Source organism: Paenibacillus sp. EB106-05-06-XG162 (assembly GCF_058791655.1).
The window spans coordinates 57,672-288,357 of the sequence record NZ_JBYTDT010000001.1; the positions used below are offsets into that span (position 1 = coordinate 57,672).

At 46.3% G+C, this 230,686-nt stretch carries 143 protein-coding genes (2 of these 143 only partly in view); 128 read left to right on the top strand and 15 right to left on the bottom strand.

Annotated features, from left to right (window positions below; genetic code table 11):
* The 7 genes from AC3WU2_RS00250 to AC3WU2_RS00280 all read left to right on the top strand — a co-directional run.
* Window positions 1–256: the end of a putative 2-aminoethylphosphonate ABC transporter permease subunit gene (locus AC3WU2_RS00250; RefSeq protein WP_492450243.1), read on the top strand. Its footprint begins 1,445 nt before the window's first position; 256 of the gene's 1,701 nt are visible here — the last part of the coding sequence; its start codon lies beyond the left edge, outside the window; it ends in the stop codon at window positions 254–256.
* A 33-nt stretch (window positions 257–289) separates the two neighbouring features.
* Window positions 290–1,078 carry an HAD family hydrolase gene (locus AC3WU2_RS00255; protein WP_492450245.1) on the top strand — a complete coding sequence of 263 codons (789 nt, stop codon included), beginning with the start codon at window positions 290–292 and terminating at the stop codon, window positions 1,076–1,078.
* 423 nt (window positions 1,079–1,501) lie between these two features.
* Window positions 1,502–5,377: a LamG-like jellyroll fold domain-containing protein gene (locus AC3WU2_RS00260; protein WP_492450247.1), complete on the top strand. Its 3,876-nt coding sequence runs from the start codon at window positions 1,502–1,504 to the stop codon at window positions 5,375–5,377.
* A 148-nt stretch (window positions 5,378–5,525) separates the two neighbouring features.
* Window positions 5,526–6,794: an S-layer homology domain-containing protein gene (locus AC3WU2_RS00265; RefSeq protein ID WP_492450249.1), complete on the top strand. Its 1,269-nt coding sequence runs from the start codon at window positions 5,526–5,528 to the stop codon at window positions 6,792–6,794.
* A gap of 38 nt (window positions 6,795–6,832) precedes the next feature.
* Window positions 6,833–7,906, top strand: coding sequence for a HupE/UreJ family protein (locus AC3WU2_RS00270; RefSeq protein WP_492450251.1), 1,074 nt, complete (start codon window positions 6,833–6,835; stop codon window positions 7,904–7,906).
* A 517-nt stretch (window positions 7,907–8,423) separates the two neighbouring features.
* Window positions 8,424–9,830, top strand: coding sequence for an MFS transporter (locus AC3WU2_RS00275; protein ID WP_492450253.1), 1,407 nt, complete (start codon window positions 8,424–8,426; stop codon window positions 9,828–9,830).
* A 17-nt stretch (window positions 9,831–9,847) separates the two neighbouring features.
* On the top strand, window positions 9,848–12,025 hold the full coding sequence (locus AC3WU2_RS00280) for a sulfatase-like hydrolase/transferase (protein WP_492450255.1): 2,178 nt from the start codon (window positions 9,848–9,850) through the stop codon (window positions 12,023–12,025).
* A gap of 26 nt (window positions 12,026–12,051) precedes the next feature.
* On the opposite strand, the gene AC3WU2_RS00285 is transcribed toward AC3WU2_RS00280, so the two are convergent.
* Complete coding sequence (locus tag AC3WU2_RS00285) at window positions 12,052–13,269, bottom strand: ROK family transcriptional regulator (protein WP_492450257.1); 1,218 nt, start codon at window positions 13,267–13,269, stop codon at window positions 12,052–12,054.
* 313 nt (window positions 13,270–13,582) lie between these two features.
* Here AC3WU2_RS00285 and AC3WU2_RS00290 point away from each other — a divergent pair, with 313 nt between their 5' ends.
* The 22 genes from AC3WU2_RS00290 (at window position 13,583) to AC3WU2_RS00395 (ending at window position 41,903) form a co-directional block, all read left to right on the top strand.
* The gene (locus AC3WU2_RS00290; RefSeq protein ID WP_492450259.1) at window positions 13,583–14,404 is read left to right on the top strand and encodes a purine-nucleoside phosphorylase; all 822 of its coding nucleotides are present in this window, start codon (window positions 13,583–13,585) and stop codon (window positions 14,402–14,404) included.
* Between the two features lie 20 nt (window positions 14,405–14,424).
* Complete coding sequence (gene deoC, locus AC3WU2_RS00295; RefSeq protein WP_492452126.1) at window positions 14,425–15,189, top strand: deoxyribose-phosphate aldolase; 765 nt, start codon at window positions 14,425–14,427, stop codon at window positions 15,187–15,189.
* Between the two features lie 43 nt (window positions 15,190–15,232).
* The gene (locus AC3WU2_RS00300) at window positions 15,233–16,528 is read left to right on the top strand and encodes an NCS2 family permease (protein WP_492450261.1); all 1,296 of its coding nucleotides are present in this window, start codon (window positions 15,233–15,235) and stop codon (window positions 16,526–16,528) included.
* Window positions 16,529–16,642: 114 nt separating this feature from the next.
* On the top strand, window positions 16,643–17,287 hold the full coding sequence (locus tag AC3WU2_RS00305) for a chromate transporter (RefSeq protein WP_492450263.1): 645 nt from the start codon (window positions 16,643–16,645) through the stop codon (window positions 17,285–17,287).
* A gap of 3 nt (window positions 17,288–17,290) precedes the next feature.
* Window positions 17,291–17,827 (top strand): chromate transporter, encoded by a 537-nt coding sequence (locus tag AC3WU2_RS00310; protein WP_492450265.1) that lies wholly within the window; start codon window positions 17,291–17,293, stop codon window positions 17,825–17,827.
* Between the two features lie 29 nt (window positions 17,828–17,856).
* Window positions 17,857–18,825, top strand: coding sequence for a formylglycine-generating enzyme family protein (locus tag AC3WU2_RS00315; protein ID WP_492450267.1), 969 nt, complete (start codon window positions 17,857–17,859; stop codon window positions 18,823–18,825).
* Between the two features lie 255 nt (window positions 18,826–19,080).
* Window positions 19,081–19,380, top strand: coding sequence for a hypothetical protein (locus tag AC3WU2_RS00320; protein WP_492450269.1), 300 nt, complete (start codon window positions 19,081–19,083; stop codon window positions 19,378–19,380).
* Window positions 19,381–19,706: 326 nt separating this feature from the next.
* Window positions 19,707–19,949 carry a hypothetical protein gene (locus AC3WU2_RS00325; protein ID WP_492450271.1) on the top strand — a complete coding sequence of 81 codons (243 nt, stop codon included), beginning with the start codon at window positions 19,707–19,709 and terminating at the stop codon, window positions 19,947–19,949.
* A 55-nt stretch (window positions 19,950–20,004) separates the two neighbouring features.
* The gene (locus AC3WU2_RS00330) at window positions 20,005–24,375 is read left to right on the top strand and encodes an S-layer homology domain-containing protein (RefSeq protein ID WP_492450273.1); all 4,371 of its coding nucleotides are present in this window, start codon (window positions 20,005–20,007) and stop codon (window positions 24,373–24,375) included.
* A gap of 391 nt (window positions 24,376–24,766) precedes the next feature.
* A complete protein-coding gene (locus AC3WU2_RS00335; RefSeq protein ID WP_492450275.1) occupies window positions 24,767–25,642 on the top strand; it encodes a MurR/RpiR family transcriptional regulator in 876 nt (291 codons plus the stop codon).
* 13 nt (window positions 25,643–25,655) lie between these two features.
* Window positions 25,656–26,333, top strand: a complete 678-nt coding sequence (locus AC3WU2_RS00340) for an N-acetylmannosamine-6-phosphate 2-epimerase (protein WP_492450277.1) — start codon at window positions 25,656–25,658, stop codon at window positions 26,331–26,333.
* 26 nt (window positions 26,334–26,359) lie between these two features.
* A complete protein-coding gene (locus tag AC3WU2_RS00345; protein ID WP_492450279.1) occupies window positions 26,360–27,334 on the top strand; it encodes an N-acetylglucosamine kinase in 975 nt (324 codons plus the stop codon).
* A complete protein-coding gene (locus tag AC3WU2_RS00350; RefSeq protein WP_492450281.1) occupies window positions 27,331–28,077 on the top strand; it encodes a sugar isomerase domain-containing protein in 747 nt (248 codons plus the stop codon). Before AC3WU2_RS00345 ends, AC3WU2_RS00350 begins: the two co-directional genes overlap by 4 nt.
* A 33-nt stretch (window positions 28,078–28,110) precedes the next feature.
* Window positions 28,111–29,478, top strand: coding sequence for an ABC transporter substrate-binding protein (locus AC3WU2_RS00355; RefSeq protein ID WP_492450283.1), 1,368 nt, complete (start codon window positions 28,111–28,113; stop codon window positions 29,476–29,478).
* A gap of 57 nt (window positions 29,479–29,535) precedes the next feature.
* Window positions 29,536–30,453 carry a carbohydrate ABC transporter permease gene (locus AC3WU2_RS00360; RefSeq protein WP_492450285.1) on the top strand — a complete coding sequence of 306 codons (918 nt, stop codon included), beginning with the start codon at window positions 29,536–29,538 and terminating at the stop codon, window positions 30,451–30,453.
* A gap of 14 nt (window positions 30,454–30,467) precedes the next feature.
* Window positions 30,468–31,304: a carbohydrate ABC transporter permease gene (locus AC3WU2_RS00365; protein ID WP_492450287.1), complete on the top strand. Its 837-nt coding sequence runs from the start codon at window positions 30,468–30,470 to the stop codon at window positions 31,302–31,304.
* Between the two features lie 12 nt (window positions 31,305–31,316).
* On the top strand, window positions 31,317–35,213 hold the full coding sequence (locus tag AC3WU2_RS00370) for an S-layer homology domain-containing protein (RefSeq protein WP_492450289.1): 3,897 nt from the start codon (window positions 31,317–31,319) through the stop codon (window positions 35,211–35,213).
* A 280-nt stretch (window positions 35,214–35,493) separates the two neighbouring features.
* Window positions 35,494–37,257, top strand: a complete 1,764-nt coding sequence (locus tag AC3WU2_RS00375; protein WP_492450291.1) for an ABC transporter ATP-binding protein — start codon at window positions 35,494–35,496, stop codon at window positions 37,255–37,257.
* 99 nt (window positions 37,258–37,356) lie between these two features.
* Complete coding sequence (locus AC3WU2_RS00380; protein WP_492450293.1) at window positions 37,357–38,346, top strand: Gfo/Idh/MocA family protein; 990 nt, start codon at window positions 37,357–37,359, stop codon at window positions 38,344–38,346.
* Between the two features lie 14 nt (window positions 38,347–38,360).
* Complete coding sequence (locus AC3WU2_RS00385) at window positions 38,361–39,290, top strand: aldo/keto reductase (protein ID WP_492450295.1); 930 nt, start codon at window positions 38,361–38,363, stop codon at window positions 39,288–39,290.
* Between the two features lie 303 nt (window positions 39,291–39,593).
* A complete protein-coding gene (locus tag AC3WU2_RS00390) occupies window positions 39,594–40,820 on the top strand; it encodes an MFS transporter (RefSeq protein ID WP_492450297.1) in 1,227 nt (408 codons plus the stop codon).
* 168 nt (window positions 40,821–40,988) lie between these two features.
* Window positions 40,989–41,903: a TetR/AcrR family transcriptional regulator gene (locus tag AC3WU2_RS00395; RefSeq protein WP_492450299.1), complete on the top strand. Its 915-nt coding sequence runs from the start codon at window positions 40,989–40,991 to the stop codon at window positions 41,901–41,903.
* An 85-nt stretch (window positions 41,904–41,988) separates the two neighbouring features.
* On the opposite strand, the gene glf is transcribed toward AC3WU2_RS00395, so the two are convergent.
* Complete coding sequence (gene glf / locus AC3WU2_RS00400) at window positions 41,989–43,092, bottom strand: UDP-galactopyranose mutase (protein WP_492450301.1); 1,104 nt, start codon at window positions 43,090–43,092, stop codon at window positions 41,989–41,991.
* A 188-nt stretch (window positions 43,093–43,280) separates the two neighbouring features.
* Between glf and AC3WU2_RS00405 the strand changes: the two genes are divergently transcribed.
* The 19 genes from AC3WU2_RS00405 to AC3WU2_RS00495 all read left to right on the top strand — a co-directional run bounded on the left by AC3WU2_RS00405 (window position 43,281) and on the right by AC3WU2_RS00495 (window position 94,840).
* Window positions 43,281–44,162 carry a LysR family transcriptional regulator gene (locus tag AC3WU2_RS00405; protein WP_492450303.1) on the top strand — a complete coding sequence of 294 codons (882 nt, stop codon included), beginning with the start codon at window positions 43,281–43,283 and terminating at the stop codon, window positions 44,160–44,162.
* Window positions 44,163–44,343: 181 nt separating this feature from the next.
* Window positions 44,344–47,259: a glycoside hydrolase family 3 C-terminal domain-containing protein gene (locus tag AC3WU2_RS00410; protein WP_492450305.1), complete on the top strand. Its 2,916-nt coding sequence runs from the start codon at window positions 44,344–44,346 to the stop codon at window positions 47,257–47,259.
* A 79-nt stretch (window positions 47,260–47,338) separates the two neighbouring features.
* The gene (locus tag AC3WU2_RS00415; RefSeq protein ID WP_492450307.1) at window positions 47,339–49,762 is read left to right on the top strand and encodes a beta-glucosidase; all 2,424 of its coding nucleotides are present in this window, start codon (window positions 47,339–47,341) and stop codon (window positions 49,760–49,762) included.
* A gap of 30 nt (window positions 49,763–49,792) precedes the next feature.
* The gene (locus AC3WU2_RS00420; RefSeq protein ID WP_492450309.1) at window positions 49,793–50,419 is read left to right on the top strand and encodes a hypothetical protein; all 627 of its coding nucleotides are present in this window, start codon (window positions 49,793–49,795) and stop codon (window positions 50,417–50,419) included.
* A 3-nt stretch (window positions 50,420–50,422) separates the two neighbouring features.
* Window positions 50,423–51,439: a glycosyltransferase family 2 protein gene (locus AC3WU2_RS00425; RefSeq protein WP_492450311.1), complete on the top strand. Its 1,017-nt coding sequence runs from the start codon at window positions 50,423–50,425 to the stop codon at window positions 51,437–51,439.
* Between the two features lie 20 nt (window positions 51,440–51,459).
* Entirely contained in the window at window positions 51,460–52,797 is a 1,338-nt protein-coding gene (locus AC3WU2_RS00430) for a histidine phosphatase family protein (protein WP_492450313.1), read from the top strand.
* A 237-nt stretch (window positions 52,798–53,034) separates the two neighbouring features.
* Window positions 53,035–55,452 carry a beta-glucosidase gene (locus AC3WU2_RS00435; protein WP_492450315.1) on the top strand — a complete coding sequence of 806 codons (2,418 nt, stop codon included), beginning with the start codon at window positions 53,035–53,037 and terminating at the stop codon, window positions 55,450–55,452.
* Window positions 55,453–55,601: 149 nt separating this feature from the next.
* The gene (locus tag AC3WU2_RS00440) at window positions 55,602–55,970 is read left to right on the top strand and encodes a dockerin type I domain-containing protein (RefSeq protein WP_492450317.1); all 369 of its coding nucleotides are present in this window, start codon (window positions 55,602–55,604) and stop codon (window positions 55,968–55,970) included.
* Window positions 55,971–56,139: 169 nt separating this feature from the next.
* Window positions 56,140–58,494, top strand: coding sequence for an AraC family transcriptional regulator (locus tag AC3WU2_RS00445; RefSeq protein WP_492450318.1), 2,355 nt, complete (start codon window positions 56,140–56,142; stop codon window positions 58,492–58,494).
* 195 nt (window positions 58,495–58,689) lie between these two features.
* Complete coding sequence (locus tag AC3WU2_RS00450) at window positions 58,690–59,604, top strand: ABC transporter permease (RefSeq protein WP_492450320.1); 915 nt, start codon at window positions 58,690–58,692, stop codon at window positions 59,602–59,604.
* Window positions 59,605–59,615: 11 nt separating this feature from the next.
* Window positions 59,616–60,512, top strand: a complete 897-nt coding sequence (locus AC3WU2_RS00455) for a carbohydrate ABC transporter permease (RefSeq protein ID WP_492450322.1) — start codon at window positions 59,616–59,618, stop codon at window positions 60,510–60,512.
* 76 nt (window positions 60,513–60,588) lie between these two features.
* Complete coding sequence (locus AC3WU2_RS00460; protein ID WP_492450324.1) at window positions 60,589–62,148, top strand: ABC transporter substrate-binding protein; 1,560 nt, start codon at window positions 60,589–60,591, stop codon at window positions 62,146–62,148.
* A 220-nt stretch (window positions 62,149–62,368) separates the two neighbouring features.
* A complete protein-coding gene (gene galA / locus AC3WU2_RS00465) occupies window positions 62,369–64,738 on the top strand; it encodes a beta-galactosidase GalA (RefSeq protein WP_492450326.1) in 2,370 nt (789 codons plus the stop codon).
* 91 nt (window positions 64,739–64,829) lie between these two features.
* Window positions 64,830–65,975: an S-layer homology domain-containing protein gene (locus AC3WU2_RS00470; RefSeq protein WP_492450328.1), complete on the top strand. Its 1,146-nt coding sequence runs from the start codon at window positions 64,830–64,832 to the stop codon at window positions 65,973–65,975.
* Window positions 65,976–66,216: 241 nt separating this feature from the next.
* The gene (locus AC3WU2_RS00475) at window positions 66,217–71,769 is read left to right on the top strand and encodes an Ig-like domain-containing protein (RefSeq protein WP_492450330.1); all 5,553 of its coding nucleotides are present in this window, start codon (window positions 66,217–66,219) and stop codon (window positions 71,767–71,769) included.
* 292 nt (window positions 71,770–72,061) lie between these two features.
* Complete coding sequence (locus tag AC3WU2_RS00480; protein ID WP_492450332.1) at window positions 72,062–76,909, top strand: DUF7402 domain-containing protein; 4,848 nt, start codon at window positions 72,062–72,064, stop codon at window positions 76,907–76,909.
* Window positions 76,910–77,200: 291 nt separating this feature from the next.
* Entirely contained in the window at window positions 77,201–83,716 is a 6,516-nt protein-coding gene (locus tag AC3WU2_RS00485; RefSeq protein ID WP_492450334.1) for a discoidin domain-containing protein, read from the top strand.
* 295 nt (window positions 83,717–84,011) lie between these two features.
* Entirely contained in the window at window positions 84,012–88,538 is a 4,527-nt protein-coding gene (locus AC3WU2_RS00490) for a chitobiase/beta-hexosaminidase C-terminal domain-containing protein (RefSeq protein WP_492450336.1), read from the top strand.
* Between the two features lie 308 nt (window positions 88,539–88,846).
* Window positions 88,847–94,840, top strand: coding sequence for a carbohydrate-binding protein (locus tag AC3WU2_RS00495; RefSeq protein ID WP_492450338.1), 5,994 nt, complete (start codon window positions 88,847–88,849; stop codon window positions 94,838–94,840).
* 242 nt (window positions 94,841–95,082) lie between these two features.
* On the opposite strand, the gene AC3WU2_RS00500 is transcribed toward AC3WU2_RS00495, so the two are convergent.
* Window positions 95,083–95,811 (bottom strand): helix-turn-helix transcriptional regulator, encoded by a 729-nt coding sequence (locus AC3WU2_RS00500; RefSeq protein WP_492450340.1) that lies wholly within the window; start codon window positions 95,809–95,811, stop codon window positions 95,083–95,085.
* 392 nt (window positions 95,812–96,203) lie between these two features.
* Between AC3WU2_RS00500 and AC3WU2_RS00505 the strand changes: the two genes are divergently transcribed.
* Window positions 96,204–101,468, top strand: coding sequence for an Ig-like domain-containing protein (locus AC3WU2_RS00505; protein ID WP_492450342.1), 5,265 nt, complete (start codon window positions 96,204–96,206; stop codon window positions 101,466–101,468).
* 74 nt (window positions 101,469–101,542) lie between these two features.
* Here AC3WU2_RS00505 and AC3WU2_RS00510 read toward each other — a convergent pair whose 3' ends face one another.
* On the bottom strand, window positions 101,543–103,831 hold the full coding sequence (locus AC3WU2_RS00510) for an AraC family transcriptional regulator (protein ID WP_492450344.1): 2,289 nt from the start codon (window positions 103,829–103,831) through the stop codon (window positions 101,543–101,545).
* 237 nt (window positions 103,832–104,068) lie between these two features.
* On the opposite strand from AC3WU2_RS00510, the gene AC3WU2_RS00515 reads away from it, so the two are divergent.
* The 7 genes from AC3WU2_RS00515 (at window position 104,069) to AC3WU2_RS00545 (ending at window position 112,183) form a co-directional block, all read left to right on the top strand.
* Complete coding sequence (locus AC3WU2_RS00515) at window positions 104,069–105,058, top strand: ABC transporter permease (RefSeq protein WP_492450346.1); 990 nt, start codon at window positions 104,069–104,071, stop codon at window positions 105,056–105,058.
* 26 nt (window positions 105,059–105,084) lie between these two features.
* Entirely contained in the window at window positions 105,085–105,984 is a 900-nt protein-coding gene (locus AC3WU2_RS00520) for a carbohydrate ABC transporter permease (RefSeq protein WP_492450348.1), read from the top strand.
* Window positions 105,985–106,211: 227 nt separating this feature from the next.
* Complete coding sequence (locus AC3WU2_RS00525) at window positions 106,212–107,801, top strand: ABC transporter substrate-binding protein (RefSeq protein WP_492450350.1); 1,590 nt, start codon at window positions 106,212–106,214, stop codon at window positions 107,799–107,801.
* 227 nt (window positions 107,802–108,028) lie between these two features.
* The gene (locus AC3WU2_RS00530; RefSeq protein WP_492450352.1) at window positions 108,029–109,612 is read left to right on the top strand and encodes a spore germination protein; all 1,584 of its coding nucleotides are present in this window, start codon (window positions 108,029–108,031) and stop codon (window positions 109,610–109,612) included.
* A gap of 26 nt (window positions 109,613–109,638) precedes the next feature.
* Window positions 109,639–110,832 carry a Ger(x)C family spore germination protein gene (locus tag AC3WU2_RS00535; protein ID WP_492450354.1) on the top strand — a complete coding sequence of 398 codons (1,194 nt, stop codon included), beginning with the start codon at window positions 109,639–109,641 and terminating at the stop codon, window positions 110,830–110,832.
* Between the two features lie 7 nt (window positions 110,833–110,839).
* Window positions 110,840–111,073 (top strand): hypothetical protein, encoded by a 234-nt coding sequence (locus tag AC3WU2_RS00540; RefSeq protein WP_492450356.1) that lies wholly within the window; start codon window positions 110,840–110,842, stop codon window positions 111,071–111,073.
* 12 nt (window positions 111,074–111,085) lie between these two features.
* The gene (locus tag AC3WU2_RS00545) at window positions 111,086–112,183 is read left to right on the top strand and encodes a GerAB/ArcD/ProY family transporter (protein ID WP_492450359.1); all 1,098 of its coding nucleotides are present in this window, start codon (window positions 111,086–111,088) and stop codon (window positions 112,181–112,183) included.
* Between the two features lie 54 nt (window positions 112,184–112,237).
* Here AC3WU2_RS00545 and AC3WU2_RS00550 read toward each other — a convergent pair whose 3' ends face one another.
* Window positions 112,238–113,827 carry a PucR family transcriptional regulator gene (locus tag AC3WU2_RS00550; protein WP_492450361.1) on the bottom strand — a complete coding sequence of 530 codons (1,590 nt, stop codon included), beginning with the start codon at window positions 113,825–113,827 and terminating at the stop codon, window positions 112,238–112,240.
* A 144-nt stretch (window positions 113,828–113,971) separates the two neighbouring features.
* Between AC3WU2_RS00550 and gabT the strand changes: the two genes are divergently transcribed.
* From gabT to AC3WU2_RS00660, 22 genes are all read left to right on the top strand, one after another.
* Window positions 113,972–115,327 (top strand): 4-aminobutyrate--2-oxoglutarate transaminase, encoded by a 1,356-nt coding sequence (gabT, locus tag AC3WU2_RS00555; protein WP_492450363.1) that lies wholly within the window; start codon window positions 113,972–113,974, stop codon window positions 115,325–115,327.
* A 9-nt stretch (window positions 115,328–115,336) separates the two neighbouring features.
* Window positions 115,337–116,761 (top strand): aldehyde dehydrogenase family protein, encoded by a 1,425-nt coding sequence (locus AC3WU2_RS00560; RefSeq protein WP_492450365.1) that lies wholly within the window; start codon window positions 115,337–115,339, stop codon window positions 116,759–116,761.
* Window positions 116,762–116,875: 114 nt separating this feature from the next.
* Complete coding sequence (locus AC3WU2_RS00565; protein ID WP_492450367.1) at window positions 116,876–118,015, top strand: saccharopine dehydrogenase family protein; 1,140 nt, start codon at window positions 116,876–116,878, stop codon at window positions 118,013–118,015.
* Between the two features lie 40 nt (window positions 118,016–118,055).
* Window positions 118,056–119,669, top strand: coding sequence for an amidohydrolase (locus tag AC3WU2_RS00570; protein WP_492450369.1), 1,614 nt, complete (start codon window positions 118,056–118,058; stop codon window positions 119,667–119,669).
* Window positions 119,670–119,689: 20 nt separating this feature from the next.
* The gene (locus tag AC3WU2_RS00575) at window positions 119,690–120,790 is read left to right on the top strand and encodes an ABC transporter ATP-binding protein (protein ID WP_492450371.1); all 1,101 of its coding nucleotides are present in this window, start codon (window positions 119,690–119,692) and stop codon (window positions 120,788–120,790) included.
* A gap of 30 nt (window positions 120,791–120,820) precedes the next feature.
* A complete protein-coding gene (locus AC3WU2_RS00580) occupies window positions 120,821–121,720 on the top strand; it encodes an ABC transporter permease (RefSeq protein ID WP_492450373.1) in 900 nt (299 codons plus the stop codon).
* Between the two features lie 3 nt (window positions 121,721–121,723).
* The gene (locus AC3WU2_RS00585; protein WP_492450375.1) at window positions 121,724–122,506 is read left to right on the top strand and encodes an ABC transporter permease; all 783 of its coding nucleotides are present in this window, start codon (window positions 121,724–121,726) and stop codon (window positions 122,504–122,506) included.
* Between the two features lie 34 nt (window positions 122,507–122,540).
* Window positions 122,541–123,599, top strand: a complete 1,059-nt coding sequence (locus AC3WU2_RS00590; protein ID WP_492450377.1) for an ABC transporter substrate-binding protein — start codon at window positions 122,541–122,543, stop codon at window positions 123,597–123,599.
* Between the two features lie 26 nt (window positions 123,600–123,625).
* Window positions 123,626–125,059: a gamma-aminobutyraldehyde dehydrogenase gene (locus tag AC3WU2_RS00595; protein WP_492450379.1), complete on the top strand. Its 1,434-nt coding sequence runs from the start codon at window positions 123,626–123,628 to the stop codon at window positions 125,057–125,059.
* Window positions 125,060–125,097: 38 nt separating this feature from the next.
* Window positions 125,098–126,690, top strand: coding sequence for a flavin monoamine oxidase family protein (locus tag AC3WU2_RS00600; protein WP_492450381.1), 1,593 nt, complete (start codon window positions 125,098–125,100; stop codon window positions 126,688–126,690).
* Between the two features lie 86 nt (window positions 126,691–126,776).
* Window positions 126,777–128,987: a helix-turn-helix domain-containing protein gene (locus AC3WU2_RS00605; RefSeq protein WP_492450383.1), complete on the top strand. Its 2,211-nt coding sequence runs from the start codon at window positions 126,777–126,779 to the stop codon at window positions 128,985–128,987.
* A 122-nt stretch (window positions 128,988–129,109) separates the two neighbouring features.
* Entirely contained in the window at window positions 129,110–129,529 is a 420-nt protein-coding gene (locus tag AC3WU2_RS00610) for an acyl-CoA thioesterase (protein ID WP_492450385.1), read from the top strand.
* A 41-nt stretch (window positions 129,530–129,570) separates the two neighbouring features.
* Window positions 129,571–130,425: a 3-hydroxyacyl-CoA dehydrogenase family protein gene (locus AC3WU2_RS00615; RefSeq protein ID WP_492450387.1), complete on the top strand. Its 855-nt coding sequence runs from the start codon at window positions 129,571–129,573 to the stop codon at window positions 130,423–130,425.
* Window positions 130,426–130,475: 50 nt separating this feature from the next.
* The gene (locus AC3WU2_RS00620; protein WP_492450389.1) at window positions 130,476–131,255 is read left to right on the top strand and encodes an enoyl-CoA hydratase/isomerase family protein; all 780 of its coding nucleotides are present in this window, start codon (window positions 130,476–130,478) and stop codon (window positions 131,253–131,255) included.
* Between the two features lie 11 nt (window positions 131,256–131,266).
* The gene (locus AC3WU2_RS00625; RefSeq protein WP_492450391.1) at window positions 131,267–132,451 is read left to right on the top strand and encodes an acetyl-CoA C-acetyltransferase; all 1,185 of its coding nucleotides are present in this window, start codon (window positions 131,267–131,269) and stop codon (window positions 132,449–132,451) included.
* A 12-nt stretch (window positions 132,452–132,463) separates the two neighbouring features.
* Window positions 132,464–134,023, top strand: coding sequence for a class I adenylate-forming enzyme family protein (locus tag AC3WU2_RS00630; protein WP_492450393.1), 1,560 nt, complete (start codon window positions 132,464–132,466; stop codon window positions 134,021–134,023).
* Window positions 134,020–135,246 carry an FAD-dependent monooxygenase gene (locus tag AC3WU2_RS00635; protein WP_492450395.1) on the top strand — a complete coding sequence of 409 codons (1,227 nt, stop codon included), beginning with the start codon at window positions 134,020–134,022 and terminating at the stop codon, window positions 135,244–135,246. The genes AC3WU2_RS00630 and AC3WU2_RS00635 overlap by 4 nt, the downstream gene beginning before the upstream one ends.
* Window positions 135,247–135,278: 32 nt before the next feature.
* On the top strand, window positions 135,279–135,863 hold the full coding sequence (locus AC3WU2_RS00640) for a hypothetical protein (protein ID WP_492450397.1): 585 nt from the start codon (window positions 135,279–135,281) through the stop codon (window positions 135,861–135,863).
* A 33-nt stretch (window positions 135,864–135,896) separates the two neighbouring features.
* Complete coding sequence (locus AC3WU2_RS00645) at window positions 135,897–136,847, top strand: fumarylacetoacetate hydrolase family protein (RefSeq protein ID WP_492450399.1); 951 nt, start codon at window positions 135,897–135,899, stop codon at window positions 136,845–136,847.
* Window positions 136,844–137,344, top strand: a complete 501-nt coding sequence (locus AC3WU2_RS00650) for a DinB family protein (protein WP_492450401.1) — start codon at window positions 136,844–136,846, stop codon at window positions 137,342–137,344. The genes AC3WU2_RS00645 and AC3WU2_RS00650 overlap by 4 nt, the downstream gene beginning before the upstream one ends.
* 14 nt (window positions 137,345–137,358) lie before the next feature.
* A complete protein-coding gene (locus AC3WU2_RS00655; RefSeq protein WP_492450403.1) occupies window positions 137,359–138,474 on the top strand; it encodes a cupin domain-containing protein in 1,116 nt (371 codons plus the stop codon).
* A gap of 46 nt (window positions 138,475–138,520) precedes the next feature.
* Window positions 138,521–139,801, top strand: coding sequence for a phenylacetate--CoA ligase family protein (locus tag AC3WU2_RS00660; protein WP_492450405.1), 1,281 nt, complete (start codon window positions 138,521–138,523; stop codon window positions 139,799–139,801).
* Window positions 139,802–139,870: 69 nt separating this feature from the next.
* Here the strand turns inward: AC3WU2_RS00660 and AC3WU2_RS00665 are convergent, their stop codons facing one another.
* Both AC3WU2_RS00665 and AC3WU2_RS00670 read right to left on the bottom strand, forming a co-directional pair.
* The gene (locus AC3WU2_RS00665; RefSeq protein ID WP_018756872.1) at window positions 139,871–140,263 is read right to left on the bottom strand and encodes a YkvA family protein; all 393 of its coding nucleotides are present in this window, start codon (window positions 140,261–140,263) and stop codon (window positions 139,871–139,873) included.
* An 8-nt stretch (window positions 140,264–140,271) separates the two neighbouring features.
* On the bottom strand, window positions 140,272–141,207 hold the full coding sequence (locus AC3WU2_RS00670) for a helix-turn-helix domain-containing protein (RefSeq protein ID WP_492450408.1): 936 nt from the start codon (window positions 141,205–141,207) through the stop codon (window positions 140,272–140,274).
* A gap of 71 nt (window positions 141,208–141,278) precedes the next feature.
* Here AC3WU2_RS00670 and AC3WU2_RS00675 point away from each other — a divergent pair, with 71 nt between their 5' ends.
* The 15 genes from AC3WU2_RS00675 to AC3WU2_RS00745 all read left to right on the top strand — a co-directional run bounded on the left by AC3WU2_RS00675 (window position 141,279) and on the right by AC3WU2_RS00745 (window position 160,219).
* A complete protein-coding gene (locus AC3WU2_RS00675) occupies window positions 141,279–142,271 on the top strand; it encodes a Gfo/Idh/MocA family protein (RefSeq protein ID WP_492450410.1) in 993 nt (330 codons plus the stop codon).
* Between the two features lie 13 nt (window positions 142,272–142,284).
* On the top strand, window positions 142,285–143,271 hold the full coding sequence (locus AC3WU2_RS00680) for a Gfo/Idh/MocA family protein (protein WP_492450412.1): 987 nt from the start codon (window positions 142,285–142,287) through the stop codon (window positions 143,269–143,271).
* 159 nt (window positions 143,272–143,430) lie between these two features.
* Window positions 143,431–144,585: a type III polyketide synthase gene (locus AC3WU2_RS00685; protein WP_492450414.1), complete on the top strand. Its 1,155-nt coding sequence runs from the start codon at window positions 143,431–143,433 to the stop codon at window positions 144,583–144,585.
* Window positions 144,575–145,306 carry a methyltransferase domain-containing protein gene (locus AC3WU2_RS00690; RefSeq protein ID WP_492450416.1) on the top strand — a complete coding sequence of 244 codons (732 nt, stop codon included), beginning with the start codon at window positions 144,575–144,577 and terminating at the stop codon, window positions 145,304–145,306. Before AC3WU2_RS00685 ends, AC3WU2_RS00690 begins: the two co-directional genes overlap by 11 nt.
* 5 nt (window positions 145,307–145,311) lie before the next feature.
* Window positions 145,312–146,484, top strand: coding sequence for an NAD(P)/FAD-dependent oxidoreductase (locus AC3WU2_RS00695; protein WP_492450418.1), 1,173 nt, complete (start codon window positions 145,312–145,314; stop codon window positions 146,482–146,484).
* A 216-nt stretch (window positions 146,485–146,700) separates the two neighbouring features.
* The gene (locus tag AC3WU2_RS00700; RefSeq protein WP_492450420.1) at window positions 146,701–149,058 is read left to right on the top strand and encodes an AraC family transcriptional regulator; all 2,358 of its coding nucleotides are present in this window, start codon (window positions 146,701–146,703) and stop codon (window positions 149,056–149,058) included.
* A 204-nt stretch (window positions 149,059–149,262) separates the two neighbouring features.
* Entirely contained in the window at window positions 149,263–150,234 is a 972-nt protein-coding gene (locus AC3WU2_RS00705) for an ABC transporter permease (RefSeq protein ID WP_492450422.1), read from the top strand.
* A 21-nt stretch (window positions 150,235–150,255) separates the two neighbouring features.
* Window positions 150,256–151,143 carry a carbohydrate ABC transporter permease gene (locus AC3WU2_RS00710; protein ID WP_492450424.1) on the top strand — a complete coding sequence of 296 codons (888 nt, stop codon included), beginning with the start codon at window positions 150,256–150,258 and terminating at the stop codon, window positions 151,141–151,143.
* Between the two features lie 71 nt (window positions 151,144–151,214).
* Window positions 151,215–152,774, top strand: a complete 1,560-nt coding sequence (locus AC3WU2_RS00715; protein ID WP_492450427.1) for an ABC transporter substrate-binding protein — start codon at window positions 151,215–151,217, stop codon at window positions 152,772–152,774.
* A gap of 567 nt (window positions 152,775–153,341) precedes the next feature.
* A complete protein-coding gene (locus AC3WU2_RS00720; protein WP_492450429.1) occupies window positions 153,342–155,108 on the top strand; it encodes a glycoside hydrolase family 35 protein in 1,767 nt (588 codons plus the stop codon).
* 44 nt (window positions 155,109–155,152) lie between these two features.
* Entirely contained in the window at window positions 155,153–156,049 is an 897-nt protein-coding gene (locus AC3WU2_RS00725; protein WP_018756855.1) for an aldo/keto reductase, read from the top strand.
* A gap of 27 nt (window positions 156,050–156,076) precedes the next feature.
* Window positions 156,077–158,011 (top strand): DUF8034 domain-containing protein, encoded by a 1,935-nt coding sequence (locus tag AC3WU2_RS00730; protein WP_492450432.1) that lies wholly within the window; start codon window positions 156,077–156,079, stop codon window positions 158,009–158,011.
* 158 nt (window positions 158,012–158,169) lie between these two features.
* Window positions 158,170–158,943, top strand: coding sequence for an SDR family NAD(P)-dependent oxidoreductase (locus AC3WU2_RS00735; protein ID WP_492450434.1), 774 nt, complete (start codon window positions 158,170–158,172; stop codon window positions 158,941–158,943).
* 28 nt (window positions 158,944–158,971) lie between these two features.
* Window positions 158,972–159,889, top strand: a complete 918-nt coding sequence (locus AC3WU2_RS00740; RefSeq protein ID WP_492450436.1) for a fumarylacetoacetate hydrolase family protein — start codon at window positions 158,972–158,974, stop codon at window positions 159,887–159,889.
* Window positions 159,890–159,901: 12 nt separating this feature from the next.
* Window positions 159,902–160,219, top strand: a complete 318-nt coding sequence (locus AC3WU2_RS00745) for an L-rhamnose mutarotase (protein WP_492450439.1) — start codon at window positions 159,902–159,904, stop codon at window positions 160,217–160,219.
* A 166-nt stretch (window positions 160,220–160,385) separates the two neighbouring features.
* On the opposite strand, the gene AC3WU2_RS00750 is transcribed toward AC3WU2_RS00745, so the two are convergent.
* From AC3WU2_RS00750 to AC3WU2_RS00770, 5 genes are all read right to left on the bottom strand, one after another.
* On the bottom strand, window positions 160,386–161,600 hold the full coding sequence (locus tag AC3WU2_RS00750) for a Gfo/Idh/MocA family protein (RefSeq protein WP_492450441.1): 1,215 nt from the start codon (window positions 161,598–161,600) through the stop codon (window positions 160,386–160,388).
* Between the two features lie 15 nt (window positions 161,601–161,615).
* Window positions 161,616–163,838 carry a hypothetical protein gene (locus tag AC3WU2_RS00755; protein ID WP_492450443.1) on the bottom strand — a complete coding sequence of 741 codons (2,223 nt, stop codon included), beginning with the start codon at window positions 163,836–163,838 and terminating at the stop codon, window positions 161,616–161,618.
* A gap of 88 nt (window positions 163,839–163,926) precedes the next feature.
* Window positions 163,927–165,510, bottom strand: coding sequence for an ABC transporter substrate-binding protein (locus AC3WU2_RS00760; protein ID WP_492450445.1), 1,584 nt, complete (start codon window positions 165,508–165,510; stop codon window positions 163,927–163,929).
* 52 nt (window positions 165,511–165,562) lie between these two features.
* The gene (locus AC3WU2_RS00765) at window positions 165,563–166,450 is read right to left on the bottom strand and encodes a carbohydrate ABC transporter permease (RefSeq protein ID WP_018756846.1); all 888 of its coding nucleotides are present in this window, start codon (window positions 166,448–166,450) and stop codon (window positions 165,563–165,565) included.
* Between the two features lie 41 nt (window positions 166,451–166,491).
* Window positions 166,492–167,457, bottom strand: a complete 966-nt coding sequence (locus tag AC3WU2_RS00770; RefSeq protein WP_492450448.1) for an ABC transporter permease — start codon at window positions 167,455–167,457, stop codon at window positions 166,492–166,494.
* Window positions 167,458–167,680: 223 nt separating this feature from the next.
* Here AC3WU2_RS00770 and AC3WU2_RS00775 point away from each other — a divergent pair, with 223 nt between their 5' ends.
* The 9 genes from AC3WU2_RS00775 (at window position 167,681) to AC3WU2_RS00815 (ending at window position 183,939) form a co-directional block, all read left to right on the top strand.
* Window positions 167,681–170,050, top strand: a complete 2,370-nt coding sequence (locus AC3WU2_RS00775; protein WP_492450450.1) for an AraC family transcriptional regulator — start codon at window positions 167,681–167,683, stop codon at window positions 170,048–170,050.
* A gap of 353 nt (window positions 170,051–170,403) precedes the next feature.
* The gene (locus AC3WU2_RS00780) at window positions 170,404–171,987 is read left to right on the top strand and encodes an S-layer homology domain-containing protein (protein WP_492450452.1); all 1,584 of its coding nucleotides are present in this window, start codon (window positions 170,404–170,406) and stop codon (window positions 171,985–171,987) included.
* Between the two features lie 56 nt (window positions 171,988–172,043).
* A complete protein-coding gene (locus AC3WU2_RS00785) occupies window positions 172,044–176,732 on the top strand; it encodes an Ig-like domain-containing protein (RefSeq protein ID WP_492450454.1) in 4,689 nt (1,562 codons plus the stop codon).
* A 367-nt stretch (window positions 176,733–177,099) separates the two neighbouring features.
* On the top strand, window positions 177,100–178,260 hold the full coding sequence (locus AC3WU2_RS00790) for a Gfo/Idh/MocA family protein (protein WP_492452128.1): 1,161 nt from the start codon (window positions 177,100–177,102) through the stop codon (window positions 178,258–178,260).
* Between the two features lie 60 nt (window positions 178,261–178,320).
* Window positions 178,321–178,950 carry a ThuA domain-containing protein gene (locus tag AC3WU2_RS00795; protein ID WP_492450456.1) on the top strand — a complete coding sequence of 210 codons (630 nt, stop codon included), beginning with the start codon at window positions 178,321–178,323 and terminating at the stop codon, window positions 178,948–178,950.
* Window positions 178,951–178,974: 24 nt separating this feature from the next.
* Window positions 178,975–180,072 carry a Gfo/Idh/MocA family protein gene (locus tag AC3WU2_RS00800; protein WP_492450458.1) on the top strand — a complete coding sequence of 366 codons (1,098 nt, stop codon included), beginning with the start codon at window positions 178,975–178,977 and terminating at the stop codon, window positions 180,070–180,072.
* 361 nt (window positions 180,073–180,433) lie between these two features.
* Window positions 180,434–181,408: an ABC transporter permease gene (locus tag AC3WU2_RS00805; protein ID WP_492450460.1), complete on the top strand. Its 975-nt coding sequence runs from the start codon at window positions 180,434–180,436 to the stop codon at window positions 181,406–181,408.
* Window positions 181,409–181,420: 12 nt separating this feature from the next.
* The gene (locus AC3WU2_RS00810; protein ID WP_492450462.1) at window positions 181,421–182,290 is read left to right on the top strand and encodes a carbohydrate ABC transporter permease; all 870 of its coding nucleotides are present in this window, start codon (window positions 181,421–181,423) and stop codon (window positions 182,288–182,290) included.
* Between the two features lie 59 nt (window positions 182,291–182,349).
* Entirely contained in the window at window positions 182,350–183,939 is a 1,590-nt protein-coding gene (locus tag AC3WU2_RS00815) for an ABC transporter substrate-binding protein (RefSeq protein WP_492450464.1), read from the top strand.
* 48 nt (window positions 183,940–183,987) lie between these two features.
* On the opposite strand, the gene AC3WU2_RS00820 is transcribed toward AC3WU2_RS00815, so the two are convergent.
* Entirely contained in the window at window positions 183,988–186,363 is a 2,376-nt protein-coding gene (locus tag AC3WU2_RS00820) for a helix-turn-helix domain-containing protein (RefSeq protein WP_492450466.1), read from the bottom strand.
* A 359-nt stretch (window positions 186,364–186,722) separates the two neighbouring features.
* Between AC3WU2_RS00820 and AC3WU2_RS00825 the strand changes: the two genes are divergently transcribed.
* The 3 genes from AC3WU2_RS00825 to AC3WU2_RS00835 all read left to right on the top strand — a co-directional run bounded on the left by AC3WU2_RS00825 (window position 186,723) and on the right by AC3WU2_RS00835 (window position 192,378).
* Window positions 186,723–189,950: a discoidin domain-containing protein gene (locus AC3WU2_RS00825; protein ID WP_492450468.1), complete on the top strand. Its 3,228-nt coding sequence runs from the start codon at window positions 186,723–186,725 to the stop codon at window positions 189,948–189,950.
* Window positions 189,951–190,108: 158 nt separating this feature from the next.
* Window positions 190,109–191,134: an ROK family protein gene (locus AC3WU2_RS00830; RefSeq protein ID WP_492450470.1), complete on the top strand. Its 1,026-nt coding sequence runs from the start codon at window positions 190,109–190,111 to the stop codon at window positions 191,132–191,134.
* A gap of 17 nt (window positions 191,135–191,151) precedes the next feature.
* Window positions 191,152–192,378, top strand: coding sequence for an MFS transporter (locus AC3WU2_RS00835; protein ID WP_492450472.1), 1,227 nt, complete (start codon window positions 191,152–191,154; stop codon window positions 192,376–192,378).
* 101 nt (window positions 192,379–192,479) lie between these two features.
* Here the strand turns inward: AC3WU2_RS00835 and AC3WU2_RS00840 are convergent, their stop codons facing one another.
* Complete coding sequence (locus AC3WU2_RS00840; protein ID WP_492452130.1) at window positions 192,480–193,463, bottom strand: LacI family DNA-binding transcriptional regulator; 984 nt, start codon at window positions 193,461–193,463, stop codon at window positions 192,480–192,482.
* Window positions 193,464–193,717: 254 nt separating this feature from the next.
* Between AC3WU2_RS00840 and rihC the strand changes: the two genes are divergently transcribed.
* The 19 genes from rihC (at window position 193,718) to lacZ (ending at window position 224,004) form a co-directional block, all read left to right on the top strand.
* On the top strand, window positions 193,718–194,641 hold the full coding sequence (rihC, locus tag AC3WU2_RS00845; RefSeq protein ID WP_492450474.1) for a ribonucleoside hydrolase RihC: 924 nt from the start codon (window positions 193,718–193,720) through the stop codon (window positions 194,639–194,641).
* Window positions 194,642–194,671: 30 nt separating this feature from the next.
* The gene (gene rbsK, locus AC3WU2_RS00850; protein ID WP_492450476.1) at window positions 194,672–195,598 is read left to right on the top strand and encodes a ribokinase; all 927 of its coding nucleotides are present in this window, start codon (window positions 194,672–194,674) and stop codon (window positions 195,596–195,598) included.
* Window positions 195,599–195,767: 169 nt separating this feature from the next.
* The gene (locus tag AC3WU2_RS00855; protein WP_492450478.1) at window positions 195,768–197,507 is read left to right on the top strand and encodes a sensor histidine kinase; all 1,740 of its coding nucleotides are present in this window, start codon (window positions 195,768–195,770) and stop codon (window positions 197,505–197,507) included.
* A gap of 2 nt (window positions 197,508–197,509) precedes the next feature.
* Window positions 197,510–199,165 (top strand): response regulator, encoded by a 1,656-nt coding sequence (locus tag AC3WU2_RS00860; protein ID WP_492450480.1) that lies wholly within the window; start codon window positions 197,510–197,512, stop codon window positions 199,163–199,165.
* Window positions 199,166–199,268: 103 nt separating this feature from the next.
* Window positions 199,269–200,939 (top strand): extracellular solute-binding protein, encoded by a 1,671-nt coding sequence (locus AC3WU2_RS00865; protein ID WP_492450482.1) that lies wholly within the window; start codon window positions 199,269–199,271, stop codon window positions 200,937–200,939.
* Between the two features lie 134 nt (window positions 200,940–201,073).
* The gene (locus AC3WU2_RS00870; RefSeq protein WP_492452132.1) at window positions 201,074–201,931 is read left to right on the top strand and encodes an ABC transporter permease; all 858 of its coding nucleotides are present in this window, start codon (window positions 201,074–201,076) and stop codon (window positions 201,929–201,931) included.
* A gap of 18 nt (window positions 201,932–201,949) precedes the next feature.
* Window positions 201,950–202,834 (top strand): carbohydrate ABC transporter permease, encoded by an 885-nt coding sequence (locus AC3WU2_RS00875; RefSeq protein ID WP_492450484.1) that lies wholly within the window; start codon window positions 201,950–201,952, stop codon window positions 202,832–202,834.
* A gap of 31 nt (window positions 202,835–202,865) precedes the next feature.
* Entirely contained in the window at window positions 202,866–205,313 is a 2,448-nt protein-coding gene (locus AC3WU2_RS00880; protein WP_492450486.1) for a glycoside hydrolase family 38 N-terminal domain-containing protein, read from the top strand.
* Window positions 205,314–205,343: 30 nt separating this feature from the next.
* A complete protein-coding gene (locus AC3WU2_RS00885; RefSeq protein ID WP_492450488.1) occupies window positions 205,344–207,641 on the top strand; it encodes a glycoside hydrolase family 3 N-terminal domain-containing protein in 2,298 nt (765 codons plus the stop codon).
* Between the two features lie 26 nt (window positions 207,642–207,667).
* The gene (locus tag AC3WU2_RS00890; RefSeq protein WP_492450490.1) at window positions 207,668–208,996 is read left to right on the top strand and encodes a glycoside hydrolase family 125 protein; all 1,329 of its coding nucleotides are present in this window, start codon (window positions 207,668–207,670) and stop codon (window positions 208,994–208,996) included.
* A 203-nt stretch (window positions 208,997–209,199) separates the two neighbouring features.
* On the top strand, window positions 209,200–210,993 hold the full coding sequence (locus AC3WU2_RS00895) for a cache domain-containing sensor histidine kinase (RefSeq protein ID WP_492450492.1): 1,794 nt from the start codon (window positions 209,200–209,202) through the stop codon (window positions 210,991–210,993).
* Between the two features lie 25 nt (window positions 210,994–211,018).
* Window positions 211,019–212,653 carry a helix-turn-helix domain-containing protein gene (locus tag AC3WU2_RS00900; protein WP_492452134.1) on the top strand — a complete coding sequence of 545 codons (1,635 nt, stop codon included), beginning with the start codon at window positions 211,019–211,021 and terminating at the stop codon, window positions 212,651–212,653.
* A 111-nt stretch (window positions 212,654–212,764) separates the two neighbouring features.
* Entirely contained in the window at window positions 212,765–214,069 is a 1,305-nt protein-coding gene (locus AC3WU2_RS00905) for an ABC transporter substrate-binding protein (RefSeq protein ID WP_492450494.1), read from the top strand.
* Window positions 214,070–214,189: 120 nt separating this feature from the next.
* Complete coding sequence (locus AC3WU2_RS00910) at window positions 214,190–215,755, top strand: response regulator transcription factor (protein WP_492450496.1); 1,566 nt, start codon at window positions 214,190–214,192, stop codon at window positions 215,753–215,755.
* A gap of 13 nt (window positions 215,756–215,768) precedes the next feature.
* Entirely contained in the window at window positions 215,769–217,550 is a 1,782-nt protein-coding gene (locus tag AC3WU2_RS00915) for a cache domain-containing sensor histidine kinase (protein WP_492450498.1), read from the top strand.
* Between the two features lie 204 nt (window positions 217,551–217,754).
* Complete coding sequence (locus AC3WU2_RS00920; protein WP_492450500.1) at window positions 217,755–219,077, top strand: ABC transporter substrate-binding protein; 1,323 nt, start codon at window positions 217,755–217,757, stop codon at window positions 219,075–219,077.
* A 119-nt stretch (window positions 219,078–219,196) separates the two neighbouring features.
* The gene (locus tag AC3WU2_RS00925; protein WP_492450502.1) at window positions 219,197–220,087 is read left to right on the top strand and encodes a carbohydrate ABC transporter permease; all 891 of its coding nucleotides are present in this window, start codon (window positions 219,197–219,199) and stop codon (window positions 220,085–220,087) included.
* Window positions 220,084–220,908, top strand: coding sequence for a carbohydrate ABC transporter permease (locus AC3WU2_RS00930; RefSeq protein ID WP_492450504.1), 825 nt, complete (start codon window positions 220,084–220,086; stop codon window positions 220,906–220,908). The genes AC3WU2_RS00925 and AC3WU2_RS00930 overlap by 4 nt, the downstream gene beginning before the upstream one ends.
* A 36-nt stretch (window positions 220,909–220,944) precedes the next feature.
* Window positions 220,945–224,004, top strand: coding sequence for a beta-galactosidase, LacZ type (gene lacZ / locus AC3WU2_RS00935; protein WP_492450506.1), 3,060 nt, complete (start codon window positions 220,945–220,947; stop codon window positions 224,002–224,004).
* 320 nt (window positions 224,005–224,324) lie between these two features.
* On the opposite strand, the gene AC3WU2_RS00940 is transcribed toward lacZ, so the two are convergent.
* Complete coding sequence (locus AC3WU2_RS00940; protein ID WP_492450508.1) at window positions 224,325–225,233, bottom strand: helix-turn-helix domain-containing protein; 909 nt, start codon at window positions 225,231–225,233, stop codon at window positions 224,325–224,327.
* Window positions 225,234–225,325: 92 nt separating this feature from the next.
* Between AC3WU2_RS00940 and AC3WU2_RS00945 the strand changes: the two genes are divergently transcribed.
* The 4 genes from AC3WU2_RS00945 to AC3WU2_RS00960 all read left to right on the top strand — a co-directional run.
* Window positions 225,326–226,162 carry a phytanoyl-CoA dioxygenase family protein gene (locus AC3WU2_RS00945; RefSeq protein WP_492450510.1) on the top strand — a complete coding sequence of 279 codons (837 nt, stop codon included), beginning with the start codon at window positions 225,326–225,328 and terminating at the stop codon, window positions 226,160–226,162.
* A gap of 131 nt (window positions 226,163–226,293) precedes the next feature.
* Window positions 226,294–226,845, top strand: coding sequence for an MFS transporter (locus AC3WU2_RS00950; RefSeq protein WP_492450512.1), 552 nt, complete (start codon window positions 226,294–226,296; stop codon window positions 226,843–226,845).
* 148 nt (window positions 226,846–226,993) lie between these two features.
* On the top strand, window positions 226,994–229,345 hold the full coding sequence (locus tag AC3WU2_RS00955) for a M13-type metalloendopeptidase (protein ID WP_492450514.1): 2,352 nt from the start codon (window positions 226,994–226,996) through the stop codon (window positions 229,343–229,345).
* 200 nt (window positions 229,346–229,545) lie between these two features.
* Window positions 229,546–230,686, top strand: the 5' portion of a protein-coding gene (locus AC3WU2_RS00960) for a thiol-activated cytolysin family protein (protein ID WP_492450516.1). It continues 368 nt past the right edge of the window; only the first 1,141 of its 1,509 coding nucleotides appear in the window; the start codon lies at window positions 229,546–229,548; the stop codon falls past the right edge of the window.

Below are 230,686 nucleotides of genomic sequence, written 5' to 3' on the forward strand. Positions count from 1 at the left end.
TATCTTGGAGATCTTCATGTATTATTTTATCAACAGCATGGTTACGGTGTCGGCGGTCATCTTCTTGTATGCGCCAGACTTGAAACCGGCAGCCGTAGCGATTGTAAACATGGAGGACTCAGGCGATATAGCCCAGGCGGCTGCGATGTCATTGCTAATCATACTGGCTAATCTGATTATGCGATCTGTTGTTATGTTGCTGTCTGGCAAAATGCGCCGGCGAACGGAAGCACTTTTGGTTAAGAAAGATAGTTAGTTTTTATAATATGAGACCTCAGGAGCGATTGGTATGCCGAAATTGATGATTAACAAGAGAAGCTATTCTGTGAAGGGGATTTTATTTGATAAGGATGGCACACTTCTCGACTTTATCAGTCTTTGGGGATGTTGGAGCGAGTCGTTGTACCGGAATTATTCAAGTAAAGTCTTGGCTGTTGCAACGGATGGGGTCATCGATCCTATCTCGGATTTGTGGGGAACGGTTCATAACGCCGCAGGGCAGGTCACTGATTATAGTAGAAACGGTCCATTGGCCATGGGATCGATTGGCGATATGCTCGCTATATTAGCATGGCAAGGCTACCGACTAGGACTCCCTTGGAGTGAATCCATGCGGTTTGCAAGGGAAAGTAAGCGTCTGGCAGATGAAGAATTGGAACAGGTTCGACCGGCTTATCCGCTGCCGGGAGTTATAGACTTTCTGAAGCAATGCCATGATCAAGGAGTGCCAATGGGCATTGTAACGGCTGATGAGACAGCGGAAGCGGAAAAACATTTAGAGTGGATGGGCATTCGCCAGTTTTTTAAAGTTATTATCGGGAACGATCAGGTGACACAGGGAAAGCCTTTTCCAGAAATGTTAAATAAGGCTTGCCTAGAGCTTGGCTTAGCACCGAATCAAGTGGCCTTGATTGGGGATACCAACAGCGATATGCAGATGGGGAAATCCGCAGGAGCTGCAGTCACTATAGGGTTAATGATGAATAATGCGTCACAATCTAGCGAATACTGGCTCAATGATGCGAATGTACTAGTCTCTTCGTACGCTGAACTTCACTTGGAGGAATCCACAGATTAAGAGACAGGTTTTATCCGGATAGTTTACAGGGATGAGCTCGATGACCACTACCTCAATTGTAGCCTCATGTTTACAATATAAAAATCTAGATTTTACATGCAATTAACCTATTGATCGCGAGTTTATTGTACAGTAATTTTTGAACATACATGTTTTTATCCTATAAAAATTATAAATATCAAAAATATCTTGAACGAAGTCTGGGAGGTGGTGTTTACGGATTGAACTCCGGATCGGAATACGTCTTCTCACAAGCGCACTTGCTCTGATCCGGGTAAGAACAACGCTTGTGCTTGTAGCCCGTTAACGTTTGCTCAGATGAGTCTTTATCATTTTTCCCTACGGTGCGTTTTGTTTTTTACTCAATTTTACGAGATTTTTGAACAGACTCTTAAAAAACTTAAAGTATGGAGGTTTTCTCTAGTGAAAAGAATTTTATCGTTTTCCCTCGTACTAACGATGATGTTCACGATGTTCTCGACCGGCGCATTCGCAGCAACCGATACTGCGAATTCTAACTCTCGTATTGCTTCAATTAAATTCGACAATGATTTGAAGGACGATGTAACTCAACAAGATTTGATAGCAAAAGGGAATTATAGTTTTGTAGAAGGTGTATTATCAGGATCTAAAGCACTGCACTTGGAGAGCGGCAACGGCAATTATATCAGTACGCCGAATAGCTTGAAATTTGGTGAAGAGAGTTTTACGGTATCCTTCTGGTATAAGGGCGACACTAAAAATAATAATGTCATATTATCGAATAAGGATTTTAGTAACGGCGCTAACGCAGGCTGGGCGATTTCCACATCGGCCAATTCGGTCAACATGAATTTCGGATTTCCGACTGCAAAAGTAAAGGATATTTCTTTTGGGCGCAACACGTTTAATGCTTCCGATTGGCGCTACGTGACTTTTGTTGTAGACCGAGATAAAATGCTTGCGTCGCTTTATATTGATGCCTACAAAATGGCTGATACTACGCTGAGACACGGATCGTTAGATACGTCGAATCCATTGGTTATTGGTGGCGACGGATTGGGCAACAAAGGAGGTAATACATTCGATATCGCTGATCTGATGATTTCGAAAGGCGCTATTGGCAGCGATGCAATTGAAGCGAATTATAATAGTTACGCTGGACATGAAGTCGATCTTAACGCACTGAACGACGCCATAACAAAAGCAAATACAATCGTAGCAGGCGGTCTCGATAACGGCTTTAGCCAAACCGATTTTGATGATTTAAAAAAGGTTTTAGATTATGCCAATACGGTTGCAACAACGCAAAAAGTAAAATTTTACACACAGGAAACGATCAATTATTACGCACGTGAACTAAACAACGCCATCTTCATCTATCAAAAAAGCAATAAAACATCAACTCCTGCCGACTTAAATATCACTGTGCACAGCGACCCGGAAATCAATGGTCATCCCGGTTCAAAAGAGAACATAGAAAAAGAGATTAGAAAATCCTTGACTACATTCCCTCAGTCCGACGTCATGTTGATGCCTGGCGACATTACCGGCGGTAACAATGCCAATGAGTATGTGTGGATGGGTTTGATGACGGACGTAGTCAATAAACTTAAAAGTGAGGGCTTATTTGACCATACGAAGTTATATATGGTAAAAGGCAACCATGATATGAACGGCTCCGAAGCATTAATACCTGTCGGTTCGGCGGGCGCGTGGAACGAATCAAAGCAGTCGTACGATAACGATTTTTACAACAGTGCTTATAGAGTAAAGATAAAAGGATATAATTTGATTGGTTTTGACGGAAATATTAACAACAGTAATACAGTGGGAAAAGCTACAAATTTCCTCAACGAAATTAAAAGTGAACCGGATTATGATCCAAAAAAACCGATACTTGCAATGTCTCACTACCCTATTAGCGGAACGGTGTGGGGATCGGCTTGGAGCAGTGGTGCAAGTAATAGTTTCGGCAAATTTATTGCCGACAATGATTTTTCACAGGTGTTCTATATGTCAGGTCATACCCAATACGATCCGACCGACGAACGTTCTCTGTATCAAGGTGCGGCTACGTTTCTCGATTCCGGTGCGGTGTCATATTCCAGTTATCAAGATGATGGTCCGTACGGTGGATATATAGAAGGTGCGTATGGCAGTTATAAAACCACACCTAAAATCGTAAATTTCCTGGAAGTATACGGTTCGAAAATTATTCTCAAACAGTATAATTTAGCTACAGATGAATTTGTAGGCACACCTCGTGTAGTAAATGTTGGCGAAGGCAAAGATGCCTTTACGTATAGCAGGAGCGATACAAAAGAACTTATAGCTCCGCAGTTTGATGGCGGTATTAAGATCGATTCCTTAAAAAGCGGCGAAGTTACTTTTACAATAAAGCAAGCAAATGACAATGTGCGCAATTTTGAATATAATGTTCAGCTTACCAACAAGCTCACCGGGGAAGTGGACAAGTCGTTCAACAGCCTTTCGTATCCGATGGACAAGCCATACGACGAATACAGGCAATACAAGATTACAGGTTTAATGCCGAAAACGCCATATTTACTCAGGGTATTCGCCGATGATTCCATGTATAACCGTTCATACCAGGAAATTGACATTACAACTGAGGGTGCGAAATTAAATAGTATTACTGCGCCTGCAGCGGTATCTGCGAGCAACGGTTCGAACAAGACAGCGGAAGCTCTTGGATTGCCCACAAAAGTAACTCTTGTAACCGATGGAGGAAATGTGGATACAAGTGTGAATTGGGATTTAAGCGGTGTTAGCTACGATCCGGCTATCAAGACGGCGCAGACCTTCTCGGTGCCAGGGACCGTAACCCTGCCTTCCGGAGTTGATAACCCGAACAGCATACCATTGACAACAAGCATTGACGTAACTGTTCTTGCAGCTGGAGAAAGATCTCTATCCCTAGACAAATCCCAGTACAATAAAGGGGAAGCCATTACCCTATCCTATTCTGGGGCAGCGTCAAACGGAAAAGATTGGGTCGGCATCTACAAAACCGGAGCTGTTCCTCCAGGTGCCGGTGTATCTATTACATGGAGTTATTTAAAGTCTGGAAACGGAAGAGTTAGCTTAAGCAATGGACTGGCCCCTGGCACTTATGATGCACTCTTTATGCTCAATGACGGTTATACGATCGTGGATCGCAAGACATTCGAAGTCGTTCAGTCTGTGACGTTAAAGAGCATAACAGCGCCCGCAGCAATCACAGGAATAGCTAACGGAACAGCAAAGACGGCGGAAGCCCTTGGCTTACCTTCTTCCGTTGAACTGGTTACCGATTCAGGAAGTAAGAATGCCAATGTGTCATGGAATGTAGATGCTGCAAACTATGATCCAGCACTAAAGGTAGAACAGACCTTCACGGTAAATGGAACTGTAACCTTGCCTGCAGGTGTTACAAATCCGAACAACGTAGCATTGACAACAAGCATCAGCGTGACTGTGCTGCCGGCGACAACAATGCCTCAGTCTACGTTGACAGGTTTGCAGCAGGTGGCCCCTGGCCAAACATTCGATGTAACGATGGGATTGACTGGCGTTACGGAAAGTGTATACCAGCAAGTATATGGTATGGATTTGACTCTTCACTATGATCCGCAGAATTTGAAGTTCGACTCGGTTGCATCACTGAAGGACGGATTCAACGTCATCGATCAAAAGGAGATTGCACCGGGACAAATCCGAATTGAATTTGCCGGCGTGGGCGCGAACATGCCTGCCCAAGGCGATTTGCTCGCATTCAAATTTACGGTCAAAACTGGAACTCAAGCTACCGATAAGACGACAATTTCTCTAGATAATGTCGTAATTGCCAACGGACAGGGTGATGAGCTGAAGGTCGGTGGTGCCTCCCATGAGATACAAATAAGTATATCTGTAGATAAGTCGTTCTTGAATGCGTTGATCGCAAGCGCTCAGGCCAAGTACAATGCTGCAGTGGAAGGTAATAGAGACGGTCTATACGCGAGTGGATCCAAAGCTCAATTGCAGTCGGCAATTGCTGCGGCGAGTGCGACAGCAAACAATTCGAATGCCACTCAGCAGCAGGTGGATAGTGCGAAAGCGGCACTGGAAGCGGCAATTCAATTGTTTGATACCAAGAAAATAACTGCAGATGTCAATCGAGATGGAAAAATTTCTATTGGTGACTTGGCTATCGTTGCAGGGGTTTACGGCAAACAACAAGGTCAAACAGGCTGGAATGAGAAAGCGGATGTAAATCATGACGGCACTATTGATATTGTAGACCTTGCGATCATAGCCAAAGCGATCTTGCAATAAAACAACGCCGTACCTTGTTTGCTTGATCACATCAGTGAAATTCAGGATGGGATGGAAATACAATGAGGGGATATTTATTAGTATCCCCCTCATTGATCCTCTCCCTCTGAATGTTCAGAAGTATTTTCCGAAAGGACGGATTTCTTCGATGATAACAAAACTATTCTCAGTCAGTCTGACATTGCTTTTGACTGTGCTCTTGCTTCCTTCACTCGTTGTAGATGCAAAAGCCGATCCGTCTTTCGTCCTAACCCTATCGAAAGGAAATGTATCTGCAGGTAAAGATTTCCAAGTTACGGTGAATGGAAAAAATTTAAGCGACATGTATGCATATGAAGTCAATTTAACCTATGATACCAGCCGCTTGGTGTTTGTGAAAGGTGTTAGCGAAAGTAATGGCTTTTCTGTAGATCCTATTGTGAACGGGAATAAGATTCAAATCGCGCATACGCAAATAGGCAATGAACCAGGTCAGAACGGGGATGTAACACTAGCTACATTAACATTTCATGCGGCTAGTCAGGGAACGGCCGACATTGCCTTGGACAGTGTGAAACTGTTGGATTCGCAGTTAGTGTCTACTGTTGTTTCAGGCAATAGCAAGTTATCGGTTGATGTAAAAGCATCGAATGGTGGTAACGGCGGAAATAACGGAAATAACGGAAATAACGGAAATAACGGAAATAACGGAAATAACAATGGAAATAACAATGGAAACAACAACGGAAACAACGGAAACGGTACATCTAAAGCGGATGATGTATTCAACAGTAAAATTGTTAATGGAAAAAAATTAGTTCATGATATAGAGTCCAAGATCGCGGAAGCCAAGAAATTGAATGTTAAGATTGAACTGGCTGACATCAAAGGACACTGGGCCGAGAAGACCGTTAGTACGTTCGTGAAACTGCACGTTGTCGCTGGGTATAAGGATGGAACGTTCCATCCGAACGGTAAAATCACGCGCGCTGAGTTTGCAGCGATCATCTCTCGCGCATTCGATATCATCGGCGGCGATAATCATGCGGTTGTTCTGAATGACATTGACAGTCATTGGGCTAAAGACTCGATTGAGAAACTCACAAGCGCAGGAGTTATTACCGGATACGGAGACGGAACCTTCAAGCCGGACAAAACGATCAGCCGCGAAGAAATGGTCATCATTCTGTCCCGTATTGTCAACTTGAGTAATCTTGACAAAGATGCTTCAAAAGGCAACTTTACGGATATGGCAAGCGCAAGCTCGTATGCGGCAAATCTAATCAAGGATGCTGCGGCAGCGGGTATCATCAACGGCAAGGGCAATGGGGCATTTGATCCGCAAGGAAGCTCCACACGCGCAGAGGCGCTGACGATCATTCTGAATGCCTTGAACCTTCACCCTCAAGTAAAAACACTTTTGGAAGGCTTGAACTAATGGGGGAATGGTCCATTTTATGAAAAGAGGTCCAGCAGATGAACTTACGAACCTTCCTATCCTTCATAATCATCGTATTATTGTTGGGGACTTCCACAACTTCATATGCGCATTCCGCAAGCATGGGTTACTCGGCGATCGTCGTTAAAGGCAACGAGATCAACTATGAACTATTTCTTGATCAAAGAGACTTGCTTGTTCAATTTGATACCAACAAGGATGGTAATCTGGAGAACGAGGAACTGCTACCGGAAAAGGAAGGAATCCAATCGTTTTTACAGAAAGATCTTCAAATCCAAGTAGATTCGAAACCCTTGACGATGGAATTGCTTTCGATGGACGTGACAACAAAGGGTTCCACTAGAGGCGTAGTGTTTCAATTAAAGTTAACCGCCGATGAGGCGATCGAACAGTTTAATATTCATTACAATCTGGTGTTTGCAGATGCGCCTGTTCATACGAGTGGACTCTCGGTTCATTCAACGAATTTTTTCTATCAGGATATTCTTGATATCAATAGAAAAGATATTACGATCACCTTGCCTGAAGCCGAGAATGCTCCGTCCGAGACTGGCTCCGTCCTGTGGAAATACTTTGTACTTGGAATCGAACATATATTAACCGGCTATGATCATTTGCTGTTTTTGTTAGCCTTAGTATTAATCGCATCTCGCTTTACGGATGCGTTGAAGATTGTTACCGCATTTACAATCGCCCATAGCATTACCCTTTTCCTGGTGGCGTCGGGCCGTATTCAGGTCATCCCGTCTTGGGTTGAAGCCTTGATTGCTTTGTCGATCTGTTATGTGGCAGTGGAAAATATATTTGTGCAAAAGGCGAAATGGCGGTGGATATTAACAGCCTTATTTGGCCTGATTCACGGCATGGGCTTCGCCGGAGCTTTGGCCGAAACGGGGCTTCCAAAGGAAAATCTGATTGGCTCACTCTTGATGTTTAATTTAGGTGTGGAAGCGGGCCAGATTATGATCCTATGCCTATTACTTCCTCTCTTGTTATGGCTGCGAAAGTTCCCATGGTATCGTAAAATGATGATCACAACGTCTTGCCTTATATTCGTTTTAGCATTTTATTGGTTGATTGAAAGATTGTAATGAGCATATCGATATCTAAACATTTTTGAAACATTAAAAACGGAGCCTTGCATATTTTAGGGCTCTGTTTTCTAATTGTTTTTACTATTATTGCCTACCCGAATAGCAGTTACGCCGCCTCATTTTTTGAAAATGGATATGGATGCCATATACAGCAACATTCGGGTTATTTCTGCCCTTGCTATTACTGGGAGTGGCTATGATTCATGTGAATAAAATTCAAAATGAGAATAAATGATCAAATGTGCGTTGTGAATACCTTCCAAATAAACGGAAATAGCCATAATACTACGATATACGGATGAAAATTATTTTATATTATAATAAAATAAAAAGGATTTGAACAATTTATCTCAAAATTAAAATAATGCATTTACAAATATCATAAACATCGGTTATCATATGCGTATTGATGATCATCAATTTGAAATTAATGAATTGGAGGCTATGACTGTTAAAGGAAGATTGACATCTAAGATAATTGGCTTGTTATTCAAGATTACAAGGGGGATGGACCATGACTGGTCTACAACAAGAAGAGATCAAGCGTTTAGTCATTAAATGTATGCCTTGGATTCTGCTTTACGAATTTTTCTTCGTATTCAATGAAAGCGTATTCACCTTGATAACGCCAGACTTGTCCAATGAGTTTGGAATTACGCCATCCACGGTAAGCTTGATCGTTACGATTGGTAAATTGTTTTTCGGTATTGCAGCAATCGTCTTCACGGCACTTTCAGATGTGTTCAGTATAAGAAAACTATTGTTGTTTACATGCTTCGCATTTCCGGTCGTCACTTTTATAGGTTTCTTCTCACAATACAGCTTTACGCTGTTGGTTGTGTTTCGCGCTTTATTCTCGATTACGATTGCCTCGCCAGTAGCTCTGGTGCTCGTATTGGCAATCAAATATTTCGATAAGCTTACCGCAGCCAAATATTTCGGATATACTGCCGCTATCTATCAGCTGGGTACAGCATCAGGGAATTTTTTGGGTGGTTATATTACGGACTATTTACACTGGAATGTTACGTTCCTTATCCCCCTGATTACGTTAATCGGTGTACCGATTATTTATAAAAATATGCCAAAGGATGAGGGCAAAAAAGGCTCAATCGATTATATCGGCATAATTTTGTTAACCATTATTAGCACCTTATTGATTACTTACCTTACGTTCAAGATGCAATATACGCTTATGCTTATTTTTGCTCTCATTTTTATTATCATCTTTGCAGTCTACACCGTGAGAGCCAAAGATCCATTCGTCAAGCCCGAGTTGTTTAAGGTGAAGGGAATTATTGCTTCATTAATCGTCTGTGCGCTGTTCTACGGAACACAAATCGGATTTGCTTTTATCTTTCCTTTCATTGTGAAGCAGGTGTACGGAATTTCGACAAGTACATTAGGATTATTCTTTATGTTGACAAATGTGGCGGCATTTATTACAGGTATTTTCTCAGGGCGAATTATCAAATGGATTGGCTATCGTAACATTACTTTACTTGGTGGCGCATTTATTTTTGCAGGTCTAGGTCTAATCGCATTCCTAGTAGGGTTTTCAGTCGTTTTCGTTTTCTTAGGTATGGGGCTCTTCAATATCGGTTACGCGCTATTCTTCTCTGGATATTTGTCAAACTATACGCAATTATTGCCGGAGAATCAGAGAGGGTCAGGTATCGGGCTCGAGAAACTTGTCCTCAATATTGGAAGCTCGCTCGGCGGTGCATTTATGGCGATGTTGTATGGACAGGAGAATATGATGAATAAAATTGTAGACTTCTCGGCCAACGCGAAATCCGCGATGTACAGTAATTTGGCTTTAGTGTTGATGGTAATGATCGCTGCGGCCACTTTGATTTTTGTAAGGGTATTCACGAAGAAATTTAACCGAGTTGAAGAGTTTGGCAAGTCGGTTCATTAGTAGGAGGTAGAAATAACATGCACGAAAATAAATTGCAGCAAAAAAAGGACAAGACAAACGTCGTTTATATCGTCTTCGACGATATGGGGTTTGGAGATTTAGGGTGTTATGGCTCTGAAATTGCTACACCGAATATCGACAGCTTATCTGAAGTGGGTGTTCGCTATAATAACTTTCATGTGACGCCGCTGTGCTCACCTACTCGGGCATCATTACTTACAGGACGAAATCATCATTCCGTGGGCATGTCGACCATTACGAACTTTGATTTAGGGCCGGATTGTCCGAACACAAGAGGCCGGATCTCGCACGAAGCGGGCACGGTTGCGGAGATGCTGAAAGAAAACGGATATAGCACATTTGCGGTTGGCAAATGGCACTTGGCCCCTGTACATCACTCGTCCCCGGCGGGACCGTATGATTACTGGCCGTTAGGCAAAGGATTTCAAAGGTTTTATGGCTTTATGGAAGGTGAAACGGATCAATTCCATCCGGATCTTGTTTATGACAATCATTTTGTACCTCGGCCTCATCGGGAGAATGGAGACTATCACGTATCTGAGGATTTAGTCGACCATGCTAAGCAGTTCATAACCGATCAAACCTCGATTATGCCCGAGAAGCCGTTTTTCCTGTACTTGGCATTCGGAGCACAGCATGTTCCTCACCAAGCGCCGATGGAATACATTCGTAAGTATCAAGGGAAATATCATATTGGTTGGGATGAGGTACGTAAGCAGAGATTCCTTCGTCAGAAGGAACTGGGGATTATACCGCAGGATGCCGAGCTACCGCCATTTAATCCGGACGTTCGCCATTGGGAGACACTAACGGCGGACGAGCAAAAAGTAGCAGCTCGTTTTATGGAAATCTACGCAGGTTTCCTGACGCATACCGATCATCAAATCGGGCGGCTTATCGATTATTTGAAGGATATCGGACAATACGATAATACGATGATTGTACTGCTCTCAGATAATGGTGCAAGCAGCACCGGGCGTTCGAACGGCAGTGTTGACTATTCAAAAATTGTAGAAGGGTACTCGGAGACGCTCGAGGACATTCTCCCTTATTATGAGCAAATGTATGGCGATCGCGTTAGCTGTGAGTATCCTAGCGGCTGGGCTCAAGTATGCAATACACCGCTGCGTTATTATAAGCAGCAGACTTACTTTGGGGGAATCCGTGTACCACTCATCGTGCAAATGCCGAAAGGCGAAGTGGTGCGCAGAGAAACGGTGCGTAAACAGTTCCACTACATTACGGACATCACGCCGACAGTCTTGGATGTACTGGGCATTCAACCGCCAGATACGATTCGAGGTATTCAGCAGATGCCGATCCAAGGCATCAGCATGGCTTATACAATTGCGGAGCCTGAGGCAGCAACACGCCGTATTACCCAGCATTTTGAAATGATGGGGAACCGGGCTATTATTCATGAGGGCTGGAAGGCTGTTACGAATCACCAGCCGGGAACCGCTTTCGAGGACGATGTTTGGGAATTGTTCGATCTGAAGCACGATTATAATGAAGTCAATAATTTGGCTGATAAGCTACCGGAAAAGCTGCAAGAACTCATTCAATTATGGTGGCAGGAGGCGGAAAAGCATGACGTGCTGCCGCTTCGAAACGCGGGCTGGAGAGACCTCGCCAAGGAGAATCCGGAATCGGTAACGGCTCGTAATACGTTCACCTATTATGACGGGGTAGCGATTATTGGCTCGGCCGCAGCACCTCCGACTGTGAACCGCTCGTATTCCATCACGGCTCATATTGAACGTCCGCATTCTTCCTACGAGGGTGTGCTTGTTGCGATGGGTAATTATGATGGAGGCTACACGCTTTATATTCGGAATAACCGTCTTCATTTTGAATATAACCATATGCGTATTCTATATCCAATGGTCGCCGACAGTGAAGTGCCAACCGGTACGTTAGAAATCCGCTTTGCGTTTTCCAAGAAGCCGATGTCTACGGCAGGGATCGGATCCTTATACATTAACGGGGAGCTTGTGGGCGAGAGAGAACTTCCGAATACCTACAAATATAAGATCTCCCGTAAAGGACTTAGCATAGGCCGCGATGCGCTTCCTACCGTAACGGAGACTTACATGGAGCAAGGAGAATTTCCTTACAATGGTACCATCAATAAGGTTGTGTATGTGCTGAGCGACGATAAAGATCCGGCTTGATCGAAATCAAACAAGCCGCATGAGCTTCATGCGGTTTGTTTGTCATCCACAAAATAGTCGAGGACCATGCAGCCGGCACCCACAGACACAACGTTATAGCCTGTAGAAGCCCTAACAATTTGAACACGGCAGTTACGGTAATGCTGAATTCGCTTCTGCACAGTCTCAGCCGTAATCTCATAGAAGCTGGAGTTGACACCTAGAGCGCCTCCAACGACGACTACATCCGGACGAAGTAGATGAATAAGATTGGATATGCCAATTCCATAATAATATGCGGCATCCTTAATGACGGCCTGGCTTAGCGAATCATCCTGTTCGAGCGCATCCAGAATATGATGAAATTGGATATCATCCTCATGGTTCACCATCTCCCGCAAAATGGAGTTGTTACCCCGTTTCATGCGACGAATGATCTCATCGCGAACGGAAGAGAAGCTGCTGTAGGCTTCCAGACAGCCGTGGGCGCCGCATGAGCATTGTCGTCCGTGTACATCAACCGTAATGTGCCCAAGCGACTCGTCCATATCCAAGTTGCTTCCTATTAATTGGCCCTGCAATATGATTCCGCATCGGATGGTAATACCCGAGGAGGTATAGATCAGACTATCCGTATCCTTCCAGTACTTGCTGCGGTATTCGCCGAGGGTTCCCAGATTAATTCCGTTATCAAATAGGACCGTGGTTCGAAGGCGCTGCTGTAGTTCCTGGATTATGTTGACCTCTTCCCAGCCCTGCATCTTCAATTCTGAGGACAAAATCGTTCCTTTTTCCCGGTCGACCGGTCCGATGGCCCCGACGCCGATGCCAAGCAACTTGTCTTCTGGCAAGTTGTGCTCTGCAAGCATCCGCTTCACCTGTTCACAGATGAAGTCGATCGCTAAGTTGGGGGTGCAGGCTTCATTCATCTTTAGCTTGTCCTCATCGATAATGTTCAATTTGAGATCAAGTAGGAGCACCGTTATAAACAAACTGGATATTTCTACGCCAATGACATAATGGGAATCGGGCTTGATGACATAGAGTGCTGGCTTGCGGCCGACTGTGGATTCTCCTAAGCCGCTATCGTAAATCAGTCCGGCTTGTACGAGCTCCTCAACCAAACGGGAGCAGGTGGAGTGCTTGTAACCGGTTTGCTCAACCAGCGTGTTAATTCGGACGGGACCCATCTTGTAAATCAAATTATATAACTGCTTCAAGCTTTTCGTCTTTGGAGACATTAAACCCACAAATTCTTGTAACATGATTTCCTCCAGAATTAGGTTCGTTGTATCTATTGTACACGATTTATGCTGTAGTAGTAAATCGAGCTTTCAAGAGGGAAAAAATTAAAAATGAAATAAATAAATATAAATATTGGAAATGATATCACATTATGGTGTGAAATATATAATAATTATTTTCATTAATATTTGAAAACAATAAAAAGCAACTACATTTTTCTCATTTTGAATTTAATTGTATTTACAATCTATTAGATTTGATTTATGATGATCACATATTAAACGTTACGCCATTATGCCGCAGCGTATCGTAGAAAAAGGGGATGAGAAGTTCATGTCTAATGTCAAGCAGAATATTCAGGAAGCCGCTTCATTTATTGAGAATATGATTGGTTTTCAGCCGCAGGTCGGACTGATACTCGGGTCAGGGTTGGGCATTATTGCCGAGCTCGTCGAAGAAGCGAAAGTCATCCCATACCATTCCATACCGCACTTTCCGGTCTCAACCGTGGAAGGTCATGCCGGAGAACTGGTCGCTGGAAAAATTAACGGGAAACCTGTCGTTATGATGAAAGGTCGATTCCATCTGTATGAAGGATATAATGCCAATTTCGTGACGTTCCCGGTTCGTGTTATGAAGGCGATCGGCGTAAACCAACTTATCGTCACTAACGCTGCGGGCGGCGTGAATATGGATTTTGAGGTCGGTGATCTGATGCTCCTATCCGACCACATTAACAATATGGGAACGAACCCGCTGATCGGACCTAACGACAAAGAGCTTGGACCTCGCTTCCCGGACATGACCGAGGCCTACAGCAAGCGACTGATTCAACTGGCTCACAGGGTTGCAAACGAGCAAAGCTTCACCTTCCGTGAGGGTGTATATATGGGCAATTTAGGTCCGACTTACGAGACACCGGCAGAAGTTCGTCTGGCGCGGGTGTTGGGGGCTGATGCGGTCGGCATGTCGACGGTTCCGGAAGTCATTGTAGCAAGGCATTCCGGCATAGAGGTACTTGGTATTTCCTGCATAACGAACAAAGCGGCAGGCATATTGGATCAGGGGTTATCCCATGATGAAGTAATGGAAGCAACGGAGAAGGTCAAACCGAAATTTTTGCAGTTGGTACTCGGAATCATCAAAGAGTTATAGAAAAGGAGAAGTGGAATATGATGCGTCAGCAAATCGAAGCTATTAAAAATAAACTTGAACCGATTATCGGCTTATTGCCAGCAGAGGAGGGAGAGTTCATCCCTTATTCTCAAGAGAGATTGGCTTCTGTCATTGATCATACGTTGTTGAAGCCAGAAGCGACATCCGAACAAATTATTAAGTTATGTGAGGAAGCCGCGGCGTGGAAGTTCGCTTCCGTATGCGTGAATCCCATTTATGTGAGTCTAGCAGCTGAGAAATTGGCAGGAAGTTCGGTGAAGGTATGTACGGTCATTGGATTTCCACTCGGAGCTTCAGCGCCTGCAGTGAAAGCTACCGAGACGTCGAATGCTTTGAGCGATGGAGCGACCGAGGTCGATATGGTCCTTCCGATTGGACAGCTCAAGTCGGGAGATTACAAGTCGGTATACGACGATATTCGGGGAGTGGTTCGAGCTGCGGGCGATAAGGCCATCGTGAAAGTGATTCTGGAGACGTCTTTATTGACAGAAGAAGAGAAGATAGCTGCTTGCCTCCTAGCGAAGAAAGCAGGTGCTGACTACGTTAAAACTTCAACCGGATTTGGCGGTGGAGGCGCTACGGTGGAGGATATCGCACTGATGCGGACGGTAGTAGGTCCTTTCATGGGTGTAAAGGCTTCGGGAGCGGTAAGAAGTCAAAAGGATGCGCTTGCCATGTTAGCTGCCGGAGCGACAAGGATTGGGGCTAGCTCCTCTGTTGCCATCGTTCAAGGAGAACCTTCAACGGCAAGTGGCAGTTACTAGAACTGGTGAGTAATGGGGCAAAGAGAAAGAAGGTTCTATACGAATGAATGGACAAGTCAATCGACTGAAGGAAGGTGTTCTCCCGGTTGCGGTGAGGCGCGAGATACTCGCAGGAATGGTTTCGTTTGTTACCATTGTATACATTATAGCTGTAAATTCGTCCATCTTGAAGGATGCAGGGATACCGCTTGAGGCAGGCATCATTGGTACGGCTTTAACTTCCTTCGTGGGGTGTCTGCTGATGGGCTTTTTTGCGAAAACCCCTATTATCCTAGTACCAGGCATGGGTATCAATGCATTGTTTACGTATACGGTCGTGCAAACGATGGGGCTGTCGTGGCAGGAAGCGTTAGGGGCTGTCTTTATGGCGGGCGTGATGTTTGCTTTGATTGCTTTCACTCCGCTGGCCAAGATGATATCGTTGGCTATTCCCGACTCGCTTAAGGAAGCGACGACCGTGGGGATTGGGTTGTTTTTAACATTCATTGGGTTGCAAAAAGGAGGTATCGTGATTGCCAACCAGCAGACGTTCTTGGCGCTTGGCGATTTCGGGTCTCCCTCTACACTTATAACGATTATAACGTTGATCGTTGCCATAATCCTGTTTACCCGCAATATACCTGCGAATTTTCTGATTAGTATAGCCGCGGGCACGATATTAGCGATCACCTTCGGCCAAGTCAACATAAGCGATGCATTAAGTAGTACCCATTTTTCGATGCAAGCCTATTGGCCTGTGCTAGGAGGATTGTCTTTCGAAAAGGTAACATCGGTGACGTTTTGGGTTGCTACATTTACGCTTGCTCTAGTGGTTGTATTCGAAAATATTGGGATGATTCACAGTCATTTGAGGATGACCGGCGAGCCGGAGAAGTTCGATCGATCCCTGCAGATTAACGCAATTTCTGTTATTACTGCTGGATTATTCGGAACGAGTCCGACGGTCTCGACGGTAGAAAGTGCTGCAGGAATCGCCACCGGTGGCAGGAACGGGCTTACGGCAATCACCACCGGAATCTTATTCTTGATCTCGATCTTCTGTATACCGGTCATAAAGTTGATTCCGGATAGTGCTATTGCTCCAATTTTGATTATTGTAGGCGGGCTGATGATTTCAGGGGTTCAGCGTATTCATTTTGATCAGTTTTCCGAAGGGTTTCCGGCTTTTCTTACTGTCGCACTAATTCCGCTAACCTATAGTATTGTCGATGGCATGGCGTTCGGATTTATTTCTTATGTCATTCTGAAAGTATCGACGGGCAAGGCGAAGGAAGTTTCGCTGCCGCTTTATATCGTTGCTGGTTTATTTCTAATCAATTTTGTATTGCATGCCATGTAGTCTTATGAAGAAGGGGGCTGGCAGTATACCGGCTCCCATTAATGATAAGGAAGGGTTAGAAACCCTTCTTTATTGTTTGTTATAGCACTTAAATATTGAAAGAGGTGGTTCAGGATGGCGAGAGCTTTTATGAAACAGCTGTGGAGTATTTTTTGGACTTTTTTTAAAATCGGACCGTCCACATTCGGCGGCGGCTACGCCATGATTCCGGTTATTGAGAGAGAGGTTGTGGAGAAACGGCAGTGGGTTTCCAAAACCGAAATGTCCGATGTGCTTTCCATTGCAGGTTCGGCTCCTGGAGGAATTGGGGTCAATGCTTCGGCGTTTATCGGATACCGGCTGGCCAGAGTGCCGGGTGCGATTGCAGCTGTGATTGGCATTACATTACCTACTTTTCTTATCACATTTACACTTAGCCTTATTTTTACCCAAATTGAGCATAATACTAAAATCGCAGCTGCCTTAGAAGGAATTCATTACGCGATTGTCGGACTAATCATCATTGCAGCGATCAAGATGGGAAAGTCGGCTATATTTGATAAAACGACGTTTGCAACGATGATCGGTACGGTGACTATTTTCCTGACCACCACGATTCACCCTTTATTCGTGATTCTATTTGGTCTATTCGTCGGCATTATTTTTGTTTCTATTAAAGAAAAGCTGGGAATCGATGTAAAGCTGGAAAAGGAAGAGGCAACGAGCGAGACTACTGGAACGTACCATGCCGATTATTTTACAGCGAAAGGATTTAGATGAGCTATGCTATGGAACTTATTTATCACATTTTTGAAGATCGGCTTCATCTCTTTCGGCGGCGGCTATGCGATGATCCCGATCATTCAGCTTGAGGTGGCCTCGCATCATTGGCTGACCGAAGAAGCATTTACCGATGCCGTGGCATTGGCCGGAATGGCTCCGGGGCCTATTGCAACCAATACCGCTACACTGATTGGATATAAGACCGCGGGAGTTCCTGGCGCAATTATGTCTACTGTAGGAATCGTACTTCCCTCTCTTATCTTAATGATCCTCATTACCGCAATTTTCTATAAAATTTATCGCAACAAATGGGTCAGATCGTCCTTTTACGGTCTGCGCCCGATTATAACGGGTTTGATTATTTATGCCGCTATCCATTTCGGGTTTTCCGGAGTGGGCCTTAGTAACCTTACATGGAAAACTTTCGTTGGTCTTCTGATCACCGGAGGTGTGATTATAGGCGTTATGAAATATAAAATGCATCCCATGTTAGTAATTTTAGTATCCGGATTATTAGGTGTCGTATTTTTCGGTTAACCCCGATATTGGGAAGGAGTGGACTTATAATGACTGAATCAATCGATAAACCCTCTTGCTGCTCCGTATCTAGAAATAACGTCCTTACTTTGACCTCATTTGAAAAAAAGAAAGAAAAACAGCCTGTCACGATATCGCGGTCTGCCAAGCAGGATATGATTTATTTGCCGGGTGGAGAGTTTCTTATGGGCACCAATGATCAGGAGGGTTATCCTTCTGATGGAGAAGGGCCTGCTCGTTCCGTAGTCGTCAGTCCGTTTTATATAGATCCGTATACAGTAACAAATTTGGAATTCAAGAACTTCGTAAACGCTACAGGGTATGTGACGGAAGCGGAGAAGTTCGGATGGTCGTTCGTGTTTCATCTGTTTGTTCCTGAGAACGGTATTAAGATTCTAGGCTCACCTATACAAACCCCATGGTGGCTTGCCGTTGAAGGTGCCTGCTGGAGCGATCCGGAAGGAACAGGGTCAGGGATAGAAGATAAACTGGACCATCCGGTTATTCATGTTTCCTGGAACGATGCGATGGCATACTGCCTTTGGGCGGGAAAACGGCTGCCGACAGAAGCGGAGTGGGAGTTTGCGGCTCGGGGAGGCTTGGTTCAGAAGAAATATCCTTGGGGAGATGAGCTCAAACCTGGTGGCAAACATATGTGCAATATATGGCAGGGGAAGTTCCCGGTAAAGAACCACGCGAGCGACGGATTTCTCGGAACAGCGCCTGTAAAGTCCTTCGAGCCCAATGGGTACGGATTGTATCAAGTGGCGGGCAATGTTTGGGAATGGTGCTCGGACTGGTTTAGCCCAACCTTCCACGTGGACGGGCCTCGGGTTAACCCCGTCGGTCCGCCTAGCGGGACAAGTCGAACGATGCGCGGGGGCTCATATTTGTGCCACAAATCTTACTGCAATCGCTATCGCATCGCTGCCCGAAGCCAGAATACCCCGGACAGCTCTACGGGGAACATTGGCTTCCGCTGTGCGGCTGATGCTTAAATCAAATGAAACTTGAGACGGCTCGCTCATAGGGTGTCCTTCATGTTAGCTGACACGCATGCAATTTGCAAGTCAAATGCGTTAATCACAAGTGCTCAGGCTAAATAATAATATTCAAGTGCAGTTCATTTGTGAAATGTGGATGTCGATTATATAATATTTCTATAATGTATAAGCTAATCGGAGGAGCCTGTCACCAAGGCTCCTGTTTGTCGTTTTCGGGCATAATGCGCTTTTACGTGAAGGAGGGGAATAATGAATTCAATCTCAGCATTGTCCTATTACAAGGTGGAGAGGAACATTTCTGGATTAGAACAAACGATTCACAAGCAGGAGAGATGGATCTATTTATACCAGGAGAAGGTTGTTACAGCGTATCGAGAGTTTCCAATTCAGGAGGTATATGATATTTCATATCGATCCATGGGAAGGGATGGAGGGATGTTGTACTTGCACACGCTGCAAGGTGTTTATTCGTATACAATTACTGAAGATCCTCAATCGTTCCTTGAAGCGTATAAGGCTCTTGTTCATGAAGAGGTCGATACAATCTGAGACGGAGATGAAAAGAGAAGTAATATTTATCAAACAAAGAGATTGTGTCTATCGACACCATCTCTTTTTTAATACAAATTTTTTGTATTCACGGATGCTCGCTTTCCCTTCAGGGAATTTCGAATCATATGACACTAGATTGTTCACATCCCCGTTCGTATCGAGCGAGGAAGAGATTTACATAATATTCACGTTGGATTAATAGTCCGTTGACAGTGTTAGCGTACAATATTTTTTGTACGTAAGAAAGATGACATAATGATATCATCGAAAACGCCCAAGCTAAGTACGATGCAGCAGTGGAAGGTAACGAGGACGGTCAGTATGTGGCTGGTTCCAAAGCGCAATTGCAGTCGGCTATCGATGCAGCGCGTGCGACAGCAAGCGATTCGAATGCGACGCCAGAGCAGGTGAATCAAGCGAAAGCGGCATTAAAAGCGGCTATTCAACTGTTTGACAAGCAGAAAATCAGCGCAGATCTGAGTGGAGACGGAAAAATCTCTGTTGGCGACTTGGCGATTGTTGCAGGAGGATACGGCAAGCAATCAGCCCAAGCGGCTCTGCAATAAAACTTACTTAGCAAATGGATGGCTTTTTACTTAAAATGATGGAGGTTTTTCTGTAATGAAAAGAATTTTATCCGTTACGCTCGTACTAACGATGATGTTCGGTATGGTATCGACCAGCGCATACGCAGCAATCGATACTGCCAGCGCAAATGCCAACCCTCTTATTGCATCGATGAAATTCGACAATAATTTGAAGGACGATGCAAACCAAGAAGATTTGATAGCAAATGGGAATTATAGTTTTGTAGAGGGTGTAATACCCGGGACCAAAGCGCTGCATTTAGAAAGCGGAAACGGCAATTATGTCAGTACGCCGCACAGCTTGAATTTTGGTGAAGAGAGTATTACCGTATCCTTCTGGTATAAAGGCGACACGAATAAAAATCAGGTCATATTATCCAACAAGGATTTTAGTAACGGTTCTAACGCAGGCTGGGCAATTTACACATCGGCCAATTCGGTCAACATGAATTTAGGCTTCCCGACCGCAAAAGATAAGAACATTTCCTTTGGGCGCAATACGTTTGATGCTTCCAATTGGCGTCACGTGACTTATGTTGTAGACAGAGATAAAATGCTCGGATCGTTGTATATTGATGGTTACGAAATGGCCGAAACGACGCTGAAGCATGGAACGTTAGATACATCGAACCCATTAAAAATAGGTGTCGACGGATTGGGGAACCTCGGCGGTAATTCATTCGATATCGATGATCTGATGATTTGGAAAGGCGTATTAAGCAATGATGTCGTTCAAGCGAAATATAATAGTTACGATGTCAATAAAGTAGATTTGACCGAACTTAACGACACACTTGCAAAAGCAAATGCAATCATAGCAGGCGGTCTCGGCAACGGCTTCAGCCAAACCGATTTTGATTATTTGAAAAAGGTTTTGAATACGGCCAATGCAGTTGCGACAACGCAAAAAGAAAAATTATATACACAGGAAACGATCAATTATTACGAACGTGAACTAACCAATGCCATTTTCATCTATCAAAAAAGCAATAAAACAGCAACGCCCGCCGATTTAAATATGATTGTGGACAGCGACACGGAAATCAGTGATAATCCCAAAGCAATCGAGCGCGTGGAAAATGATTTCAGAACAAGCTTGAAGTTATTCCCGCAAGCCGACGTCTTTTTGATTCCCGGCGACGTTACCGGCGGTAACAATGCCATCGAATATCTGTGGATGGGCGAGCTGACAAAGGTCTACAATAAACTGAAATCTGAAGGCTTATTTGACAATATCGCGTTGTATTTGGTACGAGGCAACCATGATATGGTTAAAGGTAGTGTCCAAGATTTAATTCCTGTCGGTTCGGCGGGAGCGTGGAACGAAACTAAGCAATCGTACGATAACAATTTTTTTAACGATGCTTATCGGGTCAAGATCAAGGGATATAACCTGGTAGTATTTGACGGAAATTATGACAACACCAACACGTCTGGAAAAGCGAAGAATTTCCTGGATCAAATTACAAAAGAATCGGATTACGATCCAACCAAACCGATCTTTGTCTCATCCCACTTCCCGATCAGCGGTACCAATTGGGGATCGGCATGGAGCACCGCGGCAAGTAATAATGTAGGTAAATATATTGCCGACAATAATTTGTCGCAGGTCGTCTATCTGTCAGGTCATACGCATTACGACCCGACCGACGAACGTTCTCTCTTCCAAGGTGCGGCTTCGTATTTCGATGCCGGTTCGACGAATTATTCCAGTTATATTGATGCCGGTCCGTACGGCGGTTATATTGAAGGCGATTATATCAATTATCATACCACGCCTCGCATCGCGAATTTCTTAGAGGTTTACGGTACCAAAGTGATCATCAAACATTATAATTTAAGTACAAATGAATTCGTAGGCATACCTTCTGTAGTCTACGTTGGCGAAGGTAAAGATGCCTTTACGTATAGCAAGAGCGATATTAGAGAACTCATCGCGCCGCAGTTTGATGAGGACCTTAAGATCAAATCCTTAAAAAGCAACGAAGTTATTTTTACAATGAAGCAAGCGAATGACAATATTCGGGTGTTGGAATACAATGTTCAGCTGATCAACAAGTTGACGGGAGAAGTGGACAAATCGTTCAACAGTCTTTCGCTGCCGCTAGACAAACCATTCGATGATCATAGGGAGTACAAGATTACGGGTTTGTCGCCGAAAACGCAATATACACTCCGAGTATTTGCTGCGGATTCCATGTATAACCGTTCATCGCAAGACATTGACATTACAACGGAGGGTGCTGTATTAAGCAGCATCACTGCACCAGCTGACAAAACAGCCGTAGACAACGGAACAGCAAAGACAGCGGCAGCTCTTGGTTTGCCGAAAATGGTGAAATTGGTTGCCGAGGATGGAAGCAGCTTTGATGCCAATGTGACATGGGATGTAGACGCATCAAGCTATGATCCATCGCTAAAGACTGCGCAAACCTTCACTGTAAATGGCGTTGTAACCTTGTCTGAAGGGATCACAAATCCAAACAACGTACCATTAACAACAAGCATCAAAGTAACGGTAGATAGTGTACCGGCAGTCTTTATGAAGGCAGCTGACTACACCTCCATGAACGACGTACGGATTGTTGAAGATACCAGTGACATTGGCGGTGACAAAATTGTCGGATATCTTGCTGCAGGTTCCTGGATGGAATACACGAACATTGATATTCCAGTAACCGGAACATATACCCTGCAATACAGGGTGGCTGTCAATAATGAAGGAGCAGCAGTCAGTTTTGAAGTAGATGGAGTTCCGCAAAAGACAACATCATTACCTAAATCGGGGGGCTGGTCGAGTTGGATAACAGTATCCGATAATATTACACTAACGTCCGGAAAGCATACAATAAGGCTAGCGGTACCTGCAAATGGATATAACATCAACTGGTTCAAACTGTTTGTACAGGAGGCTAAGATGCCTCAGTCTTCTTTGACAGGTTTACAGCAGGTGAACCGAGGCCAATCGTTCGATCTGACGATGGGGCTGACCGACGTTACGCAAAGCACACACCAGTCGGTGTATGCCCAAGATTTGACGCTTCACTTTGATCCGACGATTTTACAGCTTGATTCGATTACATCATTGAAGGACGGATTCCAAGTCGTCGGTCAAAAGGAGACAGCGCCGGGACAAATTCGGATTATTGCTTCTAGCGTTGGTGCGAACGTGCCTACCCAAGGCGATTTGCTTGCATTCAAATTTACGGCCAAAGCTGCAACGCAAGCTTCTGCTAAGACGACAGTATCGATCGATAATGTTGTCATTGCCAACGAACAGGGAAATGAGCAGCAGGTAGGTGGTGCCTCCCATGAGGTAACCGTGTCCAAGGACGGCGGTCAAGTTGGCACAATTCCTGCTATACCTACAAGCTTGAAAGCAAAAGCAGCAAGTACGTCACAAATCAATGTAACATGGAAAAATTCTGCTGATGCAACAGGTTATGACTTGATGGTAGATGGGGCGATTCACACGGATGTTGCAAATCCATTCGCACACACAGGACTTGCTGCAAACACAAGCCATACCTATAAGGTGAGAGCTAAAAATGCGGCAGGAGCTAGTGAATGGAGTACACAGGTAACGGAAAGCACGGAGAGCGAAAAGCCTGAGCCAAAGCCAGATCCAAAACCAGATCCAAAACCAAAACCAGAACCGAAGCCTGAACCAAAACCAGATCCAAAACCAGATCCAAAACCAGATCCAAAACCAGATCCAAAACCTGAACCAAAGCCGAAAGATCATGTATTCAACGACAAGATTGTTAATGTAGAAAAATTAATGGAAGCGATCAAGGCCAAAGTAGAGGAAGCCAAGAAATCGAATGAAGAGCTTGACCTCACTGACTTGAAAGGACACTGGGCTGAAAAGACCCTTGCTGCGTTCGCGAAGCTGCAAGTATTCACTGGGTTTGAGGATGGCACGTTCCGTCCGAACAGTCCAATTACACGCGCTGAGTTTGCAGCGATCATCGCTCGCGTATTCGATATCCATGCTGGCAGCGCTAAAGATGTGGTTGAACTGAACGACATTAACAGTCATTGGGCTAAAGACGCGATTAATAGCCTTGCAAGCGCAGGCGTTATTAACGGATACGGAGACGGAACCTTCAAGCCGAATAAAACGATCAGCCGCGAAGAAATGGTTATCATTCTGTCCCGTATTGTCAATCTGAGTAATGTTGACAAAGATGATTCCAAAGGCAACTTCACGGATATGTCAAGCGCAAGCTCTTATGCAGTGAATCTAATTAAAGATGCGGCAAAAGCTGGCATCATCAACGGCAAGGGCGATGGGGTATTTGATCCGAAAGGAAACTCCACACGTGCAGAGGCTCTGACGATCATCCTGAATGCATTGAACCTTAATCCTCAAATTAAAACAATCTTAAACAGCTTGAACTAATCCTCTTCTGCTGAGGAAGTAAGATTTATCAAAAAAAGAGATGGTGTTCTTCCGACATCATCTCTTTTTTGCATATTTCCTGGTAATAAATATTAACCATATATCTGGCGGACAACAGCAGCGGGTTGCGATATCAAGAGCGCTGACGACGAAGCCTTCCTTAAGCTGTCTCCGGTACTTTACTGGAGACAGCTTATTTAACTTTCGTGTGCGGTCGATGTTGGTTATAAAATCGGTGCAGAATTTTAAAACAAATACTGAAAAAGCACTAAAAAATAGATCGTGAATAAAATATTTATTCTATTTAATTTTAAGAAAAAAATATTCTTGCCAAGTTTTTAGGCGGGTGCTATACTGATCTCAACATAAGCCCGAGGGAGGGAAAGCTGCAATGAGCGATACATTGCCGCCTGTTCAAGATCGAACAGGAGAAGGACTAACATTATTTGCGATGATTCAGAATGCGTATGACAGCTTCAGCGTAACAGAGAAACGGATTGCTGATTTGATTCTTAATTCTCCCGAGACGATTATTTATAATACGGTTACTCAAGTTGCCGAAGGTCTTGAGGTAGCGCAATCCACGGTTACTAGATTTTGCCGGACGATCGATTTGCGCGGTTATCAAGAGCTGAAAATCCGCTTGGCTCAAGAGCTGGAGCGCAGACAGCCTGCGATGCCGGAGCAAGAAGCGCAGAGCCTTCCCGGACAACTCGCGAATAATGCGGCGAACAGCATTCTGGATGCAGCCATGCATATCGAGGAGTCCGTGTTCGAATCGGCGGTAGCGGCCATTCTGGGAGCGCGAAAGATACATATTTCCGGTCTTGGCGAGTCTGGTCCGATGGCTCAGCTGTTGAAGATCAAATTGCTGGGGCTTGGCCTCATGGTTGATGCGCAAGTTGATGTTCATCTGCAGATGATTGCGGCAGCGCATCTGGATTCGGGCGATGTGGCGATCGGTATTTCGCAGCAGGGCAGCACGAAGGATATCGTGGCAGCGATGCAGGCGGCACACAAGTCCGGGGCGAAGACCATTTGCATCACGGGACATGGAAAATCTCCGATTACAGAGGTTTCGGATATTCGCCTCGTCTGCGTTAATCGCGGTCTGAGCAATATCGTGGAGAGCTTCAAGAGTAAGGCCTCGATCTTGTACGTCATTGAGTTATTGAGCGTAAGCTTGACGTTGAAAATGTCAGACCAATCGCTGGATATCAAAAAATTGTGGAAGACGACAGATTCCATCCTCGACAAATTGTATTAAGGAGTGTAGCCGCATGATCGCATCGTTGAAAAATAAAATTATCGTATCTTGTCAGGCATGGCCTGGAACACCATTCTATGGTGATCCGAGGCTGATGCGGGCGATGGCTGAAAGCGCTTTACTTGGTGGCGCGGGCGGCATTCGCGCGAATGGTGCTGACGATGTCCGCGAGATTAAGAAGACGGTCGATCTGCCGGTGATCGGCATTAATAAACTGCCGGATCGTTACGGCGTCCGCATCATTACGCCGGACTTCGAGAGCGCTCGCGTACTGGCAGAAGCAGGTGCTGATATGATCGCGCTGGATGCCACCTTCCAGGCGAGAGGAGATGAAGCCGAGCTGCAGCAACTGATTCACGAGATTCAATCTCGTTTATCCCTTCCGGTTATGGCGGATATTTCAAATCTAGAAGAAGCCGTACGGGCTGAACGACTCGGCGCAGATGTCGTCGCGACGACTATGGCGGGCTATACCTCCTATACGGAGCAAGATAAAACAGAAGGACCTGATTTCGAATTGATTACTCGCATCGCCCGGCAGGTCAACGTACCGGTCATCGGTGAAGGGCGGTTTGCGCTTCCGTCCGATGCTCACGAGGCGATTACGGTTCGCGGTGCTCACAGCGTCGTTGTCGGGACATCGATTACAGCGCCGTGGGAGATTACGGCGAGGTTCGTCAGAGCGATTTAATGGGGATGTAGGGGAGGAAATGATTCATGCTTCTACTGGGGATCGACGGAGGGCAGACGTCCACGAAATCCTGCCTGTATGATCATGAGAACGGCATTTGTCTATTCGCCAGCGGACCGCCGATCGATCATATGCTAACGTTCAATGGGCAGGTCAAAACCAAACAAGCTATCCAGCAGTCGCTGCAAGCGCTGCTTGTGCAAGCGAAGCTGATCCGCAAAGTCGATATGGCATTTGCCAGCATCAGCGGCGTGCATAAAGAGCATGAGGAATTAATAAAAAGCTGGATAGCCGAATGCGTTCAAGTGGATGCCTGCATGATCGAAGGCGATGTCAAAGCCAATCTGTCAGGCGCTTCGAACGGGAAGAATGACGGGGTGTTAATTATTGCGGGAGGTGGTAGCATAGGATATTACTTCGAAGGAAGACGGGAGTTCGTAGCCGGCGGATACGGTCATATTTTGGGGGATGAAGGGAGCGCTTATTGGATCGGACTTCAATCGATTAAAGCTGGAATTCGAGATAGTGAGTCGCGCGGCCTGAAGACAGTACTCGGCAAGCAAATTCTTGATCATTTCGGCGAAGAATCGTTCTGGGGAATCAAAAAACGAATTCACGCAGACAAAATTCAAAGAAGCGATATGGCGCAGTTGTCGCTGCTCGTGGAGCGGGCAGCGGCCGATGGGGATGAAGTTGCACAGGACATTCTGCAGCGGGCAGGAGAAGAACTTGGCGGACTGGCCGTATCCGTACTGCAACAGGCAAGGGCATATGACAGCACGCTGAAGCTGGATCATGTCTATATGACAGGCGGTGTCGTTCATTCCGAACGGGTCGTCGCCAGCCTGAAAGACACGGTTCATCGCTATGATGCAGCTGTACGTATTTCCAAGCCGCAATATCCGCCTGTCGTTGGGGCGTTAATCCTATCGGCGCAAGCGCTTCAGGTCCGCATGGATATGTCGATCGTAAATCTGGCATTGCAAGGAGACGAGATATGAGCATTGGAGCGAATGAAGTATTCAGAGCCATGACGTCGATCATCGAGCAATTAGAACGGACGCAAATGGGCAATGTGAGCAAGGCTGCTGAAGAGATGTTTCAAAGTTTGTTGAAAGGGGGGATCGTGCATATCTTCGGCGCGGGACATTCGCGCGCATTCGGTATGGAGATGTGCGGCAGAGCTGGAGGACTGGCGCCAATGAAGCTGGTTGGGCTGGAGGATATCGCTGCATTAGAAGGGACGACGGGCATTAATCTAGTAGAGTTAGAGCGGGATCCACATACGGCTCACCGATTGATGGAAATGCATGCGGTTCAGCCCGAGGATGCCTTCGTCATCGTATCGAATTCCGGCAGGAACGGCGCATCGAATGAGCTTGCACTGGAGTGTCAACGCAGGGGGATCCCGGTCATTGCCGTGACCTCATTGGATCATTCGCAGCATGCAGACAGTCGTCATCCGAGCGGCAAGAAGCTATATGAGATCGCAGACGTTGTCATTGATAATTGCTGTCCCTATGGCGATGTATTATTAGAAATTCCAGGTCTAACAGAAAAAACAGGCTCGGCCTCCAGCGTTGCGGGCGCGATAATCGCACAATCGCTAACCGCAGAAATCATTGCGCGCTTTGTCCAAGCGGATCGCACTCCGCCGGTATTCATTAGCGCCAATGTGGATGGAGGCGACGAGCATAATCGAGCCATCGTCCAACAATATGGACATCGACAAATCACTTATTAGACTCATCGTATCATAATTGAGGAGGCCAATACAATGAAGCAGCATAACCGTGTGACATGGCGGATATTCATCATATCCATCATCCTATTGATTGGTTTGACGGGCTGTGGCGGGAACTCCAAAGATATGACTTCCAATGAGAAACCAACGAAAGAGAACACGTCGCAAGAGAATGCGAGTACGACTAACGATACGAAGGACGTTAAGCTTGTGTTTTGGCATTATTTGAATGACCGTCATGACTTATTGAAAGAAATGGCTGCGGACTTTGAACAGAAAACGGGGATCCAAGTCGATATCCAATTATTCGGCGGCGATGGCTTTAAGCAAAAGATCATGGCATCGGCTCAAAATAACGCTTTGCCGGATGTGATGACCTTTGCAGGCGGTGCTGGAGATCTGGGGCAGCTCGTCGAGTCGGGCAACGTCATGGAACTTAGCGATATGAAAGATATATTCGGCAAGTTTCCTAGCACCATTTTGAAAACGTTTACTTACGATGAAGGCAATATTTTTGGCGTGAAAAAATTAGGCACTTATGGGCTCCCGATGGATACGAATAATATCCAGTTTGTCTACAATACGAAGCTATTCGAAAAAGCAGGCATTACTTCTGCGCCAACGACATGGGAGGAGCTGCTGGCTGATGTCGATAAGCTCAAAGCGGCAGGTATCGTTCCATTCGCAACAGGCATTGGCTCATGGGTGGCCGGTTCGCTGGCAGCGCCCTATGAGATCGCATATCTGGGCGAAGAGAAGTTAGTGAACGTGAAGAAGGGCCAAGAGCCGCTCATGGATTCAGGTTACCTGAATGTACTGAAGCGATTCGAGGACCTGTACAAACATGGCGCGTTCGCGGAAGGCATCGCGACGATGGATTTGCCAACGGCGGAGCAAATGTTCGTCAATGAAGAAGTTGCGATGATCTATGACGGTTCATGGGCTATCGGCGTGTTCAATCAGATGAATCCGAATTTTACGCAATATGATGTGTTCCAGCCGCCTAAGCCAGCGGACGCGACGCATGATGTGAAAATACCAGGCGGTATCGGCGTTCCGCTCGTCATCAATCAACATACTGAGCATAAAGAAGCAGCTATCGCATTTGTCAGATTCCTCGTTGAAAAGGAGCAGCAGCAAAAATACGCTTCCAAAAGCTTCAATCTGCCTGCCAACATGGAAGCGGCGACATCGGAAGGTGGCATGACACCGGCCTTGCGCAACTTCTCGCTCGGCATGAACCATATCATCGAGAACGGTGGCACTTACCCGGCTCCAAGCGTGGAGACGGTTCTGCAAAAAGGAATTCAGTTAATCGCCATTGGACAGTCGACGCCAGATCAGGTGCTGAAGGAAATGGATACGGAGCTGCAAAAGGCATTAAAAGAAGAGAAAGAGTAGCCACGCAGGAGGCAACCGGTCGGGTTGTTCGTCCTGCATATACACAGAGGTGATTCGATGGATGTAAGCAGCTTGCCAAGCACGAAAGGGAAACCGATCGGCAATCGAAGCAAAATCGTTAAGCGCTACCTGAATCTGGCTTATGTTATGCCGGCACTGCTGTTGTTTATTTTATTTTCATTGCTTCCGATTATTCGCACGGTTCAATACAGCTTTACGAATTTCAATGGCGTGAATTCGAACTATCAATTCGTCGGCTTCAAAAACTATGCCGCGGCAATAACCGATACGCGTTGGTGGGAAGCGGTGGGCAATGGGGTCATTTTTGCGCTGTTGTCGCTTGTGTTCATGAATACGATTGCGCTGCTGCTGTCCGTCGCGGCGAACTCGAACATTCGGGGCGGCAAGTTTTACCGTGTCGTATTCTATATTCCGCCGATCCTGTCCGGCATCGTTGTCGGGTACATTTGGAAATGGATTTATGAGCCGAAGGGACTTCTGAACGGTGTGCTGAGGGACATTGGCCTTGACCAATTTACGCATGTATGGCTAGGTTCGATCGACACGGCGCTCTATGCGGTAGCGGTCAGCTCGATGTGGCAAGGGGTCGGCGGCTCGTTCATTTTATTCCTGGCGGGACTCCAAGGCATACCCAAAGACTTGTATGAAGCGGCCAGCATCGACGGCGCGAGCCGGTCTCAGCAATTGCGCTACATTACGATTCCATCGCTGCGCAAGGTATACACGCTGGTCAATATTTTGACGATCCTCGGGGCGCTCGGCATATTTAATCACGTCTATGCGATGACGATGGGGGGACCCGGCTACGCGACAGAGGTACCTGCGCTGCGCATTTATCGGGAAGCTTTTACCAATTCCGATTTCGGCATGGCGAACGCCTTCTCGTTAATATTTGGGATTATGCTGTTTATTTTATCGCTCATCCAATTAAAGCTGTCCCAGAAGAAAGACTAGAGAGGGGATAACGTATGCAGAGTAAAGGCACGTTCTTTTTCAAAGGCATCACTCATTTATCCCTGATCGTGTGGACTGTGATCTCCATCTTTCCGCTTGTGTGGATGGTCTCGACCTCACTGAAGCAGCGGAATGAAATTTTTACGAACCGGAGTCTGTTTCCGAATAATGCGTTTAATCTCGAAAATTACAAGGATGCATGGTTTCAGGGCAATTTTAATGTCTATACGTTCAACAGCGTCTTATATTCCGTAATTGTCGTGGTGTGCGTGGTTCTATTCGCATCGCTGGCCTCATACGCCATCGCGAGATTGGATATGGCAGGGAAGAAGGCCATTTTCTTAGGATTTATGGCTACGTTAATGATCCCAATTCCCGGTGCCTTTATTTCGATCTACCTTGTGGTCAGCAATCTGGGACTCGCGAATACGAGAATCGGCTATATTTTACCGCTCATTGCCGCAGCGCTGCCGGTATCGATTTTCATCTTAAAAACTTTTTTTGATGAGATGTCGCGCGAATTGGAGGAAGCAGCGATCATCGATGGCGCCACCAGCTTCCAAATCTATTATAGACTCATGCTGCCCATTGCCCGGCCGGCACTAGCTACGATCGTGATCCTCAATACATTATCGGTGTGGAACGAGTTTATGCTGGCCTTAGTGCTGTTCTCGGAAAATAGGCTGATGCCGATTCAGATGGGCTTGTCCGTGTTCGTCGGACAATACACGACGCAGTATGAGCTGTTGATGGCGGCTTCTACGATTATGGTGCTGCCGGTCGTGCTCGTGTATATTGCGATGCAGAAACAATTCATCCAAGGGATAACATCAGGTGCGATAAAAGGCTAAGGAGGAACTTAAATGGTTCATTTAAGAAAAGGAATTGCCTTTATTATTATTGCCATGATGATGATAACGTCAGCAGCTCCCGGTTATGCCCATGCAAACGCTGGCGACGTGGCGGAAGGGTACGATGCAGCGAACGATGCGAAGGATACAAGCGCCAGGTATCAAAAGATTATCGATGCCGAAGCAGAATGGATTGCAAGCCTGCAATTCGACAATGGCGCGATTCCAACGTATAGCCAGGCGATTGATAGCTATAACGGAAAGTACAAAGTCATTCCCTATTTCTCGCATATTGCTCTGCTCGGCTTGCTGGAAAAGCCGGAATATGCGAACGTCGTGAAAAAATACATGGATTGGTATTTTGCCCATTTGAACGAAGGGAAAGGACCGGATGCGCCGGATGGATCGGTCTACGATTATGTGGTAGAGGCGGATCGTCAGACAGAGACGCCTACGCTCGATTTCGACTCGACGGATTCTTATGCGTCTACCTTCTTGAACATGCTGCGCAAATATGCAGAGGTAACAGGGGATACGGCGTATGTCGCAGAGCACAAGGAACAAGTCCTGCAGATCGCTTCGGCGATGCTCTCCACACAGGAGGCAGATGGCCTGACGTGGGCGAAGCCGACCTATAGAGTGAAATATTTGATGGACAACACCGAGGTATATCGAGGACTTATCGATATGGCATGGATCGCTGAGCATATTTTTGGAGACACGGCCGAAGCAGCCAGATTTCAAGCAATCAAAGAGCAGGTTCATACGGCGATTCAATCCGAGCTGTGGCTGGAACAAAAAAACATGTATTCGCCGGGAAAAACAGATTCGGGGACACTACTGAATCCGGATTGGCGGACCTTCTATGCCGATGCGACGGCGCAGATCTCTCCGATCTGGGCAGGCGTCATCGCGCCAGATAGCGAGCGAGCGATCCAGTTGTACAATAGCTTCAATGAACATCATCCCGGCTGGCCGACACTTGCGAAGAGCGATGCTTTCCCATGGGCGATCCTCGCCAGTGCGGCAGCGCTGATGGGAGACAAGGTGCGAGTCGATCAGTTTTTACAATCGATTGAAGCGACCTATGTGGATAAGGATCATCCGTGGCCATGGTACGTCATGGAGAGCGGCCTCAGCATGCTCACGGCTGCCCAGATGCAGAAGCTGCCCGATGTGCCGGTTCAATTCGACATGGCTGCGGTAGAAGAGGGGACAGTCATCGAAGCGCTTCCTTATCAAGTGACAGGTACAGCTGTCGGCCTGCAGGATATCGAAGTCACATTCATCCATCAGCTGACAGGAGAACAGAAGGTCTTTCATGCCGTACCTGAAGCGGGAACGTGGGGGATAGCGCTGCAAGGGCTGGTCAATGGCGATTATCAGGTCCAAGTAAAAGCCAAGGATCGCTTTAACAATGTTCATTTTACGCGTGATTTGACCGTAGCCGTCCGTCTTGGGGCTGCTGGGGAAGGCATGGCTAAAGTTACGATCAAGGCAGAACGCGAATTGTTGCGCCGTAACGAGAGCACTTCGATCGTGATTGAAGCTTTCAATAAGGACGGCAAGCAGTTGGATCTGTCGGATGCGCAAATTGCGTATCAAATGGATCTACCCAACCTGCTGGTGCAAGAAAGCGCGAATCACTTTACGTTGCGCGGCTTGCCCCTTGATCCGGCAATTCAGCAGATCAAGCTGTGGGCGTTCGTTACGAGAGGCAATGACGTGCTGAAGACGGATGAGATTGCGATCCGCATTTCACGCGAGGCTGCATCGAAACCGGATGACATATTGGATACGATGTTGGGCTGGCTGGTTGGACGCCAGCTTCCTAATGGAGCTTTGACGCGAAATGAACAGCAGAAGGAGGTAGATCCGGCTGCGTCTAATACCGCTGCGCTCGGTTTCTTGTTAAGGCCGGAGACGATTGAACTCGCAGAGAAATACATCACGAATTATGTGGGCAGCTGGAATTGGGGAGACCGCTTCGGCGTCTATGGTACCCAATATGAAAAGAAGCTGGATGAACAGAGCGGCGAGTGGGTATCGACAGAGGACTATAAGAGCGCGGCTGCCAGTATCGCTTCCTTTATATCGCTGCAACGCGCCTATTTCGAGCGAACAGGCAAGTTCGTCATTACCCAGTACCAGCTTGATATTCTGACAGGCGGACTGGGGCTGATGGCTTTGCAGGCTGCCGATGGTCTCATGTGGTCGAAGAAGGATGGGCAGATCAAATCGTTACAGGACAATTTACTCGTTCTGAAAGGAATGCAGGATAGCGTATGGCTGTTCCGGAATCATTTTAAGGATGAAGGTCCAGCGGCTTACTTCGAGAAGTATATGGAAATGCTGCGTGAAGGGATCAAGTCTAAGCTATGGAATGAAGAGGCGGGGGCATACACGATGTCAATCGATGCCGCAGATCAACCCACTCCAGCAGATTGGACGAAGTGGGAGGATGCCGGCGCTCAGCTTACGGCGATTGCTGCAGGAGTTGTTGCTCCGGATAGCAGCGAAGCGGCAGCTCTATATACGGCTTTGAATCAGAACTTTCCGAAATGGGCTTCCGAGGGCGAGCTGAGCGGCCTGCACGGTATTGCCGCGTATGTGGCGACGTTAATGGGCGATGCCGACCGCGCGATGGCTTGCCTGACACGGGTGACGGATGCGCTCAAGGCTGGCCATCTGCCGGCCGACTGGAATGTATCGAGTGCAGGTTACGCCATGCTGGCTGCTCATGCCGTCAAGGATCTGGTGAAGTCGGATAAGACGAAGCTGGGAGCCTTGATATCGCAGGCAAATCAATTGTATGCGCAGGCACAGGAGGGGACGTCCGCCGGTTATTACCCCGTCGGATCGAAATCTCGACTCCAGACGGCGATTACCGCAGCCGAGGCTGTGATGCAGGATGCGGCGGCTATGCAAGAGGCTGTCGATGCAGCCGTGGCAGCTCTTACGCAAGCTGTCGAGACATTCAAGAAGTCCGTCCATGTTGATCAACCGACGAACCCGGGCAATCCAAGCAATCCCAATAATTCATCTACACCTTCAGTTTCAAGCAGCATTGACAAAGCAGTGCTGAATCAGGTTATCGCAGACGCAAAATCGAAACATGCAGCAGCCGTAGAAGGCAGTAGGCCAGGAGAGTATAAAGCTGGGGCTAAGAAAGCTCTGCAAGCTGCGATTGATGCGGCTGTCGCGATCCAGAAGCTAGATAACGCTACGCAACAGCAAGTGAATGAAGCTGTGGCTGCACTGAAGCGTGCGGTGACTGAATTTATGAAGCAGGTGGTTGCCGAAGGAGGCAGTGAGGGGAATGGGAGCGATCAGGGGACGATCGACTTCAAAGACATACAAGGCCACTGGTCGGCTTCCGTTGTAGCTAGAGCGGCATCGCTTGGTATCGTCAAAGGTTTTGCCGACGAGACCTTCCGCCCTAATCAGCAAGTGACGAGAGAGCAGTTCGTATCAATGCTTGCGCGCGCTCTTCAGCTTTCTTCGGGTTCGGTAGCGGGGAGTGGGACTACGTTTAAAGATGATGATCAAATTTCGTCATGGGCTAAATCCGACGTAACAGCAGCGGTTGATGCGAAGCTGATTCAAGGATTCCAAGACGACACGTTCCGTCCTGCACTGTTGATCACGCGCACGCAGCTCGCCGTGTTGGCTACCCGTGCAACAGGAATAGATTCACAATCGGCTGAAGCTAAGCAAGTGAACTATGCAGATTCGAACCAAATTCCATCCTGGGCCAAGGCGGAAGTCGCGGCTGCATCGGCTGCCCGCTTCGTGCAAGGTAAAGAGGCGGACCGATTTGACCCACTGGCAGCAGCAACGAGAGCGGAAGCTGTCAAGGTGATCATAGCTGTACTCGATTATATGGGCCAAGGGAGTAGCAGGAATTAAGGAGGCGTCTCTTAAGCATCGAGTTCATGTTTAAGTAAGAATGTCAAAAAGCACACCGAACAATTCTCGGTGTGTTTTTTGACATTTTTCTATAAAAGGATCTTAACCGTGTTCTGCATTTGTGCGGAATGAAGTAACGCTTATTGATATCCTCGGATTAAACCTAACATAATCATATACATACTAACGGCGTCATATGGAACATTTTTATAGAAACTGCTATTATATGTAAGGTGTTTAGTTTTATTGATGGTATGGGAAAATAGGAAAGAGGTGTGACATGAACAAACAAAGTACTTTTATTCGGTTGTTAAAGTATATGAGAAGATATAAGTTATTGTATGTTTGTTTGATTATCACGATGGTGGTCGGGACCTTTCTAGATCTCTTTATCGCGTGGTTTTTGTCTTTTATAACAAATGCTGCTGTAAAAGGCGAAGTTGAGGCTTGGCCTAGTTTGATTCTTATAGCTACAGGAATGTTAATTTTTACAGCGCTTAATTCATATTTAGATACATATTTCAAACAAAAGGCATCTTTAAATGTAAGGAACGATATAAGGTTGGATACACTTAATCATGTTTTAAGGTTACCTCAATCTTATTATGATAAAAATCATTCGGGCGAGTTACTATCACGTTTCACAAGTGATAATCAAGCTGTAGGAGAAGCCAGTGGTAATATTATCATGGGTCTTCTTAAAAATCCGTTACTTGCACTTTGTGCATTTATTTATTTATTAAACATTCACTGGCCTCTCGCCTTAATTTCTATTTCAATAGGACCACTCATGATATTGGTAGGGAAACTATTCGGTGAAGCGATGCGTAAGAAAAGCATTACTCTGCAAGAAGCCGTGGGCAGTGCAACCTCTTTCTTGCAAGATGTATTGGGGGCCAGTGTTTTATATAAAATTTTTGGTCTAGAGAAGAAAATTTCGAAGCAATATCAACAGTACAGTACAAAAATATCTGATATCGAGCGAAGTCAGGGTAAAGTACAGGGAAGTGCAAATGCTATATCAGGAAGTATTGCAACACTAACCTTTATTATTGCAATCCTTGTTGCTGGTTTTTTTGTTGCAAAAGGGAATCTAGAAGTTGGTGCTATGATCGCGTTCATTCAACTCATGAACTACCTTGTGCAACCGTTCTCGCAACTCCCTGGGCTTTGGTCAAGTATGCAACAAGCCTTAGCAGGTGCTGAGCGAATCTTTCAGATCATCGATGCTCCTAAGGAATATGAGGAACTCCCAGATCAGGGACGTGCCAAATCTTTTGGGCGGTTAACCGTATCTAGTGTCGGCTTCTCTTATACAAATTCAGAGGAAGATATGATTCTTAGAAACGTTCACTTCGATGTAAAGGCAGGTCAGACGATAGCCATCGTAGGTGCGAGTGGTGGAGGGAAGTCTACATTATTTAAATTGTTGCTCGGACTGTATTCTCCAACGAATGGATTGATTGAAATTGATGGTAGGAGTCAACAGTCCATGGGCCTAAGGGAATATCGAGACTATTTCTCGCTTGTTCCTCAAGAGACAATACTTTTCACAGGGACGATTAGAGATAATATATTGGATGGTAACATGGCGGCTGATGAAGCCAGTGTTATCGCTGCAGCAAAGAAAGCAAATGCTTATGATTTTATTATGAAATTAAGTGAAGGCTTTGACACAGAAATTGGAGAACGCGGTAGTCGGTTGTCGGGTGGACAAAAGCAAAGGATTGCCATTGCAAGAGCTATTTTGCGAGATGCACCCATATTGCTGTTAGATGAGGCGACGGCAGCTTTAGACAATGAATCTGAGAAGATTGTACAGGATGCTCTTGCAAAACTAATGGTAGGAAGAACAACGTTAGTTATTGCACATCGTCTGACTACGGTTCAAAATGCAGATTTAATTGTAGTCATGGAAAACGGGAATCTAGTTGAACAAGGTACACATAACGAATTAATTCTAGCTGGTGGTCGGTATCATTCTCTGTATTATGCTCAATTAGAAGAAAAACAAGGTACGGAAAGTATTCTTATGGAAATATAGGTATCGTCGCAATCTTGTGGTTGATCGTCTCGTGAGAATGATTTATATTGTTTTTGTACACATCAGCCAAAAATGTAAACTATTGAAAGAAGGTGTCCGATGACAAATCGTCCTTTGCGTTTCGGAGTTATTGGGTGTGCGGGAATTGCCGTAGGGTCAGTCATACCGGGAATCAAGCAATCCACAACAAGTGTTGTGCAAGCGATCGCAAGCCGAGATTTGCGTAAAGCCCAAGAAACGGCTGATAGGCTGGAAATTCCGACGGCTTACGGCAGTTATGAAGAATTGCTAGCGGATTCGAGCTTGGATGCAGTATACATTCCCCTGCCGAATCATCTGCACATGGAATGGTCCATTCGTGCGATGGAAGCAGGCAAGCATGTACTTTGCGAGAAGCCAATGGCATTAAATGCAGGAGAGGCTGCGAGAATGCTAGAGGTAAGCCGCAGCACCGGGAAGCACCTCGCAGAAGCATTTATGTACCGCAATCATCCAAGATATGATCGAATTAAGGAAATCATCGCATCCGGTGAGATCGGCGAGGTCCGAGGGATTCACGGGACCTTCACTTTCAATAATCATGCCGATAAGAACAATGTGAGGTATCGTAGAGATTGGGGTGGCGGCTCCATCTATGATGTAGGGTGTTATCCGATTAGTGCGGCCCGTCTGATTTTGGGAAGCGAGCCGGAAGCGGCAACGGTTCATGCGCTAATATCGCCTGAGCATGACCATGTAGACATGATGGCCTCGGGGGTCATTGAATTTCCGAACAGCGTAGCGTTGACCTTCGACTGCAGCATGTGGGCAGCATTTCGGAATACGCTTGAGATTCTCGGTACCGACGGTCGGATAGAAGTGCCATCGGCATATATTGGTGATCCAACCTTTTATGTACATACGAGCGCAGGGAAGCGGGAAGAGCAGCAAGAAATGCTCAATCAGTATTCACTTCAAGCTGATCATTTCGCCCGAATCGTATGGGGAGAAGAATCCGCGCGATTTGGTCCTGAAGATGCTGTCGCCAATATGAAAGTCATTGACGCTTGCATTGAATCCGCTTACAGACGGCAACGCATTCAAATCTAGAGGAGATGAATGAGATGAAGAGTTTATCCTTTCCAAGTCTTAGGAATCATGTGTCATCATTAATCATGGGTTCGGATTTTTTTGCGCCGGAGACCTTCGATGAGGTATGCAGGGTACTGGACGGTTATGTCGCGATTGGCGGCAACACGATTGATACGGCTTTTATTTATTGCGGAGGAAAAAGCGAGCAAGCCATAGGCATGTGGATGGAGGAACGCAAGAACCGAGACCAGATCAACGTGTGGACCAAAGGCGCGCATCCGAATCAAGATGGTTCCCGCGTGAACCGCACGGCGATTTATGAAGAGTTGATGATTAGCTTAGAACGGTTGCGGACCGATCGAACCGATCTTTACGCGCTCCATCGTGATGATCTCAGCGTACCGGTTGGAGTGATTCTTGAAGCGCTGAATGAGCATGTCGAAGCGGGGAGAATCGGGATATTCGGAGCATCCAACTGGACGACGACGCGTCTTGAGGAAGCGAATCACTACGCGAAAGAGCACGGGTTACGCGGTTTTTCTTTCAGTAGCCCGAACCTGAGTCTGGCGAAAGCCATCGAACCGTATTGGCAGGATTGCATTAGCATCGATGAGGAGTCCTTGTCTTGGTATGAACATTCGCAGCTTCCGATTTTGTCTTGGTCTGCGCAGGCTAGAGGATTTTTCACGGGGCGGTATACCCCAGAGGATCGTTCGAATGCGGATTTGGTACGTGTATTCTACGATGATGCGAACTGGGAACGATATCGGCGTGCAGAGCAGCTTGGCGTTGAGAAAGGATATACGACCATCCAAATTGCGCTGGCCTATGTGCTGAATCAACCGTTTTCGTCTGGGGCGATTATTGGTCCACGGAACGATGAGGAACTGAAGTCCTGTCTTGAAGCAACGAAGCTTGTTTTAACACCGGAAGAAATTCGATGGTTGGATCTGCGGAGTTAATTCGGGAGTTAGTGCTCACTACTTAGTTGATTGTGCTATAAGTGGCATAATAAGTATAGCGGATCCAAATCGGATCCGCTCTTTTTATTACTAGTAAGTTCTCGGACCTCTTGTTTTCTTCCAAGAAGATAACATATACACCGCCCGGCGCTCCTGTGTTCGGGTCTGTTTTACGTGAAAAGGAATTCGAAGTCAGAAGCATGATCTAACATTTGACAAACTGGAGAATGTTGGAGTAGCATGGTAAATGACCTTATGGTCATTATAAGAACTGTAAAGTTCTAAGAGAAGGAGATGGGGAGATTGTCAGTACCAAAAAGAGGATCCGGTTCGCTGATTATTCTAATGATTAACATGTTTATCGCCATGGTTGGGATGGGATTGATCATCCCAATCATGCCGAAGTATGTGACGGAGTTTGGCGTAACAGGCCAAGCCATGGGTTATCTCGTAGCGGCATTCGGGTTAACTCAGTTTCTGTTCTCGCCTATCGCAGGCGAGCTGTCGGATAAGTATGGCAGGAAATTGCTTATTGTATCCGGGATGGTGCTCTTTACGATCTCACAGCTGTTGTTCGGCGTTGCTACAGAATTATGGATGCTTTATCTTTCCCGCTTATTGGGTGGCATGTCGGCAGCTTTGATGACCCCGCCCATGATGGCGTATGTAGCGGATATTACGACGGAAGAGAAACGCGGCAAAGGACTTGGGCTGCTGATGGCTTCCATGACGCTCGGCGTTGTCATCGGTCCTGGCATTGGAGGGTTCTTGGCGGATTGCGGGATTCGAGTGCCATTCTATTGTGCGGCTGCACTCGCGGGGATATCTGCAATCGTGTCGATGCTGTTCCTACCGGAATCATTGTCGGCAGAAGAACGTGCACGTGCAAGAAGCAATATGCAGAAGCGTGATAATCTACTCCGTCAGCTTGTCGCTTCAACGAAAGCGCCTTACTTCATGCTGCTGGTGCTCGTATTCGCCTTGTCATTTGGATTACAGAACTTCGAAGCGATCTTTGGCCTGTATGTCGATGTGAAGCATGGCTTTACACCGAAAGACATTTCACTCATGATTACGCTTGGCGCGCTCATCGGCGTGATATGCCAAGCTGTGCTGATTGAACGCTTGCTGCATCGATTCGGTGAGAAGAAGTTGCTGATCTCCATGTTCATCTTATCCGGGGCTAGCATGATTGCGATGCTGTTCGTGTCCAATTATTTCCTCATTTTCGTCGTGAGTATGCTGTTCTTCATAGCAACTTCCATTGTGAGGCCAGCAGTTAACACGCTGCTATCGAAGATGGCCGGAAATGAGCAGGGATTCGTGGCTGGCATGAACAATGCATATATGAGTTTGGGCAACATTATCGGCCCATCCATCGCAGGCATTCTGTTCGACGTCCATATTCAAATTCCATACGCCTTCGGTGCTGTTATTTTGTTCATTAGTGCAGCAATATTCGCTATGTGGGGGAAAAAGTCGTCCCATTCGACATCGGCTCAGCAGGCTAAGCACTCACAGACATCATAATTTTTCTCTCTACGCAAGTGTCGTGTTCAATTTTATATGATCTCTACGTGGTTGCAGCTAATAACCGCTTTTGTTATCATGAAAGAAAGTTAAGAGGTTTTCTCATGATGAAGAGAACTAATCGGTCATAGTAAGAACCTTGGAGATCATAGCGTAGGGGGCAGCATTATGGAAGAGCATATGCCAGAGAAGAAGAAGCAAATCATGCTCTCAGCGATGAAATTATTCGCAACGAAGGGTTTCTCGCATACGACGATGCAGGAGGTAGCCTCGTTCTGCAAAATGTCGAAAGGAAGTGTCTATCAGTACTACAGTTCCAAAGATGAGTTGCTGCTGAACATTTTCATGTATCAATCCAAGTTATTGGAAGATCGTATGCAAATGATGGAGCGGGCAGGAGATCTTCATCCACGAGAACGGCTAATACGTAAAATCGAAGTTTATCTTAGCATATGGAATGAACACCCTGAATTTATTAAAATGCAAATGCGGGATAATGCGGATCATGTAAATAAGGATATTCGTGAATTTATGTTCAAGATGAGTAAGCTTAGTATCGAGATGCTTGTAGAAAGTCTGCGAGATATATACGGGCAGGAATTCGAGCCTTATCTGATGGATGGCGCATCTTTGCTTAGCAGCTTGGTATTCACCTATATGTGTCTTAAGCTATTCGATAACATTCCGATTCAGATAGAAAAGATTAGCAAGCATATTGTCGGAATCATGGATTATACGGCAGAGGGAATGATAAAGCATCGTCCAAGTCCATTGCTGAATGCACGTATGTTCTCCTTATTGGAGGGGGATGAAGTAAAGACGAGGATCGTACATCCACTCATCCTCGTGAAACAAATACGAGAGGCAGTGGAAGGAGCTTCGATCGAAAAGTCGAATAAGCAGGATATACTGGACTCTATCCTTGTGCTGGAAGAGGAATTACTACAGGTGCAGCCACGTAAAGTTATTCTATTAGGAATGCTGTCGAATATAAAGGAAGTTGCGGCTTGGAGTTCATTGTATGAGCAGCTATGCCACGCTATTGATTCTACATTTCGATATGCACCAGGCACTTTTCGTTGAGCATTGTCACCGAATAATGCATAGATAGCCATGCTAGATTTACGCTAGCATGGCTTTTGTGAACACAGGGGGTGATTTGTCGGAATTAATCTTCACTGAACTCCTTATTAACAGCTTCCAAGGCTGCGCCTATGATTTGGTGCATATCATAATATTTATAGGTTGCCAATCGTCCACCAAAGATCACATTCGTTTCATGGTCGGCTAACGCTTTATATTTATAATACATGTTGTTATTTTTATCATCATTGATTGGATAATAAGGTTCGTCCCCAGTCTTCCACTCTGTTGGATATTCTCGAGTGATGACCGTTTTGTCCTGCGTACCAAATTCAAAATGCTTATGCTCAATAATTCGCGTATAGGGTGTCTCTCGATCCGTATAATTGATAACGGCATTTCCTTGATAGTTGGTTGTATCTAACACCGTTGTTTCGAACTCTAAGCTTCTATACTCCAGCACACCATATTGATAATCGAAATATTGATCAACCATCCCCGTATATACGATTTTTTTAGCCAAAGGGGTTAGTTCATCTCTACGCTGGAAGAAATCAACATTTAATTGAATATCTACTCCCTCTAGCATTTTCTCAATGATGGCTTGATAACCGCCAATCGGGATACCTTGATATCGATCATTAAAGTAATTATTATCATACGTAAAACGAACGGGCAGCCTTTTAATGATAAAGGAAGGTAAGTCTCTTGCGGATCTTCCCCATTGTTTTTCGGTGTAGCCCTTGATTAGTTTTTCATAAATATCGGTTCCAACGAGTGAAATGGCTTGTTCTTCCAGATTATTAGGTTCTGTAATCCCTGCGGCTTTTTTTTGTTCTTCAATTTTTTGTTGTGCTTCTTCTGGACTTACGACCCCCCATAATTTGTTGAACGTATTCATATTGAAAGGAAGGTTATAGATTTCTCCTTTATAATTCGCGATAGGAGAATTGGTATACCGGTTAAATTCCACAAAGCTATTCACATACTCCCAAATCTTTTTATTGTTGGTGTGGAAAATATGAGCACCGTATTTGTGAACGTTAATACCCTCTATTTCTTCCGTGTATACATTTCCGCCGATATGATCTCTCTTATCAATTACTAGACACTTTTTTCCTCTTTTTTTGGCTTCATAAGCAAATACAGATCCGAACAGACCTGCACCCACAATTAAGTAATCATACATGATGAATCTCCTTGTTAGCTAATTCATTTGGGCATTTATTCGCCCATTTTTTAATTTTAATATTCATTTTTTCATACTAAGGAGGATTTAGCAACAAGATCGTTGGATTTCAAGTGTAGGGTAGAAGGATGAAGTGTATGTTTGTTATACTGATATAATCAGTTCCGTTGAAGACGAAAGGAAGCTATATGAATACTGAAGCTTTGGAATCATTCATAAAAGTCTATGAGAAAAAAAGTGTTACTGCAGCGGCAAGGGACATGTATATCACACCACAGGGGATAAGCAAGACCATCAAACATCTGGAAATCGAATTAGAAACCGATTTGTTCTATCGAGGGCCGCGCGGAATGGAAGCCACGAAAGCTGGAGAGCTATTATATGCGCGAGCTAAACATATTTGCTACTTAATGGAAGATATCAAAAAAGAAATAAGCATTATGGACGGAAAAAAGGGAATGCTTCATGTTGTAGTTACTTATTCTACATCAGCTTTACTGCCTCTGGATGTTTTGTATCGGTTTTCTGAAACTCATCCAGACGTGCAATTAAAAATAAGAGAATTCCCGGACGAATATCCTACAGATCAGCTATTTATAGATGAAGTTGATGTTGGCATCGTTATGCAGGCTGATGAAATTGAAAATTATGAATATGAGTTAATAGCAACAGGGGAACTGGTGGCCGTAGTTTCTAAAAACCACCCTCTAGCTGAAAAAAATGTGATTTCAGTGATGGATTTAGAAAATGAATCTCTGGTTATAAAATCGGTGGGACAGGAAAAGGAGCATAGTTTTTTAATCAAATGTTTGGAATATGGATACACACCTAATGTCATGCATGAATTTGGCAGTGTGATATCTGCGCATAGGCTTTGTAAGAAGAATGGATATGTCATCATATCGATAGACTTTGTAGAAGAAGCATTTCAAGATGAGAATTTTAAAATTGTACGATTAAAAGAAAAAATCCCACAGCATTTCTATCTTGTCCTTAGAAAAAGAGGTATTCAGTCGAAAGCAGTCTCATTGTTCCAAAGCTATATCAAAGAAAAAATGAAGTCGTTTTGATGTGCAGAATAGCCCATCTAAACGACTTTTTGTATGGAGTAAACAAAAAGTTACCGCCCCCTAACTATTGGTTGATAGTTATTTCTTTTTGCATGAAGTACTCTTGAATTACAAGCATGAAAGCATATACATTCCGTGCTTGTGCACATATGATTCAGTACATATACAGAGGGGGAAAGACATGAGTAAACCAAAAAGTAAAAAAACGACTGCAATATGGGTAGCGATCTTATTAGCATTAATCATTGGCACAATTGTAACCGTGTCCATTTTTTCAGTTTCAACCATGGTAACGATATTGCTTGTTGCTGCTTGTATTCTTTCAGTTGCTGTCCTTGTTTATGGTTTCATTTTGGCAAGAAGAAGTAAAGCAGAGAAAAAAGGGTTAAGAAGACTATGGATAACGTTGCTCAGCTTGGGGCTCGTCGTCGTTGTTGGTCTTAACGCTGGGGTGTACAAATACCAGGTTGTCATTAACCAATATTTGAGCAAAGTGAAGGTTGATGAAACAGAACAAGCAAGGGTAACAGAAGCTTCCAAATCCATGACGGAACAAATCGAAGATGAGGGGATTGTTCTTCTTGAGAACAAACAGAATACACTTCCTCTCAACATATCTAACGACCGGGAAAAGAATGTAAACGTTTTTGGACAAGCGTCCCTTAAAATTGTCTACGGTGGCAGCGGATCTGGCTCGGGGGATGAAAGTGCAAATGTAACTATGCAGCAAGGTCTGGAAAAGGCAGGATTTAAGGTAAATAGTGAGTTAACACAATTTTATGAAACGCATGCTCCTGCAAAAAAGAAAATCGATGTCTTTGAACTTAATGGCGGCGACTATACAATGAGTGAGCCAAAAACTAGTGATTTTAGCGATAAAATGTTAGCGGATGCAGAAAAATTCTCTGATGTAGCACTTATCGTTCTGTCAAGAGCTGGCGGAGAAGGCGGCGACCTTCCACTTGAAACAGCAGAGTATGGTGGTTCTAAGGACCGTCATTACCTTCAATTGTCAGAAGCAGAAGAACAATTAATCAAGATGGTGACATCGAGAGATTTCAAAAAAGTAGTCGTCGTTGTGAACTCCAGTAACGCGATGGAATTAGGATTCTTGAAAAATGAAGGCATCGACGCTGCAATGTTAATTGGAGGACCTGGGTCTACAGGTAATAACAGTGTAGGCAGTGTATTAGCAGGTAAAGTAAATCCATCCGGCCGTTTGGTAGATACATACGCTTATGACGTATCATCTGCTCCGGCATTCTATAATGCAGGTGATTTTAAATACTCCAATACCGAGTATCAAGAAGTAGATAAGTTCGGAGATAAATACCCTAAACTTCATAGTTTTGTAAATTACAATGAAGGTATTTATGTTGGTTATCGTTTCTATGAAACTCGTTACGTCAACAATGAAACTGGGTTGATGGATGAAGCAGCATACCGTAAAGCTGTTCAGTACCCGTTTGGTTATGGTTTAAGCTATACGAACTTTAAGCAAGAAATTACAAACTACACCACAACAGATGACAAGATTTCAGTTGAGGTAAAAGTGACCAATACTGGTAAGACAACTGGTAAGGACGTAATACAGCTGTATTATACAGCCCCTTACCAAGTAGGCGGAATCGAAAAATCCCATGTAGTGCTAGGCGCATTTGATAAAACAGAACTTCTTGAGCCAGGTGCTTCCGAGACGGTTAATCTTGAAATGTCCGTTGAAGACATGGCTTCCTATGATTATAAAAATAAGAAAGCATATGTACTTGATGCCGGCACATATGGCATTAAACTGATGCACAATGCTCATGATGTGATCGATTCAAGAACCTATGAAGTTAAAGATACAGTCGTCTACAGTCAAGACCATAAACGTTCCTCCGATCAAACAACAGCAACGAATTTGTTCGATGAGGCTGCAGGTGATTTAACTTATGTGTCCAGAGCGGATTGGGAAGGAACATTACCTAAAGAACGTACGAAAGGTAAAGAAGCGTCTGAAGAATTGATACAGGCCTTGAAAAATCAAAAGGTGATCGATAATCCTGAAGATAAAGACATTGTGTTCGCGAAACATGGTCTAAAGCTGAAAGATGTCGTTGGTCTCGACTACAACGATCCAAAATGGAATGATTTATTGGAACAACTTTCTGTGAAGGAAATGGCACAACTCATCGGATTTGGTGGATATGCAACACAAGCGGTTGACTCCATTAAAAAGCCTGCTACAACGGACTTGGATGGTCCAGCTGGTATAAACGCCCTTCTTACTGGCTTGAAAGGCGTGCAATATATGACTGAGGTTGTGCTTGCATCCACATGGAATGTTGATCTTGCTAAAAAGATGGGTGAAACGCTTGCGGATGAGGCGGTGGTCTATGGTGTAAGCGGATTATATGCGCCTGCCATGAACATTCACCGTACACCGTTCTCGGGAAGAAACTTTGAATATTATTCAGAAGATGCAGTGCTTTCAGGTAAGATCGGTGCTGCTGTTGTTCAAGGCGCCTCCACGAAGGGTGTATATGCTTATATTAAACACTTTGCATTAAACGATCAGGAAACGAACCGTGATGGTGTAGCTGTCTGGTCCAATGAGCAAGCCATTCGTGAACTTTACTTGAAGCCTTTCGAGATTTCTGTGAAGGAAGGAAAGACAACGGCTGTAATGTCTTCCTTCAACCGCATTGGAACGAAATGGACAGGTGAGCATGCTGGATTGCTTACAGGAGTGCTTCGTAATGAGTGGGGATTCCAAGGGATGGTCATCAGTGACTACGATTTGTACCCTCATATGAATCCAGACCTTGCGATTCGTGCAGGTAATGATTTAATGCTTACGACGCTAGGTGACAACCCGACTAAATTAAGTACGGAGACAAATACAGGTAAACAAGCGATGAGAACAGCAAGTCACAATATCCTGTATACCGTTGCCAATAGTAATGCATTGGAAATCGTTGTTACACCTTATCCATATTGGTTGCTGCTTCTTGGCTTAGTGGATATCCTTCTTCTGGCGCTGCTTGCACTTGGATTCAAGAAAGTGACACGTCAAAGAAAGCGCGAGACTGTAGTGCTTAGTGCGGAAAATTAAAATCTATAAAAAAAATGATGTGCTTTTGGCGGTAACCCTTGTGGTTACCGCCAAAAGGGCTAAAATGAGGAATTCATCCATGAAATATCAAGACATCATTCAACAAATGACTTTAGAAGAGAAAGCATCTTTAATGTCAGGGAAAGATTTCTGGCAAACCCAGGATATCAAGCGTCTCGGAATCAATAATATTTTTCTTGCAGATGGACCGCATGGTATTCGCAAACAAGCGGAGGCGGCTGACCATCTAGGTCTGAATCCAAGTAATCCGGCAACTTGTTTTCCAACCGCTGCGACGGTAGCAAACAGTTGGAACATTGAACTTGGAGAGAAACTCGGAGATTACCTTGGAGAAGAGGCTGCTGCACAAAAAGTCCATGTCCTGCTCGGACCTGGTATCAATATGAAGCGAAATCCTTTATGCGGTAGAAATTTTGAGTATTTTAGCGAGGATCCTTATCATGCCGGTAAATTGGCTGCCAGTTATATTCAGGGCATTCAATCCCATGGCATTTCAGCCTGTGTGAAGCACTTTGCCGTGAATAATCAGGAAGAACGACGGATGTCCATCGATACGATCGTGGATGAAAGAACATTGCGGGAAATTTACTTAACCGCGTTTGAAATTGCAATTCAAGAAGGCAAGCCTCAAACTGTCATGTCTTCTTATAATATGTTAAATGGCGCCTACACCAATGAGAACCTTCACTTGATGGTGGAGATCCTGCGGAAGGAATGGAATTACGAAGGGGTCGTTGTCACGGATTGGGGCGGAAGCAATGACCGTGTGGCAGGACTGTTGGCTGGTAATGAGTTGGAAATGCCAACGACAGCTGGCGAGACCAATGAGGAAATTATTCAGGCCATTCAAAGCGGAAAGATCACAGAAGAAGTGCTGGACGAATGTGTAGACAGGCTGCTTGACCTGATCTTTACAACGGAAGAAGCCTTTAAGAAAGCTTATAAGAAAGAGTTCGATGTAGAACAGCACCATCAATTAGCTCAAGAAGCAGCCGAAGAGTCCATCGTACTGCTTAAAAATGAAGGTAACATATTACCGCTTAAACAAGGTGTTAAAGCAGCGATTATCGGTGACTTTGCCAAAGAGGCACGGTATCAAGGGGCAGGCTCATCGATTGTCAACCCGACAAAACTGAATCATACGCTGGATTGCTTAGAAGAATCAGGTATTGTCAGCGTCGGATTTGAACCCGGCTTTGATCGTTATGGCAAGAAAAATCAGCAGAAAATAGATCAAGCACGCGCCCTTGCCGCGAAAGCAGATGTCGTTCTGTTATATATGGGTCTGGATGAAGTGACCGAAGCTGAAGGGCTGGATCGTCACAGCATGAAGATTCCTGAGAATCAGATTGATGTATTACATGCGTTGCATCAAGTGAATTCGAATATCGTTGTTATCCTTTCTTGCGGCTCCGCCGTAGAAATGCCTTGGATTGACAAAGTAAAAGGATTGGTCCATGGTTATTTAGGCGGTCAGGCGGGAGCAAGAGCGATCCTCCGGGTTCTATCCGGTGAAGTCAATCCGTCCGGGAAATTGGCAGAAACTTATCCGCTTTATTATGAAGACACACCATCATACCACCAATTCCCAGGTAAGGAAGTCAGCGTAGAATACCGGGAAGGGATTTACATCGGCTATCGGTTCTATGATACAGCGAATGTAGAGGTGTTGTTCCCGTTTGGTTACGGACTGAGCTATACGACCTTTGATTATACGGACATTCAAGTGAATAAGTCAGGTGTGACCTTCCAATTAACAAATTCAGGGGACAAGGACGGCATGGAGGTTGTGCAGCTCTACGTTGGGTGTCAATCGGACGATATTTTCAGACCGAAGAAGGAATTAAAGGGATTTACGAAAGTATTTCTTCATGCAGGTGAGTCCAAGCTGGTAACCATTCCATTCGACGACAAAACCTTCCGTTATTTCAATGTGAAGAGTAATCAGTGGGAAGTCGAAGAAGCAGAATATAAGATCATGATTGGTGCCTCTAGTAGCGATATCCGATTAGAGGAAGTTCTTTTCGTGGAAGGAACGGGAGCTCCATTACCTTATGACAAAGCGAAGCTTCCATCGTATTATTCCGGTCGAGCAAGCAAGGTGAGTCAAGAAGAATTTGAACAGCTGCTCGGACGCAAGGTGCCGGTTGCTACATGGGACAGAAGCAGACCGCTTGGATATAACGATACGATCGCGCAATGTCAATATGCCAAGGGAGCATTTGCAAGGCTTGCATATCATCTCATCGAGTTTGCGTATTGGTTCCTTCGGAAAATCGGAAAAAGAAGCACGGCAAATCTAATTATGATGTCTGTGTATCATATGCCATTTAGAGGAATCGCCAGAATGACAGGTGGCATTGTCAATATGCCGATGTTAGATGGGATTCTGATGATTGTGAACGGTCACTTCTTTAAGGGGCTGCGGCATTTCTTCAAGGAAAGAAGCAAGATGTTAAAGGTCGCTAAACGCAGCGTTTAACACGAGTATAAGCGACAAAGGAGCGGGAAAATGAATCAGAAAAAAGAAGCTAAAGGGCTGCTGGGCTTTTGGGCTAACTATAAGGAAAAACATCCGAATACTGCGCAATTTTTAGTGTTTTTTATATTGAGTAATGGGATTACCGTTTTACAGATTGCATTAATGCCTTTCTTTAAAAGTATGTTCGCTCAGACAACGTTAGTAGATACGAATTTTCAAGTCTGGCAGTTTGGGCATAACTTTAATGGCAGTGATTATTTTATATTTGATTATGCTGCAGGTTCCCTGTCATCCGGTGGAGGAGGAGGTCTTGCTTATTTCCTCGCCGTCCAAATCACGCTTGCGATTGCACAGATCATCAACTTTTTTCTTCAAAGAAGCGTTACATTTAAGTCGAACAGTAATATTTGGAAGGCCGCATTTTGGTATGTCGTAGCTTATATCGTGATTACAATCGGTGCCGCTGCAGCTCAGGGCTTTTACAAAGCACCGATCTATGACTTGTTAATGAATACGTGGGGAATGGGATCCGTTGGGGAAACCATCGCAGACGTGATTACGATGATTATTAACAGTGCGATTTCCTTCTGGGTGTTCTTCCCAATTTTTAAAGTAATCTTTAAACAAAAACCAGAAAATCAGGAACAGGTAGTGTGAGTAATGAAATTATTATCAGTCGTTATACCTTGCTATAATTCGCAGGATTATATGAGATATTGTATAGAATCCCTGTTACCAGGGGGAGAAAATGTAGAGTTAATCATTGTTAATGATGGCTCCGTAGATCAAACAGCACAAATAGCGGATGAGTATGCAGATCGATATCCAACGATGGTCAAAGCCATTCATCAAGAAAATGGTGGGCATGGAGAGGCCGTTAATACAGGTATGCGTAATTCATCAGGCTTGTATTTTAAGGTTGTTGACAGTGATGACTGGGTAGATATCAGAGCTTATCTCAAAATTCTAGAAACGATACGTGATTTTGTAGAAAGAAACAAAGCCGTTGACATGATGATTAGCAATTTTGTCTATGAAAAAGAAGGCGCAAGCTACAAAAAGATTATGAAATACAATAACGTGCTTCCGGAAGGAACCATTTTTACCTGGGATGATATGAAGCATTTTCGCAAAGGGCAATATCTTATGATGCATTCGATCATCTATAGAACACAATTGCTAAGAGATTGCAATTTGGAACTTCCGAAGCACACCTTTTATGTAGACAACTTGTTTGTATACGCGCCGCTTCAGCATGTAAAGAGTATCTATTATATCAATGTCGATTTTTATAGATATTTCATTGGCCGAGAGGATCAGTCTGTTCAGGAGAATGTGATGATCAAACGGATTGATCAACAGATTAAAGTCAATAAACTTCTGATCAACCAAATCAATATCGAATCCATTACAAATGCTAATCTGCGTCACTATTTGCTGAGACATCTAGAAATCGTTACGGTGATATCTACGATATTGTTAATCCGTTCTGGAACGGCTGAAAATCTCATGAAGAAAAAAGAGTTATGGAAATATATCGAAGATAAGGATATAAATCTGTATCGAAATCTAAAATATGGCTTTATGGGCAGGCTAACTAGTTTACCAGGACGGGCTGGACGCAGTATATCTGTGGGAGCTTATAAAATATCACAAAGATTAATAGGGTTTAACTAACGTTAATGGGGTGACCTACATTGAAGAAGAAATTAACAAGAGCGATATCGATGATGATGGTCATGATGTTGATGACCGTTTACAGTGCGGCAGCAGCCGGTGTAAGTGAAGGTAATCCCAAACAAGATGGCAAAGCGATTACGTTCTATATGGTGCGGCATGGCGAAACGGTGTTCAACACACAAAAGCGACTTCAGGGATACTCGGATTCTCCTTTGACAGAAAAAGGAATCAAAGTTGCGGAGAATTTGGGCAGAGGGTTAAAAGATATTCCATTTAACGCAGCTTACAGCAGCACGAGCGAACGGGCGAGCGACACGGCCAATTTGATTCTGAAAGGCAGAAACGTTCCTATCATGAAGGACAAGCGGCTTAAAGAAATCAATTTTGGCAGCTGGGAAGGAGAATTTGCAGACGATATTCTGAAGCAGCATCCCGACTTCTATGATAGTCCAGATTTGTATAAAACCGTTGGCGGAGAATCTTACGAAGAGCTTTATAAGCGGACGGAAGCGGCGATGAACCGGATCGTGGACGAGAATAAAGCGAAAGGCGGCAATGTTCTTGTCGTGTCTCACGGATTGACGATTCTGAATTATGTGACGGCATTGGATCCGAATAGCTGGGATTGGAACAAAGGCGGCTTGCCGAATTCAAGCGTGACGAAGGTACAGTGGAAAGATGGTAAATTCAAAGTGCTTGCTGTCGGTGACCCAAGCTATGCGGAAAAAGGCGAAATGAAGCTTACATTCTATTTGGTACGACATGGCGAAACGGTATTTAATGTGCAAGACCGGATGCAAGGTTATTCGGATTCTCCATTAACGCAAAAAGGGGTTAAGGTTGCCGAAAACTTGGGCAGAGGCTTAAAGGACATTCCATTTATGGCGGCTTACAGCAGTACAAGTGAGCGGGCGGTAGATACAGCCGATATCATTCTGAATGGAAGAAACCTGCCGCTCCATACCGATAAAGGCTTTAAGGAAATGAACTTCGGCGATTGGGAAGGGGCATATACAAAAGACATTCTGAAGCAGCATCCCGACTTCTACGATAGCCCAGATCTGTTAAAAACCGTTGGCGGAGAATCTTACGCTGAACTTTATAAGCGGACGGAAGCGGCAATGAATCAGATCGTTGAAGAGAACAAAGGAAAAAGCGGCAATATTCTTGTCGTGAGTCACGGTCTCACCATTCTGAACTATGTTACAGCGCTGGATCCGGAAAGTTGGGATTGGAACAAAGGTGGCTTGCCGAATTCGAGCGTAACGACCATCGAATGGAAAGACGGCAAGTTTAAAGTGCTGACAGTCGGTGATCCAAGTTATGCGGAGAAAGGTGAGAAAGCCGTTAAATGATAAGCGGCAAATGACTATCAACAGATACTTTTGACAGTCTGAAGCAGGTACCTGATTAGGTATCTGCTTTTTTTGATTCCGTCTCCAAGGATATAAAAGTAGCATTAGAAAGTATTTGGAATCTGTAGTAGAATATTTAATAACGATTAATAGCTTTTATAGTTTTATAGTTTTTTGAAATTAGTCTATTGCGAAATATATTGGCTATTATTGCCAACAATATGAAGAGGATTATAGATGAAGTATAAAGAACGAATTGCAGAAATGACGTTAGAAGAGAAGGCATCTTTAATGTCAGGAAAAGATTTCTGGCAAACTCAGGATATTGAACGTCTCGGAATCAATAGTATATTTCTTGCAGATGGACCGCATGGGATTCGAAGACAGGCAGTAGCGTCAGACAAATTGGGTCTTAATGCTGGTTTACCGGCAACTTGTTATCCTACAGCTGCAACTGTAGCCAATAGCTGGAATACGGAGCTGGGAGAAAAAGTCGGGGAATATCTTGGAGAAGAGGCTATTACACAAAAAGTCCATGTCTTGCTGGGACCTGGCGTCAATATGAAGAGAAATCCTTTATGCGGTAGAAATTTTGAGTATTTTAGCGAGGATCCCTATCATGCCGGTAAAATGGCTGCCAGTTATATTCGGGGAATCCAATCCCAAGGAATTTCAGCCTGTGTGAAGCATTTTGCAGTGAATAATCAGGAAGAAAGACGGATGTCCATAGATACCATCGTGGATGAGAGAACGCTTCGGGAAATCTATCTGACCGCATTTGAGATTGCAGTAACAGAAGGCAAGACGAAGTCGATCATGTCTTCCTATAACAAATTAAACGGAACCTATGCCAATGAAAATATGCATTTAATGCAAGATATTCTGCGTGGTGAATGGGATTATAAAGGCACGATGATCACGGACTGGGGCGGAAGCAATGACCGTGTGGCAGGACTTTTAGCTGGTAATGAGTTAGAAATGCCAACCACAGCCGGGGAGACCGACAAAGAAATTGTTCAAGCTATTCAAAGTGGAAGGATCAATGAAGAAGTATTGGACGAATGTGTAGACAGGTTGCTTGAACTTATTTTTACAACGGAGGAAGCTTATCAGAGTCCTCATATTGATTTTAATATCGAGAAACATCATCGCGTGTCACAAAAGGTTGCAGAAGAGTCCATCGTGCTTCTTAAGAATGAAGAGAGTATACTACCTCTTAAATTTGGTAAAAAGGTTGCTGTTATCGGTAACTTTGCCAAGGATGCACGATATCAAGGGGCAGGCTCATCGATCGTAAACCCGACCATACTGGATCATACCCTGGATTGCTTTGAACAATCAGGCATTGTAAGCATCGGATTTGAACCTGGCTTTGAGCGTTATGGGAAGAAAAATCAGAAAAAAATAGATCTAGCGTGCACGCTTGCAGAGCAAGCAGATGTTGTTCTGTTGTATTTGGGTCTGGACGAAGTGACCGAAGCCGAAGGACTGGATCGACAAAGCATGAAGATTCCTGAGAATCAGATTGATTTGTTACATGCGTTGTATAAAGTGAATTCGAATATCGTAGCCATCCTTTCTTGTGGATCTGCCGTAGAAATGCCTTGGATTGACAAGGTAAAAGGACTGTTACATGGTTATTTAGGAGGACAGGCTGGAGCGAGAGCGATCCTCCGGGTATTATCAGGCGATGTCAATCCGTCCGGAAAATTGGCTGAAACCTATCCACTTCGATATGAGGATACACCTTCATTTCACCATTTCCCAGGCAAGGAAGTCAGCGTAGAATACAGAGAAGGGATGTACATTGGCTATCGGTATTATGATACAGCGAATGTAGAGGTCCTGTTCCCGTTTGGCTACGGACTGAGCTATACGGTCTTTGAGTATGCTGATATTCAAGTCCATAAGACAGGTGTGACATTCCAATTAACCAATTCAGGGGACAGGGCTGGCATGGAGGTTGTGCAGCTCTACGTTGGATGTCAATCCGGAGATATTTTCAGACCTAACAAGGAATTAAAGGGATTTACGAAAGTATTTATTAATGCCGGTGAGTCCAAACAGGTATTCATTCCATTTGACGACAAGACCTTCCGATATTTTAATGTAAAGAGTAATCAGTGGGAAGTCGAAGAAGCGGAATATAAGATCATGATTGGTGCCTCTAGCGCCGATATCAGATTAGAAGAGGTTCTTTATGTGGAAGGAACTGGGGCTCCATTACCTTATGACAAGGAGAAGCTTCCATCGTATTATTCCGGTCAAGTAAGCAAGGTGAGTGAAGAAGAATTTGAACACCTGCTTGGACGTAAGGTACCGGTCTCCGCATGGGACAGAACCAAACCGCTTGGTTATAACGATACGATCGCGCAGTGTCAATATGCCAAGGGTGGATTTGCAAGGCTTGCGTATCATTCAATCGTGTTTGCGTATTGGTACCTCAGGAAAATAGGAAAAAGAAGCACGGCAAATCTCATCATGATGTCCGTGTATCATATGCCGTTTAGGGGAATAGCCAGAATGACAGGTGGCGTTGTAAATATGCCAATGTTGGATGGTATTCTGATGATGGTGAATGGTCATTTCTTTAAGGGGCTGCGGCATTTCATCAAGGAAAGACGCAAGATGTTAAAGGTTGCAAGAGTGAAATAACATAGCAAGAGGAATGCACTTGATTCATTTACTATCTGAACGATTTAAGGCCCAGTTCTGCTGCGTTCGCAGCGAAACTGGGCCTTTTGTCCTTCATCATGGCAGAAAATAAAGATGTTTTTTCGTTCATGATAGACGTGTTTTTTTGCATGCCTGAATCTATAGTAAAAGCAATGGCTGGAGTTATAGTACTGGCTAGTTTTGATAGCGCTTACTATGAGAAATACGCATGGAGAGAAACGGGCACGGCGACAGCTAACGCTCCGAATGCAACGCAGCAGCAGGTGGATAACGCGAAATCCGTACTAGAAGCGGCCATTCAAGTGTTTGAAAGCAAGAAAATCTCCGCCGATGTCAATGGAAAAGACGGTATCACGGTTGGAGACTTGGCGATCGTTGCAGCAGCTTACGGTAAGCAAGAAGGTCAGCCAGGTTGGAATGCGAAAGCCGATGTCAATCATGATGGAAAAGTAGATATTGAAGACCTTGCGATTGTAGCCAAGGCGATTTTGCAATAATCCGATAGAAGAAGCCATTGATTCCATTTTTATGGGATCAATGGTTTTTTTCATACAGCGAATCAGAAGTTATTTATGGAACGATTTGACTGCACATGATAGAATACACTTTATAATGATAGAAATTGAATGATGGGTCACGCGAATAGACAAAGGGGTAAGCGCTATCATGAAGAAATTTTTCAGATCAGGTAAATATTTCGTAAGGATTTATTTATGGACGGTCTTAGCTCTCTTAAGTATCTTGGTTTTCTTTTCCACGATTATTTACTTGAACGTCGAGAAATCGGTGGTCCGAAATAACTATGATCTAAACAAACAGATCTTATCCCAGGTTGCCTATAATGTAGATAACTTCGACCAGACGGTGAAGAACTTAGCTAATTCGATCTATTTGAGCAGTGATTCGAAGGCTATTCTGGATATGGATCATATCAACGATAATTATCGCGAGGCAAGCGCTGCGCTGGAAAACTTAAGAACGACCTATATGAGCAATAACGCATTCATTCATTCCATCGTCATCTATAATGGCAAATCGAAGGTCTATGTGTCGACCAACAAGGGGATATTCAGCAGCGATCCCGGTCTTGAGACGATGATGCGTTCTAACCAAGTCGTACCTGTACTTAAGCCGATCTATAGAGAAGTGGAGAGCCTGTATCCGATTGCATCCAAGCCAACGGATGGTGTGTTCACCTATGCGATGTATGATTGGTTGAGTGAGGAGAATAAGCCGGATGACAGCATTTATGTGAATATTAAAGCGGACTGGATGCTGGAGAATATCAATCGAATCAACACCTCGAATCCGAAATCCAAGAGCAATATTTATCTATTGAACGGTAATGGCGTCAATATCGGCAATCCAAATCATGATCAGGAGACGAAAGCATCCCTAGAGTCGCTTTACAGCCAGTTCATTAAGAACGGCATTACAGATACGGGGGTCTCTTTCGATTCCTTCACCACGGATTTTAAAGGGGAAAAAAGCTATGTGTCTTACATCTACTTGAATCGGGTCGATTGGGTACTGGTGAAGGTCCAGCCTTATCAAGAAGTATTCCAAAATGTAGACCATATCAAGTTCATTATTTTGCTGATTACATTGCTATTCATTGTTATTGCGTTAATTGCTTCCTTCGCGATCTCTAGGAACATCTATGTACCAATCGGAAGGCTCGTAAAACAGATTAATACAATGGATCGGGATGAAAGTGATAACAAGCCAATCGAAGATGAAATTAGTGTCTTAAATCAAATGTATAATAAATACTATGAATATCGAGAGTTATATTATCAAGAAACCCGCTCGAAAGACCGGCTGCTTAACAACTATTATCTGACCAATCTTCTTGTTGATAGTCATGCGATGACGAAGGATGATATTGCTAGTGCGATTGAGAGTAACACCGCATTGTTCGAATCCGGCGGGAAGCTGGTCGTATGTGTGATTCGAATCGATCAATACAATCATTTTCTTCTGAAGAGCAATCGAGATCAAGAGCTCTTCCGGTTTGCGATCGCCAATATTATGCACGATACGGTGAAGGCTAAGTTTAATAATGAAACGGTAGATATGAAGAAAGACCAGATTGTACTGATCGTGAATACAGGACAAGCCCAGCATGACGAGGTTATTCCTACGCTGGCGGGCTGTATTGCGGAAGCCCAGAACATGATCATGAATTATTTCAAGATGACTGTATCCGTGTCCATTGGCGAAATGGCCGAATTTGCTATTGCACTGGAAGGCAGCTATCGTATAGCGTTATATCATACGAACTATCGGCTCCTATTCGGAAGAAATTCCATCATTACAGGGGATTCCGTGACAGCAAATAACGAAAATCAACAAGTGTACTATGCTCAGCAGTGGAATAAAAAGCTGGTTGATGTGATGAAGTCTGGGAATATCCAAAATGCCGAAAAGGTCATTGTCAGCATCCTTGATGAGATTAAAGAGCAGAATTTCAACAATATGACGTTATCGGTTATGCATGTAACGACTTTTATATTGAATACGCTCAATGAAATGAATAAATCCAAGCTTCAACCCCAACATATCGATTACAATGTGTATCATTTCAAGATGATGGAATTCGAGACGATGGAAGAGATTTTGAACGAGCTGATGCAGCTGATTTCCCTTGGCGTAGGGAATGCCAAGCAATCCAATACTGAGAAGCATGCCCTTATTATTGAGACCGCGAAAGGGATCGTCGAGGAAAGTTATTCGGACCCAGGCTTAAGCTTGCAGCTTGTCGCAGAACAACTGAAAATGTCCTCTACCCATCTGGGTAAAATTTTCAAAGAAAATATGACGATTTCGCTGTCGGAGTATATTAATGGCGTCCGATTGGAAAAGGCGAGAGAGATGCTGGAGAATTCAAACCTTCCGATCGTGCAGATCATCGAGAAGATTGGCATGGAGAATGAAAGCTATTTCTACAAGCTATTCAAGAAAAAGTATGGCGTAACGCCGAAAGAACATGTGCTCAAAACAACGATAACCAAATCCTAAAATTACATTGCCGCTTAGTTTCCCATGGGAAAGAGCGGCATTTTTATGCCCTTTTACACCTAAAATGCAGTAAAAATTAAATTTTACAGGGTTTCATTGCTGGATTAATTAAATTCGACAGTGTTCTTGGATCGCGATTCGCTCTATGATTCGAACTAGCAAGAGAAATAACGAACAACAAGGAGTGAATTGGCATTGCGAAGTTCTAGCTTCATCAAAACCTTCATGAGGTACAGACAACTATTCATTTTATCCCTTCCGGGCGTGCTGCTGTTATTCGTATTTAGTTATATGCCGCTATATGGCATCCTGCTGCCCTTCAAGGACTATAAAATTGATTTAGGCTTCTGGGATAGCCCTTGGGTGGGGTTCGATAACTTCAAATATTTGTTCTCCCAAGATGCATGGCGGATCACCAGAAATACGGTCTTATACAATGTGGCCTTTATCGTTGTCTTACTGATCGTCGCCGTTGCATTCGCGCTCATGCTGAATGAAATGAGACGATCTTCCGTGAAGTTCTATCAAACGGTGCTGTTCCTGCCGTACTTCCTATCTTTTACGGTGGTCAGTTACATTTTCTTGGCCATGTTCGATATGGAGCATGGATTAGTGAACACGATCCTAGAGTGGTTTGGGAAGGATGCCGTACTCTGGTATAACGATGCGAAATATTGGCCTCCGCTACTCGTTTTAACGTATGTATGGAAGAATGCCGGTTATTATACGATCATCTATTTCACGGGTCTCCTTGGCATTAATGAAGAATATTACGAGGCCGCGAGAGTAGACGGCGCGAGCAGATGGCAGCTGATCAAGAGCATTTCGCTCCCGTTATTGAAGCCGCTCATCATCCTGATGGTGCTCATGCAGGTCGGCAAAATTTTCGTAGGGAATTTCGACATGTTCTATCAGATTCCTCGAGATTCGTCGCTGCTCTATGCCACGACAGATGTTATTGATACGTACGTGTACAGATCATTGAAATCACTCGGTGATATTGGCATGGCTTCGGCTGCAGGCGTATATCAATCGATTGTTGGTCTCGTATTGGTCCTGATCGTCAACGGTCTTATTCGTAAATTCGACTCAGAAAATTCCGTATTTTAAGGTGGTTGTCTATGTCTAGTTCAGTCATTAACCGGGGCTTTCCGGTATTCAGAATCATCTCACATATCATTTTGCTTGGATTCTCATTCATCTGTATACTGCCGTTAATTCTAGTTGTGTCCGTGTCTCTCTCCAGCGAAGAGAGCATTATGAAGCAGGGATACAGCTTGATTCCAGAGAAAATCGATTTCACGGCATACAAGTTTATTTTTGCAGACCCAGGTCAGCTTCTAACCTCTTATGGTGTAACGATTTTCGTATGTATCGTAGGTACGATCTTCAGCATTATCATCACCACCATGCTGGCCTATGTGATGTCGCGTAAAGACTATCCGTATGCACAGAAAACGTCACTGTATGTATTCCTGACGATGTTAGTCAGCGGTGGATTGGTACCTTGGTATATTATTATTTCTCGCGTTCTGCATATGTCTGATACGATTTGGGTTCTCATTGCTCCTTACTTGGTTATGCCGATGTTTGTATTGATTATGAAAGGTTTCATGTCCGATATTGCTCCAGCGATTATCGAATCGGGCAAATTGGACGGCGCCAGCGAATACCGTGTATTCTTCAGCATCGTTGTCCCGATTACACTGCCCGGCATTGTCACCGTGTCGCTGTTCATCCTGCTTATGTACTGGAATGACTATTATTTAAGCCTGATGTTTATTCAGAATAGTGAATATGTGTCGCTTCAATTTCTGCTCTGGCGGATTATGTCGAACGCGGATTATCTAAGAAATTCTGTAGCCGCTTCCATGGGACTATTGCAGGGCGTTGCGATGCCGGACCAATCTGCGAGAATGGCGATTTGTGTGCTGGCGGCAGGCCCAATGATGTTCATCTTCCCGTTTGCGAACAAATATTTCGTCAAAGGCATTACAGTAGGTTCTGTCAAGGGGTAAAAGATCCGATGAAGGGTTGTAATACTGGCAACAGTATGCAATAGATAAAGAGAATGATATTCAGGAGGGTTCAGCAATGAAAATCAGAAAGATGCCAAAGACATTATGTTTACTATTAACGGTGGGTTTGCTTACGACCGCTATGTTATCGGGCTGCGGATCCAAATCTGCGAATCAAGATGCTGCGAAAGCGGACACGCCGACGCAAGCGTCAACAACGGATACGGAAGGAAATCAAACATTAGACCCCGTGAATTTAACATGGTATGTCGTGGGAACGCCTCAGAAGGACCAACAGCTTGTCACGGATGAAATCAATAAAATTTTGAAAGAAAAGATCAATGCAACCTTAACTATCAACACGATCGATTGGGGGGCGTACGATCAGAAAATGAACGTCATCACCTCTTCCGGAGAGCCGTACGACCTTGCTTTCACGTCGTCTTGGGCGAATAACTACACGCAGAACGTATCTAAAGGTGCTTTGCTGCCGCTGGATGATCTGCTGCAAAAATACGGTAAACATATTTTGGAGCAAGTACCTGAAAAGTACTGGCCTGCTGCAAAGGTGAACGGAAAAACATATGGCGTATTAAATTATCAGATTTATGCGATCGGCAGAGGTTTAAACATCAAGAAAGACCTGGCTGACAAATATGCTCTGGACACAACAAAAATTAAGAAGTATGCAGATATAACGCCTTTTCTTGGGCAAGTGAAACAGGGTGAGCCTGGCATCACACCTTATTTGGCAACAGGCAACATTACGCACATGTTTGAATTGTACGATAATGAAAAAGGTATGACGGTTGACCAGGTGCAAGGGAACAGTGTAAATCCGCTGGGCATTCGCACCGATGATCCTGCGTTTAAGGTATTCAACTTGTTGGAAAGTCCAGAGTTTATGGCACAAGCCAAGATGTTCAGAGAATGGTACGAAAAAGGTTATATCCGTAAAGATGCCGCTGCGTTAAAAGATGAGAAAGCAGAGGCGAAGACTGGTAAATATGTGGTAGTGACAGGCGGATATGGTCCTGGAAGTGAATCTGGTGCAAGTACGGATTTAGGATATCCGGTCGTTCAAGGAAAACCCGTACCGCAATTTGTAAATACAGGTTCTGTTATTGCTGCAATGACGGGAATTAACAAAAATAGTAAAAACCCGGAAAGAGCGATGATGCTGCTCGATCTACTTTTTGAGGATAAGGAGCTTTACAACTTGGTTACGTACGGCATTGAGGGTAAGCATTATACGAAAGTAGACGAGAATACTGTCGAAATTGTCAAGGATTCGGCTTACAATCCGAACAATGCATGGGAATTCGGTAGCTGGTTCAATGCATATGTGCAAAAAGGCCAACCGGCAGATACGTGGGATCAAATGAAAAAAGCGAATGACGACTCTATAACTTCACCGCTTCTTGGTTTCCTATACAATGCAGATGGTATGAAAAGAGAGAATGCGCAGGTCAATGCCATCATGAATGAGTATCTTTCGATCATCTATACTGGAACGCAAGACCCTGAAAAAACAGTTCCAGAATTACTGAAAAAACTGAAAGCAGCGGGTATAGACGCATTAATTGCAGATGCACAAAAGCAAATTGATGAATGGAAGGCTGCGAACGGCAAATAGAAATGGACGAGCATTAAGTTAGAAGCAAGAAACGATAACTCCGGATACGAATCAACAATCTATTCAAGTAACCGGAGTTATTGTGCTACCCAAAAATGCGGGTTCACGGATCTGGCGGAGAATTTCATCAACAAATACATCAATCAATTTATTCCCCAGGCAATAACATTATCCAAGCAATTATCGGAACATGGTTCAACATGATACAAGGAGAGTTAATATGGCTGATATCAATAGATTAAAGGAAAGTTTCGACAAAGGATGGATGTTCCATCAAGGAGATTTGCCGATCATGCATGCCGTGAAGGGCGGTATGACGGGAGGCATTACCGATTGCGAGGATATCGAAGATGGAGAATGGCTGAAGATCGCCTACTTTGACGAAAGAGAACCTTCGCAAATTGATCCGGAAGCGTGGAAAGCAGTTAGCTTGCCCCATGATTGGTGTGTTGAGGGAGAGTATGTGAATGATGGAGGCAAAGTCAAGCACCACAAAAGCCATGGCTATCTAACTGCCGACGTAGGTTTTTACAGGAAAGTGTTCGACATTCCGCAGGAGCTTGAAGGCAAGAAATTAACGCTTGAGTTTGACGGTGTATTTCGTAACAGTACAGTCTGGGTGAATGGTCATTTGCTGGGCACGCACGCAAGCGGGTACACAGGCTTTGGCTACGATATTACGGATATTGCGCGTTATGGCATCGAAGGCAAAAATGTTGTCTTGGTCAAAGTGGATGCGTCCGATTATGAGGGCTGGTGGTATGAGGGGGCCGGCATCTATCGGCATACTTGGTTAACGGTAACGGATCGTCTTCATGTAGACCGGTTCGGAACGTATGTGACGACGCCTGTGGTTAGCGAAGAGCAAGCTGAAATTTCCATCGTCACAGTCGTGAAGAATGCGTATTTTGCAGACAAAGCTTGCAGACTCGTATCGAAGATCTATGATGCAGAAGGAAATTTCGTAGGGGAAGGTTCAAGCAACATGGACATTCCATTTGAACGGCAGGGGACGTTCGAACAGGTTGTTCGCATCGATCATCCCGAGATTTGGTCGCCTGAATCGCCGTACCTTTACTATGTCATGTCGGAAGTCTACGATGAAGCAGGGCTGCGTGACGATTACCGGACGAGCTTCGGTATTCGAACGATTGAATTTACAGCGGATTCAGGCTTCTACCTGAACGGGAAGCATTATCCGATTAAAGGTACCTGCAACCATCAGGATTTTGCGGGCGTAGGTGTAGCGTTGCCGGATCAGCTGATTGCTTACAAGCTCAAATTGCTGAAAGAGATGGGGTGCAATGCCTATCGGAGCGCCCATCATCCGGCGACGCCAGAGCTTCTGGATCTCTGTGACCAATTAGGCATACTGGTTGTGGAGGAGAATAGGAAGCTGGATATTTCGCCAAGCGGGATTGAGGATTTGAAGTTTGTGTTGTATCGCGGCCGTAACCACCCCTGCATCATCCTGTGGAGCATGGAAAATGAAGAAATTCTGGAAGGGACCGTCATGGGCGCGCGCATGCTAAGAACGTTAGCTTCGATCACGCGCAGCATCGATCCGACCAGACCGACGCTTGCCGCGATGAATCATGGATGGAATGACGGAGGATATAGCGATGGCGCCGATATTGTCGGCTATAACTACGGTCAGCGGGAAGATCAAGATATCCGTGACCATCAGCAATTTCCTTCCCGGAAGATGATCGGCAGTGAAAGTGCGAGCTGTACGGTAACCCGCGGGATTTATGAACGGGATGATGTTCAAGGGTATTGTCCGGAATACGGCATTCACATTCCTGAATGGAGCTGTTCCGTGGAGAAAGCATGGCGCGATGTCGTCGAGAATCCGTTTCTTTCCGGCGTGTTCATTTGGACAGGATTCGATTACCGAGGTGAGCCGACGCCTTACGAATGGCCAAACATCAACTCCCACTTCGGCGTAATGGATACATGCGGGTTCCCGAAAGACAACTACTTCTATTTGAAGTCGGCTTGGACGGAGGAGCCGATCGTGCATATTATGCCGCATTGGAATTGGCCGGATAAGGAAGGACAGGACATCGAAGTATGGGTGTACAGCAACTGTGAACGCATTGAATTGTTCCATAACGGCGTGAGCTTAGGGGAACAAGATATGGTAAGCGCCTCGCATTTGGAATGGACCGTGAAGTATGCGCCGGGTGAGCTGGTGGCGATCGGCCGAAATGGCTCCGTGGAGGCAGCGCGCGCTGTTGTTGCAACAACGGATGCCCCGTATGCAGTGAAGCTGGTGCCGGATCGCACGCAAATGCAATCCGACGGATGTGACGTGGCTGTCATTCGAGCGTATGTGGTGGATGAGCATGGACGCGTTGTACCTACGGCAGATCATGAGATCTCTTTCGCTGTAGAAGGAAAAGGGAAGATCTTGGGCGTTGGCAACGGAAACCCAAGCAGTCATGAGCCTGATAAATCGAATCGAAGAAAAGCGTTCAACGGCAGCTGCCTGCTTATTGTTCAATCGATGGAAGAAGCGGGTGAAATCGTCATAAGTACATCCTCCGAGGGACTGCTGGAGGCGAATTGCAAAGTGGCTTCGATCTAATTTTTTCGAGGGAAATCAATTAAATATTGCACAGTGATAGGGAGGATGGCTAGATGCCGTCCTTCCATTGACGAGAGGGGTATTGAAATCCATGAGACGTAAACTTCTTTCTTACGGCCTGTCCTTCGTATTATTCCTATCTTTACTACCGCAGGTTGCTCTAGCAGCGAACGAACCCTCCTATTCCTTATCAATTTCGAACAATCATATTGCGAAAAATGACCAGTTCTCCGTTACCGTGAAAGGGAAGGATATGACAGATGTTTTCGGTTACGAAGTGAATGTCAATTATGACGCCGATAAGCTGACGTATCAGAGCGCGAGTGCGGGCGCTAGCGGATTCGGGTTTACTGCGGGTGAGACTTCTCGCGGGCATATCCAATTCGCTTATACCAAGATGGGGGATGTGCCTGGCGATAAAGGCAATATCACGTTTGTCACGATCAATTTCGTCGCTAAAAATTCGGGAGATGCCAACATTGAATTAACAGATTTGAAGCTGGTAGACAGTCAAATAGCTTCCAAGTCACAACAAGTTGGCGTTAAGACGACGGTCGCGATTTCGAATGACGGCAACAATGGCAACGGTAATGGTAACGGTAATGGCAATGGCAATGGCAATGGCAACAATGGTAATGGTAACGGTAACGGCAATGGTAACGGCAACAACGGAGGCGGAAAGGGCGGTTCAGTTCATAAGTTTACGGATCTTCCATCGACCCACTGGGCCTACGATGTGATTGCAGAGCTGGCGGCGAAGCAAATTATCAGCGGGACTAGCGCGAACACATTCGAGCCAGAACGCGCTATTACTCGTGCAGAATTCGTGGCGATGCTGGTAAAAGCTTTGAAGCTGAATGATAAGGCAGAACTTCAATTCGCGGACGTCAAAGCTGGTGATTGGTTCGCCGATGCGGTCGCCAAGGCGTTCAAGGCCGGAATCGTGACTGGGAAGAGCGCTACTAGCTTTGATCCAAAAGGGCTAATAACCCGAGAGGAAATGGTCACCATGACAATGAAAGCATACGAATTGATGAGCGGTCAATCGTTTGGCTCCTCTATAGCCCCTGGATTTAAAGATATGAATAAGGTATCGCCATGGGCGGTGAACGCGGTGAGTGCAGCGGCTGAGCTACAGCTCATCAAAGGACGCTCACAAGACAAGTTCGTCCCGAAGGGAATTTCATCACGTGCTGAAGCGGCGCAGGTAATCTTCAATTTGATTGCTATTGGTTAAACCCTTATTTTTTTCGAGAAAAGTCAAATTTAATAGGATGATTTCTATCAAATATGAAGTTTTCCATCAATTTTGCAGTTAATTTTGCCCAGCTAAAACACTATGATCAGAATACACAATAATGCTAACAACGTATGAAGCATTGTAAATGGATGAAAGGAGAGGAACTTCTTGAAAGCGCTCCATTTATAGGCACTGCGAGTTTTCGATTAGAGACTTAAGAATGTGAGGAGACGATGGAATGAGTAAGTATAATCCTAAAAAAATATTGCAACTATTTTTAGTTTTTGTATTGAGTATTAGCTCCTTCTGTGGCGTTGTTAATCATGTAAGCGCTAACGCATCGGGTAATATTTACAAGGAGTTTTTTGTATCCACAACAGGCAGCGACGATAATGATGGGACTTATGAGCATCCTTTTCTGACCATTGCAAAAGCCCAACAAGCTGTTCGTCAAATCAATCAAGATATGACTGGCGATATTTATGTTTTTGTTGCACCGGGCAATTATTACATTCATGACCCGTTGAAATTCGACGAAAAGGATTCAGGTTTTAATGGGCATCAGGTTCATTATAAAAGCCTTGGAGCTCCCGGAAGCACGCATTTAATCGGCGGCAACCCTGTTACAGGCGGTTGGGTGCAGACGAGTGCTGCAGATGTAGTTGGTACAGATTATTTAAGTCAATTGCCACAATCTGCGGAGGGTAAAGTATATAAAGTTAAACTTGATCCTGAACAATATAACTTCAACCAACTTTATATTGGCTCTCAAAAAGATAATATTGGCTTCGAAAAAGCGATCATGGCCCGTACGCCCAATAAGGTAGAGGATCCTGAATTCCCATCGTGGAATGGCCCCTATTTCTTGTCAACCCGCGGTTCAAACAAAGATATGGGTTACAAAGCGAGTGACCTGACTCCGGCTCAAATAGATGCTCTAGTAAAAGCTCAAGTCGCAAATGTTGCAGAAATTGCTCAACTTTTTGTTTTTGACTGTGGAGGATATGCTTTTGAGTCTAACACCCTTCCTATTAACAGAATCGATACAACGAATAATATGATGTATTCACCGTTCGATCCTGCGCATCCTGAAATGTATATTACAAAATACAACATTAATGCCAATGCTCGTTATTTCTTGCAAGGAAATATTTCTTTCTTGGATTCGCCTGGCGAGTATCACTATGATAAACATTCGGGCTGGCTTTACTACTATCCGACAGCAGCTGATGGTGTTGCAAGCGCCCAGGATATGAACAACTTGAATGTCGTAGTTCCGACTACGAAGGAAATTATTCGTTTGCAAGGTTCTGATAAACCGGAAATTGCGGATTGGGGCAAAGCACCGGATCTTGCAAAACAAGTTAGCCACATTACTTTCGACGGATTCACTCTCGAAGCTACAGAATCAGATAATTATATTGTAGATGGTTGGAGCTACGGTGAAACTTGGTATGCTGGCGGTACAGCAATTCCATACCCACCACCCGAGGCAGCGGGCAGTACACAGCCATATTATTCTGACTATGCTGTTCGTCCTGCATATATGCATGGCGGGTTTACATTGATTAATACTAATAATATTACTATTCAAAACAGCCGAATTACTAATATAGGAATGTTTGGAATCGTTCTTTGGCGCGATAATTCATACAATACGTTCCAAAACCTTGTTATCGATAACTCTGGTATGGGCGGTATCAATACGGATGGCGGTTATCCAGGAGTTGGAAAATACAACAACAACCATACCTTCTATAATTTGTCCATTCACCATGTTGGACAAGTAAATGCTTTTGGTGCTGGATTACAAGTAATGAATACAGGTTTTAGCACTTTTAAGAACCTAGAAATTTACTATGCTCCACGACGTGCAATTTCGTTTGTTGGTCAAGCACAAACTATGCCTAATTCAAGTCCAAACTTTGACCCGGTGAGAGACGTGTATAACTACGGCAACCGTTTCGAATATATTTATGTGCATGATGCGGAACAAGATACCGCTGAGGATAGTGCAATATTCATTGGAGCTCTCTTCAAAGGCAATGATGTACAGAGAAAATACGGAACAAAGGACCCGGCAAAGGCTATTAATCCAGTAACAGGTCAGCCATATGGTGAATCCAAGGCGGGTAATGTCTTTAATCAAATTGTAACTTCGGAGATTGGTAGTGCAGCCGACGTCCGCGATCCTAATACGGTTCATGGTATGGACTTGGCTATGGGTGCTACAGGTACTTATCTTTCTAATATTGAAGGTATTAACAATCAAAGTGCTAATTTACGTGTTGAACCGACGCAAAATGGTGATGTATTTTATGTTGATAACGTAAACAGCGATTATCCAACGTCAGCGTATAGTCCGCGTCTTTATTATTCGTTTGACAATTCGAAGATGGACTATGCCCGTATCGGTATTAACCGTCAAGAATTTCCATTTACTTCCGAATTGTATAATCCAAACTCGCCGAAATTACAATCGGATAGCTATTTTTCGGATAATTTTGAAGGCGGAGAGATTGACACAACAAAATGGTCAATTGAAAAAGGTAATCCTGTTATTTCCACCGCGTATACAGCTGAAGGTCCGTTCAACGGTCATTATTCTCTGTTCATTAACGGCGGTGCGAAAGGGAATTCAGATGGGGTTGCAGTCAGTAGAACATTCGACGACAACTTAAACAAAACCGTAACTGGTTGGTTCTTCGATAAACGTCGTGATTATGCCGGTAATGACTACAATGAAGGATTGAATGATTCGGATGTTAGAGGTCAATCTTACATGAGAGTTGATGACAATACTACTGCCAACCATGTAGGGCTTGGAATTAACGGTCATGCTAGCAGAGACTATTTTACTTATCTTGATGGTACGACTGAAAAGTTAACGACTATACCTCGTAGTTTTGGGTGGCATCAGTTTAAGTTTGACTACTCTAATGCCGGCAAAGTTACACTTTATATTAATGACCAAGAGGTAACAACACTCGATAGAGCGTCATTCAATTATATTGGAATGGGAAATTACGATAGCACTGGCGCTCCAGGCAAAAATACTGGTATGTCCTACTATGATCTAATCGATGTTTACGGTGGTGTAGACGCTGATCCAGTAGTGCCGCTTCAACCGAGTGCGGGTTCAGTACCACCTTATACGCCACCAGTAGTAGTAGACCCTGTTACATTAATCAACAACTGGGATTTTGAGAACGGAATGCCGAAAACCGAAATTGCAATTACGAGTTCTGGACAGTCTGCAGCATATAATAAAGATGGTTTTACAACTTTCTGGGGAACTAATCCGAATTTGAAAGTTATAGCGAACCCGAAGAAAGATACGACAAATGGCAGTAACAATGTTATGATCGTCAACAATGAACCAGCCCTCTATTATGAAGAGGCGCCTGCGCATAATTGGAGCAATTACACGCTTGATTTAAAATTTGCGCTTGCTAGCGATTATACAGACACTGCACATCCATTACGTTTCTTTGTTAATACGCAGCCGATTGTCAAATCCGGTACTCACGCAGGGAAAATGACATACCAACCGGCTGGATACAATGTTGCTTTTAATAAAAGTAACAATAAAATGGAGTTATACCGTGCTGATCAAAATAGTGATGCTACCCATACGAACAACAAAATAGAGGGATCGACAAGTGCTGATCTGCCTGCTGACCTATTTAAAGCAGTCACTGGCACTGGCAAGTGGCATACGTTGTCCATCACTGTTACAAATGGTACGATATCCGCAACACTTGACGGAAATACCACAATTGTGGGGCAAGACTCAACCTATACAAGCGGCTTTATTGCTTTTGCTCCTTGGGACTTCGGCCAAGCTAAGTTTAACTTGGGCGTAGACGATATTAATGTAAAGACAAACAAAATAGAACCAAATATGGTATATGATGCGAATCTCAAGCTGGGTAATGCAAAACTTAATGGAGATTTCAACCCTAATCACACATCGTATCAGGCTTCAATTACCGATCCAACTAAGGACGTCACACTTAGTATGCCAACTTCAGAACATGGCGCAACATTCTCCATTTTGCTGAACGGCACAAATATTACGGACCAATTCACGGATATGACGGCGCAAACTTTACCTTTAATATTCGGTCCAAATACGATCACAATCGCTCAGACATCGAAAGTGGGCGCAACGACTAACTATACTGTTGGTATTTATAAGTCCTATACAAATGCAACAATAGAAACGGTTTCACCGGTATCAACAACGGTCGGCACATCACCAACACTTCCGGCTACGGTTTCCGTGACATTTGATGGCGTTACTACTCAGGAAATTCCTGTTAAGTGGGATATGATGAACAATGAAGTTCTGAATACTCCGGGAACATACACTGTTAATGGCTCATTGGTGGGAATGTACGGCAAAGTGAGTGTCCAAGTCCATATTAACGGTGTAACATCAATAAACTCATTATCGCCTATATCAACATTGATTAAGGAAGCACCTGTATTACCAACATCCGTTTCGGCGCAAACGATAGTAGATGGTCAGCCCGGAAGTACGGTATTACCGATTACTTTTGTTGATCTTGAACCTTCTTTATATTCAAAAGCAGGAACAATTATAGCTGTAGCTCATGTTAACGGACGTAATGCTACAATATTGCAGCAGGTTGATGTCTCAGACGGATCCAAAAAGCTTACAAGCATCACGGCACCTGCAGCAATTCCAGGTGTCGCTAACGGTACAGCCAAGACGGTAGCAGCCCTTGGACTGCCTGCGACCGTAGCACTTGTCACCTATGGAGGAAATGTAAATGCTGATGTGACATGGGATGTGGATGATTCAAGCTATGATCCGGCTGTAACGGCAGAACAAACCTTCACGGTTGAAGGAACCGTAACCTTGCCGGCAGGGGTTTCAAATCCTGATAACATCCCATTGACAACAAGCATCCAAGTGACGGTGCTTCAGGCATCAAGCATGCCAAAATCTGTATTGACAGGTGTACATCAAGTCGCCCCTGGCCAAACATTCGATGTCACGCTAGGACTAAGCGGTGTTACGCAGAGTGTATATCAGCAGATGTATGCGCAAGATTTAATGCTTCATTATGATCCGTCGAATATACGGTTCGATTCCATAACCTCGTTGAAAGACGGAGTCCAGGTCATCGAGCAGAAGGAAATGGTGCCAGGACATATCCGGATTGTTGCTGCGAGCGTAAGCGCGAACCAAGGCGTGCAAGTGGAAGGCGACTTATTGGCCTTCAAATTCACAGCCAAATCAGCTCCCCAAGCTGCCGATACGACGATTTCTGTAGGCAATGTTGTCATTGCAAACGGGGAAGGGAATGAGCTGGAGATTGGAGGAGCGACCCATGCCCTGCAAATTAGTAATCAAGTAGATAAGTCGCTCTTGAATGCTGCGATTGCTAGCGCTCAGGCGAAGCACGATGCAGCGTTGGAAGGCAACGGGCACGGGCTGTACGTGAAAGGCTCCAAGGCGCAATTGCAGTCGGCGATCGATGCGGCGAAAGCGACGGCGAAAGATCCGAATGCAACGCTGCAGCAAGTAGACAGCGCGAAATCCACATTGGAAGCAGCAATTCAAGTGTTCGAAAGTAAAAAAATCTCCGCCGAGGTCAATGGAAAAGACGGCGTCACGGTCGGAGACTTGGCGATCGTAGCAGCAGCATACGGCAAGCAAGAAGGTCAGCAGGGCTGGAATGCGAAAGCGGATGTCAATCATGACGGTAAAGTAGATATTGAAGACCTTGCGATCGTAGCGAAGGCGATTTTGAAATAATAATTGATGAAGCCAGTGGTCCCACTTGATGGGATCACTGGCTTTTTCATGGAGTAGAATCGAAAATATCACAATTTTAATGAAAAGTGCTTATTTTAAAGACCCGAAATAGCCAATTTCAGAAGAAGTTCTCCTTTTTTCAGTATTCAAGATGGCATCCGTTCAACTACTGTGAAATTGCAATCATAAGACCTCACACTTTGAACACGGGGGAGGATGCTTATTGAGTAGGTGCTCAAAGATGTAAATTGTATTGTGTTTTGAGCGAAATCGAAAGGACCGGTGAGTCATAATGAAGTTACGTAAACAACTTAATATTCTAATCGTAATGTTTATGCTATCGATCACATGGTATGTCCCAGGATCAAATGTACATGCAGCCGAAAGTGTTCCAAATGTAGTCTCGGACAATATACAAACGAAGTTCTTTGTGTCACCGTCTGGCAGCGATACGAATGACGGTTCAGCTGACCACCCATTTGCGACAATACAAGCGGCGCGCGATGCTGTGCGTTTGATTAACAGCCAAATGACAGGCGACATTATTGTGTATATCGCTAAGGGTGATTATTACGTCAACAATCCGATTTCCTTCGTGGAGAGAGATTCGGGAACCAATGGGCATAACATCATCTATACCCAGAAGGATGGATTAGGAACTGCGAAATTCATTGGCGGCAATAAGGTAACCTCTGCATGGGATAAGGTAACGCGGACAGGTGTGGATGCTGACTTGCCAGCTTCTGCAGATGGAAACGTATTCAAAACCTATGTAGGTACAACGATTAACTTCAATACTTTATATGTCAATGATGCCAGAGCGACGATGGCACGAACGAAAAATCTAGTAGTCGATCCGAGATTTCCGGCATCATCGACTGCCTATATGAGATCAGCGGGAGGCGGAATCAGTAATCTGATCTATAAAGAAGGCGATATCGATTCCGAATCATTGACAGGGCTTGTCAATGCGCAGAATCGAGGGGATTTGGACGCTCAGGTATATATGTGGGACGGCGGTTATTGGGATTGGATGACGGACACGATTCCCATTGCAAGCATAAATACTTCTACGCGCACACTTACATACAAAACGGACCCCACCAATTCTGCGGCCTATCGCCCCAAATATAAGACCGGTAGTGATGCGAGATATTTTGTGCAAGGGAATCTTGGATTTCTAGACCAGCCTGGTGAATATTACTTTAACAAAAAGACGGGGTATCTGTATTATTATCCATTAGCCGGATCAGGTAGTATCAACGATCAAGATATCGTGATCCCTGCTGTAGAAAAAATCATCGATATCAAAGGCGCATCCCGAACGAGCATGGTGTCGCATATTACATTTAGCGGTCTGGAGTTTAAAGATACGAACTTCCCTGATTACTACAGCTACGGATGGAACTGGGGCGATGCCGGTGCAGGCTTGGGGTACTACCCGCCGGAAGCTGCAGGAAGCACACAACCATCGTACGCCGAACAGACCGAAAGAGTGGAGTTCCAAGTTGGCGTCATTACGTTAACGAATACGAGTAACATCACGATATCGAAGGCTCATATTAAAAATGCGGGCATGTTCGGAATCGAACTCTATTTAGCCAACCAATATACGATGATTAAAGATAGTTTGATTGAATACACCGGACATGGCGGTGTCAATATCGAGGGCGGGTATCCCGGTGTCGGTGGAGATGCGAATGGAGACGGCTATAGCCACCATAATACGGTCACCAATACGATCATCCATGATGTAGGTCAACTGGTAGGCCAAACTCAAGGCGTTATGATCATGAATTCCGGTTATAATACGATCTCCCATCTTGAAATTTATAACTCGCCTAGAAGGGGAATATTCATATCAGCTGGATGGAGCCGTAATCCTAATGTTGCCTTTCCAAACGGTGATAAGAATTTCAATATCATGACCGATATGTATTCCCATCATAACACCTTCGAATATATTTACCTGCACGACATGCAGCAGGATGGTGGAGATGACGGTGCGTTCTTCGCCTGCTACCTATATAAAGGTCAAACCGATTATAAGCCCAACTATATTAATCAAATGGTCATTGACAATGTGGGGGCAAATCCAAGTATGACAGACATCGCTCCCAATGGAATGAATCTGGATATGGGTACTTCCGGATTTGAACTGCGTAATGTAAAGATCGTCAATCCGCAGCATTTTAATTTTGAAGTTGGCGGCTATAATGCAAAATATACATTGATCAACACAAACATTGATTTTGGTACTGCCTACAATCAACTCGCTTCTTTTGATGATTCATTAATGGACTATGCCAACATAGGTGTGGGGGCAGATTTTCCAAGTATCTATAAGCCTGCAAGAAACACATTCCAAGAACCAGCCGATATCTATTTCGAAGATGATTTTGAAAAGGGATTGGACTTTTCCAAATGGGTGTATAGAGGGATTAAGCCGCGTATTACAACCGAATGGATGTCTGAGGGAGCTCTAAACGGCAAAAAAGCTTTGAAAATCGATAGCGATGGCGCCGCAACGGGCATAAAGCCTGTACTGTACAGGGATTTAGGAGGTGCGCTCAATAAAATTGTTACTGTGAAATTATTTGACAGGCAAAACGGAAATCAAGCCCCTTATGATTCAGGGGTAACGATTTCATCGACAGTCAAATCTCTGGCAAGGGTTGACAATGGTGTTAATGCAGTAGGGTTGGGTCTGGATACGACCGTGAATAAAGATTATTACGTTATTTTAGACGGTTCAACAGAAATTGCAACTTCCGTTCCTCGTACTTATGGTTGGCATGAATTGAAATGGGATTATACCAGTGGTACGGATGTCAAGTTATCTATTGACGGGATCCAAGTGAAGACCTTGAATTCAAACACTCATTTCAATCAAGTTGCATTAGGGTCAGATGACGGACGAGGTGTGAGCTATTATGATCAACTGTACATCTATGGCGGAACAACAGCACCACCTCCGTCTACGCTGCCGACAGAGCCTGAGAACTTGGCTCAGCGTGCGACGATTACAGCTTCTTCTTTTCCTGCTAATGATCCTAGGTATGTCCCTCAGAACGTAGCTGATGACATCATCGGTGTATGGGGTGCAGGAGAATGGGCATCGAACGGTGAAGCGAATCCTTGGATACAGTTAGATTGGAGTAACAGTCAGACGATGAATACAATATTCCTCTATGACCGTCCGAATTTAAACGATTGGTCGCAAGGGGGTACACTTACATTTAGTGATGGCAGTTCGGTGCAAGTAACAGATCTACCGAATGATGGTACAGCTAAAAAAATATCTTTTGCAGATAAGCAAGTTACATGGGTCAGATTCCAGGTAACAGGCAGTACAGGAAATAATGGCTTGTCAGAATTTCAGGTTTATCATGACAAGACGTCCCTGACTATACCTACCGGACTTACAGCGACTGGAGTCAGCAGTTCCGAGATTCATGTGGTATGGAATGCTGTCCCTGGTGCAACAGGCTATGATCTCGAAGTTGATGGCGGAATTATAAATAACGTAACGAGTCCATATCTGCACAAGGGAATCACTGGAACGTCAAAGCATACCTACAAAGTAAGAGCAAAGGATGCTTCTGGAATTACGTTATGGAGTGCGCCTGTCAATGCTGAATCACCGGCCCAAACATTAGGTAAATTTGAGGCGGAAGACTACGTCGCCATGTCGGGAATCAAGACAGAGCCAAGCTCTGAGGGTGGACTGAACGTGGGGTATATTGATGCCGGGGATTGGATGGAGTATAAAGTCAATATACCTGCTGACGGAACCTATACAGTAAAATATAGAGTTGCGGTAAATACGGGTAATACAGGTGAAGTACAATTTACGATCAACGGCGTGAATAAGAAAACCACTTCTTTCCCTGCAACGGGAGGCTGGCAGAATTGGACAACGGTCTCTGATACCGTTACATTGCCTTCAGGAACACATACGGTGAGACTCTATGTTAGTAAAGGCGGTTGGAACATCAACTGGTTTGAGCTGAGTCCTGTCGACAGCACATTACAGAGTATTCAAGCGCCCGCTGCGATTACCGGAGTGGCGAACGGAACAGCCAAAACAGCGGCAGCACTTGGATTACCGGCAACGGTTGCACTGGTTACGAGTGTAGGGAATGTAAATGCGAATGTCGCATGGAATGTGGATGCATCATCCTACGATCCGTCCAAATCAACGGAGCAGACTTTCACGATAAGCGGAAAGGTCACACTGCCAGCAGGTGTGGTAAACCCGAACAGCGTCGATTTGACAACAAGCATCCAAGTGACTGTACTTCAAGCATCAACGCGTCTTGGGTCCACATTGACGGGTGCACATCAAGCAGTTCCTGGCCAAACAATCGATTTGACGATGGGATTAAGCGGCGTGACGCAAAGCGTATATCAGAAAATGTATGCGCAAGATGTGACATTACATTATGATCCTGCGAATTTGAAGTTCGATTCGGTTACAACACTGAACGATGGATTTAAGGTCATTGAACAGAAGGAAATGGTGCCGGGTCATATCCGGATTGTGGCTGCGAGCGTAGGCGCGAATCAAGGCGTGCCTGCCCAAGGAGATTTGTTGAAATTCAAATTTACGGTGAAATCCGATACCAAAGCAACCGATACAACGATTTCTGTAGGCAACGTTGTTATAGCCAACGGGGAAGGGAACGAGCTGGAGGTTGGAGGAGCGACCCACGCGCTACAAATCAGTATCTCGGTAGATAAGTCGCTCTTGAATGCTGCGATCGCTAGCTCTCAGGCGAAGCACGATGCAGCCGTGGAAGGCAACGGGCACGGACTGTACGTGGTTGGATCCAAAGCGCAATTGCAGGCGGCGATCGATGCAGCGAAAGCAACAGCGAACGATCCGAATGCGACGCAGCAGCAAGTAGATAGCGCGAAAGTAGCATTGGAAGCAGCCGTTCAAATGTTTGAAGCGAAGAAAATCTCCGCCGATGTCAATGGAAAAGACGGTATCACGGTTGGAGACTTGGCGATCGTTGCAGCAGCTTATGGTAAGCAAGAAGGTCAGCCAGGCTGGAATGCGAAAGCCGATGTCAACCATGACGGTAAAGTGGATATTGAAGACCTTGCAATTGTAGCGAAGGCGATTTTGCAATAATCAGTTTAAGGAAGCCATTGATTCCATTTTTATGGGATCAATGGTTTTTTTACGCGACGATAAGCAGAAATATCACAATCTTAAAGAAAAGTGCTTATTTTAAAGACTCGTCATAGCCACTTTTCAGAGGAAGATCTCCTTTTTTCTGTATTCAAGATTTATCTGTTCCACTACTGTGAAATTGTAATCATATGACGTCATTTTTGGGTGCGGGGGGGATGCTTATCGGTACATAAGTGAACGGCAAGCAATCGCGCGGAAGTTAGAGAACGAAGGAGGAAAAGGGTAGAAATGATGAAAATCAGCACTAAAATCACTTCTAGCGTATTGGCGACCACAATGCTCTTAGGATCATTCATGGTTGGCTTTCCCGGCACGAAAGCCTACGCACAGCAAACAACGGGAAACGCTCCATATATTAACTCGTGGCTCGTATCAGGTCCTTTTGATTCGCCTGTCGTAGACAACATTTATGAATGCCAAGTCGGTGAGGTCGTAAATTATGCACCGCTAGCATCTGAAATAACAGCGTCAACATCGACGCTTGCCGTGAACCCTGTTTCATATCTCGTGGATGGCAGCACCAAGAAGCAATGGGTGACCGAAAATGATTCTAATCCTTGGGTCAATCTGAAATGGAAGGATCCGATTGCCATCAACGAAGTGAAAATCGCACAATGGGGCGATTCGCGTCACGTGAACAATTGGTATCATCTGATATTCACGCTTGAAGACGGCAGCAAAGTCGAATCCGGAAAGGTGAATAGCACGTCGGCGAGCTCAGCCGAGCCAACGGTCTATACGATACAGTCTGGGCTGAAGAAGGTCGTGGAGATGAAGGTTGAGATCGATAAAGGACGTACGCCATACCCATCGGTTACTGGTATCTCCGAGATCGAGGTATATCAACACTCCGTAACGGAGCAGATTGAAAGGCCAATGGACGGTAACTGGGCGAGAGCAGCCGACGCGACTTCAAGCTCCACGTGGAAAACCAGCGCTGTTGATTATCCGACAGGAACAGATGTTTCTTATGCTCTTCCCAAATCTGCTATAGATGGCGACAAAACAACCAATTGGATCTCTCAAATGCATGATGCCGCTGGAGATCCCTCGACTTGGCCGAAATGGGATCCTGCACCGACCTTGTATTTAACCTGGAAGCAGCCGATCAAAGTGAAACGAATTGAGGTCTTTGATCGCCATAATCCCGCCTGGCCTCCCAATACGTCAGATGTCCAAAAGGTTAATTACACACTAAAGGACGCGAGTGGGAATATTCTAAAAACCGGTGTCATCACCGATATCGATCCTTTAGGGAAAAACCCTGGCGCAGTTGAGCTTGAGCAGCCAGTAAACAATGTTTCCAAGGTTGAACTGCTGATTGTATACGATGGACAGAAAAATCTTAAAAATGTCGGTCTTGGTTTTACGGAAGTTAATGTTTTTGATGGAGATGGTATCATTCCGCCGGGTAACCAGGAACCGGGAGGCAGTATTACACCGAAAGTCGGAGAAATGTTTGTAAACAGTAAGAAATGGGAGTACTTTGATGACCGTCTCTGGAATCGAAACTACGATGATTATCAAGATTTGTACGGTTATTTTACGGTCAAAAAAGGTGTCGATACAAAAAACAAATATGTATACGCGCACACTTACGTCTACAGTCCAGTCGAGCAGCAGGCGTATTTCAATGTAGGCGCCAGCGGGTCCTACCGACTCTATGTCAACGATCGCTGCGTATCTGCGCCAACCACGCCTGTAGAAGTGCAGAAGGATTTGACGAAGCAAGCCATTCAGCTGAAGCAAGGCTGGAATAAGCTGATGATTCAAATCAAACATACGTATACCGAAGATGTGAATGCCAACAACGTTCCGATCGGGGCGGATCAGAATGTGGCGTATCTCGGGTTCTATGGACGCGTTGCAGATCAGTACGGCAATAAGATCAATGGAATCATGCATTCGGTTGAAGGCGAAGCTGGCACCCTCAAAATCGTCTCGCAAGGACTAACGACCGAGGATGCCATCAAAACGCCGCTTCCAACTCAAAACATGCCCATTGGTTACAAGGAATGGCCATATGTATGGAATAAATCAAGAACAAGCAATAAATACGGTGTTGCAGCATCGGCATTCCAATTTATGGCGAGCGGAGGCGCACCTGGTTATACGTGGAGCATTGTAGAGGGGAAATTGCCTGAAGGCTTGGAACTCAATAGCGATGGTACCATCGCGGATGGGTTAGTGAATGGCAATGTTGATCTCAACAGCAGTAAAGGCATCATTAGTATCAACAGCGAGCCGGGAGACTATAACTTTATCGTACAAGTCGCTGACCGTAATGGAAATAAGGCGACGAAGAAGATGACATTGACCGTCAAGGAACGCCCGAATAAATGGTTTGAAGAGGGTAGAGTTGGCGCGTTAAGCCACACGATTGTCACGTACCCCTACTTCGTTGATCCGAATTTCTCCGCCGATTTATGGGCAGAGCGAGCCAAACGTCAGGGACATTCACTCGTCTCGATTGAAGCGCTGCAACAAAATTATTATTGGCCGTCCAAGTTTTCCGACCCACAGCATGAACGACAGAAATATTACCCGAAAGACGAAAATGGCCAAGTGATAGACGGATTAAAACAGTTTGAAGAAGCTGTCAAACGTTATGGCATCAAATTCGGCTTGTATTATGCAACGGAAGGCGGCGGCTTGCAGCACTACTCTACAGATGTGTTTGTACAGAATGTGGAGGATCTGATTAAGCGCTATGATCCGGCATACCTCTATTTCGATGGTCCGCAAGCCATGAAGAATGCCAATTATGACGTGATGTACAGTAATGTTCGCAACTACAGCGATGACATTATTATCAATTCCAATGCATGGGGCGAAGAGTATGGAGATCCGGATCTAAGAACCGCCGAAGCCAGTCATATTTACGCCAATACAGGCGCAAATCATCTCGTAAAACGTACCCCTATGGAGCCATGGAAGTCTGTTCACACCAAGAACAACTTTACGCCATACTATGCGAAACGCGATGATTACCGTCAGGTTGCCAAAGAAATGATCATGAATGCCGGCAGAGGCTACGTGGACAACAATGACCAAATGCCATTAATGAGCCGCGGAACGAACTGGGATACTCCAGAAGATGTTGCAACAAGATATCCGAAATCCATTCAAGAGTTCATTGATGTGCGTGAAGGGCTTGCGAGCTGGTTCGCGCCTGACGGCAAGCCGGAACGACATGAGTCTACGACAGGCACCATGCCATATTACCTCGCTGGCTATGGTTACGAAGACGATGGAAAAGGCAACTATGAGAAATTTGCCTTCCCGAACGGCACGACCGGTCCGCAATGGGGCTATGCAACATCTCGGGACAACAATGTGTATCTTCATATTATGAGGGGTCCTGATGGCAAAAAAGGGTTTGATGTCATTACCGGTAAGACGTTAACGATTCGACCGGTTAAGGATCGGGTGACATCGGTAACATGGTTGAACGAGAACCTGCCTGTTACATCGTTCGTGCAGACGGGGGACAGCCTGACCATCGATCTATCCAACGTTCAGGAAGATGCCCTTGATACGATTATTAAGATCGTAACGGATAATCCTGCGCGTAAATATACCCTTACGAACATCCATGCAATGGGAGAACAAGTAACGCCTTCGTCACTCCAAATCCATGCTGAAGGCTATATGACATTCCCGGCGCTCAAAGCTCCTTTGTCCGGTTTGACGTACCAAAGTGCAGATTCCGGCATCGCAGCGGTAAACGGTAGCGGGATCGTGAGGCCGGTATCGAATGGAACAACAACGATCACCATAAGCGGTACTTACGAGGGATTATCGAAACAGGATACATTGAAAGTAACAGCAAAAGACGGCAAAATTTACGTTGGCGAGAGCATGATCGGCGCTACCTTGCTTGTTAATGAGAAGGAGGCCTACGGCGAGTTCCGTACGTTAGAGAAACTTCGCTATCAAATCGAAGGCAGATCAGCGAAAGGCGGAGCCATCGGACTGGATTCCTCGCAAATTGTATGGCATGGCGGTATCGTCGATCCGAAAGCGGGCGATAAATATAAACCGGTCGTGATCAACGAAGTAAATACGTTTACTTTCAATAATAATGAAATCATAACGCCTTATGTGGAACAACCTGCACGGGGAGTTATTTGGGCTGATGTAACGCAGGGCGGCAAGACATTTACGACAAATAAAATATACATGGACCTGCTGCCTTATCAAAATCTTTCAAGGATTGCTGAAATTACAGCTAGCCATAATCAAGCTGCAGTCAACAAGTTGGTTGATGGCAAAGCGATTGACGGCATTCATATTGATCAATCCAAATGGTCGGTGGCGGCAAATGAAAAGGCTTGGGTTCAATTTAAACTGCCGACGAAGTCCGAGATTGCGAGTATAAATATCAATTTTAATTCATTAGAACAAAATTATGTCAATACGCCGAAAACAATCAAGATTCAAACGAGCGAGGATGGCACGGCATGGAAAGATGTCAGCACCGTTAACGGCCCGACGGGGAATGCTTATTTTGGATTCTATAACCAATATCCGATTAACACCTCCGCGCAATATGTCAAACTTGTATTTGACGGTGGTTCAAACGGCACAACGACGGATTTGCTTGAGGTAGCCATCAACGGAATCGATGCGTCCAATCTGTTCGATCGCTTTGAATACGAGTTCAAGAAAGTAGAGGCGTCGACAGGCAAGTATGATATTAAAGCTTATACAGGCGCGGGAGATCTGATTGACAAAGATATCGAGGTTCGGGTAACAAGCGACAATCCGAATGTGATTTCGGTGAATGATTCCAACCTGGTCACGGCTGTCTCCGAAGGTATGGCCAAGATGAAGATTCGAGTGACGATTGGCGGACGTTCGATAGAGCAAGTGACGTATCTATACGTCGATAAGTCGGGACATATTTATCTGAACTCCTACTTAGACAAAGTCAGCGTTATGCTGAATAAAACAACGATTCAACCGAACGATCCGGTCGTTGCTTCGATTGAAGGTTTGTTAAGCTCGGGAGAAACAGCGGATTTGTCTAAAGCCGCGCTCGAATATCAATTTAGCGATAAACGGTTAGCGATCGTTGAAGGCAGCAATACGATCGTGGTGACAGGCGACATCGGAAACGGGTTTATGGCGACCGTTGTTGTAAGGGCGACTTTAGACGGGGTGACCGTTCTAAGCGAACCGATCACGATTGCAGCGATTGGTAGTATTGTACCTCAATCGCAAATGACGGCAACGGCAACAAGCCAGGAAACTAGTGGAGATAATAATGCAGCATCCATGGCGATAGACGGAAATCCGCAAACAATCTGGCATACCAAGTGGGATAAATCAGACGTTCTCCCTCAGTCGATCACTTTAAACCTTGGAGGAACCTACAAAGTCAATAAAATCACTTATTTGCCAAGACAGTCGGGTGATAACGGGAAGATTACAAGTTACAACGTGTATACAAGCACCGATGGCGCGACCTTTACCAAAGTCGCTAGTGGAAATTGGGCGAACGACAGCTCGGAGAAAGCCGTAAGCTTTACGGGAACGAACGCATCGCATGTCAAGCTTGAAGCTACGGCGGGTATGAGCGGATGGGCTTCTGCTGCGGAGATCAACGTGTTCAAAGTGAATGAGGACAACGTAAAATCCATCGTCGATTACAAAGCGGTAGCCGTAGAGACGAACGTTGGCGTCATTCCTGTACTTCCAGCACAGGTTGAGGCTGTATACAACGATGGAACGATAGGACTCGTGGACGTTGCATGGACGCCGATTACCAAAGAGATGGTAGCCAAAGCGGGCGTGTATACCGTTGAAGGAACGGTCGCAGGCACTTCCGTAAAAGCAAAAGCGACATACAGAGTCATCGGTCAACCGTCCGGAGCGTTTACGCTCAGCCTCAACCAACCGTCCTACAGCCTGACCATTGGCGACACGGTGGCAACGGTCGTGACGGCGACATACAAAGATTCCTTCGCGGTGAAGGATGTCACTACGTTAGCGGTATTTACGACGGCAGACGGGAAAATCGCTTCCGTCGATAGCAAAGGAGGGTTGACCGGGGTAGCAGAAGGAAGCACGACAATCAGCGCATCTTATGGCGGAGAAACGGTGACGGCTCAGGTTCAAGTAACGAAGCGTGACGCGCAGCAAACTGCTGTGAAGCTGACGGCTCCGGCTTCGGTCATGAAGGGCGATTCGTTTAGCGTACGCCTCGGCTTGAGTCAGGTGCACGAGCCGATCTTTGCACAAGATATGCAGATCCAGTATGATCCGAACCTCTATGAATTCCAGGATGCGGTTGCCATGCGCGAAGGCTTAACAGTCTACAAACAACCGGCGCAAGCTCCGGGACAACTGCGTTTAATTATCGCAAGTCTGGGATCGGACCATGCGATCGCAAGCGATGCGGAATTGGTCGAGCTGAAATTTATGGCGAAGCAAGTACCGCAAAGTACAAGCGGATCGATCGCAGTGACAAGCGCAACGATCGGGGATGCGCAGGGGCAGGAAAGCCATGCCCTTCCGGCAACCGTGACTGTTGAAGTGAAGGCGTCTATTGAATTGCCTGGCGACGTCAACCACGACGGCAAATACTCGATCGCCGACCTTGCCGTCGCAGCGGCGCATTATGGCATGACCAAAGATCATCCGGATTGGAACAAATACAAGTCGGCTGACATGGACGGCAATGGCGTAATCGATATTGTTGACCTAGCAGCGATTGCCAAGAAAATTATTGAAGCCTAGTATCTGATCATAGAAACGCCTCTGCAAGGATGCTCAGATCCAGGTTAGCATCATTTTCATGAAAAGTATCTTTTTTAAAGAACTGAAATTCGGATTTATTAGAGAAAATATACTTTTTCGTGTATGCACGATCTCGTAGTTCCAATAATCTGAAACCGCTAGGACAATACATCAATTCTAAAATTTGGGGAGTGACGCCTATCGGGGGAAGGAAGAAAGTGTTCTATGGAGTAGACGGTGCTGACGATGTGATCGCGGAGAAGCAGATATCCCATTTTCTTGTAGGAGGAGTCAAATGAAGAAATATGTTAAGAAACTAACTACTGCGGCAATGGCTTTTGCAATCCTGTTCTCATCCTATACGGTGGATGTTGCCGTTACGAATGCAAGTGCAAGCGAAGTAAATATTCAAGCGCAGTTTTACGTTGCTGTAGGCGGGAATGACAGCAATGACGGATCACAATCAAGACCATTTGCAACACTGAAAAAAGCAAAAAAAGCAGTTGCGGCAATGAACGGTAATATGACAGGCAATATCATCGTGAATATCGGAGCGGGTGACTACTTTCTGGATAGCACGATGGAGTTCAATGAAAAAGACTCAGGTACCAACGGATATGAGGTAATCTACCGAAGTGCAGACGGGATCGGCAAAGCGAACTTCATCGGCGGTGACCGAATCACAGGATGGACGCTTGCGGCCGAAGCGGATGTTACAGGTTTTGACCTTGATCGTTCATTGCTGGGCAAGGTATACAAAGTTCAGTTGGATAAAGATAAATACAATTTTAATACCTTATACGTCAACGACCAAAGAGCGGTCATGGCAAGAACAAGAAACCGTGACAACAACCCGAACTTTCCGATGGCCAAGGGCGAATACCTAAGGTCAACAGGCGGGGATAACAACAACTTTAATATGAAATACAGAGCAGGCGATTTAGATCAAAAAGCAATGACGGGGATGAAGAACGCCCAAGCTCGCGGAGAAAAGGAAATTGCACAGGTGTTCGTGTGGGACGGCGGGGATTGGGATTGGTTCACCAATACGGTTCCGATTCAAACCATCAATGCTGCGGCCAATGAATTTAAATTTCCAAGAGACCCGAATTATCCTGAGAAATACCGCACCAAATACAATATAGGCAGCGGGGCAAGGTACTTCCTGCAAGGCAACCTGGCATTCATGGATGTGGAGGGCGAGTATCACTACAATAAATCAACGGGTGTACTGTATTACTACCCCAAAGCAGCAGACGGGAACATAGAGAATCAGACCATAATTGTGCCAACGATGCAGCAGGTTTTGAAATTTAAAGGAGCAGATAAGCTGAATAACGGGAAAGTTGATTTATCGGCTGTTCCAGATCCCGGGAAGCAAGTGCATAACATTACAATAGATGGATTAGGCATTAAAAACACGGAGTTTGCCGACTATTATTCGTACTCATGGAACTGGGGAGACGCAGGCGCCGGAATTGGATACCATCCGAAAGAAGCTGCAGGAAGCACGAATCCATCCTATAGCGAAAGCGCAGAACGTCCTGAATTCCGCGTAGGAGCTGTTACATTTACTGATGCAAACCATATCACAATCGTAAACACCAGAGTTAAAAACGCAGGCATGTACGGCATCGTATTTGCGGGAGATAACCAATATAACAGATTAGAGAATACCGTAGTCGAGAATACAGGTAACGGCGGTATCATGTTTGACGGCGGTTATCCGGGCATCGGCAAATATAACAACCATAATATCATCAATAATGTCCTCATTCATAACGTAGGCGAACAAGTAGGGCACGCCGTAGGCTTTACATTACTCAGCTCGGGACAAAATGAAATCGCGCATCTAGAAATTTTCAACACACCGAAACGAGCCATTTTGGTACTAGGCGGTTATCGACGTGATTGGAATGGTGCGGACAAAAACTATGATGAAATCAAAGACATGTACACCATTGGCAATCACCTGAAAGACGTATATGTTCATGATGCACAGCAGGATGCAGGCGAAGATAGCGCCGTATTCTTGTCATGGCTGTTATCGGGCAAAGATGTCAATCGTCTGCATGGATCCAATGATCCGAACAAGCTGACAACGAATTTAGATGGCATTGACACAACGATGGACAGATACAATTATTTGGATCAATTTATTATTGCTAATATAGGTGCAGACCCCTCTGTCATTGAGAAATGTACAGCCGGCGGCTTGGATACAGCCATGGGTGCAACAGGCACGAATCTAACCCATATTAAAGGCGTGAACACGCAAGCTCATTCATTGGCGATCAGACCAGGCAGCTATGGCGATATGTACATTGCTAACAATACAACGAGTAATATCGCAGAGTATGATGTGTTAAAAACCTTCGACGATTCGAAAATGGATTACAATAACATTGGTCTTACAGCAGCTTTTCCAAGTGAATTAAGAGTTTCCAAGCAAACTTACTCTACACCGCCCGAGAATATTTACTTTGGGGACGACTTCGAATCATCCAATAAACTGAACACCAAGAAATGGACTGTTGAAAAGGGCAAGGTGGAAATGTATTTCGGCAACGCTTTTATGTCCGAGGATCCGCTTGTTGGCAAGAGATCGCTGCCGATCAACGCCGACGCCAATCCAGGAGGGATTGTCGTAAGTAGGACCTTCGAAAACCCTTTGAACAAAACTGTTGAAGTGAAATATTTGGACAGAAGAAAGGATTATGCCTACTGCGACAGAACTGAAACCACAGGACCGAATGAAATTATGCCGAACTCGTTTATCCGTGTGGATGACGGGGTAAATGCAATTGGTTTAGGCGCAGTGGGAAAAGTATCGAAGGATTACTATCAAATCAAAAAAGGCAACCAGCTCATTCAAACCAATGTGAAGAGAGCATTCGGCTGGCATACCTTTAAATTTGACTATACTTCAGGCACCGATGTGAAACTATATATTGATGATCAGCTTGTCGGAACCTATGAAGCATCATCATTTTCCTACATTGGCATGGGGGACTGGGAAGGCACCGGCGGTAAAGCATTTTTTGACCAGCTGTATGTATATGGCGGTAAAGAAGCGCCTCCAGTCAAGGATTTACCGACAGCGCCGCCTCCTACTGGACCCACATTAGATATCTTTGCTGAAAATTTTGAGGGCGCTGCTCCGACTGTATTTTCACGGAATAAGAAAAATGCAACCGTAGAAGTGATTCCAGAACCGGGGAATACATCCAACAAAGTGATGCATGTGAAGTCTCCGGATGATTTGGTGTATTTAGCCACCAGTGAAAATTGGAGCAACTATACCTTTGAGAGCCGAGTGAAAATAGATAATTTTAATGTAAGCCCTCAAAGACAGCCATGGGATAATTTTGCGCCTGTATGGTATGCAACGGATCCAGGCAGTCATAATTTTAATCGATACTCATTAAAATACCGGATCGCAAGCAAAGATTTTGCACTTTACCGCAGATCCGGTGGTGATACTGATTTGATAACCAAACCAGCACCGGCCGATTTTGTGGGAGGGACTTGGCATGACTATAAAATAACGACGACGAATGGTGTAATCACCGCGTATATTGACGGCAACAAAATTTTTGAATATACCGATACAGCGAACAAAGGCGGAACGATCGGCTTTGACGGCATCAATGTAGAATATTATGTAGACGATATCAAGGTCACTAGACAAAAAACAGTTAATCCGACTGCCGACAAAGAATCCGGTCATTATACAACCAGCCAAAATATTAAGCTTATTCCAGCTTTGAACGGTCAATCCATCTACTATACGATCGACGGTTCAGACCCGAGAACAAAGGGCCAGCTGTACGACGCTGACGAAGGATTGAATATCTCCAAATCAACAACATTAAAAATCGCGGCAATCGGGGAAGGCATGGTATATAGCGATGTTGTTGAGTACACCTATACATTTGAAAATGATCAACAGGAAGCGTTTACGCTCAGCCTGAACCAACCGTCCTACAGCCTGACCATTGGCGGTACGTTGCCAACGGTCGTGACAGCGACCTATAAGGACTCCGGCACGGTGAAGGATGTTACTTCGTTCGCCGTATTTACGACGGCGGATGGGAAGATCGCCTCTGTCGATAACAAAGGAGTAATGACTGGGGTAGCAGAAGGAAGCACGACAGTCAGCGCATTCTATGGCGGAGAAACGGTGACGGCGCAGGTTCATGTAGCAAAGGGTGACGTGCAGCAAACAGCCGTTAAGCTTACGGGTCCGGCTTCGGTCAAGAAAGGTGATCCGTTTACCGTACACCTTGGTCTGAAGCAGGTGCACGAGCCAGTCTTCGCTCAAGATATGCTATTACAGTATGATCCGAACCTCTATGAATTCCAGGATGCGGTTGCCATAAGCGAAGGCCTAACGGTCTACAAACAGCCATCGCAGACGCCTGGACAAATTCGCTTGATACTCGCAAGTCTAGGGGCAGACCATGCGATCGCAAGCGATGCGGAATTGATAGAGCTGAAGTTTACAGCAAAGCAAGTACCGCATAACACAAGCGGAGCGATTGCAGTTACAAGCGCAACGATCGGGGATGCGGAAGGTAGCGAACGTCAAGCGCTTCCGGCATCCGTGACCGTCGAAGTGACGGCGGCGCTGGAATTACCGGGCGACGTCAACCACGACGGCAAATATTCGATCGCCGACCTTGCCATCGCAGCGGCGCATTATGGTATGACCAAAGATCATCCGGATTGGAATAAGTTCAAATCTGCCGACGTAGACAACAATGGCGTGATCGATATTGTTGACCTTGCGGCGATTGCGAAGAAAATTATTGAAGTGTAACACCATTCCCATAACCGTTCGGACGATCGCGATCGTCCGGGCGGTTTTTTTCATACAAGAAAATCGAAAAACAACACAATCTTAATGAAAAGTGCTTATTTTAAAGACCCGATGTAGCCAATTTTTAGAGGAAGATCTCCTTTTTTCTGTATTCAATAGTGAGTTGATCCACTAAGGTGATATTGCAACGCATTATTTTGAATTTTTGAAACACGGGGGAGGATGCTTATCGAGTAGTTCCTACAGATTTGTTAAGCAACGATCAACACGAAGTACTTAACAATAAACTTAATTGGAGGAATTTACGGGTGAGGAAAAAAATAAAGCAAGTTTTTACTTTTTTATTAGTCAGTGCGATTGTTGTTCCGTCACTTTCGTTGCATACGAAAACGGCAGAAGCAGCTCGAACGAACGGGACTGCGACTTATATGAATCAGTGGGCGGTTTCCGGTCCTTTTACCAAAGAGCAACCACTTGAAAACACCGTTCCTGTCATTGGCGAGTCTATTGTCGATCAGAGTAACTCCGAAACATCCACCTGGCAGTATTTCGATGACCGGATCTTCAACCGCAATTATGATGATTATAATGACCTGATGGGATATTTTGATGTGAAGCAAGGACAGAGTACAACTGACAAGTGGGTTGTAGCCGCCACCTATGTTTACAGCCCAAAAGCGCAAACGGTTCAGTGGCAGGTCGGCGGTTCGGGTGTGTATAAGCTTTTCGCCAATGACATCCTGAGTGGACAGCAAACTCAAGCTGCATCTCGCGTGAGCAAGAGCGGTACAAAATATCCAATCACATTAAAACAAGGTTGGAACAAGCTTCTTATTGAAATTCAGCACAAAAACCCCGGTGCGAATAGAAATTTCCTCGGTTTTTATACAAGGCTTTCCGACAACAATGGTAATGAAATTTCCGGTCTTACATACTCCGTAACGGGACCCAACGTAACAAACAACCAACTGAAAATTGTTACGAAGGGCCTTGCTATTGATAAAAATGCGTTTGATGCAAGGAATGCAAATGTCCCGGCTAACGACTATCCGTCTAACACCCTGCCATACGCTTACGACGAAAATCCATATGTATGGATGGTTGGTAAAATTGACGGGAAGGAGAACACATCATCTATTGCCCCACAGGCATCTCCTTTTACATTCCAGGCTGCGGGCGGAAATCCCGGCTACACCTGGGGAATTGTGGAGGGAGCATTGCCGCCAGGTCTGACATTGGCAGCAGACGGTCACATTGAAGGTACGGTGGCAGACGGCGCTCATGGCACATCACAAAAGGATTACACTTTTACAGTGAAGGTAACTGACGCCCAAGGTCTTACTGCAACACAGCCATATACCATCACGGTTAAGCAAAACCCGGTGGATTGGTTTATTCAGGGCAAAATGTCGGCTCTGTCGCACACGACAGGTACAATGCCGAACTTGTATGACCCGAACTATAACTATGACGAGTGGGCACAGACCGCGAAAGAAATGGGTATGACCATGCTTTCGACAGAAACCATTCAAAACACCGTATACTACTGGCCGTCACCCAACGCTAACTTAACCCCGAGCGACAGCAACAAATTATACAAATACAACGCATTGTATCAGGCTGAGGACGGCACATGGAAAGTCAAAGACCGAGTGATGCAAGCGAAGCAGGCTGCAGAACGTTACGGCTTGAAGTTCGGTGTGTATCTTTCGTCACAGTATGAAGGAAAAGACATCATAGAAAGTGATATCCAAGGGTTGGTCGCAAGATACAATCCATGGTATGTTTTTGCCGATGGTAACCCTCAGGACACTGCCAATGTAGACGTGGCGTGGAGTTCTGCGCGTAACTATAACGACCGTGTTTTAATTGACGCAAACCCGGATCCTCAAACCGGTGACCAAGATATTACACTGCATGAGCGTCCATTCTGGCACAGTGAACCTTACAACAACGGCGGCTGGGGGAATGGTGTTTTACCGCAAACGAGAAAAGTCGCCCATGAGGAATGGAACGATCCGTATACAACCGCATTGGATGTTTGGACAATTTATGCCAACGGCAACGAACGAGACAATTGGCCGGAAGCAACCAAGGAACTCATTAACCAATACGGACACGGTTATGTCATGAATTATGACTCGTCCATAACGGTTACCCGCGGTATGGATAACCTGAGCAGCAATTTGGATAACATTAATATCTTTGCCATGGTGCCGATTTCCTCGCAGCAATTATCGGATATGCGCACCTCCATTGCCAAATGGATGGCTAATGCTGGCGGTCCCGACCTGCGCGAGTCCCTGTATGGCACTATGCCATACACGATGGATTACACGATTAAATCAGGATGGTATACCGACCCGCAGAAGGCAATCGCCCATGGTCAGGGTCCCGACTGGGGATACGCCATGTCCCGTGATCAGGTTGTCTATTTGCATATGATCAAAAACCTCATTTCCGGTGTGAGCAAGACAGGATTTACCGGCCAAGCCTCGATGAGCGGCATTGGTCCCTTCAATGCTCCGGTTAATAAGGTTGAATGGCTGAACAAGGGTATTTCTCTGCCATTCACCACACAACAGAGCGGGGGCAAACACTACATTACCATCGACACTTCAAGCGTTGTTGCCGACCCGATCGACACTATCTTGAAAATTACAACCGATGACACGACAAGAACTTTTGCGATGACAAGTGTAAAGCTGTTCAGCAGCCAGACTGCAACGGATAAGCTGCAGCTCCGTGCGGAGCCTTATATGAATGATTTCACCAATTTTTTCGCGCCTGCCACGCTTAGCTACGCTAGCGATAAAGCAAGCGTTGCAACGGTTAACGCTGCAACGGGTTTGGTAACGGCTGTCGGTGACGGTACAGCGACAATTACGGTAACCGCAACTTACAATGACGGCGTGAACGCACCGCAGGTTAAGACCGACACCTACCCTGTAAAGGTATCTGGCGGCGTAATTTCGGCTGCACTTCCTCTTGTCGGCGTTAATATGTCTACGGACGGTAATTTGTTCTGGGGACAATTCTCCACGAACAAAGACCTTCCCGTGACATTCCAAGGTTTCACGCAAAAGGGCGGCGCAGTTGATATTATGGGCGCCACCAATATCAAATACCATTATGCAACCGTTGACGGTAAACGCAACAACCCTGCAGGCAAAATCATTGTAACTGAAGTGCCAGCAGATCAAGTACCGTTTGTTGTAAACGGCAACACAATGCACTTCACAAGTAATGTTGCTAATTCTACGATGTACAGCTACTGGGCTGACATCACGGTAGACGGAAAGACATATACGACAACTCGTAACTATATTACACTTATTCCGGATGTAAACGTAGCAGCCGGAATTACGCCGACAGTTACAAGCGACAGCAATAACGCCGGAATTTTATCTGACGGCATAATCAACGATTCTACCGGCGGCAATCGCACAAAGTGGGTAGCGCCGGCAAGTGATAACAATCCAAGCATGACCTATGACTTGGGTAAACTGAATAATCTTACTCATGTTAATTTATTCTTCAATCACCGCATGCCGAATGCAGACAATGTGACTTACTACAATGTACCTAACAAAGTAAAGATTGAGTATAGCGTTGATGGTGTGAATTGGAAATCGGGTAATGAAACAAACACATTGTCCGGCGGCGGATTGCCGACATCGAGAAATACACTGGCAGTACCGAAAAGCGATACAACATTGTATGCTTGGGAGCAAGATGGCTTGTATTACAACTATCCGATTGATCCGGGCAAACCGATCGTGCCAGCGCGTTATGTAAGAATTTCATTCCCTGGCGGCGGTCAAGGCGGCAGCCCGATTGATATCCTGGAAGCTCAAGTGTTCTCATCAGGAGAAATGGTGGTCGGCAGTGTCGTCAGCAAGGTGATTGCACCGGAGGCAATAACCGGCTTGCCATACGGAACAGCCAAGACGGCAGCAGCATTGGGATTGCCTTCCTCGGTAGCATTGGTTACGAATTCAGGAAATGTGTATGCCGATGTGACATGGAATGTCGATGCTGCGAGCTATGATCCGTCTGTAAGTACGGCGCAGACTTTCACGGTATCAGGTACGGTAACCCTGCCTTCTTGGGTCGTAAATCCGAACAATGTACCTTTGACAACGAGCATAAGCGTTACGGTAAAGTCATTTGGCAAAGTGGAAGCAGAAGACTATATTGCTATGTCCGGGATTCAAACAGAGGACAGCTCTGAGGGGACAAAGGATGTAGGATGGACTGATCCGGGAGACTGGATGGACTACTACTTAAATGTGCCAAGCTCAGGAAATTATAAAGTCAATTACAGGGTAGCTGTAAACACAGGTAATACAGGCAGCGTCAATTTCATTGTAGATGGTGTTTCGAAAAAAATAACATCCTTCCCGTCAACCGGGGGATGGCAGAATTGGACGACCGTATCCGACGAGGTTAACTTAACTGCGGGCACGCATACCATAAGGCTGGGTATTGTGAAAGGCGGCTGGAATCTGAACTGGTTTGAACTGGTATACGAAAAAGATACAGTTCAGAGCATCACAGCAATCACAGCACCGGCAGCGATAACAGGAGTGGCTAACGGAACGGCAAAGACAGCGGCAGCTCTCGGATTACCGCAAACTGTGAAATTGGTTACCAATGCAGGGAGTATAGATGGCAGTGTGACATGGGATGTTGAGACCTCATCCTATGATCCGTCACAAAAAACGGAGCAGACCTTCACCGTAAGTGGAACTGTAACCCTGCCTGTAGGGGTCGTAAATCCGAACAACATACCATTGACAACGAGTATCAGTGTAACTGTATTGCCAGCAAATACGACTCAAGTCCCGACAAATTTTAAGGCGATGTGGGGCTTCAATAGCAATGGTAACGATAACGGTCTGAATGGATTCAATGCAACATTGAATGGTACAGGCGCAACCTATAGCTCAACAGATAAAAAGGAAGGCAGCGCTTCACTCAGCCTGGACGGTAGTAAGGGTAGCTATGCTAGCGCAAGCCTGGTAACAACAAATACAGACAATATTACTTTGTCTGCATGGGTAAAATGGAACGGAGCAACTTCAAGCGGCCAACAGATCTTAGTAAACGGTAATACAAGTAGAAGCGGTTATACCATGTTCCTCGATCATGGGAATAGCGATAAGGTATCCATTTTGCTTAGCGGTAAGGCTGTCATAGGATCGGATACGGTGTTACCTGTAGGACAATGGACCAATATCACTACGGTAAGGAGAAATGGTACTTGGGAGCTCTATATCAACGGCAAAAGTGTACTCACAACGGTTAATTCTTCTGGTCCGAATAAACCTGATACCGGGACTTATATCGGGGGCAATCAGAACGGTGCTGAAACCTTCAATGGATTCATAGATGCTGCTAGAATATATGACACAGCTTTATCCCCGAGTCAGATACAGGCAATTGCAAATGAAGAAGAGGGAACTGGTAGCGTTCCTGTAGCCACATGGAGCGACGCAGGTATAGTGACAGTAGGTCAGCCATTTGAATTGAAGGTTGGGCTGAGCAACATAACGCAAATCGTAAACAAGCAAGTGTACGCTCAAGATTTGACGCTTCACTATGATCCTTCGAAGCTGCAGTTTGAATCGGTTACATCGCTGAAGGACGGATTCCAGGTCATTGATCAGAAGGAGACCGCACCGGGACAAATCCGGATTGTGTCTGCCAGCGTGGGCGCGAACGTACCTGCCCAAGGCGATTTGCTTTCCTTTAAATTTACGGCCAAATCTGTAACTCAGGCAACCAATACGACAGTTTCTGTTGATCATGTAGTCATTGCGGGCGGGCAGGGTAATGAACTGCAGGTCGGCGGAGCTTCCCGCGAGATTCAAATTAGTATCCCTAGTACACCTGTAGATAAATCGTTCTTGAATGCGTCGATCTCAAGCGCTCAGGCTAAGTACGATGCAGCTGTGGAAGGCAACGGGGACGGACAGTATGCGATTGGATCTAAAGCGCAATTGCAGTCGGCGATCGACACGGCTCGCGTGACAGCGAACGATTCGAATGCCACTCAGCAGCAGGTGGATAGCGCGCAAGCAGCATTGGATGCAGCAGTTCAAGTATTCGAAAGCAGGAAAATAACTGCAGATGTCAATGGAGATGGAAAAATCTCGATTGGAGACTTGGCTATCGTTGCAGGAGCATACGGCAAACAACAGGGTCAGGCGGGCTGGAATGAGAAAGCGGATGTGAATCATGACGATAAGGTTGATGTTGAAGATCTTGCAATCGTAGCTAGAGCGATATTGAAATAAAAACAACCTACATCGTCAAGAATGGAAATTTATTGAATCCTAAGCTTCAAACCAAAAAACTGTCCGGACACCAGGGTGTCCGGACAGTTTTACACATCAATTTAAGGATTTTATTGTTTCAAAGAAGTATCACGACAGGACGATCACAATCTAAGTATAAGGAAAATTAGACGGTCACCGTGTGGTGACCGTTTTTCTACTAGTTGGATGGACATGCTCGTTGTAGATGATAAATATGGATATTATTGCATCTTGTTTCGTTCACGATATTGCTTGGGTGTAACGCCCTCTATGTTTTTGAAAAGTCGATGAAAATAAGTGACATTATCGAATCCAAGCGTGCTGGAAATTTGTCTGATGTTGTCATTGGTTTCGATCAACATTAATTTCGCTGTGTTTATTTTCACCCGATTAGCGTATACGATAGGTGATTCTCCTACAATTTCTTTGAAAGCCGTACAGAAGAAATTTTTACTTAAGCCAGCGAGCGCTGACAACTGTTCTAACATGATAAATGAAGCCGGATTACTATCAATGAACGCTTTCGCTTTAAGAACTCCATTGAGATGCCTGCGGAGAGAATGATGACGAGAGGCTAACACGAATTCATCATCTCTCGTATGATAAAGTTTGTACAGCAATTGCATCAACAAAGTTTTTAAAGCGAATTGATCGTGATTCCCCGATCGAACATATTTGTCGAACATGTTTCTAAACAGCATTTCCCAATTTGGATCCCTTATGTCTTCAAACATCGGGAAAATTTCTTTCCAATGTTCCTCGGGGGTTCCAGCTTCGGGGTTATTTAATGAGAATGGACCTTGATAAAGTGGTTCTTTGGTTGGATCATACGATATGTCGAAAACCACGAGGTGACAATAGTAGGGTGCAAAGCCCTGGACCTTTACGCCGGGAGGACGGAAAAACAATTTTCCCTCGTTCGCATTCAGCCTCTTGCCTTCCGTTACCATATATCCTTCACCCCAAGTTATCAATTCCAATTCAAACCACCGAGTCGTTCGTGGAGGGAAGGGTTTTCCTGCGGGAGGGCAATTCGTTGAATTGACATTTATACAATAAAGGATGTACGGATTTATTGCGTTCAAGAATTGATTGGACACGGATTCACCCCCCCTTATTTTCTAAACTAGAATTAAATAAAATTTGAGGAATATTGTTAAACATTTCAATAGAAATGTTTATTTTTTTCGGAGGTTATTTGTGACAAGATTAAGGAAAATCGTGTAATTGCCTCGCGCGATTCAGAAAGGAGATGATTGAGATCCTAGCGAATCATTAGCAAGATTTAGACTGATCTTAATAATCAAATTTAAATTCTATTATTTTCGAGGGAGGAAAGTCCGTGTCCAGAAAGACGATCAGCACCCTTGTAATCGCTTGCATGATGTTGTCGATGTTCGCAACAATGACCTATAATGCATATGCAGACACACCAAGTGCGCTCAAAATTCAAGCCGAATTTTTCGTTTCGCCCACAGGCAGCGACTCTAATCCTGGTACTTACGAACAGCCCTTTGCCACGCTGGATGGCGCACGCAAAGCTGTTGATAAAATTAACGAAAATATGACCGGCGATATCTATGTTTTCTTTGAACCGGGTACCTATTACACATTGAATACTGTCAACTTTACCACGGCAGATTCCGGTACAAATGGACACCAAGTTATCTATAAAACATTAGGAGCGCCAGGCAGTGCTACATTTGTTGGCGGCACGAAAGCAACCTCCAATTGGACACAAGTACAGGCATCAACCGAACCGAATAACCCTGATTCGGATTTGCAGCAAAACTTGGTCGGCAAAATTTACAAAACCAACCTTCTTGCGCAACTGGACGCCTTGTTCCCAGAAGGAATGCCTGCAACGTCTGGTCCGCTGCCAAACAATGCAAGTGGTTACTTCGACATTAACACGCTATATGTCAACGACACAAGAGCGACTCAAGCACGAACTCTCAACTCCAATAAATACCCTGGGTATCCCTCGACATTGCTGGAGAACCCTCTTTTTTCGGCAGGTGGATCATACAGCTCGATGCAATACAAAGCAGGCGACGCAGGCACAATTTACACGCAAGCCTTGACCAACGCGCAGACGCGCGGAGATTTGAGTGTTCAGATTGTTGCTAACGACATTGGCAGCGGACGTTCATGGGATTCTAATACTTTGCCGGTGCAAAGTATTAACACTGCTACTCGCACTTTAACCTATAATCCTAATGACAGTGGCAAATTTAGCGCGGCGGATGGAGCCTTTGCATCATTTTATACCATTGGTGTCAACTCCCGCTATTTCCTGCAAGGTAACCTTGCTTTCTTAGACACCCCCGGCGAGTTTTATTACAATGCAAAATCCGGCGATTTGTACTATTATCCAACATCTGCAGAAACTAATTTAAGTGCACAAGATATTGTTGTACCCACGACAGAAAGTATCGTAAATATTAATGGAAACCGTACCGGCACAGGGGATAACACCGTTATCACTCCTGTAAAGAATATTACATTCGATGGACTGGGGTTTAAGGACACCAGTTTCCCGGATTATTACAGTCCCAATTGGCCTTGGTTGCAGTATGGAAATGGTGTACGCGCTTTTGCGTTCCCCAGCTATGCAGCGAATTCCACCAACCCGATTTACAGCGGTCAAAGCGAGCGTCCGCAGTTCCAAGTTGGCAATATAACAATTGAGAACGCCGATTCGATTACGATTACAAATTCTCACATTAAAAACGCAGGTTTAAATGGTGTTATACTAAAAACTGGTGTTAAGAACAGCGTGGTAAAAAACAGCCTTATCGAATATTGCGGTAATAACGGTGTGGACATACAGGGCGGTTTCCCTGGCGTGGACGGCACATCAAATGCTGTCAGTTTCACGAACAATAATTTAATCGAGAATAACGTTATACATGACTTGGGCCAACTGGTCCTGCAAGCATCAGGCGTTGCCATAAATAACGCAACCAGTAACACTGTTTCTCATATCGAGGTATATAACTCACCGCGTAGAGCAATTCTCTTGAACAGCAGTGATGTTCAAGGATGGAATAATACAGGCCCGAGCGGTGCACGTAACTATTCGCCGACTGCATATGTGCTGTCGCGCGATCAATATTGTTACGACAACAAATTCTCCTACATTTACATTCATCATGTTCAGCAGGACGGTAATGACGACGGCGCATTCATGACATCGTTCTTGTATTATCCGGGTGATAATTATTCCAGGCCTAACTACATCAATCAAATGGTAGTTGATAATATCGCCGCAAATCCACAATTGTCAAACCAAGGTATGACGAATATCACGCCCAATAACATCAACTTTGATATGGGTTGGGTCGGTTTGGATGTTTCCAACGTCAAGTCTGTAAATCCGCAACATTACAATATTGAAAATGATCATTTACAAGACGGACAGGTGAAAGTCACAAATAGTAATTTTTACTTTAGGAATGAAAATGACGGAATGTCGAGTTTTGATGATTCAAAAATGGATTATGCAAATATCGGTGTTCTACCAAGCAGCTTCCCGTCTGAATACGCGCATGCTATTACGTTAACCAAAGCAGACGTGCCGTCTGACGTCTATTTTGGTGACAACTTTGAAAGCGGTATTAATTTAGGCCAATGGAGTTACAGCGGCGCTTTGCCGACAATCAGTCGTTTGTATATGTCGGAAGGCGGTTTTAACGGTACCTCTTCTCTGGAAATTAACTCTTCCGGTGCCAGTAAGCCTGTGCTTTACCGCGACTTCTCTAACAAACTTAATAAGATCGTAAGTGTCAAGATATTCGATAATTCTTCAACCGACCATACCACTTATGGAACAGGCTATCCGATCACCTATGCAGGCAAAACCTTCGTCCGGGCAGACGATGGCACCAATATTGTCGGACTGGGGATCGACCCTAGCACCACAAACGGCGGCCAGTACTACGTGATGAACATTGGCGGCGCCAAAACTGCAACCAATGTGCTCCGTACCACCGGCTGGCATACACTCTTACTTGATTATTCTACACCAGGTACCATCGTGCTTTCCGTTGACGGAACAGTCGTTAATACACTGAACAGCTCTACGTGGTCCAATATACCAAATTCTTTTAACTATGTATCGCTCGGCTCACCCGATGGTACTGGCGACAATTTCTATGATCAGTTTTATATTTACGGCGGTCAAGACGCGCCAGCAGTGCAGCCCATTGCGTCGTCAGGCGGTACGATTCCGCCGTATACGCCACCATCAACAGAGCCGCTATTAAATTGGAATTTCGAAAGCGGTTCCATGCCGGTAACCCAGAATGTGACTTCTGGTACAGGTCCAACAACGATTAATGCAAATGGATTTACGGATTTCTTTTCAAGCGGCAGCGGTAATCTTAGCGTTGAGGCAAATCCACAAAATACGAACAGCGGCAATCCGTATACCACGAATACCAGTAATTACGCAATGTTGATGAATGGCGGTGTCTCTCTTTATGCGCCGCAGCCAACATGGAGTAATTACACGTACAACATTAACTTCATGCTCAAAAACTGGACTGGAACGAATGCAAATGATACGTTAGGTTTCTTTGTATATGAGCAACAGCCAACAAATAACAACTTACAATATAATCCCTCTTCATACGAGGTCATGCTTGTCAGGAATTCGGCAGGTAATGCTTATAGCCTGCCGAATGATGGCAGTCCTTATTTGTTGTTACGCCAAGTGAGCACCAGCTCGGGTTCGTCTTATACCAATTTAGCCTCTTTAAAGCTTCCGGCGTCCTTTACAAATCCATTCGTGTGGCATACGCTTAGCGTTTCACTCAACAATGGCAATATTTCTGCCACGCTTGACGGGGAATATTCAATTGCAGCGAAGTCAACTACGTACAATAGCGGTTCCTTTGGATTTTACACCTTTAACAGCAATGCATACTTAGACAATGTCAGTGTAATGCCGAATCAACCTGATATGGTGTACGATGCCAATCTCAAACTCGGCAATGCAACCTTGAACGGCGCGTTTAATCCCGGTTATATAACATACTCGGCTGCGATTACGGATATTGCGCAACCGGTAACGCTTGTAATGCCAACTGCCACGACAACGGGCACAAGTTACAGCATTTCACTAAACGGTACAGACATGACAAGCCGTTTTTCGGACACGACAACTCCTGTAGCATTGTCACTTGTTCATGGTACGAACATCTTGACCATCACACAGAAGACACGATCAGGCTCAACAACGAATTATACAGTAAGCATCTTGAAGCCTTATTCATCCGTTTTAGCAGATCCAATCGCACCTATATCTACAGCTGTAGGAACAGTTCCATCTCTTCCTACTACCGCAACTGTGCGCTTTGATGATGGAGTCGCCGAACAGATTGCAGTCAAATGGAATATTGTTGACAGAAGCATTATCAACAAACCCGGAACATATTCCGTTTACGGAAAGCTGCTGGGTATTGGATTGCAGGTCAGTGCAACAATAAGCGTCGAGGGACTTGAGTCGATGGGTAAACTCGACGATGTCTCCACGATTGCAGGTACTGCACCGACACTTCCGCAATCGATTAGCGCCCAATTTTCCAACGAATCTAGAGATTTGGCGTTAACGTTTGCCGAATTCGACCCTGCCATGTACGCAAGCGCCGGCACCATCATTGCGGTTGCACGAGTTGACCAATATGCGTTTGATGTTCTGCAAAAGGTGAAAGTATTGTCCGGTCAACCGGCCGAAGCGTTTACGCTCAGCCTGAACCAACCGTCGTACAGCCTGACGATTGGCGATACGCTGCCGACTGTCGTGACAGCGACTTACAAGGATTCCGGCACCGTGAAGGATGTCACTTCGCTCGCCGTATTTACGACTGCAAACGGGAAAATCGCCTCCGTCGATAACAAAGGCGTGTTAACCGGGGTAGCGGAAGGAAGCACGACGATCAGCGCATCCTATGGCGGCGAAACTGTGACGGCGCAGGTTCAAGTATCAAAGCGTGACGCACAGCAAACGGCAGTGAAGCTTACAGGCCCGGCTTCGGTATTGAAGGGCGATTCGTTTACCGTACGCCTCGGTCTGAAGCAGGTGCATGAGCCGGTCTTTGCTGAAGATATGCTGATCCAGTATGATCCGAACCTCTATGATTTCCAGGATGCGGTTCCGATGCGCGATGGCTTAACGGTCTACAAACAGCCAACGCAGACGCCTGGACAAATTCGTTTGATTCTCGCAAGTCTGGGGGCAGACCATGCGATCGTAACGGATGCGGATGTGATCGAGCTCAAATTCGCAGCGAAGCAGGTAGCGCAGAGCGCAAGCGGGACGATCGCGGTAACAAGCGCGTCGATCGGGAATGCGGAAGGTCATGAGAGCAATGCGCTTCCTGCATCCGTGACCGTCGAAGTGACAACGTCGACTGAATTGCCAGGCGACGTCAACCACGACGGCAAATACTCGATCGCCGACCTTGCCATCGCAGCGGCTCATTATGGCATGACGAAAGAGCATCCGGAATGGAGCAAGTTCAAGTCAGCCGACGTGGACAGCAATGGCGTGATTGATATTGTTGACCTAGCGGCGATTGCGAAGAAAATTATTGAAGCTTAGCAACATCAAAAAACCGTTCGGACTAATGTTTAGTCCGGACGGTTTTTCTCATTCAACCATCAATTGATTTCCGATCAACTCGTCTCTTGTGCCTCTTGTTGATCGTCGTTTTTGATCAATACTTTGTATTGGGTCAGCGATACGCCGAAATGCTTCTTGAACAGCGTATAGAAATAATTCAGATCATCCCAACCGCATATCTCCAGAATCTCCTTGGTCGACAAATTGGAATCGTTAAGCAATTGTTTGACCCGAGCCATTCGAACCTTTGCAATGTATTCGGCAACGGATTCGCCTGTCGACTCTTTGAAGACTCTTCCCAAATAAACGTTCGACATTTGAAACTCCTCGGCAAGGATGCTGAGATTCAGGTTTTTATCTTGGTACTGATCCTCTATCAATTTCTTAATACGATCAACGACGATTTTGCGTTTGTTATGTTTTACGGTATCTACAGTCAAGACAATTTCAGTAAACAAAGATTCGAACGTCTGATGAATCTCTTCAACCGTCTCAAAACAGTCTATTTTGGAAAAAAACGTGTGAAACGCGTTCGATACTCGTGAATTGTTATTGTTATCTGCAACGGAATGATAGGAACTGCTGATCATGAACATGAGATGGATGTAAGAAGACAGCATCGTTTCATACGGGACACCGTCTAAACCTTGAACAAATTCGTCAAAGTACTTCTTCACTTTATCCAGATGTCCGAGTTTGAGCGAATCCAGCAGCAGCTTAACCTTCCCTTCTGGGAAAGGCGACGGTTCTGTGCGGATCGAAGATCGAATGGCTGGCGTAAGAATGCTGCCATGTCCGGCAATCATTCGATACAACGATAGAGCAAGTGTGTCAGAATACGCCTCGCTAAGCAGGGAACGGGATTCAATTGGCGCACTGACGGCGGCGGAAATGGAGAAATTCAAATATTCCTGCACCATACTTTGGATGAGCTGCACCAGTGTTAATATACCTGCCGTCTCATCCTCCTGACCTGAGGATTCCAGAAGTAATACAAGCTTGTCGGCATCCATTTCAATCACGTCGCTGGCAAATTTGCCGGATGACGTCGTTTCAATGATGTTCGATATGGCGTATTTCAGCAGACTGCGCTCTCTCTCATTATACTTGTCCAGAAACATTCGATAATGATCCAGACGAAATACAATGATCCGGAGGGGACCGGCCAAATTCGTCTTGATGCCGAGATCCGCCTTTAGAGATGGCAGTTCCGTAAGGCTCACATCCTTATTCCCCAGCAGTCGATCTTTCAACCAATGGTTTCGTAAGGATAGACGTTGATTCCGCTGTTTCTGCTCCCATTCATCGCTCTTCAGACGAACGGTTTCAAGCAGCTTTCCGAACGGAGAATAGATCGACTTGGACATGATGAGGGAAAAGAGAAATCCCAGGAGCAGCACGATGATGCTGATGAATAGGGTTGAGGACTTAACTGCATCCACTGGAGACATGAATGTTTTGTCTGAGATCCGGCTAATGAATTTCCAATTCAACGCTTGTGAAGACACGAAGGCGATCGTATAGGATTGTCCGTCGATATTTGTCTTAAAGGTGCCCGAAGCATGATCTGAAGCAATGACGGTTTGAACATACGACTCATCCCGAATGTTTCGCAGAAACATGTCTTCTGAAGCATGATTTACGACAGTTCCATTTGAATCGACCACGATGATATCGTTCTCTGCGGCTTCGGTTTTGTTATCTAATGAAGCGATAAGCTCACGGAGGGCATTCGACTTAATATTAACAACGACCGCTTCGTTCGGATGTTTGTCAGAATACGTCTGGAAAGGCAGGATGTATGTATATACGTTGATGAATTTTGAAGAGGAATTTGCACTAGGGATTATGCGGGCTATCGGCATGGTGGACGAATTATGGCTATCCCACTTCTGTAGCAGGTTGATAACATCCTGATCGTAAAAATGATGCGTGGAATAGAATCCACCATCCTCCGTCGAGGCGATCCGATCTAATGGGAGAGAGATGGTGTATACCGAATGCACGTAATCATTCGTGACGACGAGCATATCCAAATTTCGCAGAGCGTTGTCTAGCACCATCTTGTCTTCGTTCTGTTGATAAAGGAGGTTGGAAACGTTAGGTCCGACAATGACGGATGACATGAATTTATGCGCCAAATTATCCATGTAATTCATACTGTAGCTAATCTGATTGAGCATCGATGTTCTCAGTCTGTTCTCGTTAGCCAGGGATGCCTTGCTGTAATTGCGATACAAGAGGACGGACAGACCGAGGATCAGAATCGTGACGGTGATGGTAAATGCCAATAGCAATTTCGTATATAAACGACTAGATTGCAATTTGAATGGAATAGACATACCAGGCCTCCTTTTGTCTATGACTTTCTTTCTACATTCGAATCGGTATTCCTGCGGATGTATCCCTAATTCATGTAGGAAATCCAAATTTTATTGAAAAGTTTAAATTTTAAAGAACGACCATAGCGAGTTATCAAAGGAAAATATGCTTTTCTCTGTATAAAAAGAATCTATGAGCGATTATTGTGAAGTTGAAATTGAAAATAACAAGACTGTTAGGAAAGAAGGAGTGGGTATATGAATAACAACATGTCGGCTATCCCAGCTGCACAGAAAGGAGTCAAAAGGACCGGACTCCTAAATAGGGGCATTTTTTTGCAAGAAATGGTCAAGCGTTGGCCGTTCTATCTTATGCTTCTGCCGGGACTACTCTATATCTTCATATTTAATTACTTGCCGATGTTCGGAGCAGTCATCGCGTTCAAGGATTATAATCCGGTAAAAGGGGTATGGGGAAGCGAATGGATTGGGTTCAAAAACTTCGAGTTTTTCTTCAAATCCGATGCAGCATGGCGAGTCACATTTAATACAATCTTCTACAACCTGATTATCCTGGTGCTGATGACCGCCATATCCGTATTGTTTGCGATCCTCTTGCAAGAAACAGGCAGCAAAATACGGACAGGCATTTATAAAAGCGTAATGCTGCTGCCGTTTTTCCTGTCCTGGGTCGTGGGTGAATATCTTGTATACGCGCTGCTCAACCCTGATCAGGGGCTCGTCAACGGCATTCGGACCTCCTTCGGGCTCGAGCCAATTAACTGGTACAGTGAACCATTATATTGGCGATTTATTATGCCTATAGCTTATTTGCTCAAGCAAGTTGGATATACTTCAGTCATTTATGTGGCGGCGATTACGGGAATCTCGTCGGATTATTATGAAGCTGCGGAAATCGACGGTGCTAGCAAGTGGCATAAGGCAAAGTACATCACCATACCGCTCTTAATGCCGGTCGTATTCATTATGATCCTGCTCTCGCTTGGGAAGATTTTCAACGGTGGGCTCGGGGATTGGGGTGCTTTCTATAATCTGCCTCGGGAATCGGGGATCTTGTTCTCGACCACCGACGTCATTGATACGTATGTGTTCCGATCGCTGCGCACCGTGAACGATATTGGCATGTCTTCCGCCGTGGGTTTGTATCAAGCGGTTGTAGGATTGGTCCTGGTGTTAATATCCAATTATCTGGTCAAAAAATATGATTCCGACAGTTCATTATTCTAGTCTGGCTATAAGGGAGTTGTACGAAGGTGAAACCGTTGAAGTTGAAAGGTGAAGGCTTATTTTCAAAACTCGTGATCAATTTTATGTTCATCGTTTATAGTGCGATGTGCCTTATTCCCGTGTTATTGGTGTTATCCATCTCATTAACCAATGAGAAGTCGCTGCTCACCGACGGCTATCATTTGATTCCGAAGGAATTCAGTCTTATTGGTTATCAGTATGCATTCTCTGGCACAACATCCATCTTGAACGCGTACAAGATCACGATTTTCGTAACGGTTGTAGGGTCCATTCTTCATTTGCTTGTGACCTCCATGATGTCCTATGCCATTTCCAGAAATGAAGTGAGGTACAGAAATCAGGTTGCGTTTCTAGTGTTCTTCACGATTCTGTTTAACGGAGGACTGGCTCCTTACTATATTCTCGTGACCAAATACCTTCATTTGAAGGATTCGCTGCTTGTCTTGATTATCGTACTGCTCGTATCCCCCGTACATGTGCTCATCATGCGTAACTTCTTCAAAGCGCTACCGGATTCCATCATTGAATCGGCCCGGATCGACGGTTCGGGGGAATTCATGACGTATTTCCGGATTGTACTGCCTCTGTCTACACCCGTGCTTGCGACGATCGGGTTGTTCATATCCATCGCCTACTGGAATGATTGGTTTACCAGCGCGCTGTTCATCGAGAACAATAAATTGTATACACTCCAATACCTTCTTCAGTCTCTAATGACGAATATCCAGTATTTGATGAGCAATGAACAGGCATCCAAAGCCATTGAGAAGTCGATCGGCATGCTGCCGGGCGAAAGTGCCAGAATGGCGGCCACCATGCTTTCCATCGGGCCAATCATCTTGATGTATCCCGTTCTGCAGCGTTATTTCGTCAAAGGGCTTACACTTGGCGCCGTTAAAGCCTAGAAATCCTATTTTTCAAGAAAAGTATCCTTTTTAAAGAACTGGAATTCGCGATTTATTAAAGGAAAATACATTTTTTCTTGTATACGCAAGGTTCTTGGTCTACTAAGATGAAAACGCATCCCGAGACTGCAGCGTTAATTAAACCGGGGGGAGTGACGTCGATCTAAGGCAGTAGAAAAAGAGATTGTTTTTGATTGATTAAAAAAAGAATAAATAGGAGGACTCATATGCAACCATTTAAAAAACGTATTCCTTCCGTCATTGCCGGCTTACTCGTACTATCTCTTACAATCGTCGGATGTGGTACCAGCAGTGAACCGGAGAAGAACCCGAAAGTCGCAGAGAACCAAACGACGCAGGAGTCAGAGAAGAAGACGGAGGAACCGGTCGAATTAACGTTCTATATTGCCAATTCCCCGGTAAAAGACATGGATCGCATCATGGAAGCGGCCAACAAGATCATCAAGGAAAAGATTAACGCCACCTTGAAGCTGGTTGTTACGGATTGGAGCGCATATCCACAAAAAATGAACCTCATGATTTCATCGGGCGAATCATTTGACCTTGCATTTTCCGGAAGCTTTGGTGAGCTCAACTATTTCCAGAATGCATCCAAAGGCGCTTACCTCGACATCACTGATCTGCTCGACAAGTATGCTCCTGTATCGAAGTCAAGAGTACCGGAGAGCATCTGGCAGGGCGTGAAGGTCAACGGCAAAATTTACGGATCGATTAACTATCAGGTCTGGGGCATGGCGGGAGCGAAAGGGGTGCAGCTGCGCAAGGACTTCGTCGACAAGTATCATTTCGATTGGAAATCGGCTAAGACATGGAATGACCTGACGCCGTTCTTGGATGCCGTGAAAAAGGGCGAACCGGGTATCATTCCTTGGGAATACAGCAATCAGGCCGACAACTTCGCGGATATGCCGATTATCTATGGCATGGATTCGGTTGGAGACAATAAAATTCCAGGATGGATCCGGGTTAACGACAAGGACATCAAGGTGTTCAACCAGTATGAAACCCAGGAGTACAAGGATTACTTAAAAACGTTCAGAAATTGGTATGTGAATGGTTACATCAAGAAAGATGCCGCAACGATGAAGGATTATCTCCCGGACCGAAAAGCGAAGCGTATTGCAGCGTTGTATGCGAATCCGTATCCTGATCTAGTTGACATGCCTGAGCTTGGGGCTCAATCTTTTATGTCTCATGCGCCAGCGGAGGATAAAGTATACAGTGTTTCGAAACGGTTTACCGAGCCGTTTATCCCAGCGAATAGCCCTTCAACTGCAGTCGTTGTCGTCGGTGCGAACTCGAAGCATCCGGAGAAGGCCGTTGAATTGATCGAATTGTTGAATACCGATGATGCGTTATTCCATCTGATTGCATTTGGTGAAGAAGGCAAAGATTACAAGAAGATTGGTGACAAACAAATTGAAATGATCAAGGATATGTACAATTTCAATTGGAGCGAATGGGAGATCGGGCAGTCCTACGGCAGAATGCTGTGGGATCAGAATACCAATGTAGAAACGCAGGAGAAGATGCTTAAGATGATTTATGAGGCTGACAAAACGGCTACGGTATCCCCTGTCATGGGCTTCGTATTTAATTCGGAGACGGTGAAGACCCAAATCGCCAATGTCGATGCGACATTGAAGGAATATCTATATACGCTTGATTCCGGTTCAGTGGATCCGGACAAATACTATGCAGAATTCCTAGATAAGCTGAAGAAAGCCGGAGCTGACGACATCATCGCCGAGAAGCAGAAGCAGATCGACGAATGGAGAGCCGCTAACGGCAAGTAATATTCAATCATAGCACTAGTTTTGAATGTCCCCTCAAACAGGTGATCGTAGAACATGTTGAGGGGCCTTTCTTTACAATATCCGTAAACCGTCCGGACCGAATTAGGTCCGGACGGTTTTTTCTCATTGAGTTGCTTCGATGCGGTGAAGTGGTCTTCCTTCAGGTTTATGAAGGCATGGATTAGGTAACAATTGATCCATAGCATTGAAAAATCGAGGGATTGTTTATGGATCATAACAATAAGACTAACAGAGATACACAAGAAGACTCCCATAACGCGGTATCGAAATCGGATGCCGAGGAACCTATTTCAGCCAATCTGCAACAAAATATTGATAAGGTGAAACAAGCGCTAGGAAATAGTACTGACATCATCCTCAGAGAAATCCGGATTGGGAAAATTGGCAATCTCAAAGCAGCTATTTTCTACACGGACGGGTTAACCGGAACGCAATCTCTTGCGGATTTCGTCATGGAATCCTTGTTAATGGATATGAAAAACACCGAATTGGATCAAATGATCTCCTTCGGCCAAGATGTATTAAATGTGCTAAAAGAACGCGCCCTCACCTTTGGTGGAGTGACAGAAGTACTTAACTATGAAATATTATACACTTCCTTATTATCCGGAGACGCTATCCTGTTATTTGAAGGGTATTGCCAAGGGTTTGCCATCGGGGTAAGGCAATGGAGTCAACGAAGTGTTACAGAGCCAGCGACAGAGACGATCGTTCGTGGTCCGCGCGAGAGTTTTACGGAATCGATTCGGACAAATTCTGCGTTGATTCGACGTAAGATAAAAGATCGTAATCTTTGGCTGGAGACGAGAACGATAGGACGAGTTACCAAAACCGATGTATCGATCATGTATATCCATGGGATTGCGAATGACAACATCGTGGAAGAAGTGCGTAAGCGGCTGGATCGGATTGATATCGATGGCATACTGGAAAGCGGTTATATCGAGGAATTAATACAGGATGAGACGTTTACGCCGTTCCCTACGATATTTAATACGGAACGGCCGGATGTCGTTGCAGCTGATTTGCTGGAGGGACGCGTAGCGATTCTGGTGGATGGAACACCATTCGTTCTTACCGCTCCTACCATATTTATTCAATTTTTTCAGGCGGCTGAAGATTATTATCAACGTGCGGATGTCAGCAGCTTGCTGCGCGCGCTTCGTTTCTTCAGCTTCTTTATTTCTCTTGTCGGGACGTCCATGTATATCGCGATTACCACGTTTCACCAAGAGATGTTACCGACAGCTTTATTAATTAGTGTGGCGGCTCAGCGTGAAGGTGTTCCCTTTCCAGCGATTATTGAGGCGCTGATGATGGAGACAGCACTTGAAATATTGCGGGAAGCTAGCATAAGAATGCCACGAGCTGTTGGTCAAGCGGTATCCATTCTAGGTACACTCGTCATTGGAACAGCAGCCGTAGAGGCAGGCATCGCATCGGCAGCCATGGTTATTGTCATATCCATCACAGCGATTTCCAATTTCATTTTTCCTGCGCCTAATATGTCGATTTCTGTTCGATTGATTCGGTTTCCGATGCTGATCCTGGCAGCTTCTTTCGGTTTATTCGGGATGATTATCGGATTTATTGCGCTGGTGCTGCACTTGTGCAGCTTACGTTCTTTCGGCGTACCTTACACAAGTTCCCTGGCGCCATTCATTCTGGAAGATCAGAAGGATACGATTTTCAGATTGCCCCGTTGGAGAATGAGAACCCGCCCGCGCCTCATTAGCCAGAAGGACGTAACTCGTAATCAACCATCCCCTGCCCCTAAACCCCGAAATTAGCAAGCAGCCGATGAAAGGAGTATACAATGGTACGAAAGCGGCTTATGATCGTGCTTTTCTGCATCCAATTCATTGTAACGGGTTGTTGGAACCGTAGGGAACTGAATGAACTAGCAATTGCAGTGGGAATGGGCATTGATAAACAGGGTGAACAATATAAGGTTTCCGTGCAGGTTGTTGTTCCGGCTGAAATTGCGGCGAAAAAAAGCCGAGGCGCGTCCCCAGTTATCCTGTATAGCGGTGTTGGAGATAGCGTATTTGAAGCAATCCGTAAGATGACGACGGAAAGTCCCAGAAAAATATATATTTCTCACCTTCGTATTCTTGTTCTTGGTGAAGCTTTGGCCAGAGAAGGAATCGCTAAATCATTGGATTTCCTGGCGAGAGACGGTGAAGCACGATCTGATTTTTACATTGCCGTGTCCAAGGAGTCAAAGGCTGAAGACATACTGAAGGTCTTGACGGCACTGGATGCCATCCCAGCGAATATGCTTTTTACTGCACTCGAAACATCGCAGAAAGCATGGGCACCGACTCTGTCTGTCACATTAGATCAATTGATAGCTGATTTAACGAGTGAAGGCAAGAACCCCGTATTGGCCGGAATCACTGTTCATGGGAACCCGGAAGAGGGCAGCACCAACAACAGTGTGCAGAAGGTCGATACCCCAGTACGCTTGCAGTATTCGACGTTAGCTGTCTTTAGAAAAGACAAGCTGATCGGCTGGTTAAATGAGAAGGAAAGCAAAGGGTATAACTATATTCGTGATAAGGTGAAAAGTACTGCAGCTGTGATTCCCTGTCCAAGTGGAGGCAAAGCAACATTAGAGGTCATTCGTACCAAAACCAAAGTAAAAGGCAGGATCATTCAAGGGAAACCCCATATTGATATTAACATCCGTGGTGAAGTCAATGTTGACGAAGTCGGATGCCAAATTGATTTAACAAAGACAAAAACCATTTCCCAATTGGAGAGTTTAGGGGAAGAAACGGTGAAGAAACTGATTCATGAGGCTATACATACCGTGCAGCAAAAATATAAAGTTGATATTTTTGGGTTCGGAGAAGTTATCCGACGTTCTAATCCCAAAGCATGGAAAAAAATGAAACAGGACTGGAATCGGTATTTCATGAATTTAGATGTGAATGTGAAGGCTGATACTTCGATTCGACAGATAGGTACGGTAGGCAACTCATTCTTGGAAAGAATAAAGGAGTAGAACGATCATGTGGGCGGTCGCAGGAATTCTTGCAATAGTGATAGTTATTATTTTCATCGAAGTCCCCCGGCTATTACAAAGAAAAATGCATAAAGAGTTATGGGTATTCTTCACTCTGCTAGCAGTGGGAACCGGACTAAGTATTGCGCTTGCGCTCCACTGGAACATCCCAAGTCCGCTCTACATAATGATTGCAGTATACAAGCCGATCAGCAGCCTCATTTATGGTCTCTTGAAGTAGAAGGAGGAAAACATGCTGGAGAACGGAAAGATATCCTTACGACAATTTGCCATCTTGGTCACACTATTTACGGTGGGCGATGCGATCTTGGTGTTGCCGTCGGTCATGGCCTCACAGGCCAAAGAAGATGCATGGATCGCAGCCATTGTGGGTGAAGGAATCGGGCTGCTCGTCATTTTTTTATTTACGGCCGTAGCGAGACTCAATCCTGGGATGACCTTGGTGGAATACAATAAAAAAATACTGGGCACAACCCTGGGAACACTGTTGTCGCTGTTGTTCTTGGTCTATTTTCTAACTTGTGCGGCAGCAAATATTAGGGAAATCGGCGAGTTTATGGCCACACAGAGCATGCCGGAGACGCCGAATCAAGCGATCTACATCATGTTTTTGTTTGTTGTCGTGATGGGTATAAGGCGTGGACTCGAAGTGATCGCTCGAGCAGGGGAGATGTTTTTCCCGGGATTCATCCTGTTCTTCATCCTGTTCATCCTGTTTCTATTGCCACAAACACATGCAGAGAACATTCAACCCGTTCTTGCGGAGGGAATGAAACCGATCCTTAAGGGTGCCCTTACATCATCTACGTTTTCTTCGGTGCAACTCGTTGCATTCCTTATGATTATACCTTATGTCAACCAGCCCAAGCATATATTGAAAAGCTTCATGTCCGGCACTTTTCTGGGCAGTATATTTTTGATTTTTTTGGTTCTGCTAACGATTCTCGTGTTGGGGGTGGATGGAACGGCGAATAGTATGTATCCAAGTTATTTGTTGGCCCAAAAAATTAATATTGGAAAGTTTCTGGAAAGGATTGAAGCGATTCTGGCTCTCATGTGGTTCGTCACGATCTTTTTTAAGATTACGATTTTCTTTTATAGCTTCATTCTAGGATTGAGTCAACTATTGAATCTCAAGGAGTACAAGGTGTTGGCCTTGCCTTCTGCAATGCTGCTCATGGTGCTTACCATCGTTATAGCGCCAAACACCACTTTCTATCATAATGTGATTACATGGTACTGGCCATTTTTCGATATCACTTTCAATGTGCTATTCCCTTTATTGTTGCTTAGCGTTTACGGACTTCGCAAGATGGTATTCAAACAATGAGCGATAATAGGATTCAGGGGCTGCGAGCGTATCGTTCCAGCTTCTTTTTTTTGTCTATTGATTCTCTAACGTGTTGAGTCGAACGGCTAATTGAAGATTGAACTGCGTTTCTGCTTCATTAAGATCGAAATCCCCTAATGATATGGCTCGATCTAATCGATAACGCAACGTTTTAGGATGGATTTTTAATTCGTCAGCCGTTTTTTTGAGCTGAAATCCTAATCGGGCGAAAGTTAATAAAGTACGGATCAGCACGTCGCCGTTTTTACTTCTGTGAATCGGGTCAAACAGCTTGCTAAGGAAGGATGAACGTGCATCTGGATCCCCCATCAGTACCCTTGGAACCAGCAAGTCTTGATAACGGTGATGTTGCCCGAATTGGATATGTGGAAGGATGGAGCTCACTTCTCTATATCCCTGACGTACGTTCCTAAACCCTCGATGAGGCAGACTTACGGCAAAAGATAGATTCGTGTCTTTCATCGACTTCCATATCTGCTCGGATTGAATACGAGATGGAAGTAAAAAAACGATTTGGTTCTGTGTCAGAGAGAGGACCGCAGGTATTTTTAGCTCTTGCATTTTCTGTTTGAGCTTGTCAGCTAACCGCTCACGCTTAACGATGCCTTCATGAGACAGAGGGACAGGGGCATCCATAACCAGTGTGCCAACGGAGTATACGCCTTCCGGTTCGAAGCCTAACAGTTCTGCCCGTCGTAAGATCTGGGGGGTTGTATTGAATTCACCTTCAAATAATGAATCCAGGAACGAATATCCTAGCTGGGCCTCGAGTGAGGCAAGTGCCCGTTGTTGAGAAATATGCAGCGCCATGACGATGGATGCGGATTGAGCAGCGCGTAAGTCTTCTTCTCGAAGAGGCTGTTGTCCTTCTACGATCCACAAGAGACCGACTAGCTCCTTTTTGATCGAGATAGGGCATACGTAACGTGAATATAAATTCGAGTTCGGTGTGTCTTGGATTCTTATGGGTTGTGAACCAGAACGGAGAGACAAATGCTGTGCTTGTTCTTTGGAAAATGTGGAAATCTCGTGAAGTAGTTGTTCGGTGTTCTCTGCTGTAGATCCATCTTCTTGTAACGTATGTACAGCCATAAGATGGCCTTCCGGATGCTGAATAATGATCGTTCTTTCAATCAGTTGGCCTAAAGTATGAGCAATTTCTTGAAGATCCTTCGCTTCAAAAGCAATGCGCATAAGTTCCTGATGAATGAATCCAGAATGCTCCTGAAGCTTATACTGATAGGTCAGAATCGAACTGAGGATTTCTTCCGTAATGGTATTGAATTGAATTTCCCATGGGATTTCTAGGAGCGGGAAATGCAGCTCGTTGGCCACTGCGCATGCAGCCTGGGGTATTTTATCAATGTATTGGGGTACGGCAAGTCCTAACCCGCTGAGGCCTCTCTTAGATAATTGGATAATAAGGTCACAAAGCTTCTCTTCGTCTTGGGGCCATCCGTAACCTGTTGTCAGTAGGAAATCCCCTGCGTTCACCCAAGGTAACGGATTGGGCAAATCAACGATGGGTACCCATCGGATCATGCGGTCAAGACCTTCCGCTCCGGCTACGACTGTGGCCTGTTGGAGCGAAGGCAGCTTTAATGCCTGGACTAGCTTGATCATTCGCTCACTCCAATCCTTCATTATTTATCCCTTAGTGATAATAAATATATTAAAACTTATCCCTATGCGCAATAGTATTCTTCCAGTTATAGGATTAAAATGTGAAGAAAGCGCTTTATATAAGGAGAAAAGGGGTATAGGAAGATGGAATTAACGAGGAAAATTAGTTCTGTTGTTTCACCGTTTCCGGGGAGCCGGACGCAGGAATTACTAGTGAAGAGGCAAGCTTTCGTGCCAAGAGGTGTTGGCAATAATACTCCTATTTTTGTACAAAAGGCCGAAGGGTCATTGATATATGATGTGGATGGCAATGTATTCTTGGATTTTGCCGGGGCGATCGGAACAATGAACGTGGGCCATTGCCCGCCGGAGGTCGTTGACGCTGTACAGAAGCAGGCTGAGCAATATCTTCACACATGCTTCCATGTGGCTATGTATGAACCCTATCTTGCCCTCGCCGAGAAGCTAGCACAAATAACGCCAGGCAGCTTTCAGAAAAAAACCATCTTCTTGAACAGCGGAGCTGAAGCGGTAGAGAACGCCGTGAAAATTGCACGGAAATATACCGGGAAGCCGGGTATCGTCTCGTTTACAAGGGCATTTCATGGACGAACGCTGATGGGGATGTCGCTTACAAGCAAGGTAAAGCCTTATAAATTCCAAATGGGGCCGTTTGCGCCTGCCACCTACAAAGCCCCATACCCAAATCCAACGGCCCGTCCCGAAGGAATGTCGGAAAAAGAGTACGCGTTGTACTGCGTTAAACAGTTCGAAGACTTCCTCTATACGGAGGTTTCGCCGGAAGAATTGGCTGCCGTGATTATGGAGCCGGTGCAAGGTGAAGGCGGATTTATCGTACCGCCGAAGGAATTTGTGAAAGGTGTGTACGACATCTGTCAACGCAACAATATTTTGTTTATCGCAGATGAAATTCAAACGGGCTTCGGACGAACGGGTTACATGTTTGCCAGTACGCACTTTGACATTGAGCCTGATTTGATTACGATGTCCAAATCCATTGCCGCAGGATTGCCGATCAGTGCGGTAACGGGCCGAGCAGAAATTATGGATGCCCCTTCACCAGGGGAAATCGGCGGCACCTACGGCGGCAGTCCGCTTGGTTGTGTGGCGGCTTTGGCCGTGATCGAGAAAATCGAACGTGAGGATCTTGTTGAAAGATCGCGTTCGATCGGAGATACGATTCGCGCTTGTCTCTTGGATTTACAACAATCCATACCACTGATTGCCGATGTACGAGGACTAGGCGCGATGTGCGCCGTTGAATTCATTCATCCGGATAACAATGAGCCGGCTAAAGCGTATGTTGCTGAGGTACAAAAGGGCTGCTACGAGGCTGGGGTTATCTTGTTAAGCGCGGGTGTGCATGGAAATGTGATCCGCTTCCTAACGCCGCTTGTCATGACAGATGAGGAACTTGCAGAAGGACTTGAGATGATTAGAGAAGTCATGCTTCAGCAGTATGCGCTGTTGAGAAAGTAGGGGATGCTCGTGAAACGGAATTTATTCATTAATGGTCAATGGAAAGAAGCAGCTAAATACAAAGCGCTGTATGCCCCTTTCTCAGGAGAAAGGATTGCAGAAGTAGGTTATGCGGATGAAACAGAAACAGAGGAAGCCATCCAATCCGCAGTGGCTGCTGCCGATAAGATGGCCAGTTTATCAGCGTATCAACGTACGACGATTCTGAGCAAAGCGGCTGATATATTGGAAAGGCGAAGTGATGAACTTGCCCGTCTCCTTGCCTTAGAAGCAGCCAAACCGATAAAAACAGCAAGGGGAGAAATTGCCCGTACCATACAGACTTACAGATTCGCAGCGATGGAGGCCAGTCGTATTCATGGGGAAACCGTCCCGCTGGATGCAGCACCAGGCGGAGAAGGTAGAATAGCATTCACGCTGCGCAAGCCGCTTGGTGTCGTCGCTGCGATTACCCCGTTCAATTTCCCATTTAATTTAGTCGCGCATAAAGTCGGACCTGCGATTGCTGCCGGAAATACAATCGTATTGAAACCCGCAGGTCAAACGCCACTTTCTTCACTGGTACTGGCTGACGTATTCCAAGAAGCGGGCCTTCCCGACGGCGCCTTGAATATTGTACCGGGGCCGGGAGCAGTTGTCGGGGAAAAGCTGGTGCGCGATCCAAGAGTTAAAGCTGTTACATTCACGGGCAGTCCGGCCGTTGGTATTGCGATGAAGAACAAAGCAGGTCTAAAGCGTGTAACGCTGGAGCTTGGCTCCAATTCGGCTTTGATCATTGACCATACCGTCGACATTTCCGATGAACTGATTGATCGCTGTGTTCTCGGCGCCTTTTCATTTAGCGGGCAGGTCTGCATTTCCATTCAACGGATTTTGGTGCACGAGAGTCAGTATGAGCATTTTCTAAATCAATATAGGGCAAAGGTAGAGAAGTTGGTTATCGGCGACCCATTGAACGAGAGTACCGATATGTCCGCAATGATTCATGAAAAAGAAGTTACGCGTATGCAAGAATGGGTTGACAGCGCCGTGATGAGAGGTGCTCATGTCGTTACTGGCGGGACAGCGCTAAATTCACGGATCTTTCCGCCGACAATTTTGACGAATGTGGCAGCGGATGAACCCGTATCCTGCGAGGAGGTATTCGGCCCTATTGTCATCGTCTCTTCGTTTTCCACACTAGAGCAAGCCATTAACGAGGTGAATCATTCCCGCTTTGGGCTTCAGGCCGGTATTTATACCCATGACATCCATTCAGCGATGCATGCAGCGGAGAAGCTTGAAGTCGGAGGTGTTATGATTAATGATTTTCCAACGTTTCGAGTCGATAACATGCCGTATGGCGGTGTGAAAGAAAGTGGATTCGGACGAGAGGGCATCAAATATGCGGTAGAAGAGATGACAGAGATGAAGCTAATCACAATCAAACTATAAGAGGAAACGCCTATTTAGAACTCGTAATCTATTAAATTTTTCATATAAAACAGGAGAAATTGAACTGCGTTCAGAATATTCACTAATCGTATGGATGTAAAAGGGGGGCTTCAATTGAGTAAAGTTGTTGTATTAGGAGCGACAGGCACAATTGGTAAAGTTATCGTCAAAGATTTGGTCGCAAGCGGCGTCGATGTCATCGCCTGTGATTTGGATCAAGCGAGACTGGATGAATTGGCTGCGTGGATTGGTAAAGACATTGCGACCGCAACACTTAACATTAGAGATTTAGAAGCGGCGAAAGACGTATTGCGTCAAGGAAAAGTGTGTGTAAATGCTACGAATTATGTTTTTAATTTGGATGCAATGAAAGCGGCTTCATCGGTTGGCGTGAACGTTCTTGATTTGGGCGGACTTTTCAAATATACGAATGAACAATTAAAATTGGATGCACAAATGAAGGAAGCGAACATTCTATCGATCACAGGGATGGGTTCAGATCCAGGCACTTCGAACGTATTTTGTCGTTATGGCGTTAATCTGCTGGATACAGCGGAAGAAATTCATATCCGTTACGGTTCAACTTCGTCTGGAACAACCTTTGCGTTTGCTGCGGATACGATCATTGATGAAGCAGTTAAAAATGCTATGGCCGTAAAAGATGGCGTGCTGGTCGAAATTCCGCCTTTAGCGGAGGAAGAGTTTACACATTTTCATGATGCATTGGGCATTCAAAAAACGTATTCTATTATTCATTCTGAGCTTGCCACATTGCCTACCAGCTTCCCCGAAGTAAACGAGATCACATACAAAGACACATGGGATCCGGCGACGATTGAGAAAATCAAAATGCTGGAAGAGATCGGACTTACCGACACGAATGAATTAGAAGACGGGATTATTCCTCGCCGCCAGCTAGTATCGCTGTTGACCAAAGTGCTTGCCAAGAAAGAGAAGCCGGTATGGGGAACAGATTCGCTGCTCGTTGAAATCAAGGGCAAGAAAAATGGAAACCAGACAACTGTGAAATTGGAATTGCTGACCAGATATCAGGAGGAATGGGGCGTCAGTCCTACGCAATACGCAACGGCGATTCCGGCCTCCATCGTGGCTCAAATGCTCTTGAAGGGTGAAATTACGGAGAAAGGCGTCAAACCGCCGGAGCTGTGCGTCGATCCTGAAACGTACATATCCTACTTGAAAAATAAAAACGTAGAGCTTTATATCACAATTAGTGAAACAAAAAAACAATAGATCATCATTCTCTTGCAGTAGCTATACGAGGAGGTAAGATATGACATCTTCGAATCTTGTTGAACATGCTGACATTATGATCACCAGTAATGCCGTATTTACAGGTACCGATAATACGCCAATGCCGGCATCGATTGCCGTTATAGGCAATAGGATTGTGGCGGTAGGACATGAAGACGAATTGAAAGAACGCATTGGACCCCATACCCAAGTGTACCGTTACCAAGATAAACTTGTTATGCCAGGCTTTAATGATCTGCATCTTCATGTCGTTCCTGGATGTCTGATGGAAGACCATGTTAATCTGCTCGGTGCACGTTCTGAACAAGAAGTCGTCGCCTTGGTGTCGCAATTTGCCAAAACAAGACCTGATGATTTTTGGGTTCAAGGTTATATGTGGTACCACACGAAGTGGGATGACCCTAAGCTGCCGCATCGCGCTTCACTGGATGCCGTCATTCCGGACCGCCCGGTCTTCTTATTCCATGCCTCCGGTCATACGGTGTGGGTGAATTCGAAGGCACTAGAGATCCTGGGCATTGACAAGAACACGCCGAATCCTCCGCATGGAGAGATTATGAAAGACGAGTTCGATGAGCCTACAGGAATTCTCTATGAAGCGGCGGCCAGTCTGGCTGCTAAACATGCGATGAATTTAGCCAAGAATAGGAAAAGACCCGTGTTTGGAAGATTTCTCAGTCAAGCGGCTGAGTTAGGTATTACCTCGTTGACGGACATTTTTAAAGTAACGGATTTAGAAATCAGTGAGATTGAACTTTATGAAGAGTTTGAGAAGCAAGGAAAATTAACTTCGAGAATCCACTTTTTAATTGGTCTTGAAGCAGATTTGGAGAGAGCTAGACAGTACCGTGACAAGTATCAATCGGGCATGCTTCGTTTTTCCGGATTGAAAGAATTTCTGGACGGCGTCGTCACCACACATACAGCAAATCTTGTTGAGCCATACACGGACATTCCCGAATATTGCGGCCCACAGGTTCCCGAGAAAATGAGGGAGTATGTGCTCGCAGCGGACCAAGAAGGCTTTCGTATTCGGTTCCACGCGGTCGGAGACGGTGCTGTGCGTTATGCGCTGGATTTATTCGAAGAAGCGCAGCAGAGCAACGGAAGTCGAGATGCCAGACATACGATCGAGCATATCGAGGTTGTACACCCCGAAGATATTCCGCGCTTTAAGGAGCTGGGTGTGATTGCATCCATGCAGCCGGAGCATATGGAGCTGATCAACAAGAAGCACTACTTCTCCTGTATTGGCGAGCGGGAGCAGCATACGTTCGCGATCAGATCGCTGCTCGATGCCGGAGCGAAAGTGGTATTGAATACCGATTACCCCGTCGTATCGCTAAATCCGTTCCTGGAAATCTACCGTGCAATAACCAGGGTTACAGGGGAAGGTGAGCTGTTTAATGGGGGAGAAGCGATCACACTCACCGAGGCTTTGAAAGCGTACACAACGACAGCGGCATACGGCATTTTTAGAGAAGATGAACTAGGGACGTTGGAAAAAGGAATGTTAGCCGATCTCATCGTCGTTGATTGCGATTTGTTCCAAGTGCCAGCAGAACGAATCAAGGATGCAAAGGTAGAACTCACCATCGTGGATGGTAAAATCATTTTTGAAAAGTTGACATAAAGGATTGGAGAGAACTTCCTATGACAGCCCATTTGGAGATCATAAGCGCACAAAAAAACTACAAAAACTTTAAGGCCGTGGATAACGTGCATTTATCCATCAACAAAGGCGAGTTCGTTACCATCCTGGGGCCGAGTGGATCTGGCAAAACGACGCTGCTCAAATTAATCGCAGGCTTTGAATCGTTAAATAACGGAGCGATATTACTGGACGGTCAGGAAATCACCAAAAAGAAAGCCTATGACCGCAATATCGGGATGGTGTTCCAAAACTATGCATTGTTTCCGCATATGACGATCTTTGACAATATTGCTTATCCGCTTCAGCTGCGTAAGGTTCCTAAGCCGGCAATCAAAGAACAGGTATATAAAGCGCTGCAAATGGTGCGGCTTGAAGGCTTTGATTCAAGATTTCCAAGTCAACTGAGCGGTGGTCAGCAGCAGCGGGTCGCGCTCGCCCGGGCGATTGTTTTCAATCCGCCTCTTTTATTGCTGGATGAGCCGTTAGGTGCGCTTGATAAAAATTTACGTCAGCAGATGCAGTTTGAAATCAAGCATATTCAAGAAAAGTTGGGGATCACCACAGTCAATGTCACGCATGATCAAGAAGAGGCGCTGACGATGTCGGATCGCATATGCGTCATGAATCATGGAAGAGTTGAACAAATGGATACACCTGAAAGGTTATACAATTGTCCGCAGAGTAAATTCGTGTCTTCATTTATTGGCGAAATCAACTGGTTCCATGGTGAATTTATCCACTCAGAATCAGGCTTGTCGATCGTAAAGCTGTTGAACGGGCAAGTTGTTCGGATGAAAGCCGAGCATAACCTCCCGGAAAGCTCGGCGGTACTGATTGCCATCCGTCCTGAGAATATTCATGTCGTTCATGAAGGGTCTGCTTATACGCATAAATACCATGTGAAAGTGATGGAAAAGACGTATATCGGAGATTCTTTCCGGGTTGAGGCAATGACCGACACGAATGAACGAATAAGCATCAAGCTTCCTTATGCAGCCACCAAAGAAATGGCTGTGGGCGATCAACTCGAGGTTGGTTGGAATACCGCTGATGCATCTCTGATACCTGACGTTGAAGCAAAGAACGAGGCGGTTTCTTAGAAAATGAGGGGAGTAAGGTGAGCTCTGCATATGAATAACGCGCAAATGCAAATAACGGCTGTACCCTTGAAAAGAAAGAATCGAAGGTTATCGACGATCCCTGGCATGCATTGGCTGCTGTTTATTATACCAGCCTTATATATGCTGCTGTTGACCTTTATCCCGATCATCAAAATCATGAAATTAGGCGTGCACGACGGAGTGAATTATACATTCGAGTATCTCGTTCAAGTTTTTAGTACACCGGTTTATTTAAAGGTCATCATCAATACGTTCAAAATATCCTTTATTGCGACTTTAGCGGCTTTATTGCTCGGCTATCCGGTTGCTTATCTGCTCTACAAGATGCAGTCGGACAAATGGCGAAATATAACGATGTCTATGATCATGATCCCTTTCTGGATCAGCGTACTTATACGTACGTTTACGTGGATGGTTATGCTGCAGAATGAAGGGGTTATCAATAAAGTGCTGATGGGACTCGGTTTGATCGATCAACCGCTTCAATTGCTCTATACTTCGACAGGCAACATTGTTGGGATGGTTCACTATTTATTTCCATACATGGTGCTGTGTATCTATTCCGTCATGAAAGGAATTGATAGTCGGTTGCTCCAAGCGGCTGAAGGCATGGGGGCAAGGCCTTGGAAAGCCTTCCGTGATGTTGTGTTTCCGCTATCTATGCCTGGCGTGATCGCAGGAGTGCTCATCTGTTTCGTATTCAGTCTCGGTTTTTTTATTACCGGCGTGCTCTTGGGCGGCCCGAAAGATAAAATGATTTCAAATCTAATTGCCAACTTTATCAACGTCACGTTGAATTGGCACCTGGCAGCGGCGTTGTCTATCATTCTCTTAGGTGCAACGATACTTTTGATTGCTGTTCCATTTCTTATTTTCAGGAAGCACCCTGCTTTGAAAGGGGTGATATAACATATGGGACTAAGGCTTTTGGTTATTTTCATTCTATTCGTGTTTCTGCTCCCCATTATTCTCATTATCCCATTATCGTTTACATCTGTGGCGTATTTTCAAATTCCTCCGCCCGGCTATTCACTCGTTTGGTACGAAAAGGTCTTGCAGGATCCCGTATGGATCCAAGTGTTCTCACGCAGCTTGTTCATTGGGGCTATAACAGCGATTGTATCCCTTGTTGTAGGTACGATGGCAGCAGTCGCCTTTACACGATTGAATTTTTGGGGTAAAAACATTTTCCTTCCATTAATGCTGTCGCCGATGGTCGTTCCCACGGTTGTCGTCGCGATAGGACTCTATCATTTTTTCTCGCCATTTAAGCTTGCGGATACGTATACAGGGATGGTTCTATCCAACTCGGTTATCGCGATTCCGATTGTGTTCACGTTGGTCATCGCCAGTTTGAAGGGGGTAGATCGCAATTTGGAATTGGCTGCCATGGGACTAGGCTCTACGCCAATCGGCGCTTTTTTCAAGATTACCGTTCCTTTAATGAAAACAGGACTGTTCTCGGGGGCGTTGTTCGCATTTTCGCTTGTTTTTGATGAGCCGATCATTTCCCTATTCATGTCTGGAGCCAACACCAAAACACTGCCAATCAAGTATTGGGAAAGCTTGCGTACGAGTATCGATCCGAGTATCGCTGTTGTATCGACTGTTTTGATCATCATGACCGTGGCCTTGTTCTTCATCCAGGGCTGGATCGGTTCGAATGCTGCGAAACGGAATGTCAGACAGGAGTAATTTCTTTTAAATCATGGATATAAGGGGGATTAGTATGTTGAGGAAATGGACTGTGGTGGTTGTTGTCTTTGTCTTAAGCGCTTCACTCATCGCATGCGGTAAGAATGAGGAAGGGGGGGCAGGTCAAGGCAATCCGCAGAAATTAACGATTGTCGACTGGGATGCAAACTCGGTGGGCTATCGGCAAGCAGCAGTCTATGACGCTTTTGAGAAGAAATATAATGTGAAAATAGTCATTGAAACCCCGCCGGATTATGGAAAACTGCAGGCGATGGTCGATAGCGGGAATGTCACGTGGGATGTTGTGAACGTGGATTCCTTCTACGGGAAATTAGCAGGTCAGCAAGGTTTGTTCGAACCTTTAAACTACAACATGATCAGCAAAGATGGTTATAACGATCAGACCGCAACTGCTAATTTTATTGCTTCTGATTCTTTTGCTACCGTCTTGAGCTGGAATTCCGAGAAAATTGACGCTGCGAATGCTCCAAAGACATGGGCGGATTTTTGGGACTTAAAGAAATTTCCAGGCGGACGCTCCGCTTATAAATTTCCGGCTCCAACGCTTGAGATGGCGCTCCTCGCCGATGGTGTAACCCTAGACAAATTGTATCCGCTTGACGTGGACCGTGCGTTCAAGAAGTTAGATGAAATCAAGAGTGATTTCAAAACCTGGTGGACGAGTGGAGCGCAAGTACCAGAGCTGTTAACCAATGGAACAGCAGCTATCGCTACAGGCTATGACGGCGCGCTAACGGATCAGAAGAGGAAGGGAACGCCGATAGAATTCACCTATGAGAATGCATTCCGCTCCTACTTGGGGTGGGTGATTCCGAAAGGAACGAAAAATAAAGACCTTGCGATGAAATTTATCGCATTTGCAACTTCGCTGGATGTCCAAGTGGATTATGGTAAAAACGCCGATTATGCGCCTGCAAATCAAAAGGCGATTGATAAATTGTCCGATGCAGATAAGAAACGGCTTGGGGTCACACCTGAACTGCAAAAACAACAAATTGCGGCTGACGATTCTTACTGGATTGCCAATTTCGATAAAGTGCAAGTACGCTTTGAGCAGTGGTTGTTAGAATAGCAAAGGATGAAGAGGAGAGACCGTGTATGATGCTAAGAAAGCAAATTTTTATTAACGGGATTTTTATAGACAGTCGCAGTGATCAATATGATTCCATCCTGAGCCCTGCAACCGGAGAAGTGATCGCACAAGCTCCTGCTTGCACGCTAGAAGATATCGATGCAGCTGTTCAGGCGGCAGGTGTCGCATTCAAGACGTGGAGACATACGACACCGGGTGAGAGAAGCACGGCTTTATTAAAGCTTGCGGACCGAATCGAGGCGCATGCCGATGAATTGGCTGTCATGGAAACGCAAAATGTTGGACTGCCAATTCAATTCTCGACACATCTGATCGAGTTCATCGTTGATAATTTAAGATTTTTCGCAAGTGCTGCACGTATGTTGCAAGGGCCTGTTGCAGGCGAGTATATGGCACAGCATACCAGTATGCTACGCAGAGAGCCGCTCGGTGTTATCGGTTCAATCGCCCCGTGGAACTTTCCGCTAGCTATGGCCGTATGGAAAATCGGTCCCGCGATCGCAGCGGGCAATACGGTTGTCCTTAAGCCATCCGAGCTTACGCCATTAACGGCTTTGAAGCTTGCGGAATTGAGTGTTGGGATTTTGCCACCGGGCGTACTGAATATCGTTACGGGTCATGGTACAGTGGCTGGAGCAGAGTTGGTACGTCATCCCGAGGTCAAAATGGTAGCGCTTACGGGAAGTGTGCGTGCAGGTAAATCAATTGCCAGGGAAGCGGCTGACTCGATGAAGAAATTGCATCTGGAGCTGGGCGGGAAAGCGCCGTTTATCGTATTCGATGATGCCAAGTTGGAGGATGCTGCTTTTTGGGCTATGGCAGGCGGGTTTTATAACAGCGGCCAAGACTGTACGGCAGCTACGAGAATCTATATCCAAGAAACCGTCTACGAAGAATTTATTCATAAATTAATATCCTTTGTTGAAGGTACAGCCGTCGGTGACCCAATGCTCCAGGATACACTGGTTGGCCCCGTTATTTCCGAGGCACATCTTCAAAAAATTGATGAAATGGTACAGCGGGCTGTTCAAAATTCGGGCTGCACAATCCTGACGGGAGGCAAGCGATTAGATCGCCCTGGGTTTTTCTACCAGCCTACGGTGATCGCTGGAGCACAGCAATCCGATGAGATCATTCAGGAAGAAGTGTTTGGTCCTGTCATTACAGTTACCCCGTTCAAAACCGATGATGAAGCCATCCAATTGGCGAATGATTGCAAGTACGGATTGGCATCCTCCGTCTGGACCAAAAATTTGGATCGTGCCATGCGTGCAAGCAGAGAACTTGAGTTCGGCGAGGTATGGACGAATGCGCATCTGAGCCTCGTGAGTGAAATGCCGCACGGCGGACATAAGATGTCGGGGTATGGATCGGATTTATCCATCTATGCACTAGAAGAGTATACGCGTTTAAAACATGTCATGATGAAATTTGAATAGATGTTGAAAAAAACTTATTCAAACGGAGCGTGAAAACAATGTCAAAAACTCCTTTGATGCGCCAATTACAAGCAGCAGCCAGCATTGCCGGGGAGGTAGCCAAACGAGATGTCCCTGTGGAACAAGTTATAGAGGAACGCGTGCAACAGAAAATTTCTCGCAGAGAATTTCTGCAGAAAGCGATGCTCGCATCAGCCGTAATGGCGGTTCCTCCAGTCGCATTCAACCTGGGTACGAAAATCGTGAATGCAGCGACAGCTCCCCGTGTTGCGATCGTCGGTGCCGGACTTGCCGGATTAACGGCTGCCTATCGTTTACAACAGGCGGGAATCAACGCGCAAGTGTATGAAGCATCTTCACGCGTAGGGGGGCGCTGCTATACGGGAAGGAATGCCTTCAATGAGGGCCAAATCTATGAGCACGGTGGAGAATTAATCAATACGGACCATACGGATATTTTAAATCTAATTCAGGAACTCAATCTACAAGTGGACGATTTATATGCATATGAAAATGGCGATTTCCGCATTGTTATGGATGGGGCTCTTGTTTCCATGGAGGAATTGTCCAAAATGTTTTTGGACGTCTGGGAGCCTCTTCAAAGGGACCGAAGGGCTGCGGGCGATGTGACGTTATACACAAACTATACGACACGCGGTAAGCAATTAGATCAGATGTCCATTGTCAATTGGTTGCAAACGTATGTCCCGGGTGGCATGAATTCAATGTTATCAAAAACGGTAGATTTAGCTTACACGGCCAGCGTTGGTCTTGAAAGTTCAACGTTAAGCTCTCTGTCTATGATCTACGCGATGAGCACGTCGGATCGAGAGGTATTTTCTCCGTTTGGAACCGGAGGTGAAGAGCGGTATCATGTTCGAGGTGGCAATGATCAGGTTCCTAAACTATTGGCGGATAAGCTGAATGGACAAATTACGCTGTCATCGCCGCTCGAGAGCTTGAGAAAAAATAGCAATGGAACGTACTCGCTTTATTTTTCCGGAAGATTAAGCTGTGTAGAGGCGGATTATGTCATTCTGGCATTACCTGTCTCGACATTGCGAGATGTAGAATTAAGCCGTTCAGGCTTCAGAAGCTTGAAGCATAAAGCAATTGCTGAGTTGGGTGTTGCTACGTGCTCTAAGCTAGCGCTGCAGTTTGAAGATCGTCACTGGGAATCGCTTGGCAGCAGCGGTGCGTTCGTATCGAACGCCTATCAGGATACCTGGGATACGACGAGAGGGCAAGCGGGGAAATCCGGTATTTTGGTTGATTTCACAGGAGGTAATATGGGCAATAGCTTTGGTTCGGGCAATACCAATTCGTATGCCCAAAAATTCCTCAATTCTATTGAGTCCGATCTGCCTGGCATAAGTAAGAAATGGAATGGAAAAGCGACACTGGATTACTGGCCAGGGTATCGGTGGACGAATGGCTCCTACTCCTGTTACAAAGTAGGGCAGTATACGAAGTTCAGAGGTATTTTCGGCGAACCTGAGGGTCATTGTTTCTTTGCTGGCGAGTATACCTCACTTGAATTCCAACAGTTTTTAAATGGTGGTGTGGAGACAGGTAATCGTGCTGCAAAAGAAGTATTAAGCAGATTAAACATTGCATCGGCGCGCACCTGAGCCTCATGCAGCAACATAGGAATCGCCATTTACTTGTTTCGATAAGTAGACGGCGATTTTTTTATTAGAAAGGGGCTGTAGCTGACATGACCACTCAGCGAAAACATAAAATGCTAATGAGCAGGCTGGACATCCATCTTCGAAAGACAGCGCGGCAGATGATTCAGTTCGATACGCTAGGCGAGACGCTGCACTATTTAATCGATTCGTTTCATTCCAAATTAGCATGTGATTACATGGCAATTATGACCATGGACGGAATGCAGCTTAAGATAAAGGCCAAAAAGGGAACTGCCGCTTGTTTTGAAGCTTGTTTTCCGATTGTAGCGGATGCTTGTACACCGCGGATTTTTCAACAGTCGATGACTTCATTTGACGTATTGCAAGGGAAAGAGGCGTGTCAATTATTATCCTGTCTGGATGAAGAACAATTTCAGACCTGGTTCACCATTCCGATCCGCCGCGAAGATGAGAGCAGCTTGGGATTGTGCGTCATTGGATTCCGACATTTTGTCCATTTAATGCTTGAGGCGGACACATTATTTGAGGAGTACGGTAAAGACATTGCAACCGCCTTTGCACTTGCTAAGCAGAAAGAACATGAAGTTAAGCGCATCAAAGGACTTGAGTGGTTAAAGGAAAATGTGTACCTGGATGGTTCTTCGCTTGAGCAAATTGTAGAAAGCATCGTCGAGAGGGCTGGCAAAGGGACAGGCGCCACAGCAGCAGCTGTATATTTGTACGACGAGGGGGCGAACTGTCTTGTCCTTCAATTACCGACCTATGGGGGATATTCCCTCCCGGAACGAATCGATCTGAAGGAGTTGTATGATTTAACGTCCTACTTTGCATATTTGGAACAAACCGGCGGGCAGGAAATCACGATTCCATTAACCATTAATTTGAGATCCATAGGAATCTTGCACGTCTTAAACGGGGAAGACTCGACTTTTACTTCCGACGATTTGGAATTGCTGCAATTCTTAGCATCCCATGTCTCGTCTTTAATTGAAAATATCAGATTATACAGCAGCGAAAAAGACCAGAAGTACAGGTTGGAGAAGTTCATGCAGCACCAACAGCAAATGGTGAAGCATACGCTCGAAGACGATGGATTCGAGAACATTACGGTATTTCTATCCCAAATGATGAGTTGCTCGGTCATTTTATTCGACCGTTTCTTTCATATAGCTTCTAGCTCCATACGGGATAAGGACGAAGTCAGCTTGGATGTTATGCTGCAAGAGATTGCGGCTCATAAAAAGAGTTTCCAACAAAGCAAGCAATTGGAGCATTGGATGACGAGTGAAGGGCAATATGAAGCGGGTATTTGGAAAGTCGTTGGTGCCGGAGAGGTTCTTGGCTATCTGGGGTTGATCATGCCCAGAACGAAGCTCGATATGGTGCTCAGAATGACACTGAACCATACGTTGAATGTCTATGCGGTTCAATTTATTAAGCAGAAAGTCGTTCTAGATGTACGTGAGCAGGTCAAGGACGGCTTCTTTTATCGGTTATTTGCGGAACAGCTTCATGATATCAACGAGATTCGAGAGCATGCCAATTTGTTCAATTGGAATATCGACGAGCCCCATACAATCGGCATCTTTGTGATTCAATTCGAGAAGGACGATCAGAAGTCAGATTTATTCGAAACTAGCGCCAGAAGAAACTGGATCTGGGAACGGATCAGGGAATATGTATCCCGTACTAAACCAGGAATCTTGTTAACCCGCAAAGACGAGTATGTCATCACAATCGTACCGCAGGAGATAGCGAAAGGAGATTTCTGGAAAACATTCTATGACCGCATTCAAAAGCTCGTGCAGGCCGAATACGATAACGCGGTTCTTTATGCCGGCATTAGTCAAGAAGCGAGTCACATCAGTGAGTATCCCCTATGCTTCAAACAAGCGCAAAAAACATTGACGATCTTATGCTCCCATTTCCCAACCAAAGGGTATCTCAGTTTTCATCAGCTTGGCGCCTATTCCGTGTTGTATCATTTGGGCGATCCGCTTGCCGCGCCTCTATTTATTAAAAGCTATCTTGAACCCCTGCTATCGTATCGGGATGGAAAAAACAAAGATTTATTCCATACCTTGAGAACCTATCTGCAAACGAACGGCAACATTAAAGATACAGCTGAAATCTTGTATATTCACCGCAGTTCTTTGAAATATCGTCTGGAAAAAATAAGAGAGCTTCTGGGATTCGATATCGACGACGCGGAACAGCGGTTTAATCTGATGCTCGCTTATAAGCTGCATGATCTGTTCAGCGAGGAGATTCAATGAGGTTGAACTTACCGTACACGGTGGACGAAAAAGCGGGTTTCTTTTGGCACATGGTATACATACTCACGCTGAAGTCCCCCAAGTACAATAAAGAGGTAATAGCATATGGAGGGGAGTTAGCGATGTACAGTACGGTATGGGAGTTTAAAGTACGATTCGCGGATACAGACGCCGCAGGCATTGTGTACTATCCGAATTTTTATAAATGGATGGATCAGGCGACGCACGAGATGTTCGAATCGATCCATTATCCTACGAACAAGCTCCTATCCGAGCAAAAAGGCATTCCGCTTGTCGAGGCGCACTGCCAATTCCGACGGCCGCTGCTTTGTAGCGATATGATCAGGATTGTCTCCAACATCGAAGAGGTGAGAAACAAGGTTGTGAAGATTAGGCATACGTTCTTCCGCGACGAAGAATTAGTGGCGGAGGGGTATGAAATCCGGGCATGGGTCTCCATGTTGGATGGCGTGTTGAAAGCGCAGCCTCTACCGGAAGAATTACGTCATCTCCTGATCTCTTCGGACGGGTCAGATTATTAAATTTATCATCTATCATTTCATAGTCGAAAGGAAGGTTCATCATGGCTATATCCATCATAGGAGTTGTCGGAGCAGGCACCATGGGGAGCGGGATTGCTCAACTTGCCGCACAGCGAGGGTTTCAAGTTATGTTATTTGATATGAATAACGAGTTGGTGAACAAAGGAATCGGTAGAATTGGAGCTGGGCTTCACAAATTAGTGGAAAAAGGCAAACTGGCGGAAGACGAGCGGGAGTTGGCCATGTCGCGAATCGAGGGAACGAGCGATTTGAACGTGTTATCTGATGCGGACGTGGTCATTGAAGCGATTGTAGAGGATATGGAAATTAAGAAGGATATGTTCCGCAGGCTTGATGAAACGGTGAGGCCGGAAGCGATTCTGGCGACGAACACCTCGTCTCTCTCGATTACTTCGCTTGCTGAAGCAACCAGCCGTCCTGAGCGCGTTGCAGGGATGCATTTTTTCAATCCCGCCCCGATAATGAAGCTGATTGAGGTTGTCAGAGGATTCAAATCGAGTGATGAGACGATTGCCGTACTTATGAATCTGGCGCGGGAATTGGGGAAAGAGCCGATTGAAGTGAAAAAGGATTCACCTGGCTTTATTGTCAATCGGATTATGATTCCGCAATTTATAGAAGCGATCCGTTTGCTGGAGGAAGGTGTCGCGTCAGCTGAGGATATTGATAAAGCCGTTACGCTTGGACTTAATTATCCGATGGGGCCGTTCGCCCTGCAGGATTTCGCCGGCGTAGATATCGGGCTGCATGTGATGGATTATTTCTACGAGGAATTGAAGGATGACCGGTTTGCAGCTCCAACCTCGTTAAGACGATTGATTCGGGCGGGCCGTCTCGGTAGGAAGACAGGAGCAGGCTGGTATGACTACCAATAATACTTTAAGTGCGTGAATTACCTCTATATGAGGATGAAGGAGAAGAGACGATGAATTACGTAGCTCTAGAATGTGAATTGATCGGGAAAGTGGCTGTCATCACATTGAACCGGCCCTCGATGAATCCAATCAATCAACAAATGTTGATTGAACTGTATCAAACCTTGAGTGACATCGAGCTCAATGATGAGATTCAGGCGGTAGTTCTTACAGGAAGCGGCGAACGCGCTTTTGCTGCCGGTGCGGATATGTCAGAAATGAAGGACCTGGACGCAGAAGGGATGAACAAATGGAATCAAGTATCGCGCAGATCTTTTGACAAATTGGCGAACTTTGGGAAGCCGGTCGTTGCTGCGATCAACGGGCTTGCCCTGGGCGGAGGCTGTGAGCTGGCGCTTTGCTGCGATTTCCGGATTTGTTCGGAGCATGCCAAAATCGCCCTGCCTGAGATTAACCTAGGCATCATTCCAGGCGGCGGGGGAACCCAGCGGCTGCAGAGACTTATCGGGCAGGCGAAAGCGAAAGAACTATTGTATTTCGGTGATATGATCACAGCCCAGGAGGCTCTGAACTACGGATTGGTGAATAAAGTTGTGCCGCTGGATGCGCTTCTGGACACGGCGAAAGAGTGGGCTACTAAATTAGCTGAGAAGCCCGCTATTGCGCTTCGCATGATGAAGACGGCCGTGCAAACGGGCGCCGATACGGACTTGCACCATGCGATAACGATTGAATCGGTGTGCTTCGGCAACACATTTACGACGCAAGACCGTCAGGAAGGCATGACGGCTTTCTTTGAGAAACGCAAACCGAATTATTCGGGTCGTTAGGGGCTGATATCGTGAATGGAACAGACATTGTATTGATTGATGGGGCAAGAACGCCATTTACCCGATTTTGCGGTTCGTTCCGTGATATTTCCGCTATCGATTTGGCAGCAACTGCCGCTAAAGAGGCTTTGACGAGAAGCAAGGTAGAAGCGGGCGAGGTAGATCATGTCGTCTTCGGCAATGTCATTCAGTCGAGCCCGGATGCCGTATTTTTCGCTCGTCATGTTGGACTGAAGACGGGAATACCAATACCTACACCTGCGCTGACGGTCAATCGGCTGTGCGGCTCCGGACTGGAGGCGATCACTTCGGCAGCGAGATTGATTCTGTCGGGCGATAGCCAAGCGGTGTTGGCTGGAGGCGGTGAGAATATGAGCCAAATCCCTTATGTGGTCCGGGGTGCCCGGACAGGTCTTGCCCTTGGAGCAGCACCGATGCAGGACTATTTGTGGGAGGCGCTGTATGATTCCTACGGCGATTGCACGATGTCGGCTACAGGGGAGAATGTTGCAGCACGTTATCAGATTACAAGAGAAGAAGCGGATGAGCATGCTTACGCAAGCCATCGGAAAGCGCTTCTGGCTATGGAATCAGGCACGCTTCAAGAGGAAATTGTTCCGGTGCCGGTTGTTGAGAAGAAGAAATCGCGTCTGGTCGATAAGGATGAGCATCCTCGAGCCGATACGACGAGAGAGGCGCTTGCCAAGCTGAAGCCAGCCTTCAAGCAAGGAGGCGTGATTACGGCGGGGAACGCCAGCGGAATCAATGACGGAGGAGCGGCCGTCGTTCTCACATCGGCTGCATATGCGGCCAAGAGGAATTTAACACCGATCGCACGATTAGTTGCTTGGAGCGCAGTCGGCGTCGAACCGAAATACATGGGGATCGGACCGGTCGATGCGATCCGGCAAGCATTGAACAAAGCCGGCATGTCTTTAGCTGATCTGGATTTAATCGAAATCAACGAGGCATTCTCAACACAATATTTGGCGTGTCAGAAGGAACTTGGCTTCGATCCAGACATTGGCAATGTAAACGGTGGGGCGGTAGCACTTGGACACCCTTTAGCTGCGTCGGGCACGCGCATCGTACTTGCGCTCCTGTATGAGCTGGGGCGCAGAAATAAGAAATACGGCACAACTTCCGTATGTATCGGTGGTGGTCAAGGTATCGCAGCCATATGGGAACGCCTATAAGGAGGGAGAAGGATGGGGGAGGGGAAATATAACTTGACCATCCCGCAGCTTCTACAGAGGGCTTGCCATGAGAGTCCTAATCGAGAAGCCCTATATGACGGCCAACGTAGAATGACCTACCGTGAGCTTCTAAGGGAGTCTGAGCAGCTGGCAGCAGCTTTGTATGCGGATGGAGTTCGACAAGGCGACCGGATTGGCGTCAGCCTGCCGAATTGGCACGAATGCGTCATCATCTACTTTGCAGCGTCGCGTATCGGAGCTATCATTGTGCCATTTAACCCGAGATATCGTCTGCAAGAAGTCGAATTTATTGTCGGGAACGCTGGTCCCAAATATCTTTTTGTGAGTAACGGTTTTAACGATTTCATGGATAGCGAAGCGTTAGCGGGAAGTACGATGATCACGGTACGCTACGGACACAGCCATTTTCGGGATTACGAAGCTCTGTTAAGTAAGGGAGACTGGCGTAATCTAGCAGAGGTTCCATTTCCGGCTCTACACGATCCTTTTGCCATTCTCTACACCTCCGGGAGTACTGGCTTTCCCAAAGGCGTCATGCTGAGTCATCAGAACATCGGTTTTACAAGTTCAATCACCTCCGAAGTTTTGTTATGCGATTCGAATGACGTCATTCTGGTTCCCGTTCCGTTATTCCATGTGTTTGGTATCGTCTCTTGCCTAATTTGTACCGTCGTATGTCAAGGACGCATGGTGCTCATGGAAAGATATAAAGCAAAAGAGGCGCTAACACTCATTGCGCAGGAGAAGGTTACCATTCACCACGCCGTTCCGACGATGTTTATTTTGGAATTAAACGAGCCGGACTTCGATACCTTCAATCTATCGTCGCTCAGGACAGGCATCATCGCCGCTGCTCCTTGTCCGGCTGATACGATCCGTCAGATCCGATCCAAGATGGGATGCGATATTTGTGTCTCTTATGGGGCGACGGAGACATCGGCAGCTTTGACGATTACCGCATTTAACGACGCTGAAGTGCTGAAGTCGGAGACGGTCGGCAGAGCGGTTGAGGAAGCCGAGATCAAGATTGTCGATAAGAACGGGGGCGAATTGCCATCCGGGGAAGTTGGAGAAATCGTATGTAGAAGTCCCGGTGTCATGATTGGATATTTTAATCCAACGAGCCCAAACGAAACGATAGACAGCGAAGGATGGTATTATTCAGGAGATCTTGGCACTTTAGATGAAAGCGGTTTCTTACGAGTTGTTGGCAGAAAAAAAGAGATGATTATTCGCGGAGGCTATAACATTTATCCAAGAGAGATCGAGGAGCTTCTCTATCAGAATCCTCATATCCTGGAGACTGCAGTTATCGGTGTTCCAGATCCCGTGATGGGAGAGAAAAGCTGTGCGGTCATCAAGCTGAAAGAAGCAGGCTTATTGGAAGAAGATATCAAGAATTACTTAAAAGGGAAGCTGGCGAATTATAAAATTCCAGACAAGATTATTTTTACCGATGAATTGCCCATGACGCCGAGCGGCAAAATCCAGAAGGTTAAATTAAAAGAAAAAATCATAAACGAGCTATTTATGAAGGAGGACAACGTATGAGCTCGCATCAACACATTCAACGGCCCGTTCTCGTGGCAGGCGCTGGGCCTGTCGGGATGACTGCGGCACTCGCTCTGCGCAGCTGCGGCGTTCAGGCGACCATTGTGGAGGCAGATCCTCAGGAACGTATTCGTGCGGGAAGCCGTGCTATCTATATTCATAACGCAACACTTAAGTTGCTTGAGCAAATCAAGCCGGGTCTAGGCTTTACGCTTGCTAGGCATGGCCTTACCTGGCCGGTAAAACGTACGATGTATCAGGGCAAAGAAGTCTACATGAAGAAATATCCGTCAGCTCCGCCAAACGAACTCCCAGCATTTACGAGTCTGGCACAGGTGGAGATCGAAAAGCATCTTTATCAAGCTTGCCTTGATGCAGGCGTGGAATTTGTCTGGCATACGCCGATCAAGCATGTGAAGACGGATCCGAATGGCGTCACATTGACATCAGAATCAGGTAAAGAATGGACGGCCCCGTATATCATCGGTGCGGATGGCTCACGCTCTGTCGTTAGACAAGAGCTTGGCATGAAGCTGGTTGGTCCACGCTCGAGCGATTCGTTCCTTGTCGTAGATGTGAAGGAGGACCCGGATCATCCTCTGCCGCTGGTTCGAACCTTTCATTACAAGCATCCTGAGATGGGGGGACGCAATGTGCTGTATGTGCCGTTTACTGGTGGCTGGAGAATCGATTTGCAACTGCTGGAAGGCGATAACCCGGAAGATTTCGGCGGTGTGGATGGCGTACGTAAATGGCTGCCTAAAGTGATGGATCCGAAATATGCTGATCGCATTACATGGGTATCCACCTATCAATTTTACCAAGTGGTGGCCGATTCCTATACGGATGTTCATCGACGAGCACTGTTAGTTGGTGAAGCGGCTCACCTATTCGCTCCATTCGGCGCACGTGGATTAAATTCTGGCGTTCCTGATGCACTGTTGTCTGCGAAGGCAATTGCCAAGGCTCTTGAAGCCAGCGATCCTAACGAAGCCGAGCAGGCAATTCTGGCCGCAGCAAATGAACGTCAATTTGCAGCTGAATATAACCGGGACTGCGCCGGCATTGCGCTTGAGCATATACAGGGTAGTTCCCCTTCCATGAATACGAAGCGCGAACTCGCCGCTTCACTGTCCTCCATCGTGCCGAGTCTTGGCAGATGGTTGGATGAAGGGCCGTATGGACCGAGAACGAACCATGTCAAGATGAGCACCAAATATTGAGATGTCAATTCATTGAACCTGGGAGATGGAGCATGGCAAATCTATTGAAAATTTCCAATATGAATACCCAATACTCACAAAGCCAGTTTGCTGCTTCCCTGGCTTCGAGAATCCAAAATATCCGGTGGTATTCGGCACATGAGCAGCAAGGCAAACCCTTAGTTACTAATCTGCTTGAGATGTTTGGAAGCGGATTTGGGATATCGGATTTTACGGTTCGTTGGCTTTCACTGGACGAATTATCCGCCATGATTGACGAGATGAATTTGGCCGAAAGTCCGTTGTGGGGTCATTTGTCTCCTATTCCCGAACGGATTCGTCAGGCTGCAGAGGCAGCAGGGCAGCAGGATGAGTTCGTCTTTATTTTCAATGATTTCATGGAAATCGTATTTCATGCAGCCTATGACGGAGCTTATCGTGCTTTTGGTTCATGTGGAGAGAAGACGCTGAACTATGCTGTAGGATCGGCGTTATATGTCAGCGCTTTGGCCGTGGGCTGGGCGATGTTCGCAGAAGCGGGGCAATTGGGAGACAACCCGTTCCTTCCTTTGGTCGCCGTGTTTGAATCCGGATATTGGCCGATTGGATTTTATAAGAATCAATTTTACGTACAGTAAATTCTTAAGTCATCCATAAGGAGAGAGCTATGTATGCGATTAGTTAGTTTTAACCACGAAGGCAACCATAGAATCGGCGCATGTATGGAGGAGCGTATCATCGATTTAAATTATGCATGCGAAGAGATGCTGAAGGCGCAGGGACAACTGCGGGCCAAGCCCATTGCGGATGCATATGTGCCTGCGAACATGGTGGAGTTTTTGCAGGGTGGAGAACAAAGTAAGGAAATGGCCAGGAATGCCATCGCCTTCGCTACGCAAAGCGGAATGCATTTCTCTCGTAAAGTGATCCTGTCAATCTCCGATGTGCGGTTGGAAGCCCCTGTTCAGCATCCATCCAAAATGATCTGCGTCGGTCACAATTACCGGGAACATATTCTGGAAATGGGCAGAGAGCTGCCTTCATATCCTGTTGTTTTCGCGAAGTTTGCGAATACCATTATCGGTCCTCAGGATGACATTCCGTTGTATCCCGTGTCGGATCAGCTGGACTACGAGGCTGAGTTCGCTTTTGTGATGGGTAGAAGAGCTAGAAATGTCGCACAAGAAGATGCATTGGACTACGTTGCCGGCTACACCATCGCGAACGATGTCACCTATCGCGACCTGCAGCGCAGAACCATTGAATGGCTTCAGGGAAAAACCGTAGAAGGCAGCGCTCCTATGGGTCCGTGGTTCGTAACAACCGACGAGATAGCGAATCCTTCAGGACTGGATGTCGTACTAACCGTCAACGGCGAGGAACGACAACGTTCCAATACGGAAAATCTAGTGTTCACCGTTCCCTATCTAGTCGAATTCCTTTCAGGCCTTATGACGCTTGAACCCGGAGATATCATTCTGACAGGAACGCCCGGAGGCGTCGGCGTGGCTAGAGCGCCTCAAGTGTTTTTACAGGACGGGGATGTCGTGTCCATCGAAATCGATCAGATCGGCGTCCTGACCAATCAAGTAAAAAAAGTGAAGCAGGGGGAATTGCGATGAGTAAGAGACAGGATGCCATCGAGGAGATTGAACGTCTGTCGGATCAACTGATGAATCAAGCAGCGGGTCTATCGGAAGCGGTCCTGCGTTGGAAGCCGTCCGAGGAGGCATGGTCCGTCATGGAAATCCTATGCCACGTGGAGGAGGCTGTTCCTTATTGGCTGGAGGAGCTGGAGCGCACTGTAAAATCTCCAAGCGTTGAATGGGGGCGGGGGATTCAGGATGAAGCAAGATTAGCAGCGGTAGCTTCTGCCGGGCAGCGTGACCTAGACGATGTATTGCACGGAATCGTACAAGGGAAGCAAATGGCCAAGGAAGTTCTTGGCTCTGTCCGTGATGAAGATCTTGCGATCGAGGCTTCAAGCCGTAATCCACGCTTTGGAATTAAACCGATGGCGTTTATCGTCTCACATCTGTTGATTGAGCATTTGCAGAAACATTTGAACCAAATTCAACGAAACCTTCAGCAATATGAGCAAGTCAACCAATCGATGTAAAGGGAGGCAGTTAAGTGGAAAAGAACAATTATATTCAAAGCCAACAGGTGCTGGATTTCAATCAAGAAATTGAACGATTTCATTTAGGACCATTGTGGAACGCGATTCCTGCGCTGATGCATCATGAACCGCAGCCACAAGCTGTCCCTTATCTGTGGAAGTGGGAGACGCTTTACGCGAAGTTGATGGAGGCCAAAGAAATATTCACGCCTGATCGAGGGGGAGAACGAAGAGCAATTTATCTTCAGAATCCAGGACTGAAGAACCGAGAGCCGTGGGGCTGGGCTTCGACGACGCAGACACTTTATGCTGCCGTTCAGCTCATTCTCCCGGGTGAGACGGCTCCTTCTCATCGCCATACGCAGTCGGCGCTCCGGTTTATCACAGAAGGCGAAGGTGCTTATTCGATCGTTCAAGGCGAGCGGATTTTCATGGAGGAAGGTGACTTCCTGATCACGCCGCAAGGGCTGTGGCACGGACATTCTCATACAGGCACCAAGCCGATGATCTGGATGGATTGTTTGGATATTCCGCTGATTTACAGCATTGGCGGTACGTTCTTCGAACCTTACCCGGACAAAATCGAAGCCCCTTCGGTCCCGGATAATTATTCGGCACGGCGTTATGCGGGAGGGATGGTCAGACCGATCTCAGACCGCACACCTAAGGCTGCTCCTCTAGGTAGTTATAAATGGAATCAGACGCGGCAAGCATTGGATAGTCTTAGCGAGTTCGAACCAGATGTGTATGATGGCCATGCTGTTGAGTATATCAATCCTTCCACAGGCTCGACGTCGCACCCGAATATCGCTTCCTGGATTCAGAAGCTTCCTGCGGGATTCGCAGGCAAAGCCCACCGGCATACGCATGCAACCATTTACCACGTATTCAAAGGTTCGGGATATTCGGTTATTAATGGTGTGAAATTCAGTTGGTCTCAGGGTGATTTTTTCGTTGTGCCGAATTGGGCTTGGCATGAACACGTCAATACGTCAAGTGCAGACGCCTATCTGTTCTCTTGCAGTGACCTTCCGGTCATGGAGAAGTTCAACCTGCAGAGAGAGGAGGATTATGCAGACAACAATGGATGTCAAGACATCGTGGATGAGTTCGTTCCCTTATTGCCTTGATTCATGATTCGTGTTGATAATCCAACGTTTATGGAGGTCGGGGTGCTTGGAAAACACGGCAGCTTCTTATCGAGTCCGCGAAGACGAAGTCGAGCTTGAAACCTATCAACTGCAAAAGTTAAACCAGCTTTTAGTCTTCGTTCTGGAGCGAAATCAGTTTTACAAACATAAATTAAGCGAACTTCCTTTGCCGATCCGTTCCTTAAGCAGCTTGCACAGCATCCCGTTGACGACAAAAAAGGAACTTGCAGAAGACCAGATTCAGCATGCTCCCTATGGTCTGAACCATTCTTATCCGGAATCCAGCTATATTCGTTATCATCAAACTTCAGGTACTTCAGGCAGACCATTAAAAGTATTGGATACGAAGGAAAGCTGGGACTGGTGGCAGGCGTGCTGGCAGGAGGTTTTGCAATCCGCAGGAGTGACAAGTAACGACCGGCTGTTTCTCGCCTTTTCTTTTGGACCGTTCATTGGTTTCTGGGCTGCGTATGAAGCAGCTAAGGATGCAGGTGCTCTTGTCCTTCCAGGGGGGGGTCAATCGTCATTAGAAAGACTGTACAGCATCATTGAAAATAAAGTGAGTGTGCTGCTGTGCACGCCGAGCTATGCGCTGCATCTGGCTGAACTCGCGGAGCAGAACGGCTTCGACATCAAAAACTCTCACGTGAATACCATCATTACGGCCGGAGAACCAGGAGGTTCTATCCTGTCAGTGCGACAGCGCATCGAAAGCTTATGGAATGCGAAGCTTTTTGACCACGTCGGGATGACCGAAGTAGGCGCCTATGGTTACTCTTGTTCGCTGCAAAACGGAATTCATGTGAATGAAGCTCAATTTCTGGCGGAAGTGATCGATCCGGATACCTTGGAACCTGTCCAAGATGGAGAGAGCGGAGAGTTGGTGTTAACAAATCTGGGCCGTTATGGATTCCCGCTAATTCGGTATCGAACGGGTGATCGAGTAACCAGAGCCAGCAGTCCTTGCGCTTGCGGCAATCCATACTCATTTTTTCCAGGAGGAATTATCGGACGTGCAGATGATATGATTATCGTTCGAGGAATCAACATTTTTCCGCAATCGATCGAGTCTATTGTCCGCGAGTTTTCGCAGATTACAGAATTCCGCATCGTCTATTACACCCTGGAAGAAATGAATCAAGTGCGTGTCCAGATCGAGGCAGCCGAAGATATCGGCAGTGATTTAAAGGTTCGCCTCCGGGAAAGAATCGGGCTGCGTATCGAGGTGGAACAAGTTGAACCCGGCGTACTGCCTCGTTTCGAGATGAAATCAAGACGTGTATGGGATCAGCGGGCCAACAAGTGAATATCTCGATGATCTTATCTCGTATCAAGCATCGTCAGCAAATAACAGATACAGAAAGAAAGGCGCAGCTTACGGCTGCGCCTTTTTGTCATCTCCATGTAAGAAATTATCCGCTTGTTCCCGGTGCTCGTCCGTAATCTGGCCGGATATGGCCTTGATTCCTGCTACAATCACGGCGGCATCATCGGTAAATCCAAGTCCAATCAGGGCATCTGGAATTGCGTCCACCGGTGAAATGAAATATGCCAGTGCGCCGAAGGCGATTCCTTTGGCCCATAACGGGGTTTTGGCGTCAACCGCACAATAGTACATCGCAACGGCATCTTTGGTGAATGGGATTTTACCGGCGAATTTCTTCGTTTTGGTCCAGAAGTTTTTCTTCACGATTTCCTCATTCTCTTGGCTATAGGGAAGTTCTTGCAGGGATAACTCTGAATGGATAGAATCATCGTCTTTTTTCATAGGATCAGCTACACTCCTCTCATCTTCCGTTTATATTCTCTAGGCGTACAGCCGCAGAACCGTTTGAACAATTCATAGAAATGCGCCATGTTCTCAATGCCTACGGCTTCTGCGATGTCGGTAACGTTCTTGTTGCCGATGGCCAGCATTCGCTCCGCTTTGGCAATTCGTTTCCGATTGACGAAATCGGTGAAAGAGATCCCGACCTTGCTCTTAAAATACTTCGAGAAATACGTATAGCTCATGCCCGCCATCCGGCTTACTTCACTCATATCAATTTTGTCCGCCAAATGAGCTTCGATATACGCTGTCACTGGACGTAGCACGTCTGCATCGACATATTCATGCGCAAGCAAGAGCCCCTGGTCATCGTTGCGCAGCAGCGTCAGAAGCAGGTGCTTAATATGCATGCTGACCGCAATCTCGTAGCCTTTCTTCTTCTGCATGACTTCCTCATGGATGTGATGCAGGATTGCCCCAACTTCACGCTGTACGTGCGGGAACTTGCGAAAGATGTAATTCAAGTCTTCGAGCGGATTCAGCACTTCCATGAAGTGTCTCGTATAATGCATCATCGCCGGATCGAAGTACGGCTCTAGATCAATGTGAAGGACGATATACGCAACATCTTGTCCAACAGGCGTAAGTCCACGATGAAGCTGTGAGGAACCGATGACCACGACATCGCCTTGGTTCAGCCGATACGATTGGGACGGCGTATGCATCTCATGGACGCCTTCTACGACAAGGACAAACTCCACCTCTTTGTGATAATGCCATTGCACAGGACCTTCATGCTCATCACCTGTATGCGTAAATTTCCATACTTTCATACATAATTGCGGGTTCTGATAATGGATCGGTTCTTGAATAATTTGCACTGCGCCAACCTCGCTATTTTCTCCCAGAATAAATATGGATATAAATCGGTTAAATAACCGCATATACGTGGGTCTTCCCTGAATGTATCATTTTTCTATAGGGAAGTACATATCCAAGTGAAGGGGATGTAGCGATGAAAGTAGCGGTATTAGGTTGCGGTGGATTGGGTCGTATCCATGCGAGCATTTATGCAGGTATGCGAGATGTGGAATTAACGGGCGTTTGTGATATACAACAGGATCTGGCTGACGATGCAGCTCGTATGACAGGGGCTGTAGCTTACACCTCATTTGAGGAAATGCTGGAGCAGGCAGAATTTGATGTAATCAGCATTGCGTTGCCTAGTTATTTGCATAAGGAATATACGATGCTCGCAGCCAAAGCGGGCAAGCATGTCATCAGCGAGAAGCCGATCGCCTTGAATCTCGAGGATGCGGAACAGATGATCCGCTGCTGTGAAGAGAACGGTGTTCGCCTGTTCGTCGGACATGTCGTTCGGTTTTTCCCGGATTACGTCAACATGAAACAAGCTTTGGACGAGGGAAAACTAGGCCGTGCTTGCGTCGCACATGCGAGTCGAATTGGGGGACATCCTGGGGCGACAAAGGCATGGTATAACGAGATTGAACAGAGCGGTGGCGTCATGGTCGATTTGATGATCCACGATTTGGACTTCCTGCGCTGGTCGCTGGGTGAAGTTAAAACCGTGTACGGGCTCAATCGCAGGGATGAGCTGCTCGATTATGCCTTGGTTACGCTACAGTTCGAGAGCGGAGCCGTCGCGAATGTGGAAGCGAATTGGGGCTTCCCGGGGCAGTTCCAGACCAAGGCAGAAATCGCCGGCAGCGAAGGCATTGTGCAGGCGAATAGCCTGAAAAGCAGCTCGCTCCAAATTCATAAAGCGCCATCCGCTTCCGAGGCGAGCACATTCGTGACGGTTCCGGAAAGCCCCGGATTCCAAAGCCCGTATGAGCTAGAGCTGCTACACTTCATCGATTGTATTCGCACAGGTTCGGAGTCGATTGTCACCGCTAGAGATGCCTACAAGGCCTTGGAATTGGCATTGGCTGCGATCGAGAGCGCAAGGACAGGCCAAGCAATCTATCTTCCATTGGTACAACGATAAGGAGGAATGAAACATGAAGAAGCTTAGAATCGGAATGATTAGTTTTGCGCATGGTCATGCATTCTCATATTTCAATTCGCTGCATGCGCTGCCTGAGGTCGAGGTAACAGGAATTGCGGATTCGGTGCCAAGCCGGGTAGAAAACCTTGTGCGCGCGCATCAATTGTCTTATTACGAAGATTACCGGCAGCTGCTGGATACGGATATCGATGCGGTCGTCATTTGTTCGGAGAATGTGTATCATGCCGAGATCACGATCGAAGCCGCGAGACGCGGCAAGCATGTCCTCTGCGAAAAGCCGCTCGGGATTACGAAGGAGAGCATGGAGGCGATGATTGCGGCTTGTCGGGATAACAATGTACAGTTGATGACAGCCTTCCCATGCCGCTATTTGGCTGCTGTAATTCAAGCGAAGAAAGCCGTTGAGCGAGGAGAAATCGGGGATATTATCGCGATTAAGGGCACGAATCGAGGCAGCTTCCCTGGCGGCTGGTTCGTCGAGCCAGAACTTTCGGGCGGCGGGGCCCTGTTGGATCATACCGTACATGTGATGGATCTCATGAATTGGATCATTGGCAGCGCCGTGAAGGAAGTATATGCGTACGCAGCGCCGCTGTTCCAAGAGAACATCGAGGTAGAGGATGCCGGCATGATTCATGTGAAATTTGCAAGCGGCGTATTCGGGGTGTTAGATACGAGCTGGTCGAGAAATGGCACGTTCCCAACTTGGGGCGATGTGACGATGGAGATTGTCGGCACGAAGGGCGTCATTTCCGTGGATGGGTTCGCGCAGAAGAACGAGCTCTACAGTAAGGTAAACGGTAAAGGGACTTGGGAATTCTGGGGCGATAATATGGACGCCTACATGATCCAAGACTTCGTAGATGCGATTCGCAGTGACACGCCCGTACCGATCACCGGGGAAGATGGTCTGCGCTCCACGCATGTCGCGTTGGCTGGCTATCAGTCGCTTCAGCAAGGACAGCCGGTCCAGATATAAATTCGAGTTCCGGAAATCATATTTCCAACCCAGTCCGTATTGGACTGGGTTTTGTCATGTTCCGAGATGGGTAAGATGATGAGAACGGCTCAGGAATAAACTGGAAGTTTCGAAAGGTCTTATAAGCCGTTAACGCTACATTTAGGAGGTTATGATGGTATGGTAGCTGTAAAGCCAATGATTGCCATGACAGGGATCGGCACGGCGTTGCCGCCCTATCGCATGGACCAGGCAGATACGACGCGCCGGATCGTCGATGCGCTGAGCAGCAACCCGGATTCGGCCCGATGGGCCAGAAGAATATTCAAACAATGCGGGGTCGAGACTCGCTATACGTGCGAGCCGGACTTGCTGAACGATGCTTCGGCATGCCGTTATTTACCGAAAGGAGATCGTTCGGAGGTTCCATCCACGGCAGAACGAATGGCCGTCTATAAGAGAGCATCCGTTCCGCTGGCTATAGCCGCGGCAAGAGACGCCTTGGCGGATGCGAAGATGAATGCCGATCGGATTACGCATCTCATCACGGTCAGTTGTACCGGGCAATTCCTTCCAGGAATCGATGCTGCTTTGGTTCGAGAGCTGGGGCTAGCTCCTTCGGTCATGCGAATCCCGCTGACCTTCATCGGATGTGCTGCCGGTATGAAGGCGATTTGCTTATCGAAGCAGCTGGTATCTGGCGATCCGAAGGCGAACGTATTAATTGTATGCGTGGAATTGTGCACGCTTCATATTCAGCCATCCGGGGATCGGGATGCCTTGTTCGGCGCTTCTTTTTTTGGCGACGGTGCTTCGGCATGTGTGATCGGTGTGGTCGGCCCGCAGCATCAGCAGGTCTATCTGCTCGGTGATGATCATACTGTTCTGCTGCCGGGGGGCGCTGATGAAATGATCTGGGAGGTTGGGAATGCCGGATTTGACCTGTATCTGTCACCGAATATTCCGAGACTGATCGGTGAATATGTTCCGGCCGAAGTGTCACGGCTCATCGGGGAGGCTCATCTGGAATTATGGGCGATTCACCCGGGTGGGAAAGGCATCATCGAAGTTCTGCAAGCAAGATACGGTCTGTCGGATGAGCAAGTCGCCCCAAGTCTAGGCGTCTTGCGAGACATCGGGAATGTGTCCTCCGCTACGATCTTGTTCGTCATGAAGAAAATGAGGGAGCAGCTGCGGGAGCGAGGTACAGCGCGTGCAGCCGGCTTGGCGTTAGCATTCGGCCCTGGATTGACGGCGGAGATGATCAAGATCACGTATGTGGCCTCCAAGGTAACATCCAAGCGCCGCACGGAGGATGCGCAATATGTTTTATAAACTGCGGGGCCGGGCTTCGGCGGCTGAGCTCATGGACGACTTCTCCAGCGGTGGAGAGGAGCTGCGTGAAGCGCTTCGGGAGCTTCGCCTGTTGAATCGACTGTTCGTCGCATCGGCACCGACGCTGTATGGAGTTAAGCAGCTATGGCAGGCGGCAGGCAAGCCGAAGCGTCTAACGATTACGGACGTTGGCGCCGGTTCTGGCGACGTGAATCGACGCGTGCTGCAATGGGCTTCGATGCAAGGTGTTGATCTCGCGATCACGTTAGTCGATATGACCGAAGAAGCATGTGCCGAAGCGCGTCTCTTCTTTCGGAATGAGCCGCGCGTTCAGGTCATGCGGGGAGATCTGTTCAAGCTTCCTGAAGGTGGCGCTGATATCGTGACGGGAACGCAGCTGCTGCATCATTTTGCGGAAGAGGAGCTTCCCGGTGTCATCGTGAGTATGCTGCGAGGGGCGCGACTGGGCGTTGTCGTCAATGATATCCATCGGCATTGGATCGCTTGGACGGCGGTATGGCTTACGACGCGGATTATGTCTTCCAACCGGTATATTCGTAATGACGGTCCCTTGTCCGTGGCCAAAGGCTTTCGATCGCAGGATTGGAAGCGACTCAAGCAGGCTGCGGGGATCGACCAGATGATGTATTCTTGGCGGCCGTTGTTCCGCTATACCGTCGTGATCGGTAAACCGGTGTCAAATTCAAGCGGACGGAGCTGAACGAAATGGAGCATTATGCGGATGTCGTTGTGCTCGGGGGAGGCATTGCGGGAAGCTGCATCGCCAAGGCACTCGCAGATAGGCAGTGGGAGACGGCCTTAATCGACCGACAGACCTTTCCGCGTCATAAGGTGTGCGGGGAATTTCTGTCGCCGGAAGCGCAGAGCACGCTGCACGCACTTGGATTAACCGAGACGGTTGCGGCACTTCATCCGCAGCGGATTGAACGGGCTCGGCTCATCTTCGAGCATGGCGGTGAAATCGAGCTCCCGATCCCTGGCGCTGCCTGGGGATTAAGCCGATATGCGATGGATGAGGCGCTGCATTCAGCTGCGATGCAGGCCGGTGCACAGCTGCACCTGTCGACCACGGTTACAGGGATAGCGCAGCATGGTAAAGGATACACGGTTCGAACGAAACAGGGAGCGAACATGAGCCTGTTCCACGCCCGGGCTGTCATTGCGGCCTGGGGAGCGAATTCGCGAGTTGCACATACAGGACATCTTCTGAATGCTGCTGATTCGGGCCAGCAAGCCTACATCGGTGTTAAAACCCATTATGACGGTTTAACGATGGAGCCAGTGATTGAGATGTATTTCTTTCGAGGAGGTTATCTCGGACTGTGCCCGATCGAGGATGGCAAAGTAAATGCGGCGGCGCTGCTGAGCCGCAGCGAATTCGCAAAGGCGGGCAAATCGGTGTTGTCTATTCTGGAAACGGCAGTCCAGCGCAACCGGAGGCTTGCTGCACGGCTTGCTGCCGCTGTGCCATCCCCTAGCACGCAAGCTGCAATCGCCCCCGTCTATCTGCAGCGTAAGCCGGCGCCATGGGACGGGTTTCCTCGCTTAGGAGACGCTTCCGCCATGATCGCACCGCTCTGCGGAGACGGGATGTCTATGGCGCTGCGCTCCGCCGCATTGTGCGCGCCGCTGGCGGACAGCTATTTGCGCGGGAACTTATCCCTGCAGGATTGGGAACAGCGCTTTACACAAGCGATCCTGAGGGAGTTTTCCGGACCTTTACGATGGGGGAGCGTGCTGCAATGGATCATGGGCAAGCCTGTAACCCAGCAGTTGCTGCCGATCGCAGCAAGAATTGCACCCGTGCTGGCCAATGGACTCGTGCAAGCTACAAGGCTAAAGCCGTTAGAGACATTGGAATTTTACTCAAAGCGCTAGGCGGATCCTTCTTAAGATGAATAAATGCGAACTTTCGGCGCCGATGATTCGGCGTCTGTTTGCGTTCCGAGACTTCCTTTGACAAATAAAAAATGAAACGCTATCTATCCAAAAAATGAGAAAATAAGGTACAATGTTTTTTGATGTCTCTAACCTCACAAGCAAGCGAATTTCTTTTATTTATCAGACAGATTGATAAACAAAGAGGGTGGTCATATGCGTTCGAATCACAAAATACAACGTAGTTATTTCCGCAAGATTTATCAGTGGGTCATATTGGCCATGCTGCTGCCGCTTATTTTGTTCGCGCTTATTGCATTAGTGAAGGTTGAACAAGCTGTTCTGGATAACGAGTACCAATCGAATAAAAAAATATTGTACCAGGTGAAATATAATATTAACTTGATGGATGATATGATTGTTAACTCAATCTTATCCATGTACTATAAACCAGAAATAATGCCTTTGATTTTTAGCCAGCATGTCGAATTTGCCGATATGCTGCGTGAAGTGAACAAAATCAAAACGTCGATCATTGGCACGAACCCTTTCATTCACTCTATCTATTTGTATAACGGCTCGACCAAAACGTATTACACGACGCAGGATAACCTGTTATTTCAAGACTTGAATTTCGAAGCCTTGATGCAATCCAAGAAGAACATACCGAAATTAAAACCTTTGCCAAGAAAAATCGAATATCCCATTGGGAATGACAAGAAACGGTTTGAGAATGTCGTCACCTATCTGATGTATGATTTTAAGGATGCTTCCAATCAACCGGATGGGGCCTTAATCGTCAATGCCAGCACCGAATGGCTGCTCAATAACATTAAGGACATCAATATGGTCGATGAGAAGCGCCGCGATAAAATTGTCATTATGGATGATCATGCGGAAATTGTCGGTAACGATCTAGAGAAAGGCTCTTTGGAAGATTCGTTGAAAGCGGTTTACCTACGGCACATGAAAGAACAAGATCCTTCAGAAAAAACGGGTTATTTTACGGAAAACATCCATGGGGAGAAGTATCTAATCACGTATACGTTTGTAGACAAAATGAATTGGACACTCGTGAAAGCGCAATTATATGATGAAGTTTTTCAGAAAATAAACACGTTGAAATATACATTGATTGCCATCATTTGCGGGATTATCTTGCTAGCCATTATGACTTCGATCTTGATATCCAGAAAAATTTATAAACCGATTGGCAATTTGGTTCATGTTGTATCCAAAGGAACCGAATTAGACCATGCTCATGCACAGGATGATGAAATATCGTACTTGAACAAGGCCTATCAGTTTTCGATCGAACAGTTGAACCAGTATAAGCTTGAGAAGCAATCCGACCGAGAAATTTTGAAGGCTTATTTTCTAAGAAAGCTGTTAGTAGACAGCCGCTCCGTAACCCCAGATGAGTTTGTTAAGGCAACCGTGGAATCGGGGGTATGCCTGACACAGGCTGCACCGGGACTCGTATGCATCTTAAAGATTGATGACTACGCTCAATTCGAGCAATTGTTCAGTCATCTGGATCGTGATCTCTGCATGTTCGGGATTATCAATATTACCCTGGAAATATTCTCGGAATGTTGTAAGGTCGAAGCTGTCGAAATGAAAAACGATCATATTGCCTTTATTATGAACCTAGGCGATCGAGACGAGGATACAATGGTTTCGGAAGCAACGAAGCTCTGGAACAAAGCGCAATCGTATATCAGTCAATATTTTAAAGTATCCGTTTCTATTTTTATTAGCGACACATGCGGCAATCTCCATGGCTTGACCGAAAAATATCATGTGGCGTTGAACAATTCGGTGTACCGTCTGATATTCGGCAAGGGCTGCATTCTAACCAATCGGCTTATTGCGGCGAATACGGAGAATGGACAGGTTGGTTATTCTGCTGCGTTAGAAAGAAAATGGGTCGATTCGCTAAAAAGCGGGAATACTGTCTCCGCTGAAGAAGTGTTAAGTAAAATATTTGATGAAATCCATAAGCTGAGCTACAATAACGTCGTTTTATCGGTGATGAAATTAGTGAATACGCTGCAAGAGACAACCGAGGAGATGAACAGAAACAGGCTAGAGCCGCTGCAGTTCAATTTTAATTTGTTTTCCAACCAGCTGTTCACGATGGGAACGCTTCAGGAGCAGCACGATCATATCATGCAAATTTGCAGGAATGGCTTGACCAAAGTGGAGCGTACAGAGAACGACAAACATGCCATCATTGCGAGCACGGTGATGGAATTTATTCAAGCAGATTATGCGAATCCGGAATTGTGTCTGCAATATATTGCCGATAAGCTGAATTTATCGCCTAAGCAAGTGAGTAAAATTTTCAATCAACAGTATGATCGAACGGTTGCCGATTATATGAATGAGGTGCGGCTCGAGAAAGCCGTGGAATGGCTTCATAATTCGAATCGCAGCATCAAAGACATTTTACAGAAAATTGGCGTAGAGAATGAGAGCTACTTCTATAAACTGTTTAAAAAGAAATACGGCGTAACTCCGAAGGAATATGTATTGAACAAAAATATAAAAGAAACGCGGCAGATCAACTAAAATATAGTGTGATTCTGGAGAGGCGCTTTACTGTACTTTCGTGCGAAGTACAGTAAAGCGCCTCTTTTTACAGTCGAAAATGCTATAAATGTCCCGATTTACACTAGGATTGTCCCAGGTGCGGAAGTTATGATGTGTTGCATGGAAGATGAGTCCAACAGGTAAGTCACCAGCACAAAATAGTTAGGAAAAGGAGGTCAAGCGATGTCTTATCAAACAAAAATTCACAATAGTCAGCCTCTTGCAAATATGAATGTTAAGAAAAAAAATTCATTCTGGCGCGAGTTTCTGCGTCATAAGGGATTACTGGCTTTGGCAGCTCCGGGTTTATTGTTCGTCCTCATATTTAATTATGCGCCTATGTTAGGCTTGGTGCTTGCCTTCAAAGATTTTAACTTTAGGAAAGGGATTTGGGGCAGCGATTGGGTAGGATTAGATAACTTTAAATTCTTCTTTACGTCAGATGCTGCATGGCAAGTGACGCGGAACACCATCTTTCTCAATTTCATCTTCATTCTATTAACGAATGTGGTTGCCATCGCGTTTGCGCTCATGCTCTTTGAACTCAGTCGAAGGGCCGTCAAGTTATTTCAGACGACACTGTTTTTCCCTTATTTCTTATCCTGGGTTGTTGTCAGTTATGTCACGTACGCATTGCTGAACCCCCAGATGGGTGTTATTAATCAACTGCTCACACAGTTCGGATTTCACGAGGTCAACTGGTATATGGAAGCGAAGTATTGGCCTGTCATCTTAAGTCTCGCTTACTTATGGAAAAATGTTGGATATTCCACGCTCATCTTTTATACGGGACTTATGAGTATCGACAAAAGCCTCTATGAGGCTGCATCGATTGATGGTGCGAGCAAATGGCAGCAGGTGCGCAGCATCTCGATTCCACTGCTATCGCCGTTAATTACCTTGATTACCTTATTACAGGTAGGGAAAATATTCTACTCCGATTTCGGGATGTTCTACTTCCTGACGGCGGACTCCGGCGCGTTGTATGCCACGACGGATGTTATTGATACTTATGTATTCCGAGCGTTACGTGTGTCAGGTGATACCAGTATGGCCACAGCTATCGGACTCTATCAATCTTTAGTCGGTTTTGTATTAGTCGTGACCGTGAACTATATCGTTCGCAGATTCAACAAAGATAATGCGATTTTCTAGAGAGAATGGGGTGAGGAAACTATGAATTTTTTTAGGAAACAATCGTTGTCCAGATGGCTGATTCATTTGTGGTTTATCATCTTTTCTGTTTTCTGCCTGATCCCGCTTGTCTATGTCATTTCCATTTCATTTTCAACCGAGTCGGATCTTGCAGTGGACGGTTATCGCTTGATTCCCAAAACGTTTACGACGTTTGCATACAAATATCTATTAAAAAGCCCGGATCAACTGATCACCGGTTATACCGTATCGGTGACGGTGACCGTGCTCGGAACGGTCTTGAGCCTACTGATTACGGCCATGCTCGCTTACGTGCTGTCCCGCAAAGATTTCCGCGGCGCCAATAAATTATCGTTCTTCATATTTTTTACCCTTCTGTTCAACGGCGGTCTTGTGCCATGGTACATCTTAATTAAAAAATATTTGTTCATCGGCGATTCCATCTTTGCGCTGATCTTACCGTATGTTATTATGCCGTGGCACGTCCTATTGATGAAAGGGTTCTTATCCGAAATTCCGCTCGCACTGATCGAGTCGGCCAAGATCGACGGCGCGAAAGAGTGGAGAATCTTCTGGCAAATCGTCTTACCGATTGCCAAACCAGCCATGGCCACTGTAGGGTTATTCATCGCATTCGTATATTGGAACGACTGGTGGCTCGCGATGTTGTATATCGATAATGAGAAGCTCATTCCTCTGCAGTACATGCTCTACCGGATTATGAATAATATTCAATATTTGTCGAGCAGTATTAAGCCAGGTACGGTGAATATCGATATTAGCCAGTTTCCGAATGAAACGGCGCGGATGGCGATTGCCGTCATGGCCGCGGGTCCGATTCTCGTCGTATTCCCATTCTTCCAGAAGTATTTCGTGAAAGGTTTGACCGTAGGCGCCGTGAAAGAGTAATTATTCTGTTGGTTGTAACGGCTTCATGCCGATATACAATAAATATCTAGAATGATGAGGGAGGTTGTTTCATGGAACAGACAAAGAGAGTGAAATCCGTAGTATCCGTACTCGCCGTATGTCTTATGTTCTCAGGAAGCTTAATTGGGTGCGGGGCAAAAGACGAAAAATCGGCCGATGCTACTCAACAGAATGCGACGACTCAGGAATCGGCTCAAACAGAACCAGCTGCAACAGATCCAGCCAAGCTAGATCCAGTAGATTTGACATGGTATCTTGACGCTTCACCACAATCGGATGTTGCTTCTGTGGAAGCAGAAATGAACAAGATTCTGAAAGAAAAGTTGAATGTGACGCTGCATCTGAAGATCGTTGATTGGGGTGCGTACGATCAGAAAATGCAGGTTGTGAACGCTGCTGATGAGAACTACGATCTGGCGTTCACCGCGAACTGGGCGAACAACTACTACCAGAACGTCAATAAAGGCGCATTTATCCCACTCGATGACCTTCTAGAGAAATACGCGCCAACCATTATGGAAACGCTTCCTAAAATGGGCTGGGATGCGACGAAAGTGAATGGGAAAATCTATGCGATTCCGAATTACCAAGCTTGGACGATGACGAATGGCATTATCATGCGCAAAGACTTGGCTGATAAATATGGGGTCAAACCTGAGAGCATCAAAAAGCTTGAAGATCTTGCGCCTTTCCTAGAGCAAGTGAAGAAAAATAATCCGGGTATGGTCCCTTATGAGAATGAATACAACGGGGAGTTCGGCAAAAATCTTGTTTATTATGGATTAGATGAGGTTGCAGGACGCAACATTCCGGGGGTTATCAAGTTAACGGATACTTCCTTAAAGGTAGTCAACCAATTTGAGTCTGAAGAATATAAATCGTTCGTTACAACGATGACGGATTGGTATAAGAAAGGGTATATCCGCAAAGACGCGGCGACGCTGAAGGATGTACAAGCAGATCGGAAAGCCGGCAAAACAGCAAGCATGAATGCAGGGAACTTCGGGCCGGCAATGGAAGGGGAAGCACCACTTGACGCTGCCCAGAACCCGGTTTATCAAGTTAGACTTACTCAGCCTACCCTGTTGACGAGTTCGATTATTGCAACCATGACTGGCATTAGCGCGACATCGAAAAATCCGGAACGTGCTGTTATGTTGCTAGACTTGCTGTTTAAGGACAAGGAGCTCTACAACCTTCTAGCTTACGGTATCGAAGGCAAACACTATAAGAAAATCGATGATAACAATACCATTGAGGTCATGAATGATGGTGGCTATGTTCCGGGATTTGAATGGGAAGTAGGAAATGCATTGAACGCGTATCCACAAAAAGGCTCCGTCCCTGGCACTGCGGAAGCGACGAAGAAGATGAACGAAAGCTCCACGCCGTCGCCATTGCTCGGCTTCAGCTTCGATCCGTCACCGGTGAAGAGTGAGATCGCTCAAGTGGGCACCGTGACCGCGCAGTACATTGCACTCCTTGAGACGGGCTCCGTTGACCCTGACAAAATGTTGCCGGAATTTATCGACAAGCTGAAAAAAGCCGGCAGCGACAAAATTATCGCTGAAGAACAGAAACAAATCGATGCTTGGAAACAAACCAAATAATGATCGTTTGAAGTGCACCCCTTAGAATAGACATTGGAAAAACCCCTAGGTTTAACCGATGAAAATGGTATTATCCCCTTTAAGTAGACACTCAAAGAAACCTTCAGGTTATGATGGAAGTTTGAGTGACACTTGGAGGGGATATTTTATTGTCGCTTGGCAATTGTCGGACGCGTTGGGAGCTTAGCTATTTTCATATGTCTACTTGACCGGGGTATGACCTGGTGGTTGTTTTTTTTGTTCTATGCTCGAAAAGCTACATTTTTTAGAGATATATTAACTTTTTGAAGAGTGCATTTTCCTAAAGATCTGTTGTTTTTTCATATTTTGTTGTTTCAGACGAATGAAATTCGACTTATGATAGGGGCGAAGTAATATACGCAATATGAAATTCATATTTCAGGAGGTACTTCTGCTGACAGCCGGCGAAATCGGCAGGCTGATAGCTATTCAACATACCGAAAATGTGGTGATGCGCCCCTCATGTATTTGGAGCGAGATGACTGGGTGGGGGTCGTGTTGCGGGTGTAGACCAAGTTCTCTCATAAAAAAAGGAGGCATGAACACATGCTTACAATGGATGGACGACAATTTTTATTTAACGGGAATCCCATTCGAATCTTATCAGGGGCTTTGCATTATTATCGAATCGTCCCAGCATATTGGCGGGACCGGCTTCTCAAATTAAAGGCTTGCGGGTTCAATACGGTGGAAACGTATGTGCCGTGGAATATGCATGAGCCTAAAGAAGGTCAATTTAACTTTGAGGGAATTGCAGATCTCGAACGATTTATTCAGATTGCGGGAGAGCTCGACCTTCATGTCATCGTAAGACCGAGCCCGTATATTTGCGCAGAGTGGGAGTTCGGCGGGCTGCCGGCGTGGCTGCTGAAGGAAGACAACATGCGGCTTCGCTGTTCTTATCAGCCTTTTTTGAACAAAATAGACGCTTATTATGACGTGCTATTGCCTAAGTTGGTTCCGCTGCTTAACACGAATGGCGGACCGATTATGGCGATGCAAATCGAAAATGAATACGGAAGCTATGGCAACGATAAGAACTATTTGAAGTATTTGAAGCAGGCGATGGTGGAGCGCGGAATTGATGTTCTACTGTTCACCTCTGACGGATACACGGACAGCAATTTGCAAGGCGGCACGCTCCTTCCGGAGGTTTTGGCTACCGTCAACTTCGGATCGCGGCCGGATGAGGCGTTCGGTAAGCTGACGGAGTATCAACCGGACAAGCCGATCGTCTGTATGGAATTTTGGAACGGATGGTTTGACCATTGGGGCAAACCACACCACGTTCGGGACAGCAAAGATGTTGCTGAGGTGCTGGACAGCATGCTGGCCATGGGCGCATCGGTAAATTTTTATATGTTCCATGGGGGAACGAATTTCGGATTTTATAACGGCGCGAACGATTTAGGTAAATACGAACCGACGGTAACCAGCTACGATTATGACGTATTGCTGAGTGAATCCGGTGACTTAACGGACAAATATTGGGCGGTTCAGAGCGTATTCTCGAAATATACGGAAGTTGAAGATATCGTATTACCGTCCTCGCCACCGAAGAAGCATTACGGCGAAGTCCGATTAACGGAGCATGCGTGCTTATTCGACTCGCTCGCTACGTTATCAACGCCGATTCACAGCGTATGCCCGGAACCGATGGAGCGGCTCGATCAAAATTATGGGTTTATCCTGTACACGACTTCGATCCCGGGGCCTGTATCCCAAGCGAAACTTGCGATTCAACAGGTGCGAGATCGCGCACTCGTATTCCTGGACGGCGTGTATCAAGGCGTTATCGAACGTAATACGCACGATGTGAGACCAGACGCAACGGAGTGCGATATTGTGCTGGACATTCCGCCCGAAGGCGCGACCTTAAGCATTTTGGTCGAAAATCAAGGCCGGATTAATTACGGCTACGGGATGAAAGATCCGAAAGGAATTACAGAAGGCGTTCGTCTGGGGATGCAGTTCCTCTACCATTGGACGATCCATACGCTTCCGCTCGATGACTTAGCTGCTCTGAAATATACGGATGCGCAAAAGCAGGATCTTTGTACACCGACGTTTTATAGAGGAACTTTTCAAATTGACGAAGCATGCGATACGTTTCTGAAGATGGAAGGCTGGAAGAAAGGCGTCGCATTCATCAATGGGTTTAATCTGGGACGTTACTGGGAAATCGGTCCCCAGCAAACGTTGTACATTCCTGCTCCGCTGCTTCGCGAAGGGGAAAATGAGCTGGTACTTTTCGAACTGCATGGGACGGAGAACAAGGTTGCAACGCTTCAGGATCATGCCGAGTTGGGTTAATTCGGTTGAAGGAATAAATTTGGATCGAAGAAGGAGTAAAGACGATGGAATATACGATTTTCGGCAAGACAGGACTGAAAGTATCCAAGCTTGGCTTAGGTGGGGCGCCGCTTGCAGGCGATTTCGGCAAGACGGATGAAGATGAGGTGCAGCGAATGATTCACGAGGCGCTCGATGCCGGCATCAACTTCATCGACACGGCTCCAAAGTATGGGTTCGGCGAATCGGAGCGCCGAATTGGTCAAGCACTTGTCGGCCGCAGAGATAAGGTTGTGTTGACGACCAAAGCGATCAGATCAGACTTGACCTACGATTATAAGAGCACCATCCAGTCGGTGGAGGATAGTTTGCAGCGACTGCAAACGGATTGGATCGATCTTCTGCAAATTCACGACGTGGAGACGCAGCCCTATGATCTTGTCATCAACGAGACGCTCCCTGCACTAGAGAAGCTGCGGCAGGATGGGAAGATCCGTTATATCGGCGTGAGTACGCGGGTTTTACCATTGATGATGAGATATATGAAGACCGAACGCTTTGATGCGATTCAATTCTATGCGCGCTATATGCTGGCTGATCATACGGCCAAAGATGAAATCTTGCCGCTCGCGAAGGAGATGGGTCTTGGCGTCATCAATGGCAGTGTGCTCGGCATGGGGATTCTTGCGGATTCGCCGGCTCCGTTTCTGGAGCAGGAGATACTGGACAGAGCCAAAGAGCGTCTGGAGAAATTAAGTTTTCTTCGCAAAACGGAGTCGAAAGGATTGATCGAGCCGGGCATGCGCTTCAGCTTAAGTCAACCGGATATCCATGTGTCTTTGACGGGGACGGAAACGATGGATGCGCTTCGGATGAATCTAGCTTTTTGCGATGGACGAGGGTTAGAACCGGATGAGCTGCGTCAAGTGTATCAACTGTTCCAAGGGCAAACGTTATTTTAGTTACAACGAAGTGGGAGGGAGAGTCACATGACTTCAACGCTAACGAATGGAAGCATCACGAGGATTGAAGCAACAGAGCGGGTCGTTCCAGAGGCGTGGGCGCTGCAGGAGCAGCTGCTTTTTGAAACGCTGAACAAGGCAGCTAAAGAGTTCGTCGAGCGGTACACGCATCCAGACGGGACGCTCATTTGGTTCGAGCATTGGCCAGGGATGGATGGATCAGATGATCCTTATGAAGGGTTTATGAATTTGGCGCTCTTGTATGTGCTCGGGGGAAGCAGCGAACTGCATGAAGTGTCTCGAAAAATATGGGAAGGCATTACTTGGCAGTGGACGGAATACGGGCAAATTCACCGCGAGTTCGATGCGTATTACGATTGGATGCATCATGGGGAAGGCTATTTGTATTTATATTTTCTTGGTCTGGCAGGGCCCTCGACGCTTAAGGATCGGCAGCGCGCCAGCAAATTTGCAGCGATGTATACGGGCGACGACCCGCAAGCGCCGAACTATGATCAGGAGCGCAAGCTTATCCGATCGCCATTGACAGGCAGCCGCGGTCCTAGGTTTGAGGTATCTGCGGAAGATTGGAGCACGCACCGAGGCATTCTAGACGATTATTTAGCCCCTTACGAAGATATTCCTGGGGTCGACTTTGCAAGCGGCAAGTGCCCTTGGTCGAACGATGAGGTCTATCAGCAGCTCCTAGCCATGATGAACGAGCGGATGAATCGCGGCGATGTGCCGCTGAATTTGAATGCGACGGGATTGATCACGCATGCGTTTCTTCATAGCGGAGAGGAAAATCTGCGGAGTTGGGTCGTCGAGTATGTGAACGCCTGGCAGGAGCGGACTCGTGCTAACGGCGGCATCATTCCTGACAATGTCGGACTCACAGGTCAAATCGGGGAGTACAACGACGGCAAATGGTGGGGAGGCTACTACGGCTGGCGGTGGCCTCACGGCTTCATGACGATCATCGAGCCGCTGACGAATGCCTGCATGAATAAGGTATTGCTTTCGGGCGATATGAATGGGCTGCAGCTGGCGCGGGAGCAGCTCGATCGCAACTGGGAGCTGGGCCAAGAGAAGGAAGGCAAATGGTTGGTCCCATTCAAGCATTTCGATAGCGGCTGGACCGATTATCGGGAGGCGCTGCCGAAATATCCGATCTATCTGTGGTCGATGTCAATGGCGGATGAGGATGAGGAACGCATTGAGCGCATCCCGAAAGATCATGACTGGAATGAGGTCATCGTGCCAAAGTACTCCGGCAGAGACCCAAGGACCGGGCGGGAGACGAAGCATTACATCGGTAATACGCAGCCGTGGTACCAATATATCCGCGGGCTCAACCCGGATTATCCACAGCGGATATTAAGCGCCAATTACGAAATGATTGGCAATCAGCTCGCGAAGATGCGCTCTCCGGAAGGTGATCCGTATCAATGGTCGGAGCATTATAGCGAAGGGATCTATTCGGCCATTCACATTTGGCAGGAAATGTGCCCGCTATATTTCGAAGGACTTGTACAGCTGACGCTGGGCGGACCGATGCATATCTCGCATGGAGGTCTGCAGCATGGCCGCGTTCGTTATTTTGACGCTGTGGCGAAGCGCCCCGGACTGCCGTCGGGCGTATCTGCCTTGGTGGAGAAGCTGACTCCGGATTCCGCAACGGTTCATTTGGTGAACACGAGTCTGTTCGATGATCAAGAGGTCATCATACAGGCTGGCGTATTTGGCGAACATCGATTCTTAGGTGGAGAAATCATCAATGCTTCGGGCGAAGTGACCGGGACGTTAGCGGTTGAGGGGAAATGGTTGCACGTATCGCTGCCAGCGGGAACAGGCATCACTTTGAGACTGTCTATGGAGCGGTTTGTTCATTCTCCATCGTATGATATGCCTTGGCCGAGTGTAGAGAAGCCGACCACGATTCAGGGGCGGACCGAATCATGATCATTGATGCACACCAGCAGGCAGCTTCACGGATATGCTCGGAATGGTCGGTGCTGCCTTACCGTCTGAAATGACTGGGGCTCAAATCGAAGCTATTTTTGGCGGGAATGCGGTTCGGACGTATAGGTTGAAAATGAAAGAGACACAGGAGTGAGGATATGCGATTACAAGATAAAGTAACACTGATCACAGGTGCAGGCTCAGGCATCGGAAGAAGTACAGCATTGCTGTTCGCACAAGAAGGAGCAGCCGTTATTGTGGGCGACGTGGATGAGGTCAAAGGCCAGAAAACGGTGAGCGAAATTATTGAAAAAGGCGGCGAGGCGCTCTTTATTCAAGCGGATGTCACCCAGCCGGGAGCGGTCCTAGCGATGGTGGAAGCAGCGATCGCTGAATTCGGACGTATTGACGTGTTGTTCAACAATGCGGGTATCAGCGGCGTCGGCGCATTGCACGAAATCGAGCCGGATACGTGGGACCGGATCATGAGCATTAATGTCAAAGGCGTATTCCTGCCTTCGAAATATGTGTTGCCCTACATGATGGAGCGCAGAACGGGCTCGATTATCAACATGTCGTCGTGCGTTGCTGAAATGGGTCTTGCGCGCAGAGCCTCTTATGGAGCGACGAAAGGCGCGGTGCTCGCCTTAACCAAATCGATGCAGGTCGATTATGCGGCCTTTAACATCCGGGTGAATGCGTTGCTGCCGGGGACGATTTATACACCATTCATGGAGAACTATTTGAAGACGTCGTATGATGACCCGTCAGCTGCGATCGAATCCTTGAAACAGCGCCAGCTTAGTGGAGAGCTTGGCAAGCCAGAGGATGTCGCTAACGCGGCCCTTTTCCTCGCTTCGGACGAGTCCAAGTTCATGATGGGTTCCCCGCTGTACATTGACGGCGGCGTCGTATTCGGTAAGAACGCATAACAATAGATAGACAGGAGTGTTGGGACGAATGAAACTGTTGAACTATGAAAATAACGGGCAATTAAAGCTGGCGATTAAAACGGATCAAGGCATTCTGGATGTCGCCGCAGCGCTGGAAAGCATATCATCCATGCCACAAGGAGCGCTGCCGGTGACGATTCATGACGTCATCGAAGGCGGAAGAGGCGCTGTTGCTGCATTGCAGCGCTTTGCAGACCAAGTATTGGCGGGTGGAACGGAGAGCAAAGCTTATATACTCGATGAATCAACGATCCAATACGCCCCCTGCGTGACGCATCCGAGCAAAATTATATGCGTAGGACTCAACTACCGCAAACATGCGGAAGAGACGAACGCTCCGATCCCGGCATACCCGATCTTGTTCAACAAATTTGCTAATACGCTAACGGGAGATGGATGCGAAGTTCCGCTGCCAGAGAAGGTATCGTCGCAGGTTGACTATGAAGCTGAGCTTGTGATTGTCATCGGCAAAAAAGCCAAATACGTAGACAAGGAACATGCGCTGGATCACGTGTTCGGTTATTGCAACGTCAATGATTTGTCCGCGCGCGATTTGCAAATGCGAACACATCAATGGCTGCTTGGCAAATCTTGTGACGGCTTTAGCCCCTTAGGGCCTTATCTGGTTACGGCGGACGAAGTCGGTGATCCGAACAATCTGGACATTCGATGTATCGTGAACGGCGAGGTTAGGCAGCATTCGAATACGTCGGATATGATTTTCCATTGCGATGAAATCGTCAGTTATATTTCTCAGCATATGACGTTGCTGCCGGGCGATATCATTCTCACCGGAACGCCCGCTGGCGTCGTGCTTGGATATCCAAAGGAGAAGCAGGTGTATTTGAAACCGGGAGATGTCGTGACGATTGAGATTGAAAAGCTGGGCGCTTTGACAAACCGCATGGTAAGCGAACGATTGTAGAGGAGTGGGAACATGGCAGCAAACAGGGTAACAGAAATTAAAGTGGCTCATCTTCATCCGAATCAAGTCGAACGGTATGAACAGCTTCACCGCGATATTCCTGCCGGAAACGAGCGGCATATGCGGGAAGCGGGTATTGTATCGTTGCGGATTTTTCGCGAGGGACTAACCCTGTTTATGATTGTCCAGTCGGATCCATCTTTGGCGCTTCCGGATCGGGTCATCGACCACCAGCTGGAAGAAGAGTGGCATCGGTTGACAGGCGAGTGCTTTTCGAAGATATGGCGGGATGCCAGCGAGATTTATCAATTGCATGAAGCAACATCATAGATCGAACAGAACAGGCTGCCGTTAGGATAGTCTGTTTTGTTTTGTGTACACAGATCATTGCCATGCTCACCGCGTTCATAAAATCTTAAGCAAGCCATAAAAAGCAGGGACTCTGAATTTAAGAGCTCCTGCTTTTTATATTCTTAAAGCATAAAAATCATTTGATTCATAAAGTGACAGGATAAAATTGATCACTTTCGGAAAATGCGTTGGCCTGCAGACATACAAGAGCACTGCGGATGCCGTCTTTCAGCGGGGCTACAGATTCGGTCGTTTTGCCTTGCATCAGGTGTACAAAATTACGCATGAGTACAATATCTCCGCCGCCATGACGCGAACCTTGATCATCAAGACGCACGGTGGTTACTTTGTCACTCATATGGTCAAATACTTTGATTTCATTCGTGGCGAAATTGAATTCCACGGTGCCTTTGTAGCCGTACAGCCTTGCACCGCGCCGCCCGGCACCTTTGCGGGCAAAGAAGTTCTGCGAATACATGACGTGCATGCCGCTCGCGTAGTTCACAATCATACTGCCGGAGTCTTCGTTGCCGGTGTCTACCGCAAAACCGCAATAATCGCTGCGCGGCGTGTCATTGCGTAGATTAATGATGTTGTAAGTGCTGTCCATGCAGGTTTCCCATTTGTCGCATTCGCTGCAGCGCAGGCCGGCTGGCATGTCGCCTTTATAAATCTGTTTGGACTTCATTGCACAGACGTTCATGGGTTCTTCACCGAGCAGATAGTTGATGACGTCGATATCATGCGTAGCTTTTTGCAGGAAAAGCCCCTTCGATTTGGACTCATCGCGGTACCAGTCGTGGAAATATACATACCCATAGGGAACATCGTTAAACGCCTGTACATGCTCCACCTTGCCAATCGTGCCGGCATCCAGAATACGCTTTACCTCCTGCACCAGAGGTGTGACGCGCAGCGGGAAAGAAACAACCGTGGGAGCCGTTGTTTTTGCTTCGCACTCCGCTAGCGTTCTTAGATCTTCCATCGTCGTAGCTACCGGTTTCTCCAAAAACAGCGGCAGATTGCGATTCAGCACTTTTTGAGCGAAATAAGTATGCGAGTTGCAGTTCGTACCCACGATCACGCCGTCCAGCTTCTCTTTGTCCAGCATTTCGTCTGCATCCGTATAAAAGTTAATGGTATCGGGATTCATCTCGCAGCTGCGCAAAAGCCCGTCGATTTTATCGATTTCCATGTTATGCATCATTTCTTTCGAGCCGTCTTTTTTCATCAAAGCCCGCACGCGTTCGTGGTTGGTATCTGCTATTGCCTTGATCTGTACTTCATAAGGCAGTGCAAACAAATCATCCATCAGCATGTCGATCCGTACGCCATATCCAATAACACCAATATTCAACATAAGGAGAACCTCCCGTTATTTTCTAATTTCAATATAAACACGCTCTCCGGCTGAAAGGGGGACAGTTTTCATGCTTCCAAAGTAATGATGCGTTACGCGCTGAGCGTTGGTACGTTCATCCGCAAGCACCGTAACGATCGTACTGTATGCTGTAGGATTATACAGTTCCACGCATACAGAATCTGGATTCCACTGTGTAACCAAGCATTCCACATGGTCAAATACCTGCAATGTTCGGCTTGTAAAATCCACATAGACGCCCGGTACTTCCACAAAGGTAAGCAGCATGGAAACTTCTGGCCAGTTGGAACCATAGAGGAATTCACCAATCGTTTCCTTACCTTCCCAGTCACTTGTTTGCACACGCTCGTTCATATAGCCTGCGGGCAAATATTGCTTCTCGAGCGTAAGCTCCGGATCTTCTGCCAGAGATACATACTGCGGTAAACTGTGTGCGATAGCATGTAGATCATGTAGATATTTTGCTTTGCCTGTAAAGCGATACAGCTTGAGAAGACTGTTGCCTGAAAGTGTACAAATACCAGGCGCAGAGTGTTTGTTCTGTGCGTTGGCGAACACCGTGCCGCTGCTGTGAACACCGCGCTTGGCTGCTGTACTATGTGCAGGGAACACAAAGTCGTAGCTCATAACCCACGTCATGGCAATTTCACAAGTTTCTTCTGCATAAGAAAGCCAGATGCTCTTGCGGGTCGTCTCATGCAGCTGCACATAGCTTTCCAGCATGGCGAATGCCGCTTCGCTATCCGGCGCTTGACAGATCTCCCCAGGACAACCGTTCAGCATCCCTTTTTTTACATAGTTGTGGTAATAGTACTCTCCAAGCTGCTCTGCAACGTGGAGGTATTCTGTACATTGAAAATATTCGCTCGCCAGTGCCAGCGCGCCTACAGCCATACATGCTCCGGCCGAGTTACCTACTACGATTTCTTCTGTAGCCATATCAATAAACTGTCCGAGCTGACCGTATTGTTGGAACAGCCGAACAAAGGCATCGCAAAGCGCTTTTACGGGTTGCTCAAACTCTATTGTGGAATGGTGGTTATCTGAAAGCCAAAATAGCTGCTTCAGCACGAAATAAAGCAAATCGGCATTTTTTCGAACTAACAGAATGGTATCAGGGTTACTGTCGCCACCGTCACCATAAAACTTTCCATTTCCATACATACCGAATACCCAGCCGCTAGGGTGCTGCAAGCGAGAGAAAATAAAGCGGAGCGTAGAAAGCGCGCGCTGCCGTGCTTCAGATGAATCTTCCATCAACAACGGATAGCTGTTGATACCTCCACCAATCCAACCCGCTTGCCAACACTGCTGATGGATGTTCCAGTTGGTTCCTACCGTGTAATATCCTTCTTCCGAAAAGTTTTCCTTTTGGTACTTTTCTTTGATGCTTGTATATGCCTTATAGAACGGAACATTATAGAATTGATTCGGGGCTTCCAATGTTGTCTTGGTGCTGTTTACCAGCTTGAAAAAGTCCGGCAAAGATATTTGCTGCCAATGATGGACACAGACCGTCAGCGTTAGTGATTGACCCTGTTTGAACATAGCGCCGGTATCTTGTGAAGGAGCTGAGACGTCTGGACGAAAGCCATGTCCGTCGTTCTGGTCCCCAAAAAAATATTGAGTAGTCTCGCGTACACCTGGAACAGAAAGCACAAAAGAAGCTTTGCCATCGATTTGATTTTCATCAACGGTAAAGCCTGTATAATAACTGCCGCACTGGTGCTCTCCCAATAGAACAGAACCGGATTGGCCGTTAAAATCATAGAACCCGCATAAAGGCGATGCCATATCACCAGAAAGTAAAGAAATTTGTGATTTTCTGTTCTCCATATCCAAATGAGGAATGCTGGTAATGACTTCGGCATCTGTATATCGGCTGTTGTGGGGAGGCTCATAATAAGGCGGGTAGGGAAGAGGTAAGCTTACAAAACGATTGCCATTATAAACCGCACCGGGCATCAACACATAGTTGCTCTTGTCCCATTGCTCCGTTGCCATAGAAAATGAAAAATTCATCGGATCGGTTGTATCTTCATGAAAAGACAGGGTAATATTGAATCGTTGTCCATGCGGAAGTCGTTGCGTTGTCATCGACGCACTGCATGGGAACTGTGAAAAATTAACCTCGTTATTTTGCAAATTCACGTCAACGATTTCAGAGTCTTGCACTTCACTGCCAGTAAAAGATTTACACATAAGAGAATAGCGCATGTTAAGTTCCTCTCTTTGGGCTTAATTGAAATAGAAATCCGGTGTACGATATTAAGAAATACACCGGATTTCACAAAGGATCGTGAGATTATTTTTTTGCTTTCCAGGCGTCATATTGAGCCTGTTTTTCTTTGATAATGTCGTCCACACCGGCAGTTTTCAGGCGCTTCAGGAATTCAGGCAATGTTTTAGCAGGATCGACAGAACCGGAGCTGAGTGCCGGAATCATCTCAGAGGTAACTGCAGCGCAGTTTGCAACCTGCGTCTTTACTGGAGTCGGGTCGAATACGAAGCCCGTTACCGGTGAAATTTCTGCTGTTTTGTCAGCTTCATAGATTTTGGTTTGAGTCTCTTTTTGAATTTCACCATCTTTGTTCTTGTCATAGTTCGTACGGGTGAAGTTAGGGCTGTAGGATTGGCCAAGTTGCCATTCGTTAAAGTTGAAATTGTATTTGCCTTCAATCATTGTGAACTTGCCATTTTCATCATATTTGTAGTCAACGCCTTCTTCACCAAGCGTAATCAATTTGTACAGATCATCGTTGGTGTTGAGCAGTTCAACTAACTGCAAAGCTTTTTCAATGTGTTTGGAATCCGAATTGATTGCAATCGCTGCAGTAGAAGCGGCGCCCGCAGGAATCATCGTGCGAGTGGTGGAGACCGTTACTGCAGGAGCATTGCCTGCGCTTTTCGTCATAGACATATTGCTGGCATCAGGATTACCAGGGTATTCAATGCTGTCAGGCCAGCTGCCTGTTTTCTCAGCGACAAATTTGGCTGCTTTACGGTCAGGAGAAGTATCTTTTACGGTTGCGCCATCCTTGCGAACATAACCTTTGACGAACCAGTCGCGCATCATTTCAGTGTACTTCGCAAAATCTTCCGTCTCAAACTGGTTGATGACTTTGTCTGGATTGTCAAGGTTAATCCAGCCAGGGATGCTCGTATCACCTACGGCTTCCATGTTCCATAACAGCGGATTGCTGGCAAACAAGCTTTCAATGGAGCTGGTTTCAAACCCGATCATTCCTTTGTGTTTTGCTAGAGCATCGCCAAGGAAAGGCCCGATCTTATCAAGTACCTCAATTGTAGGCTTGTCTTTCAAGGCTTTCCAGTCGAACCCGGTTTCCTCTACAAGATCAGAACGGAATTTAAATCCCTCTCGTTTGGCAGTGCCCCACTGTTGATAGTTCACGAGTCCATAGATCTTACCATTTACTTTAACGCCTTCCCATAGTCCTTGAGGGATACGGGAATACGTTTGAGGTGCATATTTAGGAAGGAGGTCCGTTAGGTCGGCATAAGCTCCTTTGGCGGCGTTTTCGAAGAAGTTGATGCCACCCCAGTTAGCAGTGAAGCTGAGATCCCAATCGTCGCCGGAATTGATCATCAGGTTCATTTTCTCGGCATAAGTACTGCTGTCTACAAGAATTAGATTCAGCTTAGCATTGATTTCTTTGCCAATGATTTCGTTCGCTTTCTTCATGACGCGGTCAAAGTCATTGACGGGGCTGTTCATCATGTAGAAATTGAGCTCAACCATCTCTTCATTACCCGCAGCAGGTTTCTCAGCAGATTTGCCGGTAGTGCCTGCATCTTTCTCTCCGCATCCGCTCAGCAGCATGGTTAACAGCAGCGTTACGGACAACAGAATCGCAGAAAATTTTTTCATTGTCGTTCCCCCTAGATTTTTATTTATTTTTCCGGTTGGTTTACCGGTAAAATTACTCTTTTACAGCACCGATTGTCAATCCTTTTTCAAAGTACTTCTGCAGTAAAGGGTACAGCAAAATAATCGGACCGATGGCGAGTACGCAGGTTGCCATGCGCGCGCCTTCACTAGGCAGCATGCCAATCGCTGCTTCCATCGATTGGGAAGCCTGTGCGTTCGACTGCAAATATCCAATATTGTTCATTAACGATTGGAGCAGATATTGCAGGGGCCGCAGCTTCGGTGATTCGATATAAAGCGATGCGGTCATCCAGTCATTCCAGTATGCAATGGCTACGAACAAACCGATGGTCGCGAGCGACGGCTTGGAGAGCGGTAGTGCAATCCGGAAAAAAGTACGGATTTCACCCGACCCATCGATTCGCGCTGACTCAATTAATGAGTCTGGAATCGTGCGGAAGAAGTTTTTCATAATCAGCACGTTAATAGTCGATACCAGGTAGACGATAATCAGTACCCAGATGGTGTCCTTCAGATGCAGGATGCGCGTCAGCAAAATGTACTGCGGAACAAGACCGCCGTTGAACAGAACCGGAAGATACACAAATAAAGTGAGCGCTCTGCGGTGAGTCACTTCGGGACGTGTCAGTGAATACGACAGCATGGAAGTAATCAGCAGATGCAGAAGCGTGCCGACAACCGTCACAAAAATCGTAACGGCATATGCATTTAGAATAGAGCCCGCTCCGCTGAATACATACTGGTAAGCTGCCGTGCTGAACTCTTTGGGCCAGAAGCGATATCCGTCAAGCATCAACGATTGCTCGTCCGTAAACGATATGGATACAACCAAAAGCAATGGAAGGATGCAGGCAAGACTCAGTGCAATGAAAATAAGATGAATTGTTATTTTTGAAAAATGTAGCTTTTTAAGTAGCATGTATCTCCCTCCCAAGTAGAAACGCTATCCTGTCTGATCGTTTAGAATAGTGCGTTGTCGGGATCTTTCTTTTTAATGATGTAGTTAGAGATCAACACAAGGAAGAAGCCAACTACCGCTTGATATAAACCAACTGCAGACGCCATACCGTAGTCATTGACCTTTTTCAGCGAACGGAATACAAGTGTGTCGATAACGTCTGTTGCCGGATAAAGCGCACCCGCATCATTCGGAAGCGTGTAGAATCCGTTCCAGTCGCCTAAACCGCCATTGAATAATTTACCTACCCAAAGCAGTGAAAGGACAATGATGGTCGGTTTCAGAAGCGGTAATGTAATATGTTTAATGCGTTGCCACTTCGAAGCACCGTCCAGTTGGGCAGCTTCATAGTAATCGGGGTTAATTCCGGCAATCGCTGCCACATATAGCACCGAGAAGTAACCGACATTCTTCCATAGATAGGCAATTGGCAAGATGAAGCGCCAGTAAGACGGTTCACTGTACCAGTAAATGGCTTCTCCGCCGTTTGCGGTGATCGTGCTGTTGATAATACCACGGTCAACACTGAGCAGGCTGAAGAGAATGTACTGGATGACAATCCATGAGAGAAACGTTGGCAGCAAAATGGAACCTTTATAGGTAGCAGATGTAACTTTGTTTTTTACTTCATTTAATAGAATAGCGATTGCCAATGCACAAAGCGTAACGGTAACAGCTTCTAGTAGATTGTAAAAAAGCGTGTTGAACGTAACGGTCCTTGCTGCGTCGGATTTAAAGAAAAACTCAAAGTTTTTGAACAGCGGGTCCATCCATGGACTTCCGAAAATACCATCCCGTGCATTGTAATCTTTGAAGGCAATGATCACGCCGGCCATCGGGATGTAAAATAAAATCGTAATAAAAATTAAACCAGGTGCCATCATGAGATAGAAGGGTGCCTGACGGCGTGCGCTACGTAACGTTCTGTAGGACTTGCCCTTGTGAGATGGCGTTGTAATCGTCTTCATGTTATTCACTCCTTTCTGAGCATCATTTGTATGTCTGCTTTCAGTGTAGTTAGGAGGATTATTTTGCTCAACAAACAAATATGCTGTTCTTTTTGTTTTTTCACACTAGAAATCTCTAAAAACTAACGATTTCTTCAAAGTGTTATAAATCGTTGAGGTGAAATTTATTTAACACTATAATATAAATACTCATACTAGGAAGCCGCATGATTAGGAGGACGCAATGAAGCTCGCATATAAGACCAAAAACCGCAGTACTAGCTTTCTACGCAAAGCTTTTTTTTCTTTTTTGATAATCACGATCATCATTACTGTTTTACTGACGACTTTTTTGACGTTTACTTATTTGCGTACTACGAATGCATTGATTAGCCGTTATAACGACAAACTGATTGCACAGTCGAATTACAGTATTACCTATCTTGATGAGACCGCAAAAAAATTAGGTAATACTCTTTATAGCGACAATCATATCATTGAATTTTTAAACATGAATGAAAATGATGAGCGCGTAGCTCTATTAACAAGTAGGGTCATTGACAAACATTTTCTCACACTGAAAGATATCGATAGTGTCTATCTTTACAATGCGGGTTTGGACTTGTTTTACTCCTCAAGGAGCGGTGAACGCCGATCAGCATCTGCATTTTCAGATCAGGCGATTGCCAAGTTGTTAACCGACAAAGATTTTGTAGCGAAGTATCGTGGCCGCCCGATTGTGGCATCTGTAGATGAAGCAACGCAATCGGCAAATATATGCTCCTATATATTATTTGAACAGGGCGCGACTGAAGCTGGTCTGAAAAATGCCATTGTTGTCAACATTCGAACGAAAGCGCTTACGAATTCCATCCAAGCGATTAATAGCAGTGATCCTGTACCGGAAACGTCTTTTTTGGTGGTGGACGCTAACGGTTCTATATTAAGTATGGCACTCTCACCGGAGTTCGGCCATGACATGGGTGAAGTGCGGGCATTAAGCCAGAAGGCAAAGGAACTGGACGGCAGTAACAATCAGGTGCAAAAAATTGACGGGATCCGATACCTTGTTTCGAGCAGCAAAAGTAATGCAAACAACTGGTACATTATGGGCGTTACTCCCGTCAAGAAAATTTTTGAAGATGTCATTACGGCATCGATCGTATCGTTAGGTATCGTCGTAGCCATATTCATTTTTTGTGCGGTGATCTGTCTGTTTCTAGCACGAAGGTTGAACAGCCCGATTCAAGCCATAACGAAAATGATCAACGGGGAGGCACCCGATCGAAGCGATCCGCTAGTGTCCCAAACGGAAGAGTTTCAAGTGATTCTGTCTGTATTCGAATCCATGAAGGAGCAAAATTCGCAGCTCGATAAAATCATGCGTGAGACAGGCTATGCTGCCAAACAGGATTTTCTAAATGCTCTGTTAAGCGAGAGTACAACATACTCGATGGAAACAGTGCAGGGTAAACTGCAAGACTTATATCTGGACTATATCGTCTCTAACCAGCTGTGCATGTGCCTATTTAAAATTGACAATTACAGCCAGTTTATGTCCCGAAATAGTCAGAAGGAACGATGGGCATTGCGCTATGCCATCGTGAACATCGCCACTGAGATTACTGAGAATTACGGTAATTGCGAAATATTTAGCTGCGATTCCGATAAATTTGTGATGCTTTTGGACTGTGACAATGTATCGCAATACAAGGTGCTGCAGGATGAGGTGGAACGTATTTTACGGGAAATACAATGGAATACGCAAAAGTATCTTCATATTTCGCTGTCGATGGCATACAGCACGATGTTCCAGGGGCTTGAGCATTTGCCGAGCATGTATAACAATATGAAGGGTTCTATTCTTTTGAAAATGCGATATGGACATGGCAGCATCATTACGCCTTATATGATCGATGAGATCAATACCGATGAATTCCAGGTTTCAGTCAAAAAAGAGGAGCAGGTGATCGAGAGAGTGCTGGAGGGTGACTATGAAGAAGCCCGTGCGATTTATCAATCTATTAGTCAACAGCTGTATCAATATACGTACAACGAGGTTTTGTTCAGCATTGTACATTTAATTTACAGAATCTATTCTGGTGTGCTCAGTAAGATGCCTGCGATAAAGGACAATCAGGATTTAACGCTGCAAGCGTTTTTACAAGATATACAACATGCAGAAGTCGGTGAAGATATTGATCGTTTGATGAATGCGTTTTTACAAAAGCTCAGTAATGAGGTAACAGCGATTAAAAACACATCAAGTAGTAACGATTTTCTGATGCAGCGCATTATCGGAATGGTGGAACAGGAATATTCCAACACCGAACTTTGCCTCAGTTCCATTGCCGAAAAATTGCGCCTATCACCGAACTATGTCGGTCATTTGTTCAAAGCAGCACACGGGCAGTCGATTGCGCAATACATTTTTGACTTCCGCATGCAAAAGCTGGACGAATATATGCGCAACACCAATATGTCCTTGTCGACCATAATCGAGAAGGTTGGTCTTGAAAAGAATAATTATTTTTACACGCGATTCAAAAAACATTTTGGTATGTCCCTTAGTGAGTACAAACTGCAGCTTGGACAGGAAGACGATAGTGATTAACAGCTAAAAAAGAGGCTTAGCGATTCATCGTAAAGATAGAATCCGCGAAGCCTCTTTTTTCATGAATATGGAACAAAACAAAAGGAATTAGAGATTGTATTAAAAATGTGAGTGACATCACTACATTTTATATTGCAAAAACAGCAAAAAACATCAAAAGCAATAGATTTTGAGATTGCTGGTTTGAGATCCGCTTGGCTACAATGCAGTAAATTAGCTGCATTTTAACGAAGGGGGGGATTCATGAATAGGATTAAATTCTGAAATGATGTAAGCGCTAACTCTCTGTAAATGGTTAATGCGACAAGTAACAAAATGAATCGTTCTTAAACAAGACATCGGGAGGATAGGGAATGTGTAAACGAATCTCCGTATTACTTGCAGTCATACTATGTATATCAATATTACCTGTAAATTGTTTAGCAGCTTCTTCTAATCTAAATGCAACATATCATAAAGGCGTGGTTGCGATAGAGGGTAAAGGATATGAAGCGAATAAAGATTATATGGTCAGAGTGGTTGATAAAGTAAACGAAACCCTTAAAGCGATGGGACAGGTGCATGCAAATGCGAATGGTATCCTTGCGGGTTCGATTACGACAGGAGCTGTGGAAAAGGTAGAAGAACATATTGTATATGTGAATGGAATGGATGGTACATTGGTTTCATCAGCAACTTTGAATGGAAAGGATGATCCAAAACCAGATCCAAAACCAGATCCAAAACCAGAACCAAATCCAACGCCAACGCCAGTTCCAAATCCGAGCCAAGAGCCTACCATCAAAGATGGTTGTATATCTTATGATCATGTAAAGCCTGACAAGGATGGAAATGTAAATGTTGAAATGAAAGATGAGCATGTAGATTCAGCGATGAATAGTGCTCCAACAGATGAACGTGGCGTGAAGCAAATCGTAATCCAAATAGGAACTACAGGTAACGAGAAGCAAAATATGATCACGATCCCTGTAGGAAAGATCGTAGCCAAGTCTGACAAGATCGATGTCACAGTAAGTACTGGCTTCGGTGACATTGTATTAACACATGACACGATGAAATCCTTAGCAAAGAATATCAATAGTAAAGTAGATTTCGTCATAAGCCCAATGGATAAGAGCAGCCTTACATCAATAGCTAGCGAAACGATAGGCAGCAGAGTAGGTGTTCATGTATCACTTTTACAAGAAGGTAAGCCAGTAGAAGCTGATATAAAGATCGCTATTGATTATAAGCCTGTAGGAAAAGAAATAGCAGATTATGAACATATCGTAGTGTATAAAGTAACTAAGGATGGTAACTTCATCATCGTTTCTAACGGCAAATATAACAAAGAAACCGGAAAAGTTACTGTAAATGGCGAGGCTAATGGAACTTATGCTATAGGTTTCGTGAAGAAAACCTTTGAGGACACCTCCAAGCATAATTGGGCAGAAAAACAGATATCTGTACTCGCTTCAAAAGAAATTATAAGAGGAACCAGTGAAACAACCTTTTCTCCTCAAAAGAACATTACGAGAGCAGACTTCTTGAAGATGCTAGTAAATACTTTAGGCTTGACAGCAGATATCCGTGGAAACTTTGATGATATCGCGGATAATGCTCATTACTATACCGAAGTCGCTATCGCCAAAGCACTGGGCATCACATCTGGTTTAGGCAACAAAAAATTTGAACCAAGTGCGCAAATCAGCAGACAAGATATGATGGTTATGGTAGATAAAGCGCTTCAAATCGCGGGTAAACCGTGTTTGGAAGGAAGTAAAGAGGATCTTCAAAAATTTAGTGACGCGGACAAGATCGCAAATTATGCACGAAATAGCGCAGCATCCTTAATTAAAGATGGAATCATCACAGGAAATGAAAGCGGAATCAACCCGAATGGCAAGACAACAAGAGCTGAGGCAGCCGTAATATTGTATAGGATCTATAATAGGTAATCCCTTTTAACATCGTAAACATTGCAAAATTAATGAGAAGGGGTAGGTATATTGATATGGCTAAGAAAAAAATCTTTAGTATCATGATCGCATGTTGTATGATTTCTACTTCATTATTGGTCGCTACGAATAGTGTTCAAGCAGCAGATGGAGCAGTACATTCTCTTAACAGAATACAAGCGCAATTCTTCGTTTCACCAAATGGAAATGATGCAAATGATGGTTCATATGATAAGCCATTTGCAACGGTGCAAGCTGCAAGAGATGCCGTTCGAGCGATTAATAAGAACATGACAGGTGATATTTACGTCTTTATTGCAAAAGGTAAATATTATCTTGATAAAACGATTACTTTCAATGAACAAGACTCGGGTACGAATGGTTATCATATCGTCTATCGAAACTTAGATAAATTGGCTAGTGCTGAAATGATCGGCGGTAAGGTTGTTGACACACCATGGCAACCCGTTGAAAGAACCGGTGCTGATGCAGACTTGCCAGCTGCGGCTGCAGGTAAAGTATACAAAACACACGTTGGTACGGATGTGATTTTTGATACGCTTTATGTCAATGATAGACGCGCTACATTGGCACGCACTCAAAATTTGAATAAGTATAAAGATTTTCCAGCTGCGCTGACGCCATACATGAAAAGTGCAGGCGGTGGAATAGGTGATTTGATTTATAGAGCAGGCGATCTTGATCAAGAGTCCATCAACGGTATGGTCAATGCTGAGCAGCGTGGAGACTTGGATGCCTCGGTTTATATGTGGGATGGCGGATACTGGGATTGGATGACGGATACGATACCGGTTTCTTCTATTAACACGGCAAGTCGTCAACTTGTGTACAAAACGGTTCCAGGAAAACCAGAAATGTATAGACCTAAATATAATACAGGTACAGATGCAAGATATTTTGTACAAGGAAATTTAGGCTTCTTGGATGTTCCAGGTGAATACTATTTCAATAAAAAGACGGGTGACTTGTACTATTATTCTGAGGGAAACATAAATGATAACGAATTTATCATTCCTACGGTCAAAGAAGTGATCCGTGTCGAAGGTTCCGATCGAAGTCATATGGTGTCAAATATTGAATTCAGTGGTTTGCAATTAAAGGATACCAATACAACAGATTGGTATGCCTATGGTTGGAACTGGGGAGATGCAGGAGCTGGTCTAGGTTTTTATCCTCCGGAAGCTAAAGGAAGTACACAACCATCCTATGCCGAGCAAACCGAAAGAATAGAGTTCCAATATGGCGTGATTACACTTACGAATACTAAAAATATTACGATATCGAAAACACATATTAAAAATTCAGGTATGTTTGGTATCGAACTTTATCTAGCGAATGAAAATGCAACCATTAAGGATAATCTTATTGAATACACAGGCCATGGCGGTATCAACGTTGATGGTGGCTACCCTGGTGTGGCTGGAGATAAAAACGGAGATGGTTACAGCAGAAATAATACAATAACCAATAGCATTGTTCATGATATTGGTGAACTGATTGGTCAGGCCTCAGGTATTACCATTCAACAGTCAAGCTATAATACGGTTTCTCATGTCGAGGTCTATAATTCACCAAGAAGAGGAATTTTCTTAACGGCAGGAAATAGTCGCAATCCGAATGTAGCTTCCCCGAATGGTGATAAAGATTTCAATATTATGACGGATATGTATACCCACCATAATAAAATTGAATATGTATATTTGCATGATGCGCAACAAGATGGCGGAGATGATGGAGCTTTCTTTGCATGTTATTTGTATAAGGGTCCCAATTACAAACCTAACTACTTAAACCAAGTTCTTATTGATAACACAGGGGCAAATCCTACGATGGCTGATTATGGGCCTAATGATATGAATTTGGATATGGGAGCCTCAGGCTTAGCGTTAAGTAATGTTAAAGCAACAAATCCTATGAATTTTAATATTGAAGTGAACACGATTCTTCAATATGGCGATGTCATCACGTTTGATAATACGAATGTTAACTATGGGAAACTTGCAAATCATATTAAGGAATTTGACGACTCTAAGATGGCGTATGACAAGATTGGAGTAACTTCAGAGTACCCTAAACAATACTTGACAGACAGAGATCTGATTACAGAACCAGCAGATCTTTATTTTAAAGAAAACTTTGAACATGGACTGGATGATACCGTGTGGTCCATTCAAAACGGTCAAGCCAAAATTTCAACAGAATTTATGTCTGAAAGACCTATTAATGGCAAACAAAGTCTTGAACTGATGGATAAAACGCGAGTATCCAAGAATTTCCCTGAAATGCTGAACAAAGTCGTTACAGTAAAGATGTTTGACAGACAGAATTATAATTTGGCAGCGTACGATTCAGGGCAACAAAATTCGGCTAGAGTTACATCCATTGCACGAGTAGATGATGGGGATAACATGATTGGTCTGGGTTTGGATTATGATACGAAAAATAATTATATCATCCAAATTGGAAATCAAAAGGAAACAACGAACATCCCTAGAACATTTGGTTGGCACGAGTTGAAGTTTGACTATACTTCAGGAACGGATGTAAAGCTATTTATTGATGATCAACTCGTTAAAACTGTACCCACAGCTGGATTTGATTATATCTCGTTTGGTTCTGATAATGGCAGAGGACAAGCCTTCTACGATGAGCTTTATGTCTTTGGCGGGAATCCAGCGACATTGCCAATCCCTCCATCCAACATACCAGCACCTCCGGCATATGACGGATCAGAGGTTAATAAGCATCAGCTTATGCTGGATTTTGAAGATGGAAATGTACCTAATTTTACAAAAATAGGTGGCAATCCATCTGTAACAAGTGTTGTATATGAGACCGGAGATACCGGAAATCAAGTTTTAAAGGATGAGATTAGAGACGGCAATGACTTCTATGAATTGAATGCCCCTTGGAATAATTACCTGGTCAATATGAGATGGAAATTTGAAGGATGGGGTACAACAGATGTTCTTAGTGGCCAATATGATAACTTTACAATTTATGTCATGGCAAACAATAAAGGTCTAGCCCCTAATAAAGCACCAGAATCGTATCAAGTCGTTTATAGAAGAAATAAAAATGGAACGACAGGTTTTGCAGCTGGGATACCATATTTTGAAATAGCAAAACATACTTCCGGTGGAGATGCATCATTAGGTAAAGCAGGCGTTCCGGATGGATTTAATGCGAATGAGTGGCATAATTTGCAGATTCAAACCTTTGATGGCAAGATTGGTTTCGTATTGGATGGGCAGAAATTAATGTCTGCTAATGATGGTCAGTTCAAATCAGGTGGCGTTGGCTTTGGAGGAATTAATTCAACAGTTTATCTGGATGATATTGAAATCATATCCAATCCTCAATACGTAATGTATGAGGAAGATCTTGGACTCGGCAATGCGGTATTAAACGGTGACTTTAATCCTAATTATTATACGTATTATGCCACGATAACGAATGCTGACGAGCCTATTACAATCAAGAAACCTTCTATCGTACTGGACGGGGTAGAAATTAAATTGCAGCTGAATGGTGTAGAGATTCCATTTGTAGATGGCAGTGCATCGATTTCACCGGATCAATTCGTTAATGGTAAGAATGCTCTGATATTGTCGGAAATTACTTTAGCAGGAAGTAAAGACTATACCATCTATATGAATAAGGACTATGAAATTACATCCATAGAAGGTATTGAGGAGAATGTATCAACAACGGTTGATCATGCACCAAATTTACCTGCGGAGGTTATAGTTACTTTTAATGATGGCACTACTCAGATCGCTAAAGTGAACTGGGATACAGTGAATCCATCATTGTATAAAACGCCAGGTACATTTACTATAAAAGGTCAGCTTGTAGGTCTAAAAGGATCAGTTAGCGTAAATGTAACCGTAGATGGCATTCAATCAATAGATAAGTTAGGCCATGTTACTACGATTGCTGGGGTAGCGCCAGAATTGGCATCTACAGTTCATGCACAGTATCTAAACGGCCCTAGAGAGCTGCCACTGACTTTTGCACAATTGGATACTTCCTTATATGCACAAGAAGGTACCATTATTGCAGTTGGCACAGCAGAAGGGTATGCAGGCAATATTCTGCAAGTCGTAGAAGTGCAGGATAATAATAATCCTACACCAATACTAACGGCAGGTACCGCGAATCGATTAACCGAGACGACAGCTTCCGTTTCTTTTGGCACAAGTAAAGACGGACAATATTATTATCAAGTCGTTGAGAGCGGAGCTAAAATGCCAGTCATGGATACGAGTAAGCCCGGTACTCCATCTAAAAAAGGACTTGTACTAATTAATGCAGAAGGCTTAAAAAAAGCGACGGCCAAAGACATTTATATTGTGGTCAAAAACGGGAATGTTGTGAGTGATGTGTTAAAGATGGAGATCCCTAAGTACACGGTAGAAGACGGATATACGCTTGCGATTGGCAACGAAACAGCAGGTGGAGCTGGTTATATCCGTGATATTACGATTGGTGGAGACAAAGGTAATGATCTAACGGGTAAGTATTTGGCCGTTCAATTTACGGAAGGAACTGGCGTTAATGCTAAGGTATCCGTAGTCATGATCGCGCCACACAAAAATGTGGTTACGATATCCTATCAGAAAAAAGGTACAAAAATAGATACTTGGTTAACAAGCGGAATGCCAAATCTGATTGGAGAGAACATTGGTGTTGAAGTATATGCTTATGAGAAAAGCAACTAAAGATTGCTAGATAATTGCAAATCTAGTATGAAAGTGTAAGGAATAGCGAAACAGCCTCTTTTCCTAAAGGAAACGGGGCTGTTTTCGGAATAACTGCGCGGTGACATGCCGAAATGACTTTGGAACTGCTTATTATCGGCTGGAATCGGATTAACACAACAACTATCAACATTATAGCTAGAACAAAACAGGCTGACGATCGGATAGCCTGTTTTGTTCTGTGTCTGAATTTATGACAAAAAAATATTATCATTTTAACTTTGTTTATTCGATAGACAAAGTGAGTCTAGTGAAATATAATGTTACCAAAATCATACATCAAAAATAATCGAATGGCAGGGCAGGGCCCACCAAGGAGGTCATGATGATGAAATCTTATCGTGTAGGGATGGTCGGTTATAAATTTATGGGAAAGGCGCACAGTCATGCTTACCGGGATTTGCCGATGTTCTTCCCGCAGGTTGCTGCGCCGCAAATGAAGCTCATTTGCGGCCGAGATGAAAGCGGTGTCAGCGCCGCGGCAGCACAGTTCGGCTGGGAAGGGTACGTCACCGACTGGCGCGAGCTGGTCTCGCATCCGGAGATCGACATCGTCGATATCAATGCCCCGAGCGATGCGCATAAGGAAATTGCTCTGGCTGCAGCGGAAGCCGGCAAGCATCTGTTCTGCGAGAAGCCGCTCGCGCTCACCCTTGCCGATACGAGGGAAATGCTTGAAGCAGCTGAGGTGGCTGGAGTGAAGCACATGGTCGGCTTCAACTATCGGTTTGCACCCGCGGTGCAGCTGGCGAAGAAGCTGGTGGATGAAGGCCGTCTCGGCGAGATCTATCACTTCCGTGCCTGGTTTCTGCAGGATTGGATCGTCGATCCGAACTTTCCGCTCGTCTGGCGCTTGCAGAAGGAGATCGCCGGCTCCGGATCGCACGGGGACCTCGGCGCGCATCTCATCGATCTCTCGCACTTCCTGATCGGCGACATGCAGGAAGTGATCGGCATGAGCGAGACGTTCGTGAAGGAACGTCCGCTGCCGACGTCGATGACCGGTCTCAGCGCCAAAGGCAGCGCAGACGCTCCGCGCGGTCCTGTCACTGTCGATGATGCGACGCTGTTCATGGCGAGATTCGCCTGCGGGGCGCTTGGCAGCTTTGAAGCGACACGCTTCGCGCCGGGACACCGCTGCACGAATTCTTTTGAGATCAACGGCAGCAAGGGCAGCGTGAAGTTCGACTTTGAACGGATGAATGAATTGCAGGTCTATTTTACGAGCGACGATGAGGATGTGCAGGGCTTCCGCCGCGTACTTGCGACCGATCCGTCCCATGCCTATATGGACGCTTGGTGGCCTGCCGGTCATACGATCGGTTATGAACATACGTTTATCCATGAGGTCGTGGAGCTGATGCGCGCGCTCGAGGAAGATCGCCAGCCGATACCGAACTTCGCGGACGGCGTCAAATGCCAGCAGGTGCTTGAAGCGGTCGAGCAGTCGATCGCGCAGCGGCGGTGGGTGAGTATTAACGAAGTATAGTGCGGATTGCAATACGGTATCGATCAAAGCGTACAGATGAGAGAGGAGCAATCGATAGTTATGAACAAACAAGCTTTAATCGTATGGGGCGGTTGGGACGGCCACCAGCCGGAGGAAGTTGCAGGGATATTCGGCGGCTTGCTTCGTGAAGAAGGTTTCCAGGTTGAAATCTCGAACACATTGGATGCTTTTAGAGACGCGGAGCGGTTAGCAAGCGTCGATCTGATCGTACCGGTCTGGACGATGGGCGCGATTGAGAAGGAGCAGCTCGATCCGCTGCTGGCCGCGGTAAAGGAAGGCGGTACCGGGATCGCAGGCTGTCATGGCGGGATGGGGGACTCCTTCCGCAACGAGGTCGAGTATCAGTATATGGTCGGCGGCCAGTGGGTCGCGCACCCAGGCAATGACGGGGTAACATACACGGTGCGCATGAAGGATCACAGCTCCCCGCTCACGCAAGGCATCGAGGATTTCACTGTCGTATCTGAAAAGTATTACATGCACGTCGACCCGGCCATCCAAGTGCATGCCGTAACGGACTTCGGGGATGTGGAAATGCCGGTCGTCTGGACGAAAACATACGGTGCGGGGAAAGTCTATTACAATTCACTTGGTCATCAAGCAAATATTGTCCGGATGCCGCAAACGCTCGAGTTAATGCGTCGTGGCTTATTGTGGGCCGCAAGGTAGCGGCAGAATATGAGGAGGAGCGAGATGAAAACAATCAAAGTTGGCATCATTGGCTGCGGCAATATTAGTTCGATTTATATGGAAAATATCCCGAAATTCAAACACATGGAACTTGTTGCTTGCTCGGATCTCGATCTGAGCCGCGCGCAGGCCAGAGCGGAGCAGTATAACATCGCCAAAGCCTGTACAGTCGAGCAGCTGTTACAGGATGAGGACATCGATCTCGTCATAAACCTAACGATTCCGGCTGCGCATGCCGCAGTCTGCCTGCAGGTGCTTGAGGCGGGCAAGCATGTGTATGTGGAGAAGCCGCTTGCAGTTACGCGTGAAGAAGGACAACGCATGCTGGACGTCGCGCGCAGCAAAGGGCTGCTGGTCGGCAGTGCGCCGGATACGTTCCTTGGGGGAGGCATCCAGACCTGCTTGAAGCTGATCCATGACGGATGGATCGGCACGCCGGTTGCTGCAACAGCGTTCATGATGAGCCGCGGCCATGAAAATTGGCATCCTGATCCGGAGTTTTACTATCAGCAGGGCGGGGGGCCAATGTTCGATATGGGGCCGTATTATTTGACGGCGCTCGTCGCATTGCTCGGGCCGATTCGCAGAGTGACTGGCTCAGCTGGGATTAGTCATCCGGAACGTACGATTACAAGCGCGAAAAAATACGGCCAGAAAATCCAGGTCGAGACGCCGACGCATATCGCTGGCGTGCTGGATTTCCATAGCGGCGCCATAGCGACGCTTGTTACGAGCTTTGACATTCAGGGCGGCACGAACCTGCCGCATATCGAAATCTACGGAAGCCAAGGCTCGCTGCGGGTGCCTGATCCGAATTCGTTCGGCGGGCCAATCCAGATCCGCAGAGCGGGAACGGATTGGGAGCAGATTCCGCCAACCCACGAATATACGGGGAACAGCCGCGGGTTAGGCGTAGCAGCGATGGCGCACGCGATATTGACAGGTCAGTCAGACCTCCATCGCGCCAACGGCGAGCTGGCCTATCATATCCTTGAGGCAATGCACGGCTTCCATGATGCATCGGCGCAAGGAACGCATTACCAGATGAAGAGCAGCTGTGAGCGGCCGTTGCCGCTGCCGCCGTATTTTGTGTTCGAGTAAGAAGTGCTGTTCAACTCTTTGACAGCAAGCGAAGGTCAGCCAGGATGGAATCCGAGAGCGGATGTCAATAAAGACGGTATCGTTGGTATTGAAGACCTAGCCATGATCACCAGAGCAATCTTGAAATAACGAAAATCTAGTCCTATTTGACCACTCTCAACGATATGACCAGCCTAATTTAGGCTGGTTTTTCTATTTCTTTTTTCGAAAATCCTCATTTTTTAGAGATTTATCAATATTTGAAGAGGTAAATTTCCTAATGATTGTTGTTTTTTCATTTTTTGTTGTTTCGAACGAATTAAATCCGACTTAAGATGGGGGTACCAAAATTTAACATGCTGAAGAAACGAGGAGAAGGCCGATGCAAGATTTGATTCTACAATCGAAACAGAAAACCAAAAAGAAGATTCGTATTCCACCCTTCATCAAGGAACTGGTGAAGAACAAGACAATCTATTTGATGATGCTTCCCGGGCTGCTATTTATATTGATCGTCAATTATTTGCCAATGATTGGCGTCGTGATCGCATTTCAGGAATTTAACCCGTTTAAAGGCATCTGGGGCAGCAAATGGGTCGGATTTTCGAATTTCGAATTTCTGTTCCGATCGGATGCGGTGTGGCAAATTACACTCAATACGATCGTCTATAACGTAATCTTCATGGTAACCGGTCTTGGATTAGCGCTGGCGATGGCCATCATGATTAATGAGATCAGCAATCGGTTTTTTGCCGGATTTTACAAGAGTGTTATCCTGCTTCCCTATTTGTTATCCTGGGTCGTCGCCGAATATTTGCTGTATTCGTTCTTAAGCATCGATAAAGGCATCATCAATCAGCTGCTTCAGGCCTTCGGGGTCGAGCCCGTGCAGTGGTATTCAGAACCATTCTTCTGGCGGTTTATAATGCCTGCCGCTTATATTTGGAAGAATGTCGGTTACTATGCGGTCATATTTGCGGCCGGAATTACAAGCATTTCCCCGGAGTATTATGAAGCGGCCAAGATGGATGGGGCGAATAAGTTACAGCAGGCCCTCAAGATCACCGTTCCGATGCTGATGCCGATTACGATCACCTTAGTGCTCCTGCAAGCAGGCAAAATTTTCTACGCCGCATTCGGTGATTGGGGCATGTTCTATAATCTGCCGAGGGAGTCAGGCGTTCTGTTCAGCGCGACCAATGTCATCGACACCTATGTCTTCCGGGCGCTCAAGCAAATGAACGATTTCGGGATGTCTTCCGCTATAGGCCTTTATCAATCCGTCGTAGGGTTCATACTGGTCCTCGTTTCCAATTGGCTCATTAGAAAATACGACCGCGACAGTGCTTTGTTCTAGGAGGATGATGAGATGAATCAGGGCAACATATCTCGTGCTGTAATTCATACAGGTTTTTTAGTGTATTCGATTCTTTGCTTGCTTCCGTTGTTCGTCGTGCTAACCATATCGCTATCTGATGAGCAAAGTATTTTTCAGTCCGGGTATCACTTGATTCCCGAAAAATTCAGTCTGGACGCATATGCGTTTATCTTCTCGGGGAACTCGCCGATCATTCAAGCCTATGGCGTTACCATCATCGTAACGATGCTTGGAACTCTGCTGCATTTGGTGATATCGTCCATGCTGGCTTACGGGTTGTCCAGAAATGAAGTGAAGTACAAAAATATCATTTCTTTCATCGCCGTGTTCTGCTTGTTATTTAATGGCGGATTAGTGCCGTGGTACATGTTATTTTCGAAATATCTCCATTTAAAGGATACGCTTCTTGTTCTTATCGTTCCTTACCTTGTATCCTCGGTCAATGTATTGATCATGAGGAACTTTTTCAGGACGATACCGGATTCAATTGTCGAGTCTGCAAGAATTGACGGTTCCGGTGAGTTTAATACATTTCTCCGGCTGGTCGTTCCGTTATCGACGCCGGTGCTCGCTACCATCGGACTGTTCGTTGCCGTATTTTACTGGAACGATTGGTTTACGGCTTCGCTGCTGATCGAAGACGGCAAGCTGTATCCGCTTCAGTTCCTTCTGCAATCGATCATGAACAACATCGCTTATTTGCAGGCCAATGCGCTTACGCAGAAACTTGCTACTTCGCTGCCTGATGAGACGGCAAGGATGGCCACCTGCGTTCTGGCTGTCGCGCCGATCGCGCTAACCTATCCTTTCTTGCAGAAGTATTTCGTGAAAGGATTGACATTAGGTGCAGTGAAAGCATAATTTGAGGCTTTACCGGGCTACTGCCCGTATTGCGATATATAACAAATGGAGGTCAAACAATGGTAAACAAAACGAAGACATGGGCAAGTAAATTGGTATTGTTATGTTTTGCATTCACGATCGTGCTCGCAGGCTGCGGGAAAGATGCGACCACCACACCAGAGCCAACACCGACGAAGAACGAAGATAAGACGACGGATAAGCCAAAGGAGTCGGCACTTCCACCCGTTGAGCTCACGTATTATTTCCCGAACACGCCTCAAAAGGATTTGCAGTCCGTGGAAGATGAACTCAACAAGCTGGTTCAGCCCAAAATTAACGCGACGATCAAGCTGAAGCTGATCGACTGGGGAAGCTATGACGAGAAAATGAACGTTATTATATCTTCCGGCGAACCATACGACATTGCTTTCGCTTCAACATGGACCAATAACTTTTATCAAGGCGTTGCGAAAGGCGCGTTTGCTCCACTCGATGAATTAATCGAGAAATATGCGCCTGACACGAAGAGCAGCGTTCCGGAAACGTTCTGGAAGGCCGTGAAGGTCAAGGGGGCCACCTATGGTGTGCCTAACTTCCAGCAATCAACGGCTGGATACGGCTATCTGATTCAGAAATCGGTTGCCGACAAGTATAAATTCGATTGGAAGTCCGTCACGAAGCTGTCCGACCTGACGCCGATGCTCGAAACGATCAAGAAAGGCGAGCCGACGCTTATCCCATGGGGATATAGCAAGGCGATTGATCCATTCCTGACGGCGACGCCGATGTTCAATCTGGAAGCGCTTGGCGATTCGAAGACACCGGGTTCGATTTATTTGAATGATACCGAGATGAAGGTCGTTAACCAGTACGAAACGCCGGAATTCAAAGAATACGTAACCATGATGAGAGATTGGTATATGAAAGGTTATGTCAGAAAAGAGGCTCCAACGTTAAAAGATGACCAGGCCGATCTGAAAGCAGGTAAGGTTGCGGCACAAATCGGTCAGATCGATATCGATACAACCGCATTTGAGCAAAGTGGCATGAGCGCGCCGGGCAGATTCACGAACTTTAACAAAGATGTGCAATCCTATGATCATATGTTCATCAAGCCACTCTTGACAACGGATAAAGCAGCCGCTTCGATCACGGCTATCTCGGCATCTTCGCCGAATAAAGAAAGGGCCATGATGTTCATCAATTTGCTGAATACGGACAAACAAATCTATAACCTGATCAACTGGGGCGTCGAAGGCAAACATTACAAAAAAGTCGCTGACAACCGTATTGAAACGATTCCGGACAGCGGGTTCAAAATATCATCGCCATGGGAATTCGGCAACATGAGCCAAACGTATTATACCGAGGCGGATGCGCAAGGCGCCGAAGTCGATGACAAAGGGAACAAGCTATGGATCGATTTGAATAAAAATGCATCAGCGTCCAATGCACTCGGTTTCGTCTTCGACTTTACGCCAGTGAAGTCAGAGAAAGCGAATGTCGATGCGGCAATCGATGAATTATATTATGCAATCGCGACCGGATCCATTGATCCAGAAAAGAATTTGCCGGTGTTTCTGAATAGACTCAAAGACGCTGGCGCAGATAAGATCATCGCGGAGAAACAAAAACAGCTGGACGAATGGAGAGCCGCGAACAAGTAAGCTACACGAATAAGGCGTTCACTTCTAAAAGTGAACGCCTTTGTTTTGTTACATCGAGTGGTGATTCTGGTTTGTTTTTACGATTTTGAGCCTGTATTCCGTTAGAGACACGCCGAAGTATTTTTTGAAGGTTGTATAGAAGTAGTTCGATTTCTCGATCCCGCAATTGTCGAGGATTTCATTGATCTGCAAGTTCGTCTCTTCCAAGTAATATTTCATTTGTTCCATGCGTACGGCCACAATATATTCAGCTACCGACTTGCCGGTCGTGCTACGAAACAGTTTGCCAAGATATACGGATGAGAGGTTTAGCGATTCTGCGCAGCTCGTCAGCGACAGGTTCTTATCCCGGTAAGACTCGTGAATGATCTGAATCGCGGTATTGACGATTTCGTTCTTTTTCTTGTCCTTCGCCCCATTCTTCAGCACGATAATTTCATCGAACAATTCGAAGAATGTCGTCTCGATCTCCGCCAGCGTCTCTAACGCCGTGACATGATTGAGGAACCCGAGCGAAATGGAGTTGAGCTTCGATTGAGCGCCGTCGACAATGTGGTGTAGTGATTGATAGATGGTGAAGCTTAAATAAATAATCGTTGAAATCATATGATCGTAGGAAGCGTGCTCTGCAGTTCTAATGATGTCGCGATAGGCTTCTTTCGCCGCGTCTCCGTTTCCTAATTTGAGCGCATCGATGAGCAGTTTGCTCTTGGCCGCTGGAAGGACTAGCGCACTTTGGTGGATCTCTTGCAGAACATCCGGCGTGATGATGCTGCCATGCCCCAATGTCATGCGGTACATGGACAGCATCACGGTATCGTCATAGATTTGTTTGATCTGATCCGCAGATTCGATCACATAGCCCAAGGTAATAGACAAGTAAATCTTGAAGAAATGCTCGGTATGTAGCTGAATATCGGCAGCAATACGCTGAAATTGTTCATATACATCATGCCCTTCCGGCGTCGATGTCAGGTCTGCCAAGACGGTGATTTGATCGGCTGCCGTCTCAATGACTTCGACGTGATAATGCTTGGAAGCGGCTTCCCTCGCGATATTCGCGATCCCGTACATATACAATGCACGGTCTTTTTCATTGAATTTGGACGTAAACGCTTGAAAATGATCGATTTTTAATAGGAACAAAAACAGCTTGTGATCAAAGTTCACATCGATGTGAAACTCGGGTTCTTTGGCGTTAAAGGCTTCAAGCGAGGGGGTAATGTGCCCGGTAATCACGTTTTTTAAATAATTCGTTTTTAAGAGCGGCGTGCTTTCTCGCTTCAGGGTCTCGAGTAATTTCGCGTGATCCATCATTCCTTCAAAAGCGTTGCTAAGGAAGCCGAACTCATCCGATATTTTGTCGGGATTGTCCTGTGGATTCCATTTCTGCTTGATCCGATACGTTAGCCTTCCGATCGGCTGATACAGCTTCCTTGAGGCCAGAATGGCAAAAATGACCCCGAGCAGCATGACGATTAGGCAGAAAATGATGGTAATAAACGTGTTTCGATTCACGCTCGAAAAAACGGTATCATACGGCGTAATGCTAAGAAATTTCCATTTTAAAGTATCTGAAGATACATAGGAAACCAGTACCTTATTATTCTGAACTTGATCAATCAGGCTGCCTGAAGATTCAGTGGAATCAAGGATCTTGTGTATGAAGCTCTGATCTAACATGTTGTCCATGAACTTGTTCGGCGACGGATCGCTTACCACATTGCCGTTGTCATCCAGAATCATTATATTGCTGTCTTTGCTGCTCATCTTCTTATCGAGTGCCGAAATCGTAAGCCTTAACCAGTCGGCATCTACATTAAGAATGATGGCATTCGTAAAGTTATCTTCACCAATGGCATCGAACAAAATATAGGTATAAACATTCGTATAGCTGGTGTGACTGCCATCCGCATTTGCAATTTGTCTTGGGATGGGGTAGAGATTTTGCACTTTTTGACCTTCGGCTGCACGATTTAAGAGCGTAATAAGATCTTGGTCGAAGAATTCCGAGCTATTGTAAAACGTGTCGTTAGGCGTAGCGATGAATGTATCGATTTTGCGGTTGTAGACATAAGCGGAATGAATGTATGTATTCGGAATGGTTAGCGCACCGAGCGTTCGGATCGCGCTGCTGATCGTAAGAATATCTTCATGATTATTGTTGGCGAAGGAAATGATCTGGTTGTTCAGCGATAAGGATTGGATGAAGTTTTTGGCTAAATTATCCATGTGCACGGTGCTATAGCTGATTTTGGACAAAATATTCACGTTCATATCTTTCACCATGTTCGTCGTTGATGAAGTGTAATTGTAGAAGAGTAGGGAAGAGAGAACAAGAATTAAGGTGATGGTGCTGCCGATGAAAGAAATTAGCAATTTTTTGTAGATGCTTAATTTATTCTTGGAAATTATGAATTTCATAATGACCATCCTTTAAGTCTTAGTGAAGTCTATCGTATTATACTCGTCACAGAATCTCAACAAAATTTCAAAACGTGAACAATTATTAGAGATATTTCAAATTTTGGAGAACCTTGTATCCTCAGGTTTATACAGCATTTCGGTGCATAGTAATGCAATTGCGGCAACTGAATAGAAAACGTTGAATGATGCAATTTTTGGAGTTGAATTCAATTTTGGGAGGGAGATATGGTAGATAAAGAAGGGAGGAGAGGGGACATCAGCAGCCGTCTGGTCTGATTCGTATTTTACATTCGAAAGCATTACTGCAGAAGCAAGATAAACAAGTATGAAACATGAATTTATCGCGGGAGGTAGTTATGTTCAGAAAAGCGTTATCCATCATGTTGGCTGTCAGTTTATGTATTGGCTTTCTTCTTGTAAAATCGCCTAAGGCTCAAGCTGCGGGGAACACGTATTATGTATCAACAACGGGCAGCGATACCAATTCCGGCACACAGGAGAGTCCATTCCGATCGATTCAAAAGGCATCGAGTGTCATGGTAGCAGGCGATTCCTGTGTCATCCGAAGCGGTACCTATCATGAATCCATCATTCCGATGAATAACGGTACAGCGACTTCGCCGATCACGTATAAGGCCTTCTCGGGCGAAGTGGTCACGATAAGCGGCAGCGATCCGGTAACAGGTTGGACGAAGGATACGGGCAGCGTCTACAAGGCGTCCATGAATTGGAACCTAGGGGATGAGAACCAAGTATTTGTCAACGGAGAAATGATGCGTTTGGCGCAGTATCCCAACTGGACGAATGATGCGGATGTGTTTAATGTAGGATGGGCCTCCATGCAGAGTGGTACGGCAACGTCTATTACCGATACGGCGCTAAATAAGCCTGACAATTATTGGGTCGGAGCAACGGTGATTGTTAAGGGATGGTGGTCAACGCAATCGGCGAAAATAAATAGCTCCAGCGGTTCGACCATCAAATTTGATAAGCTTCCATGGTCCGACGTGTACACGAATCCAGGTGGTGGCGTGAAATATATGATCGCCGGCATCAAAGGGCAGCTTGATCGGCAGAAGGAATGGTATTACGACAGTGCTGCGTCAACATTATATCTCTCTGCACCAGGCGGCGTGGATCCCAATACACTAGACGTGGAGGCCAAGAAGAGAAAATACGCTTTTGATCTGACGGGACGTTCTTATATCACGATCGAGGGCGTTCAGTTAATAGGCGCAAGTATAACGACGAAGGATGCAGATCACATCATGATCAAAGGCATCAAGGCGGAATATCTGTCGCATACCATTGGTCTACAAAAGGCGTATTCCTATGATGATACAGGGATCGACTTGTCGGGAAGCTATAACACGATCAGAGACAGCGAAATCAAATATAGCTCAGGAAACGGCGTCGTGATCAGAGGGACGAATAATAATGTTATTAATAACCTCATTCATGATACGGATTATATGGGAACGTATAATGCGAGTGTTGCTCTAGCCGGTGGCAAAAAGCACTTGGTGTCCTACAATACGCTCTATAACACCGGTAGAAGCATTATCGGCGGGGAGAAATTTACGGAATCTATTATTGAATACAACGATATCTCACGTACGGGGAAATTAAGCTATGATCTTGGGGGCATCTATTTTGCCCGTGTCGATGGAGCAAATACAGAAATACGGAACAATTGGATCCATGACATGGACAGTCAGTCGTGCACAAGCTGCGAACTAGGCGTATATGTGGATTCGAATACACATGGCTTCTTAATCCATCATAATACCGTGTGGAATGCGGAGACCGGCCTTTATATTGGTGGGCGTGCCGACAACAATTTCATCTACCTAAACCAAACGAAACCCAAGATCATCGTGAATACAGGCGACTACAAGTACAACAACGAAGTTAGCAGTAATATCGTTGAAGGCGGAGTCTCCTTCCAAAACGGCGCTTCGTCAGGGATCAGCGCGTTTACGGCTGATAATATCGCCACAGGCTATAACCAGACACAATATGGAACGGCTGGTCACAATTTTACCAACCCGCCAGACCCGATATTTACACATGCGTTGCCTGAATATAGCAATCGTGCCCTGAACTATGGCTTCGAAGCTGACCTTGATGGGTGGGTTCTTACAGGCAACAAGGATGTTACATACCACTTTGCCCCAATGCTTAACCTGGGCGACCAGTTTGCGACGACGCGAACGGCGGACGGTTCTGCGAAGTTTGGCGCCGGACAGAACGGCATCGAACAGGTGATCACTGGCTTGCAGCCAAATACGACCTATGAGTATTCGGGATGGGCGAAGGTTGCATCCGGCGAAGAGGCATGGCTAGGGGTTAAAGATTATGGCGGAGCGGATCGGCATACGGTCGTCACCGATACAAGCAACGGCTGGAAGCATGTGATGATTCAATTTACGACAGGCGTGAATGCGACGAGCGTAACGATGTATATGTTGAAAAACTCAACCGGCTCAGGCGTTGTATATGGTGATGACATCGGTCTGCGAAAAGTCAGACCATCGGAGCTGCCAGACCCGAACTTGATCCCGCAGTCGCAGATGACGGCAACAGCGACAAGCGAGGAAACGGTGGGAGAGAATTCTTCCGCTTCCAAAGCGATCGACGGCGATCCTTCAACCATGTGGCACACGAAGTGGGATAAATCCGATAAGCTGCCGCAATCGATCACCTTGAATCTAGGCGGTACTTACAACATTAACAAGCTGACTTACTTGCCAAGACAAGTGGATAAGAACGGGATTTTTACCGCATTTAACGTGTATGTCAGTACAGATGGCACAACCTTTACTAAGGTTTTAAGCGGAACGTGGGCAAGCGATAATACCTTGAAGACGGCGACATTTGCGGCAGTGTCTGCCAAGTATATCAAGCTGGAAGCAACGGCAGCTTTCAACGGCTGGGCGTCGGCAGCGGAGATCAACGTTTTTAAAGATCCTACGCCGCCAGCGGTACAGAAGCAATCGGTATTAGCAGGACCGGACAAGGTGAATGCGGGTGAGACGTTCACCGTTCGTGCCGGGTTCAAAGGGGTTGCCGAGCAGGTGTACGCCGAGGACTTGGAGCTGACATTTGACCCGAATTTGATGGAGGTAGCCTTGGTGAAGGCATTGACCGACAGCGTCAAAATCGTCGATTACAAGGTGACAGGGAATCAATTGCGCATTATTGCAGCAAACGTAGGGGCGGAACATGCGATGACTGGTGAAGCGCAAGTGGCGGAAATCAGCTTCAAAGCGAAGCCGGTAGAGCAGGATACAACCGGAACGATCGGGATTGCACATGCTGTGCTCGGAGATGCGGAAGGGAAAGAAACGGATACGGGCGCAGCAACGCTAACAATTCAGGTGCTTGCGCAGCAGACCGGCACGTCTGGAGACCTAAATGGTGACGGCAAAGTCAGCATCGGGGATTTGGCAATTCTAGCAGCACATTATGGCATAACGGCGCAAAGTCCAGATTGGAATAAAGTCAAAGCGGCCGACTTCAACCGCGACGGCAAGATCGATATTAGTGATCTGGCAGCGCTGGCAAGTAAGATCATCGAATAAATCTACGAGTTAATAAACACTAACGATTAAGGCGCCGAAGCGATTCGGCGCCTGTTGGTGTTCTCCCGTTTTCCGCTTGACAATTTTTGCAGAATCCCATACATTGGAGAGACTTATTAAAATACTTTTATAAAGTGTTTTCGAAACGAGGTGTGACGGTGAAAAACATAGGCGGCAATGCCATGGTGATCAAAGAAGTGAACATGAATCTCGTTCGTAAAGCGTTAAAAGCCGAACGGGAAGCGACCAAACAGCAGATAGCCAGCATCACGGGCCTTAGCGCAGTTACGGTTGGAACGGTCTTGCAGCAATTGCTACAAACATCGGAAGTGCTGGAGTCAGAACTGTGCGCTTCGGGCGGGGGAAGACCTGCGCAGCGATACAAATATAACGGCGATTATGCCTATATTCTGACGCTGTTTCCATATGAGACGGGAGGGCGGATTCTGATGCGCAGCACCGTTGTGAATCTTCTCGGTACCATCATTCATGAAGGAGCAGAAGACGTCGCGCAAGTGGATGTGGCATGCTTCGAACGTATCATCGATACATTGATCGCATCTTACCCTGCGATTCGTGCGCTGGGGATCGGGCTGCCTGGGGCGGAATGGAAAGGGAGAATCGTCATTTCTGACTATAAAGCTTTGTTAGGTGTCTCGATGGTAGAGCACTTCAAGGAACGATACAGCATGCCTGTCATTATGGAGAATGACGTCAATGCTGCTGTGGTTGGTTATTGCGAACGTGCGCAAATCCATTCCGATGAAGCTGTCGCCTATCTCTACTTCCCGGATCGGTTCCCGCCAGGCGCAGGGATCTTCATCAACGGACAGCTGTTCAAGGGGAGAAGGAACTTTGCTGGCGAAGTCGCGAATATCCCGCTCAATATCCCTTGGGGGGAGCACGCCTTCATCTCTTCTTCGGTGCAAGTGGAGCAGGCAATCGTTCAATTAATCGTCTCCATTTGCGCGGTCATTAACCCCGATCGTGTCGTGCTATACGGCAGCATCGTGAATCAGGGAAGTGGAAGCAGAATCGCTGAACGGTGTAGTTCTGAACTGCCTGTAAGCGCAGTGCCAGAGGTGATCGTATCGGAAGATTTTACAGCTGATTACTTGGAGGGAATGGTTGCACGGACGCTAGCGACGCTCGAGCCGAGCATCAAGTTATCTAGACACGAATAAATAAGGGGCGAGATTTGGTGGCAACGTTATTTTTGATTATCATTTATTTATCTTTTATCAGCCTAGGGTTACCGGATTCATTGCTTGGCGCTGCTTGGCCGGTCATGCAAGCTGAGTACGGGGCCGCGTTCGGTATGGCGGGCGTGATCTCGATTATTATTGCCGCAGGGACGATTGTCTCTAGCCTAGTGAGCGGTATGCTCTTGAAGCGGCTTGGAACGGGCAAGATCACGTTAATCAGCTGCTTGATGACGGCGGGCGCATTACTGGGCTTTTACTTTGCGCCTTCGATTGGTTGGTTAATGATACTCGCCTTACCGCTCGGACTAGGGGCGGGTTCCGTCGATGCGGCGCTTAATCAGTATGTCGCGCTGCATTATCAAGCGCATCATATGAGCTGGCTGCATTGCTTCTGGGGCGTAGGAGCGACCATGGGTCCGATCATTATGTCTGGATTTATTCGCCAAGACGATTTATGGCGGAGCGGATATTTGACCGTTGCGAGCATTCAATTTGCGCTCGTTATTTTGCTATTCGTGACGCTGCCGCTATGGAAACGAATGGAGAAAGTTCATACCCATGCGGCGAGTGAAGAGTTGCTGTCGCCTGAGCTGGAGGCAAGCGCGAGCATTCCTACGATGCGGTTGAAGGGTGTAAAGCTCACCTTAATGACCTTCCTCTTCTATTGCGGTGCGGAAGCTAGCGTAGGCTTATGGGGCAGCAGCTTCCTGGTGAACGTCAAGGATGTGTCCGCTGCCGTGGCGGCGCAATGGGTATCCATGTATTACGGCGGCATTACGATCGGGCGGTTGATCACGGGATTCGTCACGTTAAAAGTGAGCCATCGCGTCTTGATCCGCAGTGGATTGTTAACGGCGCTGGCTGGCGTTTTTCTGCTTATTCTGCCGTTACCTCCCTTCTTCTCGCTGATCGGCTTTATGCTGGTAGGTTTAGGCTTTGCGCCGATCTATCCTTGCATGCTGCACGCCACCCCGGAACGATTCGGTAAAGAACATACGCAGAAGCTGATGGGTTATCAGATGGCTGTAGCCTATACGGGTACGACGTTGCTGCCGCCGACGCTCGGCTTGATCGCTTCGCAGACGACGGTTGCGATCCTCCCGATATTCGTCGCTATTTATGTCGTATGCATGCTATTTGGCTCTGAACAAGTCAATCGGATCATGAAGCAGCGTGCGGTTCGTGCGAAGGCGGATGTAAGTAAATATTCGATAAACAACTGAACATTTTGATCGCAAAGCAGCCTTGGTTCGATACCCGTATCGAACCAAGGCTGCTTTGTCTTATTATCAATCTTTAACTCGATAATTCCATCACTTTGATCCTAGTACGAACGCGTCGTTCCCCGCTGAATCAGCTCGACCTCCAGCATGTGATTCACCTCGTCCAAAGGCTGCTGCTCGATTTTCTTGATCAGAATACGAGCGGCGAGCATCCCCATCTCAAAGATCGGCTGCGATACGGTCGACAGCTCCGGATAGACCATTTCCGCCAGCGGAATGCCGTCATAACCAATGACCTGTACTTGGTCCGGCACGCGGATGCCACGCTCCTGCAGCGCACGCAGCGCGCCAATTGCCATCATGTCATTGCCCGCGAATATCCCGTCAATGTCTGGATGCGCATCGAACAGTTTATTCACAGCTTCGATGGCTGCCTTCAGCTGGAAGTTCCCGTTCACGACCAGCTTCGGCGTGAACCATGGCAGATCTTCTACCAGATCCAGATAGCCTTGGCAGCGTTCCTCCGCAATCCAGATCCCTTTAGGGCCACGTATATGCGCAATTTTGGTACATCTCTGCCGCAAAAGGGCCTGCACAGCTAAGTGAGCCCCTTCCCGATTTTTCGAAGAGACGGTAGGAACAGAAGGCGAACTAACCCGGTCCACCGCGACCATAGGGACTTGCAATTGTTCGATTTCGTCTTCAGAAAGTGTATTGGAGGCCATAATAAACCCGTCGATATATTTTTGCTTCAGTGTCTGGATGTATTGGCGTTCGATCTTGGATGATTCATTGGTATTACACAGAATCGTCGTATATCCATACATTTGCGTGACCTTCTCCACGGCAAGCGCTAGTTCATTGAAGAAGGGGTTCGTGATATCCGGGACGAACAGCGCGATGGTTTTGGTAGATTTTTTGGATAAGCTGCGCGCGACGTCATTGGGGACATATTTTAACATTTCAATCGCTTTATGGACTTTCTGCACGGTATCTTCGTGGACGTAACCTTTCTGATTCAGGACGCGAGAAACCGTCGCCACGGAAACACCAGCGAGTTTAGAGACATCTCGAATCGTTGCGATTTTTCCTCAACTCCTTCGGTAATATGTAATCGATTAAGCATGATAAGTGCATCTATGGTACTGGTTACATAAAAACTATAGTGAATGCAGCTATTATACAACAATAATCACGTATTGACATTGCTTTCCTATTGAATTAACATGATATCGAAATAGGTAACCGGTTACACATTAGTTGATATTTTTTACAGATCTTTTGGGGAAGATATGTTGAATAGGTTCTATGACTTCAAATGGAGAGGATGCTGAGCAGCATGAACGTGAAGAGAATCCCTATTATTATTGACACGGACCCTGGAATTGATGATGCGGTAGCCATTGGCGTGGCCGTATACCATGAGGCGCTCGATGTTAAGCTTCTGACAACGGTCGCAGGGAATGTATCCGTTGACAAAACGACGAATAATGCCTTGAAGCTCGTTGAATTCTTCGGTTCAGATACACCGGTAGCGAAGGGGGCAGGACAGCCTTTGTGCATTCCTTACGAGGATGCAAGCGAAATTCATGGAGAGTCCGGTATGGACGGTTATGAATTTCCGGCGCCGAAGAAGAACATTCATCCGGAGCATGCGGTGAATGCGATTCGAGAGACGATTCTGAACAGCGAAGAGAAGGTTACACTCGTGCCGATTGGGCCTTTGACGAACATCGCCTTGTTCCTGGCCTTGTATCCGGAATGCAAATCCCGGATTGAGAGAATCGTATTAATGGGGGGATCCGCATCCGCAGGGAACCATAGTCCTACGGCAGAATATAACATTTTGGCAGATCCGGAAGCAGCGAAGATGGTCTTCGCATCGGGTCTGGATATTACGATGGTCGGATTGGATGTGACCAACCGAGCAACCTTAACGCCGGATAATGTCGTGGAGATTCGAGATCTGAATGAGACGGGTAAGATGCTGTATTCGATGTTCCAGCATTACCGTGGCGGCAGCTTGAAGACAGGACTTAAAATGCATGATCTATGCGCCATCGCTTATATTGTGAAGCCGGAGTTGTTCAAAACACAGAAATGCTTCGTTGACGTTGAAACCGCTGGTGCTTACACGGCAGGTACGACGATCGTAGACTTGATGAATCGTTATCAGAAAGAACCGAATGCAACGGTTTGTCTAGATATTGATGTGGATGCATTCCGCGCATGGGCGATTGAGTGTCTAGCAAAGGCTCGATAAGCATCATAGTGGATAGGAGTGATAGAGAAGATGAAAAAGATATGCATACTTGGCAGTATGAATATGGATTCCAGCTTGCTGCTGGAAGCTCTCCCGACAGAAGGAGAGACTGTATTTTCTTCTGGTAAACTGGTTGGCCCCGGGGGAAAAGGGTTCAATCAAGCGGTATCTGCAGCACGATTAGGAGCCGCTGTACAATTTATCGGGAAAATCGGGTCAGATGAGAATGGCCGACAGCTCGTATCCACCTTGCAGCAAGAAGGCATTCATACCGAGCATGTTCTTGTGGATCCAAATTTGCCGACAGGCGAAGCCCTGATTTTGTTCAGTAACCGCGGCAGCAACATGATTGTCGTCAGCGCTGGCTCGAATATGGGATTAACCACGCAGGACGTTGAACAATCCAGAGAGATTATCACCTCATCCGATGTTATTGTGGCGCAATTCGAAGTGCCGATGGAAGTGATTCAGTATGCTTTTGCGATTGCAAAGGCGGAGGGGAAAGTGACGGTGCTTAATCCTGCGCCAGCGAAGGAGATTCCGGTGGAACTGCTACAAGTGACGGATTTTCTCATCCCGAATGAAAGCGAGATGCATGTGATTACTGGCTGCGATACAAGTCGCGACGAAGCGATGGTACAAGGTGCAGCGACATTAATGCAGCAAGGCGTGGGATGTGTCATTGTCACGCTCGGTGAACGGGGCAGTATGATCTGTCATCCGGACGGCAACGTACCTATTCCTGCCGAGAAAGTTCAGGCGATTGATACGACGGCCGCAGGAGACAGCTTTATCGGTTCCTTCTGCACAAAACTGCAAGGGGACGATCCGTTGCAGATCGAGCATGTCGTCGAAGCGGTTCGGTTCGCAAGTAAGTTCTCGTCGATCGTGGTTCAGCGTAAAGGCGCGTTTCAATCCATTCCCTATGCTCATGAACTATCAGGAATGAATGACTAGAATTTGTATATCGTCAAAAAAAATCATACGTAAGCCATAAAAAGCAGGTACTCTGGGTTGGAGAGTGCCTGCTTTTTATGGTCATGGCGTAAAATTGGACAGAGACTTTTGGTAACACTTAGGTATAATGTTTATTGTATTTTTCATGTAACAAGAGGAGGTAATCATCATGCAGGTGCAGAGGAAACGGTTCACCATTTATCCCAAGCTGTTGATCGGGTTTCTGATCGCTATCTTACCCGTGTATATGTTAGGCATCTTTCTGAACCATCAGGTTGCCAATAGTCTGAGGGAGCATATATTGCAGTCGATGCAGACGAATGTCAATTTCTATTTGACCTCATTGACCGATGAGATTCGGAAAATAGATAAGTATAAGCAGTCCCTGATCGTCGATGAGGATGTCATGACGCTGGGGACGGTAGCGCCAGCCTTGTCGGAGAATGAGCTTCGGGAATCCATCTTGCGCTTGGAGCGAAAGTTGAACTTGTTCAAGGATTCCAGCTCTTATATTGCGGATGTTACCTTCTATATCCCATCCATCGACAAACGAATTAAGCCGAGTACCTATGCGGAGGGCGTTCCAATGGATCAACTCCTCCAAATTCGGTCTCAGATGCGTCATCAATTGTCGCCGTTATTGTGGTGGAATGGCAAAATTTTATTGAATTCTTATTTTCCTGAGTCACCCTTATCGGATCGTCCTCCGGCGTTCATGATCGAAATTGAGCTCGATCAAAATATGATTCGCAAGGATTTGGCCAATGTCGTAGATCAGGGCGGCGCATTGCTCTATTTGCATGACAGCAACAACGTTATCTTGAATAATCAAATTCAGTCGCTTACCCAAGAGCTGCAGTTGTTAGTGTCGCGTGAGATCGAGAGCAGCAGTCGCAACGACATTCTGAAATATGATGGACAGCGGTATTTGGTATCGCTACAGAAGTCTCAAGACTATGAGATGACGCTTGCGATCTATACACCTGAAGCGTTTATCATGAGCGATTTTGACAAGTTTAACGCGCTGTTCTGGATTTTATTTATCGTATCCGTCATCGTGATTGTTCTCTTCTCGTATTGGATTCTCAAAACGATTCGCAATCCGCTGCGCAAGATGGTCACCGCCTTCCGGCGGGTGGAGCAAGGGGACTTGACCATTCGCACCTCGCAGGGGAGCAACGATGAATTCAGTGATTTATCCGATCAGTTCAATAAGATGGTCAAGCAGCTGCAATCACTAATTCAAGAAGTCTATGAACAGCAAATTCGCAGCCAACAATCCGAGCTGAAGCAGCTGCAGTCCCAGATCAATCCTCATTTTTTATACAATAGCTTTTTTATTCTGCATCAATTAATCGAATTCGAGGATATCGACAAAGCGAAGGAGTTCGTCAGTTATTTGGGTCATTATTTTCAATTCATTACTCGGGATGCCAAATCGGAATTGCCGTTAAGTCAAGAAATCAAGCATGCGGAAGCTTATATCAATATCCAATCGATGCGATTCGGCGACCGAATCCAAGTTGCGTTCGAACCGATCCAAGTCCCAACGGATTTCTTATTTGTACCGCGCTTAATTTTGCAGCCGATCATCGAGAATGCCTATACGCATGGGTTGGAATCGAAGCCATCGGGAGCCATCTTGCGCATATCGAACCAAGTAGAGGGTCAGATGCTGCAGCTTCGCTTCGAAGACAACGGCAGCTTGTTAACGGATGAAGAGCTGGGGCAGCTAACGGATAAACTTGCCATGGACAATTCGTTCGGCATCGAGACGACCGGAATCATTAACGTGCATCGACGGCTTCAGATTAAGTTCGGCGCAGGTTCCGGACTCACCGTCTATCGCAATGATATGGGCGGACTAGGCGTATTCATGCAAATTCCATTATCGAAAGAGGTTGAGTAAGGATGTATCGCATATTAATCGTGGATGACGAACCGTTGATTTTGAATGGACTAGTTGAATTATGCAATCGTGTGACAGAGATAGAATTAGAGATCTATGCGGCGGCCACCTCGCAAGAAGCGCTGGATTGGTTAGGACGCACGAAGGTGGATATTGTGCTCTCCGATATTCGCATGCCCGGGATGAGCGGACTGGAGCTGCACCAGGAAATTATGAAGCAATGGCCGAAATGCAAGGTCATCTTCTTAACGGGCTATAGCGATTTTGCGTATGTTCAGCAAGCCATTCGCCAGGGCAGCGTCGATTATATTCTGAAGACGGAGGGGAATGCCAAAATTAAGGAATCCATTCTTCGCGCGGCCACTTCCTTAGAGGAGGAGCGGTTCATGGATTCGCTTTTCGTTCAAGCCAAGCAGCAGAAGATGCTGGCGCTTCCTTATCTTCAGCAGCAATACATGCGTGAAATCTTACAGGGGGACCCTGCAACGATCGCATCGATCGACGACAAATTCGAAGAGTTACACATCAAGCTATCCGCTGATACGCCTTGTCTTCTCCTGATCGTGCGCATTGACGACTGGGGCGAGATTCATAGTGCGACGGATCGCGCATTAATCTATTTTGCGCTCGATAATATCGCTAACGAATTGCTAATGCCGATGGCGAGATCCCTGTCGATGAAATATGAGAAGAACAAATTGGCCTGGTTCCTTCAACCTGCTGAAGCTGAGCCGACAACGGAAGGATGGACGAGAACAATTCTATTCGTAAGAGGCATGCTGGAAGAAATTCAACAGACATGCTTGAAGCTGCTGAAGCGTCCCATTTCACTTGCGCTCGCGACGGATGCCGTCGAATGGACGTCGCTGCCTCAGAAATTCGATCTGCTCAACCTTCTGTTCCATAGCGGACTTGGAATTGGCAAAGAGCTTATTCTGCTCGAGCCGAACAGAAACGCTAAAGACGAAGATCGATCCATTGAGGCGAGACTCTCCTCGGTTCACTTGCACAAAATCGAGTATTTGAAAGCTTGCATGGAGAACGGACACGAAGAGCCCTTTTTCGATACGCTCGATGAATTGTTGTCCGTTGCTTCAATGGCGGGACCTTTTCCAAGCGGCGTTCAGCTGGAATTGTATTTCTTGCTGGTGTCGGTTCTGCTGCCTCACAGCCTGATGGATTCGGACAACGACGCGAAGTCAGAGCGGGATTTGGGCAAATTTACGCAGATGGAACGCTTTGAAACATGGCACCAGATCTGTGAAGAATTCATTCTAACGGCAAGAAGAATTTTCGAGCAGAAGCAGGTTGGTATGAATGTGCAGGAGCATGAGTTGATCCGCAAGATTCAGAATTATATCACGACCCATATATCCGGCGACGTCTCGCTAACGAAAATTGGCGAAGTTGTCGGGCACAATCCTTCGTATCTGTCGAGGCTGTATAAGAAGCTGACGGGGCAAGGGCTATTGACATATATCAATGACGTGAGACTGGAAAAATCGAAAACGATGCTTGAGCAGGATCGTCTCAAGGTGCACGAAATCGCGACGGAGCTGGGCTTTTTGTCATCGCAATATTTTCATCGTTTCTTCAAAAAAGCTACAAATCTCACACCTCAAGAGTATCGGGAACTCAAAAGAGATCAAAAGGAGTAAATAAAAGATACAAATGTAATGAACGGAAACTAGTTGGCTGTCCCATGCGGATTTTATAATAACAGTGTAGCTACGATACTTATCACAAAACGGGGGACAAGATATGAAAAGGGTTAAATCTATTAGTTTCATGCTTGCTAGTCTATTACTCATCTCTGTTTTATTATCTGCTTGCGGTCAAGATACGAAGAAGGACGCGGCAACAGAGTCCACTCCGAACGAGACCAAGCAGGATGTAACGATCGATCCGTTAGGCAAATATGACCCACCCATTGATCTGACGGCAGCGAAATTCATTACGCAGGACGTTAAATATCCGGAAGGTCAATCGGAATCGAACAACGCTTGGGAAGCCCTGTACAAGGATATGGGGATTAACCTCAAATACGATTGGATCGTAAAAGGAACCGATGCGCAATACTTCCAGAAGCTCAATGTTTCCATTGCTTCCGGTGAAATCCCTGACATCATGATGGTCAACTCCTCCCAATTGAAGCAGTTGGTCGAAGCGGATATGCTCGAGGATTTGACGGACGTTTATACGCAGTATGCGACACCTGCCGTGAAGGGCATTTTCGAGCAGGACCCGATGGCTCTGCAGTCGGCTACCTTTGATGGCAAGCAGTATGCGATGCCGAAGACGGAGCCGATGATCGGTGCACAGACACCCGTCCTGTGGGTACGTACCGATTGGTTGAAGGCGCTTAACCTGCCGGCTCCGAAGACTTGGGATGATGTGCTGAAGATGACGAAAGCGTTTACGACGCAGGATCCTGACGGCAATGGCAAGCAGGATACATTCGGGGTCGCCTTGGGCAAAGAAATCGTGAATGGCTATCCTTCCATGAACGGCTTATTCAATGCTTATGGTGCTTACCCAAGAATCTGGAAGAAGGATGACGCTGGCAATCTCGTATATGGCAGCATTCAGCCAGAGGTTAAAACAGCGCTCGCGAAATTAGCGGAAATGTACAAGGCCGGCGAACTCGATCAAGAGTTTGGTGTCAAAGACGGATCCAAGGTCGCGGAATCTCTCGTCAATGATCGCGTGGGTGTGCTCTTTGGGCCAAGCTGGGCTTCCCAATGGCCGTTGCAAGACAACAAGAAGAAGAATAACAAAGCGGAATGGGGCGTGTATCCGATTCCATCCGTTAACGGCGGAGACGCAACCGTGCAAATGCCGTTCGGCGCGAATTTCTACTTCGTCGTCAAGAAAGGCTACGAACATCCTGAAGTTGCCGTCAAAATGTCGAACTGGTTCATGGAGAAGCTGTACGGTCCTTCCGCGGACTACTTGAAATACGGCGTTGATAGTAAAGGGATTACGACTGCAAAATATGCATTGATTGATATGTCTGCGCCGGACAAAGATTTGAAGCGTGCGCAAAATGTTGCAAAAGCCTTGAGTAATAACGACCCATCTGCCTTAAATCCGGAAGAGAAATCTACGTACGATAAGATCATGTCCTTCAGAGAAGGGGATTTGAATTTCTACGGTGAGAATTATCAGAGCGGTCCTGAAGGAGCTATGATGGTCCTCCAGAAGCTATGGGATGCGGGTAAAGTTGTATCCGAAGGTTACGGCGGTGCGCCGACAGATACGATGGGCGAGAAGAAGGCAACCTTAGATAAGATGGAGAACGAAATTTTCACGAAAATTGTGTATGGCGCGGCTTCGATCGATCAATTCGATAAATTCGTCGAAGATTGGAAGAAGCTCGGCGGCGAGCAAATCACTAAAGAAGTGAACGAGTGGAACGCTTCGCAAAAATAAATAAAGGGTTAAAAGAGGGGTAGGAAGAGTCGATCAACTTACCCCTTCTGTATTGTAACAGCGTGTGATTTGAATATAAGGAAGTGAACATCTTGCTGAAAAAGAACTATAAAAAGCAACTTCCACTCCACTTGATGTTAGTGCCTGGCATCATTCTGGTGTTTATCTACAGCTATATTCCGATGGTCGGATCCATAATGGCCTTTGAGAAGTATATTCCGTCGAAAGGGTTATTCCATTCCAAATGGGTGGGGTTAAAGAACTTTCACTATTTATTCGATATGCCAGACTTTTATCAAGTCTTGTGGAACACCGTCTTTATCGCAGTGTTGAAAATTATATTCGGATTAATCGTTCCGATCGCGGTTGCCATTCTATTGAATGAGATTGGCAAAACCCTCGTGAAACGGTGGATTCAGACTTTGATATATTTGCCGCATTTTCTATCATGGGTCATCCTTGGCGGCGTGCTTATTGATATTTTGTCGCCTTCGAACGGGCTTGTGAACCAATTTCTAGGGTTGTTCTCGATCAAACCGATTTTCTTCCTTGGGGACAACAACTGGTTCCCGTTCACGATTATATTATCCGATATCTGGAAGGAATTTGGCTTTAGCACCATTGTCTATTTAGCTGCACTCACCACGATTAATCCAAGCCTGTATGAGGCTGCTGTCATTGATGGCGCGAACCGTTGGAAGCAGACGTGGAGTATCACGCTTCCAGGGATCCTGCCCGTGATTATCCTGATGGCCACATTAAGTCTAGGGAATGTGTTGAACGCCGGGTTTGACCAAATATTTAACCTGTATAGTCCGCTAGTATATGAGAGTGGAGATATTCTTGATACGTTAATCTATCGGGTCGGGTTGATAGACGCGCAATACGGCGTCGCGACGGCGCTAGGCTTGTTCAAGTCGCTCATTTCATTCGCGCTCGTCTCCATATCTTATTGGCTCGCATACAAAATCGCAGACTATCGAATTTTTTAGCATAAGAGGTGTGTCAACATGGTAGAAGGAAAATCTCTTGGCAGTAAAATGTTCCGAGTGTTTAACTATACGTTCCTTATCCTGCTCGCTGTGCTGTGCCTGATTCCGCTGATCCATATCTTTGCCGTCTCCTTAAGCTCGAATGTTGCAGCGAGTGCCGGGATTGTGAAGTTGTGGCCCAAAGACTTTACGTTTAAATCCTACGAGTTCGTGCTATCGAAGGGGGAGTTCCTGCTCTCCTTGTGGGTAACGGTGAAGCGGGTCGTACTAGGTACAGCGCTCAGTATGTTTCTATCGATCTTAATCGCATATCCGCTGTCTAAGAGCGGACGGGAACTAAAATTCAGAACGGGATATGCATGGTATTTCGTGTTCACAATTCTTTTCAGCGGCGGCTTAATTCCTTGGTATATGACCATTCGTTCCACAGGTTTGCTGGATTCAATCTGGGCGTTGATTATCCCGGGCGCCGTTCCTGTATTTAATGTCATTCTATTATTGAATTTCTATCGGGGATTACCCAAGGAATTGGAAGAGGCCGCTTTCGTGGATGGCGCAACCCACTGGAAAACGTTATGGCGCATTTATGTTCCATTATCCATGCCGTCGATTGCAACAATTGGACTATTTACCGTCGTGGGGCATTGGAACGCTTGGTTTGACGGGCTCATCCTGATGAACTCGCAGGACAACTATCCATTATCCAGTTATTTGCAGACTGTCATCGTGCAGGCCAGCTTGACGAATATGTCTGCTGAGCAGTTGAAGAATCTTGCTACCGTATCGGATCGAACCGTCAAAGCGGCTCAAATCTTTGTAGGTGCCTTACCGATTCTTGCCTTCTATCCATTCCTGCAGAAGTATTTCGTCAAAGGTATGGTCATGGGCGGGGTCAAAGAATAGATCACTACCCATTAAAAAGGAGAGATTTATAGTGACAGCAACTAAACCATGGAAGATTTACGCCATTCATCATTCGCATACTGATGTTGGCTATACGGAACGGCAGGAGAAAATTCAGCAATATCATGTCGACTTTATTCGTCAGACGCTTCATATTCTGCGGGAAATCGAGTCGGGAAGACGCCCGGAGTGGAAAGGATTTAAGTGGGTATGTGAAACCTTCTGGCCGATCGAATCCTTCTTGAAGAAAGCAACTGAGCAAGAGAAGAAGGAATTTGAAGAAGGCGTTCGCCGTGGGGATATCGGTCTATCCGGAACGTATCTCAATATGAGCGAATTGATCGGGAAGGAACTGCTCGAATCCATGATCGGGCGCATTCGCGAGTACGGCGAGTCGATCCAAGTTCCTGTCACTTCGGCGATGACGGCCGACATCACTGGATTTAGCTGGGGATACGGTCAAGTGCTGCTGGATGCTGGCATTCAGAACTTGATCACCTGCATTCATACGCATCATTCGATGTTCCCGTTATGGAAGAAACAGCAGCCGTTCTGGTGGGAGATGCCGAGCGGCGAACGACTCTTGACGTGGAATGGCGAGCATTACGTATTCGGCAATGATCTAGGCTTGGTTCCAGGTCTTGGCGGCAAGTATACGATCAAAGACGAACTCGACTTAAGCAAAGGCATGACATTCGAGATGGCGGAAATTCGGATTCAGCGATACATTGAGCGCTTGACGCAGGACGGATATGCCTTCCGTTTCGCGCCGGTGATGTTCTCGGGATTGCCGACGGACAACAGCTCGCCGAATGCGGTGGTGATGGACTTCATACAGCAGTGGAATGAGAAACATGGCGATCGGATTTACATTGAACTTGCAACCTTGGACGACTTCTTCAAGGAAGTGCGGGATCATGCCGAGAAGCATCCAGAAGACATTCCGGTGCACCGCGGCGATTGGCCGGATTGGTGGACGGATGGCGTAGGCTCGACACCGAAGCATGTGCAGGTCTATCGCGAGGCGCAGCGGGTTTACCAGAAGGTGAGACGCTTGGATCCGAACGGTGAGATTGTGTCCGCCGAGGCGATGAAGGATATGGAATATCAATTGACGTTGTTCGCCGAACATACCTGGGGTTATCATTCCTCGGTGACGGAGCCGTGGAACCCGTTCGTGCAGGAATTGGGATTGCGTAAGGAAGCTTTTGCAGCGAATGCCAGCACGGCAGCGCATCGCGCGTTGTATGACATCCTCGAGCATAAGGGGGACGCGCTGCTCGCACCGGATCGGCCGATGAAGTTCAAGATGCACAATCCGTTCGAGTACGTTCAGGAGGATTTCGCGCATTTCATTATGGAGGGCTGGCATCACGATGTGATCAAGGATGGGTTCGAAGTTCGGGACGTGAAAACGGGCGAGGTCTACACATCTCAGATTCGCGTGGCACCGCGCGGCGTTATCGTCAGCATTCCAGTTACGCTTCAGCCTGGCGAGGAGAAGACGATTCATATTCAAGCCGTCGTACCGGGCAAGCCAGGAACCGCCTACCAGAACGATGTCGTCGGATCGGACCGCATGATGGATCTGGATATCTCGAGTGTCCTGAGACCTTTCAAGGTCACGTCAACGTATATTGATACGCCATTTGTCCGCATTGCGTGGAAGAAAGGGGAAGGCATCACGTCTTGGGTCGATAAGCGTAAGCAGAAAGAAATGCTTCGCAGCGACCGGAATCATAATGCCTTCACACCGGTGTATGATGTGACGCGTGCGGCGAAGGTCATCGACATGTATGAGGTTCGCCGGAAAATGGGACGCAACCGTAAAGGACCGGATGCGGAAATTTCGGTAGGTGTCTTGACGAACGTCGAAATCGTGACACAAGGTGATGTATACGGCACAGTACAGCTTACATTCGAAGTTGCAGGCTGCTCGCATTATTCGCTATTCGTCACGGCTTATGCGAATCATCCTCGCGTGGATGTAGCTGTTCGCATGCACAAGGATAGTGTATGGGATCCAGAGAATCTATATATATCGCTTCCATTCGGAAGTCCAATCACTAGCGAGACAGAGGAATTATGGATCGACAAGATGGACGCGTTGGTACGTCCTCGGAAAGATCAGTTACCGGGCAGCTTGGCGGATTATTATTGCTTAGGTGAAGGGGCTGCATATGTTGCGGATCAAGGCGGTGTTGCGATCGCGATGCCGGATACACCGCTCATTCAGCTCGGCTCATTAGATCATCAGTTCCGTCTGTTGAACGGAGATGCCAAATTGGCAGAGGATCCTGGACATCTCTATTCATGGGCGATGAATAACTACTGGGAGACGAACTTTACGGCGACACTTGGCGGATTCTATGAATTCCGTTATCTCGTCACCTGGGGTGAACAACTCTGTACGCCAGAAGCGGCCATGAATGCATGCCGCAGCATGAACGCCGGTATTCTAGCTTGGCGGACTTGGTAATATCGGAATGAAAGTAAGGAGAGGTGAACGATGAAATATCTAGATGCTTCTTATTCCATCGACGAGCGCGCAGCGGATTTGCTCGAACGAATGACCCTCGAGGAGAAGATCGGTCAGCTCGTACAACCTTTTGGATGGCAGGCCTACGAGAGGGCAGGCGATAAGATTCAACTGACAGATTCCTTCAAAGAAGCCATTGCGAGAGGAGGCGTCGGCTCGTTATACGGTGTATTACGGGCCGATCCTTGGACTGGGGTTACCTTAGAGACAGGCTTAACACCGCGTGAAGGTGCCGAAGTGACGAACCAAATTCAGAAATATGCCATCGAGCATACGCGACTCGGTATTCCGATTCTGTTCGGTGAGGAGTGCTCGCACGGCCATATGGCGATTGGATCGACGGTCTTCCCTGTTCCGATCGGGATGGGCAGCACCTGGAATGTGGAATTATTCGAGCGAATGTGCCGCGTCGTTGCAGTTGAGACGCGTGCGCAAGGCGGCACGGCAACCTATTCGCCGGTGCTTGATGTTGTACGAGACCCTAGATGGGGACGCACGGAGGAGACATTCGGTGAGGATCCTTTTCTGATTAGTGAAATGGCTGTTGCAGCTGTTCATGGATTGCAAGGGGATGCCTTGAACTCGGATCAATCGATTATTGCAACGCTGAAGCATTTCGTCGGTTATGGCGCTTCGGAAGGGGGGCGCAATGCAGCCCCTGCACATTTGGGTCTGCGAGAGTTGATGGAGAAGGATCTGCTGCCATTCCAGCGCGCGGTTGAAGCAGGCGCTCGGTCCATCATGACGGCCTACAATGAAGTTGACGGTGTTCCATGTACGTCTAATCAGGAGCTACTAACTAATGTGCTTCGTGAACAATGGGGATTCGATGGCTTCGTTATTACGGATTGCGGCGCGATCAATATGCTGTATCACGGCCACCAGGTCGCGGAGAGCGAAGAAGATGCGGCATGTCTTGCCATTCGTGCCGGGGTCGATATGGAGATGTCAGGGGACAGCTTCGGCAAATATTTGCAGAGCGCCATGGAGAGCCACAAGCTAAGCGTATCAGAAATTGATGAGGCTGTACGGAGAGTGCTTCGTATGAAGTTCGAGCTCGGACTATTCGAACGCCCTTATGTCGATCCGACGCATGCAGCCAATACCATCGGCAAGGCTGAGCATATCGAGCTCGCTCGAACAGCGGCACGGGAAGGCATCGTCTTGCTGAAGAATAACGCGAACACGCTCCCACTGTCTTCATCGCTTGGGAAGATTGCGGTTGTCGGCCCGAATGCGAACAACATTTATAACCAATTGGGAGATTATACATCGCCGCAGCAGAGGCAGCAAATCGTTACCGTGTTAGATGGCGTTTCGCAGAAATGCGCCGGGCGAGCAGAAGTGAAGTATGGGCCTGGGTGCCGCATTAAGGACCCATCGAAGGAAGGATTCCCGACTGCGGTCCAATGTGCAGCGGAAGCCGACACGATTATCGCTGTCGTGGGCGGTTCCAGCGCAAGGGATTTCGGGGAGGGCACCATCGATTTGAAGACGGGTGCCGCCATCATCACTGATCAATCGGTCTTAAGCGACATGGATTGCGGGGAAGGCTTCGACCGTGCCGATCTAGGCTTGTCAGGCGTTCAGCTGGATCTGCTCAAGGAGCTACGTGCCTTAGGCAAGCCGCTCGTTGTCGTCTACCTGAACGGACGGCCGATTATAGAGCCGTGGGTCGATGAGCATGCCGACGCGATTCTCGAAGCCTGGTATCCGGGGCAAGAAGGAGGGAATGCCGTTGCAGACATTCTGTTCGGCGATTACAACCCTTCAGGCAGACTAACCTTGTCCATCCCTAAGCATGTGGGACAACTGCCGATTTCCTATAACACGAAACGAACCAAAGGGAAACGTTATGTGGAGGCGGATTTAAATCCACAATATCCATTCGGCTTCGGATTAAGCTACACGAGCTTCCAATACGATAATCTACGGCTTGATCAGTCGCATATCGCATGGAATGAACCATGTATCGTCTCGGTTGACGTGACGAATACGGGCAGCATGGCTGGCCAAGAAGTTGTGCAAATGTACGTGAGCGACGTGGTAAGTTCGGTGACACGGCCTGCGAAGGAGTTAAAAGGCTTCCGTAAAATCCATTTGGAGCCGGGTGAAACGAAGACCGTGCAATTTACGATCAGCGCTGAACAATTACAGTTCGTCGGTCCGAACTTGGAATGGATCGTCGAACAAGGAGAATTCCGGATTATGGTAGGCGGCAATGTGGAAGATTTGCACGAGACAAGCCTGTACGTTGTTACCAAATGATCAGGTAGGAGAGGGAGAGAGACCACTTGAAAGATCATCGATTACCGACTATTGATGTGCCGAAATTTCCGCTGCCGCAGGCCATACAAGGCGCCCTTGCAGAGGCGGAGCAGCGTCTGGCTCATCGTCCGAAGCTTAGCAAGCTATTTCGGAACTGTTTCCCGAACACGCTTGAGACGACGACCAAACTGCTGGATGACGGGACGACGTTCGTACTAACGGGCGACATTCCTGCGATGTGGCTTCGTGATTCCGTTGAACAGGTCATCCATTATGTTCCTTTTGCGAGGGGCGATGAATCGCTGCAGCGTATTCTGGAAGGCGTCATTAAACGCCACATGTTCTATATTCAGATTGATCCTTATGCGAATGCATTTAATGAGACAGCCAATGACTGGCATTGGAATGCAACGGATGAGACGACAAGCTCTCCATGGGTTTGGGAGCGGAAGTTCGAGCTCGACTCTATGTGTTTCTCGTTCCGCCTTGCTTATCAATACTGGAAGGAGACGGGCCGTACCGGGATCTTCGACGAGACGTTCAAGGATGCGCTCATCTCGATGCTGGATGTATGGCGCATCGAGCAGCAGCATGCCGAGCTGTCGGCCTATCGCTTCCAAAGGCATAACGGCATCATGATCGATACGTTGCGCAAACAAGGTCTAGGAATGCCGGTTAATAACGTAGGTCTTATCTGGTCAGGCTTCCGTCCAAGCGACGATGCATGCGACTTCCACTTCAACATTCCATCCAACATGTTCGCGGTCGTAACGCTTCGCCACATGCAGGAAATTGTGCGTTATGTCTATCGAGATGAGCATCTCGTCGCACGGATGGCGCAGATGGAGGAAGAGATCCAGCATGCGATCGAGCTCTACGGCATGATCAACCATCCGAAGTATGGACGGGTGTACGTATTTGAGACCGATGGATACGGCAATCACATCCTGATGGACGACGCGGGTACGCCGAACTTGATGTCGGCGCCGTACATCGGCTATTGTGCGCCAGACGATCCAGCGTATTTGAATACACGCGCCTTTATCCTAAGCGAAGATAATCCTTATTATTATAAGGGCGAGAAGCTGAGCGGCATCGGAAGTCCGCATACGCCGCCGGATTATGTCTGGCATCTTGCTTATTCGATGCAAGGATTAACTGCCGTGAACCCGGATGAAATGTTGCAGATGATCGAGATTCTGGAATCAACCGATGCTGACACAGGCTTCATGCATGAAGGGTTCCATAAAGACGATCCATCGATCTTCACCCGTGATTGGTTCGCATGGTCGAACAGCCAGTTCGCCCAATTGGTGTGGAAGGCATTGCAGTTAGACCTCTTAGACGCTAAATAAGGATAGGAGCGTCCAGAGGGATGTAAATATGTGGTATGGAGAACGATGAAATAATAGATGGATAGGCCACCATAGCAGGTGGTTCTTTTTTTGGGGTTTTAAGTCCAGCCGATGTACAAACCGTTCCTTGCTGATTATAATAAGGGATATTTAAGCGGTTTCAGGTCATTTTACTGAGCAACGAGTTGGGAGGTTGTATAGAGATGGGGATGAAGAGAAGATGGTCGATCACATCGATCTTATATGTAATGTTTTTTTTCGTTATTGTGATGCCCATCGTACTCGTGACCTCACTGTCATTGAAAGCCTATACAGATATCCTATTGACCAATATTACGTCAGGCGCCATGCAGACGCTGGAGCAAGTTTCCTACACGATAGATCAGGAGAACAGCCGCTATATGCGGACGATCGCATCGATCGGGATGGATGAGAAGCTTGTATCTCTTGCGACATCCATTCACCGTAGTCGGCAGACCAAGGACAATTTCGATTACGTCGAGCAGCTCGAGAATAAAATGAAAAGTTATCTGCATGACATGCCAGACTTCGTGTCTGCGATGTTCGTCTATCGAAATGGGGGCGCTTACTATTTCGAGGGAACGCATTTTCATAATGTCAACGCACGAATTAGTGAAGAGGAGTTGAAGAAGACGTCGCTCTATCAGCAAGCCCTTGAACAGCGAGGGCGTGTGCATATGGTCGGTACCGAAGAGAATTTCCTGGTTCAAGCAAAGGATAAGTATATACTATCGGCAGCAATCGCGCCTAAATATGATCCAGCATTTTATGATGTCGAGATGATATTTTTCGTGATTCAAGCAAAGGCATTTGAGAACTTAGCGCATTCCACGTCCAATCAAGAGGGGAGCTTTATTATACTCGATGATCAAGGGCAAGTGATGATGGATACGAGTGAGAATAGCTCCGTTAGAGAACAAGTGATTGTGGAGACACTAGATCAGAAGAATACGAATTTTGAGACCAGCGTGAACGGAGAGAAGATGTTCGTTAGCTTCCTCACATTGGATCGAACGGATTGGAAAATCATCTACTTAAATTTGTATGATCAGTTGACTGCTGAAGTGAAGCATATCTATCACATTATTATAAGTATATCGATTGCGAGTTTAGCGATCTTTCTATGCTTATCTATTTTTTTCGTACGCAGTATCGTGGGGCCGATCAAATCGCTCATTTCGCAGATGAATAAGGTTAAGCATGGCTCCTTCGACGTTGAACTTGCTGTCTCCGGGCCGCTTGAAATTTTCGTCCTGGGCAAAACGTTCCAGAACATGATCAAGCGAATCCAAGAGCTGATTCATGAGCGTTATGAGCAGGAGAAGCTGAAAAACCGAGCGGAGATCGATGCACTACAATCGCAGATTAATCCGCATTTTCTCGTCAATACGTTGAACTCGATTAAAATTATGGGGATATTGTCGAATGCAACCAATATCGTCGAGATGACAGATTCCTTTATCAAGCTTCTATCCTCTACCTTTCATCGTGGGGGTTCGTACATCCCCATTTCGCTAGAAATGCAGAATATCGAGAAATATATCCATATCATGAAGGTTCGATATGGGGAGCGGTTCCGCGTGGAATATGATATCGATGAGCAGATTAAGGAGGCCTATCTTCTGAAGATGCTGCTGCAGCCCATCGTAGAGAATGCCATTATACACGGTTTCTATGGCAAAGAAGCTGTAGGCGTTGTCCGGATTCGCGGAAGAGAACAGAATAACAATCTGATGATTACGATCACGGATAATGGGAACGGAATGGAGGATGACACCATTGAAGCGCTGCTGAGCGAGAGGAAGGCCGGTTCGCTGAGCGGCATCGGTATAGCTAACGTCAATGATCGGATACGATTAAATTACGGTGAGGCATATGGTCTGCACATTACGAGTGAGCTCGGCTCAGGGACGGAAGTTGTCGTCGTGCTGCCTCTGATGCATAGCAATCCGGATTTACCGAACATGTTGAATTAGAATGGAGATGAGCCGTTTGTTTCGAGTGATGATCGTCGATGATGAACCCCTTGTAAGACTTGCGCTGAGTGCGGTTATTCCCTGGAATGAACTGGAATGTGTTGTTGTCGCTGAAGCTTCCGATGGACAAGAGGCTTGGAACCGAATTGTGAATCAGCAAGATGTAGATCTAATGATTGTAGATATGCATATGCCGAATATGAATGGTTTGTCCCTGCTCGCGAAGCTTCAGGGAGAGATGCTGCCGAATACGCCGCTATGCGTCGTGCTCAGCGCATTTTCGGATTTCGACTATGTACGTAAATCGTTCTTGTATGGCGCCGTGGATTACATCATGAAAACTGACTTGGATCGCGAACATATTCTTCCAGTAATTAATCGAGCTGTACAGCAACTCAAGGAACGATCGAGCCAGCAAGGCTTGGCTCAGAATCACCACGATGACCGCGTGCTGATCGAGAGGGAAGTTTGGCTTCGGGGTCTGCTTCGTGAATCGCCATCCATGGAGGCTTCCGCAGCATCACTGGACGCTGACAGTCAGATTTGGCTGTCGTCCTTATCATCGTATCAACAAGTGATCGTGTCCGTTCTTCCCGATCGCATGTCCCAGGCAGCTGCAGGGGAAGCAGCGGAACCACAGGATCAGGAGTTGGATCATATCGCGCGCGTTTTGAAGCAAGGGATGAAGATGGGAAAAGTTCCGTTTGAATGCATTCAAGTACGGCCGCATGAATATGCGATATTGTTATGCATCGATATATCGCCCAGTTATTTGAATCGCCGCGGCAGCGTGATGGAAATGCTAGATGCCCTTCGCAATATGGTCAAGAACTTTATGAACATGACGCTTTCGATAGGCATATCGGATGTATGCACAGATTGGAGGCAATGGCCTGCGAAATACCAGCAAGCGCGTACGCTCGCGCATTTACGGTTCTCCGAGGGGCCTGGGCGCGTGTATTATCCGGAACATGTCTTGGGAACAGAGAAGATCTCGCCCACACCGTGGAATTTTCCGAGAATGATGCAATTGATGAAAACGGGGGATTCCCAGTGGAGATGGTATCTGGACGAAGGCCTTCGTCAATTGCATAACATGTCGCATGTCACGTTGGATAGCTGTTCATCGCTGTATGATGAGCTGCTATGGAGTTTAGGTGTTCTACTGCATGCCAAGGGGATGAATTGGACGCATGTGCTGGATTCGCAGCAGAAACCTTATGAGGCGATGGAGCAGTTTGTATTCCGTGAAGATTTGCACGATTGGCTAACGAAGCTTGTGATTCGTACTGCTGGATTGCTGCATCCGGGTAACGTTCGCGTCGATATTCCGCAGCGGTTGGTTGAACGCGTGAAGCAGTATGTCGAGCAGAATTACAACAAGGTGATTACGCTTGGTCAAGTAAGCGAATGGGCCAAGGTGACTGAGAGCCATCTCAGCAAGCAGTTCGTCAAGGAGACGGGGGAGCATTTTATCGAATACGTGACCAAGCTCCGTCTAAGTGAAGCCAAGCGGCTCATGCAGAGCGACATGAAGATGTACGAAATCGCTGATCAAGTGGGGTATGAGAATCCGGAGCATTTTAGTCGGGTCTTTAAGCGGTATATGGGGGTTAGTCCACAGAAATATCGGGATATGTTGGCGAACAAGACGTATTGACCCCAAAAAATATCAAGACAACCCCAAAAAATATCAATGAAAGCGCATACTACATTTCGATAAGATGTACGTAATAGACGGTGCATAACAGGGTGAGGGGACTTGGAACAAATGATGTATAGAAAAGCAGTCATCGTTATGCTGTCTATTGTCTTGATATTATCGCTCGCTGGATGCCTTCATCTGGCTTCAGAAAGCCATTCGGCGGGCTTCAATCATAAAAAGGGAAGTAGTCCCGCTGACTTGATCATCTTAAAACTGGCCATGTGGGATGCGGACAGCGCATTTTTGGATAGCTGGACCCAGAAGGTGAACGAGTTCTCCCAGGTCATGCCGAACGTGAAAATTGAGGTTGAGACGTTCAAGGGGGATAGCGATTACCTTCAAGAGATGAAGGTCAGACTCGCAGCCAATGAGCTGCCTGACATGATCGAGCTGAAGCCGAATTTTATCAACGAGTTCAGAGAGGAGCTTCTCCCGCTCGATGGATTAAGCGTAACGGCGAAGAACAAGAAGGCGCAGGATTATGCCGTAGACGGCAAAGTGCTTGCTCTGCCCGTTATTTCTTTCCCGGAGCTCGTCTATTATCACCCGAGCATATTTCAGGAATTAGGGCTGCACGTCCCGAAGACCTGGAGTGAGTTCATTCAAGTATTATCTGCGATCAAGGCGAGCGGCAAATATCAGCCTTACGCGATGGGCGGCAAGGATGCATGGACGAACTATCCATTTAATGAATTTATGCCGCTGCTGGAGTCGGGAGACGAGAATTATTATGACCATATGGCGAGGATAGACCATCCATTTGCGCAAGACACGCCATTCTATAAGGCCTATCGCAAGATTCAAGCACTGTATGACGCGAAGGTGATGAGCAATGATCCATTAAGACTTAGTAATGACCAGGCGACGGGCATGTTTGAATCGAAGAAGGCCGCTATCATTGCAGCGGGATTGTGGTATTTGCCGCAATACCAGACGAAGGTGGGCAACATTGATGATTTGGCAGCTTTTCCATTACCTGTACGTGATACCGTGGACGAGCCGCTCAGAGTCATGACCTTTACAGATAATTTCTTCGGAATTAACAACAAGTCCAAAAAAATCGAAGTGGCTAAGCAGTTCCTGGAGTGGCTATTCAGTTCGGATGCCTACTTGTTCTATGTGAATAAGAAGCAGGCGAACTCGGTCATGGAAGGCGTTATCGCGGACGTCCCATTCTTGCATGCGTTCTATCGATCGAATACGTTCGAAGAGTTCAACTATCGTCCTGGCGGTGAGAGCTACAACCATTATATGAATTCCATTCAGCTCGATTGGAAGAAAATCGGACAAGAGATGATGGGTGGCAAATCAATCGATAAGATCGCGAAGGAACTGAACGCCAAGTGGGCACAAGCGCGAGCAAGCCAATAACCCCTGCGAATCAGGAATGTTTGGCAGGGAGATTTACGATAAGAAGATGATCTCTGGTTCGAACGGAGATCATCTTTTTGAATTTGATGGATTCGAATCTAGCAGACGGAGGGGATCAATGTGAACGAATTTTACAAAGTGTTGGTCGTTGACGACGAGATACTCGTTCGACAGGGGATAAAGCATTTGCTGCATTGGGAGCAGGATGGCTTTCAGATTGTAGGTGAAGCCTCGAACGGGAAGGAAGCGCTGGCCTTGATCGAAGAGCTGCAGCCTCAGATCGTGCTGACAGACATCGTGATGCCCGTGATGGATGGCGAGGAGCTGACCCGGATCATCAAGACGAGCTGGCCGGAGATCGAGGTCATCGTGCTGAGCAGCTTCAGCGAGTTCGATTATGTGCGATCTTCATTCCAGAGCGGCGTCTCGGATTATATTCTGAAGCCGCATCTCGAGACGGGAATGCTGCTCGATGCGCTGCGCAAGACCGTGACGCGAATCCCTTCTCGCGCAGGAATGGAGCGGTTTGAAGATCATATGATACCGATCGATACGGTGCTTGCGAAGATACTATCGGGTTATGATGCAGAAGTCGATTCGCAGTTGATCGCAGCACAGTTTCCCCATCCGGCTTTCTATTTGCTAGGTACGCAGCAGGATGCAAGCCGAGAAGGGGAATCAACTCCTGCACATCCTGTCCTCGAATCCTTGCAAGCCCTCTTACCGTCGATGAAGGTTGTGGCGTTATCAGGGCATTCGATTCCAGGGTATCCGAAGATGTCGATGCATCTGCTGAATGTGAATGAAGAAGACCGGCGGGCGCTCCCGGCCAAGCTCACGATCCTTCACCCGAGCTCCATGCAGGAGACAGGAGAGGTGAAGTGGGTACTGAGCAGCGATTTTGAAACGTTAAGCCAGCTGAGAGACATCTACCAGAATCAGCTGCTTCAACTGCTTGCATGCCGGTTCTTCCTTCCTATGGATGCTGTGCTGATGACAAGTGAACTTCCAGAATCATGTGCGGTCGTGAAGGCTTTTCCGCTGAATCCGTTTATGGAGCAGCTTCGCAGGCTCCAGCTGGATGACGCCTTTCAGGACTTACGTACGTATATCGGCGCGCTTGAGCGGGGTTATACAGCGGACGTGTTCGAATTCAAGTCTTTTATCGGCAATTTGATTTTTAACGCGATTCATCTTCTGGGAAGGTTGAATTATGACGTGAAATTGCTGGATGACGCCAAATATGCGTATTTCAAAGCCATCGATGAAGCGAGTCATGTTCTTGAAGTCGTGGAGCTGCTAGAGAAATTCCAGATGCAGCTGGGGCAGTGCGTCTATGCCGATAAGGCGTCGCAGACGACAAACCCTAGCATACGTCTATTGCTGGATTATATCGATGAACATTACGCCGAGCCGATCAGCCTCACAGAAATGGCGAAACATTTTCATTTTAATCCGTCGTATTTATCCACTTTCTTCGCTGCCCATCATCATGAAGGGTTCAAAGAGCATCTTAATCGAGTGCGAATCGATAAGGCGGCTGATTTATTGCGCTATAGCGATGCGCCGATTTCGGACATTGGCAGCATGGTAGGGTATGGCGATCACAGTTACTTCTGCAAAGTGTTCAAGCGGAACACGGGACTGTCCCCAAGCCAGTACCGCAGACAATACAATCAATTCTAGGAGTTGGCAGCCGATGCATGCGCTATTGGAACGATTAAAATTTCATGGCTTGTTTATTAAAATGTTCGTCGTCATGGTCATCTGTATTATTGCGATCGCCGTGTCCGTCGTATGGGTCAACGTACAAATGTCCGAGCAGTTATTCTTGAAGACCTTCAGCATCACGAATTCCAAGGTGATCGACCAGATCCGCAGCAACTTCGAATCTTTCCACTATTCGATCGTAACTGCAGCCAACAACGCTCAGCAGAGCGGGACACTCAAGACGTTCTTAACAGAGAAGGAGTCGAACCAGTCAACCAAGACAATGTCGTCTTATTACATCATGACGCAGCAAATGAAACGGATTCAGTCTACCGTCGACGCTTATTCCGTGGGTGTTGCCATTGTCGGCGTGAACGGGCGGTATTATTCGGGCAATTACAACTCCGGCAAGCCTACGGCGCAGGAACTGAAGGACAGCATCCTAACGCAGAACGCCCATGCCGATCCGAAAAAGCTCAAGTATCAATTGTTCATGGATAAGCACGGTACCGTAAGCGGCAAGCCCATTATCGTTGCAACGAAGGTGCTGATGGAGAGAACAACGGGGCAGGATTACGGGATGCTGTACATTACGATCGACGAAGATGATTTCAAGCCTTTCTATAGCAGTTTCACAAGTATAGGGAATGATGTGATGCTCATCGATCAAGAAGGGCTGGTCATATCCAGCAACCGTACGGAGCTGATCGGGCAGTCCCAATACGAAATATTGTCTTATGCGCAGGAGTTCCAGCAGCAGCCGCTTGAGCTCAAGAAGGCACATGTGATGGGCAGGGACCAGCTTATTCTGTCCAAGTATTTGCCTGCATACGACTTGTACCTCGTCAACATGATCGATCAGAAATATGTATTGGGACAGGTGGTCAATACCAAGAGGATCGTCCTCATCTGTTTGATGATCGTACTCGCAGCCTTAATCATCGTCTTTTTGATATCCCGTAAAATGACACGTTCGCTAACCCAGCTGGCTAGACAAATGTCCAAGGTCAACCGCAGTCACTTTCGTAACTATATTGAGGTGTCTGGCGGGTATGAGATCAGACAGCTCGGGCACGCCTACAATGACATGTTGGATGAGATTAATGATTACATTGATCAGCTCGTCGAGACGCAGAAGGGGCAGAGAAAAGCGGAGCTTGCGGCCTTGCAGCAGCAGATTAACCCTCATTTCTTGTACAATACGCTGGCTTCGGTGAAGTTTCTGGTACAGCAGGGAAGCAAGGAGAAGGCCGTGGAGACGATTCATGCCTTAATCTCTCTTTTGCAGAACACCATTAGCAACGTTAGCGAGACCATTACCGTGGAGCAGGAGCTTGTGAACTTGAAGCATTATGTGTTTATTAATCATGTTCGTTACGGTGAACGGATCCGAGCGACGTATTTCGTGGCCCCGGACTGTATTACCTGTCATGTGCCGAAGCTAATCATTCAGCCTTTTATCGAAAATGCCTTCTTCCATGCCTTTAATGTGAAGGGGGAAGGCGTGATTCATGTGCTTATTTCCAAGACGCCGCAGCAATTGATATGTGAGGTGATGGATAACGGGGATGGGATGGATATGCAACAGCTTGCGGAAGCGAAATCGAAAAGACGCAAACGATCCCGGCAGTTGTTCTCAGGCGTAGGCGTTGCCAATGTACATGATCGAATTCGGCTTCTGTACGGCGATGATTATGGCGTGACGATGACGAGTGAGTTAGGCGAAGGGACGCGGGTGCAAATCACGCTGCCACTGATCGAAATCGAATAAAATTACCAATATCCAAACAAATGACAAGTTTATTTTGTAATCGCATTCATAGAAGCGATAAAACGACAAATCTGCACAAAGAAATTGCTAACGATCGCAAAGTGCACGGTGCTACGATGATGTCAGAGCTCCCGGTAAGCGTTTGCAGACCATGCGGCGCACATCGGAAGGTCATGGACAACAAATGAAAGAGGGGCTGAAACAATGAAGAAGACATTGGTATTATTCCTGACCTGCATGTTGCTGTTAACGGCATGTTCTTCAGGAACAAAAGAAGCAGAGAAAGAAAAAGAGCCTGCTGCATCAGGCGGCACAACCAGTAAGCAGGAGACTGCTGCGAAGGAAATCACGATTTGGGCGTGGGACCCGAATTTTAACATCGCAGCACTGAATGTCGCGAAGGAAGCTTACAATGCGAAGCATCCCGATGTCAAAATCAACATTGTCGACAACGCGCAAGCGGATATTATCCAGAAGTTGAATACAGGCTTAAATTCTGGCACAACGAAGGGTCTGCCGAACATCGTTCTGATTGAAGATTATCGCGCGCAAGGCTTCCTGCAATCTTATCCAGATTCCTTCACCGATTTGACGGGCAAGATCAAGCCGGAAGATTTCGCGGATTATAAAATTGGTTCGTCGAGCTTGAACGGGAAGCAATATGGTGTGCCTTTCGACTCCGGTGTAGCAGGGCTGTATGTCCGTAAGGATTATATCGAACAAGCGGGATATAAGCTGGAAGATCTGAAGGATATGGATTGGAAGCAATATATTGAAGTCGGGAAGAAAGTCAAAGAAAAAACAGGCAAAGACATGCTTACGCTGGATCCGAATGACCTCGGCATTCTGCGGATGATGATCCAATCGGCGGGCTCCTGGTACTTGAAGGAAGATGGCAAGACACCGGATCTGAACGGCAATGCAGCGCTTAAGAAGTCGTTTGAACTGTACAAAGAGATGATGGATGCGAACATTGTCAAAGTCATTGCGGACTGGAGTCAATTCATTGCGGCGTTCAACAACGGGGATGTTGCAACGGTTCCGACCGGCAACTGGATTACGCCTTCGGTCAAAGCAGAAGCAGCGCAATCGGGCAAATGGGCGATCCTGCCAATGCCGAAGCTTCCGGATACACCTAGCTCTGTCCATGCAACGAACCTCGGCGGAAGCTCATGGTATGTGATGAATATTCCGGGCTCTGAGACAGCGGCAGACTTCTTGGCTCAAACTTTCGGATCGGATGCAGATATGTATCAGACCTTGTTAACCAAAGTAGGCGCACTCGGAACATTGAAAGCGGCAAGTCAAGGCGAAGCATACGCGAAAACGGATGATTTCTTCGGCGGTCAACAGATCGTGAAGGATTTTGCGAAATGGACATCCGAAATTCCGAAAGTGAATTATGGTAATTCGACCTATGCGATTGAAGATATTCTGGTTGTAGAACTTCAGAATTATTTGGGCGGTAAAAATATTGACCAAGTGCTTAGCGACGCGCAGTCTCAGGCCGAGACGCAGATTAAATAATCCGGCTCCAGGCCACAGTTAGATCGAAAACAACCATAACCCTAGGGCGCGTGAGGCAAGTCGTTATAATAAGCGTCCTAGGGTGTTATTTTTCTAGGCGGAAAGGAGCTCTTTCAACTATGAGAGCAGACAAACATGGAGTTAGCATTCGCGCCAAAAACGCGTTTACGGGATGGAGCTTTATACTCGTTGCTGTTCTGATGATTATGGCTTTTTACTTCTATCCGATGCTTGAAGCGCTTATTTTATCCTTCAAGACTGGAACAGGAGCGAATCTTGCTTTTACAGGTTGGTCGAATTACGAGAGATTGTTAACGGATAAGACGTTTCTGACTGCACTTACGAATACGTCGATTTATTTGATTATTCAAGTTCCGGTCATGATTGTGCTAGCGTTGTTCATCTCGGTGCTGCTGAATGATAGCACGCTGAGATTCAAAGGTTTCTTCCGGACGGCGATCTTCCTGCCGTGTGTTACATCCCTTGTAGCCTATTCCGTCGTGTTCAAGTATTTGTTCGGGATCAATGGACTCGTGAACACGATGTTAATGAAGCTGTCTATCATCACGGCTCCGATTGAGTGGATTACCGATCCGTTCTGGGCCAAGATTACGATTATTATCGCGATTACATGGCGGTGGACTGGCTATAATATGATCTTTTATTTATCTGCGCTTCAGAATGTCGACAACTCGATCTACGAAGCAGCTCGCATTGACGGCGCCTCGTCCGTGACGCAATTTTTCAAAATCACGATTCCGATGTTAAAGCCGATTATTCTGTTTACTTCGATCACATCAACGATTGGTACGTTGCAGTTATTCGACGAGGTGCTGAACATTACGAAAGGCGGCCCGGGGAATGCGACCCTCACGATCTCGCAGTATATCTATAACTTATCGTTCAAATATACGGCTGATTTCGGGTATGCGGCAACCGTATCGTATTCGATCGTGCTTCTCATCGTGGTGTTGTCGATCCTTCAATTCAAAGTGGCAGGTGAAAAATGATGAAGGTTAAGCGCATATTGACTTATCTATTTCTCAGTATTGCAGCGCTGGTGTCCATCTTTCCATTCTTATGGATCGTCATCAGCGCAACGAATAAATCCGTTGATGTGACCAAAGGAAGACTGCTTCCGGGTACTTATCTCGTTGAGAATTTCAAGAAACTGATGGATACGACGGATCTAGGCACTGCCCTATGGAATTCGGCGAAAATTTCGATCTTGACGACGATTCTTGCCATTTTGTTCGCATCACTTGCAGGCTACGGGTTTGAGATTTTTCGGAGCAAGATGAAGGATGTTGTGTTCAACATTCTACTGTTTTCGATGATGATTCCTTTTGCAGCCTTAATGGTACCGTTGTACCGGATGTTTGCAAGCATTTCGAATGCTGCGCCGATGATCGGGATCGATACGATGTCTGCGGTGATATTGCCGACGATAACGACTGCGTTCCTCATCTTCTTCTTCCGGCAGAGCTCGAAGATGTTCCCGAAAGATATGGTGGAGGCAGGCCGCATCGACGGATTGACCGAACTCGGCATCTTCTTCAAAATCTTCATGCCAACGATGAAAACAACCTATGCGGCTGCCGGCATTATCACGTTCATGTCCAGCTGGAACAACTATCTCTGGCCGCTAATCGTACTTCAGTCGCCGCAGCAGCGGACGATTCCGCTGCTCATCTCGAGTTTGGGTTCGGGATATGCTCCGGACTATGGCTTAATCATGCTGGCGATCGTCATCGCAACGCTGCCGACAGCGCTGGTATTTTTCTTGATGCAGAAGCATTTCGTCGCAGGCATGACGGGTTCGGTGAAATAGTAGCGTGAGAGAAGCATAGAACAGGAGCGATAAAAAATGAAGATCAAGACACCTACTTTAGACTGGCTGAGTGATGTGCATACCTTTGCAGTGAATCGGCTGCCTGCTCATTCGGACCACCGTTATTACCGGACGGAGGAGGAAGCGCTCAAAGATGCAGGGATGTCCATGCGGTATGATCTGAACGGGCAATGGCGGTTCGCTTATTCGGTTCACCCGGACAGCCGCCCGGCGGATTTCTATCAGGTCCAGCACAACTGCAGCGGTTGGTCCTTCATAGAGGTTCCGGAACACATCCAGCTCCAAGGGTACGATCATCCCCAATATGTCAATACGCAGTATCCTTGGGACGGCATAGAGGCGCTGAGACCGCCGCAGCTGCCGCAGCAGCGCAACCCGGTCGGCAGTTACGTGAAGGAATTTGAAGTTCCGCCGCATTTCGCCGGGCAGCCGCTGTATATTTCCTTTCAAGGCGTTGAGTCAGCCTTCTATGTCTGGTTGAACGGACAATTTGTCGGCTATAGTGAGGACAGCTTCACGCCTGCGGAATTCGATCTGACTGCATTTGTTCAAGATGGCGTCAATAAGCTGGCTGTTGAGGTCTATCAGCGCAGCACGGGCAGTTGGCTCGAAGATCAAGATTTCTGGCGGTTCTCCGGTATATTCCGTGATGTCTATTTGTACACGGTGCCGAAGGTGCATGCCCGTGATGTAGCGGTGAAGACGGAATTGGATGCGGAATACACGTCGGGACAACTGAAGGCGCAGTTCAAGTTGGAAGGCGATATGAAAGGGCATATCAAGGTTGAATTATTGGACGCGGATCGTCGTCCTGTCGGGATGGCGCGCATGGATGCAGCCGATGAAGTTTCCGTTCAAATCGATGTGCCGCAGGCGAGATTATGGAGCGCCGAGGATCCTCAGCTTTATCTTATGCTGGTCTCAGTCTATGACGAGCTCGGCGAGCTTGTGGAGGTCGTGCCGCAGCAAGTCGGCTTCCGCAAATTTGAGATGATCGATAAGGTCATGCATCTGAATGGGAAGCGGATCGTCTTCAAAGGGGTGAACCGCCATGAGTTCAACTGCCGCCGCGGCCGTGCGATTACGAAGGAGGATATGCTGTTCGATATCCGTACGCTCAAGCAAAATAATCTGAACGCGGTTCGTACCTCCCACTATCCGAATCAAAGCCTCTGGTACGAATTGTGTGATCAATACGGCATCTACGTCATCGATGAGATGAACCTGGAGAGTCATGGTTCGTGGCAGAAGCTGGGCGCCGTCGAGCCGTCATGGGTCGTTCCGGGCGACCGACCGGAATGGCGGGACATCGTCATGGATCGAGCTGTGTCGATGTTCGAACGGGACAAGAATCATCCATCGATCCTGATCTGGTCGTGCGGCAATGAGTCGTATGGCGGTGAAGTGATCTATCAGGTATCTCAGTATTTCCGGTCAGTGGATCCGGGGCGATTGGTGCATTATGAAGGGGTATTCCATGATCGCCGGTTCAACGAAACGAGTGATATGGAGAGTCGAATGTACGCGAAGGTCGCCGATGTGGAGGCTTATTTGAATGACAACCCGACGAAGCCATACATTACCTGCGAGTACATGCACGCGATGGGCAATTCACTTGGGGGCATGCACAAGTACACAGAACTTGAGCACAAATATCTGATGTATCAGGGCGGATTCATCTGGGATTTCATGGACCAGTCCTTAATCCATGTTGATCGCTTCGGTAACGAATATCTCGCTTATGGTGGGGATTACGGCGATCGGCCCACGGACTACAACTTCTGCGGCAACGGAATTGTCTATGCGGACCGGACGCTGTCGCCGAAGATGCAGGAAGTCAAATCGCTCTACCAGAACGTGAAGCTGATACCGGATAGGGATAGCGTGAAGGTCATCAATGGAAATTTGTTCATCGGCACGGAAGGGTATGAACTGGAATGCATTCTGTATCGTGAAGGTATCGCATTGGAGCGTCGTGTGCTTCATCCGGTGATTGCCCCCCAGACGGAACAAAGTCTGCCCATGTGGTTCGATACGAGCACGCTTGCTTCGGGGGAATATTGGATCGATGTTTCCCTCAGGTTGAAAGAGAGCACGATGTGGGCCGATGCCGGCCATGAGGTGGCATTCGGGCAGTATGTATTCCAGGTGGGGGGCGTTGCAGGGGCTGAGTCGACACTGGCTGTGGCGGATGGCAGCTCAGCGGGACTGAGCGTCGTCCACGGGGATGTCAACATCGGCGTTCACGGCAGAGACTTCTCGATCATCTTCTCCAAGCAATTAGGCAGTCTCGTTTCAGTGAACTACGCAGGCCGCGAAATGATCGCGGCACCGCCTAAACCTTTATTCTGGCGGGGGACGACGGATAATGACCGCGGAACGGAGATGGGCTTCCATGCGGCGGCTTGGTACGCGGCCAGCCTGGCGCCGAAATGCATCGATGTGCAGTTCACGGAGCAAGCGGACGGTGTGACTGTCCTGTTCACATATGCCTTGAGCGTGAGTGCGGAGGCGCGGACAACCGTCGCCTATATGGTGCATCGCGATGGCAGCTTACGCGTGCAAGCGGCGTATCCAGGCCTGGAAGGACTGCCGGATCTGCCGATCTTCGCACTTAGCTTCAAGGTGCCAGCTGCATACCATCAATTGCAATGGTACGCGATGGGGCCAGAGGAGAATTACGCGGACCGCTGTCATGGCGCAAGGCTCTGCAGCTTCGATAATCGGGCGGAGGACAATGTCGCTGCTTACCTCGTGCCACAGGAGTCGGGCAATCGGATGGGCGTTCGCCGCGTTCGCGTGCTGGATGCCGATGGTGCGGGAATCGCGATACACGCGAATCCGAAGCATCCGGTCGAATGCGCCATCTCACCTTATACGGCGTTCGAGCTGGAGCATGCGCAGCATCATTATGAGCTGCCGCCGGTACATTACACCGTCATCACGGTAGCCGGCCGACAAATGGGCGTAGGCGGGGATGATAGCTGGGGCGCGCCGGTCCATGAGGAGTACCGGATTCCTTCGAACCAGCATCTACAGTTCGAGTTCTGGCTGAAGCCGGACGGGATTTTGTAGGTGCCGTGCCTCTTATCATTGTTTAAATGACCTCACACCCTGACGCAGTCGCTAACGAATCGTACGAGCCTTATTGGCGTGAAATGAGCAGCTTATTGTAGCTAACGAATCCTAATAACGCTATTGCGGCTTTTTGCGATGAAATATCGCGTAAAACCGAGAATTGCGTGCGTAGGATTCGTTAGATTCTCATAAAAAATCATTCGGTGATCAAGTTGTAATTTGTTTTATTCCTATACAAGGAGGACGCATAGAGGCGTTCTCCTTTTTTGTGCCTTCATCGTCGTTGCTTTGGCCTTATTCATAGATAGATGAATAATTTAGTTAGGCGATCTGCTTCCACTGCGGGTCTTCCGCCACTGGGTGGGGGTCACGCCGACCCAACGTTTGAATACCGTAGCAAAATGTTGACTGGATTGATAGCCTAGCCGATAGGTAATCTCTGTAACGGAATCTTGGGTTTCCGTAAGTAGGCGGCAAGCGACCTTCACACGAAGCCGTTCGATGAACGTGATGGGCGGCTCACCGGTATATTCCTGAAATGTACGGTAGAAATGGGAAGCGCTGACACCTGTGGACGCGGCCAACTCTTCAACGGAAGGCCGCCATTCCGGTTCTTGGTTGATTTTGGCGATAAGCCGATCGAATTGACACAATAGATCATCTGCGACGGTCCGCGTGCCGGTGACGGGCTGTGTCATGGTTAGCATCAAGTCAACCAGTGCATGGCGTACCGCGATGCTTCGCATCGGACTGCTATCCATCAGTGCTTTCTTGAACCTCTTCAACGAATCAACAGGGTTCAATCCGACCTGAACGACTCTTGGCAATCGTGCGAGCGATTGTTCGATGATCCGGCTCTCCTCCGGTGGGAGTCGAAGCCAACCTTGATGATGGGGGGCGGTTACAATGAACCACCAGAATTTGCAAGGCTCGATCACGTCGAAGCCGCCACGATGCTTCTCTCCGGGGCGTGTATGGAATACGTCACCAGCTTGCGTCTCGTATACGCAGTCTCCCAGTTCCCAACTGGCTTTTCCACGTTCAATGAGGACGAATTCGTAACATCCCGGGTGTTCATGCTCGAAGAGCGGCAGCGCTTTACGAATTTCATCGCTTCCGAACATGACGAACTCAGGTACCAACGGGATGGGGGGATTGATTTCGATATTGTAGGCCCAACGTGGCAAGCGATCCTCTCCTTCGATGATGTTTCTGTGTATGTTCATTTGTTTCTCATCCTACTTTGTAATCTTGTGAACGTCAATTGATGTCATGAGCGGTTAATATGATGTTAATCACATTGGAGGAGGAGATTTCATTGACTTTACAAGCAGAACGTCAGTATACAATTACGGCAGAGGATAAGGAAACGTTCAATCGGGACGGGTACTGGATCAGTCCGAAGCTGATCGACGACGAGAAAATCGAACGTCTGCGAGAGGCGCATGAACGGATTTGGGCTGGGCAGTATGACGGCGATGGGGAGCCTATGAATCCGCTCTATCTCAACAGCAATCCCGATGCGCTGCGCAAATTCGACAACGGATGGTGGATTAATGACGAGGTTCGTAACGTCGTAACGGATCCCTTCATCGGACAACTTTGCGCTGACTTGTTAGAAGCGAATGAAATTCGTCTATGGCACGACCAGGTTATTTATAAGCCGGGCGTCGGTGACAAGACGACGGAGTCAGGCAATGTTGGCTGGCATCAAGACTATGCCTATTGGCAGTGCTCGGACACGCCTGACATGATTACAGTGTGGATCGCGCTTCAGGACACGGATTTAACGAACGGGGGCATGATGACGATCTTGGGGTCCCATAAGTGGGGACTGATCCCGGATAGCAACTCGTTCTTCAATCAAGACATGGATCAATTGAAGCAGAAATATGCGGGAGGCCGTGACTGGGTCGAAGAGCCGTGTATTCTCAAAGCTGGTCAAGCAAGCTTCCACCATGGACTGACGTTCCACGGTTCAGGTCCGAACACGACGAATGATCCGCGTCTGTCCGTCGTTGCGCATGTAATGAAGGGAGGAACGGGTTACCGTGCCGGCATTCAGCGCCACGATAACATCCGATTGCTTGGGCCGCGTCCTGTGAATGGGCAACCTTTCGCGAATGATTATTTCCCGGTATTGTACAAAAGATAAGATAACAAGAAGAGCCCTGCCATTAGTGGCGAGGCTTTTTTGCTTATTACAAGTGTGTTGTTCGCCTATGAGGGTTGGATGATTTAATCGAGTATTCATCTATCATTGAGGAAAGACCAGGATTCCTTTTGGTGGTCATGGCTTCGGCTGTCGATTCGCTTGAAGCGACATTTGCCAAAGTGGTACTTCAATTGTCTGAAAGTGACTACGGCGTTCTGGTGAGTATCGCGGGAGCGGGTATCATCGTTGGGGCAAGTGTCAACACGCTTGTCGTGAAGAAGATTGCGACCTCATATATGATTGGATTCGGAACGCTCGGCGTATGTGCGGGTTATCTCATTTACGCGAGTTCGGCGTCATTTCTTGCAGCAGCCATTGGATTTTTCGTCCTAGCGTTCTGCCTTGCATTTGTGAATTCCGGTTTTTCTACGTTCTATCAGAACAATATTCCTATCGAAATTATGGGTAGGGTAGGCAGCGTGAATGGATTTATCGAAGCGATCCTCATTATGATGACGACCTTCGCGGTGGGTGTCGCGGCTGATTTGATCCCCATCCAGCTCGTTGTCATTACAGGCGTTATTTTCATGACTCTATTAGGTATTCTACTCAGCGTATGCATTTTGCTGCCTTCCAAAACCAGGTATTTCGATGTCCCGACGAATGGAATGAAAGTCGATTAAGCCCTAATTTTCACGAAATATCCAAATCCATAAGAGGATTGCTGGGTATACTTGGAGAATAAATAGCATTGACGATGTTGACAAGCCTGCAATTCATCATGAAGGTAACAGCATTGAAGTTATACCAAATTATAGGAGGTTTTACGGAATGAAAAGGAGATTAGCGATCCTGCTCTCCACATGCATGCTGCTGATGGTGCCGGTATCGGCATTTGCACAAGAAGCAGAACCATATGCAACACGTGGGGAAGTCGTGGATTACCTACTCGGTGCAGCGGATGATTACAATCCGGGCGTGAAGAAAGAGGATATTTTGAAAGGCGACGCCAAAGGGAACTTGAACCTGGATCAATCGGTATCCCGCATTGAGGCATTGATTATGCTTAGCCGTGCGTTCTCGAATCTACCTGCGCCGCAAGGTAATGATTTACGTGTAGGGAACACGGCTGCAGCATTTACGGATGTGCCGAAGTGGGCACAAAATGATATTGCCAAGCTGGCTTCAGCAGGGATCCTGAGCGGTTATCCGGATGGTCGTCTCGGCGTATCGGACCGCGTGACGAAGGAACAATTGCGTACTCTCGCGAACCGCATTTTCGCGTTGAATGGATCGAATCCACGTGATGATTATTATGAATTTATTAATAAGAAATGGTTGAATGCTTCGAAGATTCCTGCGGGCGAAATGGGAAATGGCGTATTTAACGAACTCATGACTTCGAATGAAGAGAAAGTAAAAGGCATTATCGATGAACTAGTGAAGCAGCAGAATGCAGCAGGCTCCAAAGAGCAGAAAATTGCGGATTTCTACAAATCTGCCCTCGATATGAAGAGCCGTAATCAAGAAGGCATCAAGCCGATCGCACCTTACCTAGCAGCCCTCGATAAAGCGACGACGATCAAGGAATTGTTCGAGGCGAATAATGAGATCAACAAAGCGACCAATATGGGCCCGCTCATGTCATTTGCCGTGATGGCTGATGCGAAGAACAGCTCCGTTAATGCGCTCTATTTCTCCGGCCTTGGCATGGGACTCGACAAGAACAGTTATGTCTCCGGTGATGAGAAGACGAAGAAGGTATACATAGACTATTTAACGAAGTTATTTGTCTTGTCAGGTGACAAAGAGCAATCCGCGAAAGCGCAGGCCGAAGCTGTATTCGCATTCGAGAAAGATCTGGCCGCAGCAGCGATGGATATTCAAGATCAAGGCAATGTGAACAAATTCTACAATCCTTACACAAAAGAGAAGTTCCTGGCCCTATTCAAAACCGTTGATATGGCGCAAATGATGAAGGATCTTCAATTGGATCAAGCCGATAAAATTATTGTGACGGATGTCGGACTTGCGAACAAGTCGGCAGAGGTACTCACAGAGGCGAATCTTAGCACGTTGAAATCTTACGCGAAGTCCATGTTCCTTATGAGGACAGGCGGCATGCTGTCGGATGATTTCATCCAAGCGAGCAATCAATTCAGCGCGGATCTATATGGTGTTGTAGGTGAGAAAACCAACGAGCAAATTGCAGTAAGTACAACAAAAGCTATGATGAGCGACTACCTTGGACAAGAATTCGTGAAGCGATATTTCACGAAGGAAGCGAAGCAGGATGTTGAGAAGATGGTAGGGCAGTTTATCGCGACGTACGAGAAACGTATTCAAACGCTAGATTGGATGTCGGAGACGACGAAGACCAAAGCGATTCAGAAGCTGAAGAAAATGACCGTTAAGATCGGTTACCCGGATCAATGGAGCAATGCGTTAGATCCAGTCTCGATTAAGACGGCTGACAATGGTGGTTCCCTGTTCTCCAACACGGTTGCCATTACCAAAGCATACAGCACGATGATGAAAGCATCTCTTGGCAAAGCTGTCGATAAGAGCGCATGGATTATGGCTGTATATGATGTAAATGCCTACTATAACCCAATGAATAACGAAATCGTGTTCCCGGCAGGTATTCTGCAAGCGCCTTTCTATGATATTAAAGCGAAACCTGAAGCGAATTTGGGTGCGATCGGAATGGTCATTGCGCATGAAATCAGTCATGCCTTCGACAATTTAGGCGCTGCTTATGATGAGAACGGCAATGCGGTGAATTGGTGGACAGAAGAAGACTATAAGAAGTTCCAAGCGAAGTGTGAAGAAGTGATTAAATTCTACGATCACATTGAAGTTGTTCCTGGCGCTTACAATAACGGTCAATTAACGGTAAGTGAGAATATTGCGGATATTGGCGGCATGGCGACATCCCTTCAAGTGGCTTCTCAGCTTACGAATCCGGATTATAAAGCCTACTTCGAAGGATATGCAACGATCTGGCGTTCTACGATGACCAAGGAAATCGCTGCGTATATGACAACGATTGATACGCATTCCGCGAATAAAGTTCGCGTTAACCGCACGATTTCGAACTTTGAAGAATTCTACAAAACGTATGGCGTAACGGCTAAGGATGCGCAATACGTGGCCCCTGAGGACCGCGTAAGCATTTGGTAGACATCGCTTGTACCGATAAACGGAAGCCAGGTCCCTTTATGGATCTGGCTTTTTCACATGATTATGGAGCGTGAGTGAAACAAAATGTAGCCCTTGTAATATTTTTTTGCTACAAATGTATCAACTTTTCTACCAAAAAACCGATATATATAGTGTAGGATCCTACTGCTATACAATATAAATATAGGAGGGGAATATATATGAAAACTCAAAAACGTGTTAATAGAGCGAAATGGTTATGTAGTCTGTTAGTAAGTGTAAGCGTATTCACTTTCTCTAGTATTTCATTCGCTGAAGCGTACGTGCCTAATGATATTGATACTGGGATCGCAGGCCTAAATTACAATCGTAATGAAGTTTTGGCTGTCAATGGCGATCAAATCAGTAGTTTCGTTCCCAAAGAAGGTACCCAGTCCAATGGCAAATTTATCGTGGTTGAGCGGGATAAAAAATCACTCGCAACCTCACCCGTAGATATTTCCATAATTGATTCGATCACGAATCGCACGTATCCAGGTGCAATACAGCTTGCCAATGAAGATTTTGCGAATAATCAGCCTAGTCTGGTTATGGCAGCGAGAAAACCATTAGATATTAGCATTGATCTACCTGGGTTGAAGAGTGAAAATACAATTACGGTTCAAAATCCAAATTTCAGCAGTGTTTCTGGTGCCGTTGATCAGCTCGTGTCGACTTGGGTTGACAAGTACTCGAACACACATACACTGCCTGCAAGATTACAGTATGCAGAATCGATGGTGTACAGCAAAAATCAAATTGCCAGTACACTTAATGTGAACGCGCAATACCTTAACAATACGCTCGGAATCGACTTTAACGCAGTAGCAAGCGGCGAGAAAAAAGTGATGGTCGCTGCTTATAAGCAAATCTTTTATACGGTAAGTGCAACACTTCCTAATAATCCATCGGACCTTTTTGATAATAGTGTGACGTTTGCTGAATTAGCCCGTAAAGGGGTAAGTAATGAGGCTCCGCCACTGATGGTATCCAACGTAGCTTATGGCAGAACCATTTATGTGAAATTGGAGACAACCTCGAAGAGTAGTGATGTACAGACGGCATTTAAAGCATTGCTCAATAATCCTAATATCCAAGTTAGTGGTAGTGGACAGTACAAAGATATTTATGATGAAAGTTCATTTACAGCTGTTGTATTAGGCGGCGATGCACAAACACATAACCAGATCGTCACGAAAGACTTTAGTGTCATCCAAAATGTAATTAAGGACAATGCACAATTTAGCAGTAAAAATCCAGCTTACCCCATTTCGTATACGAGTGTATTCTTGAAAGACAATTCCCTTGCTGCTGTTCACAACA

Coding starts and splice junctions, on each gene's coding strand:
- AC3WU2_RS00605 (WP_492450383.1), top strand. CDS start 126,777: ATGACCACTCAGCGAAAACATAAAATGCTAATGAGCAGGCTGGACATC.
- AC3WU2_RS00810 (WP_492450462.1), top strand. CDS start 181,421: ATGAATCAGGGCAACATATCTCGTGCTGTAATTCATACAGGTTTTTTA.
- AC3WU2_RS00385 (WP_492450295.1), top strand. CDS start 38,361: ATGAAGAGTTTATCCTTTCCAAGTCTTAGGAATCATGTGTCATCATTA.
- AC3WU2_RS00730 (WP_492450432.1), top strand. CDS start 156,077: ATGACTTCAACGCTAACGAATGGAAGCATCACGAGGATTGAAGCAACA.
- AC3WU2_RS00720 (WP_492450429.1), top strand. CDS start 153,342: ATGCTTACAATGGATGGACGACAATTTTTATTTAACGGGAATCCCATT.
- AC3WU2_RS00920 (WP_492450500.1), top strand. CDS start 217,755: ATGAAGAAGACATTGGTATTATTCCTGACCTGCATGTTGCTGTTAACG.
- AC3WU2_RS00640 (WP_492450397.1), top strand. CDS start 135,279: ATGGCAAATCTATTGAAAATTTCCAATATGAATACCCAATACTCACAA.
- AC3WU2_RS00285 (WP_492450257.1), bottom strand. CDS start 13,269: ATGTTACAAGAATTTGTGGGTTTAATGTCTCCAAAGACGAAAAGCTTG.
- AC3WU2_RS00735 (WP_492450434.1), top strand. CDS start 158,170: ATGCGATTACAAGATAAAGTAACACTGATCACAGGTGCAGGCTCAGGC.
- AC3WU2_RS00380 (WP_492450293.1), top strand. CDS start 37,357: ATGACAAATCGTCCTTTGCGTTTCGGAGTTATTGGGTGTGCGGGAATT.
- AC3WU2_RS00925 (WP_492450502.1), top strand. CDS start 219,197: ATGAGAGCAGACAAACATGGAGTTAGCATTCGCGCCAAAAACGCGTTT.
- deoC (WP_492452126.1), top strand. CDS start 14,425: ATGCGTCAGCAAATCGAAGCTATTAAAAATAAACTTGAACCGATTATC.
- AC3WU2_RS00280 (WP_492450255.1), top strand. CDS start 9,848: ATGCACGAAAATAAATTGCAGCAAAAAAAGGACAAGACAAACGTCGTT.
- AC3WU2_RS00705 (WP_492450422.1), top strand. CDS start 149,263: ATGTCTTATCAAACAAAAATTCACAATAGTCAGCCTCTTGCAAATATG.
- lacZ (WP_492450506.1), top strand. CDS start 220,945: ATGAAGATCAAGACACCTACTTTAGACTGGCTGAGTGATGTGCATACC.
- AC3WU2_RS00445 (WP_492450318.1), top strand. CDS start 56,140: ATGAAGAAATTTTTCAGATCAGGTAAATATTTCGTAAGGATTTATTTA.
- AC3WU2_RS00645 (WP_492450399.1), top strand. CDS start 135,897: ATGCGATTAGTTAGTTTTAACCACGAAGGCAACCATAGAATCGGCGCA.
- AC3WU2_RS00595 (WP_492450379.1), top strand. CDS start 123,626: ATGATGCTAAGAAAGCAAATTTTTATTAACGGGATTTTTATAGACAGT.
- AC3WU2_RS00455 (WP_492450322.1), top strand. CDS start 59,616: ATGTCTAGTTCAGTCATTAACCGGGGCTTTCCGGTATTCAGAATCATC.
- AC3WU2_RS00415 (WP_492450307.1), top strand. CDS start 47,339: ATGAAATATCAAGACATCATTCAACAAATGACTTTAGAAGAGAAAGCA.
- AC3WU2_RS00310 (WP_492450265.1), top strand. CDS start 17,291: ATGCTATGGAACTTATTTATCACATTTTTGAAGATCGGCTTCATCTCT.
- AC3WU2_RS00855 (WP_492450478.1), top strand. CDS start 195,768: ATGCAGGTGCAGAGGAAACGGTTCACCATTTATCCCAAGCTGTTGATC.
- AC3WU2_RS00860 (WP_492450480.1), top strand. CDS start 197,510: ATGTATCGCATATTAATCGTGGATGACGAACCGTTGATTTTGAATGGA.
- AC3WU2_RS00580 (WP_492450373.1), top strand. CDS start 120,821: ATGAATAACGCGCAAATGCAAATAACGGCTGTACCCTTGAAAAGAAAG.
- AC3WU2_RS00365 (WP_492450287.1), top strand. CDS start 30,468: ATGCAGAGTAAAGGCACGTTCTTTTTCAAAGGCATCACTCATTTATCC.
- AC3WU2_RS00815 (WP_492450464.1), top strand. CDS start 182,350: ATGGTAAACAAAACGAAGACATGGGCAAGTAAATTGGTATTGTTATGT.
- AC3WU2_RS00360 (WP_492450285.1), top strand. CDS start 29,536: ATGGATGTAAGCAGCTTGCCAAGCACGAAAGGGAAACCGATCGGCAAT.
- AC3WU2_RS00805 (WP_492450460.1), top strand. CDS start 180,434: ATGCAAGATTTGATTCTACAATCGAAACAGAAAACCAAAAAGAAGATT.
- AC3WU2_RS00500 (WP_492450340.1), bottom strand. CDS start 95,811: ATGGTAACGGAAGGCAAGAGGCTGAATGCGAACGAGGGAAAATTGTTT.
- AC3WU2_RS00370 (WP_492450289.1), top strand. CDS start 31,317: ATGGTTCATTTAAGAAAAGGAATTGCCTTTATTATTATTGCCATGATG.
- AC3WU2_RS00790 (WP_492452128.1), top strand. CDS start 177,100: ATGAAATCTTATCGTGTAGGGATGGTCGGTTATAAATTTATGGGAAAG.
- AC3WU2_RS00915 (WP_492450498.1), top strand. CDS start 215,769: ATGCATGCGCTATTGGAACGATTAAAATTTCATGGCTTGTTTATTAAA.
- AC3WU2_RS00795 (WP_492450456.1), top strand. CDS start 178,321: ATGAACAAACAAGCTTTAATCGTATGGGGCGGTTGGGACGGCCACCAG.
- AC3WU2_RS00585 (WP_492450375.1), top strand. CDS start 121,724: ATGGGACTAAGGCTTTTGGTTATTTTCATTCTATTCGTGTTTCTGCTC.
- rbsK (WP_492450476.1), top strand. CDS start 194,672: ATGAAAAAGATATGCATACTTGGCAGTATGAATATGGATTCCAGCTTG.
- AC3WU2_RS00575 (WP_492450371.1), top strand. CDS start 119,690: ATGACAGCCCATTTGGAGATCATAAGCGCACAAAAAAACTACAAAAAC.
- AC3WU2_RS00320 (WP_492450269.1), top strand. CDS start 19,081: ATGAATTCAATCTCAGCATTGTCCTATTACAAGGTGGAGAGGAACATT.
- AC3WU2_RS00315 (WP_492450267.1), top strand. CDS start 17,857: ATGACTGAATCAATCGATAAACCCTCTTGCTGCTCCGTATCTAGAAAT.
- AC3WU2_RS00435 (WP_492450315.1), top strand. CDS start 53,035: ATGAAGTATAAAGAACGAATTGCAGAAATGACGTTAGAAGAGAAGGCA.
- AC3WU2_RS00680 (WP_492450412.1), top strand. CDS start 142,285: ATGAAGAAGCTTAGAATCGGAATGATTAGTTTTGCGCATGGTCATGCA.
- AC3WU2_RS00740 (WP_492450436.1), top strand. CDS start 158,972: ATGAAACTGTTGAACTATGAAAATAACGGGCAATTAAAGCTGGCGATT.
- AC3WU2_RS00540 (WP_492450356.1), top strand. CDS start 110,840: ATGTGGGCGGTCGCAGGAATTCTTGCAATAGTGATAGTTATTATTTTC.
- AC3WU2_RS00700 (WP_492450420.1), top strand. CDS start 146,701: ATGCGTTCGAATCACAAAATACAACGTAGTTATTTCCGCAAGATTTAT.
- AC3WU2_RS00300 (WP_492450261.1), top strand. CDS start 15,233: ATGAATGGACAAGTCAATCGACTGAAGGAAGGTGTTCTCCCGGTTGCG.
- AC3WU2_RS00275 (WP_492450253.1), top strand. CDS start 8,424: ATGACTGGTCTACAACAAGAAGAGATCAAGCGTTTAGTCATTAAATGT.
- AC3WU2_RS00825 (WP_492450468.1), top strand. CDS start 186,723: ATGTTCAGAAAAGCGTTATCCATCATGTTGGCTGTCAGTTTATGTATT.
- AC3WU2_RS00420 (WP_492450309.1), top strand. CDS start 49,793: ATGAATCAGAAAAAAGAAGCTAAAGGGCTGCTGGGCTTTTGGGCTAAC.
- AC3WU2_RS00695 (WP_492450418.1), top strand. CDS start 145,312: ATGGAGCATTATGCGGATGTCGTTGTGCTCGGGGGAGGCATTGCGGGA.
- AC3WU2_RS00870 (WP_492452132.1), top strand. CDS start 201,074: ATGTTAGTGCCTGGCATCATTCTGGTGTTTATCTACAGCTATATTCCG.
- AC3WU2_RS00545 (WP_492450359.1), top strand. CDS start 111,086: ATGCTGGAGAACGGAAAGATATCCTTACGACAATTTGCCATCTTGGTC.
- AC3WU2_RS00820 (WP_492450466.1), bottom strand. CDS start 186,363: ATGAAATTCATAATTTCCAAGAATAAATTAAGCATCTACAAAAAATTG.
- AC3WU2_RS00410 (WP_492450305.1), top strand. CDS start 44,344: ATGAGTAAACCAAAAAGTAAAAAAACGACTGCAATATGGGTAGCGATC.
- AC3WU2_RS00940 (WP_492450508.1), bottom strand. CDS start 225,233: ATGAACATACACAGAAACATCATCGAAGGAGAGGATCGCTTGCCACGT.
- AC3WU2_RS00425 (WP_492450311.1), top strand. CDS start 50,423: ATGAAATTATTATCAGTCGTTATACCTTGCTATAATTCGCAGGATTAT.
- AC3WU2_RS00530 (WP_492450352.1), top strand. CDS start 108,029: ATGGATCATAACAATAAGACTAACAGAGATACACAAGAAGACTCCCAT.
- AC3WU2_RS00785 (WP_492450454.1), top strand. CDS start 172,044: ATGGCTAAGAAAAAAATCTTTAGTATCATGATCGCATGTTGTATGATT.
- AC3WU2_RS00525 (WP_492450350.1), top strand. CDS start 106,212: ATGCAACCATTTAAAAAACGTATTCCTTCCGTCATTGCCGGCTTACTC.
- AC3WU2_RS00335 (WP_492450275.1), top strand. CDS start 24,767: ATGAGCGATACATTGCCGCCTGTTCAAGATCGAACAGGAGAAGGACTA.
- AC3WU2_RS00725 (WP_018756855.1), top strand. CDS start 155,153: ATGGAATATACGATTTTCGGCAAGACAGGACTGAAAGTATCCAAGCTT.
- AC3WU2_RS00865 (WP_492450482.1), top strand. CDS start 199,269: ATGAAAAGGGTTAAATCTATTAGTTTCATGCTTGCTAGTCTATTACTC.
- AC3WU2_RS00955 (WP_492450514.1), top strand. CDS start 226,994: ATGAAAAGGAGATTAGCGATCCTGCTCTCCACATGCATGCTGCTGATG.
- AC3WU2_RS00610 (WP_492450385.1), top strand. CDS start 129,110: ATGTACAGTACGGTATGGGAGTTTAAAGTACGATTCGCGGATACAGAC.
- AC3WU2_RS00670 (WP_492450408.1), bottom strand. CDS start 141,207: ATGCGGTTATTTAACCGATTTATATCCATATTTATTCTGGGAGAAAAT.
- AC3WU2_RS00685 (WP_492450414.1), top strand. CDS start 143,431: ATGGTAGCTGTAAAGCCAATGATTGCCATGACAGGGATCGGCACGGCG.
- AC3WU2_RS00765 (WP_018756846.1), bottom strand. CDS start 166,450: ATGCTACTTAAAAAGCTACATTTTTCAAAAATAACAATTCATCTTATT.
- galA (WP_492450326.1), top strand. CDS start 62,369: ATGGCTGATATCAATAGATTAAAGGAAAGTTTCGACAAAGGATGGATG.
- AC3WU2_RS00800 (WP_492450458.1), top strand. CDS start 178,975: ATGAAAACAATCAAAGTTGGCATCATTGGCTGCGGCAATATTAGTTCG.
- AC3WU2_RS00340 (WP_492450277.1), top strand. CDS start 25,656: ATGATCGCATCGTTGAAAAATAAAATTATCGTATCTTGTCAGGCATGG.
- AC3WU2_RS00345 (WP_492450279.1), top strand. CDS start 26,360: ATGCTTCTACTGGGGATCGACGGAGGGCAGACGTCCACGAAATCCTGC.
- AC3WU2_RS00750 (WP_492450441.1), bottom strand. CDS start 161,600: ATGTTGAATATTGGTGTTATTGGATATGGCGTACGGATCGACATGCTG.
- rihC (WP_492450474.1), top strand. CDS start 193,718: ATGAACGTGAAGAGAATCCCTATTATTATTGACACGGACCCTGGAATT.
- AC3WU2_RS00440 (WP_492450317.1), top strand. CDS start 55,602: ATGCCTGAATCTATAGTAAAAGCAATGGCTGGAGTTATAGTACTGGCT.
- AC3WU2_RS00615 (WP_492450387.1), top strand. CDS start 129,571: ATGGCTATATCCATCATAGGAGTTGTCGGAGCAGGCACCATGGGGAGC.
- AC3WU2_RS00600 (WP_492450381.1), top strand. CDS start 125,098: ATGTCAAAAACTCCTTTGATGCGCCAATTACAAGCAGCAGCCAGCATT.
- AC3WU2_RS00350 (WP_492450281.1), top strand. CDS start 27,331: ATGAGCATTGGAGCGAATGAAGTATTCAGAGCCATGACGTCGATCATC.
- AC3WU2_RS00930 (WP_492450504.1), top strand. CDS start 220,084: ATGATGAAGGTTAAGCGCATATTGACTTATCTATTTCTCAGTATTGCA.
- AC3WU2_RS00330 (WP_492450273.1), top strand. CDS start 20,005: ATGAAAAGAATTTTATCCGTTACGCTCGTACTAACGATGATGTTCGGT.
- AC3WU2_RS00570 (WP_492450369.1), top strand. CDS start 118,056: ATGACATCTTCGAATCTTGTTGAACATGCTGACATTATGATCACCAGT.
- AC3WU2_RS00290 (WP_492450259.1), top strand. CDS start 13,583: ATGTCTAATGTCAAGCAGAATATTCAGGAAGCCGCTTCATTTATTGAG.
- AC3WU2_RS00395 (WP_492450299.1), top strand. CDS start 40,989: ATGGAAGAGCATATGCCAGAGAAGAAGAAGCAAATCATGCTCTCAGCG.
- AC3WU2_RS00470 (WP_492450328.1), top strand. CDS start 64,830: ATGAGACGTAAACTTCTTTCTTACGGCCTGTCCTTCGTATTATTCCTA.
- AC3WU2_RS00510 (WP_492450344.1), bottom strand. CDS start 103,831: ATGTCTATTCCATTCAAATTGCAATCTAGTCGTTTATATACGAAATTG.
- AC3WU2_RS00270 (WP_492450251.1), top strand. CDS start 6,833: ATGAACTTACGAACCTTCCTATCCTTCATAATCATCGTATTATTGTTG.
- AC3WU2_RS00755 (WP_492450443.1), bottom strand. CDS start 163,838: ATGCGCTATTCTCTTATGTGTAAATCTTTTACTGGCAGTGAAGTGCAA.
- AC3WU2_RS00480 (WP_492450332.1), top strand. CDS start 72,062: ATGAAGTTACGTAAACAACTTAATATTCTAATCGTAATGTTTATGCTA.
- AC3WU2_RS00265 (WP_492450249.1), top strand. CDS start 5,526: ATGATAACAAAACTATTCTCAGTCAGTCTGACATTGCTTTTGACTGTG.
- AC3WU2_RS00590 (WP_492450377.1), top strand. CDS start 122,541: ATGTTGAGGAAATGGACTGTGGTGGTTGTTGTCTTTGTCTTAAGCGCT.
- AC3WU2_RS00375 (WP_492450291.1), top strand. CDS start 35,494: ATGAACAAACAAAGTACTTTTATTCGGTTGTTAAAGTATATGAGAAGA.
- AC3WU2_RS00760 (WP_492450445.1), bottom strand. CDS start 165,510: ATGAAAAAATTTTCTGCGATTCTGTTGTCCGTAACGCTGCTGTTAACC.
- gabT (WP_492450363.1), top strand. CDS start 113,972: ATGGAATTAACGAGGAAAATTAGTTCTGTTGTTTCACCGTTTCCGGGG.
- AC3WU2_RS00780 (WP_492450452.1), top strand. CDS start 170,404: ATGTGTAAACGAATCTCCGTATTACTTGCAGTCATACTATGTATATCA.
- AC3WU2_RS00905 (WP_492450494.1), top strand. CDS start 212,765: ATGATGTATAGAAAAGCAGTCATCGTTATGCTGTCTATTGTCTTGATA.
- AC3WU2_RS00460 (WP_492450324.1), top strand. CDS start 60,589: ATGAAAATCAGAAAGATGCCAAAGACATTATGTTTACTATTAACGGTG.
- AC3WU2_RS00875 (WP_492450484.1), top strand. CDS start 201,950: ATGGTAGAAGGAAAATCTCTTGGCAGTAAAATGTTCCGAGTGTTTAAC.
- AC3WU2_RS00475 (WP_492450330.1), top strand. CDS start 66,217: ATGAGTAAGTATAATCCTAAAAAAATATTGCAACTATTTTTAGTTTTT.
- AC3WU2_RS00675 (WP_492450410.1), top strand. CDS start 141,279: ATGAAAGTAGCGGTATTAGGTTGCGGTGGATTGGGTCGTATCCATGCG.
- AC3WU2_RS00490 (WP_492450336.1), top strand. CDS start 84,012: ATGAAGAAATATGTTAAGAAACTAACTACTGCGGCAATGGCTTTTGCA.
- AC3WU2_RS00405 (WP_492450303.1), top strand. CDS start 43,281: ATGAATACTGAAGCTTTGGAATCATTCATAAAAGTCTATGAGAAAAAA.
- AC3WU2_RS00355 (WP_492450283.1), top strand. CDS start 28,111: ATGAAGCAGCATAACCGTGTGACATGGCGGATATTCATCATATCCATC.
- AC3WU2_RS00485 (WP_492450334.1), top strand. CDS start 77,201: ATGATGAAAATCAGCACTAAAATCACTTCTAGCGTATTGGCGACCACA.
- AC3WU2_RS00710 (WP_492450424.1), top strand. CDS start 150,256: ATGAATTTTTTTAGGAAACAATCGTTGTCCAGATGGCTGATTCATTTG.
- AC3WU2_RS00515 (WP_492450346.1), top strand. CDS start 104,069: ATGAATAACAACATGTCGGCTATCCCAGCTGCACAGAAAGGAGTCAAA.
- AC3WU2_RS00550 (WP_492450361.1), bottom strand. CDS start 113,827: ATGATCAAGCTAGTCCAGGCATTAAAGCTGCCTTCGCTCCAACAGGCC.
- AC3WU2_RS00775 (WP_492450450.1), top strand. CDS start 167,681: ATGAAGCTCGCATATAAGACCAAAAACCGCAGTACTAGCTTTCTACGC.
- AC3WU2_RS00535 (WP_492450354.1), top strand. CDS start 109,639: ATGGTACGAAAGCGGCTTATGATCGTGCTTTTCTGCATCCAATTCATT.
- AC3WU2_RS00665 (WP_018756872.1), bottom strand. CDS start 140,263: ATGAAAAAAGACGATGATTCTATCCATTCAGAGTTATCCCTGCAAGAA.
- AC3WU2_RS00895 (WP_492450492.1), top strand. CDS start 209,200: ATGGGGATGAAGAGAAGATGGTCGATCACATCGATCTTATATGTAATG.
- AC3WU2_RS00620 (WP_492450389.1), top strand. CDS start 130,476: ATGAATTACGTAGCTCTAGAATGTGAATTGATCGGGAAAGTGGCTGTC.
- AC3WU2_RS00305 (WP_492450263.1), top strand. CDS start 16,643: ATGGCGAGAGCTTTTATGAAACAGCTGTGGAGTATTTTTTGGACTTTT.
- AC3WU2_RS00650 (WP_492450401.1), top strand. CDS start 136,844: ATGAGTAAGAGACAGGATGCCATCGAGGAGATTGAACGTCTGTCGGAT.
- AC3WU2_RS00635 (WP_492450395.1), top strand. CDS start 134,020: ATGAGCTCGCATCAACACATTCAACGGCCCGTTCTCGTGGCAGGCGCT.
- AC3WU2_RS00690 (WP_492450416.1), top strand. CDS start 144,575: ATGTTTTATAAACTGCGGGGCCGGGCTTCGGCGGCTGAGCTCATGGAC.
- AC3WU2_RS00255 (WP_492450245.1), top strand. CDS start 290: ATGCCGAAATTGATGATTAACAAGAGAAGCTATTCTGTGAAGGGGATT.
- glf (WP_492450301.1), bottom strand. CDS start 43,092: ATGTATGATTACTTAATTGTGGGTGCAGGTCTGTTCGGATCTGTATTT.
- AC3WU2_RS00885 (WP_492450488.1), top strand. CDS start 205,344: ATGAAATATCTAGATGCTTCTTATTCCATCGACGAGCGCGCAGCGGAT.
- AC3WU2_RS00745 (WP_492450439.1), top strand. CDS start 159,902: ATGGCAGCAAACAGGGTAACAGAAATTAAAGTGGCTCATCTTCATCCG.
- AC3WU2_RS00630 (WP_492450393.1), top strand. CDS start 132,464: ATGGGGGAGGGGAAATATAACTTGACCATCCCGCAGCTTCTACAGAGG.
- AC3WU2_RS00770 (WP_492450448.1), bottom strand. CDS start 167,457: ATGAAGACGATTACAACGCCATCTCACAAGGGCAAGTCCTACAGAACG.
- AC3WU2_RS00715 (WP_492450427.1), top strand. CDS start 151,215: ATGGAACAGACAAAGAGAGTGAAATCCGTAGTATCCGTACTCGCCGTA.